This window comes from Sphingomonas sp. HF-S4, assembly GCF_032911445.1.
Classification (GTDB): Bacteria; Pseudomonadota; Alphaproteobacteria; order Sphingomonadales; family Sphingomonadaceae; genus Sphingomonas; species Sphingomonas agrestis.
This window is the reverse complement of the sequence record NZ_JAWJEJ010000002.1, coordinates 442698-668731: the sequence shown is the minus strand read 5'-3', so window position 1 is coordinate 668731 and position 226034 is coordinate 442698. Positions and strand designations below refer to the sequence as shown.

The following is a 226034-nucleotide window of genomic DNA, read 5'->3' as shown; positions in this document are numbered from 1 at the left end:
CCATGGGCTCGATCCCGGCCAAACCCATGGCATGTGGCGCGGGGAACAGGGCTGTCGCGGGCGCTGGATCGAATGGGGCTTCTTCATTGCCGCGGATCCGGATGGCCACCGCATGCCAGGCGCTGAAGAAACAACCATTTCTCAGGAACCCGCGATGGCGGAGTTGAGGGGGAATGCGCCAACAGCTCTGACAGTCGTGGCAACCGCGCCCCTTGGCCCAGCGCTGTGGCTGGCAGCCGGAGCGGACCACCTACACTGCAAACCCAACTCGGTGAGCCCTTTGCGTAAGCACGCTTCGGCAAGGGCGTCGATGCTGCTGTTCAGATAGAAATGCTCGACGGCACCGCTATCGAGCAAGCTCCAGGATCTGCCCTTCGGCAAGCAATCTTGCGCGAAGCTTGTCATAGTCCACCTCCTGCACCGGAACGCGATCCTCGATCGCGATCGATGCCGCGGCGGCGGCGGACTGGCCGAGGATCATGAACACCGGCTCCATCCGGATCGAGCCATAGGCGATGTGCGACGCCGATAGCGCCATCGGCACCAGCAGATTCGTCGCCTCGCTTTTGCGCGGCACGATCGCATCGTAGCTGATCGGATAGGCCCTGCCCGGACTGACTTCGATATTGCCTTCGTTGCGTACGAAGCCCCGCGCATCGACGATGCGCTGCACATTGTGCGAGTCCATGTTGTACGATCCCATGCCGATCGGCCGCGGCGTCGCTTTGGTTCCGCGCAAATGGGACTCGGCCATCACGAAGTCGGACACCATCCGCCGTGCCTCGCGGACGTACATCTCGCGCGGCCAATGGCCGGTCTTCACGAACTCGTCCCTGCACAGTCCCCATTTCGACATTTCGGCGCGAGTTTCGGCAGGGACGCCGGGATCGTTCGCCATGAACCACAGCAATCCCTGCTGGTAGAGCGTATGCTCGCGCGCGATCGCGGCGCGCTCGGCATCGCTTCCTTCCGGGTAGCGATAGTTCATGCCGATATTGTCGAAGGAAAAGGCACCGAAATTGTTGGTGTCGGTCTTGCCGTTGGGAATGCGATCGAACTTCTGGAAGAAGTTGCGATGGCCCGCGTCCATGTAGCGCTTCAGCAAGATATACTGGCTGGCGTCGTAGCCCGCGGGCTTGGCGAACGGCACACGGTTGGCGGGGACGTCGGTCAGGCACATGCGATAGGTATAGGCCTGGATCTTGGTGTCGGCGGTGCCGTCAGGCGCGAGGGGTTCGCCGCTGACCCGGGGCACCAGCCCGCTGCGGGGATCGCCGGGAACCCGGTACGGGTCGACGTCGCGGACGAACTGGTGGTTGGTGGTGTTCTCGATCTGCACGCCATTGAGCGTCTCGCCATAGGTCGCATTGGCCTCGCGCCCGACGGTGAAGCGCACGCCCGCGCCCGCCATCAGATCGCCCTCATAGGTCGCGTCGATGAAGGCCTTTCCTTCGAAGCGCTGCCCAGTCTTCGAACGAAAAGCGACGATGCGTCCGTTCGCGGTCTCGACGCCGCGCTTCGTCCGGTCGAGCGGCTGATCGCGGACGATCGTCACCCCCGCCTCGCGCGCCCAGTCCTCGTAGATGCGCTCGCCGACCTTGGGCTCGAATTGCCACATCGCCTCGCCATCGACGAAGTTCTCGGCGCGCGCAGGCCGTGGCGCGTGGGTCCATACCGAAGGGTCGTCGTAATGCCGCTTCACCTTGCGGTAGAAATCGAGCGAGAGCCCGCCGATGGCGCGGTGATTGCCGGTGTCCGACCAACCGAGCCCGTTGGTCGACATGCCGCCGAGATAGTCCTCCCGGCATACCAGCAACACCGATCGGCCGAGCCGCCGCGCCTCGATGGCGGCGACCACGCCCCCCGAAGTGCAGCCATAGACGACGATATCGGCGCGCTGCGGAGCGCCTTGCCGGGCGGAAGCCTGCGGTGCCGCCATCGCCAGCGGCAGGAGGCAGGTCGCCACGGCAAGCGCGCGTCGGAAGTTGCGACGGATCATGATGTCGTCCCTGATGTTGGCTCAGAAGCTGGTGGCGACGCCGAAGAAGATGCGGCGATCTTCCCGCGCGGAGAAGGTCAGCCGGTCCGGTTCGCCCAGATACTGTCGGTCGATCGCCTTGGTGAGATTGATGCCTTCGACCGTCAGGCGCACATTGGGAGTCAGGTTGATCTGCGCCGATGCGTCGAGCTGGCCCCGTCCCGAAACATAGGTGTTCCCGCCGCTGGCCGCGCCGCCGACGCTGTTCAGATATTTGCTGCGCCGGGTATAGGCGGCGCGCAGCGAGAGGATCTTGTCCTCATAATAGCCGATCAGCGTATAGCTGTCGCGCGACAGGCCCGGAAGCGGCAGGCGTTCGCCGGTGATCGAGTCGACGAGCGGCGTCCTGCTGTCGACATAGGTGTAGTTCGCTTGGATGCCGAGATTGTCGAAGGGTGCCGGCAGGAAGCGGAACGCATGCTGCCAGGCGAGCTCGAACCCCTTGATGCTGCCATCTTCGCCATTTTGCGGCTGCGAGATGTCGAACAGCCCGAAGCGCTCGGAGAAGCCGGGCACGAACTCGCGGTTGACCGTGGTCACGGTGAACGAGTCGACCTTCTTGTAGAAGGCCGCGGCGGTCAGCGAACTCGCCGGCGCGAAATACCATTCGAGCGTGGCATCGGCCTGCTTCGCCTCGAACGGCCGCAAATTGGGATTGCCGCGCGAGCCCGTCATCGAGACGGTGTTGGGGACGAAGCTGGCACTGACCTGGTTGAGCCCTGGCCGCGACACGACCTTCGCAGCAGCGAGGCGCAGGGTCAGATCGTCGTTGAAGTCGACCGACAGGTTGGCGCTCGGCAGCCAATAGCCGAAATCGGACTTGATGACGTTGGTCGCAGTCGGTGAAAGATATCCCAGCGTCGCGCGGGCGGTGTCGATATAGCGCACGCCCGCATTGCCGCTGTAGTGCAGGCCGCCCGCCATGCCTTCGAAGTTCGCCTTCACATAGGCGCCGAGCGTCTCCTGGGTCACGTCCTTTATCGACGTCGGACCAACCGTGATGCGGGTGTCGTACGGATCGGGCGTGGCAAGTCCCAATCCGTCGCGCGCGGCATTCTTGTCGAGCGTGCCGCCCAGCAGATCGCGCGGGAAATTGCCGCCGACGCCGGGAAAGAACGCGCCATAGTCCCTGCCGTAGCTCAGGCCGGGAAGCTCATCGACGGTGAGGATTCCGTCGCCATTGCGGTCGCCCGCGGCGAGCAGGCTGGCGGCGACGGGCAGGTTCTGCGGATCGGCGGCGAGCAGTTCGGCACGCTCATAGCGCATGCCCACCTCGACCGAAGACAGGATGCCCCATTCGGTCTGATATTCCCAGTCGAGCCGCGCGTCGTACCCCTTGTTGTCGGTCACGGCATCGTAGTCGAAGATCGAAAGCAGCTGGTACCGCGTCGGATCGTTCGGATTGAAATTCGCGTCGATGGACAGATCGGGCACGGCGTTGCCGGCGCGGAAATCGTAGCTTGCATTGGCGACGTTGCCCGCGCGCGGCACGACCACATAGGCGAACGACGCACCCGGCCCGCCGTCGCTGCCCTTGCCGCGGCTGTACGACATGTCGAGGCTCACGCGCGCGCGGTCGTCCTCCCATTTCACCGATCCGCCGAACAGCGTCGATTTGAGATCAGTAGGCTCGTCATAGATCAGCGGCCGCACGGTGACACCGGAAAAGGTCCCGGCGACGACGGTGCCCTTGTCGTTGACCGTCGCGTCCAGGTCGTTGTTGTTGAACAGCACCTGGTAGTTGACGCTGTTCCTCTGGCGCTTGAGGTGATTGTAGGTCGCGTCGAGGATGATCTCGAGCTCGTCGGTCGGGCGCCACTGCGCGGTGCCGTTCAGCGTCAGCCGCTGCTCGGCGCGATCGAAGACGCGCGCCATGAAGCGGTTGGGACGGAACAGCCCGGGATCGTCGACTCCATCGCCATTGCCGTCGATCGCATTCGTCTGGGTCCATCCGCCCGCGTCGAACGAATAGCCCAGCGTCTTGGTATCGGAATAGGCGACGCTGGCGAGCAGGCCGAACCGGTCGCCGAGCTTTTTCGAGACCAGCGCCGATCCGCGATACCCGATATGATCGGCCTGATCGGCATAGGCGCCCTGAATGCGCCCCGCTACGACGAGATCGTCGAGCTCGAGCGGGCGCTTGGTCCGCAGATTGACCGTGGCGCCGAGCGCGCCTTCGGGCATGTCGGCAGTCGGCGACTTCATCACCACGATCGACGAAAGAATCTCGGGGCTGATCGTCTCCAGCGCCGCATTGCCGCCATTGCCCGGGCCGACGAAGTTGCGGCCGTTGATCTCTAGCCGGTTCTGCGAAATGCCACGGATAGTGAAGTTGGAGCCGTCGCCCTCGCGGCGGCTGATCTGGACGCCAGTGACGCGGCTCATCGATTCCGCGACGTTCTGGTCGGGCAGCTTTCCGATGTCCTGGGCAGTGATCACGTCGACGATATTGCCGGCGGCGCGCTTCACGTTGATCGATTCCTGCAGCGACCTGCGGATGCCGCTGACCACGATTTCCGTCTCGGCCTCCTCGACCGACGGATCGGCCTGCGAGATATCCGACACGGATGCGCTAGCGCCGGTCGATTGGCCGTTTCCCAGGCGGACGATCGCGATTGCGCCGGCCTCGCCGGCCCTGCTGCTCAACCCGGTGCCCCGGAGCAATGCGGCCAAAGCGCGCTCGGGCGAATCCGAGCCGCGAAATCCGGCGGAGTTGATGCCGCTGACGTCCGCGGCGCGGTAGATGACCGGCCGGCTGGACTGACGCCCGAACGCGTCCAACGCGGCCTTGAGGCTGCCTGGGGGAATGTCGAAGCTTCGCTGCTGCGCGTGCGCGGGCACTGCGATTGCAAACAGACAGACGCTGGCGGCGAGCGCCGCCGCGAGGCTGGTGGACCTCATCCTCTTCCCCCTATGGTGCGGGCGCTCCATCAGCCACCCGTCATGCGGACTAAGACAATCGACCCGCCGAGTGCTGTAATGTCATTTCCGAATTTTGATCGCGCCGTCGGTTTCCTCGATCTCAAGCGCATACGCGTCGCGGAGCAGCCGCGCGAACGCGACGGGCTTCAACGCCGGGAAGGTGCCGCCGATGCGGATGCCCCCAGCTTCGCTATCGACGACGATCTTCTTCCGATTGTAGCGGTTGAACTCCAGCGCGATGTCGCCGAGCCGCTCATGGTCGAAGCTCAGCATTCCTTCGCGCCACGAGAGCGCCTGCTCGACCCGTTCGGGTGAAGTAGAGGTGACCAGCGTCGCCGCCCCGTCGCTCAGCGCACCGCCGCCGGCCGTGACGATCGCCGAGCGCGCCGCGCCGGCACGCTCGGCATTGTCGACGCGCACGCGCCCCTCGCGAACCCAGACGGTGACCTTGTCGCCGACGCGTCGCACGGAAAACTTCGTGCCCAGAACCGTGATCTCGCGGGGGCCGGCGTGCACGACGAAGGGCAGCCCGTCGCGATGCGCCACCTCGAAGAACGCTTCGCCCTTGTCGAGCCAGACCGCACGGCGATCCGCCCCGATCGCGGCCCGCATTTTGGTATCGGTGTTGAGCTCGACGCGGCTGCCATCGGAAAGGCCAAGGGACTGATGTCCACCCACTTCGGTGGCAAAGGTGGCGGTGGCGGTAGATGCTTCTCCGCCAGGGTGCGCTTCGTGGAAGCCCACGCCGACGATGGCCGCGATGGAGGCCGCGAGGGCGGTCAAGGCAGTCCAGGTTCGCGGCCGCAGCCGCCAGGCGGACGCGCGCGCGGGGGCGAGACCACTCCCAAGCGCGGCAATGCGGTCAGCCTCGCGCCAGCTATGCTCGAGACGCCAGAAGGCGGCCTTGTTCAGGTCGGACTCGTCGAGCCAGGCATCCAGCGCTTGCTGGTCCCGGTCTGACCACGCACCCTGTTCGCGGGCGATGATCCAGTCAGCAGCGCAGTCTCGTGCCGAGCGAGCGTCGGTCATCCTTCGCTCCTTTGCGCACGTCGGGCGCCGTATCTGCGCCGGACGATCTTGCCCGCGCCACCGAGCATGTGGTCGGCAAGCGCCTTCATGCCCATCGCGAGCTGATGGTTGACTGCATCCTTGCCGATGCCCAGCCTCGCCGACGTCTCGGCAACGTCGAGCCCCTCGACCTTGCGCAGCATCACGACTTCCCGGACGCGGGGTGACAGCTTTTCGATCCCGGCCTGGGCGCGCCGCAAGGCATCGCGTGCGTGCAGCTGCCGCTCCGCCTCGAACATGTCGCTGTCGGCGACCACGGTCTCGAGGTCCGCGACGAGTTCGAAGGACACGATCCGCGCCCGCTTGGCGCGGTTGATCAGATGATTACGCGCCACGGCAAACAGATATGCAGGCGTATTGTGGGGTATGGCGTTGCGGGCGCCGGTGATCGCGAGTTCATAGACGTCGTGCATCAAATCGGTCGCGTCGTCGGCCGCCGGCCAGTTCCGACGGATGAAGCGCAGCAGCGACGGCTCCAGGGGAAGCACTTCGCGGCAGAACCACTCCCGAACTGCCGCATCCCTGTCCAAAATGGTCTCACCCGGTTCCCGCCGCGCATCGCGGCTGCTTCGCCAGCCAAGACAATCCGGCGCCGAGTATCTGTAATCGCAAATTGCCCCTCCCGCCAAATCGGCACGCGAGCATGGGCGCCACCGCGCTTCATCGTGGTCCGATGCGGTGCCTCTTCACCGGTGATTGCTCTGACGCACAATTCTCCACTGGAGCAGTCTGCGGCACCGTCCGCCCGCTCCGCCTGCGCCGGGGGGATATCACTGACTCGATGCAGCTGCGCTCTTTCCCGATCCGCCGGATGGACCGTGCCCCCAACGCGCATGCCCCCCCAAGCGCGGACGGGGCCTCGCGCCTGGCCTCCCCGTCAATTGCACGGCGGCTCCTGGACCGGAAGCCGACCGTCGGCTTCCGGCATCAAAGCCGAAATAGCTGCCGTCCGCGAACGCTCGATCGAGCGACTTCGTCCGACGCTTGCGCATTTACCGTGACCCATGGCTCCGTCAGGCGACCGCTGCCTCGGTCGCGAACTGCCGCGATAGCCGCTAACGGGTCCGGATCGTCGAGGACCTTTTGATAGTCTTCAAAACTCCCCCGCTACCCCGACCTTGACCGCGGTGTTGCCCCCGCCGCCATAGGAAAAGCCCGCCGTTACCGCGAGCGGATCGTCGGAATTGAGCCGGTGGGCCATTCCGCCGCCGACGGCCTGTTCGCCGCGAAAGGTGGCGCCGTTGAGGACGTAGCTGGTGCGACCCGGCTCAGAGGGGATCGGAGCAGTACCGATCGCGATAGCGGTGGCGATCCCCCTGCGCGTCTCGCGTCGATCGACACGCATTTGATAATCGAGCTGGCTGATCGCGCCGGGTCCGAGATCGGACAGCGCCAGATTGCCCGAGGCATCCGAGGTGACATAGCGGGTGTCGCCCGATTGCGCCGCGCGGCTGGCGGCGGAGCTGATGCCGGCGAGCGTGTAGGTGGAACCGGTGGCACCCAGCGAGACCTGCCCGGCCCGGTTCGCCACCGCACCTTCGCCGATGGCGACGCTGCCCGCTGCGCCGGCATTGGCGCCGCGGCCCAGCGCGACTGCCGAACGGCCGTTGGCGACGCTATCGGCGCCTAGCGCGACTGCGCCTTCGCCGGTCGCGGTATTGTCGGCGCCGATGGCAACGGCGCCGCGGCCGGTGGCGACGTTGGGGTCGCCGATCGCCACTGCCCCGGCACCCGAGGCACGGTTGCCCGCGCCGATCGATACCGCGGCGCCGTTTTCGGCAACGGCATTGGTGCCGATCGCCACCGAACGGTCGCCGCTCGCCATCGAGCCGCTGCCCATCGCCATCGCATTGGCGCCGTTCGCCTGTGCCAGCGGGCCGGTCATGTTCATCTCGACATAGGCGGTGCGGGCTAGCGCGCGATCGGCGGTGGTCTGGGCGGCGGCGGCGTTCACCATGGCATTGTCGGCGACAGAGCGGGCGAGGCGGGCCCCGGCATCGGCCTGATCGGCCTGTGCCCTGGCGATATTGGCCGCCTCCTGGGCCGTTGCCGCATTGGCGAGCGCCGCATCGGCGATGTCCTTGGTCGCAGCGCCGCTGCTGACTGCCTGATTGGCAAGGTCACGCGCTTCGTTCGCACGCACTTGCGCAGCCGCCGCGTCGTCGCGCGCGGCGATCGCTCGGGCTTCGGCGCGATCCGCGGTGGTCTGCGCCGTCGCGGCGTTGGCAAGCGCGTTGTTGGCGGTGCCCTGTGCCGCAGCGGCGCTGTCGAAAGCCGCATCGGCGCGAGTTTGCGCGGTGGCGGCGTTGGCGAGGGCGGTGTTGCCGGTGCCCTGCGCAGCAGCGGCGCTGTCGAATGCGGCATCGGCGCGGCTCTGTGCGGTGGCGGCGTTGGCGAGAGCGGTGTTGGCGGTGCCCTGTGCCGCAGCGGCGCTGTCGAAAGCCGCATCGGCGCGAGTTTGCGCGGTGGCGGCGTTGGCGAGGGCGGTGTTGCCGGTGCCCTGCGCGGCAGCGGCGCTGTCGAATGCGGCATCGGCGCGGCTCTGTGCGGTGGCGGCGTTGGCGAGAGCGGTGTTGGCGGTACCCTGCGCGGCAGCGGCGCTGTCGAAAGCGGTATCAGCGCGGGTTTGTGCAGTGGCGGCGTTGGTGAGCGCGGTGTTGGCGGTGCCCTGTGCCGTCGTCACGCTCGCGTTGGTGGCGTAAAGCTGCGCCCCGGTGACGGCGTCGGTGCTCGTCGACGAGAGCGTGCCAGCGCCGACATTGACGATCCGCCGCGTCGCGCCGCTGGTGCCGACCGACACGGTGTAGGCGGCGTCGGCGAGCGAATTGGCGCCGAGCGCGACCGAGCCGATTGCCGTTGCCTGGGCGTTGTCGCCAACGGCAGTGCTATTGCCGACCTCGGCGCGGGCCTGCTGGCCGAGCGCGACCGCGTTGGTGGCGCCGCCAAAAGATGCACCGCCCAATGCGATGGCGCCGCCGGCGCCGGCAGCCGTACTGGCGTCGGAGCCGATCGCGATCGAATCGCCGCCCGCCGCGACGGGACCGTTGCCACCCAGATAGCCGCCGCCGATGGCGATGGCGGCAGTGCCGCTGGCGGTGGCGGTATTGCCCAGAGCAACGCTGCCGCTGGTGACGGCGCTGCTGCCCGGGCCGAAGGCGGCGGCGTTGGTTCCGGCCGCGCTGCTCGCCGCGCCGACAGCGAGGGCGTTGGAGCCGGTGGCGCTGGCGCTATAGCCGATCGATACGGTTTTCGCGTTGCTGGCGCTGGCGATCGTGCCGAGGGCAATGGCATCGATACCGGTCGCGCGAGTAAACTCGCCCGGATCGCTGATGCCGTCGCTGTCGAGATCGATCCAGCCGCCGATCGCGATGCCGCGATTCTGCGTGGCGGAAGCAGACTGGCCGAGCGCAATGCTCTGATCGCCGGTGGCGGAACTGCTATAGCCGAGCCCGACCGCGCCGGCTGCCGAACGCGCGCCAGCGCCCAGCGCAGTAGAGCCGAGGCCGTTGGCGAGCGCGCCGGTGCCGAACGCGCTGGCATAGCCGAAATAGGCTTGGGCGGAAGCGCCCATGGCGGTGGTCCAGGCGGCGTTCGCCAGCGCATAACGGCCTACCGCGGTCGCCATCTGGCCGCCCGCATACGAATTATATCCGAGTGCGACGGTTTCATCGGCGTTGGCCTTGGCGCCGGCGCCAATGGCGCTCGCGTTTGTACCGGCATCGGCATCGTTGCCGACTGCGGTGGCGTTGGTGCCCGTGGCATCGGCACCGGTGCCGCAGGCGACTGAATTGGCGCCGCTGGCATTACCCGATCCGCAATTATCCTGCGCCGCCGCCGGAGTCGCTAACGTCAGCCCCGCCGCGAGCGCCAGCACACCGGCCGAACCGTGCATACGCAACCGGGCAGCGCGGCCCCGGACCCCAGATACGTTCATCAGATTCCCCCTTTTCGCCGCGCCTTGCCGTGGCGCGTCGCTCGAATATTTTATCAAATTGAGCCGACCGATATAAAGCAGAAATCCAGGACTCTGCACAATAACGACGCCTCCAGAAGCACTCGGAAAATCGGAAAGCGCAGGCGATCGTCGCCGGGGGGAGGAGCAGAGTCTTGCACGCCGAAGGTGCGCATCCCTCGGTGGCCCGCCGGATGTGAAGCTCAACCTGAACTGACGTCGGCTTTAGGGCGTCGACCGCAACGCATTCGACGAAACGGAACGAGGGCGCAATGCTGCCGTTGGACCGCCTTTTCCCCGAGCACCTTTGGGCCGCCTCGATACGTCGAAGCGCCGGCCCTTTTCCTAAGCTACGGCCAACATGACAATCGGTGGTTTGTAAAAGTGAGGACGTTCAATACGTTATACATTGTCTTCGATGCGAAGAGCAGTAGTTTGGACAACCGGAGCGAGTCGACGACACAATTAGCCACCGCTCAAAAGGTCGCATCCTCTTTTTTTGGAGACCTGCCGTGATTTTACAATTGTTTAGCATGCTGCCGATTTTAGCACTCAGTCCAAATGCTATACCCTTGCTAACCGGCTCGCCACCAGTTGCTGTCGATGACGCCGCGTCGGTAGGCTGTAACACCATCGTTGGGATAGATGTGCTCGGGAACGACTACGATCCTGACGGTGATCCATTGGTCATCGATTCAGTGTCCTCGCCTGGTGGCGCGAACGCACAGAACGCCGGCACATACATCGAATTCGACAGCACCGTGTCCGGGACGTTTCCTGTCTATTACCAGATATCCGACGGGAATGGCGGCACTGCCTCGGCTACGCTGACCGTCACTGTCAGGCGCAGCCGCATCTGCGACAATTGGCCAGGCTGACGCCGGGCGGTTATTCCAACGACGATACGAGGCCGCTTCAGAAATGGGGCGGCCTCTCTATTTGTGATTTGTGGCCCCGGATCTATAAGCCGCGCCCGCGCTGAATCGCCTGCCACGCAGCCTGCTGCTGAGCAGTGCGAAACGCGACGTCTTTGAGTTCCTCGCTCCGGGCCTCCGCCTCGGCACGCGGGAGCGCCTCACTCGCCTGCCCTTCCTCAAGCTCAACGGTGAAATAGCCGGGGCTGTCCGCCACAGGTACAAGGTCGCCGAGAGCCATTGAGGAATCCTCCGATGATGAAATCCTGCTCCAGAGGTAACCTTGACCACTCCGAACGCAAGGGCGCGACGAGAGGCACCGCCACATAGACGCGGTCGTCGATACGCACACGGCCATGAGTGTAACTCTTGGTCTTCAGCGTCCACAAAGCCGTCAGTGGGCTTTCCACGCACTTCCCGTCGTTCAATGGGCGCTTCGGCACGCCAAAGCGGACCGACCGCTTTTGAGAAGCCGCTTCAATCGCCGGAATGACCGCTGGCGAGGCGCTTAGCTGCCGTTCGCCAGCGACCCGCTCTATCAAAGGTGCTTCGCCACGGTCCGCGATGCAGGGTTAGTTGGACAGTGCGCACAAGCACGCCGGAGGCCACCTGTAACCGCAGCCAATATTATGACCGAGATTATCACCAAGCGGCAAAATCGAAAGAAAGGGGAATGAAATCAATGGCGGCTGGTGGAGCTGAGGGGAATCGAACCCCTGACCTCTGCAGTGCGATTGCAGCGCTCTCCCATCTGAGCTACAGCCCCGCCGCCGGTCCCGGTCGCGCCGGGAGGCGCTCCACTTAGCGAGCCGCGAACTGCGATGCAACCGGCTAGCCGCGCCTGCGCGCAGGCATCGCGCGTCTGGCGCTCAACCACCTGCGGATTCGACGAAATGCGGAACCTAAGCCGCGTCTCGCTCGCTGAATCGGCGTCGGGCATGCAGCGATCCCGCCAGCGTGCCCTGTCCGCAAATCGATCAGGAGAGATGCAAAATGGACGACCGCAATCGCCGCTATGGTCAGCGCGACTATTATGGCGGCCGCAGCCCCCGCAACTATTCGCAAGACTATGGTTCGGGCCGCGACTACGCCGCCGGCCGCTATGATCGTGGCCACCATGCCGACCGTGGCTGGCGCGACGACGCCCGTACCGGCTGGACCGACGAGCAGCCGGACTATGACCGCGCCCGCGTGACCGATTACTACCGCCCCGCCGCCGACCATGGCTATCGCGGGCCAGAGCGCCATCGCGGCTATGATCGCGGGCGCGACCAATATGACGCCGATCGCGGCTTCCTCGATCGCGCCGGCGATGAGATCCGCTCGTGGTTCGGCGACGAAGAGGCCGAGCGCCGCCGCGAGCGCGACCAGCGCTACGATGCCCAGGTCGGCCGCGACGAACGCGTCTATGGCGGCGTCGGCGACGGCCAGTACCAGTCGTGGCGTCGCCAGCGGATCGCCGAGCTCGACCGCGACTATGACGAATATCAGCGCGAGAATTCGCAGCGCTTCCACAACGAGTTCAGCAGCTGGCGCACCGACCGCCAGGGCCAGCGCGATTCGCTGCGCCGGGTGAGCGAGCATATGGAAGTGGTGGGATCGGACGGCAGCCACGTCGGCGTCGTCGACAAGATCCGCGGCGATCGCATCGTGCTCACCAAGAGCGACAGCGATGCCCGCGGGCATCATCATTCGATCCCGTCGCGCTGGATCCATTCGGTCGACGACAAGGTGACGCTGCGCAAGACTGCCGACGAAGCCAAGGCGCATTGGCGCGACGAGGAGCAATCGGGGGCGCTGTTCGGCAACCGCGACAGCGACCGCGACGACTGGTCGGGCGAGCGCAACCTCAACCGGAGCTTCTCGGGCACCTATTGAGCCTGCCCGGCGAACGAATGAATGCGGCCCGGGAAAGACTCCGGGCCGCATGTACGTCTAGTCGGCGAGGAAGCTGGTCAGCGCCGCTGCGAACGCCACGGGCTGGTCGAGCATGACGAAATGACCGGCGTCGCCGACGCCGACGAACCGAATGTTCGGCGTGCCCGAATATTGGGCTTTGAAGAAGGCACCAGCCTGCGCTTCGCGCGGATAGGTGTCGTTCCAGGCATAGACGATGGTGGTGGGCGCCTGGATCTTCGCCAGCTCGCCGCGCATGTCGGTGATCAGGTCCTCGTACATTGCCTGGGCGGTGACGCGCGGATCCGCCGCCATTGCCCATTCGGTCGCCTTGGCCCGGCCTTCCGGCTTGCGGACGAGCGTGGCGACATTGGCCTCGGCCGCCGTCTTGCTCGGCGGCTTGCCATAGCTCGCGGCGATCACGTCGCGCATCTGCGCGGCACGCGGCTCGATGGCCGCGACGGTCAGGCCGCTCCCCGGCGCGCCCATCAGCACCCCGAACCAGGGCAGCGCATCGACCACCATCAGCCGCCCGACGCTCGCGGGATGCCGCGCCGCGAGCATCATCCCGACGAGGCCGCCCATCGAATGCCCGACCACCGCCGGCGCCTCCAGCTTGCGCGTGGCGACGAGTCGGATCAGGTCGGCGACGATGCCGTCGAGGACGCCGGGCTTGAGGTTCGCGCGCGGATTTTCCCCGCCGAAGCCGTTGACCTGGACCAGATAGACGCTGTGCGTCTTCGCAAGCTCGGGGACGAACCCCGCCCAGGCGTCGCGCGGGCTCGACAGGCCCGGGATCAGGATCACCGGGCTCCCCGAGCCGACAACCTGCACCGAGATGTGATCCATCTGGATCGGCGCGGCGGGCGCGGTCTGGCAACGCGCGGGCACGGGGGCGAGTACCATCGGGGCGGCCACGACGGCGGCGACGCCAAGCAGGATACGGGTGATCATCATTCGGTCTCCTTCGACGGATTGGTGAAGATGTCTTCGATCGCCATGCCGAACAGGTCGGCAATCTTGAACGCGAGCGGCAGCGAGGGATCGTAGCGGCCGGTCTCGATCGCATTGACGCTCTGGCGCGAGACCTCGAGCGCGGCGGCCAGATCCTGCTGGCTCCAGGCGCGCTCGGCGCGCAGCACGCGGAGGCGGTTCTTCATGACCGGTGCTCGTTGTACAGCGTGCCGAAGCCAAGTCCCGCGCACCAGACGATGAACGCCCAATAAGCGGGCAGGTGCGGCACCTGCTCGAACTGCTCGAGAAAGCCCCAGATACTGCATGCTGCCAGCATCAGCCCGGTCGCGATCAACATCTGCCGGACATGGAGCATGCGCTGATACTCGTCCTTCTCGTCGAGGATCAGCCGGCCCATCGCGACGATCATCCCGAGCATGGGCAAGGCGGGCAGCACCGCGACGATCACCGCCACGGGCCCGTTCAGGGTGTAATGCCGGTTGAGCCAGATCGCCGCAATGAGCAGCGCCGCATAAACCAGCGCGAGGACAACGATGCGGCGTGCATAGGCGCGGCTGCCGCAGGGCGCGGCGCCGAGCATGCGCCTCGCGCGGATGCCCTGAACGATCATCCAGACCAGCGCCGCGGCCGGCACGGCGAGGATGAGCAGCGTTATCGGCAGCGCTGGCCGATAGGCCTGCACGATGAAGATGCTGCCGAGCAGGCTCAGCACATACGTAACGACCGGAAGGCCCATGCGGGGCGCGCGGCTCGCTTCGATATCGGACACGATGATTGGCTCCCTTTGCAATTAGTAAAGGGAGCTTTACGCCGAGACGGCGCACCATGTCAAGTTAGCTAGACAAAATGCAAAGCTAGGTTTGCAGATCGTCCAGCATGCTTTTCGCGACCAGGCTTAGCGTATCGTCGCGCGCGCCCATCACCACGATGCGGTCGCCGGGGCGGGCCTGCGCGGCGAGATGCGCGGCGGCGGTGGCGCGGTCGGCGATGTGGAGCGCGCGCCGGCCGGCCGCGGCGATGTCCGCGATGATGTCGGCACTGGTCACTTCGCGCGTGACCGTGCCGCCGTGATAGACCGGGTCGGGGAGCACCAGCACGTCGTCCGCGCCAAGCTTCGATGCGAACATCGCGACCAGCTCGCCGCGCATCACCTTGAGCGGGCCATAGCCATGGGGCTGGAACAGCAGGAGCAGCCGGCCGGGAAAGGCGTGGAGCGTGTCGAGCGTGGCGGCGATCTTGTCCGGGTTGTGCCCGAAATCGTCGATCACGGCGACGCCGTTCGCCTCGCCGACCAGCTCGAAGCGTCGCTTGAGCCCGGTAAAGCCCTGGATCGCCCCCACCGCGTCGCGCAGCGGTATGCCCGCCGCGCGCGCTGCGCCGATCGCCGCCAGCGCATTCGAGACATTGTGGCGCCCGGGAACCTGCAGCTTCACGTCGACCGGCGGAGCGCCGCGTTCGACAAGTTGGAAATCGATGCCGAAGGGTTGCGGCGCGAGATCGTTCGCGACCAGATCGGCCTCCCCCTCGATCGCGAAGGTGACCAGCCGGTCGGCGGGGAGCGTCATCGCCAGCGCCGCGCCTTCGCCATTGTCGAGATTGACCACGGCCTTGCCCGCCTTGGCGATGAACGCGCCAAACAAGTCGATGAGCTCCGCCATCGGCATGTGATCGAGGCTGACATTGTTGAGCACCGCGACGTGCGGGCGATACAGCGCGATCGATCCGTCGCTCTCGTCGACTTCGCTGACATAGGCCTCGCCCTGCCCGACCAGCGCGCTGGCGAAGGGGGCGTCGGGCGACGCGAAGTTCTTCATCACCGCGCCGTTCATCACCGTCGGGTCGCGGCCGGTGGCGTGGAGGATCCAGCCGATCATCCCCGTCACCGTCGACTTGCCGCTGGTGCCGGCGACGCCGATCGAGCGCGGTGCGGCGTTGAACAGCGCGGCATTGAGCTCGGCGCGCGTCATCCGCGGGCTGCCGAGTTCGGCGGCGCGGACCATGTCGGGCACGCTCGCCTCAATCGCCGCCGAGGCGACGACGATCTGGTCAGGCGAGACGATCCCGCTGCCGTCCTGGGGAAACAGGCCGACGCCGCGGCGCTCGAGGTCGTCGAACTTGGCGGGGAGCCGGCCGGCATCGAGGCTGCGATCCGAACCGGCGACCGTGGCGCCCTGCCCTGCCAGGATCATCGCCAGCGGCATCATGCCAGAGCCGCCGATGCCGACGAAGAAATAGGGTTTGTCGTGCTGCATGCGCGGGCTATCGGCGGTTTCGTCGGGGGGAGCAAGGAGCGACGCGCTCGCCCCTTTCCGTCACCCTGAACTTGTTTCAGGGTCCATCGTGCCGCCGGCAGCGACGCCGCTTGCAGCGCAGTGGATGCTGAAACAAATTCGGCATGACGACTGGTTAAGAGGTGGGATTGCATGCGCATCGGAGTGGTAGCACCGGCACGGCCCGTCAGCAGGGAATCCTCGCTGCGGATGGCGGCGTTCATGGCGCTGACCTATCCGGGTCACGACATCGTGTTCCACGAGCAATGCTATTACGAGGCGGGGCATTTCGCCGGCACGGACGAACAGCGCGCCGCGGCCTTCCTCGAATTCGCCAACGATCCCGCCTTCGACGCGATCTGGTTCGCGCGCGGGGGCTATGGCTCGAACCGTATTCTCGACAGAGTGATGCCCCAGCTCAACGCCGCGGCGGGGCGCAAGGCGTATCTGGGCTTTTCCGACATGGGGTTTATGCTGGGCGCGCTCTATGCCCGGCGGATCGGCCGGCCGATCCACGCCTCGATGGCGAGCAGCATCGGCAAGAACGACACCGGCGAGGCCGCGGGCTGGGCACTCGGCTGGCTGATCGACAAGGATCGTCGCGCGCTCGAGCCGAGCCTGGCCGACGGGCGCCCCGCCGCCGCGTTCAACCTCGCGATCCTGGCGGCGATGATCGGCACGCCGTGGCTGCCCGACCTTACCGACCATGTGCTGATGATCGAGGAAGTCGACGAGCCGCTGTATCGGATCGACCGCATGCTGTTCCAGATGGCGCACGCCACCCAGCTCAAGGGCATCGCCGGGGTTCGGTTGGGCGCCGTCACGTCGATCACCGACAACGGCAACGATTTCGGCGAGACGCTCGAGCAGATCATCGTCCGCTGGTGCCGCGAGATGAAGGTGCCGTATCTCGGCCGCGCCGAGATCGGGCATGTCGATCTGAACCGAGTCGTGCCGTTCGGCGTGGCCTGAGGCCCGCCTAACTTCGCACTTTGCGCATTTTTTCATTCCGAAAATTGCGCAGGATAGTTCGTTTATTGCTTTGGTCGGTGCTTGAGGGTCTGACGACGTCAAAGAGCGGGGAAGCCGCGCCAGCCAAGCAGGCGAAATCCTACATTGCAAGCCCACACCGTTCGTTTCGAACAGGAGAGGGCGATGCAAGCTAAGCCAACACTCCGTTCTTCACCGGCACGCCGAAGTCCGGCGTGCCATCCTTGCGATACTTCACTACCTGCACCCGCGCATGGCGGTTGGGATCGAACAGCGGGTTGCCCTTGATCTCGCGATAGTCGCGGCCGTGATAGACGAGCAGGTCGCGGCCCTTTTCGTCCACGACGAAGCTGTTGTGCCCCGGGCCGAACACCTGGTTGGCTTCCGAGGTGGCGAACACCGGGACGGGCGACTTGGTCCAGGATGCCGGGTCCATGATGTCGGCATTCGCGTCGGCGGTGAGCATGCCCATGCAATAACGCGCGTCGGTGGCGCTCGCCGAATAGGTGAGGAACAGCTTGCCGCCCCGCGCGAGCAGCGCCGGCCCTTCGGCGACCTTGTAGCCCTGCACTTCCCAGTCGAGCGTCGGGACGGTCAGCCGCGCGGGCGGCGCGGCGAGCGTGGTCGGGGTCTTCAAGGGCGCGAGATAGAGATTGCTGTTGGTCTCGATCCCCGGCTCCTTCTGCGCCCAGCAGATATAGCGGACGCCCTTGTGCGCGAAGATCGTGCTGTCGAGGGTGAAGCTGTCCCACGGCGTCTCGAGCTGGCCGAGCAGCGACCAGTCGGCGGTCAGTGGATTGGCGCCCTTGGCCTGGAGGACATAGGTGCGGATGTGGAACTTGTCGTCGCCATTCCCGGCGGCGAAATAGACATGCCAGGCGCCGTCGAAATGGTGGATCTCGGGCGCCCAGATATAGCCGGCCATCCGGCCGCTCGCCGGGCGCCGCCACAGCACCGTCTCGGGCGCGTCCTTGAGGCCGGCGATCGTCCTCGCGCGGCGCAGGACGATACGGTCATATTCGGGGACCGATCCCGTGAGATAGAACCAGCCGTCATGGCGCAGGATCTGCGGGTCCGCGCGCTGGAGCACGAGGGGGTTTTCGACCTTCGTCCCCTTGGCATAAGCGACGGCAGGGACCGTCGCGGCGATCGTCAGCGCCGCGCCGCCGGTGAGCAGGTGGCGGCGATTCAGGTTGTGATTCCTCATGCAAGCGATGAAGCGGATCGCGCGCGGGGGCGCAAGTCCAATCCTCGGACTATTGGCGGGTTTTGCGCTTGCGCGACGCCTTGCCTATATCGCGCGGGCGCGGGCATAAGCCGCGCTTCGAACCCTCTTCCAGAAAGCACCACCCGTGTCCGAGATGTTCCGCATTACGCTGCCCGACGGTTCCGTCCGCGAGGTAGCCCCGGGGACTACCCCGGCGGACATCGCCGCGGCGATCGGTCCCGGCCTCGCCAAGGCGGCGATCGCCGCGCGCGTCGACGGCGAGCTGCGCGACATCGGCCGGCCGTTCGAGGGCGATTCGCAGCTCGCTTTGGTCACTGCCAAGAACGAGGCCGACGCGCTCGAACTGGCGCGGCACGACTTTGCGCATATCCTGGCCGAAGCAGTGCAGAAGCTGTTCCCCGGCACGCAGATCACCTTCGGCCCGTCGACCGACGACGGCTTCTATTACGACTTCGCGCCCAAGGACCGGCCCTTCACCGAGGAGGACCTGCCCGCGATCGAGGCCGAGATGCGTAAGATCATCGCGGCGGACGAGCCGCTGATCCGCGAAGTCTGGAGCCGCGCCGACCTGATCGCGCGCTGGCAGAAGGAAGGCGAGAGCTTCAAGGCCGAATGGGCCGCCGAACTGCCCGAGGGCGAGGAACTGACCGTGTACCGCGCCGGCAAGGGCGAAGACGCGTGGCTCGACATGTGCCGCGGGCCGCATCTCGCCTCGACCGGCAAGGTCGATCCCAATGCGTTCAAGCTGACGCGCGTCTCGGGTGCCTATTGGCGCGGCGACCAGAAGAACGCGATGCTCAGCCGTATCTACGGCACCGGCTGGCTCAACAAGAAGCAGCTCGACGAGCATATGATGCGGCTCGAAGAGGCGGCCAAGCGCGACCACCGCAAGCTGGGCCAGGAGATGGACCTGTTCCACCTCCAGCAGGAAGCGCACGGATCGGTGTTCTGGCACCCGCATGGCTTCACGATCTGGCGCGGGCTCGAAGCCTATATGCGCCGTGCGATCGACGCCGCCGGCTATCAGGAAGTGAAGACCCCGCAGGTGATGGACGCCCGCCAATGGGAGCAGTCCGGCCATTGGGGCAAGTATCGCGAGAACATGTTCGTCATCCCCGACGAAGTGCCCAACGTCGAGGACGAGGGCCCGATCGTCTCCAACGATGCGCAGTGGATGGCGCTCAAGCCGATGAACTGCCCGGCGCACATCCTGATCTTCAAGCAGGGGATCAAATCGTATCGCGACCTGCCGCTGCGCCTCTACGAGAACGGCTGCTGCCACCGCAACGAGCCGCACGGCGCGCTGCACGGGCTGATGCGCGTGCGCCAATTCACCCAGGACGATGCACACATCTTCTGCCGCGAGGACCAGATCGTCGACGAGGTCCAGGCGTTCTGCCGGCTGGCCGACCGCATCTACAAGGACTTCGGCTTCAAATATTCGATCAAGCTGGCGCTGCGCCCCGACAATCGCTTCGGCACCGAGGCGATGTGGGACCAGGCCGAGGCCGAGCTGCGCGACGCGGTGGTCCGCGCCGGGATGGCGACCGAGGAATATGGCTGGGAAGAGCTGCCCGGCGAAGGCGCCTTCTATGCGCCCAAGCTGGAGTGGCATTTGACCGACGCGATCGGGCGGACCTGGCAGGTCGGCACGATCCAGTCGGACCGGGTGCTGCCCGAGCGGCTCGACGCGAGCTATGTCGGCGAGGATGGCGAGCGGCACCGGCCGGTGATGCTCCACCGCGCGATCTTCGGATCGTACGAGCGCTTCATCGGCATCCTGATCGAGCATTTCGCCGGCAAGCTGCCGGTGTGGCTCGCGCCGACCCAGGCCGTGGTCGCGACGATCGTGTCGGATGCCGACGACTATGCCGTGCAGGTGGCCGACAAGCTGCGCGCGGCGGGGATCCGCGTCGAGACCGACCTGCGCAACGAGAAGATCAACTACAAGGTGCGCGAGCATTCGGTGGCGAAGGTCCCGAACCTGCTCGTGGTCGGCAAGCGCGAGGCCGAGGAAGGCACCGTGGCGCTGCGCGTACTCGGCAGCCAGGGGCAGCAGATGCTCGGGCTCGACGAGGTGGTGGCGAAGCGGCGCGAGGAGGCGACGGCGCCGTATCTGCGGTGAGGCAATTCCCCTCCCTGAACGGGGGGGGTTAGGGGTGGGTTTAGCGCCGACGTGGCTCGATGCCACGTCGGCGCTTTGGTTCTTGGCACAGAGTCTTTTTTGGGCGCGCAGACGCGCGCACCCACCCCCCTGCCCCTCCCTGCACGCAGGGAGGGGAGATACAGTCTCAGAACGCCGCGCTCAGCGAGAACACGACCTGGCTGCCCGAGATGCTCGACCCGTCCTTGGTCGACGAGAAGTTGGGCAGCAGGTACGCCGCATCGGCGTCGCTGATGTCGGTGTCGGTATAGGCGACGCCGAGCGTCAGCGGCGTGCCGGCGATCGCGAGGTCGGCGCCGAGCATCCAGTCCCAATATTTGCCGGTCGGCGCGATGCTGGTGCCGTTCGGGCCAAGACCCGCATTGCCGTCCGAATAGCCGAGATGGCCCTTGAGCGTCACCGGCGTGTTGGGGATCGCCGAGCTGATGTCGCCCCAAAGATACAGATTGTCTTCCTTGTCGCCGGGATCGTTATAGACCCCCGCCGCCGCATCGGCGCCGCTGAGATACCATTGGCCCAGCGCTTCCTGCGCCGGCGCATAGGCGACGCCGGCCAGTAGGCTGACCGGACCCAGGGTGCCGCTCAGCTTGACGTATGGCTCGGCAAAGTCGGTGATGTCGGCGCCGCCGGGATACATGTACCAGGTCACGCCCACGTCGAGCGTGCCGCCGCCTACGGGCAGCTTGAACCCGCCATAGATGTCGAGCTCGGTGTTCGAGCCGCCGAACGTGCCCCAGCCGGCGAGGTTCGACGCCCAGGTGCCGACATAGAAGCCGCTTTCATGGGCAATTGTGACGCCGCCCTGGACGGCGAGTTCCTCGTCGGTCTGCGAAACGCCGCGGAAGCGATAGTCTGAAACGAGCGCAACGCTGCCGGAAACGGTGATCGGCTTGGGCGGCTCCTCGTCCTGCGCGAAGGCAGGCGTGGCCGAGCAGAGCAGGAACGCGAGTGCAATACGTGCTTTCATGGGACTCCCCCTTGGTTGGGTGGTGGTCCCCTGCGGGCCGGACAGGCTGCCTCTGGACGGGCGGGGCTCTGGTTCCGACGCGTTGAAGGCTATCGAAAGAATTTGGCGCGTGTGTAACGAAGTGTTGCTGCGATGCAGCAAGGGAGGAAGTGATGCAAATCCGCAACGGTCGGGCGACCGACGTACCCCGCGCGCTCGAAATATGGCGCGATGCGGTGGATGCCACGCATGGCTTCCTGACGCCCGAAGACCGGGCGGAGATCGACGCGATGGTCGCCAGGGATTTCCTGCCCCAGGCCGAACTATGGCTGGCGGTGGACGAGGCCGACCGGGCGCTAGGGTTCCTCGTGATGGACGGCGCGATGATCGACGCGCTGTTCGTCGATCCGGCGGTGCACGGCCGCGGCGTGGGAACCGCGCTGCTGCGCCACGCGCTGACGCTCGCGCCGGACGCGGTGGTCGATGCCAGCGAGCAGGCGAGCAACGCCCTGCCCTTCTACGAGGCGCGCGGCTTCGTGCGGACCGGACGATCGGAAACCGACCCGCAGGGACGGCCCTATCCGCTGGTGCACCTCAAATATGTCGGCGCACGCCGCTAGCGGCGCTGCCAGACCCGCACATAGTCGACTTCCATCCGCGCCGGAAATGCCGCGGGATCCACGCCCTTCTGCCCGCCCCAGCCGCCGACCGCGACGTTGAGGATCAGATATTGCGGCTTGGCGAAAGGCCAGGTGGCGGGATCGCCCTTGCCGTCATTGTCGAAGCGCATGCGCGCGCGGCCGTCGATACCGATCAGCAGCCGGTCCTGGTTCCAGTCGAGCTGATAGGTGTGGAACGCCTTGCACGCGTCGGCCATCACCACATTGGCGCCCTTCTGGGTGCCGATCGCGTGGTTATATGCCTTGGTGTGGATCGTGCCGTGGATGCGGCCGGGATCCCAGCCGACATGCTCCATGATGTCGATCTCGCCGAGCGCGGGCCAGCCGGCGCCGTCGTCGGTGCCGAGCATCCAGATCGCCGGCCAGATCCCGCGCCCGCAGGGAAGCTTGGCGCGGACCTCGATGAACCCGCCGGTCCATTCGGCCAGCCCCTTGGTGACCAGCTTGCCCGAGGCATAGTCCTGCCCGCCGAAATCGGCGCGCGCCTCGAGCCGCTCGCGGCGCGCCTCGAGGATCAGCCGGCCGCCCTCGACGCGGACATTCTCCGGCCGTTCGGCGTAATATTGCAGCTCGTTATTATACCAGCCCTCCTTGTTGCGGCTGGTGTCATAGGCCCATTTCTTCGGATCGGGTGCGCCCGGCTGGTCGAACTCGTCGCCCCACACCCGGACATAGCCGCGCGGAACGCCGAGCGGCGCATCGACCTTCGAAGTATCGGCAGACGCCGCGGTCTGCGCCGCAGCGGGAAAGGAGAGAAAAGCAGCGAGGGCCGCAAGCGGCAGCCCTCGCGCACGCATCACTTGGGCGAGATGACCATCAGCATCTGGCGGCCTTCCATGCGCGGATAGCTCTCGATCTTGGCGATCTCCGCCGTATCGTCCTGCACGCGCTTGAGCAGGATCATGCCGAGCTGGCCGTGCGAAAGCTCGCGGCCGCGGAAGCGCAGGGTGATCTTCACCTTGTCGCCTTCGCCCAGGAACTTGTGGATCGCCTTCATCTTCGTATCATAATCATGATCGTCGATGTTCGGACGCATCTTGATCTCCTTGATCTCCTGCGTCTTCTGGGTCTTGCGTGCCTGGTTGGCCTTTTTCTGGGCCTCGTACTTGAACTTGCCGACGTCGAGGAACTTGGCGACGGGCGGATCGGCGTTGGGCGACACTTCGACGAGGTCGAGGCCGACCTCGCGCGCCTGCTCCATCGCTTCGCGCGTGAACATCACGCCGAGATTCTCGCCCTCATGGTCGATCACCCGCACCTTCTGCGACTGAATGAATTCATTGAAGCGCGGGCCGTTCATCGGCGGCGGTGCCAGGGGGCGCCGGGACATGGGAGGACGTATAAGGACTGCTCCTGTAGCTGTTGATCACACGAATTGGTGCGGCAGAATAGCGCGCGCGCGCCGTTCCGAACAGGGGAAGAACGCGCGACATGCCTTTTTGTGGCATGGCGATGCCGGGGCGCCACAGTGCCGATATCGGGATGCGGCCGGGCATGTGCAAGTGCGATGTCCGGATGGGCGTCCCCGAGAAGAAGCGCCTAGCGCGCGAACTCGCCCTCGATCACGGTCACGCATTTGCCGCCGAGGATCACCTTGTCCCCGTCGAGCTCGCAGGCGACATGCCCGCCGCGGCGGCTCGCCTGGAACGCGGTGAAATGCTTCCGCCCCAGCCGCGCCGCCCAATAGGGCACCAGCACCGCGTGCGCCGATCCGGTGACCGGATCCTCGTCGATCCCCGCCGCCGGCGCGAAGACGCGGCTGATCACATCGGTATCCTTGCCCGGCGCCGTCACGATGTTGAGCGTATCGCCGAGCGCCGCAAGCGCGCGAAAATCGGGAGTGAGCGCGAGCACCGCCTCGGCGTTTTCCAGCACGGTCAGGTCATATCCGCGCGGGTGGCGCAGCGTCTCGCCGTGCGCCACGCCGAGCGCATCGAGCAGCCCCGGTATCGCCTGCGGCACGGGCGGATAGGCCGGCAGCGCCATCAGATAGCCCTCGCCATGCCGCGCGACTTCGAGCACCCCCGATTGCCGGGTGCGGAAGCGCACCAGGTCGCGGTCCTGCTCGCGCGCGAGGATGTAGTGCCCGCTCGCCAGCGTCGCATGGCCACACAAGGCGACTTCGACCCCGGGCGTGAACCAACGCAGCTCATAGTCCGCCGCTTCGTCCTCGTCGGGCACGAGGAAAGCCGTCTCCGATAAATTGTTCTCCTCGGCGATCGCCTGGAGCAGCGCGTCGTCGAGCCATGCGTCGAGCGGCATCACTGCCGCCGGATTGCCGGTGAACGGCCGGTCGGCAAAGGCGTCGATCTGGGCGAAGGGAAGTCTCATCGGGTGTCCTTGAGCAAATCGGTTTCGGCGAGCGGGTTGCCGGGTTCGTCGACCTGGCCCTCGGGATCGACATGGATCAGCACTTCGACGCCGGGGAATTCCTCGGCCAGCTCCTTCTCCAGCCGCTCGACGACGTCATGCATGGCGAGGATCGTCATGTGCGGGTCCATCCAGATATGGAATTGGACGAAATCCTTTGCGCCGCTGGTCCGGGTGCGCAAATCGTGGAGCCCGATCAGTTCGGGGTGGCGCGCGGCGACGTCGACAAAGGCGCGGCGCTTCTCCTCGGGCCATTCCTTGTCCATCAGCTGGTCGATCGCGTCGACCGAGGCGCGCCATGCGCCGTAGAGCAGCCACAGCCCGATCGCCAGGCCGAACACCGCGTCGGCGCCCGCCAGCCCGGCATAGCTTTCCAAGGCAAGCGCCGCGATCACCGCGCCGTTGAGCAGCAGGTCCGACTGGTAATGCACCCGGTCCGCGCCGATCGCGACCGATCGCGTGCGGCGGATCACCGATTGCTGGTAGCGGGTCAGTGCCAGCGTCACCACGATCGCGACCAACGATACGCCGATGCCATATTCGGCGTCGGTGCTGGTCTGGGTGGCGAGCAGCCGCTCGCCCGCGCGCCACAGGATCGCCGCCGCCGAGACCGCGATCATCACCACCTGGAACAGCGCAGCCAGCGCCTCGGCCTTGCCATGGCCGAAGCGGTGGTCGTCGTCGGCGGGGAGTGCGGCGACATGCACCCCGCCCAAGGTCACCAGCGATGCGACCAGATCGAGCAGACTGTCGGCCAAGCTGGCGAGTACCGCCACCGACCCGGTGCGCCACGCCGCCCACGCCTTGAGGCTGCCGAGCAGCAGCGCGCAGGCGACGCTCGCGAGTGCTGCCCGACGCGCCAGATTCACGGGTAGAGCAGCCCTTCGCTCCAACCTTCGCCGTCGCGGACGAACAGGCGGCGTTCGTGGAGCCGGTGTGCGCGATCCTGCCAGAACTCGATCCGCGCGGGGGTGACGCGATAGCCGCCCCAATGCGGCGGGCGCGGCACCTCGCCCCCCTCGAACCGCGCGCGGACGTCCTCGTAGCGCGCCTCGAAGGTCGCGCGCGCATCGAGCGGGCGCGACTGTTCGGAAGCCCAGGCGCCGAGCTGCGAATCGCGGGTGCGGCTGGCGAAATAGGCGTCGCTTTCGGCATCGCTGACCAGGGAGACCGTGCCCTCAATGCGGATCTGGCGGCGCAGCGACTTCCAGTGGAACGACAGCGCGGCGCAGGTGCCCAGCCCAAGCTCGCCGGCCTTGCGGCTCTGGCGGTTGGTGTAGAACACGAAGCCGTCGCGGCCGTGCCCTTTGAGCAGCACCACGCGGGCCGAGGGCTGGCCGTCCTCCGCCACCGTTGCGAGCGTCATCGCATTGGGGTCGTTGGGCTCGCTGGCCTGGGCTTCGGCGAACCATTGGTCGAACAGCGCGAAAGGGTCGGTCGTCATGCCATGCCCCATATACAATCGCGCCGCGCGGAACGACTCCCCAATTGGCGAATTGAATCGGCCTCGCAACGAGGAGACCGGACGATGGCCGCGCGCGCTTACTGGCAGGGACAGATCCGCCTCGCGCTGGTTTCGATTCCCGTCGAGATCTATTCCGCGACCAAATCGGGCGCGCAGATCAGCTTCCACCAGATCCACGAGCCCTCGGGCAAGCGGATCAAGTACGAGAAGACCGCGCCGGGCATCGGGCCGGTCGATGTCGACGAGATCGTCAAGGGCTATGAGGTCGAGAAGGGCGAGTACGTCCTGCTCGAACAGGACGAGATCGATGCGGTGAAGCTCGAATCGAAAAAGACGCTCGAGCTCACCCAATTCGTCGACGCCGACGAGATCGACGTACTCTATTACGAAAAGCCGTACTTCGTGGTCCCCGCCGACGATCTCGCCGAGGAAGCGTTCATCGTGCTGCGCGAGGCGCTCCGCCGCTCGCGGAAGGTGGGCCTGGGCCAGCTCGCGATGCGCGGCCGCGAATATGTGGTGAGCTTGAAGCCGTGCGGGCGCGGTATGGTATTGGAAACATTGCGTTATGCCGACGAAGTCAACAAGGCGCAGGGCTATTTCCGCGACATTCCCGATAGCGAACCCGATCCCGAACTTCTCGGCCTCGCCGAAACGCTGATCGACAAGAAGGTCGCCAAGTTCAATCCGCAGGGATTCCACGATCGCTATGTCGATGCGCTGAAGGAACTCATCGAGCGCAAGAAGAAGGCCAAGGGCAAGAAGATCATCGAGGACAAGGACGATGCCGCCCACAGCCGCGGTTCGAACGTCGTCGACCTGATGGCCGCGCTCAAGAAGTCGCTGGAGAAGCCCGGTGCGAAGTCAGGCGCGGCGATGAAGACCAAGCCCGCCAAGGCGCCGGCCAAGACTGCAGCGAAGGCGGCAACAGCGAAGAAGGCGCCGGCGCGCAAGCGAGCCTGAGCCGATGGCGAAGCCCGACCCCCTCGTCAGATATAATGCCAAGCGCGACTTCACTCGGACCGCCGAGCCCGCGGGAACGATCGCGCGCACCGGCGGCAACCGTTTCATGGTCCAGAAGCACGACGCCACGCGGCTGCATTGGGACTTCCGCCTCGAAGTCGATGGCGTGCTCAAGAGTTGGGCGGTAACGCGTGGCCCCAGCCTCGACCCCGGCGAGAAGCGCCTCGCGGTGCGCACCGAGGACCATCCGCTTTCCTATGCCGATTTCGAAGGCACGATCCCCAAGGGCCAATATGGCGGCGGGACGGTGATGCTGTGGGACGACGGCGTCTGGGAACCGATCGCGGGCAAGAGCGCCAAGGATCTGGAGAAGGGCCATCTTCACTTCCGCCTCGAGGGCGAGCGGATGAACGGTGAATGGCTGCTCATTCGCCTCAAGCCGCGCGGCAAGGAGCGCGGAGAAAACTGGCTGCTCCGCAAGATCGACGACGAGCATGCCGGCGCTACCGATTTCCTCGTCGAGACCGGTCTCACCAGCATCAAGACCGGTCGCACGATGCAGGAGATCGCCGAGGGCAAGAAGCCGAAGATCCTCCCCGGTACGGGGAGGATCGAAGAAATTGCCCGCCTTCGAGAAACCCCAGCTCGCTACACTGGTCGACAGCGTCCCGACCGGAAGCCAATGGCTCCACGAGGTCAAATATGACGGGTATCGCGCGTTGATCGCCACCGGCGCCAAGGGGCCGAAGATCTACACGCGCACCGGGCTCGACTGGACCGACAAGTTTCCCGGCATCGCCGAGGCAGCCAAGAGCCTTCCTGCCCCGGCGCTGGTTGATGGCGAGATCGTCGCGTTCAAGGTCGGCAAGCCCGATTTCTCGACATTGCAGGAAGCGATTTCGGCCGGCGGAGAAGGCCTGACCTTCTTCGCCTTCGACCTGCTCGCCGACCGCGGCGAGGATACCGCCAAGCTACCCCAGCTCGCCCGGAAGGAACGGCTGCGCAGGTTGCTCGAAGGCGCCGACGAACGCATCCAGTTTTCCGAGCATATCGCCGGAGCCGGCGAAAAGCTGTTCGAGGAAATGTGCCGCGAAGGCTATGAGGGCGTGATCTCGAAGCGCGCCGACGCCCCCTATCGCGGCGCGCGCACCAAGGCGTGGCTCAAGACCAAGTGCACCCGCCGCCAGGAATTCGTACTCATCGGCTGGCTCCCGAGCACCGCCAAGGGCCGCGGCTTTCGTTCGTTGTTGCTCGCGGTCAATGGCCCGGAGGGACTGGTCTATGCCGGCAAGGTCGGGACCGGGTTCAACCAGGCGACGCTGCACGATCTGCGCGAACGGTTCGACAAGATCGCCGCGAAGGAGTCGCCCGCCAAGGTACCTCGTGCCGAGGCGCGCGGCGCGCACTGGCTCAAGCCGAGCCTCGTCGCCGAGATCGCCTTTGCCGAGTTCACCGCCGAGAATATCGTGCGCCACGCCAGCTTCCTGGGCTTGCGCGAGGACAAGAAGGCCAAGCACGTCGTCGCCGAAAAACCCGCATTGCTCCCGGAAGCACCCGAGAGCAGCGTCAAGATCAGCAGCCGGGATCGCGTGATCTATCCCGAGGCGGGGCTGACCAAGGGCGAGCTCGCCGACTATTACGCCGCGATCGCCCCGGTGGCGCTGCGCTGGCTCGGCAATCGCCCGATCAGCCTTGTCCGCTGCCCGCAGGGGCGCGCGAAGCATTGTTTCTTCCAGAAGCACGATGCCGGCAGCTTCGGCGAGCAGGTCCACCATGTCGACATTCGCGAGAAGGACGGTTCGGTCGAACCGTATCTCTATGTCGACGATCTCGACGGGATGATGGCGTGCGTCCAGATGGGGACGATCGAGTTCCATGGCTGGGGTAGTCTGGTCGCCGATATCGAGAAGCCCGATCGGCTCGTCTTCGATCTCGATCCCGACGAGGGGCTCGACTTCGCGATGGTCAAGAAGGCGGCGGAGGACCTCAAGGAGCATCTCGCCGATATCGGGCTGACCAGCTGGCCGCTGCTATCGGGCGGCAAGGGCGTGCATGTAGTCGTGCCGCTGATCCCCCAGGCCGAATGGCCCGCAGTGCGCAGCTTCGCGGAACGCTTCGCCCGCGCGCTCGCCCAGGCCGAGCCCGAGCGCTTCACCGCCAACCTCAAGAAGGTCACCCGGAAGGGCAAGATCTTCATCGATTACCTGCGCAACCAGCGCGGCGCGACGGCGGTGCTCCCCTTTGTCGCCCGCGCCCGCGAAAATGCGCCGGTCGCGGCCCCGGTCACGTGGAGCGAACTGCGCGACCTCGACTCGGCCAAGCTCTTCACGATCCGCGACGCCCCCGCGTTGATCGAGCGCGCCACCAGCCGCGCACTACAGGGCTGGGGCGAAGCCGAGCAGGCACTGCCGGAAGTTTAAGCGCTCAGCGCTCCAGCTTGACCGGGCGCACCAGCACCTGCCGATCGCCGACATGCACCGGTATCGCGGTGGCGGGCCGCGCCGCGACCAATGCGCGCGCCGCCTCGCCTGCCCCGTAGCGCGTGCGGTGCCAGCCGATCGCCGGCAGCGGCGCCTTGGCCGCCCAGCTCAGGGTGATGTCGAGCGTGCGGCACGATCTGCCGGTGCAGCCGAAATAAGCGAGCGCACCCTTCACCTGCGGCCGCGCGCCGTTGACGGTGAGGCCGCGGAGCCCCTCGCCCTTGGCGACATAGAATTCCTGGCGGTCGGCGCTGGGTGCGACAGCGCGCAGCACGATCGTCCGCAGATCGCCGGCAATGGTATCGGAAATCACGTCGATTCGCCCGTCATCGCCCAGCCGCGGCGCGAGGGCGTGCCAGTCGCGCTCGCCATCGGGCGTCGGAGCGAAGCGCGCGGCGGACTGCATCGCCGGGGGCAGCGGGCCATTGTCGTAGATGCGGAAGCTGGCGCCCTGCATATCGTCCTGATGCACCACGTTGAGGTGGCGCGGCGCGTCGTTGGTGTAGGCGGGCACGAGCAGCGCCGCAGCCAGCGCCGCCGCGAGCACCGCGCCGCACGCCAGCGGCGCCCGCAGCCCGCTCGCGCCCGGCATCGCGAACAGCAGCAGGAAGATCAGCAGCGCAGCGATCGGCGCAGCCTGCTCGACGAACAGCCCGTCCTCGAACCCGCCGGCGATCGGCAGCATCACCAGCGCGAAGGCCAGCGCCGCCGCGCCGAACAGCCACGGCACCACGCGCGGCACGACCAGCGATGCGATCGCCGCAGCAAGCACGAACAGCGCCGGCCCCGACGCGATCACCGCGAGACCGGGCAGGAAGGCGAACGCCGCGAGGACCAGCGCGGTGAGCCAGATCCACGCCGATGCCGCCAGCCGTGTGGCGCTCGGCACGCGCAGCCAGTCGAGCACCAGCCCGGCCCCGCCCAGCGCCGCCGCGCCGTACATCAGCCGAAGCGCGATCGGCCAGCCGGTGCCGAACGCCGCCTCGGGCCGGATCGCCGCGACGAGCATCCCGAGCAGCACCGCCAGCCCAGTGCCGAGCAGGAGCGCCAGCGGCGGCGCCAGCGCCGCCTTGACCGCGCCACCGCCGCCGGTGCGCGCATAGACGAGGATCGCCGATCCGAGCCCGACCACGAGCAGCGCCAGTGCGACGCCGCTCGGCAGCACGAAGAAGAACCACGGCCCGATATTGACGAAGATGCTCTGGCCCTCCGCCGCCTTGCTACCGCCCGCGAGGCTGGCGAACCCGGTGACTGCGGCAAGCGCCTCGGCGCCCATCTGGCGGACCGAGCGCCGATCGAGGTTCGCGAGATTGTCGAGCGGGGTGTGATAGCGCGTCCCTGCCCCGATGATCGCGAAGTTGGCCGCATCGACCTTCAAGGGCAGCAGCATCGTCAGGTCGGTGTCGTTGGGCAGGATGCTGTAGAGGTCCGATGCCAGCGAATTCGCCGCGGGGACGACCCCGCCGACACGCAGCGCGGCGATGTCGTTGCCGTTGGGACGGCTGGTCTGGAACATGTTGGCCGCGCCGGTGGTGCCGCGCGCCTCCAGATTGACCACCGCGCCGATCCGCCTGGCCAGCGGATCGCGCGCCGCGAACATCGCCGCGCCGACCAGTCCCGCCTCCTCGGCATCGGTGAGCAGCACCAGCACCGGACGCCCGAGCGGCCTGGCCTTGAGCAGGTGCGCGACTTCGAGCGCGACCGCGACGCCGATCCCGTCGTCGGCGGCGCCCGGACCGGCGGGGACCGAATCGTGGTGAGCGGTCAGCATCACGGCATCGTCGCCAGGCGGGGTGATCCAGAAGACGATATTGCGCGGCCGCGCGCAGATCGCCGCGCCGGCGCGGATGTCGTTGCAGTGGAAGCCCTGGCGAATCTCCGGCGTGAACCCGGCCGCGCGAATCTGCGCGAGCAGCCGCGCCTCGAGAGCGTCGTTGGCGTCGCTGTCGGTCGGGTGCGGGCGCTGGTCGCCTAGGATCGCCGCGAGCCGGCCGACCGCGCGTTCGGTATTGAATTCGGTATCGAGGTGTCGCGGCGGGCTCACCCCGATCGGGCGGATCGCCCAGAGCGCCAGCAGCATCAGGCTCAGCACCACGCCCCACCAGCCTGCACGCTTCGATACGGTCATCGCGTTTCCTCCGCGACGCCGTTCCCGCGGCGTCCCCCGCCTCGCATCATGCGACATCCGCCGCCGCAGGGAAGCCGGAAAGCGCGCCCGATCCGGTAACGATGCGCAAATTGCGGGTAGGTCGCCGCATCCGCCCCCTCTGCAAGCATCGCTTGTTGCCTTGCAGCAACCTTTCCCCCATCACCCCCTCGCACGAAGGGAAGCGCATCTTGGCCAGCCGCGCCGCGACATCGTTGTTCGACGCCGCGACGATCGCCGATCGTTGGATCGCCGATTATTGCGCGCACGTCCCCGCGGGCGACGTGCTGTGCGCAGGCACGCGCGATCCCGCCTGGTCGGCGCTGTTCGAGGAACTCGCCGCGGTCTCGGGCGAAGGGCTGGAGCCCGTCCGCGAGCGGGCGCAGCGCCATGCCGAGGATATCGGCACCGGCTTCCGCATCGTCGACGAAGGCGAGGAGCGTCCCTGGCCGCTTTCCCCGGTTCCGCTGCTGATCGAGCACACCGAATGGGACGGCATCGCAGCGGGGGTGGCGCAGCGTGCCGAGCTGCTGGAGACGATCCTCCAGGATCTGTACGGCGAGAGCAGGCTGGTCGCCGACGGACACGTCCCCGCCGCGCTGGTCACCGGCAGCCCCTATTTCCTCCGCCCGCTCGCACGGCTGACGCCGCCGGGCGACCATCATCTCCAGTTCGTCGCGGTCGATCTGTGCCGGGGCCCGAGCGGCGAGTGGCGCGTGCTTGCCGATCACCTCCGCGCGCCGGCGGGCGCCGGCTATGCGCTGGAGAACCGGCTGGCGATCGCGCGGACGCTGGGCGAGCTCCAGTCGCGGCTCAACATCGAGCGTCACGCGCCGTTCTTCGCCGCCTTCCGCGAGGGCGTCGCCGCCGCCTGCCGCCGCGCCGAGCCGCGGATCGCGTTGCTCACCCCCGGCCGCCTCAATCCCAGCTATGCCGAGCAGGCGCATCTAGCGCGCTACCTTGGCTTCCTGCTCGTCGAGGGTGCCGATCTCGCGGTGCTCGACGACCAGCTTTATGTCCGCACGATCGCGGGGATGAAGCGGGTCGATGCGCTGTGGCACCGGCTCGATCCGCGGCTGCTCGATCCGCTCGCGCTCGATTCGCATTCGACGATCGGCATCCCCGGCGTGATCGACGCAGTCGCCGCGGGCAATGTCGTCATCGCCAACGCGCCCGGCGCCGGGCTGCTCGAAGCGCCGGCCTTCGCCGCCTTCCTGCCGCGGCTGGCGCAGGTGCTGACCGGCGAGGCGCTCAAGCTCCCCAATATCGCGACGTGGTGGTGCGGGCAGGATGCCGAGCGCGACCATGTCGCCGCGCATCTCGATTCGCTGCTGATCGCGCCGGCGTTCGGCATCGCGCCGCTGGGACTTCCGGGCGGCAAGCCGGTGCTCGGCACCGCGCTCGACGCCGAGGCGCGCGCCGCGCTGCTCGACGACCTGGCACGCCGTCCGCAGGATTATGTCGGGCAGGAGATCGTTCGCCTGTCGACGATGCCGGTGGTCGCCGACGACGTGCTTGCGCCGCGTCCCTTCACGCTGCGGGTGTTCGCGGCGCGCGGCCGCGACGGACGCTGGACCGTGCTTCCCGGCGGGTTCGCACGGATCGGCGAGCATCCCGACGCGCGCGCGGCAGTGATGGGCGACGGCATCTGGTCGGCCGATGTCTGCATCCACGGCTCCGAGCCGGTCGCGCCGGTCTCGCTACTCCCCGCCGACGACACCACCCAGCTGCGCCGCAATCCGGGCACGCTCCCCAGCCGCGTTGCCGACAATCTATTCTGGCTCGGCCGTTATCTCGAACGCGGCGAGGCGCTGCTCGGACTGATCCGCGTGCTGCTCGGCCATTCGATCGGCGCAGATACCGGCGCGGCGCTGCCACTCGATACGGTGGGGCGGCTGACCCGGCTGATCGTCGCGTCGGGCGCGGCGCCCGAAGCGAAGGGAGTCAAGCGCGCCGACCTGACCCAACTCGCGCGCACCGCGCTCGAAGGCGAAGACGGCTGGTACAGCGTCCGCGCGATCAATCGCCAGGCGCGACTGATCGGCGAAGTCTCACGCGAGCGGCTCTCGGCCGACATGATCCGGCTGCTCGACGCGCCCTTCCCGCAACGCGGGGTGCTGCTCGACAAGGCCGGGTCGCTCCAGCGGCGCTATTCGGCGCTCAACGGGCTCGCGAGCGAGCATATGACACGCACCGAGGCGTGGCGCTTCCACGACATTGGCCGGCGAATCGAGCGTGCGCTGGGGGCGATCCGCTGCATCCGCGCGTTCGGCGGGCGCGACGCGACGGCCGACGACCTTTCGACCTTGCTCGACCTGATGGACAGCCAGATCAGCTATCGCCAGCGCTACCTTACGGGCATGGCCCGCGTGCCGGTGCTCGACCTGGTGACGCTCGATCCCAACAATCCGCGCGCGCTCGCTTTCCAGGTCGCGGCGATCTCGGCGCATCTCAACAAGCTGCCGGTGCTTTCCGATGATGGGCTCGCCGAGCCGCAGCAGGAGCGCGCGCGCGAGATCGCAGCGATCCTCGTCACTGCCAATGCGACGCGGATCGACGATGCGCTGCTCGGCGACCTCGAAGCGCGCCTCGCGTCGCTGTCGGCAGCGGTTGCACGGCGCTATTTCCTCCACGGCGCCGAGCCGCTGCGCGCCGCCGGCCTCGTACTGGCCTGAGCGCGATGCTCTACCAGATCCGCCATGTCACGCGCTTCGACTATGCCGAGCCGGTCGGGTTCGCGCGCAACAACCTTCGCCTCAAGCCGATCCACTGGTCGGGGCAGCAACTGATCGAGCATGCCCTGGTGCTCGAGCCCGAGGGCCGCGTCTCCCCTGCCCGCGCCGAGGCCGGGCTCGCCAATGTCGTCCGCCTCGTCGTCGAGGCGCCCGCGCGCAGCCTGACGATCGAAAGCCGCGCGCGCGTGCGGGTCGAACGCCAGGTGCCGATCCCCGCGCCCGACGATCCTACCCTTGCCGAAGTCGCCGAGCGCGCGCGCGCCAGCCGCGATGCCTCGCCGGCGAGCCCGGCCGCCTATCTCTTTCCCTCGCCGCTGATCCCGCTCGATCGCGATATCGCTGCATGGTGCGCGCAGGAACTGGCGCCGGACCGCGGCGTGCTCGACGCAGCGATCGCGCTGGCACTGCGCATCCAGCGCGAATTCGCCTTCGATCCGGCTGCCACCTTGGTCGATACGCCGCCGCGCGAAGCCTTTCTAAAGCGCGGTGGGGTCTGCCAGGATTTCGCCCAGATCATGATCTCCGGCTTGCGCGCCGCCGGGCTGCCCGCGGCCTATGCCTCGGGCTATATCCGCACGTTGCCGCCGCCGGGGCAGCCGCGGCTGGTCGGTGCGGACGCCACGCATGCCTGGGTGCTGGTCTGGGGCGGGCCCGATCTCGGCTGGGTCGGGGTCGACCCCACCAACGGCATCTGGATGGCGGGCGATCACATCGTCGTCGCGATCGGCCGCGACTATGCCGATGTCGCGCCGATCGACGGAATCGTGCTCGGCTGGGGGGCGCAGAAGATGCACGTCTCGGTCGACGTCGAGCCGCTGGAAACCGTGCCGGTCTGAGCCGGGCTTGCGAAAAACGCCTGCCGCGCCGATGTTCGCGGGCGAAAAGCGCCTGTAAGGGCGTTCAACAGTGACGATTTTCGAACGGGGAAGTGCGTGGCCGATCCTTATGCAACTCTTGGCGTGGCACGGGGCGCGACGGAGGCCGATATCAAGAAGGCCTATCGCAAGCTCGCCAAGGAGCTGCACCCCGACCGCAACAAGGACAATCCCAAGGCGTCCGAGAAGTTCAGCCAGGTCACGTCGGCGTACGACCTGCTGAGCGACAAGGACAAGCGCGCGCGCTTCGATCGCGGCGAGATCGACGGCGACGGCAATCCCGCCGCGCCCTTCGGTTTCGGCGGGCAGCAAGGCGGGTTCCGCCCCGGCAGCGGCGGCGGCTTCGACTTCGGCGGCGAATCGAGCGACATCGGCGACATCTTCGAGGGGTTGTTTGGCGGCGGCGCGCGGCGCGGCGGCAGTGGGTTCAGCGGCGGCTTCGGTGGATTCGGGCGCAAGGCAGCGGCGAAGGGCGCGAACGTCGCCTATCGCCTCGCCGTCGCCTTCGAGGATGCAGCCTCGCTCGCACCCCAACGGATCACGCTGCGCGACGGCAAGACGATCGACTTGAAGCTCCCCGCAGGCGTCGAGACCGGCACCCAGATGCGGCTTGCCGGCAAGGGCGAGGAAGGCCCGGGCGGGTTCGGCGACGCGATCGTCACGATCGACGTCCAGCCGCACCGCTTCTTCGTCCGCGAGGGCGACGATATCCGGCTCGACTTGCCGGTGAGCCTGTCCGAGGCGGTACTCGGCGCCGACGTCCGCGTGCCGACGCCCGACGGCGCGGTGATGCTCAAGGTTCCCAAGGGATCGACTTCGGGCAAGGTGCTCCGCCTCAAGGGCCGCGGCTTCCACAAGAAGCCGAGCGGGCGCGGCGACCTGCTCGTTACGCTGATGGTCGACCTGCCCGTCGATGACGATGCACTGGTCGAGTTCGTGCAGGGCTGGCAGGACAAGGGGAACCCGCGGGGCCGCATGGGCGTCTGAGTCTCTGTGAACACAGGGGAAACAGACGCCGACGAGGCGAAGCCGGGACTGGGCGCCCGCATCCAGGGCCTGCTCGGCAAGATCGGCGCGGGCCCGCGCTTTTTCTACGTCGTCAAGCGCGTGGTGGTGGATACCTTCAACGAGGGGTTCACCTATGCCGGCAACCTCGCCTATCTCTCGCTGGTCACGCTTTTCCCCTTCGTGATCGTAGCCGCGGCGATCGCGCAACTTGTCGGACGCAGTAGCGAAGGCATCCGCACGCTCGAGGCGTTCCTCCAGACCGTGCCCCCCGATGTTGCCGACGTGCTCCGCAAGCCTGCGTCGGACGTGCTCCAGGCGCGCACCGGCAACCTGCTGTGGTTCGGCGCGATCGTGGGGCTGTGGACCACCGCGGGTTTCATCGAGACGCTGCGCGGCATCCTGCGCCAGGCCTATGGCGTGAGTTCGAGCACGCCCTTCTGGCGTTATCGGCTGGGGTCGATCGGGATGATCGTCGCGTCGGTGATCCTGGCGATGGCGGCGTTCAGCTTCCAGGTGATCCTGACCGGCGTCGAGCAGTTCCTCTACAAGTTGCTGCCCTGGGCATCGAACGCGCAGACGATCGTCGCCTTCACCAAGTTCGCGCCGGCGCTCGCGCTGTTCGGGGCGCTCTACATCCTGTTCTATTCGCTCACCCCCAGCCGGTTCCGCAAGGGGAAATGCCCCAAATGGCCGGGCGCAGCCTTCACGACGATCTGGTGGCTTTCGGTCACGTCGCTGCTGCCGCTGATGCTGAGCAACCTGGGTGGCTACGACCTTACCTATGGCAGCCTTGCCGGCGTGATGATCGCGCTTATCTTCTTCTACCTGGTCGGCCTGGGCATGGTTGCGGGGGCCGAGCTTAACGCCGCGCTAGCCGAAACGCCTCCGAACGGAGTAGAGGGGGCGCCGCAAAAGGAGGAAGTGGCGTCGTGACGGGATTGATGCAGGGCAAGCGCGGGTTGATCATGGGCCTGGCGAACGATCGTTCGCTGGCATGGGGGATCGCCCAGAAGCTGCGCGAACAGGGCGCGGAACTCGCGTTCAGCTATCAGGGGGAAGCGCTCGAGAAGCGCGTGCGGCCGCTGGCCGAGCAACTCGGCAGCGATTTCCTGATCGATTGCGACGTCTCGGACATGGCCGAGCTCGACAAGACCTTCGCGACGCTGGCCGAGCGCTGGCCGGCGATCGACTTCGTCGTTCATGCGATCGGCTTTTCGGACAAGAACGAGCTGCGCGGCGGCTATGTCGATACCAGCCTCGACAATTTCCTGATGACGATGAACATCAGCGTCTATTCGTTCGTCGCAGTGGCGCAGCGCGCATCGAAGATGATGCCGAACGGCGGATCGCTGCTGACGCTCAGCTACTACGGCGCCGAGAAGGTGATCCCGCACTACAATGTGATGGGCGTCGCCAAGGCCGCGCTCGAGACCAGCGTCCAGTATCTCGCGGTCGATCTGGGCCGCGACAATATCCGCGTCAATGCGATCTCGGCGGGACCGATCAAGACGCTCGCCGCTTCGGGCATCGGCGACTTCCGCCTGATCCTCAAGTGGAACGAGCTCAATTCGCCGCTCAAGCGCAACGTGACGATCGAGGATGTCGGCGGCGCCGGCCTCTATCTGCTCAGCGACCTGGCGAGCGGCGTCACCGGCGAGACCCACCATGTCGATGCGGGCTACAACGTCATCGGGATGAAGGCCGAGGATGCGCCGGATATCGCATTGGCGTGACCATCGCGATCCGCCCCGCGACCGGCGGGGACGTGGCGGCGATCGATGCGTTGCTGCGAAAGGCCTTTCCCGATGCCGGCGAGGCGATGCTGGTCCAGCGGCTGTGCATCGACGGCGACATGGTGCTCACGCTCGTCGCCGATGACGAGGAGACCGGCAGCCTTGCCGGGGTGATCGTCTATAGCCGGATGGCCGTGGAGATCGCGGGCAAGCCGATCGCCGCGGTGGCACTGGCGCCGCTCGCGGTCGATGCCGGCCAGCGCGGGCAGGGCGTCGCCGAGGCGCTGGTGCGCGCCAGCCTGGCACAGCTTGAGGGCGCCGGGGCGATGCTGGTCTTCGTGCTCGGCGATCCGGCCTATTACGAGCGCTTCGGCTTTTCGGCCGATTGGGCGCGCGGATTTGCCTCGCCTTATGCGGGCGACTATCTGCTGGCGCTGCCGCTCCAGGGTGGCGCCATGCCGTGCGGCGCGCGCGGTGCCGCGACGCACGCAAGCGCGTTCGCACAACTGGGCGGGGACCTTTGAGCTTCAACACCTTCGGACGCGTGTTCCGCTTCACCACCTGGGGCGAGAGCCATGGGCCTGCGCTGGGCGTGGTGGTCGATGGCTGCCCGCCGGGGCTCACTTTGTCCGAAGCCGATATCCAGCCGTTTCTCGACAAGCGCCGTCCGGGCCAGTCGCGCTTCACCACCCAGCGCCAGGAGCCCGACCAGGTCCGCATCCTCTCGGGCGTGTTCGAAGGACGCACCACCGGCACGCCGATCAGCCTGATGATCGAGAATGTCGACCAGCGCTCGAAGGATTACAGCGAGGTCGCCGCGGCCTATCGCCCCGGCCATGCCGACTATGCCTATGACGCCAAATATGGCTTTCGCGATTATCGCGGCGGCGGGCGCAGCTCGGCGCGCGAGACCGCGGCGCGCGTGGCGGCAGGCGCGGTCGCACGGCTGGTCATCCCCGAAGTGACGATCACCGGCTGGGTCGAGGCGATCGGGCATGCGCCGATCCTCTATTCGCGCTTCGACGCCGCCGAGATCGATCGCAACGCCTTCTTCTCCCCCGACGCCGAGGCAGCCCGGCGCTGGGAGGCTTTGGTCGACGAGGCGCGCAAGGCCGGCTCGTCGCTCGGCGCGACCGTTACCTGCGAGGCAACCGGGGTGCCCGCCGGCTGGGGGGCGCCGCTTTATGCCAAGCTCGACAGCGAGCTCGCTGCGGCGGTCATGTCGATCAACGCCGTAAAGGGCGTCGAGATCGGCGACGGCTTCGCGGCCGCGCTTGCCACCGGCGAGGCCAATGCCGATCCGATGCGGCCGGGCAGCGAGGGCCCGGAGTTCCTCGCCAACCATGCCGGCGGGATCGCGGGGGGGATCTCGACCGGCCAGCCGGTGCGCGTGCGCGCCGCGTTCAAGCCGACCAGCTCGATCCTCACGCCCGTGGAGACGGTCGATCGAGAGGGCAATGCCGCCGAGATCCGCACCAAGGGGCGGCACGATCCATGCGTCGGCATCCGCGGCGTGCCGGTGGTCGAGGCGATGATGGCGCTGGTTTTGGCCGATCAGAAACTATTGCAGCGGGCCCAGCGCGGCTGATCCCGCATTGGGCTCGACTCGGGGCTCATTGGTTTCGTTGCAGCGGCGAAGCGACCCGGCCGCACGCAACCATGCGTGCAACCGGGCCGTTCATTTCCTGCCATTTAGGTCAAATGCAGGAGTGTAAACATGCGTAAGCTCACCTTGTTCCTCGCCGGTGCGATGCTGATTCCGGCTGCCGCGATCGCGCAGGACGTGCCGCAGCAGGATCCGTCGGCAACCAGCCAGGACCAGAAGAAGAAGGATAAGGAAGCCGACACCGCGACGGATACGACCGCCCCGGCCGACGGCACCACGGGCAGCGGCACGACCACCGAGCCCTCGACCGATCCGAGCACCACGACCCAAGATCCGAGCACCACGACGAGTCCGGACAGCAGCACGACGACGGCGCCCGACCCCGCGGCCCCGACGCCCCAGCGCTAAGCAGATGAAGCCCCGGCGACAGCGTCGCCGGGGCTTTCGTTCAGTCCGCGAAGGGATCGCGGACCAGGATGGTATCTTCGCGTTCGGGGCTGGTCGAAACCAGCGTCACCGGACACTGGATCAGTTCTTCGACCCGACGAATATATTTAATCGCCGCGGCGGGCAGTTCGGCCCAGCTGCGCGCCCCCGCGGTCGATTCGGACCAGCCGGGCATCGTCTCGTACACCGGCTCGATCGCCGCCTGGTCCTGCGCATTCGATGGATAATAATCGAGCGCCTCGCCCCGCAGCGTGTACCCCGTGCAGATCGCGATCTCGTCGAAGCCGTCGAGCACGTCGATCTTGGTCAGCGCAATCCCCGTGATCCCAGACACCGCCGCCGACTGGCGTAGCAATACCGCGTCGAGCCAGCCGCAGCGGCGCTTGCGCCCGGTCACCGTACCGAATTCATGCCCGCGGGTGCCCAATCGCTCGCCGATCTCGTTATCCTGCTCGCTCGGGAACGGCCCCGAGCCGACGCGGGTGGTGTAGGCCTTGGCGATCCCCAGCACGAAGCCGACCGCACCCGGGCCCATGCCGGTTCCGCTCGCCGCGGTGCCTGCCACGGTGTTCGACGAGGTGACGAACGGATACGTGCCGTGGTCGATGTCGAGCAGCACGCCCTGCGCGCCTTCGAACAGGATGCGCCGCCCGCGGCCGCGCGCTTCGTTGAGCATCCGCCAAACCGGCTGGGCGAAAGGCAGGACGAACCCGGCGATATCGCGAAGTTCGGCGATCAAGGCATCGCGGTCGATCGCGGGCTCGTTGAAACCAGCGCGCAGCGCGTCGTGATGCGCAAGGAGGCGATCGAGCTGCGGCCCGAGTTCGTCGAGATGCGCGAGGTCGCAGACGCGGATCGCGCGGCGGCCGACCTTGTCCTCATAGGCGGGGCCGATACCGCGACGCGTGGTGCCGATCTTGCCAGCGCCGCTCGCATCCTCGCGCAGCGCGTCGAGATCGCGGTGGAAAGGGAGGATCAGCGGGCAGGTGTCGGCGATCTTGAGCGTATCGGGGGTCACGTCGACGCCCTGGCCGCGCAATTTCTCGACTTCGGACTTGAGGTGCCACGGATCGAGCACCACGCCGTTGCCGATCACGCTAGGCGTGCCGCGGACAATGCCCGAGGGGAGCAGGGAGAGCTTGTAGACCTTGTCGCCGACGACGAGGGTGTGGCCGGCATTGTGCCCACCCTGGAAGCGCACGACGACATCGGCGCGCTCGGCGAGCCAGTCGACGATCTTGCCTTTGCCCTCATCGCCCCATTGGGCGCCGATCACTGCGACATTTGCCATGGATACACGTCTCCGCCTGCCGGGGCACACCCGAAGCCGCCCTTCGACAGGACTCGGCGGCTGGGCGGGACGGGGGTCGGGGTCTTTACCCCGAAGCCGCGGCGCCAATGGCCTCCGAGACCGGCTGCGTCAAGGGGATAACAACTCCCCTCCCTGAAAGGGAGGGGCTGGGGGGTGAGTGCGCGCGTCTGCGCGCTAAGGAGACTCTCGAACGGTTCGTCAAAACAGCCCAGTCGAGGCATCGAGCCTCGCCTGGGGCTAAACCCACCCCTAGCCACTCCCTTTCAGGGAGGGGAACGTTGAAATGCCGCGCCTATTCGTCGAGCGCGGCGCGCACGCGGTGAGCGAGCCGGTCGATACCGAAGGGCTTGGTGAGGATCGTCTCGTCGAACCCGGCAATGTCGGGCGTGTAGCCGCTGGTCAGCAGCACCTTGAGCCCGGGGAGCCTGTCGCGCGCGCGCCGGGCAAGTTCGCGGCCGCTCATTTCGGGCATCACGACGTCGGTGAACAGCAGCGAAACGCGCTGGCCGCGCTCGATCATCCGCAGCGCCTCGATCCCGTCGGGCGCCGAGACGACTTCGTAGCCGAGTTCGCGCAGCGCCTCGATCGAATAGCTGCGCACGCGTTCCTCGTCCTCGACGACCATCACCAGTTCGCCGGGCCGCGCACGCTCGGCTTCGGCGACTTCGCCGGCCTGCGCCACGGGATCGATCGCGCCGTGATAAACCGGAAGGTAGAGGCTGACGCGCGTCCCCTCCCCCGGCGCGGTCTCGATCCGCACCGCGCCGCCCGATTGGCGCGCGAAGCCGAACACCTGGCTGAGTCCCAGCCCCGTGCCCTTGCCGACGCCCTTGGTAGTGAAGAAGGGGTCGAAGGCGCGCGCGGCGATTTCGGGCGGCATGCCCACGCCGGTATCCGCGACGGTGATCGCGACATAGTCGCCGGGCTCGATGCCGAGCGCCTGCGCGTCGCTCGGGCCGGCGGCGAGATTGGCGGTCTCGATCGTCAGCCGACCGCCCCCAGGCATCGCGTCGCGCGCGTTGACGCTGAGATTGAGGATCGCGTTCTCGAGCTGGTTGGGATCGGCCAGCGCCGGGCGCAAGCTACCCGCCAGCAAGGTTTCGACGCCGATCGCCTCGCCGAGCGTACGCATCAGCAGCTCGATCATCCCTTCGACCATCGCATTGGCATCGACCGGGCTCGGCGCGAGCGGCTGCTGGCGCGAGAAGGCAAGCAGCCGCTGGGTCAGCGCCGCGGCACGGGTCGCGCCGTCGCGTGCGGCGACGAGGTAACGGTCGACATCGGTGCGCCCCTGCGCGATCCGCCGTTCGAGCAAGTCGAGTGCGCCGATCACCACCGCCAGCATGTTGTTGAAGTCGTGCGCGATGCCGCCGGTGAGCTGGCCCACCGCTTCCATCTTCTGCGCCTGGCGAAGCTGCTGCTCGGCCAGCATCAACTGCTCGGTGCGCTCGTGGATCGCCGCCTCGAGCTCTTCGCGCGAGCGGGCGAGCACTTCGCGCGCGTCGACGATCTCCTGGATGTCGGTGCAGGTGCCGAACCAGCGGATGATCCGGCCGCTCTCGTCGCGGACCGGCTGCGCGCGCCCGAGCACCCAGCGATAGCGGCCCGAATGATGCCGCAGCCTGTATTCGATGTGATAGGGCTCACCGGTTTCGAGGCAATGTCGCCAGAGCTTCCACGCCTGGCCCTGGTCGTCGGGGTGGAACATGTCCGCCCAGCCCTCGCCGTCGGTCGATCCGTAGGGCGTGCCGGTGAATTCGTACCAGCGATCGTTGTAATAATCGTGATAGCCATCGGGCAGCGTCGACCAGACCATCGGATCGATCGAATTGGCGATCGCGCGGAATTTCTCCTCGCTCCCCCGAAGCGCTACCAGCGCGCCGGCGCGCTCGACCGCGTCCCACGACATTTCGGCGATCGCCTCGGTGAACGCGACTTCCTCGGGCGACCAGCGGCGCGGCGCGGCCTGATTGACGAACATCGTCGCAATCCATTCGCCGCCGCGCAGCAGCGGCACGCCGATCGCCGCTTCGGCGCGCTGCGCGATGTCGCTTTCGCCGGGCGAAAGCTGGCGTCGGGTGTCGTGCAGGACCAGCGTCTCGCCGGCGCGATAGGCCTGCTGCACCGCGGCGCCGATCCCGTCCACGGCGATCGTGCCTGCCAGCGGGGGCAGCGTGCCGCGAGTCGCCGACGCGCCGAAGACGATCGTCTCGCCTTCGGTCACGCGATAGAAGCCGACGCGATCCGCGCCGAGCTGGTCGACCATCGCCTCCGAAGTGGCCGCCATGATCGCGTCGGGCGTGTCGAGCCGGCGCTGGGTCTCGGCGAGCGCATACACGAAGGATTGCAGCGCATTCGCCGCGCCGAGATCGGCGGCGGCGGCGCGCGCGGCCTCCTCGGCCGCCTTGCGTTCAGTAATGTCGAAGCTGACGCCCGGAAAGCGCAGCGGCTGGCCGAGATCGTCGAAGATCGGCTTGCCTTGCGCAGCCACCCAATGAATCGTGCCGTCGGGCTGGACCAGGCGATATTCCTCCGAGAAGCCCGCCCCCGTGGCGAGCGAGGCGGCAATCGCCGCCTCCAGCTTTGCCCGATCGTCGGGATGGACATGAACGAAGAAAGCCTCGATCGGCGCGCCGACGCCTTCGCGCGCCTCGTCGACGCCGTAGAGGCGCAGGAAACGCCGGTCGGCGGTTACGCGATCGTTCGGCACGTCCCAGAACCACGTACCGACGCCCACCGACGAATCGAGCGCGAGCTGGAGCCGCTCCTCGTTTGTACGCAGCGCTGCCTCGGCGGTCGCGCGTTCGGTGACGTCGTTGGCGAAGACCAGGATATCGGTGGTATCGCCGGTCGCGTCCTTGATCGGCTGATAGACGAAATCGAGCATCCGCGCCTCGGCGACGGCGTCGTCGCCCCGCAGGAGATGGATGGGCACGGCGTCGGCGCGGTACGCCACGCCGGTGCGGAACACTTGATCAAGCAGTTCGACGAACCCCTGCTCGACGACTTCGGGCAGCCCCTCGGCAACCGCCAGGCCCAGCACTTCGCGGCCGCCGATCAGGTCGCGATAGGCGGGATTGACGATCTCGAAGACGTGATCCGGGCCATGCAGCAGCGCGACGGCGCCCGGCGCCTGCTCGAACAATTCGCGCAGCCGCTCGACTTCGGCGAGGCGGGCCCGCTCGCCGAGCACGGCGCGCGTGGTCTCGTTGCCCTGGTTGAGGATGCCGACCACGTCGCCATGCTCGTCGCGGATCGGCGTGAAACTGTAATTCCACCACGTCTCCTGGCGACGCCCGTCGCGGACCATCGGCAGCATCTGATCATAGGTCGAGAAGCCCTCGCCGGTCGCGAGCACGCGCGCCATCTCGTCGCCAACCAGATGCCAGATGTCGGCCCAGACCTCGGCACCCGGCCGTCCCAATGCCCAAGGGTGGCGATCGGCGGGAATCGGTGCCCAGGCATCGTTGTAGAGCAGGCGGAGCTCGGGACCCCAATAGATCGCCGTCGGAAAGCTCGATCCCAGCGCGATGTTGATCGCGAAGCGCAGCGACTGCGGCCAATCTTCGATCGCGCCGAGCGGGGTATCAGCCCAGGGATGCGCGCGAATCCGCTGCGCCATCTCGCCGCCGTGATCCAGGAATCGAAGCGACGGAAACATCGGATAAAGCGATGAAGATACAGCCGCTTGGTGTCAACCGCTCGACTTGGCCGCCCGCGAGCCTATGCTGCAGCAAACAGGAGAGACAATCGCATGAAACTCGCCAGCCTCAAGCACGGTCGTGACGGCAAGCTCGTCGTAGTGTCGAACGATCTGGCATGGTGCGCCGATGCGACGGCGATCGCGCCGACTTTGCAGGCCGCGCTCGACGATTGGGAGCGCGTCGAAACCGACCTGCGCAACCTCGCCACCGATCTCGAGCACGAGACGATCCCGATGCTGCGCTTCCATGAGCGCCAGGCGGCGGCGCCGCTGCCGCGCGCCTATCAATGGGCCGACGGCTCGGCCTATGTGAACCATGTCGCGCTGGTCCGGCAGGCACGCGGCGCCGAGATGCCCGAGAGCTTCTGGCAGGATCCGCTGATGTACCAGGGCGGCAGCGACGGCTTTCTCGGGCCGCGTGACCCGATCCCGCTCGCCGACGAAGCCTGGGGCTGCGACCTCGAGGCCGAAGTGGTGGTGGTCACCGGCGACGTGCCGCTCGGGGCGTCGCGGGACGAGGCTTTAGCCGCGATCCGGCTGGTCGGGCTGACCAACGACGTGTCCTTGCGCAACCTCATCCCCGGCGAACTCGCCAAGGGCTTCGGCTTCTTCCAGTCCAAGCCGGCAAGCGCCTTCTCGCCGGTGTTCGTCACCCCCGATGCGCTGGGCGACTGGTGGCAGGACGGCAAGCTCCACCGGAAGCTGATGGTCGACCTCAACGGCAAGCCGTTCGGCCGCGCCGAGGCTGGCGAGGACATGACCTTCGATTTCGGCACCCTGGTCGCGCATGCCGCCAAGACGCGCGCGCTGGGCGCGGGGACGATCATCGGATCGGGCACCGTCTCGAACCGCGACACCGATGGCGGCCCGGGCAAACCGGTGGCCGACGGAGGGGTCGGCTATTCGTGCCTTGCCGAAATCCGCACGATCGAAACGATCCGCGGCGGCAAGCCCGAGACGCCCTTCCTCAAGAAGGGCGACACCGTGCGCATCTGGGCCGAGGACGACAAGCACCACCCGATCTTCGGGACAATCGAGCAGACCGTCGGGGGCTAACGCTTCGTCAGCGCGTCATTGACTTCGATCCAATAGCCGTCGGGGTCCTGGAAGAAGATCTGGCGGACGCCATCGGTACGCATGTTCTGGACCGCGCCGACCGTGCCGGCGACGTCGCTCCAGGTCTGGCCGCGCGCCTTGAGCTTGGCGAGGAGCGGATCGAGGCTGGCGACGGCGATGGCGATATGCACGCGCCGGGGTTGCGCGAGTGCTGCGTCCCGGCCCGGCTGGATGTGCAATTCGATGCCGTTGGCGAACCGCATCCAGCGCGGACCGCCGGCGGGGAACGGCGCCGGGATTTCCGGGAGGCCGAACAAGTCGCGATAGAAGTCGATGCTCTTCTGCTGATCGGCGACCCAGATTCCGACATGATCGAGCCTGGCGACAGGCGCTGGCACATCCTGGGCCAGCGCCGGCGCTACCGAGAAGACGAGCAGGGGGACGGTGAGCAGCGCGCGCAGGTACATTCGAAGTCTCCTCTGCGCTGAGCCTATCACCCAGGCGCGCGGACGGAAGTGCGACTTTTGGACTAGAAGAGCGAACCCTGGCGCGGTTCGAGCGTCCAGCTCTCAATCAGGTCATGCCCCTTACCGTGGATGCTATTGATCAGCAGGAGCCGCTCGGCGCGCCAGGCGATGGGCGACACCGGGATGTTGCGCGGCTGCCATTCGTCATAGGTAAGCGAGGCGTGGGGATTAAAATCGTAATCGGGCCGCTGGACGCCGAAAGCATCCAGCCGCCCGACCAATATGCGCTGGAAGTCGCGCAGTGCCTGCATCTTGTTGCCGACGAGCGCATTGCCCTTGATCCGGTTGAGCGCCACCTCAAACGGTTCGGCCTGCAGCGAGGCGAGTGCGCAGCGGATAAGTTCCAGGTTCTCAGGAGAAATCAGCCGGATGTCGCCGAATGGCACGAGCGTGACGTGAAAGCGCTGATATTTGCGCGCCAAATTATAGTCCAGCCTCAACCTGTCCATCGCGGCGGCCGCCGCCGGGTCCGGCTTGATCATGAGATAGAGCATCTGGTCGTCGCGGCGCCGCAGTTGGCCGTGAATCGATCCTCCAGTCGTAGGGGGCATCATCACTTCTTCTCCTAGTGGAAATCGCGCGACTTGACCGGGATCAGGTCGGGCGCCTTGGGGGTGCGGCGCGGCGGCCAGCTTTCGAGCGCGCGCTGGCGCGGCAGCTTCAATCGCTCGCGCGGATCGATCGTCCCGCCATGCGTCGCGCCGTCGCCGGGTGCCGTGAAGCGCGGCAGCTCGAGCTCGCCGACTTCGCGCAGCCACGGCGTCAGGTCGTCGATCGCATCGGCGACGACATGGATGACGATGCCTTCCTTCTGCACCTTGCCGCGGATCGCCAGCATCGTCGCCGACATCACCGTGCGCCGGTTCGCCTCGAAGCGATCGGCCCAGAACACCGCATTGGCGATCCCGGTCTCGTCCTCGAGCGTGACGAACACCACGCCCTTGGCGCTCCCCGGCCGCTGGCGGACGAGGATCAGCCCGGCGACTTCGACGCGCGCACCGTCCTTCATGTCGACGAGGTCGCCGCACCGCGTGATCCGCCGTTCCGCAAGTCGATCGCGCAGGAACGCCACCGGATGGTTGCGCAGGCTGAGCTGAGTCGCGCGATAATCCTCGACGACTTCGCGGCCTTCGCTGAGCGGTGCCAGCGCCACGGGCGCCTCGACGCTTTCGGGCACGGTCACGCCTTCGCGCGCATCGGCGGCGCTGAACAGGTCGAGCGGCTTGTGCCCCAGCCCCTTGATCGCCCAGAGCGCCTGGCGCCGGTTGAACCCCAGCGCCTGAAACGCATCGGCGCGCGCCAGCCGCTCGAGCGCCGCCGGCTTGACCTTGGAGCGCCGCCAGACGTCCTCGATCGAGACGAAGGGTGCGCACGCACGGGCTCGGAGAATCTCGATGACGTCCGCCTGCGACAATCCCTGGACAATCCGCATGCCCAACCGGACCGGCTTCATGCTGACCCAGTCTTCGTCGATCCCGCAGAACCCCGCAGGCCGCGGTCGCGCATGATTCTCGGCGACCATCCGCGTATCCCACTCGCTGTCGTTGATGCACACTGCCCGCGCCTCGACACCATGCGCGCGAGCATCGCGTATCAGCTGCGCAGGCGCGTAGAACCCCATGGGCTGGGCATTGAGCAGCGCCGTGCAGAATACGTCGGGATGGTGGCATTTCATCCAGGACGAGGCGTAGGCGATCTTGGCGAAGCTCGCGGCGTGGCTCTCGGGAAAGCCGTAATTGCTGAACCCTTCGATCTGGGCGACCAGCCGCTCGGCGAAATCGTCGCTGATGCCGTTGGCGCGCATGCCCGCCAACAGCTTGGGCCCGAACTCGCCAATGCCGCCGCTCGACTTGAACGTCGCCATCGCGCGGCGCAGCCGGTCCGCCTCGCTTGGCGTGAACCCGGCGCCCCTGATCGCCACCAGCATCGCCTGTTCCTGGAACAGCGGCACGCCGAGCGTCTTGGTGAGCACCTCTTCGAGCGCCGGCGAAGGGTAGTCGACCAGCTTGGGGTTCTCGCGCCGCTTGAGATAGGGGTGGACCATGTTGCCCTGGATCGGGCCGGGGCGGACGATCGCGACCTGGATCGCGATGTCGTAGAAATTGACCGGCTTCATCCGCGGCAGCATCGACATCTGCGCGCGGCTCTCGATCTGGAACACGCCCAGCGTGTCGGCCTGGCGGATCATCTCGAAGGTCACCGGATCGTCTTCCTGCATCAGCGGCGACGCCAGGGTCAGGTACGTCGCCTTATGCTCGGCGAGCAGATCGAACGCGCGGCGCATGCAGCCGAGCATGCCGAGACCGAGGATATCGACCTTCATGAAGCCGAGCTCCTCGATATCGAGCTTTTCCCATTCGACCACGCGGCGATCGACCATCGCGGCGGGCTCGACCGGGATCAGGTCGTGGAGCTGGTCGCGGGTCAGCACGAAGCCGCCGGGGTGCTGCGACAGATGCCGCGGCGTGCCGATCAACTCGCGCGCGAGCTGGAGCGTCAGCGCCAGGCGCGGATCGGTGCGATCGAGGTTGAGCGCATCGGCATGCTTGTCGTCGACTTCGTTCGACCAGCCCCAGACCTGCGAGGAGAGCGCTGCGGTCATGTCCTCGGGCAGGCCCAGCACCTTGCCGACCTCGCGCAGCGCGCCGCGCGAGCGGAAGCGGCTGACCACCGCAGTCAATGCGGCATGGTCCTGGCCATAATTTTCGTAGATCCACTGGATCACTTCTTCCCGGCGCTCATGCTCGAAATCGACGTCGATGTCGGGCGGCTCCTTGCGCTCGGTCGAGATGAAGCGCTCGAACAGCAACTGGTGCTTGATCGGATCGATCGACGTGATGCCGAGCGCGAAGCAGATCACCGAATTAGCCGCGCTTCCCCGCCCCTGGCAGAGGATATGCTGGCTGAGCGCGAACTGGACGATCGAATTGACCGTGAGGAAATAGGGCGCGTAGCCCATCTGTTCGACCAGTCCGAGTTCGTGGACGAGCAGGTCCTGATGCGCCTGGGAGGGCTTGCCGCCGAACCGGTGCTTGAGCCCGTTCCACGCCAGCGAAGTAAGCGCTTCCTGCGCAGTGCGCCCGTGGATAACGGTCTCCTCGGGATATTGGTGTTCGAGCGACCGCAGGCTGAAAGTGCAGCGCTCGGCGATCGCCAAGCTCGCATGCAATGCCTCGGGATAGTCGCGGAAGCGCCGGGCCATGTCCTCGGGCGATTTGAGATGCCGGTCGGCGTTGCGCTCGCGGCGGAAGCCGAGTTCGTCGATCGTGCATTTCTCGCGGATCGCCGTGACGACGTCCTGCAGCATGCGGCGGTCCGGCGTGTCGTAGAGCACGTCGCCGGTGGCAAGCGGCGTAAGCCCGTAGCGACGCCCAGCCTGGTCGAGCTGGTGGATTCGGATCGCATCGCCGGGACGACGATGCTGGGTGAGGCAGACATGCCCGCGCTCGCCGAACACATCCGCCATCCAGCGCAGCGACAGCGGGTCGCCGGTATCGGCGAGCCCCGGCACCAGCGCGCCGACCAGCCCATGCGCGGCCGCGGCGACATCCTCCCAATGGAGGAAGCATTTGCCCTTTTCGCCATGCTGGGGATCGGCGCGCGACTTGCCGAGCGTGAGCAGCCGGGTGAGCCGCGACCAGCCCGCGCTGTCCTCGGGCCAGACCAGCAGCGACGTGCCGTCGACCAGGTCGAGCCGGCACCCGGCGATCATCCGTATGCCCGCCCCGAGCGCCGTAAACTGCTCGGAGGCGACCAGTGCGCGGACCACGCCGCCCACCGAATTGCGGTCGACGATCCCGAGCGCGGGCAGCCGGAGCAAAGCCGCCTGGCGGAACAGTTCCTCGGGTGACGATGCACCGCGCAGGAACGAGAAGTGGGTGGTCACCTGGAGCTCGGCATATGTCATCCGAACACCCCGTGTAGATACCAGCTGAGGTCGCCCGTCGCGGGCTGCTCGCCGTCGCCGCGACGGAACAGCCAGTAACGCCGCCCCTCTTCGTCTTCGACGCGGAAATAGTCGCGGACATGCGCAGCCTCGGCGGCGCGCTTCCACCATTCGCCATGCACCCGCTCGGGCCCGTCGGCGCGCACCACCCGGTGCGGCCGGCCGCGCCAGGTGAAGCGGCGTGGGGCATGGTCGGGCAGCTCGGCCAGGACATGGTCGAGCCGCTCGGGCCGGCGCAGCAGCCGTGCCGGCTTGGGCCATTCGGGATGCCAGGGATGCAGCGCCGGGCTGCGATCGAGCTGGCCGACCGCATCGATCCTGGGCCGCGCGCCGCCGCGTGCAGGCGGATCGAGCACCGCCATCCGCGTTGCCGCACGCTCGGGCACATCGCTCTCGACCGGGCGCATCCGCCACATCCGCCGCTGGCCGATCCGCGTCGCCAGCGTGTCGACCAAGGTGGCGATGTCGGGCGCCGCCTCCTCGTCCAATCGCTCGACCAGCGGCTCGGGACCGAGCGGGCCGGCGCGGCGGACGTGGAGGGCAATGGCGTCGATGCCGTATCCGGGCTCGACATCCTCGATCCGGCGCTTGAGCAGGCGGAGCAGGTGCACGGGATCGCGATTGGGCCGGGCGAGCCCGATGCGGATGCGCTGGGAAACGCCGTCGACGCGCGCGGCGATGCATTCCAATGCCTGGACGCCCAGCCCCTCGGCCTCGAGCGCGGCGGCAAGGCGGGGGACCAGCGTGCCCAGCCAATGCTCGATCGCCTCTGCCGTGGCGATCGGCTCGGCGAAGCGCTGGACGACCGCGATCGGCTCAGGCGGGACCACGGGATAGAACGGCTCGGGCAGCCGGCCGAGCGCCTGCTCCAGCCGCGTGGCGAGCCCGGCACCGAAACGGCGGACCAGCGGCGCGCGCGGCATCACGGCGAGCTGGCCGATTGTCCGCACGCCGAGCCGGTGGAGAAGCTCCACCGCGGCGACATCGATGCGCAATGCCTCGATCGGGAGCGGAGCGAGCTTTTCAACCTGGCCCTCGGGAGGGCACAGCGTCGGGGCATAATGCGCGAGTGCCCAGGCGGCACCCGGTGTGTCGGCGATCGCGATGCGCGCGGTGTAGCCGAGCCGTGCGAGTATGCGCCGCAACCGCGCCGCCATCGCCGCCTCGCCGCCGTGGAGGTGCGCGACGCCGGTCAAGTCGAGGAACAAGGTGTCGTCGCCTTCAATCGCCACGCTCGGCGACCAGCGCCGCGCCAGCGCAAGCGCGAGGTTGGCGAGATGTGCCTGGTCCCCCGCCGGATCGGCGGGGCGGATGTCGAGCCCGGGCACTTGCGCGCGCGCCTGGGTCACCGCCATGCCGGAGCGCAGCCCGAGCGACTGAGACAGCGGGCAGGCAGCGGCGATCTCGACACGGCTGCCGTTGCGGATGCTGGTGACGAGGGGGGGCAGTTCCTCCCCGGAACGGGGAGGGGGACCATGTGAAGCATGGTGGAGGGGGCTCTCCTCATCAGGCACCCCTCGTGGTACGCCCCCTCCACCACGCCCTACGGGCGCGGTCCCCCTCCCCGTTCCGGGGAGGTATTTGGCGGTCACCCCATCATCTGCCGGCATCGTCCGGAACGGGTTCGCCGCCGCTTCGTCCTTGCGGCCGACCTCGTGCCGCGCCCGCGCGCGCGTCACCGGGGGCAATGCGACCTTGCCGAGTTCGTCCTCGCGGGCCCAGCGCGCGCCGGGGCGCCAGCCGCCGCCGCGCGGGACCGAGCACGCATGTTCCTGTTCCTTCGCCACCGCTTCACGCAGTGGATCAAGCGAAGCCGCCGCGCGCGGCTCAGGCGGCGTGGCGGTTCGCGCTTCCGCCCGCCACAGCCTTTCGATCGGCCACAGCGGAAGGAAGAGCGCAGCGACCCGTTGCATCGCTTGCCTCCACTTCGATCTCGAAACCCTCGCCGCCCTTTTGCCGCGCCAGCGCCAGCCGCCAGCGCGCGCGCCCGACTCCGGCCACCGGCAACGGGCTCGACGGCGCCGACGTCACCCGCCAGCGCGTCACTGCCGCCGACGGCATGCCGATCGGATCGGCGCCCTCGCGCGCCGCACGCTTCATCAGCAGCGCGATCGTCCGTCCGCCCTCGGCCGCAAGCTGCAGTCGCCGCGTCGCGGTCATGTCGGCGCGCCTCGCCTCGCCGATCACTGCACCGAGTCCGCGATGCCGCAGCCCTTCCTCCATGATCGCAAGCAGCTCGGCATCGTCGGCCGCCTCGGCATAGATCAGCCGCTTATGATCGAGCCCGACCTGCGCCACGCCTGGCGCGAACAGGTCGCGCCGCTGCACCACCCACAGCACCGGGCCCCAGGCGCGCGCGGCGATCCCGGCCATGAACAAGGTCGCCGAGCAATCGTCGGCCATGTCGCACGTTCCCGCCGCGACTTCATGCAGCGCATCGAGCCGCAGGCCGCCATCGGCGATCCGCGAATCGATCGCCTCGATCCCGAAGGGCAGCGCCGGGCGGCGGCGATATCCCTTGGTCTCAACCGCGCGCAATTGCGCGCGAAGCTGGGCAAGGACGGCAGGATCGGCCATAGGCGGGCAGCGGACACTCACGACTCGGGAACGACAATGTTCCTATTCTGTTCCTATGCCCGCGAGAGTCAACCCATTGCCTCAATGGGTTGCGTCCTGCCGGCCCCCGCCCCTATCGTGCTGGCATCCTGACCCATTTGGGGAACCGCTTTCATGACCCATTCGCTCCGGCTCGCGTTGATCGCGACCACCGCGCTCGCCGCCGCCACGCCTGTATCCGGATCCGCCATGCCGCAAAGCCAGACCCAGACTTCGCCCGCCCCTGCCGCCACCCCCGATCCCGCGCCGCTGCTCGCCCCATGGCCCGGACCGCACGAAGGGGTGCCGCAGTGGGACAAAGTGTCGCCGGCGATGTTCGCGCCCGCCTTCGAACGCGCGATGACCAATGCCCGCGCCGAGCAGGCCAAGATCCGCGACAACCCCGCCGCGCCGACCTTCGCTAATACGATCGAGACGGACCAGCGCTCGGGCGAGGAGATGAACCGACTGTTCGCGGTGTGGGGCGTCTATCAGAGCAATCTCGCCAGCCCGCAGGTCCAGGCGATCGCCAAGGAATGGAGCCCGAAGCTCTCGGCGTTCTTTACCGAGATGAGCCTCGATCCCAGGATGTTCGCGCGGGTGAAGGCAGTCTATGACGGCCGCGCCAAGGCCGGGCTCAACGCGCAGCAGATGCGGCTGCTCGAGCGGACCTATCGCGATTACGTCACCTCGGGCGCGCTGCTCGACGAAGCCGGCAAGGCGGAAGTCAAGCGGATCAACCAGGCGCTTGCCACCGCCTACACCGAGTTCAGCCGCAAAGTCCTCGCCGATGAGGAGACCGCAATCGTCCTAGACAGCGAAGCCGATCTCGCGGGCCTTGCCGACAGCTTCAAGGCGAGCCTCGCCGAGGAGGCCAACGACCGCGGCCAGGCGGGCAAATGGGCAATCAAGAACACGCGTTCGTCTGTCCAGCCCTTCCTGATGTATTCGACCAACCGAGCGCTGCGCGAGAAGGTCTACAAGGCGTTCGTCGACCGCGGCGATAACGGCGACGCGAACGACACCAACGCGACGATCGCGCAGATCCTCAAGCTGCGACAGGAACGCGCCAAGCTGCTCGGCTTCAAGAACCACGCTTGGTATCGAATGGACGATACGATGGCCGAGACGCCCGAGAACGCGTCGAAGCTGATGATGGCGGTGTGGCCCGCCGCGGTGGCGCGGGTGCGCGAGGAAGTCGCCGACATGCAGGCGCTTGCGACAAAAGAAGGCGCCAAGCTGACGATCGAGCCGTGGGACTATCGCTTCTATGCCGAGAAGGTCCGGAAAGCGAAGTATGACTTGGACGAGAATGAGGTGAAGCCCTACCTCCAGCTCGACCAGATCGTGCAGGGCGCGTTCTACGCCGCGGGCCGGCTCTACGATCTCTACTTCAAGGAAAATACCGGCAGCGTACCCGTCTTCCACCCGGACGTGCGCACCTTCCTGGTCACCAATCGTGCCACCGGTGCCGAGGTAGGCATCTTCTATCTCGACAATTTCGCCCGCGCTGGAAAGCGCTCGGGCGCCTGGGCAACGAGCTATCGCGGGCGCTCGGGGCTGCGCGGTTCGAAGATCGTCCTCGCCTCGAACAACAACAATTTCACCAAGGGCGCGGCAGGCGAGCCGACGCTGATCAGCGTCGATGATGCGAGCACGCTGTTTCACGAATTCGGCCATGCCCTGCACAGCCTGCTCGGCAATGTCTACTATCCTGGGCTCGCCGGCACGCCGCGCGACTTCGTCGAATATCCAAGCCAGGTGAACGAGAATTGGTTGCTCACCCCCGACGTGCTCAACCGCTACGCCAAGCACTACAAGACCGGCGCGGCGATCCCCGCGGCGCTGGTCGCGAAGATCGAAAAGGCGCAGACCTTCAACCAGGGCTTTGACACGGTCGAGTATCTCTCCTCGGCGATCGTCGACATGAAGCTGCACGATCGCGACACGCCGGTAACCGATCCCGACGCATTCGAGCGCGACACGCTCGCGAGCATCGGCATGCCCAAGGAAATCGTGATGCGGCACCGCCTACCGCAGTTCAATCACCTGTTCTCGAGCGATGCCTATTCGGCGGGCTATTACTCGTATCTCTGGTCCGAGACGATGGACGCCGATACCTGGGCGGCGTTCGAGGAAACCGGTAACGTCTGGGACAAGGCCACTGCCGACAAGTTCCGCACGATCCTGCTGATGACCGGCAACGAGACCGACCGCAAAGCCGCGTACAAGGCGTTCCGCGGGCGTGATCCTGACGTCAAGGCACTGTTCAAGCGGCGCGGGTTTCCTGTGGAATAACCAGCCGTCCCTTCCCGTCCGAAGGGGAATTGCATGAGGCGTAGTCGTCGCGAAGCAAAAGCTTAGGTCGTATCGACATCCGGCGCATCCAGATCGTGGATGCGCCGGGGAGTGGATCCCCTCAGTTGGCCGGGACCAGTTCGGTTACGTCGAGAACCGATTCGAAGCGCGGACGGGGGAACACCAGGCGCCAGCGCTTCGGCGCGATGCGCTCGACATAGCCGATCATGTCGCGATTGGCGTCGAGGCCGTAGCGGAGCGGCGAAGTCTCGTCGCCCAACACGAGCGTGCCGAGAAAGACCTGGCGCGCGGCGGTGTCGGCGAAGATCAGCCCGGTGGGGCGCTGCGAGCCGGTGACCTTGTGCAGGCTGCGGACTTCGCCTTCGTCGGCGACGGTGCAGTCGAACCAGGGATAGGCCGTGAAGTCGCGCATCGCGGTGCCCTTGGCGCCGAGCTTGAAGGTGCGGCAGCGATATTTGCCTTCGGGCAGCGTCGCGTCGGGAAGCGCGCGGTCGGGATCGAACAGCAGGGGCTCGGCCGCGATCGCCCGCGCGTCGGCCTTGCGGGCGAGCGGGAGCGCCTCGTCCCACGCCTTGCGCCAGTCGCGCAGACGGTCGCGGTCGTCGCCGGTCGCGACGTTCTGCCAGCGGACATTGGTGGGCGGGCGCGATCCGGTGGCTTCGCGATAGACGCTGCACCCCGTCAGCCCCAGGCCGAGGGCGATCGCAACGGGCAGCATCCACTTCATCGATCGGTCCCCTTTTCCCTCGCTTACGCTGCCGTCCAGCCGCCATCCATCGAATAATTGGCGCCGGTGATCGAAGCGGCTTCGTCCCTGCAGAGGAAAAGCGCGAGCGCGGCGACCTGTTCCGGCTGGACGAACTCCTTGGTCGGCTGCGCGTCGAGCAGCACGTCGTTGATCACCTGCTCGCGGGTGAGGTTTCGCGTCTTCATCGTGTCGGGAATCTGGTTCTCGACCAGCGGGGTCCAGACATAGCCCGGCGAGATGCAGTTGACGGTGATGCCGTGGGTGGCGACTTCGAGCGCGGCAGTCTTGGTGAGGCCGGCGAGGCCGTGCTTGGCAGTGACATAGGCGGCCTTGTTGGGGCTGGCGACGAGGCTGTGCGCCGAGGCGGTGCTGATGATCCGGCCCCATTTGCGCGCCTTCATGCCCGGGATCGCGGCGCGCATCAGGTGGAAGGTCGAGGACAGGTTGATCGCGAGGATCGCGTCCCATTTCTCGATCGGGAATTCGTCGATCGGGGCGACGTGCTGGATGCCGGCGTTCGAGATCAGGATGTCGACGCTGCCGAGTTCCTTCTCGGCGCGGGCGACCATCGCGGCGATCTGGTCGGGCTTGGACATGTCGGCGGGGTCGTGGAGCGCCCTGGCGCCGCTGGTCGCTTCGAGCGCGGCGCGTTCGGTCTCGATCGCGGCGGCGTCGCCGAAGCCGTTGATCATGACGCTGGCACCTTCGGCGGCGAGCGCCTTGGCATAGGCCAGGCCGATGCCCGAAGTGGAGCCGGTGACGATCGCGGACTTGCCCTTGAGGAACATGGCGGACTCCTAACGCTGGGTGAGATCGAAGGCGGCGGTCTTGCCGTCGAGGATATTGGCGGCGACGAGCTGGGCATTGGCCATCGTCTCGGCGACTGCGGCGCGGCCGGCGTGCCAATGCTCGTGCATCGAGCGCGCGGAGAATTCGAAGTCGCGCGATCCGCCCTCCCAGGCATTGGCGCGGTAGATCAGGTGGACCAGGCTGAGCGGCTTCTCGTCGGCGAGAATGCGTAGCGCGGCGACGTCCGGATCGTCGGCGAGGCTTTCGGGGAGCTTGGCGAGGACGCGGCGGATCGCCTCGCGCTCTTTCCGCAGGCGCAGGCGCTCGTCGGAGACCTGGCGCGTGCGGCTCGAGAAGCGGATTTCCTTTTCGCGGGCGATGACGTCGGTGATCGTGCGCGGCAGATCGGCAGCGGCGGGGAAGAGATCGACCTGGAAGACGAGCGTGTCGTGGGTCTGGCGATCGAGGATGTGGGTGAGCGGGGTGTTCGAGACGAGGCCGCCGTCCCAATAATGGCGGCCGTCGATCTCGACAGGAGGGAGCCCCGGCGGCAGCGCACCCGACGCCATGATGTGGCGCGCGTCGAGGCGCTCGTCGGCGGTGTCGAAATACCGGAAATTGCCGCTGGCGATGTCGACCGCGCCGACCGACAGGCGGATTGGGCCGTGGTTGAGCAGGTCCCAGTCGATATGCGCGTTCAGCGTCTCGGCGAGCGGGGTGCTGTCGTAAAAGCTGAGCGCCGCGGGGCTGCCGGGGAGCGCGAAGGCGGGCGGGATCGGGCGCGGGCGGAAGAAGCCGGGGACGCCGCCCATCAGCACGCTCGCCGCGGCCCATTCGTGGGCGAATTCTCGCGCGGTGTCGCTCAGCGGAATCGAGAAATCGGGGAGCGCGGCAGTGACGCCTTCCCAGAAGGCGCGGATCGCAGCGAGGCGAGTCTCGGGCGGGTTGCCGGCGAAGAGCGCGGCGTTGACCGCGCCGATCGAGATGCCGGCGACCCAATCGACATCGATGTTGGTTTCGCCGAGCGCCTCGATCACCCCGGCCTGGAAGCTGCCCAGCGCGCCGCCGCCCTGGAGGACCAATGCGACGCAGCCCGGCAGCGGCAGTCCGGCGACGCGGCGGCGCGGGCGGGGTTCGGCGTCGGCCATGTGGGGGCTTTGGCGGATATGTGTGACGGCTGCAATGCTCGCTCGCGAAGCGACCTAATTCTACCGTCATCCCGGCGAAGGCCGAGATCTCCGGCGGCGAGCGCTGCGCCTGTGGCACGCGATCCCCGGCCTTCGCCGGGATGAAGGAAAGGGTGCAACGCTTGGCGCGCTGACGCATTGTTGCGCTGACCGAACGATGAGGGACCTTCCATGCGGCTCGACGATCTCGATCCTACCGACAATGCCCGCGATTGGGGTTCGGGCGGCGGCGGAGGCGGCGGCCTGGGGCTGCTCGGCTTCCTGCCGCTGCTGCTAGGGCGTGGCATGGGCTGCGGGAGCGTCGTGCTGATCGGCATCGTCGCGCTCGTCTATGTGTTCATGTCGGGTGGCGGCGGACTGCTCGGCGGGGGCGGCGGCCAGACCGCGCCGGGTCAGACCCAGGGCGCGGCCAAGGCCTGCGACACGCAGGAAGAGCTGTTCGCCTGCCGGGTGATGACCAGCACCGAGCAGGTCTGGAGCCAGGTGTTCGCCGAGCAGGGCCAGCGCTACCGGCCCGCGACGATCAACTTCTTCCGGAACTCGGTCCAGTCGGCATGCGGCCAGGCCTCGGCCGCGGTCGGGCCGTTCTATTGCCCGGGCGACAATGGCGTGTTTCTCGACACCGGCTTCTTCGACGAGCTCGACAAGCGCTTCGGCGCAAAGGGCGATTTCGCCCGCGCCTATGTGATCGGGCACGAAGTGGGACACCATATCCAGAACCTCGAAGGCACCTCGTCCAAGGTCAGCCAGGCGCAGCGCCAGGCGTCGCGGGCCGAGGGCAACAAGCTGTCGGTGCTGCTCGAGCTGCAGGCGGACTGCTATGCCGGCGTCTGGGCCAAGCGCAGCGGCCGGCTCGAGGCCGGCGACATCGCGGAAGGCATGACCGCAGCGAACGCGATCGGCGACGATACGCTCCAGCGCCAGGGGCAGGGCGAAGTGGTGCCCGACAGCTTCACCCACGGCAGCTCGGCGCAGCGCAAGCAGTGGCTCCAGCGCGGCCTCGAGAGCGGCGATCCGGCGCAGTGCGACACGTTCAGCGCGGGGATCTGACACAGGTGTCGCGCAGATAGCGGCTTGACGGTTCCCCTGCGCTCGGCTCCATTTCCGGGCAAAGGGGGACGTTCATGGATCAGGAAACGACGAACGCGCGCGCGTTCGGCTTTGCCGGCGACTGGCGCGAATTCGCGCCGATCGCCTTTACCAACCTGCTGCTGTCGATCGTGACGCTCGGGGTCTATACCTTCTGGGCCAAGGCACGCGAGCGGCGCTATCTGTGGAGCCGGACGCGGTTCATCGACGATCGGCTGGAATGGACCGGCACCGGGCTGGAGCTGTTCATCGGCTATGTGATGGCGTTCTTCCTGTTTCTCGTCCCGCTCGGCGTGATCCAGTTCGTCGTCCAGGCGCTGGCGATCCGCGGCGAGGACGGCCTGGCGGGGCTGCTGATCCTGATCTTCTACCTCCTCTTCCTCTATCTCCTCGGCGTCGCGATCTATCGCGCAATGCGCTATCGCCTCAGCCGCACCTATTGGCACGGCATCCGCGGCGGCAGCGACGACCAGGGCTTCGGCTATGCCGTGTCGCATCTGTGGAAGACGATCGTCGGCACGGTCGCTTTCGGGCTGCTGGTGCCCTGGGCGATGGTCAGCCTTTGGAACGAGCGCTGGAACCGGATGAGCTTCGGGCCGCACGCCTTCCAGTCGAACGGACGCATGACCAGTGCGCTGATCGGCCGCTATCTGCTTTATTATCTGATGCCGATCGTGGTGTTCATTGGCATTGCGCTGGCGGCGGCGCTGATTGGCCCGACCATCGCCGGATCCCCCGAAAAAATTCAGATCGCGATCCTGCTGACGTTGGTGGTCGGCTATGTCGGCTTCTTCGTCGTGCTCGGCCTGATCGCGCTGACCTTCTACGCGGCCTATTTCCGCGAAGTGGTCGGCAATCTTTCGCTCGGCGGGCTCGAATTCGAGTTCGATGCGCGGACCAAGGACTGGCTGGTGCTGTTCGTCGGCAACGTGCTGCTGGTGGTGGTGACCTTGGGAATCGGGACGATCTTCCTCGGATACCGCAACTGGACGTTCTTCGTGCGGCACATTCAGGCCTATGGATCGCTCGACCTCGACGATTTCACCCAATCGACCACGCGCGAGCCGCGCCAGGGCGAGGGTCTGCTGGATGCATTCGATGTCGGCGCCTTCTGAGGCGGCGGTCCGCGTCTGGCACTATGACGGCAACAGCGGTGTCCGCCGCGAGCCGCTGCTGGTGCCGGCCGGGGAAGACCGCTTCATGCTCGTCGATCTCGGGCGCGAAGACGGCCCCTACGCCTATGCAGACCTGGTCGCGCAGGGGGCGGTCGACGGGCATCCGCGCTTCGGGCTGAAAAAGCGGCCGGGATGGAGCATGACCTTCGCCGAGGCGCTGCCCGAGGCGGTCGCGGCGCGATTGCCCGGGACGGCGCGCTATGGCGGGGTGATCGACCGCATCGGGCTGTGGCCCGCAGTAGGTGCTTTCGCCGCAGTCTCGGCGCTCATCATCGTGGGGATCGCGACGGTGCCGTCGATGGTCGCGCGGCTGATCCCCCGCTCGGTCGAGGCAAGGCTGGGATCGCTGATGGTCGGCGATTTCGGCGAGCGTGCGTGCACCGATCCGGCAGGCGTGGCGGCGCTGCAGGCGATGGCCGAGCGGATGCAGATGCGCGACGGGGTCGACCTGCGCGTGGTCGATGTGCCGATGGTCAATGCCGTCACGCTGCCGGGCGGGCATGTCGTGCTGTTCAGCGGGCTGCTCCAGCAGGCATCGTCGCCCGACGAGGTTGCCGGGGTGCTGGCGCACGAGCTGGGGCATGTCGAGAATCGCGACGTGCTCGAATCGCTGGTGCGGCAATTGGGGCTGAGCGTGGTGCTAGGCGGGCTCGATGGCAATGTCGGCGGCTATACCAATGCGCTGCTCTCGGCGAGCTATTCGCGCGGCGCCGAGGCGCGGGCCGATGGCTTCGCGATCGACGCGCTGCGCACCGCGCAGGTCTCGCCCCGGCCGACCGCGGCGTTCTTCAGCAAGCTGGCGAAGAGCGAGGTCAAGGTGAAGGGTGCCGATGCGCTGCTCACCTATATGGCGAGCCACCCGATGTCGTCCGAGCGCGAGCAGCGCTTCGCGGCAAGCGCGGGGAAGGCGGCGACCACGCCGGTGCTCGATGCGGCGCAGTGGCAGGCACTGAAGGGAATTTGCGGGGCGGGCTCGGGCAAGTGGAAGGGAAGCCGGCTGGGGTTCTGAGCTTCCCTTCGCCGATCAGCGTCCCTAATCCCTCCGCATGACCGATACCGCCGAACGGCCCAAGCTCGCCTATCGCCATACTCGCGGCACCGGGCCGACGATCGTCTTTCTGTGCGGCTATGCCTCGGACATGAACGGCACCAAGGCGCTGGCGCTCGAGCAATGGGCCCATACCAATGGCCGCGCGTTCCTCCGCTTCGATTATGCCGGGTGCGGCGAGAGCGAAGGCGAATTCGAGGACCAGACCTTGGCACTGTGGCGCGATGACGCGCTGCGGGTGATCGACGCGGTGGTCGAAGGACCGGTGGTGCTGGTCGGATCGTCGATGGGCGGGTGGATCATGTTGATGGTCGCCAAGGCGCGGCCGGGGCTGGTTGCCGGGATGGTCGGGATCGCGGCGGCGCCCGACTTCACCGACTGGGGGTTTAGCCAGGCCGACAAATTGACGATCCTCCAACACGGCCGGATCGAGCAGCCCAACGACTATGGCGATGTGCCGACGGTGACGACGCGCGGCTTCTGGGCGTCGGGAGAGGCCAACCGGATGATGATCGGGCCGGTGGCGTTCGACGGGCCGGTGCGGCTGCTCCAGGGACAGCGCGACCAGGAAGTGCCGTGGGAGCGCGCGGTGCGGCTCGCCGAGCTTTTCCGTTCAGATGCAGTGCGGACGGTGCTGGTCAAGGACGGCGATCACCGGCTGTCGCGCGACCAGGACCTCGCGCTGATCCTCCGGTCTGTCGAGGACGTTGTTTCGCTATGTTCTTCTTCCTGATTCTCCAGGCCGCGACCGCCGCGGCACCCGCGCCCGGGCAGGAGCCGCCGCGCTATGCCGCGTGCATGGACCTGGCGACCGGCGACCCCTCGCAGGGCGTGACCGAGGCGTCGAAATGGCGCGTCGAGGGCGGCGGGATGTTGGCGCGACAATGCCTTGGGGTGGCCTATGCCAACCAGAAGCGCTGGCCTTCGGCAGCGGCTGCATTCGAGGAGGCGGCGCGCGATGCCGAGACTGCGCACGACGTGCGCTCGGCCAATTACTGGGCGCAGGCAGGCAATGCCTGGCTGGCGGCGGGCGAGCAGGCCAAGGCGCGCGCCGCGCTCGATGCAGCGCTGGCGAGCGGGCATCTGACCGGGCTGGCGCTCGGCGAGGCACGGCTCGACCGCGCGCGCGTGCTGGTCGCGGCGGGCGACATGGAGGGCGCGCGGGGCGATCTCGATCGCGCGCTGGCCGATGCCAACGGCGATCCGCTGGCGTGGCTGCTCTCGGCAACCCTCGCGCGGCGGCAGGGGGACCTGGTGCGGGCGAAGACGGATATCGACGAGGCGCTCAAGCGCGCCGGGGATGACGCGCAGATCCAGCTCGAGGCGGGTAACATCGCGGCGCTGAAGGGGGACGAGGCTGGGGCGCGAGCGGCGTGGGGACAGGTGCTGACGCTGGCGCCGGGGAGCCCGGCGGCGGAGTCGGCGCGCAAGGCGCTGGCCCAGTTCGGCGGCGAGGCGCGGTAGGTCGTCACCCGGCCTGGGTGACGGGTGGTTTTGGGAAGGCGAAGAACCTATCTCGCGGGCGAACGACCACAAGGACTTCCCATGCGCTATCTCCACACCATGATCCGCGTGACCGATCCGCAAGCGACGGTGGCGTTCTTCGAGCTGCTCGGGCTCGAGGAGGTGCGGCGGATCGAGAACGCGGCGGGGCGGTTCACGCTGATCTTCCTCGCCGCGCCCGAGGATTCGAACGGTCCCGGCAAGCGCGCCGATGCCGAGGTCGAGCTTACCTATAACTGGCCTGCGGAAGACGGCAGCGCCCCCGAAGCCTATGGCGGCGGGCGCAACTTCGGGCACCTCGCCTATCGCGTCGACAATATCTACGAGAGCTGCCAGCGGCTGATGGACGGTGGGGTGACGATCAACCGCCCGCCGCGCGACGGCAACATGGCGTTCGTGCGCACCCCCGACAATATCTCGATCGAGCTGCTCCAGGCGGGCGACCCCCTGCCCCCTGCCGAGCCCTGGGCGTCGATGCCGAACACCGGCGTCTGGTGAACCCCGCCGCGCGCTTCCTCGAAGGGATCGGCGCTGCACTGCCGATCGTGCAAGCGCCGATGGCGGGAGCGGGCGGGACGGCATTGGCGGTGGCGGCGATTCGGGGTGGTGCACTGGGGTCGCTGCCGTGCGCGTTGCTGACGCCAGAACAAGTACGTGCGCAGGTGGGCGAGGTGCGCGCGGCGGTGTCCGGGCCTCTCAACCTCAATTTCTTCTGCCATAGGCTGCCGGCGCCGCCCGACGACACCGCGTGGCGGGCGTTGCTCGCGCCTTATTATGCCGAGGAGGAGGTGACTTCCGGCGATCCCCCACCCCTGCGGCTGCCGTTCGACGACGCGATGTGCGCGGTGATCGAGGGGGCGCGGCCCGAGGTGGTGAGCTTTCATTTCGGACTACCCGATGCGGCACTGCTGGCGCGAGTGAAGACCGTGGCGAAGGTGTTCGGCAACGCCACGACCGCCGAGGAGGCGGCGTGGCTGGCGGCGCGGGGCTGCGACGCGATCATCGCGCAGGGCGAGGAGGCGGGCGGGCATGCCGGCTGGTTCCTCGATCGCCATCGGCCGACGCCGATCGCCGACCTTCTGCCGGTGGTAGCGGCAACCGGGGTGCCGGCGATCGCAGCTGGCGGGATCGTCGATGCGGCGGGCATCCGCGGGGCGCTGGCCGCGGGTGCGGCGGCAGTGCAGGTCGGGACCGCCTATCTTGCGACGCCCGAGAGCGCGATATCAGCGCCGCATCGCGCGCTGCTCGGCACCCCCGATGCCAGCGATGCCGCGTTCACCAATCTGCTGTCGGGCCGCGAGGCGCGCGGAATTCGCAATCGGCTGATGCGCGAACTCGGGCCGATGCGCGACGAAGCGCCGGCTTTCCCCTATGCCTCGAACGCGCTGGCGCCGTTGCGCGCAAAGGCCGAAGCCGAGGGGAGCGGCGACTATTCGCCGCTCTGGGCCGGAACGGGCGCGGCGCGGGTACAGGCGATCGGCGCAGAAGCGCTGACACGGATGCTGGGACAGGAGAAGGATTGATGGCCGCACTCGAGATCGTCCGGATGCCGGCGCTCAGCGACAATTATATCTGGCTGGTTCACGATACGGCCTCGGGCGAGACAATCGTGGTCGATCCGGCGGAGCCCGACAGTGTCGAACGCGTGCTCGCCGATCGGGGCTGGCGCCTGACGGCGATCTGGAACACCCATTGGCACCCCGATCACACCGGCGGTAACGCCGCGCTCAAGGCGGCGTGGCGCGTACCGGTCATCGCGCCGGCGGCGGAGGCAGCCAAGATCCCGACAGCCGACCGGCTGGTGGCCGAGGGCGACGAGGTACGGATCGGCGAGCATGTCGCGCAGGTCTGGGAAGTTCCGGCACACACCGCCGGGCATATCGCCTATTGGTTCGCCGCGGACGGCGCGGTGTTCGTCGGGGATACGTTGTTTGCAATGGGCTGCGGGCGGTTGTTCGAGGGGACGCCGGCGCAGATGTTCACCGCCATGCAGCGGTTGCGGGAATTGCCCGGCGAGACCGTCGTCTATTGTGCGCATGAATATACCCAGTCGAACGGCAGATATGCGCTGGTCGCCGAGCCCGGCAACGCCGCGATCGCCGCGCGGATGATCGAAGTCGAGCGCGCGCGCGCGGAAGGCGAACCGACGGTGCCGACGACGATCGCGCTGGAGCGGGCGACCAACCCGTTCCTGCGCGCCGACACCGCCGAACAGCTCGCTGAGCGACGCGCGGCCAAGGATGCATTTCGCGGCTGAGGCGTTGAGGGGCATGAGGAGAGTGTGATGATCCGTCTGACCGTCCCCGCCTTGCTGCTGCTCGCGGGATGCGCCGCTTCCAACGCCGCCGGCGATCGATCGGATGCCCGCGAGCGAGCCAGGCTCGACAAGGCGGTGGCGGGGCTGACGCCCGGCGAACCGCTGCGCTGCATCCGGCACGACCAGGTGACGCAGATCCGCACCTTTCCCGGCACGATCCTCTATGTCGCGGGGCGCGGGCGGATGTGGCGCAACGACGTGGTCGGCAGTTGTCCAGGTCTGCGCCGCGGCGACATCGTCGTGTCGCGCACGTTCAACAGCCAATATTGCGACGGCGACCTGATCCAGACGCGCGCGCCGATGGGCGGATTTATCTCGGGAAGCTGTTCGCTGGGCGGCTTCACGCCCTATACGCGCCGGAAATAGAGGAGAGGCACATGCGACTGCTCATCATGCTGGGAGCGCTCGGGCTGGCGGGCTGCACCGCCAATGCCGAGATGCAGGCCTCACGCCAGGCTGAAGCCGCGCGCGATCTCGCCAAGGCACTAGAAGGGCGGGTCGCGGGCAAGCCGCAGAACTGCCTGCCGCTGTCGCCGAGCAGCATGAACGGGCCGCAGATCATCGACCAGACGACGATCCTGTATCGCGACGGCAAGCGGGTGTGGCGCACCACGCTGGCATCGGAGTGCCCGTCGCTCGGGCGGGACGACATCCTCGTGGTCGAGATGAATGGCTCGCAGGTGTGCCGGAACGACCTGTTCCGGCCGGTCGACCGGGGCAGTCAGATCCCGGGGGCGTTTTGCCGGTTCGGCGACTTCACGCCGTATGTGAAGCAATAGTGCAATTTCTCCCCCCGCCAACGCGGGGGAGTTTCGCGTTACAGCACGTAGCGGCTCAGATCGGTGTTGCGCGCAACGGCGGCGAGCTGCTCGTCGACATAGGCGGCATCGATCACCAGCGTCGATCCGGCGCGGTCCTCGGCGTCGAAGCTGACTTCCTCGAGCAGCTTCTCCATCACCGTCTGGAGCCGGCGGGCGCCGATATTCTCGATCTCGCCGTTGACCTCCGCGGCGATCCTCGCGACCGCGCGGATGCCGTCCTCGGTGAAATCGATCTGCACGCCCTCAGTGCCGAGCAGCGCGGCATATTGCTGGACAAGGCTCGCCTTGGTGTCCGAGAGGATCGCGACGAAATCCTCTTCGGTCAGCGCCTTCAATTCCACGCGGATCGGCAGGCGGCCCTGGAGCTCGGGGAGCAGGTCGCTCGGCTTGGCGACGTGGAACGCGCCGCTTGCGATGAACAGGATGTGATCGGTCTTCATCGGGCCGTATTTGGTGGCGACCGTCGTGCCCTCGATTAGCGGCAACAGGTCGCGCTGGACGCCTTCGCGGCTGACCGATCCGCCGCGCACGTCGCTCACCGCGATCTTGTCGATCTCGTCGAGGAAGACGATGCCGTTGGCCTCGGCGTCGGCGAGTGCCTGGCGGCTCACCTCGTCCTGGTCGAGCCGCTTGTCGGCCTCTTCGTCGACCAGCTTGTCCCAGGCGGCGCGGACGTTGAGTTTCCGGCGCTTGAGCGGCGTGCCGCCCGACAGGCCCTTCATCATCTCGCCGAGGTTGATCATCTGCATCGGCGCGCCGGGGACCTCGAACGGGGCGGCGGCGGCCTGCTCGACTTCGATCTCGATCTCGGTATTGTCGAGCACGCCGTCGTGGAAACGCTGCTTGAATGCCTCGCGGGTGGCGGTCGACGCGTCCTTGCCGGTGAGTGCGTCGAGCAGGCGGCCCATCGCGGCTTCCTCGGCCTTGTCCTTGACCGCGGCGCGGCGGCGCTCCTTCTCCAGCCGGATCGCTTCCTCGACCAGGTCGCGTGCGATCTGCTCGACGTCGCGGCCGACATAGCCGACTTCGGTGAACTTGGTCGCTTCCACCTTCACGAAGGGCGCGTCGGCGAGCTTCGCCAGCCGGCGGCTGATCTCGGTCTTGCCGCATCCGGTCGGCCCGATCATCAGGATGTTCTTGGGCGTGACCTCGTCGCGGAGATCGGCGCTGAGCTGCTGGCGGCGCCAGCGATTGCGCAGCGCGACGGCGACGGCCTTCTTGGCGTCCTTCTGGCCGATGATATGCGAATCGAGCGCGGCGACGATCGCCTTGGGCGTGAGAGTGTCGTTCATTTTGGGGAAAAGGGCTTTCATGCTTCGTTTCGTCCTAGATATGGGCGGCGCGCGTTGCTTCAAGCGGGAAGGACGAAAGCCGGCCAACCGCGCCTCCGCTTCCGATGTTTGCTTTTTCCACGGTCCGACCTGGCGAACGATGAGCGCCAGCAAAGTCAGGAATGCTCCCCCGCGCCCGCTGCGGTCCAGCCGAAGCCTGCGTTGACAGCGGGGTTACGTCCGGCATCGGCATCACACGCTCCCTCCGTCAGGCATCGCGATGCCTGACGGAGGGAGGGGGCGAATCGTTTGAACTAGACAAAGCGCAAACGCAGGCGCAGCTTTCAGGATATGCGCCACTACATCGCTTACTTTCTTATGGCGGTTCTTGCGGCGGGGGTCGCTTTCTCGGGGTATCGCTGGCGAGTCCAATCTCGTCGTGAACATCGCAGAATTTGGGGAAGGAAACGGTAGATGGGCAACTATCCCTGCATTTTGCGCACCGGCGAGCGAGTCGATGCGGATGCGCTGTACGAGGAATTCCACACGATATGCGCGCGCGACCTGACTAGCGCCCATCAAGGTCAAACGGCTTGGTCCGGGGTTCGCATCTTCGATATGGTCGGTGCTGATCGTGTCGCCGAGCTCCCGCTCCTCACAGAGCTGCTCGACCGCCTCGGTCGACATAACGTCGTCATGGTCAATTACTACAACATGGCGCCCCACTCGGAACAGCATGAACACCGGGACCAATCGGGCAACCTGTTGTTCGGAATTTCCCGAATCCATATTCCGCTGCGCACGAACGCCAGCGCTGTGCTTCGCATCGAGCGCCGCGACTATCACCTGCCCGTAGGAGAGGTTTGGGCGATCGACACTTCCGGCCGGCACGCTGCCGTGAATGGGGGTGAGCTTGATCGAGTCCACCTGGTTATTGATGTGAAGCGCGCGCCAGAGACGGCATTCTGCTTTCCCCGCATGACGGCGGCGGTCTACATCCACCTTGCCCAATTCGTGGCGATAATGGCGTGGAAGCTGGCGCGTGACACGGTCCTGCAGCCACGGACGATCGCGGACCGCGCGCATTATGTCCTCCGCATGGCGCTGGGCAAGGCGCGGGAGCACCGCGCCTAGCTCGCGGACTGGAGGATAAGCATCCTCCTTGAACCTGAATCGGCACCAATTCACATCGCCCTATGCGTAGAGCACTGCCAAGACATTCTATGTCGCGCGTATGGGCCCCGCGATATCCCCATCCGCATCGATGGGAAGCAGTGCCCGCTGAAGAGATACGGTATCCCGCCGCGAAGGGTCACCAAGCGGTCGTTGCTCGCGATCGTATTGCGGGCGCGAGCGCGCTAACATCGGTGTGGGCGATGATCAGCTTTCCTGTGCAGGTACCGCCGGCGGGCTGATCGGCCCGGCCGGATAGCCAGCGGTGATATCGATCGCGAAGACGTCCTCGGCAGTGGCGTCGGAGGCGTTGGCAGCTGCATGGATCTCGGCGCGGATGTCCTGGCTGCGCGCATGGATCGCCGAACGGCGAGCAGCGCGAGCGCTCGCCTGGCACGGTCGAGGCGAGCGTCCGACAGCTCGCCGCAGCGATCAACTTCGCCTACGGGCGCAAGGATACGCTGTTCCCCGCCGCCTTCGCCGCCAAGAAGCCCGAGGAGGTCAGCCGCACGCCGGTCCACCGAGCTGACGTCAAGACGCTGGCAGCGATGTTCCGCTACTGCGTGGCGCCCTAGGCAAAGCCCGGCCCGGCCCTAAGGATGCAGATAGCCGCCGGGCGCAGCGCGAGCGGCTGCACCGCTTCCTTCAGATCAGCGTGGCGACCTGGGCGCGGCCGGATACGGCGCACGATGTGTCGACCCACCGGGCGCGAGACCAGTGGCATTCGAACGCTCGCGCGATGAGCCTGAACCCGCGCGGCCAAGCGAAGAAAAAGCAGCGGCCCATCATGCCGATCCCGCCGCAAATGGCGGGGCTGCTGGACAAGACGGCCGGCTTCGATGTGTCCGTCTATTCTGTGCGGAAGGCGTTCGAGGCGATGCAGGCGGCACTGTTGCTGCCGGGCGACGCGAGAGCGGGCTCAAGCTCATCCGCCGATCTATGGCGCACTTGGCGCGCCAGCGGCGCGGGGAGCGCGACTGGATCGAGCGCTCGCTGAATCGATCCTTGCTGCGCCGTCTGGGGTCTCTTGTTCCTGCTCAACGAGGGGGACGCGCCCTTCACCCGCAAGGGGCTTCGGCAACAAGTTCCGGGACTGGTGCGACCAGGCGAGCCTCATAGATTGCTCGGCCCATGGCCTCAGGAAGGCGGCCGCCCGGCGCTTCGCAGAGGCAGGGTACAGCAACCAGGAGATCAAGGCGTGGACCGGTCACACGACCGATGGCGAGGTCGCGCGGTACACTACCGCGGCGTCGCAAGAACTGCTGAGCGACGCGCCTGCTGAGAAGCTGATGGCTAACCTTCGCGAGCGGTTAGCCACTCGCGATCTCAAGACGCTGAAATCGAAGGCGTAAACGAACAAGGTGGCGCACCCGACAGGATTCGAACCTGTGACCTCTGCCTTCGGAGGGCAGCGCTCTATCCAGCTGAGCTACGGGTGCCTGGAAGCCGCGCCTAGCAAAGCAAAACAGCGCGCGCCAGCCGTTTCCTTTGTCAGCGCGCCGCTTGCTTGCGCGCGGCGGGCGCTGGGGTCTTGGGCTTGTAGGCGCACAGGTCGGCCACCACGCAGCGCCAACATTCGGGCGTGCGCGCCTTGCACGTGTAGCGGCCGTGCAGGATCAGCCAGTGATGCGCGTGGAGGCGGAAGGGCTGGGGGACGCGCTTCTCGAGCTTCGATTCGACGTCGAGCGGAGTCTTGCCGCGGGCGAGGCCGGTGCGGTTGCCGACGCGGAAGATGTGCGTGTCGACTGCGAAGGTCTCTCGGCCGAAGGCAGTGTTGAGCACGACGTTCGCGGTCTTGCGCCCGACCCCGGGCAGCGCCTCGAGCGCCGCGCGATCCGCGGGGACGTCGCCTTCATGGTGCTCGATCAGCGCGCGGCTGAGGGCGAGGACGTTCTTCACCTTGGTGTTGTAGAAATTGATCGTGCGGAGATGCTCGCGCAGCGTATCCTCGCCGAGCGCGAGCATCTTTTCGGGCGTGTCGGCCAGCGCGAACAGCTTTCGCGTCGCCTTGTTGACCCCCACATCGGTCATCTGCGCCGATAGCGCCACCGCGACGAGCAGCGTGTAGGGATTGCTGTATTCGAGCTCGGTCTCGGGATGCGGGTTGTCCGCCGCGAGCCGCGCGAAGAACTCGACGATCTCCGCCTTGTTCAAAGGCCGAGTACCTGGTCCATCGTGTAGCGGCCGGGCTGCTGGCCCTTGAGCCAGAGCGCCGCCTGGACCGCGCCGCGCGCGAAGATCGCACGATCGTCGGCGCGATGCGTGAGTTCGATCCGCTCCCCCGCGGTGGCGAAGATGACGCTGTGATCGCCGATCACCGATCCGCCGCGCAGGCTCGCCATGCCGATCGTCCCGTCGGCGCGCGGGCCGGTGAGCCCGGCGCGATCGCTGACCCCCGCCTCGGTCAGCGTGGTGCCGATGCCGTGCGCCGCGGCGTTACCGAGAATCAGCGCGGTGCCCGAGGGCGCGTCGGCCTTGTTGCGGTGATGCATCTCGACGATCTCGATGTCCCAGTCGGCCCCGAGCCGCGCCGCGGCCTCGCGCACCAGCCGGGCGAGCAGGCCAACGCCGACCGAGGTATTGCCGGTCTGGAGCACGGCGATCTCGGCCGCGGCGGCATCGATCAGCGCGTGGTGGTGCGCGCCGAGGCCGGTGGTGCCGACCATGATCGGAGTCCACGCCGCGCGCGCCGCGGCGAGATGCGCCTCGAGCGCGGCGGGGGCCGAGAAATCGACCAGCACATCGGCTTTGCGGGCGAGATCGACGGGATTGTCGCCCATGTCCGCGCCGCCCGCGACCTGCGCGCCCAGGCTGGGCGCGACCGCGGCGATCGCCTGCCCCATGCGCCCCATGCTCCCGAAAATACCGATGCTTGTCATGCCCCACGCTGTGGCACAATCGGGGGGCTGCGCGACAGGGGCTATTTAGGTTTCTTGCCCAGCGGCATCCGGAAACGGACCGTCGCGGCCGGAGCGGTAGCGCCGGGGAAGTTGCGCTGCTCGCCCTCGACCGCGACTTCGCCCGGCCCGACCTGCACCGCCGCGCGTACCAGCGGCTCGACATAGCGCGGCGCGACCTTGCGCAGCCGGTACTGCTCCGGGTCGGCGGTGCCGCACACCACGATTTCGTCACCTGCCTTGTCGCAATTGGGCGTGGTGGCGATCGTTCGCGTGCCGTCCTCTTCGCCACCGGGGAATACCGGGCGGTCCTGGAGGGCGAGCAACAAGGCGAGCAGCATCGGGCAGGCACTCCAAGGGTGCCCGCATTCAACCCTCGATTTGCGGCAGCGGCATGGCAGCTTGTAGGGAGTACGGATGGCCGACTTCCACAGCATCGTCATCCTCACCGGCGCCGGCGTCTCCGCCGAGAGCGGCGTCGCGACCTTTCGCGGGCCCGGCGGGCTGTGGGAGGGGCATCGCGTCGAGGATGTCTGCACGCCCCAGGCGCTGGCGCGCGACGCCGAGCTGGTCCATCGCTTCTACGACGAGCGTCGCGCCAAGCTGGCGCAGGTCGAGCCCAACGCCGCGCATCTGGCGCTGGCGCGGCTTGAAGCGCAGTGGCCGGGCGAGCTGCTGCTGGTCACCCAGAATGTCGACGACCTGCACGAACGCGCCGGATCGCAGCGGCTGCTGCACATGCATGGCGAGTTGAAGTCGGCATTGTGCGCGGCTTGCGGGGTGCGCGAGCGCTGGGACGCGCCGCTGCCGCCTGAGAGCGAATGCCCCAATTGCGGAACGCCGGCGCTGCGCCCCGACATCGTGTTCTTCGGCGAGATGCCGTACCAGATGGAGCGGATCGAGGCGGCGCTTGCCCAGGCCGATCTGTTCGTGTCGATCGGGACGTCGGGGGCGGTCTATCCCGCCGCAGGCTTCGTCCAGACCGCACGGCATCGCGGCGCGGCGACTCTAGAGCTCAATCTCGATCCATCCGAGGGGAGCATCTGGTTCGAGGAGAGCCGGATGGGGCCGGCGGGGACGCTGGTGCCCGAATGGGTCGAGGAAGTTCTGAGTCAGTCGACCCAGTCGAGCCCGATCTCGCGATAGAGCCCGCGGTCCTCTTCCCATTTCGGGTTGACCTTGACGTGGAGGTAGAGGTGCACCGGCACCCCCATGATCCGCGACAGCTCGGCGCGGGCGCGGGCGCCGATCTCCTTGATTCGCGCGCCGCCCTTGCCGAGCACGATCGCGCGCTGGGTGTCGCGCGCGACGAGGATCTGCTGGTGGATCTCGACCGAGCCGTCGGGCCGCTCCGAATATTTCTCGGTCTCGATCGCGCTGGCATAAGGCAGCTCGGCGTGCAGCTGGAGATAGAGCTGCTCGCGCGTCACTTCGGCGGCGATCATCCGCTCGGTCGCGTCGGATACCTGGTCCTCGGGGAAATGCCATGCGCTCGCCGGCATCACCTTGGCCAGCGCGGCCTTGAGCTCGGGCACGCCGTCGCCGGTCTGCGCGCTGACGAAAAAGGTCTCGTCGAAGGGCAGCATTTCATTGAGCTTGGCGGCGTGGCCGAGCAACCGCGGCTTGTCGGCGATATCGACCTTGTTGAGGATCAGGATCTTCCGCTCGGGGCGGTTGGCGAGGCTCTCGATGACCTGCTGGACCTTGGAGCCCGTCCCGCCCTTGCCGTCGACCACCAGCGCGATCAGGTCGGCGCCATCGGTGCCCTCCCAGGCCGCGGCGACCATCGCACGATCGAGCCGGCGCTCGGGCGTGAAGATGCCGGGGGTGTCGACCAGGATGAGTTGGGCGTCGCCTTCGATCGCGATGCCCATCAATCGTGCGCGCGTGGTCTGCGCCTTGGGGCTGACGATCGCGACCTTCTGGCCGACGAGCTGGTTGACCAGGGTGGACTTGCCGGCGTTCGGCGCGCCGACGATGGCGATGACGCCGCAGCGTTGGGTGGGGGAATCGGGAGTATCAAGGGACATTCCGTGCCCTTACCCCGTTCGCCCCGAACTTGTCGAAGGGCGATCTTTCCGCGTTACCTGGAAGCCAGCTTTTCCAGCAGCGCCGCCGCAGCCGTGGTCTCCGCTTCCTGCTTGCTCGTGCCCTCGCCGGTCGCGTCCGGGAGCTTGCCGATGCTCACCTTGACCTTGAACCGCGGCGAGTGGTTCGGTCCCGAGCGGTCGACGATCTCATATTCGGGCGGGCGGCGGTTGTTCGCCGCGGCCCATTCCTGGAGCGCTGACTTGGGGTGCTTGGGCGCCTGGCCCTGCGTGCCGATCCGCTCGCACCAGGCTTTGCGGATGAACGCCCGTGCGGGCTCGAGCCCGAACTCCAGATAGAGCGCGCCGATCAGCGCCTCGATCACGTCGCCCAGCACATTGTCGCTGTCCGCCGCGCCGTCCTCGCGCGCCTGCTTGCCCAGCCGCAGATACGGCACAACGCCCACTTCGCGCGCGACATCGGCGCAGACCGGCCCGGTCACCAGTGCGTTGAGCCGGCGCGACAGCGCACCCTCAGGCTCGTCGGGGAATTTCTCGAACAGCCATTCGGCGATGACGAGGCCGAGTACGCGGTCGCCGAGAAACTCCATCCGCTCGTAATTGGCCGCCGCCTGGCTGCCATGCGTCAGCGCGCGCTGATAGGCCGCGAGGTCCGCAGGCTTGCGGCCGAAAGTCTCTGCGATCCAGCCCCCCAGCGCCGCGGCGGTCAGAAGCCTTCTCCCAGCCGGTTCCAGCGCGCGGCGGTGAACCACGTCCAGGGCAGGATCCAGTTGGCGCTGCCGTCGGTCGACCAGAAGCTGACCACTGCCTTGCCCTCCAGATTCTCCAGGGGCACGAACTCGATGCCCCCATCGGCGTGACTGAAGCGGCTGTCGGTCGAATTGTCGCGATTGTCGCCCATCAGGAAGACATGGCCCGCGGGCACCGAATAGATGCCGGTATTGTCCTTGGGATAGCTGCCTTGGTCGAGCACGTCATAGCTCTTGCCGTTGGGCAGCGTCTCGCGGAAGCGCGGGATGCTGCACACCTGGTTGCCCTGCGCATCGACATTCTGGAACTGCGGCTGGCAGCGCTGGAAGTTGGGCGTGATCGGCAACACGAACTGCGCGATGCGATTCTTCGGGATCGCCTTGCCGTTGAGGATCAACTGGCCGTCGATCATCTGCACGGTATCGCCCGGCAGGCCGATGACGCGCTTGATCCAGTCGGTATCGTTGCCCGGCGGCGCCTTGAACACCACCACGTCGCCGCGCTCGGGCGTGCCGCCGAAGACGCGCCCCGGGATCAGCGGCAGGCTCCACGGCAGCGAATGCTTCGAATAGCCGTAGTTCCACTTGGTGATGAACAGATAGTCGCCGATCAGCAGCCGCGGCAGCATCGATTCGCTGGGAATCGAGAAAGGCGAGAAGATGAAGCTGCGCACCACGAACACGATCAGCGCAAGCTTGATCAGGAAAGAGCCGAGATCCTTCCACTCCGACTTGGGCTTTTCGGCCGGTGCGGTCCCCACCGAATAGGGCTTGGGGGCATCGGCTGCGGGCTTTTCGGGCTCGGTCGAGGGCGCATTTTCCATATGGCGTGCTCTGCGTGCGCTGGACGGGGAGGTCAAGCGGCTGAATCCGGTGGCAGCCGCAGCGAGGGAACGATAGGGGCAGCCTGCGCTCAAGGAGATGAACATGGCATTGCCCGACTGGTCGACGATTCGTGCGTTGGAGGCCGCGCCGCTCAAGCAGCTCTTCGATAGGGACTCTGGCCGCGTCGCCACGCTTTCGGCCGATGTCGCGGGGATCCATTTCGATTGGTCGAAGACGCATCTGACGCCACAGGCGGTGCAGGCCTTTGCCGCGCTCGCCGCGGACATGGGACTTGCCGCCAAGCGTGACGCGCTGTTCGCCGGCCAGGCGATCAACGTCACCGAAGGCCGCGCCGCCGAGCACACCGCCGAGCGCGGCGAAGGCGCCCCGGAAAGCGTCGCCCGCGCTCGCGGCTTCCACAGCCGCATGCGCGCGCTTATCGACGCGATCGAGGCCGAGGCCCTGGGCCCCGTCCGCCATATTCTCCATATCGGCATCGGTGGCTCGGCTCTGGGCCCCGACCTGCTCGTCGATGCGCTCGGCCGCGATGCCGATCGCTACGACGTTGCGGTGGTCTCCAATGTCGATGGCGCGGCGCTCGACGAGGCGCTCGACCGCTTCGACCCGCAGGCGACGCTGATCGCCGTTGCATCGAAGACCTTCACTACCACCGAGACGATGCTCAACGCCGACAGCGCATTGGGCTGGCTCGAAGCCCATGGCGTCGAGGATCCCTACGGCCGCGTGATCGCGCTCACCGCGGCGCCCGAAAAGGCAATCGAATGGGGCGTCGACGAGACGCGCGTGCTGCCCTTCACCGAGTCGGTCGGCGGGCGCTATTCGCTGTGGTCGTCGATCGGCTTCCCCGCGGCGCTGGCGCTGGGCTGGGATGCGTTCGAGGAGATGCTCGAAGGCGCCGCCGAAATGGACCGCCATTTCCGCCTGACTCCGCTCGACAAGAACGCGCCGGCGCTCGCCGCCTTCGCAGACCTCTATTACGCCCAGGCGCGCGGCTGCGAGACGCGCGCCACCTTCGCCTATGACGAGCGGCTGCGGCTGCTGCCGAGCTACCTCCAGCAACTGGAGATGGAATCGAACGGCAAGCGCGTCACCGCCGAGGGCCAGCCGGTCGATTGGCCGACGGCACCAATTACCTGGGGCGGCGTCGGCACCGATGCGCAGCACGCAGTGTTCCAGCTGCTCCACCAGGGCACCCGGCTCGTGCCCGTAGAGTTCGTTGGGGTGATCGAGGCCGGCGACGGCCAGGCCGATGCGCACCACAATCAACTGCTGCTCAACATGTTCGCGCAAGGCGCCGCGCTGATGGCAGGCAAGCCGCACGACGATCTCGCCCGCGCCTATCCCGGCGACCGGCCGAGTTCGACGCTGCTACTCGACACGCTCGATCCGCGCACGCTCGGCGCGCTGCTCGCGTTCTACGAGCAGCGGACCTTCGTCAACGCAGTTTTGCTCGGGATCAACCCGTTCGACCAGTTCGGCGTCGAGCTCGGCAAGGAGATGGCCAAGGCTGCGGCGCAGGGCGGCGGGGATTTCGATCCTTCGACGACCGACTTGATCGCGCGGGCTTTCGGCTAAGGCTGCGCAACCCTATCTTCCGTTTGGGTTGAGCCTGTCGAAGCCCGCTTTCCACTCGCGCCACGCCCGTGGCACTCTGCCCTTCGACAGGTTCGGGGCGAACGGAAGTCAGCATGTCCGAATACGATTACGATCTCTTCGTTATTGGTGCGGGGTCGGGCGGCGTCCGGGCCTCACGCGTGTCGGCGGCCTATGGCGCCAAGGTGGCGGTGGCCGAGGAGTATCGCGTCGGCGGCACCTGCGTGATCCGCGGCTGCGTCCCCAAGAAGCTGCTCGTCTATGGCGCGCATTTCGCCGAGGACCTCAAGGATGCCAAGCGCTTCGGCTGGCAGGTCCCCGAATGCGATTTCGACTGGGCGACCCTGCGCGACAACGTCCTTGGCGACGTCGATCGCCTAAACGGCCTCTACACCCAGGGTCTCGGCAACGCCGGCGCCGAGATCATCCTCGAACGCGCGACGGTCACCGGCCCGCACGAAGTGACGCTCGCCTCGGGCAAGAAAATCACGTCGAAATACATCCTGATCGCTACCGGCGCGCACCCGCACGTTCCCGAATTCCCGGGTAGCGAGCACGGCATCACCTCGAACGAAGTCTTCCATCTCGACGCGCTTCCCAAGCGCATCCTGATCGCGGGCGGCGGCTATATCGCCAACGAATTCGCCGGGATCTTCAACGAATTCGGCAGCCATGTGACGGTGGTCAACCGCACCGACGTGATCCTTCGCGGCTATGACCATTCGGTCCGCGACCGGCTGCTCCAGATCTCGCTGACCAAGGGCATCGACTTCCGCTTCCACGCCGAGTTCGAGAAGATCGAAAAGCTCGAAAACGGGTGCCTGAAAGTGTTCCTCACCGGGCAGGAACCGATGGAGTTCGACGTCGTCCTGTTCGCCACCGGCCGCGTCCCCAATTCGAAGGATCTGGGGCTCGAGGAGGTCGGGATCGAGCTCGACGCCAAGGGTGCGGTCAAGGTCGACGAGCGCAACCAGTCGAGCGTCGAGAGCATCTACGCCGTCGGCGACGTCACCAATCGCATCCAGCTCACCCCGATCGCGATCCGCGAGGGCCAAGCCTTCGCCGACACAATCTTCGGCAACAATCCGCGGACGGTCGATTACAGCTGCGTGCCGAGCGCCGTGTTCAGCCATCCGCCGATCGCCAGCGTCGGGATGACCGAGGGCGAGGCGCGCAACAAGCTCGGCTCGGTCAAGGTCTATGCCTCGGACTTCCGCGCGATGAAGAACGTGCTCGCCAACCGCAACGAGCGCGCGCTGTATAAAATGGTGTGCGACGGGATGACCGGTCGGGTGGTCGGCATCCACATGATCGGGCCGGATGCGCCGGAAATCCTCCAGGCCGCCGCGGTGGCAGTGAAGGCTGGGCTCACCAAGGAAGCCTTCGACGACACCGTCGCGCTGCACCCGAGCATGGCCGAGGAGCTGGTGCTGCTGAAGTAGGTAATCTGTACCCCGGCGAATGCCGGAGCCCAGTCTCGACGGGGCCAGCGAGCAACCTCGCCCTCCCGAAGGACTTAGCAACTGGGCCCCGGCCTTCGCCGGGGTAGAGGGCAGGACTCAGCTGTTGGCGGATTCCTGCAGCATCACATCCGCCTCGTCGAGCGGCACCTTGTCGGCCCGGCGCGATAGCCAGGCCGTGGTCGCCAGGTCCCAGGTGACGTTGCCGACGGTGCGCATGATGTCGGGCAGCGTCTCGACCGCGACGAGCAGCCCGAGCGGCGCCACCGGCGCCCCGATCGTCGCGGCGACGGGCGCGATCGCGCTGACATAGCTTACCGTGCCCGGCAGGCTGACCGACCCGAGCGACGTGAGCGTGGCGACCACCACGCCCACCGCGAGCGTCGCGGGGCTCAGCGGCACCTGGAACCACGAGGCGACGTAGATGGCGACGGCGAAGTTCATCGCCGGGCCGGTGGCGCGAAAGATCGCTACCGCCAGTGGCAGCGTCACGCCCGAGACCGCGACCGGTACGCCCAGCCCACTTGCGCCTTCGATCATCACCGGCAACGTCGCCAGCGACGATTGGGTGCTCAGCGCCACGGCCTGGCTTGGCGTCGCCGCACGGACATAGCGCGCGAAACGCACCCGCCCGCCAAATACCGCGACCGGATAGGCGAACAAGGTCACCACGAGGCCGACCCCGGCAACCACGAGGATATAGTGGATCAGCGCGCCGAACGCGCCCGTTCCCGCCTTAGCGCCGACCACCAGGGCCAGCGCGAACACGCCGATCGGTCCGATCCACAGCACCCAGTCGATCACCACCAGCATCACGTCGCGCAGTGCGATGAAGAAGCGCGTCATCATCGTTCGCGCCTCCGCGCCGACGCGCGTGACCGCGAAGGCGAATACCAGTGAGAAGATGATCAGCGACAGGAAGGCGTTCTCCGCCGCGGCCTTGACGATATTGGCAGGAATGATCGCGGCGATGAACTCGCCGATCGGCGGCACCGGGCCGATCTTCTCGGCCCCGGCCAGCGCCGCGCGCAGGCTCGCCGCCGATTCCTGCGGCAAGGGCGCGATCTGGAGAAACAGCGGGGTCAGGATCGCGGCGGCAGTCGCGGAGAGGAACAGCACAACGACATAGAGCGCGATCGCGCGCCCCGCAAGCCGTCCCGCCTGCGCGGCCTCGGCAGTCGCGGTCACGCCGGTGATCAGCAGCGCGACGACCAGCGGCACGATCGTCATCTGCAGCCCGTTGAGCCAGGCCTGCCCGATCGGCTGGGCGATTTCGGCCACTGCCAGCCCGGTCTGCGGCGCGTAGGCGGCGAACAAGGCCCCAACGGTCAGCCCGACGATGAGCGACAGAAGAATACGGGTAGGTTGCGACATGCTCGCCCTTTGCAGTTTTCGCCGCTATCCCTGCGGACACGAACCGCCACAAGGGCGCGAACAGGCAGGGCATGGCAAGAAAATATTTCGGCACCGATGGAATTCGCGGCACCACCAACGTCGCGACGATGACTGCAGCAATGGCGATGAAGGTCGGCATGGCGGCCGGCGCGCATTTCGTGCGCGGCGATCACAAGCACCGCGTGGTGATCGGCAAGGATACGCGGCTCTCGGGCTATATGCTCGAAAACGCGATGGTCGCGGGGTTCACCAGCGTCGGCATGGACGTGGTGCTGGTCGGACCGATGCCCACCCCCGCAGTGGCGATGCTCACCCAGTCGATGCGCGCCGATATGGGCGTGATGATCTCGGCGAGCCACAATCCCTATGCCGATAACGGCATCAAGTTGTTCGGCCCCGACGGGTTCAAGCTCTCCGACGAGGACGAGCTGGCGATCGAGAAGCTGATCGACGGCGACGTGCCGCTTGCCGCCTCGGCGAATATCGGCCGCGCCCGTCGGGTGGAGGATGCCCGCGGGCGCTATACCCACGCCGCCAAGTCGACCTTCCCGAGCGACCTCACGCTCGACGGATTGAAGGTGGTGATCGATTGCGCCAATGGCGCGGCGTACCAGGTCGCCCCCTCGGCGCTGTGGGAGCTCGGCGCCGAAGTGATCGCCATCGGCGTCACCCCGAATGGCAAGAACATCAACGACGGCGTCGGATCGACTGCGCCGGATACCTTGTGCGAGACCGTGGTGGGATCGGGCGCGCATATCGGTATCGCGCTCGATGGCGATGCCGACCGGCTGATCGTGGTGGACGAGACCGGCAAGGTCATCGACGGCGATCAGCTGATGGCGCTGATCGCCGCCGGCTGGGCGCGCCAGGGTCGGCTCGCCGGGGGCGGGCTGGTCACGACGGTGATGTCGAACCTCGGCCTCGAACGCCACTTGGCCGCGCAGGGGCTCGGCATGGTCCGCACGTCGGTCGGCGATCGGTACGTCCTCGAGAAGATGCGGTCGTCGGGCTACAATGTCGGCGGCGAGCAGAGCGGGCACATCATCCTCTCCGACTACGCCACCACCGGCGACGGGCTGGTCGCGGCGCTGCAGGTGCTCGCCGAGATCGTCCGCGCCGACGCGCCGGCCAGCGAAGTCCTCCATCGCTTCGATCCGCTGCCGCAGATCCTCAAGAATGTGCGCTTCAAGGGCGGCAAGCCGCTCGACGATGCACGCGTCCAGGACGCCATCGCCGGCGCCGAGGCCGAGCTTTCGGGCAACGGCCGCCTCGTGATCCGACCTTCGGGCACCGAGCCGGTGATCCGCGTGATGGCCGAAGGCGACGACCGCGGCCAGGTCGAGGCGGTGGTCGATCGCATCTGCGACGCGGTGCGCGCGGCGGCGGCCTAGACCACCGCCGCTACGCCGGTCAGGCGAGGGTCAGCCCGACATCCACATTGTTGCGCGTGGCGTTCGAATAGGGGCAGATCTGGTGCGCGGCCTCGACGAGCTTCTCGGCATCGGCGCGCTCGATCCCCGGCAGATTGACTTCCAGGTCCGCGGTGATGCCGAAGCCGCCTGCCGCGCGCGGGCCGATACCCACCGTCGCGGTGACCGTGGTCTCCGCCGGCACGTTGAGCTTCAACTGCTGGCCGGCAACCTTGAGCGCGCCGATGAAGCACGCCGAATAGCCCGCTGCGAACAGCTGCTCGGGGTTGGTGCCGTCGCCGCCGGCGCCGCCTAGTTCCTTCGGCGTCGAGAGCTTGGCGACGAAACGGCCGTCCTCGCTGCGGGCTTCGCCGTCGCGACCGCCATTCGAGGTGGCGCGGGTGCGGTATTTGACATCGACGGACATGACATGGCTCCTAGTTTCTGCGATAATGATTATCGCGATAATTAACCTCTAACTGGTGTCGGAGCGCTTGTCCAGACAAATATTTATCGCGATATACATTCGCGATATCGCTTCTGGAGACGCCTGATGCCTGCTGCCCCGCTCGACGATCAGCTTTGCTTCTCGCTCTATGCGACCAGCATGGCGATCAACCGCGCCTACAAGCCGATTCTCGACCAGCTCGGCATCACCTATCCCCAATATCTCGTCCTCCATGCACTGTGGGAGGAGGACGGGCGCACGATCGGCGCGATCGCCGAGCGGCTTGCGCTCGAATCGAGCACGGTGACGCCGCTGGTCAAGCGGCTCGAAACCGCCGGTTTCGTCGCGCGCGGGCGCAATCCGCAGGATGAGCGGCAGGTGCACGTTCACTTGACTGCGCGCGGGAAAGCGATGCGCGAGCAGTGCGCGTGCCTCGCCGAAACGCTGGCGGCGCGATCGGGGATGACCGGCGCGCAGCTCGGCGCGCTCAATTTGCAGGTCAAGGCGCTGTGGAACGCGTTGCGGACGCCTGCCGAACGGGACTAGGAAGCCGCATGCTCGAAATGCGCCCCGATTGCGAACGCTGCGGCACCGATCTTCCGCCCAACGCGCCCGGCGCGTTCATCTGCTCGTTCGAATGCACCTGGTGCGCCGCGTGCGCCGAGGCGGCCGACGACCATTGCCCCAATTGCGGCGGCGAGCTGATGGATCGGCCCACGCGAGCGGGCGATCTGCTCGAACGCCATCCGGCGAGCACCCAGCGCAAGTTCAAGGGATGAACCCGTGACACCGCGTATCCTGATCATTGCCGGTTCGGACTCGGGCGGCGGCGCGGGCATCCAGGCCGATATCAAGACCGTCACGATGCTCGGCGGCCATGCGATGACGGCGATCACTGCGATCACCGCGCAGAACACGCTCGGGGTCACCGGCGTTCATCCGGTGCCGACCGACATGGTCCTCGCCCAGATCGAAGCGGTAGTCCGCGACATCGGCGTCGATGCGGTCAAGATCGGCATGATCGGATCGGCGCGCACCGCCGTCGCGGTCGCCGAGACGCTCGCCGAACTGCCAGGCGTGCCGGTGGTGTTCGACCCGGTCATGGTCGCGACCAGCGGCAGCCGGCTCGCTGACGAGGCGACGATCGCCGCGTTCGAGCGGCTGATGGACTGCGCCACCGTGGTTACTCCCAACCTCCCCGAGCTCGAGACGCTGGGGCGCGATCCGCAGGAATTGACAGCGGCGCACGGCTGCGCGGTGCTGGTCAAGGGCGGGCACGCCGCCGGCCCCCAGGTCACCGACCGGCTCTATTCGGCCAATCCCGACGACCCCCCCGAGATAGAATGGAGCGATCCGCGAATCGACACGCAGGCGACGCACGGCACCGGCTGCACCTTGTCCTCGGCGATCGCCTGCGGGCTCGCCCAGGAATGGGATCTGCCCGAAGCCATCGCCCGCGCGCGCCGCTTCGTCCGCATCGCGATGCGCGCAGCCCCCGAACTCGGCCGCGGCCACGGCCCGATGGCGCAGCAGGCAGTGCGGCTCGATCTCAACATGAGCTTCTTCGAGCCGATGCTCAACCAGGTGACCGTGCCGGCCAAGGATCTCGCGGCATCCGAGCGCTTCTATCGCCTGCTCGGCCTGCGCCAGGTCGTCCGCGCCAGCCCGCGCTATGCCCGGTTCGAGACCGAGGGCGGCGCCACCTTCTCGATCGCCACCGACGAGGGCTACACTGCCCCGGTCGCCTACTTCGAATGCGGCGACCTCGACGTGACGGTCGCCTATCTCCAGCAACAGGGCGTCAAGTTCGAGGCCGAGCCCAAGGACGAGCCCTGGGGCTGGCGCGAAGCGCGCCTCCGCGATCCCGCGGGCAACGCGATCCGTCTCTACCAGGCTGGCGAGATGCGTCGCTTTCCGCCATGGCGCCTCGACGATGCTTAAGTCCGGGCCGCACCTCAAGTTCGAGCGGAAATACCAGCGCCTCCACAAGGGGCTAGTCGCCGGCGTCGACGAGGCGGGCCGGGGCCCGCTCGCCGGCCCGGTCGTCGCCGCCGCGGTTGTGCTCGATCCCAAGGGCATTCCCGAGGGCATCGACGATTCGAAGGCGCTCACCGCCGCCAAGCGCGAGCGGCTGTGCGAGGAGCTGCTGAAATGCGCCAAGGTCGGCCTCGGCATCGCCAGCGTCGAGGAAATCGACAGCCTCAACATCCTCTGGGCGACGATGCTAGCGATGACGCGCGCAGTCGAGGCGCTCGGCTTCGTCCCCGCCTTCGTGCTGGTCGACGGCAATCGCTGCCCCGATTGGGCGCATCAGAGCCACGCCGTGATCGGCGGCGACGCCTTGTGCCTGTCGATCGCCGCCGCCTCGATCGTCGCCAAGCATCGCCGCGACTGCATGATGGCCGAGCTCGACGCGCTCCACCCGGGCTATGGCTGGGCGAGCAACAAGGGCTATGCCGCCCGGGTCCACCAGGAAGCGCTGCGCACGCTCGGCCCCACGCCGCATCACCGCCGCAGCTTCGCCCCCGTCGCACAGGCGCATTTCGATTTCGGGCCGCGTATCGCCGCCGAATAATCGAGGCCGTACACCTGCGCGAAAGGTAGGCGGTGGCAAGCGCGGTGTTTCGCCATTAGATGGGGATCCATGCTTCGTTTCCTGCGGTCGCCGCTCCTCGCCTCCATTGCTCTCTCCACGCTCGTCCCGGTCGCCCCGGTCTACGCGCAGACGGCGCCGCGCCCGGTCCAGACGGCGGAGGATCCCTGGCTCTACAAGGGCAGCGACCTTGTCCATGACGAAGCCTGGAAGTTCGGGCGGCTCTCCAACGGCCTGCGCTATGCGGTGCGCAAGAACGGCGTGCCCCCCGGCCAGGTCTCGGTCCGCGTGCGGATCGATGCGGGTTCGTTGATGGAGCAGGAAAGCGAGCGCGGCTTCGCGCACTTGCTCGAGCATCTCTCGTTCCGCGGCTCGACCTTCGTTCCGGATGGCGAATCGAAGCGGATCTGGCAGCGGCTCGGCGTGACCTTCGGCTCGGATTCGAACGCCAGCACCACCTTTACCCAGACCGTCTACAAGCTCGATCTGCCCACCGCGACGCCGGCCGGGATCGACGAAAGCTTCAAGATCCTCGCCGGCATGATGGCCGCCCCCGCGATCACCCAGGCATCGCTCGACGCCGAGCGCCCGGTCGTGCTCGCCGAGGCGCGCGAACAGCCCGGCGCGCAGGAGCGGATGCAGGATGCTATGCTCGGGCTGATGTTCGCCGGCCAGCCGCTCGCCAACCGCAAGCCGATCGGCACCACCGCGGCGCTCACCGGCGCCACGCCCGAGAGCGTGCTCGCCTTCCACAATCGCTGGTATCGCCCCGATCGCGCCGTGGTGATCGCGATCGGCGACGTCGATCCCGCCACGCTCGAAGCGATGGTCCAGAAGCATTTCGGCACATGGCAGGGCAAGGGCGCCGCGCCCAAGAGCCCCGATTTCGGCAAGCCCGTCGCCGAAGGCAATCCCGTCGCCGCCAGCATCGTCGAGCCCGCGGTGCCGCCGCTCGCGATGATGACGATCGTCCGCCCCTGGACGGTGTTCAGCGACACGGTGATCTTCAACCAGAAGCGGATGATCGACCTCGTCGCGATCCGCATCATCAACCGCCGCCTCGAAACCCGCGCGCGCTCGGGCGGCAGCTTCGTAGGGGCCGGCGCCGATCTCAGCGACGTCGGTCGCTCGGCCAACATCACCACGGTCAACGTCATGCCCGTCGGTGCCGATTGGGAGACCGCGCTGCGCGACGTGCGCGGGGTCATCGCCGACGCGCAGAACGCCGCGCCGACCCAGGCCGAGATCGATCGCGAGCTCGCCGAGATCCGCTCGTCGATGCAGCAGCGCATCTCCACCGCGCCGGTCGAATCGGGGATGAAGCTCGCCGACGATCTGGTCGAGGCCGTCGATATCAACGAAACCGTGACCACGCCCCAGGCTTCGCTCGACATCTTCGAGACGGCGGTGAAGGCAAGGATGTTCACTCCCGCGACGGTCCAGGCGGCCGCCAAGCGGGTGTTCGAAGGCACTGCGGTGCGCGCGCTCGTCAATACCCACACGCCCGATCCCCAGCTGGTGACCAAGGTCACCGCCGCGCTCGCCTCGGACGCGGTCGGCACCGTCGGCAAGCGCAAGGCGCTCGGCAATGTCAGCTTCGCCCAGTTCCCCAAGCTCGGCGCGCCGGGCAAGGTGGTCAGCCGCACGCCGGTGCTCCCCGAGCTGGAGATCGAGAAGGTCGTCTTCGCCAACGGCGTCAACCTGCTGATGCGCAAGGATTCGAGCGAAGTCGGCAAGGTCTATGTCAATGTCCGCTTTGGCGGCGGGCTGAACGCGTTGCCAGCGCAGCCTAGCCCAGGCTGGGCCGGCGAGATGGCGCTGCTCGCCAGCGGCATCGGCAAGTTCGGCCAGGAAGAGCTCGACGCGCTGATCGGCAATCGCCAGATGGGCTTCGATTTCGACATCGCGGCCGATGCCTTCCGCCTGGGCGGCCAGACCAACAAGGCCGACCTGCCCGATCAGCTTCGCCTGTTCGCCGCCAAGCTCACCGCGCCAGCCTGGGATCCGAACCCGATCACCCGCGCCAAGACCGCGGTGCTCTCGGGCTATGCGGGGCTCGATTCGTCGCCTGATGCGGTGCTCGGCCGCGATCTCGAAAAGCTGCTCCATTCGGGCGATCCGCGCTGGGGCATCCCCGAGCGCGAGACGATCGAGGCGACGACGCCGGCGAGCTTCCGCAAGCTCTGGGAGCCACTGCTCGCCAGCGGCCCGATCGAAGTCGAAGTGTTCGGCGACATGGATTCGGACGCGACGGTCCAGGCGGTCGCCGCCACCTTCGGCGCGATGAAACCGCGCGCGGCGAGCACCGCGCCGGTGCCGCCGATCACCTTCCCCGCGCATGTCGACAAGCCGGTGGTGCGCACCCATAGCGGCAAGCCCGATCAGGCCGCGGCGGTAATCGCATGGCCCACGGGCGCGGGCAGCGCCGGCATCACCGAGAGCCGCAAGCTCGAAGTGCTCGCCGCGATCTTCCGCGATCGGATGATCGATCAACTGCGCAGCCGTGCCGGCGTCAGCTATTCGCCCAACGTCGCCAGCCAGTGGCCGCTAGGCCTCAGCGCCGGCGGCAAGCTGATCGCGCTCGGCATGGTCGCGCCCGACAAGACCGACTTCTTCTTCACCCTCGCCCGCGAGATCGCTGCGGACTTGGTGGCCAAGCCGGTCGACGCCGACGAGCTCAACCGCGCGCTGGCACCGATCAAGCAGACGCTGCTGCGCCAATCGAGCGGCAACATGTTCTGGATGCGGCTGGTCGAGGGCGGCAGCTACGATCCGGCGCGGATCAGCTCGGTCGATACGCTCGCGCGTGATGTCGCGCTGACCACACCGGTCGAGGTCCAGGCACTCGCGCAGAAATATCTCCGCCCGGACCGCGACTGGTCGATGGTGGTGCTGCCCCGGCCCGATGCCAAGGCGGGGGGCTGAGCGACCACCCTCCCTCGAATCCGCGGGGGAGGTGGCAGACCCAGCGGGGCGGAGGCACGTCACCCCTCTCGACAATCCCACCGCCCCCGCTACCCTGCCCCCATGCAAACGCTCCTCACGGCAGCCCTCGCCATGACCCTCGCCGCCCCCGCCAGCGCCGCCGACCCGGTCCGCGATGCCACCCAAGCAGCGCTCCCGCAGCTCCTCGAATTCTACCGCGACTTCCACGCCAATCCCGAGCTCAGCCTCCATGAGGTCAAGACCGCCGCCAAGCTGGCCGCCGAGGCGCGAAAGGCCGGGTTCACCGTTACCGAGAAGGTCGGCGGCACCGGAGTCGTCGCCGTGCTGGAGAACGGTCCCGGCCCCGTCCTGCTGATCCGCGCCGACATGGACGGCCTGCCGGTCGCCGAGGACACCGGCCTTCCCTTCGCCTCCAAGGTTCGCGCCACCACCGACGAGGGCCAGGAGACCGGGGTGATGCACGCTTGCGGCCACGACACCCACATGGCCTCATGGATCGGCACGCTGCGCAACCTGGCGGCGATGAAGGCCCGGTGGAAGGGCACGCTGGTGATGATTGCCCAGCCTGCCGAGGAACGCGGCATGGGCGCCCGCATGATGCTCGAGGACGGGCTGTTCACGCGCTTCCCCAAGCCCCAATTCGCATTGGCCTTCCACGACGCCGCGACGCTCCCCGCGGGCACTATCGGCGTCCGCTCGGGCTATGCGCTCGCCAATGTCGATTCGGTCGATATCAAGGTGCCCGGGGTCGGCGGGCACGGCGCCTATCCGCACACCACGCGCGACCCGATCGTCCTCGCCGCGCGGATCGTCACCACGCTCCAGACGCTGGTCAGCCGCGAGATCGACCCGCAGGATTCGGCCGTGGTCACCGTCGGCAGCTTCCAGGGCGGCGCGACGCACAACATCATCCCCAAGGAAGCGACGATGCTGCTCACTGTGCGCAGCTACACGCCCGAAGTCCGGAAAAAGCTGCTCGACGGCATCGCGCGTATCGCCAAGGGCGAGGCAGTCGCCGCAGGAATGCCCGAGGATCGCATGCCCGTCGTCACCGTCCGCAACGAAGGCACCCCCTCGACTTTCAACACCGAGCCGCTCACCGGCCGCCTGAATACCTTGTGGACCGCCCGCTTCGGGAAGGACCGCGTCGTCGAGACCCCCGCGGTGATGGGCGGCGAGGATTTCGGCCGCTTCTACCTCGCCGACAAGACGATCCAGAGCATGATCTTTTGGGTCGGCGGTGTGCCGAGGGCGAAGTGGGACGCCGCGCAGGCAGGCAAGGAAACCCTTCCCTCGCTCCACAGCCCGTTCTGGGCGCCCGAGGCCGAATCGGTGATCGGCACCGCCACAGAAGCGATGACCGCCGCCGCGCTCGACATATTGAAGCGCTAAATCGACGAAGCGCGGGCACAAACACGCTTAATTTACGTTAGAGCAACACGTGGTTTCGCCGGAGTTTGGGCATTGGCGCAGGAGAATATCGTCGCGGTCGGCTTGCTGACGAACCGCGACCTCGAACGGCTGGGAAGCGGCTTCAGCCGCTGCTTCCCGGTATCGGACGACGGGAAATTCGAGGATCTGCTACGCGCAATCGACGAAGCCGACGCCGCCTCGGGGCTGCGCGCTGGCCGCATCGAGCCGGACCATACCCGCTGAAACGACTCCCGAAATGGGCATATTTGCGCTTGTAACCCCAGGCGATTGTGGCACTTTTCAGGGGCGATGGAGACGCGAACGCCTGAGTCGGCCTATTTCCAGCATCGCGCCCACCGCGAGCGTGAAGCTGCACGCCGCCAGCAACACCCCGCCGCCCGCCACGCCCATCTCGTCATGGCCGAACGCTATGAGCGCCTGATGGCCGAGGGTGGCCGCTAGCTCGAACCGCCATTCAGTTCGGAACGACGACCATCCGAATGCAGCGTGCTCCTGTTGCAAGGAGCGCGTGGAAGCAGCCAGGAGTGCTAACGTCCAATCCTCACGCCGCCGGCCGCAGCATCGAACCCTGCAGGCTGGTCGAACCGTTGGTCGGTCGCACGCGCCTCGCGGATGGCGAGCCGATAGGCCCACTGCTCCCCCGGCCCTGCGAGCAGATACCATGTCCCGCCTCTGCGGATCGACTCGATCGTCGAACGCCGCGCAGCACTCTCGGCTGCCCCCGCACCAGGCGATGGCCGCGATTCCCGTTTCGTAAACCCGGTATGCTCTGCTAGCCTCGCTGGACGAGGTCGCGCACGCGGCCCGGCACGGGGAGAAAATCGATGGCGAGCACGCACGCGCCGGTGGCCGATCGCAAGGCCGGTCCCTATGCTTGGTATGTCCTCACCGTCCTGTTCCTCGTCTATGCGCTGAATTTCATCGATCGCCAGATCCTGACGATCCTCGCCCCGCACATCCGCGCCGATCTGGGGCTCAGTCATGCCGATATCGGCTTTCTCTACGGCACCGCGTTCGGCGTGTTCTACGCGCTTTTCGGGATTCCCTTGGGCCGCCTCGCCGACAGCTGGCACCGCGTGCGGCTGATGACGATCGGGCTCGCGCTCTGGTCGACGATGACCGCGCTCTCCGGCCTCTCGCGCAACGGCCTGCACCTCGCCGCGGCGCGTATCGGCGTCGGGGTGGGCGAGGCGAGCGCCGGCCCTTCGGCCTATTCGCTGATCTCGGACTGGTTTCCCCGCCGCCAGCGCGCCACCGCGCTCGCCATCTATTCGGGGGGCATCTATTTCGGCGGCGGCTTCTCGCTGTTCCTCGGCGGCGCAATCGTCGACTGGTGGAACGCCGCTTATCCTGGCGGCGGCCCGTTCGGGCTGGTCGGCTGGCAGGCGGCGTTCATGGCGGTCGGCCTGCCGGGCCTCGTCCTCGCTTTGTGGGTGCTCACCTTGCGCGAGCCGATGCGCGGGCTCTCCGAGGGTCTCAAGGCGCCGCCGCACCCTGCACCGTTCAAGAGTTTCCTCGAAGACCTGCTGACCATCCTCCCGCCGCTCACGCTGATCGGTGCCGCGCGCAACGGCGCGACCGCGCTGCTCCGCAACCTCGCCGTCCTCGCATTGGTCGCCGGTGCGATCGCCGCGTTGCTCCGCCTCGGCGAGCCGGTCCCGCAATGGCTCGCGGTCGGCATCGGCGTCTACGCCGTGTACAGCTGGTCGGCGGCGCTGCGCCACCGCGACGCGCCCACCTTCAAACTGATCCTCGGCACGCCCGCCTTCCTCGCGGTCGTCCTCGCCTACGGCCTCAATGCCTTCCTGTCCTATGCCGTCGCCGGGCTCGCCCCCAGCTATGCCGCGCACGTCTTCGGCGTCACCAGCCGCGAGGCGGGGCTGTGGATCGGCGGCCCCGCGATCCTCGGCGGCTTCCTTGGCGTGACGCTCGGCGGGATCGCCGCCGATCGCCTGCGCCGCCGCTGGGCCTCGGGCCGCATCCTGGTCGTGCTGTTCGGCAGCCTCGCGCCGGTCCCGCCGCTGGTGATCGCCTTCACCACCGCCGACAAGTCGCTCTTCTACGCGATGCTCCCGATTACCCAGGTCTTCGCGAGCTGCGCATTAGGCGCCGCCGCGGCCGCGACGCAGGACCTCGTCCTCCCCCGCATGCGCGGCACCGCCACCGCCGCCTTCTTCATCGGCACCACGCTGATCGGCCTCGCGCTCGGCCCGTATCTGGCGGGCCGCGTCGCCGATCTCACCGGCAGCCTGTCGACCGGCATCCTCTCGCTCCTCGCCACCCTCCCCCTGGCAGTGGGCGCCGCGATCGCCGCGCTCCGCCTGGTCCCGGCGGCCGAGGCTTCGCGCGAAGTCCGCGCCCAAGCGGCCGGGGAGCCGCTCTAGGTCTCACGCTGGCGGACGCTGCACCGTGCGCACGGTGAGGCAGCGATCCGGCCAGAGGATCGATTGCCCCGCCCGAAGCCCGATCAGCGCCGCGCCGACCGGGGTAAGGATCGAGAGCTGGCCTTTGGCGATGTCGGCCTCGCTGGGATAGACCAGCGTCACGGTGCGCGTGCTGCCGCTGCTGTCGTCGAAGAACTCGACCATCGATCCCATGGTGATGACGTCGGCAGGCATCCTCGCGGCGCTGTGCAGCCGGGCGCGTTCCGCCTCGCGGAGCAGCAGCGCGCTCACCGCCGGCATGCGGCGCTCTACGCTGAGCGCAAGGTCTGTCAGCGTCTCGGCTTCGGCGTCGATCATGTGGATAGGGGGCCGGCTGGCGGCCTGGGGCATCAGGTTCATCGGGCTTCTCGGGGCAAGTGCGGACTTTTCGCCGACGGGCCGGCCGGCCCGCTTTCGATCCCCGGGCTTCCGGGACGTGCCAGGAGAAGCCCGGGGCTAGCTGCCCGCCAGGAGTTGTCCCGCGTGAACGCGGAATCGCTGAGGTCCGCGATCCGTCATGTTCGGACGATGTGCCCTTGCGCCGTGCTTGTCAAACCGGCCCTCCGCTCCAACACCAAAGGTGCCAGCGCGCCCTTTTGCTGGCATGGTCCCGCCATGACGATCCCCACCGGCACCGAGCTCGCCCGCCCCTTCGTTCCCGCGCGCGACTTCGCTCGCAGCAAGCGCTTCTACCAGGCGCTCGGCTTCGCCACCCTGCTCGACGCTACCGAGGTTGCGATCTTCGAAATCGGCGCGACCAGCTTCCTCCTCCAGAACTATTACCAAAAGGACTGGGCCGAGAATTTCATGATGCAGCTGGTAGTCGATGACCTCGACGCCTGGTGGCGGCACATCGAGCGCCTCGACTTGCCTGCCGGATTCGGCATCCCCGCCCCGCGCGCCCCGGCGCTCCAGCCTTGGGGCCTGCGCATCGCCTATCTGGTCGATCCCTCGGGCGTGCTCTGGCACATCGCCCAGCGCATCGAGGACGACGCAGCGGATTGAGTGTCGCGTGCGCTAGCTCCGCGCGCGCAGCCGCAGCCGCGCCATCATCATCCGCACATTCTCCAGCGGCCGCTCGAGCGCCTCGGCGATGTCGGCGGGCGAGCCACCCATTTCTAGGCGGCTCCGCAATTCGGTGATGTGGCTCTGGGTCCAGCGCTGATGTTCGATCATGCGCCGCTATGCACGATACGACGCCCTCTGGCGCGCGCAATCGGAGGGCGATCGGAAAGGCGGCTTACGCCCCAGTAGCGACTCTCAGCGCCCACCGCGCTCCGTGACCACCCACCGCGCATGGTCCTTCCGGTCCGGCCGCGCGCCAGGGCTGGTCGCCGAGACCTGGCCGCTCGCCGGGTCGACGGTCAGATAGCGCTGCGTCGCCAGCGATAGCAGCATCGGCTCGCCGTACACCGTCTCCATCCACTGGAAGGTCTCGGCCTCGCCCGCCGCGCCCGGCTTGATCCATGCATCGCCGGTAGCGCCGATCGAGACGTGGCTGTCGCCCACGGCAAGCGCCACGCGCCCCTGCCCGCGATCGACGATGCGGAACCACACCGCATTATCCTCGGTCGCAATCACCGACGTCTCCTGCTCGGCCAGCATCAGCGCGCTTCCCTGCAAGGTGAGCGTCGCCTGCTTCCCCAGCGGGATCGGATGCATCAGCCCCTTGGGCTTCGGTTCGGCCACTGCGAAGCTGTCGAAATCGGCATAGCCCCCCGGCCGCCCCAGCCGATTATACGCGAACAGGCCGTAGCGGATGCCCTGGAAGGTCTTGAGCTGGAACACCATCCGTACCGGATCACCAAGCGGCTTATAGGTCTTGCCATCCAAGCTATAGGCGAACCGTGCCTCCTCGGTCAGATAGTCGCACTCGGCGCGCAGCCAGATGCGCTTGCCCGCAAACGGCATCCGCTCGACCTTGTCGCCCTGCTGGTCGCGGAACTCGACGAACTGCCGCCCGCCCTCGCGCACCACCCCCAGCGTCCGCCACGGCAGCCCGAACAGCGCGAGCCCGGCGGTGTCGCCGTCCTGCATCCCGGCGGTCTCGAGCACCGCCACCGGCGTGGATCGCGGCCCGATCGCGCGCTGGGTCAGCGTGTTGCGCGCGCTCCACAGGTCCGCCGCCGCCAGGGTATGCAGCCGCAGAAATCCCCGTCGTTCGCGCAGCGACCAGCGCGCATCGTCGGGCACATGGTTCCACTGCCATACACGACCGAGCGCCGGCCCGCCGAAAGCATCGTCGCGCGCATAGGGGGCGAAGGGCTTTTGCACGACGCCCGTCGCCGGCTTGACCCAGGTCCGCGGCGTCCGCCCCAGATTGCCCGGCAGCCCGAAATACGGCCAGCCGTCCTTCCACGTCACCGGCGACAGCCCGGTCAGCCGCCCCAGCGAGTTGAAGTCGGTCATCGAGAAGCCCCAATATTCGCCCTGCGGCGTCTGGACGATCCCGCCCTGGTGGAGGACGTTGCGCCCCAGCGCCTTGCTCGGCGGCGTGATGTCGAACGGCGGCTTGGGCGCCCCACGATGGCGATAGCCCGGCTCGCTACCCCAGCCCTCGTCGAGGCTCACCGCGTGGTTGACCTCATATGGCCCATAGGGCGTATCGGCGCGCGCGACGGGCATCCGCATCCGCCCGGAATACCATGCACTGGTGATGTAATAGCGCCCGTCGACCTTGTAGAGATGCGCCCCCTCGCCCATCCCCTGCTCGGCCTTGATGATCACCCGCTCGGTGCCCGGCACCAAGTCGTCGAGCGCGTCGTTGAGCCGCGCCATCCGCACTTCACGATAGCCCCACACGACATAGACCTTGCCGTCGTCGTCGAACAGCACGCCCAGGTCGTGGAGCGAGCGCTTCATCGGCGTGCGCGTCCACGGCCCCGCCGGGTTGGTCGCACGAAACAGCTGGGTGGTGTGCCCGTTGACGTTGGAGAAGATGTAGAAAGTGCCTTCATGATAGCGGAAGCTCGGCGCCCAGATCCCCTGGCCATACGCTTCCTTGCCGCCCTCGAGCCGAAGGTCCGGCCCAAGGTCCAAACGGTCGAAGGCGTAGCCGAGCAACTTCCAGTTAACCAGGTCGCGCGAATGGAGGATCGGCAGCCCTGGCTGGCTGTGCATCGTCGTGCCGGTGAGGTAGTAATCCTCGCCCACCCGGATGAGGTCAGGGTCCGAGAATTCGTCATAGAATAGCGGATTGGTGAAGGTGCCGTCGCCATTGTCGGCGGTCCAGGTCGTGCGCTGCGCTGCCGCGGGCACCGCCGCGATGCCGAGCAGCACCGCCATCCACAGCCGCCAAGCCCGACCCATAACCCCTCCATGCGTTTTCCGAGCGCTATCTGGAGGCCGCCCCGCGCGTCAATTGATTTGTCCGACTAATCGCTTGTCGGCTTGCGATAGCGCATCGCCACGTCGCACCGCGCATAGCGCGCACCGTATCGCGTCATGATCTCGGCATCGTGCACGAAACCGAGCTTTTCGTAGAGGTGGATGGCGGCGGCGCATTTGGCGTTGGTGAGCAGATAGAGTGGATCGGCGGGCATCGTTGCCGCACGCGCGAGTATCGCCGACAGCAGGAATTCGCCGGCCTTCAATCCACGCGCGGATTGCCGCACCGCCATCTTGGTCAGTTCGACGCCCGCGCCCGCCGTCTTCTGGAGCGCGCACGTGCCCACCACGCCGAGCCCGCGCGCCTCGACGAACAGGATCGCGCCGCCGGGGTCGAGGATCGTCTTCCGCGGGTTCTCCAGCACCTCGCGGTCGGTGTCCTCGAGCGCGAACATCGCGTCGATCCACTCGGCGTTGATGTCGTGGAAATCCTTGGCCAGCGTGTCGTCATAGTCACGGATCGCGAGCACCCGGGTGTCCGCGCGCGCCGCCAGCAGGTCGAGCGGCGTGGCCGCCAGCGCGGTCTCCAGCCTGTCGATCTGGTCGACGAACGCCGCCAGCCGGTCGCCGCACAGCGCATGTACGGCGGCTTCGACATGCGGCCAGACGTGCAGCTTGGCCTGCGCCAGCGTCCGGTTCCCGGCGGGCGTGAGCGATATCGTCCGCTGACGCTGGTCCGCACCCTGCCGGGACTCGACCATCCCCAGGTCGACGAGCTGGCCGATCCCCCGCGTCACGCCCGGCTGGCTGATCCCCACCGCGTGGACCAGCTCGCCGATCGTTCTCTCCCGCCCTTCCAGCGCGGCGAGCAGCGCCATGTGCGAGGGCTGGACGGGCAGCCCCGCCGCGCCGGTGACTCGCGCCGCCCCCGCCTGCATCCGCTCGCCCAACCGCTTGAGCCGACTTGCCAGGAAAACCGGTCCCAGATCCCGCAGAATATCCGACATCACACCTCGTTACGGGTTATATAACGCGGTATATATCTGGATGGAGCACGATGCGAAACTAAAATTATTGCCGGAGGCGACAGGCCGGGTGGCGAACCGCCCGGCCCGCGTCACATCGCCTGGAACACCCCGCACGCGATGCGCCCGCCCGAATTGCCCGAGGGGTCGGTCTTGTAGTCGTCGGCATTGGCGTGGATCACGATCGACGCACCGTCCTGATCGAGCAGTCCGGCATAGGTCCCGCCGGGCAGCGTGAAAATCGTGCGGTCGCGCCCGTCGGCATCGATGTCGAGATTGGGCATGTCGCCGGCATGCGGACCCGCCGGATTCTCCTTGCCGTGCTGGTGGCTGGTCGGGTTCCAATGCCCGCCCGCGCTGGCATAATCGGGGCCCTCGCACTTGCCGACGGTGTGGATGTGCGTGCCGTGCGGCCCCTCGGGCAGCTTGCCCGCCTCGACGATCACGCGGATCGCGCCGTCGACTTCCTCGGCGATCGCGGTGCCGATCTTCTCGCCCGCGGGGTTCATGATGTCCGCCTGGGCGCGATACTTGCCCGCCATGTAGCGCGCATTCTGCTCGGGCGTCGCGCACCCGCTCACTGCCACTGCGGCCGCCACCGCCACCATCGCCACGACCTTCATGCCTTGCACTCCTGGACTGATACCCGTCCCTAATGGACCGGCGCCGCGCCGGTTCCAAGAGGGTTAACCCACGCCGAGGCAATCCCCGTCGCGCTTGCCGCTCACGCTGCCGATGCCGAGCACGATCTTGCCGCGCCGCGAGAAGGTCAGCGCCTGCCACCGCCCGCTATTCCCCACCGCGGTCCGGCTGCGCAGGAACGTCAGGTGCAGCATCTCATATTGTTCGGGATCGATCCTCCCCTTGTCGATCATGCACCGCCACTGCGCGACGTTCCACGCCCAGTCGCGCGCCACCCCGTCCTGGTCCACGCTCCGCCCGAGCGCCTCATACCAGTCGAACACCGCACGCAGGCGATCCCAGCGCTCGCTTTCTGGCATCGCTGCCAATTTCCCCCGCAGCCGCGCCAGGTCCGCGTCGGCCAGGAAGAACCCCTGCTGGACCTTGGTATCGATCGCCCAGCGCACCTTGCGCATCGTGATCGGCTGCCCCGCGAACACCCGCAGCAGATCCCCCCGCACCTCCATCAGCAACGCGACATAGGCGTCGGTCTGCACCTGGAGCATCGCGTCGCTCTCGAAGATCGCCGTCAGCTCAGCGAGCATCGTGGCATTCAGCTTCCCGTCCGCCCCATGCGCCGCCCGGATCCCCCTTCGGCACTTGTCGCGCACGGGCACCGCCAGGCAATCGCGCGAGAACAGCAACTTGCCGTACACCGGCGCCAGCGCCTTCCGGGCCCGCCCGAACCTGCCGACGCCCTTCTTCCACGCGCGCAGCACCGGCTGGAGGCTCCCGGTCCCGTAATTCCACTGGCTCATCCCGACCGACACCAGCTGCCCGTCGAAATCGCCCACCGGCATCGCCCAGCATCCCATCGTCTCGGGGATCGACGTCTCGGCCATCCGCTCGAATACCGCGCGGCGATCGAGCCCGATCTCCGCCAGCCGCGCCGCCGCCTGCGGGTCGATGCGTAGGAACGCCGCCTCGCTTACCCGGCGGCATTCGGGCACCGGCGTTGGCGCAGCGGGCGGCAAGTCCTGCGCCCGCGCCACCCCTGCGCTCCCCAGCACTGCCAGCACGCCCAGCCATCGCCGCATCCCAGCCCTCCCCGATCCGCGCCGACCCTAGGGTCGAGGGCCAGCGCCTGCAATGCCCGCGCGCACCTGCGCACTCGTTCACATGCCGAACTTTCCGTGCCAGAACGGCTTTTCCTCATGATAAATAAAAAACCAGATAGGCACTATCGAAACACCAACTAGGTGTGCGCAGCCCTGGTCGATTGCGCCTGCGGTCCCGTCCCGAAAATCGCACTGATCCAGATCATTCTCCGCAACCCGACGGCCCGCCGCGCATTTCACGCACATGCCCCAGTTCTTCTTCCAGTTGCGCACCCAAGGCACTGCGCCTCGCTTCGACGACAGTCCCCGCGACCTCCCCAGCCTCGCCGCCGCGCTCGCCGAAGGCCAGGGCCGCGCCCGCGCGCTCCTCCACAACCATCTCCGTCGCGCGCCCGGCCCGGTCCACGGCACGCTCGAGATCGAAGACGACCGGCATCGCCCCGTCGCACGCATCCTGCTCGCGGATATCGCTCGGCAGATCAGCTGAAACGCCTATTGGACGACGGCCACCAAGGCGAAGACCGTCCCGGCGCCGGACAAGAAAGATGCAGACCCAGCTTGCCGCCGGCAAAAGGCATGCGAGCCGGCAATATCACGGCACAATAATTTGCACCTATGGTAAAGTCCGTTTCGTGGCAGCATCAATATCGTTGCATGCAACGTCACGACATGCGCTCGGAGTGCGGAATTCCTGTTCCACCATGCGCGCAGGAATTCATGTTTAGGGCACGATGCAACTGCGCCTTGAAGTATTTAATAAATAATGTTCTGATCCTCGATGAGGCGAATCACCCATATCGATGAGGTGACAGTCTTCCGCCTCGCGTCCCTGTACAGTGCAATCAAGCAAAGAGGGAGAGCATCTCATGGCGGGCATCGACGATTCGGACAAGCAGGAAGTCGACGAAGCGATCGTCTTCACGCGCAACTTCAAGAAGCCCGGCAGTGGCCTGGAGTCGGCGTCGGGCGGCGTTCGCGCGACGTCGTCCTGCGACAGCAATTGCGACTGCTATATCGAAACCGAGTGGACGACCGCAGCGGGCATCGCCGGCTATCGCTATGGCAGCTGAGGTCGCCGCACGCGATCCGGGTACGAAGGACGAGTTCGTCGCGCAGGTCGCGCGCGGGCTCGTCCCCTTCGTGACCTTCGAAACCGCCCGACACCATTACATCTACGACGCGCCGACCAATGCGATCGTGCGTACCGATGCAATGGTCAATGCCCGCGCGCTCGCTTTCTATCGCGGCGAGCCGCTGCCCGAGGATGCTTCCGGCGAGCAGCGCGCCGCCGACGCGTTTCTCGACAAGCTGCGCCGCTACGCCGGGATACTCGTCCCCCAGGCACCCGCACGGGTGATCTCGCGCGTCGACAAGGAGCACGTCCGCAACTGCCGCGACGAAGTCGTGAGCGTGGTGCTGAACGTCACCGAGGCGTGCAACATCCGGTGCTCCTATTGCGTCTATGGCGGCGCATACGAGGACAAGCGCGTCCACAATAACGGTCGGATGACGTGGGAGGTGGCCAAGAAGGCAATCGACTACATGGCGTCCCATTCGGAAGGGTCGCCGCACAAGTTCCGCACGCTCGCCTGGTATGGCGGCGAGCCGCTGACCAACTTCAAGCTGATGCGCCAGACCGCGGCGTATTTCGCGGAGCTGTTTCCCAACTATCGGCGCAAGTACAACGTCACCAGCAATGCGGTCCTGTGGACCCCCGAAATCATGGACTTCTTCGCCGAATATGATGTCGACCTGCTGGTCAGCATGGACGGGCCGAAGGAAGTGCACGATCGCTCGCGCGTCACGGCGAAGGGGCTGGGCACGTTCGAGCGCGTCGTCGGCAATCTGCGCGCGCTCGAGGCGCGCCATCCCGCTTATTTCCGCGAGCGCGTCTCGATCAACGCGGTGCTCACCCCCCCGATCGACTTCAAGGTGCTCGACGCGTTCTTCACCCAGTTCCCGGTCCAGATCACGACCTCGACCGTCGACCCGCCCAGCTTCGAAGGGCCGCTTGCCGAGCGCGCGGTGGCCACCGGCTGGTCGGAGATGCGGGCGAAGTTCAAGCAGGGATGCCTGGAGCGGGCCTTCGACGACCGGAGCTTCAAGGACAAGGGCTACAACTTCGTCTATTACCAGTTCATCCGCGACATGCAGAAGATCCATCGTCGCGTGAGCAGCACCGGCTTCGAGGACGAGTTGGCCGGGCACGGCTGCTGCACGCCGGGGCAGGACCGCATTTTCGTCAACGCGCGCGGCGGCTTCGAGACGTGCGAGAAGACCGAGGGCACCGACCTCATGTCGCTTGGCGATGTCGATCGCGGCGTCGATCCCGAGCGGACGATCGGCATCTTCGAGCGGTTCAACGACATGAACTATGCGCCGTGCCGATCGTGCTACAATGTTCGGCTCTGCAGCCTCTGCTTCGCGCACACCAAATCGGGCGACGAATTCGATTCGATCAAGCGCTACTGGAATTGCGAGAATTTGCGCGCGGGGCGCCGCGAGATGCTGTCGATGTATTGCGAGATCCTCGAGGAGGATCCGACCGCGCTCGACTTCATCCTGACCAAGTTGCGCGACTGATCGACCGGGGCGATCGCACCGGGCGCCGCGACCATCCCCCGTCGTTCGGGGCATGCAGCGGCGCGCCAGCCCGGGCCGCGACACGCGCGACGGAGGGCCATCAATCGGTCGCACGGATACTGCTTGCCGGCACGCGCGAACGGCTTGGCGGGCGATCGCCGCTCAGAAGTTCGCGCGGATGCCGATCCCGAAGGTCTGGTCGCTGAGAAAGAACGAGCGCGGGCGCTCGGCAACGGTGAAGACCTCGGTGCCGCGCTGGTTGGTGATATTCGAAACGTCGACGAACAGCGCCAGATTCTTGCGCAGCTGATAGGTCGCGCTTGCGTCCCAGATGCCGAACGAATTGCGCGTTTGGGGCAGGTTGAGCGCGCCGCCGGGATTGAGGTTGATCGGATAGCTTTCGCGCCAGTTGTAGGCGACCCTGGCGCGGAACCCGCCAAGCTCATAGGTCACCGTGCCGTTGTACAGGTTCGGCGACAGGCCCGAGAGCGGTTCGTTGCGCCGGAGCGTCGAATTATACCGGTTCGAATTGATGTGCGTGAAGCTGAACCGCGCGCCGAGCCCGCGCAACAGCCCCGGCAGGAAGTCATATTGCTGCTGATAGCCCAGCTCCCAGCCGTCCACCTTGGCGGCGTCGGCATTGATCAGCTGCTCGATCAGGAAGGTCTGCCCGCCGATCACCTCGGGCAACGACACCCGCTGGTAATAGCCGTCGATGTCCTTCTTGAAATAGCCGAGATAGACGAAGCCGGGACGGCCGAAATACCATTCGACCGCGGCGTCGAACTGCTTGGCCTGATAGGGCTGGAGTTCGGGATTGCCGCCCGAACCCTCGAACGTGTCGAAATTCAGCGAGCGGGTCGGCGACAGGTCGAGGAAGCTCGGCTTGGAAACAACTTCCGAATAGGCAGCACGCACCACCAGATCGGGGGTGACGCGCAGCGCCAGGTTGATGCTCGGCAATATGGCGCTGTACTTGCGGTCCAGGTCGATCGGCTCGAACGTGCCCGTCGTCGGCGCGCTGCGGAAGCCATTGGCGTTCTGCCGCGTGTTGACCAGGCGGACGCCGGCATTTCCGGTCAGCCGCATCGTCCCGATTTCCTGCCGGATCTTGGCCATCACATATGCCGCCTGCGTCCGCTCGCGGAACGAGTAAGCGAGCAGCGGCTCGATGGCGGGGAAGTCCGCCGGCAACCCATAGGCCCGGAGCAGCCCGGCAAATTCGCGCACCACCGCCGGGTTGGGCCGCAGCCAAGTGGTGTCGATCAAGTCGAATCGGTTGGCGAACAGGTCGTCGGGCGTCGCGGTCAGCGTGTCCGCCAGCGGCGTCGTCGGCGTCCGCCCGATCAGGCTGACGCCTTCGTCGAAGCCGATCCGGTCGGCCGTTCGCGTCGTGAAGCGCACGCCCCATTGCAGCGCCTGGAGCACCGGCAGGTCGAGATTGGCGGTGATGTCGAGCCGCGCCGCGCGCTCCTCGCCTTCGTTGGGATAGTTGGAAGTCGAGATCCGATCCGGGCGGTATGCCCCCGGCGTCAGCAGGTCGATGCCCTGATAATCGTAGGACGGCGTTTCGGGGCGCAGGTCCATCGCGAAAAGCGGCGCAATTCCGCCCGTGGTCAGGTCGCGGCGCATTTCGTTCTTAGTGCTGCGCAGCAGGCTGATGTCGCCCGCTGCCTGCAGCTTGCCCGCATACACCTTGAACCCCGCCGCGGCTTGCCAGACGCTATTCTTCTCGTCCTGGATATAGGTCGTCGACTGGAACGGGACGTTGCGGAAAACCCCCGATTCGAACGTCAGATTGTCCGGCCGGACCGTATAGGAATTGAGCGCGGCACGCGCGCCGTAGAGCGTCTGGTTCAGGCGCGCCGCGATGAACGAATGGTCCTGCGTGCCCTTGTAGCTGTTGTAGATCCCGTCGACGTAGAATTCGTAGCTTCCCGCTTCCTTGTACTGGATGCGCCCGCCCAGCGCCCAGCGCTCGAACTCGCCCAGCGAATAGCGCGTGGTCAGCGTCGTGGGCACATAGATGCTGTCGGCCGGGTTGTTGGTGGCGGCGCCGTCGCCGTTGCGGTCCACCAGGTTGCGCCGGTCGGCAAAGGCATCCACTGCCAGGCGGTCCGTCCGGAAATTTCGGCGATCGTAGATGCCGGAGACCAGCACGCCCAGCTTGCCCCCGCCGACATCCCAATTGTTGCCGACCAGCGCCGAGAAGCTCGGATTGAAGCTGTCGCTCAGCCGCCGATAGATGCCGCGCGCCGTGGCCGAGGCCGTGAACTTCTTGAGGTCTGCCGGGCTGCGAAGCTTGACGTCGACGGTGCCGCCCAGCCCCGCTTCGATCTGGTCCGCTTGCGGGCTCTTGTAGACATCCACCCGGCCGACCAGTCCGGCCGGGATCTCGCCCAGGTTGAGCGAGCGTCCCACGCCGCTGAAGATCGATCGGCCGGCAAGCGAAGTCGTGATCTGGTTGAGCCCGCGGACGCTCACCCCCGATCCCTCGCCGGTGAATTCGTTGCGGTCCAGCGCGATGCCCGGCACTCGCTGCAGCGCTTCGGCGACGTTGAAGTCAGGGAGCGCGCCGATGTCCTCGGCGACCACCGAGTCGACGATCTGATCGGATTCGCGCTTGGTGTCCTGGGCGGAGCGGTCGCTGGCGCGCGTGCCGACAACGACGATGTCGGGCGATGCACCGGCCTGATCCGCGGGCGCTGCGACCGCTTCCTGCTCCGGCGGCACTTGCTGCGCCTGTGCCGGCGCCACCGCAAGAATCGCAACCGTGCTCAACCACCAATGTGCCGACATCCCACCTCTCCATCGCCAAACCGTTTGTCAGGTCTGTTCGATCTTATTGGTAAGATTTATTCTATTATTGGTCAAGCCACATGCAACTGCGCGGTATGACAAGCTGAATGGTTGGTTCGGCAGACCATGGCGGCGGCACCCCGGTCGAGCGCCACGCACATCTTGCCTCGATGCGGTGAGGCGCGCGGTCGGACAAACCGCACTGCGAGCGCTTGGCTTGCGTCCCCTTCCCCTCCCCCCCAACCCGCGCTAAGGCCCGCGACGAATCTTCGCATTCGCAGCACCCTCCGGCGCGCCCGCGCGGTCCTATAAGGATAGCGTCCCCCGAGCGCCCGGGCCGGACATTGGAAAGGACCCCGCGCCCCATGACTGCCATCGGCAACGATACGCTCGGCACTCGCGATACCCTCACCGTCGGTGAGAAGACGTACAGCTTCTATTCGCTGCCCAAGGCGGCAAAGAAGCTCGGCGACGTCAGCCGCCTGCCGTTCAGCATGAAGGTGCTGCTCGAGAACATGCTGCGCTTCGAGGACGGCAAGACCGTCACCAAGGACGATGCCCAGGCGCTCGTCGACTGGCAGAAGGATGCGCGCTCGAACCGCGAGATCCAGTATCGTCCCGCCCGCGTGCTGATGCAGGACTTCACCGGCGTTCCCTGCGTGGTCGATCTCGCCGCGATGCGCGACGCGATCACCAAGCTCGGCGGCGACGCGCAGAAGATCAATCCGCAGGTTCCCGTCCACCTCGTCATCGATCACTCGGTGATGGTCGACGAGTTCGGCACGCCCAAGGCGTTCGAGGATAATGTCGAGCTCGAGTACGAGCGCAATTCGGAGCGCTACGAGTTCCTGAAGTGGGGCAGCAAGGCGCTCGACAACTTCCAGGTCGTCCCCCCCGGCACCGGCATCTGCCACCAGGTCAATCTCGAATATATCTCGCAGTCGATCTGGTCGTCGCAGGCGACCGACGGCTCGACCGTGGCTTATCCCGACACGCTGGTCGGCACCGACAGCCACACCACGATGGTCAACGGCCTGGGCGTGCTCGGCTGGGGCGTCGGCGGGATCGAGGCTGAGGCCGCGATGCTCGGCCAACCCGTCTCGATGCTGATCCCCGAAGTCGTCGGCTTCAAGCTCACCGGCAAGCTCGGCGAAGGCATCACCGCCACCGATCTGGTGCTCACCGTCACCCAGATGCTGCGCGCCAAGGGCGTGGTCGGCCGCTTCGTCGAGTTCTACGGCCCCGGCCTCCATGCGATGACGCTCGCCGATCGCGCGACGATCGCCAACATGGCGCCCGAGTACGGCGCGACCTGCGGCTTCTTCCCGATCGACGACAAGACGCTCGATTACATGCGCCTGACCGGCCGTCCCGACGACACCGTCGCCTTGGTCGAGGCCTATGCCAAGGCACAGGGCATGTGGCATTCGGTCGACAGCCCCGAGCCGATCTTCACCGACAGCCTCGAGCTTGACATGAGCACCGTGCGCCCGTCGCTCGCCGGCCCCAAGCGCCCGCAGGACCGCGTCAGCCTCGATACCGTCGACGAAGTGTTCAACGGCGATCTGACCAAGGTCTACAAGAAGGACCATGCCGAGCGCGCGCCCGTAGAGGGTGCCGATCACGACATCGGCGACGGCGACGTGGTGATCGCCGCGATCACGTCGTGCACCAACACCTCGAACCCCTCGGTGCTGATCGCCGCCGGCCTGGTGGCCCGCAAGGCGCGCGCGCTCGGGCTGACGCGGAAACCCTGGGTCAAGACCTCGCTCGCCCCCGGCTCGCAGGTCGTCACCGACTATCTCAACAAGGCGGGGCTGAGCGAGGATCTCGACGCGATCGGGTTCAACCTGGTCGGCTATGGCTGCACCACCTGCATCGGCAATTCGGGGCCGCTCGCCGAGCCGATCTCGGCCGCGATCAACGCCAACGACATCGTCGCGGCGTCGGTGCTGTCGGGCAACCGCAACTTCGAGGGCCGCGTGTCGCCCGACGTGCGCGCCAACTTCCTCGCCTCGCCGCCGCTCGTCGTCGCCTATGCGCTCAAGGGCACGGTGACGCAGGACATGTACGAGACCCCGATCGGCGAGGGCACCAACGGCCCGGTCTTCCTCAAGGACATCTGGCCCTCGAACGAGGAAGTCCAGGGGCTGATCAATTCGAGCATCAATGACGAGATGTTCCGCAGCCGCTACGGCAATGTCTATCTCGGCGACCGCCACTGGCAAGGCATCGGCGTCACCGGCTCGGACACCTATAGCTGGCCGACAGCCTCGACTTACATCCACAACCCGCCATATTTCGAAGGCATGACGATGACTCCCGCCCCGGTGCAGGACATCATCGACGCCAAGCCGCTGGCGATCCTCGGCGATTCGATCACCACCGATCACATCTCGCCGGCCGGCTCGATCAAGGCGGACAGCCCTGCGGGCTCGTTCCTCCAGGAGCGCCAGGTCGCCAAGAAGGACTTCAACAGCTACGGCGCGCGCCGCGGCAACGACGAAGTCATGGTCCGCGGCACCTTCGCCAACATCCGCATCAAGAACGAGATGGTCCCCGGCATCGAAGGCGGCATGACCAAGTATCACGACCAGGTGATGCCGATCTACGACGCCGCGATGCGCCACAAGTCCGACGGCACCCCGCTGGTCGTCGTCGCCGGCAAGGAATACGGCACCGGCTCGTCGCGCGACTGGGCGGCCAAGGGCACCAACCTGCTCGGCGTCCGCGCGGTGATCACCGAGAGCTTCGAGCGTATCCACCGCTCGAACCTGGTCGGCATGGGCGTGCTCCCGCTCCAGTTCGCCGAGGGCGTCACTCGCGATACGCTGCGCCTCGACGGCTCGGAGACCTTCACGGTCACCGGCGTCGCCGGCCTGCGCCCGCGCCAGGATGTCGAAGTCACGCTCACCCGCAAGGACGGCAAGACCGAGACGTTCCAGACCCGCTGCCGCATCGATACGGTCAACGAGCTGGAATATTTCCTCCACGGCGGCATCCTCCAATACGTGCTGCGCAACCTCGCCGCATAAGCAGCGCGAGAGACAGAAAAGGCCGCGGTGGACATCCCACCGCGGCCTTTTTGCTGCGCGCCTGATTTCAGCGCTCCCCTCCGCTTGCGGGAGGGGTCGGGAGACGGGAAGTTACGCCGCCAGCAGTCGCTCGGCCTGCGCGCGTGCCTCGGGCGTGATCTCGGCGCCCGAGAGCATCCGCGCGATCTCCTCGCGGCGCTGGCCGGCGTCGAGCGGCGTGACGCCGGTGCGCGTGACGAGGCCGTCGTGGCGCTTGGCGATGAGCAAATGCTGGCTTCCGCGCGCTGCGACCTGCGGGCTGTGGGTCACGACCAATAGCTGCGCGGTCGAGGCGAGCCGGGCGAGCCGGTCGCCGATCGCGCTCGCCACTGCGCCGCCGACGCCGCGATCGATCTCGTCGAAGATCAGCGTCCCCGCCCCGCCCTCTTCGGCGAGCGCGACCTTCAAGGCCAGGATGAAGCGCGACAATTCGCCGCCGCTGGCGATCTTGATAAGCGGCGCGAACGGCGCGCCCGGATTGGTCGATACTTCGAACTCGACGCGGTCCATCCCGGCGACCGACCAGGCCGCCTCGTCCAGTGGCTCGACTACGGTGCGGAAGCGCGCAGCGTCGAGCTTCAGCGGCTTGAGCTCGGTCTCGACTGCGGCATCGAGCCGCGCCGCGGCCTGGGTGCGCGCGTTGGACAGCGTGCGCGCCGCGTCGCGGTAGCTGCGATGCGATTCCTCGACCGCGAGTTCGAGCCGGGCGATCCCCGCCCCGCCGCTCGCCACCCGATCGAGCCGGGCCGAGAGTTCGTCGAGCAGGTCGGGCAATTCGTCGGGTTGGACGCGATGCTTCCGCGCGAGCGCGCGCAACTCGAACAATCGCGCCTCGTCGGACTCGAGCGCGGCGGGATCGAAGGCGAGCGCCTCCGCGGCGGCATCGATCCGTTGCTGCGCCTCGGCGCCTTCGGTGATCGCGCGGTCGATCGCGGCGAGCGCCTCGCCGAGCGATTCGTGGCTGTCGGCAATACGCTCGAGGATGCGCGCGGCCTGGCGAAGCTGGCTCAGACCGCCCTCGGAGCCTTCGAGCAATTGCGCGACCGACTGGAGCTCGCCGGCGACCTTCTCGCCGCGCTGCATCGTCGCACGGCGCTCGGCGAGACGTTCTTCTTCGCCAGGCTCGGGGGCGAGCGCGCGCAGCTCGGTGACGGCATGGTCGAGCCATTCGCGGTCGCGCTCGGCGACATCCTGCTCGGCACGCGCCACTGCCAGCGCATCCTCGGCCTCGCGCCAGGCGCGGTGCGCGATCGCGACCGGACCGGCATCGAGCCGCCCGAACGTATCAAGCAGCACGCGGTGGCCCCGCGGATTGAGCAGCCCGCGATCGTCGTGCTGGCCGTGGATCTCGACGAGATGCGGGGCAAGCTCGCGGAGCAGGCCTGCCGAGGCCGGCTGGTCGTTGACGAAGGCGCGGCTGCCGCCGTCCGACTTGACGATGCGGCGGACGAGCAGCGGCTCGCCGGGTTCGCAATCGAGCCCGTTCTGCGCCATGAGGCTGGCGATCGCGCCGTCCTGCGCCGGCGTATCGAAGCTTGCGGTGACCACGGCCTGCTGCGCCCCCTGGCGCACCAGCCCGCTCTCGCCGCGCGCGCCGAGCGCGAGCCCCAGGGCATCGAGCAGGATCGACTTGCCCGCCCCGGTCTCGCCAGTCAGCACGCCCAGCCCTTGGCCGAAATCAAGGTCGAGCGCCTCGATCAGCACCACGTCACGGATAGATAGTGCCGTCAGCATGCGCGCTCCCTATCGCAGGAACGAACGAAGAACGAAAGTGTTTGCGAGCATCAGCTCGCGGCGGGCGTCTGTGCCTTGGCGAGCTTGTCCTGATTGTCCTGCATCAGGTCGTAGGCGCGCTTGTACCAGTGCGTGCCCGGATAGTTGGTGCCGAGCACCGCAGCCGATTTCTGCGCCTCGGTGGGCATGCCGAGCGACAGATAGGTCTCGGTCAGCCGCAGCAGTGCCTCGGGCACGTGCGTGGTCATCTGATAGTTCTCGACGACGTTGCGGAAGCGCATCGTCGCAGCGAGCCACTGGCCGCGGCCTTCGTAGAAGCGGCCGATCTCCATTTCCTTGCCGGCAAGGTGATCGCGGACGAGATCGATCTTGAGCCGCGCATCGGCGGCGTAGCGCGTATTGGGATAGCGGCGGGTCAGCTCGCCGAGCGAATCGAGCGCCTGCTGGGTGATCTTCTGGTCGCGGGTCACGTCGGCGACCTGCTCGTAATAGCTCAGCGCGATCAGGTAGTAGGCGTAAGGCGCGTCGCGATTGCCCGGGTGGACGGCGAGGAAGCGCTGTGCCGATGCGATCGCCTGCGAATAATCCTGGTTCAGATAATAGCTGAACGCGCCCATCAGCTGCGCGCGGCGTGCCCACACCGAATAAGGATGCTGGCGCTCGACTTCGTCGAAGAGCGCGGCGGCGAGCTTGTACTGCCGCTGGTCGAGCCGCTGCTTGCCGGCACCGTAGAGCGTACCCACGTCGCGCGCGACATAAGGCAGGTCGGTCTTCGTACCGCTCCTGGCGCACCCGGCGACCGAAAGGGCAAGCACCGGGACGAGGGCGAGCGCAGCAGCGCGGGCAAAGGGAATACGCATATCGTGCGGTCTTAGCCGAGCGTGGTGGCGTCAAACAATCCTTTTCGCGGCGGCTTTGTGGCCGGCTTCGCAACACGGCAGATCGCACCCGTCGCAGAGGATCGCTTGACGCCATTGATGCGTTGCACAAAGGATTGTGCATTCCCATGCCGGAGGATCGAGTGACCGCGACGCTTCTCGCCACCCATCGTGTCGAAAAACCCTGGGGGCGCCACAATCTCTGGCCCGGCTTCGCCGATCCGGCGCCCGATCAGGATCCCGTGGGCGAAGTGTGGTTCCAGACTCCGGGCAACGCCGCGCCCGACCTGCTGATCAAGTACCTCTTCACCAGCGAGAAGCTGTCGATCCAGGTCCATCCCGATGACGCGCAGGCGCAGGCGCGCGGACTGCCGCGCGGCAAGGACGAATGCTGGCTGATCCTCGACGCCGAACCCGATTCGACGATCGCGATCGGCCCCAAGGCGCCGGTCGATCCAGAGACGCTGCGCGCGGCGGCGCTGGACGGCTCGATCGTCGACCTGCTCGACTGGAAGCCGGTCAAGGCCGGCGACTTCTTCTACGCGCCTTCCGGCACGGTGCACGCGATCGGCGCGGGAATCACGGTGCTGGAAACGCAGCAGAACAGCGAGACCACCTACCGGCTGTACGATTATGGCCGCCCGCGCGAGCTGCATCTCGAGGACGGCATCGCCGTGTCCGACACCGACCCCTATGTCCCGCATCCGATGCCGGGCAAGGTCGCCGAGGATCGCACGATCCTGGTCGAAGGCCCCAAGTTCGTGCTCGAGCGCTGGCAGGCCGGCACGCGCAATCTGACGCTTCCCCAGGGAGTAACCGGCTGGCTGGTGCCGCTGGCGGGCGAAGGCGTGGTCGACGGCGTCGCCTTCCATGCCGGCGAGTGCGTCACGCTCGAAGGCGCGTGCGAACTCCATGCCGACGCGGGCAGCGACCTTCTGTTCGCCTATCCCGGCGACACCCGCATCTGATCCTGTCGATCGCGTGAACGCGGGGTAGTTTCGCATTCACGCAACCCCTGTGCAGGCGGCTCGTTGGTGGCGCATCTATAACGACAGGAAGTCGAACCCCATGCGTATCCTCTTTGCCGCCGCGATTGCCGCGGTCGCGCTCCCCGCGCTGCCGGCAATGGCGCAGACCCCCCGCCAGGAATATCGTGAGAACGTCCGCGACGCCCAGCGCGACTGCAACCGCGAGTTGCGCCGCGCCGAAAGTCGCCGCGAATATGATCGCGAGATGCGCGAATGCCGCCGCGACCTCCAGCAGGCGCAGCGCGAGTATCGCAGCGACCGCCGCGAAAACCGCAACCGCGACTGGCGCCAGTTCCGCAACTATGACCACAATCGCTTCGAGCGCGGCCAGAACGCCTATTATGCCGAGAATTATTACCGCGACGGCCGCTATTATCAGGAGCGCCGCCTCGGCCGGAACGACCGCATCTATCGCGGTAACGACGGGCGCTATTACTGCCGCCGCAACGACGGCACGACCGGCCTGATCGTCGGTGGCGTCGCCGGTGGCCTGCTCGGCAACACGCTGTCGAACGGCCGCAACGCGACGCTGGGCACGCTGCTCGGTGCAGCCGCCGGTGCGGCGCTCGGCTCGTCGGTCGACCGCGGCAACGTGCGCTGCCGCTAAGCTAGTGCTGCCACGCAGACGAGAGAGGGCCCGGCGCGAAAGCGTCGGGCCTTTTCGTTTAGATCAGCCCGCCCGTCAGGAAGAGCCGAAATCCGCTGATCGCCAGGATCACGAAATTGAGGTTGCGCCCCGTATTGCTGCTCGACAGCATCCCGATCACCGCGCCGACCAGCGCGATCGGAAAGGCGATCCAGTTGAGTAGCGGAACCAGCGGGAACGGGATGATGCCGACCATCGCGAACAGCAGTGCGAACAGGCCGATCAGGATCGAGACGATATTGAGCATGCCGGCAACATGGGGCACCGGGGGTGTGTTGGCAAGATAGAACGCATGGCACGCCCAACGCTTCCTTAACCGTGCCGCGCGCAGGGTGCGGCCAAAGGAGCGCCCCGCGCATGGTCCGCACACTCGGTTTCATCCTGTTCGTCTTCCTGCCGCTCGCGCTTGCGGGCTGCGGCGCTGCGGATCAGGGCAACAACGTGATGAGCGACGCCGAACTCGGCAACGCCGCCGATCCGGCGATCACCAGCGCGCTGCAGGACCAGATCATGGTCGACCCCCAGCTCGGCCGCCAGGCCAATGGCGACGCGATCCGCCCGCCGAACGGCCCGCAATCGGGCGGCCTGCCCAGCGACGCGGTTGCCGCCAACGGCAGCAAGGCCGACACCGCCGGGCTGCTCAAGGCCCCCGCCCCGGTTGCCGGCAAGCCGTGCCCCGAATGCACCGCCGCGCGCGAATCGGTCACGCTCGGCGGCATCGCCGCGCGCCAGTCCAACGCCCGGATCAAGGGGTGTGCCGGCGCACTCAAATATTCCGCCGCCTGGGCAAACCGCCTCCCCGCCGACCTGCCGCTCCACCCCCAGGCGCGCGTCATCGAGGCCGCCGGCGCCGAAGGCGCGTGCGCGCTGCGCGTCGCGAGCTTCTCGACTCCCCAGCCGCTCCAGGCGATGCTCGACTATTATTACACCAAGGCCGTCCGCGCCGGGTACAGCGCCGAGCACCAGCTCGACGGCGCGCAGCACGTCCTCGGCGGCACCCGCGCCCGCGACGACGGCGCCTATGTCCTATTCCTCACCGCGCGCCGCGACGGCGGCACCGATATCGACCTGGTCGCCAACAACGGCCGCTAACAGCGCGGTTCCCCTGAGCGGCATTCCGCGCTACCGGCTGCCGATGCCCAATCTCCTTCTCGTCATGCTCGGCGGCGCCTTCGGCTCCGGCGCGCGACACCTCGTCGGACGCGCGACGCTCGCCGCGTTCGGCCCGGACTATCCCTGGGGCACGCTCGCCGTGAACCTGATCGGCGGGCTGCTGATGGGTGCGCTCGCCGGCGGGCTCGTCAAGTTCGGCCAGAGCGGCGAACAGTGGCGGCTGCTCCTCGGCGTCGGCGTGCTCGGCGGCTTCACCACCTTCTCGGCCTTCTCGCTCGACGCGATGCTGATGCTCGAGCGCGGCGACTGGCTCCAGGCGCTCGGCTACATCCTCGCTTCGGTGCTCGGCGCGCTGGTCGCGCTGGCGATCGGCCTCCAGCTCGCGAGGGCCGCGGCATGACCGGCACCGACGTCCGCCAGTTCATCGTCGCCGCCGACGACGACGGCATCCGCCTCGATCGCTGGTTCAAGCGGCATCTGCCCGACACCAGCTTCAACCTGGTCTCGCGCTGGGCACGCACCGGCCAGCTCCGCGTCGACGGCGCCCGCGCCGACCCCGGCGACCGCATCGCCACCGGCCAGACGATCCGCGTCCCCCCGGCCGAGCCCGCCAAGCCGAGCGCCGCCAAGCCCAAGTCGAACCGCCCGCCGCTCAGCGACGACCAGACCGCCTTCGCCCGCGAAATGGTGATCCACCAGGATTCACAGGCCATCGTGCTCAACAAGCCCCCCGGCCTCGCCACCCAGGGCGGCACCAAGACCTTCGAGCATGTCGACGGCCTGCTCGATGCGCTCCAGTTCGACGCCGAGAGCCGGCCCAAGCTCGTCCACCGCCTCGACAAGGACACGTCGGGCGCGCTCCTCCTCGCGCGCACCAGCCGCGCCGCCGCCTTCTTCTCGAAGCACTTCTCGGGCCGCAGCGCCAAGAAGCTCTATTGGGCGCTCGTCATGGGCGTCCCCGAAGTCGAGGACGGGCTGATCGAGCTACCGATCGCCAAGCAGCCCGGCACCGGCGGCGAGAAGATGCACGTCGACATGAAGGAAGGCGCCCCCAGCCGCACGCGCTATCGCGTGATCGAGCAGGCGGGCAACCGCACCGCCTGGGTCGAGCTCCAGCCGCTCACCGGCCGCACCCACCAGCTGCGCGTCCACATGGCGGCGATCGGCCACCCGATCGTCGGCGACGGCAAATACGGCCTCCAGGAAGCGTTCCTGAGCGGCGGTATCTCCCGGAAAATGCACCTCCACGCCCGCCGCATCCGCATCGATCATCCCGACGAAGGCAAGATCGACGTCACCGCCGAACTGCCCAAGCACTTCGCCGAATCGATGCACACGCTCGGCTTCGACCTCGCGCTCGGCAACACCGACGCGCTCGACGACCGCCCGCCGATGAGCCGCGAGCAGAAAAAGGCCCAGGCCCGCGCCCACGCCAAGGGTGTCCGGAAGGAACGCCGCGGCGAACGCCGCGGCCGCGGCGAGGCGAAGCCGGCCAAGCCCGCAAAGCCCGCGAAACCGAAGAAGTGAGGGCGCCCTTCTCGATCCCCCCCGGCACGGGGAGGGGGACCAGCCGCAGGCTGGTGGAGGGGGCGTGCCACACGGGCCTCGTTGCGGAGCACGCCCCCTCCGTCGCGCTGCGTGCGCCACCTCCCCCTGCCGGGGAGGATCGATGAACCGCCTAGCCCTGTTCGACTGCGACGGTACCCTGGTCGACAGCCAGGCCAATATCTGCCGCGCGATGGAGGATTGCTTCGCCACCGCCCGGCTCGATCCGCCCCCGCGCGAGGCGATCCGCCGGATCGTCGGCCTCAGCCTCGTCCCCGCCATCGCCCAGCTCCTGCCAGAGGCCGAAGCACGCCAGCACGCGCTGCTCGCCGAGGACTATAAGCGCGCCTTCCACGCGATGCGCTCGAACGGCGCACTCGATCCCGAGCCCCTGTTCGACGGCGTCGCCGACGCGATCGAGACGCTCGACGCCAATGGCTGGCTGCTCGGCATCGCCACCGGCAAGTCCGATCGCGGCCTTGCGCTCATCCTCGAACATCACGGCCTCGCCCACCGCTTCGTCACGCTCCAGACTGCAGACCGCCACCCCTCCAAGCCGCACCCCTCGATGATCGAGGCGGCGATGGCCGAGGCCGGCGCCAGCCCCGAGAGCACCGCGATGATCGGCGACACCAGCTTCGACATGGCGATGGCGCGCGCGGCCGGCGCGCATGCCGTGGGTGTTGCATGGGGCTACCACACCATGCATGAATTGCGCGAGGCGGGCGCCGGGCATGTCGTGGAGCATGCCGCCGCGCTGCCCGCGCATCTGGAGGCCCTATGACCGAAGCCGACCGCCTCGCGCAGAAGCGCTATTACATGATCGTCGGCGTCAACCTCGTCGCCACCGCCGGCGCGGTGCTCGGGCTGCTCATCGCCGGCCGCTCGAACAATTGGGAGGGCAGCATCCTCGGCGGCGCGATCCTTTTGTCGGCGCTGTACCTCATGGCGGTCGTGCCGCGCGCGATGGCGCGGCGCTGGCGGACCCCGGAGCAGCCGTGAGACGATTCTGGAAGGACGTGACCGTCGAGCCGGGCAACGGCATCGCCCTCGACGGCAAGCCCGTGCGCACCCCCGGCCGCGCCCCGCTCGACGTGCCGACGCGCGCGCTGGCCGAAGCGATCGCCGAGGAATGGCGCGCCGCCGGCGACACGATCGACCCGCGCGCGATGCCGCTCACCGGCCTCGCCAACGCCGCGATCGACCGCGTCGCCCCCGATCCCGCGCGCTTCGCCGCCGGGCTCGCCGCCTATGGCGAGAGCGACCTGCTCTATTACCGCGCCGCCGAGCCCGCCGCTTTGGTCGATCGCCAGGCCGCGATCTGGGATCCGCTGCTCGATTGGGCGCGCGGGCGCTACGACGTGCATTTCGAATTGGCGACCGGCGTGATGCACGTCCCCCAGCCCGAAGCGACGATCGCCCGGCTGCGCGACGCCGTGACCGCGCTCGACCCATTCCGCCTCGCCGCGCTCTCGCCCATCGTCACGATCGGCGGCTCGCTGGTCGCCGCCCTCGCGCTGGCCGAGGACGCCGCCACCCCCGAAGCCATCTGGCAGGCCGCCCATGTCGACGAGGACTGGCAGGCCGAGCAATGGGGCGAGGACGTGCTCGCGACGCAAGCGCGCGAGGCGCGGCGGGGGGATTTCGATGCGGGGGTGAGATTTCTGCGGCTGGTTTAAGTAAGACCAGGGAGCCGGCCCTTGACAATCATGCGCCAGTGATTCACGGTTTGTTCACAGCTTTGTATACATATGGCGAGGAGCATATGAGCCGCAAGTCGCCCAACCGGACACTGAGCCAGCCGCGATGTCGGAACTGCAATCGCCTTTGGCGACCAAGCCAAGGCGTGATCGCCGATAAGGCTTATTGCAAAAGCTGCAGTGACGAGCGGCGCGCGATTGCGATCCAGCGGTTTGGGCTTCGGCCGCTTATTGACTCGGATTTTTCAGAATCCTATTTGCTGCCTCGACGAGTCCGTCCGCATTAGATATTGAAAAATTCTTCAAGTTCTCGAGCAGCCTGGCTCGCGGATAAGGCAGCAGTCGATCCGCCTAGCGTCTTGCTCTGGCCCGCTCCGAGTGGTTCGCTCCATGCACGCCACTCATGATTACGCGGTGAGTGTCTTTTCCACTCGACGACTATCTTCCTAGTGCCCTTCAATTGTACCCAGCGTACAAGTTTCGCCATTACGCTTGGAGTCCAAACAGGTGTAGTAGGCAAATTAGCTAGCCCGCGAAGCACCGCAGCCACGCTCTGATACCGCGCCGACGAATCGTCGTTCAGCATTTTTCGGATTACACGGCGCCAAGGCTTTGGAATATGTGGCAGCCACTTTAGGGATTTCGCAAAGCCACCTTGCTTAGTCACGTATCGGGGGCTTGGGGACGCATCGTACCAAGTCTTCCCATGCAATAGGCGATATAGCGTCATTCCGAGCGCCCAAATATCCGATTTAACACTAGTGCCCTTACCGTGCCAAACTTCATAAGCGATGTGGTCGGAGTATCCCTGATCGGAGGCGTACCCCAAAACTATATTATCGGTTACGAGCCCGAAATCACTTAACTGCGCCACCCCAATACGGTCGCGCAAAATATTGGCTGGCTTGATGTCCCGATGAATCATGCCGCGTGTATGCATGGCAGCCAAGCCTATCGACACTTCCGTACCAACTTTGCGAACATCCACGAGGGTCATCGGCCCAATTTCGAACGGCTTCTGAAGCGCGCCTCCGGGGCAGTAAGCCATGCAGATGTTCACACTCAGCCCATCGGGCGCCTCGACGACGTGATATACTTGGACCACATTTCGATGAGCCGCCTTGGCGAGATTCTTCGCCTCCGACAGGTCCTGCTTGAATTGCGCCCATGAAGCAGCAGTATATTCGGCGGGATCGAAGCGAATTATCTTGACCGCCACATCGCCGTGGGTGGGATCTGTGCCCTTGAATACTTCACCGAAATGGCCCTCGCCAAGTTTGGCGCCAATTGTCAACTTGGAGATGAAACCGGCCACTATGCGTTCCTAGCGGCAATTAGGAGCATTGCGGTTTCACGGCTCATCTTCCGGAGAGGTTGCCCCTTGGTTTGCGCTGCCCAAAATGCATCGTCCGCGCAGTACTCATCGACCTTCCGCTCGCCATAAGTTTTGCTAATCGCAGCCTTTGAGAGCGCTTTAACTTTGCAATGCGAACCGGCAGCGGCCATCACGACCCCGCGAACCTCTGCGCTGGTGAGAAGACCGAGTTTGGCCGATCCCTGACCCGTAACGGCACTCGCCTTAACAACAACAGCGTCAATTCCGTTCTCTTTTACGTAGTCCGCACATTGCTGGTGAAGGAAACTATACGCGGTAGCTCGGTCTCCCTTCTGCACTTTCCAAGTATCGTCTGAGAGTATGACAACGGGGCCCTTGTCAGGTATTTCTGCATCGACCACGCTCACCGAGTCCTTGGAGGCATTCAGGCCTAACCAACGCTTCGTCATAGCCTCTCCATCTTTATTGGATCGTCCTCCTACACGCTTGGGCATTACAGCGAAAGCAGAGCTTCCGAAGGCTTGATGTCCTGCCCCAAATTGGAGCAGTAACCTAGGGGTCTAGCGAAGGCTTCAGACCTGCTGCGTCGCCTTCGAAGAAGCATCATTCAAATCGTCTAGAGATGACCCTCATGCGCACCCTACTCGCGACACTCGCACTCACCCTCCCCGTCGCCGCATCGGCCCAGACCTCCGGGCGCTACGAGCAACTCACCCTAGCGGTGACCGGCAACACCGTCTCGGGGGTGTTCTCCGAAGGCCGCGTCGGCAATGGCAGCGAGGCGGCGCCGCAGTTCACTTGCATCTTCCTGCTGCGCGGCACGCTGAGCAACGGCCGCGGACAAGTGCGCACCTGGTATCCCGGCGAGCAACCGATCAAGGGCAGCCTGGCGTTCCGCGGCACCGAGGCTTCGCTGATGCTCCAGGAAAATCACGGCGGCTGCCTCAACACCAGCGGCGACATGGTCGGCCAGCCGTTCAAGGCCGATCTCGGCAAGGCTGCCAAGGGCTGGACCGGCGTCGCCTTGGTCACCGCCCGGCGCGCGGTGCTGCGCCCCAGCCCGGGCGCGGCCGCCAAGGCCCCCTATGTTGTCGATGGCGACGCGGTCGCCATCCTCGAGCGCCGCGCCGGCTGGCTGCGCGTCGCCTTTGCCGGTGAAAAGACCGTCACCGGCTGGCTCCGCGCCGGCGAAGTCGCGATCGCCGAATAGGCCGGGCGCCCTTGCAATGTAGGATTTCATTTGCTGGGATCGCCGCGCCGTCCCTCGACGGCTGCTCTTTGACCCCGTCGACCCGACCAGCACCAAGGCGCGCCCCGCCAAAGCCGAGCCTGTTCTCGCACAGCCCGCTCGCCGCCGGAACCTGCCCGATCGCGTGACCCGGGTGTCAATTCGGCGCGCCCGATGCGCGCATGGCCGCTCGATTGCCCATGCTTGCGGGCGCGCCGCTTGACTCCGAGTCAACCGCGCCGGAACGCGACCCTTTGAAAATCAATAGGTTAGCGAGTCAAGCGACGCTCCAAAACCCGCTTTCGAGTCAACTTCGTCAACTTCACCCGCCTGGCCACGACGCTGCCGCCGTCTGGGATCGGCGATTGACTTGTAGGAAAATGTTGCTCAAATGTTCTCGCCCTCGAGCAGCGGGGCTCCACATGGACATTGCAGCAGAACAGCGACGGCGCAGCTTTGGCGTCTGGTTGCGCACCGGCAGGCGACCGACGCTTGGCGACCAACCCGAGGTCAAGTTCAACCCCTGGCATGACCCGAATGACGGTCGATTTACCTTCAGCGGGTCTGGTGAGTACTATGATCCTGGCAGCCCACGGCAAGGAGATAGCCCTGGCCGAAAGGTTCCGAAATTCAGTTACGTCGAAGACCCTCGCCTGCCATCCATTTCGACCAAGGAGGAGGCGGACGCATGGAGGACTGCGGAGTTAGCCAAATACGGGCATAAGCGCGAACGCCGAAGAGCCATCGAAGAGCAGTATCAGCGTTATCTGCAAGACTTGAAGCCACCTCCTGCCGACTTACTCCGCAAGGCTAGCGAAGCAGCCGGCGGGGCAGTCGTAGGAGTTTACGATGTCGGAAAAGACGTGGTCACCGGGCTCTATTCGCTGGCCACAACAAACCCGGTCACCAGCGCGCAAAATATCGGGATCGGGCTGGCGCGGAAGATCGACGATGCGATCGAGGCCGAAGATACGCCAGCCTATGTTCACCTTAAGAAAACACGACACGCTATCGCCAATGCTTCGCCGTACGAGATCGGCTATGCGTTGGGACGGGGCACCGCCAGCGTTGGGGTGGCAATCGCGCCCGGGGCGATCGGGTCCAAAATCTCGTCGATTGTCCGTAACGGCAAAGTAGCGACCACAGTTTCGGCAAAAGCACCGACTAAGATAAGATTGATTGACCGGAAGTGGTCTATTTATATGAGCCGAAAGGCTAAAGACCAAGCATTGCGTCAATCGGCAGCGCTGAAGCGCAATGGCATGACCGCCATTTGGCAGGTCCCGACCAAACTCCAAAAAAGGCGAGCATTAAAATTGCTTAAACAATTGAAGATATCAAATATTCATGTCGAGGTATTTGAGCCATGATGGACCAAATAGCACGGGCAATTGCCAATGTTGTTATCTTTCTGGAGTACTCTTCCCCGGATATTTTAGACGAGGATTTTTCCATCGAGGCACTCGAGCAACTTGCCGGAGATTTGCAAGCGCTTGATGAAACGTCGCGAACAGCGTTGGCCGCCAGCTTTCGTCTAATCGCACCAACGTACAAAGGAGATATCGAGACCTTCGTAGCCGCGTTGCCCGAGTCTCTTGGTATATCGCGCTCCGAAGAGGACGAGGATTTCGAGCTTTGACGCGAGCGGTTTGCTTTGGGCGGCCGCCCTATTTGTTCAGCCCGCGGATGAAGCCGATCAGCCCGGTCTGGCGCGAGCGGCGCAGGCGTTCGGCCTTGATGATCGTGTGGACCGATCCGAAGCACTGCTCGACTTCGTCGTTGACCAGCACATAGTCATAGCCGTCCCAGTGGCTGACCTCGGCGGTGGCGCGGGCCATGCGGGCGTCGATCACTTCGACCGAGTCGGTGGCGCGCTTGAGCAGCCGCTCGTGCAGGATCTTGAGCGATGGCGGCAGGATGAACGCGCGGACCACGTCGCCGCCGGCGAGTTGGAACAGCTGCTGCGCGCCCTGCCAGTCGATGTCGAACAGCACGTCGCGGCCGGCAGCGAGGATCTTGTTCACCCCCTCGCGCGGAGTGCCGTAGCGATGGTCGAACACGTGCGCCCATTCGAGGAACTCGTTGTTCGCGACCATCTCGCGGAATTTCTCGAGGTCGACGAAATGATAGTCGACGCCGTCCACTTCGCCCGGGCGCATCGGCCGGGTGGTGTACGACACCGACATTTCGAGGAACGAGTCCGCCGCGAGCAGCTTCCGCGCGATCGTCGACTTGCCTGCCCCCGAGGGCGAGGACAGGACGAAGAGGACGCCGCGGCGGCGGAATTTGTGCGGATCGTTCTCGGTGCGATGGGGCATGGGCGCTACTGGCGTGCGGACTCGCCCCCCGTCAAGTCACGCCTTGCGCTGCTTCCGGCGATCCGAACGCATCTTCCACAGGCCATAGCCGCCGGCGAGGACCATCCCCGGCACGCCCATCCGGGTGATCGCCCGCTGCGCGACATAGCCGATCGCGGCGCCCTTGACGCCGCCCCTGCCGTCGCGCCGGTCGATCCGGTTGCCGATAAAGGCGCCGATCAGGTTGCGGATCATAATGCGGTCTCGGAATTGGCGAAGCGATGCACGCCATAGGCAATCGCGCCGAGCACCAGCGCGGCGGGGACGACGCTCTTGGCGATCTTCCACACCGCGACTCCGGCGACCGCGCCGAGCGTGCCGCCCTCGCCGTCGCTGGCGTCGATCTTGTGGCCGATAAAGGCGGCGATTGCGTTGCCGATCATGGAATTTTCCTCGCTTGCGTGAGCCAGCGGGTAAGCGGTTGAATTGGGTAGTTGTTCCCCGGCGGACTCGGATGATCCCCGTCGCTGTGCCACTATCTTCCAGGCGGCGGTTAAGTCAGCATTCAGCGCAGCGCGCCGCTTCTGCGGCAAGACAGGATAATCAGGGGAGAATTCGCATGGTCTCGCTCTTCGCTTTGACGATGGCGGCGTTCACGCTTTCGCAGGCTGCCCCCGGCACGCCGCACCAGCCGAAGCCCACCGCAACGCCGACGAGCACGCCGGCTGGAAAGTCGATCAACGAGGCCGCGCCCCAAGGGCCCGCACCGTCCAGGCCGAAGCCGCGCCCCACCGCGAAGCCCGGCGTCAAATTCGGGGAGTGACCCGCATCCGGGCGTGTGCCCGGACGGGGTCGCTGCAGCCCGGGGTTACCGCCCGATCATCGTCTCGGGCTTCACATATTGATCGAACGTCGCTTCGTCGACCAGCCCGAGCTCGAGCCCGGCCTGCTTGAGCGTCAGCCCCTTCTCATGGGCGTACTTGGCGATCTTGGCCGAATTGTCATAGCCGATCACCGGCGCCAGCGCGGTCACCAGCATCAGCGAGCGGCCGACCAGATCGGCGATCTGCTTCTCGTTCGCCTCGGTGCCGTCGACGCAGCGCTCGGCGAAGCTGGTCATCCCCACCGCGAGCAAGTGGATCGAACGCAGCACGTTCGCGCCGATCAGCGGCATGAACACGTTGAGTTCGAAATGCCCCTGCATCCCGCCGACGGTGACTGCCTGGTTGTTGCCGATCACCTGCGCCGCGACCATCGTCAGCGATTCGCACTGGGTCGGGTTGACCTTGCCCGGCATGATCGAACTGCCCGGCTCGTTGGCCGGCAGCGACAGCTCGCCCAGCCCCGAGCGTGGCCCCGAGCCCAAGAAGCGGATGTCGTTGGCGATCTTGTTGAGCGCCACCGCCAGCGTGTTGAGCGCGCCCGAGAAGAACACCAGCCCATCCTTGGCGGCCAGTTGCTCGAACTTGTTCGGCGCGCTCTCGAATGCGGTCCCGGCAATGTCGCTGATCGCCGCGGTCATGTCCTCGGCCCAGCCTTCCGGCGCATTGAGCCCGGTGCCGACCGCAGTGCCGCCGATCGCCAGCTTGCGGATATTGCCGTTCAGCGCGCCCTCGATCCGTGCCTTGCAGCTGACCAGCTGCGCGGCATAGCCCGAGAATTCCTGGCCCAGCGTCAGCGGCGTCGCATCCTGGGTATGGGTGCGGCCGATCTTGACGATATGGTCCCAGGCCTCGGCCTTGGCGGTGAGCGATGCGGTGAGCTGCTCGAGCGCGGGCAGCAGCACGTCGCGGGTGGCGACCGCAGTCGCAACATGCAGCGCGGTCGGGAAGCTGTCGTTCGACGACTGGCTCATATTGACGTGATCGTTGGGGTGCACCGGCGACTTGCCGCCCTTGTTGCCGGTCAGCACTTCGTTGGCGCGCCCGGCGATCACTTCGTTGACGTTCATGTTGGTCTGGGTGCCGCTGCCGGTCTGCCAGATCACCAACGGGAACTGGTCGTCGAGCTTACCCGCGACGATCTCCTGCGCCGCCGCTTCGATCGCGTCGACCACCTTGGCGTCGAGCCCGTGCTTGCGATTGACCCGCGCCGCGGCCTGCTTGACGATCGCCTGGGCGTGGACGATGCCCAGCGGCATCCGCTCCATGGCGCCGAACGGGAAGTTCTCGATCGAGCGCTGGGTCTGCGCACCCCAATAGCTGTCTGCGGGAACTTCGATCGCGCCGATCGAGTCGGTTTCGGTCCGGGTGGTCACGCTATCCTCCATCTGGTTGCGGCGAGCCCTAGCGAGTGTGCGGCGCGGTTTCCAGCGCGGGCGTAAGGAAGTGTTTCCGCCCGGTTGCGCGTTTTGCAACTCGTCCCCATTCGACTCTTGTCACCGGCCAGCATGGGCTGGGGCAACCGCAAGGAGACGACAGATGAGCATAATATTGGCTCTGGGGCTGGCGGCTGCGCTGGACCCCGCTTTCCCCGCAATTGAGCACCGCACCCGCATCGAACATCCCAAGGGCGCGATAGAGGCGACCTACAAGATGCGCGTCGCAGTACGCCACAAGCAGATCGGCAGCTCGGCCAAGCCCGGCACGCCCTCTACCCTGGCCTGTACCTGGCGCGCCGACGTGCATGTCGAGCGCAGCGCGGTCCATGGATCGGGGGCGAGCCTCAGCCGCCAGATCACCCGCGATGGCGTGGTCGAGGGGCGCCGCGCGGGCTGGTGCAATGACGGGCAGAGCGCTATCGCGGCCGAAGTCGCCCGCCGCACGCACGAGATCCACGATCAGGTGGTGGCGCTGGCCCGCGAGGACGAAGCCGTGCTCCAGGCCGAACTCGAGCGACTGGACGGCAACCGACAAGGATGAAGATGCGTACGATCCTGTTCACGACGATTCTGTTCACCGGCCTCGCTGCCACGCCGGCGCATGCCCAAAAGCTGAGCGGCGGGATCGAAGCCGCGACCGACGAGAGCCGCCGGGGCCTGAGCTGGAGCGAGGGGCGGATCGCCACCTCCGCCGACCTGCTCGTCCCCGTCGGCCCGCTCGAAGCCTCAGCGCGGGTGGCGACGGTGCGCGATTCGGTGCGCCACGACGGCGCCGAAGTGGTCGGCGATCTGGAGCTGGGCGCGGTGACCGATCTCGGCCCGTTCCGCGTGCGCGGGCACGTCACCGGCCATATCTTCGCCGGCGCGCGTAGCAAGATGGACTATGTCGAGCTGGGCGGCAGCGGCAGCTACAGCCTAGGCCCGGTCCAAGTGAATGCCGGCGCGGTCTATGCGCCCGACCAGTCGGCGATCGGCGGGAGCAACCTCTATCTCTATGCCGGCGCCAATGCCGGCGTGCCGATGACGCCGCTCAGCGCCTCGGCGTCGATCGGACGCAGCTCGGGCAACACCGACGATCCCCTCCGCGCCGCGCGGCTGCGGCCTACCGGCACCTACAGCGACTGGCGGATCGGGCTGGAATATAACAGCTTCCCGATCACCTTCGGGATCGATTATGTCGGCACCGATATCGAGAACCGCCCCGGCCTCTCGCGCTTCGCCGACGCGCGCCACAGCGGCGACCGAGTGATCGGTCGGGCGCGGATTTCGTTCTAGGCGCTCACGGATTGCGTCGGGCAGTCCGCCTCAGGCCTGCCTCCGGCGGAGTAATCGTCCCCCGGACGGATTACTTCTTCCGCTTGAAGTCCACCGAGACGACGTTCGAGCCGTCGTCGGCCGGGGTAATCGTCGGGCCGTCATTCTCGGCCTCGTCGTGCGGCTCGGGCGGCTCGGCTTCACTCGCCTGGAAGCGCAGCTCGAAATTCACCGCAGGATCGTGGAAGCCGGTGATCGCCGAGAACGGGATGTTGAGCATTGCCGGCACCTGGTTGAAACTCAGGCCAACCGAGAATTTGCTGTCGTCGACCTTGAGATCCCAGAAGCGGTGCTGGAGGACGATCGTCATCTCGTCGGGGAAGCGCTCGATCAGCCGCTGCGGGATGTCGACGCCCGGCGCATGCGTCTTGAAGGTGATGTAGAAATGGTGCGCACCCGGCAAAGCCTGGGTCGCGGCCACCGAACCCAGCACGCGGCCGACCACGGCGCGCAGCGCCTCCTGGACGATCTCGTCATAGGGAATCAGGCTGTCGGGCACGGTACCAGTCATGAGTCTTTGGGTAGCGCCTGACGCCCACGGGTCAAGCACATGCTGCTTGCCCCCAAGCAACGCTAATTTGCCAGGACGCCCGCGGGCGCTATGGGGGCGGCATGCGCACCGCCACGATCAGCCGCAAGACGAGCGAGACTTCGGTCGACGTCACGCTCAACCTCGACGGCACCGGCGCCTATGCGGTTTCGACCGGCATCGGCTTCTTCGATCACATGCTCGAGCAATTGAGCCGCCATTCGCTGATCGACATGGACATCAAGACCGTCGGCGACCTGCATATCGACCAGCACCACACCGTCGAGGACACCGGGCTCGCGATCGGCGAGGCGATTGCAAAAGCCCTTGGCGATAAGAAGGGCATCCGCCGCTACGCCGATGCGCTCTCGCCGATGGACGAGACGCTCGCGCGCGTCGCGATCGACATCTCCGGCCGCCCGTTCCTCGTCTGGAAGACCGAGTTCAGCCAGAAGCGCCTTGGCGAGATGGACACCGAGATGTTCGAACACTGGTTCCACAGCTTCGCGCAGACCGCGGGCGTGACGCTGCATGTCGAGACGCTCTACGGCAGCAACAACCACCATATCGCCGAAGCCATGTTCAAGGGCCTCGCCCGCGCGCTGCGCGAGGCGATCGAGATCGACCCGCGCAAGGCCGACGCAATCCCCAGCACCAAGGGCGTACTGTGATGATCATCGTGCTGCTCCGCTACACCGGCGACGTGACGCCGCACCGCGACGCGCATGTCGCCTGGCTGCGCGAAGCGCTGGCCGAGGGCCGGCTGGTCACCGCAGGCCGCCAGCCCGACACCGGCGGGGTGCTGATCGCGCGCGGCGACCGCAGCGAAGTCGAGGCCTGGGCGGCGCAGGATCCGTACCGGCTGGCCGGGGTGGCGGAGAACACCTTCGTCGAGTTTACCCCCAGCATGGCCGCGCCGGGGCTCGAGTCGCTGCTGCCGTGAGCGTTGCGCTGATCGATTACGGCGCGGGCAACCTCCATTCGGTCCACAACGCGCTTAAGGCCGCAGGTGCGCAGGGACTGGCGATCACCGCCGATCCCGATGCCGTCGCCAAGGCTGATCGCATCGTGCTGCCGGGCGTCGGCGCGTTCGGCGCCTGCGCGGCGGGGCTGCGCGGCATCGACGGGATGATCGAGGCGCTCGAAGCGCGCGTGCTGCGCGAAGCCGCGCCGTTTCTCGGCGTCTGCGTCGGCATGCAATTGATGGCCACCACCGGCGAGGAACTCGGCAGCCATGCCGGACTCGGCTGGATCCCCGGCACGGTCCGTCATCTGCCGCCCGCCCCCGGCGTCCGCGTGCCGCATATGGGCTGGAACGACGTCATTCCCGCCGCCGAGCACCCGCTGATCGAAGTCGGCGAGGCCTATTTCCTCCACAGCTTCGCCTTCGAAGGCGATTCCGTGCTGGCGACTACGCAGCATGGCGGCCAGGTTACCGCGGCGATCGGCCGCGACAATCTGGCCGGCGTCCAGTTCCACCCCGAAAAGAGCCAGCGCTACGGCATCGCGCTGCTGGAGAGATTTCTCGCATGGCGTCCCTGATCGTCTTCCCGGCCATCGATCTCAAAGGCGGCCAGGTCGTCCGCCTCGCCGAAGGCGATATGGACCGCGCCACCATCTATGGCGACGATCCCGCCGCCCAGGCCGAGATCTTCGAGAATGCGGGCTCGGAATGGCTCCACGTCGTCGATCTCGACGGCGCGTTTGCGGGGGAGTCGGTCAACGGCGCCGCGGTCGCCGGCATCCTTGAGCGATTCGGCGGCAAGATCCAGCTGGGCGGCGGCATCCGCACTCGCGAATCGATCGAGCGCTGGCTCGATCTCGGCGTTACGCGGGTCGTGATCGGAACCGCCGCGCTGGAGAATCCCGAGCTGGTGCGCGAAGCCGCGCACGACAATCCGGGACGCATCGTCGTCGCGGTCGATGCGCGTGACGGCTTGGTCGCAACGCGCGGCTGGGCCGATGTCTCGACCGTCCGCGTCGAGGATCTCGCCCGCCGCTTCGAGGATGTCGGAGTCGCAGCGCTGCTCTTCACCGATGTCGGTCGCGACGGGCTGCTCAAGGGGTGCAACGTCGAGGCGACCGTGGCGCTTGCCCGCGCGGTATCGATCCCGGTGATCGCCAGCGGCGGCGTCACCGACATCGGCGACATCCATGCGCTCAAGGGGCATGTCACCGACGGGATCGAAGGCGTAATCACGGGGCGCGCACTGTACGACGGCCGGCTCGACCTGCGCGAGGCGATTGAGGTGGCCAATCGGATCAATACCAGCCGCCGCTAGACGAGGTTGTTTATAGCCTCCGATACGCGCCCCGGATTGACATTAAATCTTTGAGCAACGTCACGCTGGTGCCAATTCGGATGTTTATCGACAAATTTTCTTATTTTTTCGGCGAGCCCAGGTGTAAGAGCCGCACTCTTGTTTCTAGCCCGCCTGAAAGGAGACTGCCGATAAGTTTCATCGGCGAGATCATGCAACTCATCGATGCCATGCTCATCAGCAAGCTCACGAAGACGATCACGTATCTGCGGAATCGTTCTTTTGTTTCGCATCATTCCCTCCCCATAGGTGATGCTGCTTTAATGGGTAACACAAGATGCCTCAAGATCTCCGCAAGCAACGGCGAATTTCGTCACCAGGACGCAGAGTGTGTTTGATTCTTGAGTTCAGGCCTACTTTTCAGGAACGCACAGCATGACCGTCCGCGCTCGCGTGATCCCCTGCCTCGACGTGGCCAATGGCCGCGTCGTCAAGGGCGTCAACTTCGTCGAATTGCGCGACGCCGGCGATCCGGTCGAGCAGGCGCGCGCCTATGACGCCGCAGGCGCCGACGAGCTCTGCTTCCTCGACATCACCGCCAGCCACGAGGCGCGCGGGACGATCCTCGACGTCGTCCGCCGCACTGCCGAAGTGTGCTTCATGCCGCTCACCGTGGGCGGCGGGGTACGCAGCGTCGAGGATGCCCGCGCACTGCTCCTCGCTGGTGCCGACAAGGTCGCTGTGAACAGCGCCGCAGTGTCGCGCCCCGAAGTCGTCGCCGAGATCGCCGAGCGAATGGGCAGCCAATGCGTCGTCGCCTCGGTCGATGCCCGAAAGGTCGCCGAAGGTCGCTGGGAAGTCTTCACGCATGGCGGCCGCCGCGAGACCGGCATCGACGCGGTCGAACACGCACTCAAGCTCGCCGAGCTCGGCGCGGGCGAACTGCTGCTCACCTCGATGGACCGCGACGGCACGCGCGACGGCTATGACCTCGACTTCATCCGCACGGTCGCCGACCAGGTAACGGTGCCGGTGGTGGCGTCGGGCGGCGTCGGCGGACTGCAGCATCTCGTCGAGGGCATTCGCGAGGGCCATGCCAGCGCGGTGCTGGCGGCTTCGATCTTCCATTTCGGCGAAGCGACTATCGCCGACGCCCATGCTGCGCTTGCGGCCGCCGGAATTCCGGTCCGACGCTGACTCGTGCTCCGGCGAAGGCCGGAGCACGGCGCGTTTAACCCTTCCCCAACATCGCCGCGCTAGAAGCGACACATGTTCCGCCTCGCGCTCGCCCTGATGATCGCCACCCCCGCCTTCGCCGCGGCGCATAGCGGCGTCGCCGGAACGCGCTCGATGCCCGAGCTTTCCGACCTCGCATTGTTCGCCTGCGCCGCGTTCGGCATCTGGTTCGTCCGTAACCGCCTGCGCGCCCGCTTCCGCCGCAACGCCGAGGATTGACAGCGCCGCGCCGCTCCCGCAGCCGGAGCGCATGGCCGACACATTCAACGCACTCGAAGCCGTAATCCGCGAACGCCGCAGCGGCGACCCGTCCGCCTCCTATGTCGCCAAGCTCACCGCGCGCGGCCGCGCCAAGATCGCGCAGAAGCTCGGCGAGGAGGCCGTCGAGACGGTGATCGCCGCGATCGAGGACGACAAGCCCGGGATCGTCAGCGAAGCCGCCGACCTGGTCTTCCACCTCGCCGTGCTGCTCGCCGACGCGGGGCTCAGCCTCGACGACGTCCGCGCCGAACTCGCCCGCCGCGAAGGCGTGTCGGGCATCGATGAGAAAGCCAGCCGCCATGCCGATTGACGCCACCCAGCCTTATGACGACCAGAATATCTTCGCCAAGATCTTGCGCGGCGAGATCCCGTCGAAGCGGGTGTACGAGGACGATCACGCCCTCGCCTTCCACGACATCAACCCCCAGGCGCCGCAGCATATCCTGGTAATTCCCAAGGGATCCTACGTTTCCTGGGACGATTTCGCTGCCAAGGCTCCCGATGCGGAGATCGCCGGCTTTGTACGCGCCGTCGGCCACGTCGCGCGCGAGGCCGGCATGGTCGAACCTGGGTATCGGCTGCTCGCCAATGTCGGTCAGGACGGGCACCAGGAAGTGCCGCACCTCCACGTCCACATCTTCGCCGGGCGCCCGCTCGGCCAGATGCTGGCGCGCTAGACCTCGCGCTTTGCCGGTGCGCGCCGCGTCGCCAGCGCGACCATCACGCCCGACACGCAGATCACCAGCATCCCGACAAGGGCGATGCCGTCCGGAATATAGCCGAACACCAGCCAGCCGAGCAGCCCCGCCCACAGGAGCTGGGCGTAGTTGATCGTCGCAAGCAGCGAGGCGGGCGCATAGCGAAAGGCGGCGGTGTAGAGATAATGGCCCAGCCCGCCATAGACGCCGAGGCTCAGGAACAGCAGTGCCTCGATCCAGGACGGCACACGCCCGGCCCAGAACCAGGGCCCGATCAATCCAAAGAGGATGCTGCCTACGAGCGCTGAGTAGAACAGCATCGCGATCGTCGATTCGCTGCGCGCCAGCACCCGCGACAGCAGCTGGTAGGTCACATTGAGGCCCACACAGGCAAAGGCGAGCAACGCGCCCGTCATCGCCAGCCCGCCGCCGGGCCGCGCGATGAGCAGCACGCCGGCAAAACCCATCAGCGCCGCAACCCAACCGACCGCGCCGATCCGCTCACCCAGCAACGGCCCCGCGGCGACCACCACCAGCAACGGCGCAAGGAAGTTGATCGCCGTTGCTTCCGCGACCGAGATAGTTTGCAGCGCCAGTCCCATCAGCAGCGACGTCGCGGCCAGCGCCAGCGCGCGCACAATCACCAGTCCGGTCCGCTGGGTTTGCATGATCGCCCTGCCATAGGACGGCGCGACCAGCGCAAGCATCAGCAGCAGGTTCACCAGGTAGCGGCACGCGACGATCAACGGAACGTCATAGCGCGTCGCCAGATATTTGGTGGTGGTATCCATGCACGCAAACAGCATCAGGCTCGTCGCGGCGAGCAGCGCCCCGCGCAAGGGTTGGGCTGTTTGCATGGGATCTCCGCTGGCCGTGCCTCGGCCCCTCGACCACTACGCATCACATTGCAATGCGGCGATTCGAACACGACAGGGATTGCGCCTCCCCGATTAGCGGCTAGGCTCGCGCCTTTCCAAACATGGGGCGGCGCGAACCGGCGCCGCGAAGGGGACCACTCAATGATATTCGGGCGCGTTAAGCCACTCGATGCCATTTTGGCGACAGCGGAGAAGAAATCGCTCCACCGGTCGCTCGGCGCATTCCAGCTCACCATGCTCGGCATCGGCGCCGTCATCGGCACCGGCATCTTCGTTCTCACCGCCGAGGCCGCGCAGAAAGCCGGCCCGGGCATGATGGTCTCTTTCATCATCGCCGGCGTGGTCTGCGCCTTTGCCGCGCTCTGCTATGCCGAAATGGCCGCGATGGTCCCGGTCTCGGGCTCGGCCTACACCTATAGCTACGCCGTGATGGGCGAGCTGATCGCCTGGATGGTCGGCTGGGCGCTGATCCTCGAATATGCTGTCGCCGCGGGCGCGGTGTCGGTCGGCTGGTCGGGCTATGTCGTCGGGCTGATAGAACACAGCTTCGGCGTCACCATACCCGATACGCTGGTGCTCGGGCCATTCGACGGCGGGCTGATCAACCTGCCGGCAATGGCGATCGCGGGCCTGGTAACCTGGCTGCTGGTGATCGGCACCAAGGAGAGCGCGACGATCAATGCGATCCTCGTCGCGATCAAGGTCGCCGCGCTTACCCTGTTCATCGTGCTGGCCGTACCGGTGATGAACAGTGCACAGTTCTCGCCCTTCGCGCCGACTGGCTTCGTCGGCATCTCGATGGCGGCGGCGTCGATCTTCTTCGCCTATGTCGGCTTCGACGCCGTCTCGACCGCGGCCGAGGAAACCAAGAACCCGCAGCGCAACATGCCGATCGGCCTGATCGGCTCGCTCGGCATCTGCACGATCTTCTATATCCTCGTCGCCGCCGGCGTGATCGGCGCGCCTGGTCTCTCCACCCAGCCGGTGGTCGATGCCGCCGGCGCGGTGCTCGAGCCCGGCAGCCGCGATCTCGCCGCACAGTGCGCCGCGCGCGCTGCCGAGGGCATGAAGGACGTGGTCTGCTCGAAGGAAGCGCTGGCGTTCACGCTGCGCGAGATCGGCTGGCCGCAGATCGGCAACCTGCTCGGCCTCGCCGCCGGGCTCGCGCTGCCTTCGGTCATCCTGATGATGATGTTCGGCCAGACCCGCATCTTCTTCGTGATGAGCCGCGACGGCCTGCTTCCCCAGGCATTCTCGAAGATCCATCCCAAGTTCAACACGCCACACGTGATCACGATCATCACCGGCGTGGCGGTAGCGCTGTTCGCAGCGTTCTTCCCGGTCGGCCAGCTCGCCAACATCTCGAATTCGGGCACGCTGTTCGCGTTCGCCGCGGTCTCGATCGCGGTGATGGTGATCCGCAAGAAGGATCCGACCCGCAAGCGGCCGTTCCGCACCCCGGCGGTGTTCGTCACCGCGCCGATCGCGATCCTGGGCTGCGCCTATCTGTTCATCAGCCTCGATCACAAGAGCATCATCCTGTTCCTGATCTGGGCGGCGATCGGCCTGCTCGTCTATTTCGGCTACAGCCGCAGCCGCAGCCATGTCGGCCGGGGCATCATCGATGTCTCCGAGCACGAAGCCTATGAGGATCTCGATCCGCCGGTTCCCGGCACGCGCTGAGGATCGAAGCGATCGTTTCGAAACGGGCCGGGGGAGCGATCCTCCGGCCCTTTTTGTTGGCCGGGGAATGATACAGGATATCATTCATCTGCGGGTCATCGCAGGCGCGCAAGATTGATCGCAGCGGCCCGCAAGCGGCCGGCACTTGGGGAGACTCACATGGCACGTAGCGCACTGATGCTCGGCTGTTCGGCCGTCCTGCTCACCTCCGCCGCCCCGCCGCAGCTTCCTCGGGTGGTTCCTGCTGCGCAGGATCGCCACTCGCCGGTGCGCTGCATCCAGATGCAGGCCGACGCCGAGACACGCCGCAAGTCGGGCGGCGCGCCGCCGCCGGTGTATCTGGCGCCGCCACCCCCGCCACCCCCGCCCGCGCCGATCGCACCGCCACCACCGATGCCCGCGCCGCCCGTCGCTTACGCGCCGGCGCCTCCGCCGCAGGAGATGGCCGTCACCGCGAAGCGCGTGGTCACTGCATCGGATATCGGTCGCTTTCCCAGCCGCCCCGCCCCCTATGGCGCGCCCAGCAACACCGAGCGCTACGAAGGCAAGGAAGTCGCCTCGATCCAGCAAGTCGCGGCAGCGCCCGTCTCCACCTTCTCGGTCGATGTCGACACTGGCGCCTATGCCAATGTCCGCCGCTTCCTGACCAAGGGGCAGGATGTCCCCGCCGCAGCAGTGCGCACCGAGGAAATGATCAACTATTTCCGCTACGATTATCCGCGCCCGGGATCGCGCGACGCGCCGTTCAGCATCACCACCGACGTGGCGAAGACGCCGTGGAATCCGGATACGCGGCTGCTCCGCATCGGGCTGCGCGGCTATGACGTGAATGCCAGGGGCCGTCCTCCCGCGAACCTGGTATTCCTCGTCGACGTGTCGGGATCGATGTCGAGCCAGGACAAGCTGCCTTTGGTCAAGAAGGCGCTGACGCTGCTCGCCGACCGCCTCGCGCCCGGCGACCGCGTGTCGATCGTCGCCTATGCCGGCGCCGCGGGCACCGTGCTCGAGCCGACCAACAACAAGAACTATGTGAAGGCTGCGCTCGACTGCCTCGAATCAGGCGGCTCGACTGCGGGCGGACGGGGCATCGAACTCGCGTACTCGATCGCCCGTGCAACCTATGTCCAAGGCGGAATCAACCGCATCTTCCTCGCCACTGACGGCGATTTCAACGTCGGGGTCAGCGACAACAAGGCGCTCGAGGCGCTGGTCCGGAAAAACCGCGACGACGGGATCACGCTGACCACGCTCGGCTTCGGCACGGGCAATTACAACGAGGCGCTGATGGAGCGCATCGCCGATCTCGGCAACGGCAACTACGCCTATATCGACAGCGCGATGGAAGCGCAGAAGGTGCTCGACGACGAATTGAGTGCGACGCTGTTCACCATCGCCAAGGACGTCAAGGTCCAGGTCGAGTTCAATCCCGCCCAGGTCAGCCAGTACCGCCTGATTGGCTATGAGAACCGTGCGCTCGCCGAGGAGGACTTCGCCAACGACGCGATCGACGCCGGCGATATCGGCGCGGGGCACCAGGTCACGGCGCTCTACGAAATCGTGCCAGCCGGCGCGGCCGGCTGGCTCCCCGAGCGCCGCTACGAGGCCAACCGCCCCGCTGCACCCGCCTCGACCGGCAACGAGCTCGCGCATGGCCGCCTGCGCTACAAGCTGCCCGGCCAGGATGCCTCGAAGCTGATCGAGCGACCTGTCCCCGCCGGCCTGCTGCGCAGCGCGCAGGCGCCGCGCGGCGACATGGCGTTCGTCACTTCGGTCGCGGCGTTCGGCCAGCGGCTGCGCGGCGACAAATATCTCGGCAGCTACAACTATGCCGACATCGCCGCGCTCGCGGGCAGCTCGGACAATTACTGGCGCAGCGAGTTCACGCGGCTGGTGCGGCTGGCCGACAACGGCCGCGGCAGCCGTCCTTCAGGCGACTGAGCATGCTGGACGCTGCGGAATCCTTCGCTATGCAGTTGCGATTGCGTGTGACTGCATGGCGTCGGGAGCGGAAAATATGAACGATACGGCTTGGCAGACCGGGGGTCCGATCGTCGATGGCGGGCCGGTGTGGCTCACGGCGTCGTTCGTGCTGATCGGGCTCGGCGTCCTGTTCGCGCTGTTCGTCCTCGCCTGGGGCACGCGGCTGGCCAAGAAGCGCGCGCAGGCGCGTGCCGAGCTTGAGGAACGCGGCGAGATCGCCGAACACGTAACGCCAGCGGCCGAACTCCGCGAGGTCGCGCCGCCCTCGGTTGCCTCGCCCCCCCCACCGGTAGCCCCCTCGCCACCACCAATCGCCGACGTGCCGGTAATGGCGCCTCCGGCGACGCCCGAGCCTGCCGAACCCGCGCCGCTGGCCGATGAGCCGATTGCCGCCGCCGCGCCGCTCGACGCCTCGCCCGCCACGCTCGCGGCTTCCGAGCCCGCACCCGCCGACACCGGCGAGGACCAGCTCACCCGGATGAAGGGCGTCGGCCCCAAGCTCGCCGAGCGGCTCAATGCGCTGGGGATCACCAGCTTCGCCCAGATCGCCGCGCTGTCACCCGAAGAAGCGAGCGTGCTCGACGCCCAGCTCGGCACCTTCCAGGGGCGCATGCAGCGCGACCGCTGGATCGAACAGGCCGGCTTCCTCGCCCGCGGCGACCAGGCGGGGTACGAGGCGGTGTTCGGCAAGCTCTGAGTTCCACTAGCCCCTCGTGAAGTAGAGGCGCTTTAGATCTACCCCTCGCGCACCAGCAGCTTGTCGATCTTCCGCCCGTCCATGTCGACGATCTCGAAGCGCCAGCCCTGCACGGCGAACACTTCGCCCTCCTCGGGCAGGTGCTTGAGCACTGCCAGTGCAAGCCCCGCGACGGTCGCGTAGTCGCGATCCTCGGGCAGATCGATGCCGAGCCGGTCGGCGAGCGCGTCGGCGGGCATCTGCCCGGAGACGAGCAACGATCCGTCCTCGCGAACGATCAGGCTCGGCGTGTCGCCCGGATCGGCGTCCGACGCGAAGTCGCCGGCAATCGCCGCGAGCAGGTTGGCCGGGGTGACGATGCCTTCGAAATGGCCGTATTCGTCATGGACGAGGCCCATCGGCACGTCGGCACGGCGCAGCGCGCCGAGCGCGTCCATCGCATCGACCTGGTCGGGGAGCACCGGCGCGGCGCGCATCAGCCGACGCAGGTCGAGCGTCTCGCCGCGGAACAGCGCCGCCGCGATGTCGCGCGCCTGGACCACCCCGATCACCGAATCGACCGAGCCTTCCGCCACCGGCAGCCGGGTATGCTGCGTCGCGAGCAACGCGTCACGGATGCCGTCGGCGTCGAGATCGACGTCGAGCCAGTCGACATCGGTGCGCGGCGTCATCACTTCGCGCACCGGGCGATCGGCCAGGCGCACCACGCCCGAGATGATCGAGCGCTCATGCTCCTCGATCACCCCCGACTTCGATGCCTCGGCGACGAGCAAATGGAGCTCCTCGGCAGTGACCCGGTTCTCCGATTCGCGATTGAGCCCGACGATCTGGAAAACGAGCGCGCTCGACTTGTCGAGCAGCCACACCACCGGCGCCGTGATCCGGCTGAGCCACAGCATCGGAATCGCCATCACCGCGGCGATCGGCTCGGGCGAGCGCAGCGCGAACTGCTTGGGCACCAGCTCGCCAACGATCAGCGAGGCATAGGTGGTCAGCGCGATCACCAGCGTGAGGCCCACCGTCGCGGCGGTCTCGGGCGAGAGGCCAAGCCAGATCTCGAACCGCTGCGCCGTCGGCGTGCCGAGGCTCGCGCCCGAATAGGCACCCGCGACGATGCCGATCAGCGTGATGCCGATCTGCACGGTAGAGAGAAACTTGCCGGGATCCGAGGCGAGCAGCATCGCGGTCCTGGCGCCGCGGTTCGTCCGCGCGAGCGCCTCCAGCCGGGCGGGCCGGGCGGAGACGATTGCCAGCTCCGACATAGCAAAGAGGCCATTTACGGCGATCAGCACGAGGATGATCGCCACGTCGATCCAGGGAAAGGGTGCGGGCATGGGCGACGTCCTCCATATCCGCACTCGGCCACGCTTAACAACCGCTGTTAAGTCGAAGTTCAGTGCGCAACCGGAACAAGGCGGCGACAAAACCGGTTTCCCAACATCAGGGTCCGCAATTTCAGGAGGAATTATGACCATCGCCCGCAAGGCGCTCATCGCCGCCGCGCTTGCCGCGACCACCCTCACCGCAGCCTGCGTCACCGATCCGGTGACCGGCGAGAAGCGCGTCTCGCGCGCCGCGATCGGCGCCGGCGCCGGCGTGGTCGGCGGCTACCTGCTCGGCGACCTCGTCGGCGGTCGCAACGATCGCACCGAGAAGATCATCGGCGCAGGCATCGGCGGCCTCGCCGGCGCAGGCATCGGCACCTATATGGACCGTCAGGAGCAGGAACTCCGCCGCCGCACCGCGGGGACCGACGTCCGCGTCATCCGCCAGGGCGACGATCTGGTGCTCAACATGCCTTCGGGGATCACCTTCGCGACCAACGAATCGAGCATTCAGCCGCAATTCCGCAACACCCTCGATCAGGTTGCCGACGTGCTGCGCCAATACAACCAGACCTATGTCGACGTGTACGGCCACACCGATTCGACCGGCAGCGACAGCTACAATCTCACCTTGTCGCAACGCCGCGCGGGTTCGGTCGCCGACTATCTCTCGTCACATGGCGTCCAGAGCGCCCGCATCGGCACGCGCGGTTTCGGCAAGACCCAGCCGATCGCGAGCAACGACACCGAGGAGGGCAAGGCCGCCAACCGCCGCGTCGAGATCAAGCTCGTGCCGATTACCCAGCAGGATCTGGGCTGAGCCCGCCTCCTGTCGAAGGGTCGCTCTTCTTTCCTCCGCTGGGAGAAGAACGGTGCTTCGACAGGCTCAGCACGAACGGCGTTTGGGACTAGGCGCGCCGCTCCCTGAAGAAATCGCGCAACAGCGCGCCTGCCTCGTCTTCGCCAATCCCCGAATAGAGTTCGGGCCGGTGGTGGCAGGTCGGCTGCGCGAAGAACCTTGGGCCATGCTCGACCGCGCCACCCTTGGGATCGCTCGCCCCGTAATAGAGCCGGGCGATCCGGGCGTGCGCAATTGCCCCCGCGCACATCGCGCATGGCTCAAGCGTAACCCACAGGTCGCAATCCTCCAGGCGCTCGCGGCCCAGGATGCGCGCCGCCTCACGGATCGCCAGCATCTCGGCATGCGCGGTCGGGTCGTGGAGCGTGCGCGGCGCATTGGCGCTGGTGGCGATCGCCTTGCCGTCGTGGATCACCACCGCGCCGACTGGCACTTCGCCCGCCAGTGCCGCGGCACGCGCGGCATCGAGCGCCCGGCGCATCGGTTCGGGGAGCGGGAACATGGCGATGATCTACCGCGCCTGCCCTATTCCGTCATCCCGGCGAACGCCGGGATGAAGAGATAAAGTCAGGCCACCGCAACCACTCGCCGCTCGTCGCGCAGCACGGTCCACAGCGCGAACGCCACGCCCGGCAGGAACCCGAGCACGGTTAGGCCGCAACTGATCAGGAACTCCCGCCCCGGTCCGCGCGCCAGATACGCCCCAAGCGGGGGCAGCAGCACCGCCGCGGCGATTCGCCCGGCCTGCATTACTTCGCGGCGGGCGTGGGCGACGCGGCCGGCGCCTGCTTCACGTCGATCGTCGGCAGCACCACGGTGGCCTTCTTCATCTCGACGGTCGGCACCTCGACGGTCTTGGCGGTGTTGCCGATCCCGACGCTGCCTGTCTCCGCGCTGACCTTAGGCAGTTCGCCGCCCTGCACGCTCACCGTGGGCAGGCTGCCGCCAGTCTGTTGGTTGATCGTCAACATGCCGGTTGCCATCGCCGCCACTACGCCCAGGGCCAGCAGCCCGATCAGCACGAGTATTGCACGCATCGCCTTTGTCTCCCGAACTCGAATCGTTTGCGTAATAACGCCGCAACCGCCATGCGGGTTGCGTCGGCCCACCGCTTTGATTGGGGAATCGGTTGACGCCCCCGGCCATACCCGCTATCGGCGCGGCCTTTCCGGCGTATGCCAAGAACCAGGATTTAAAGCGATGTCGCGCATTTGCGAGCTGACCGGCAAGGGCCGGCAGGTGGGACACAACGTCTCCCACGCCAATAACAAGACCAAGCGTACGTTTCTGCCCAACCTGCAGAACGTCACGCTGATCTCGGATTCGCTGGGCCGCAGCATCCGCCTGCGCGTTTCGACGCACGGCCTGCGCTCGGTCGAGCACAATGGCGGCCTCGACAATTGGCTGCTCAAGGCAAGCGACGACGATCTGTCGCTGCGTGCGCGCCGCCTCAAGCGCGAAGTGCGCAAGGCGTCGACGGCCGAGAAGACCGCGGCCTAACAGCCCGTTCGGTTTGAAGCGTCAGCCCGTTCCCTTCGCGGGAGGCGGGCTTTTCGCTTGCCTGAATTCCAGCCGGAACTTGAGCAGCAGCGAGTCTTCCCAGAACTCGCCATTGTCGTCCGCTGCGATCCACACGATCGTGTCGGCGCCTTCGCGCGTCACTGCCAGCGCCTCGAAATTGTCGTGCTGCACCGGGCGCTCGAAGCTCGCCAGCTCGCGGCCCCGCACCACACTGCCGGCGAGCACGCGCAGATCGACCAACTCCAGCTTCGCGGTGAACAGGCCGCTTAGCGACAGCCGGCGATTGAGCACCAGCAGTCGCCCATCGGGCAACTCGGCGGCGTCGGTGGGGTCGTAGTTCGCCGGCGGCACATAAGCGAGCCGCTCGGGCGGCCTCCCCTTCTCGGTCGGATCGCCAGCGAAACGCAGCACGATCCGCGCGTTGGGCCTGCCCTTCGGCCGCGCGGTCTCTCCGAAAACCAGGAAGGCGCCATCGCGCAGCCGCACCATTGCCTCGGGCCCGCCCGCGATCGGCCAGTCGGCCATCGCCGCAGGATGCGCGATCCGCTGCGGCTGCGCGAGATCGGCATCATAGCGCCAGATCGCGTTGCGGTTCTCGAACCCCACCCAGGTCCGTCCGCTCGCCGGATCCCAGGTCAGCGATTCGGAATCGCGGTGGCGCTTGATGAGTCCGGTTCCTGGCCCCGACAGGTCGGAGAAGCGTATGTTGAACGGGCGGAAATCGGCCCCCATGCGGAACCGCACGACGTTGCCGCCGTCGCTGAGCAGCGTGAATTCGTCCCCGACCACGCGCATCGACGAGAAACCGCCGAATGCGGGATCGCGGCTCGTCAGCTTCACCCCGCCGAGATAGGTCAGCGCGCCCAGCCGCGTCCGCGCCGGATCGGTCCGATCGAGCGGCACCCGCGTCGCGAAAATCTCGGTTGGATCGCCCAGAACGGCGCGCGGCTCGATCCCCGAAGCGGTCGGTGACAACATCAGCAGCACGGAAAGCGGAAGAGCGAAACGCATTCGCCCGGTCATAGCCACTCCGCGCCTTGGGGCCAGCGGGGAAAGATGAACCTCAGATAACGGCACGTTCAGGAAAGTGCCAAGCCGGCGCAGCTATACCGGCATTTGTAATAGCGTTTCGATCTCCTCGCGTTGCGTATCGAGGGTCGAGGGCCGGCTCCCTTCCGGGAGCCGGCCCGTTTTCGTTTTGACAGCCAAAATTCCTCCCTCGCTAAACGGGGGAGGAATTTGCCGTCAGTACATATGCTGCCCGCCGTTGATCGACAGCGTCGATCCGGTGACGAACCCAGCCTCTTCAGAACACAGGAACGCCACGCCGCGCGCGATCTCGCTTGCCTGGCCCAGACGCCCGACGGGAATCTTGGCAACAATCTTCTCGAGCACGTCGGCGGGCACCGCGGCGACCATGTCGGTGTCGATATAGCCCGGCGCGATCGCATTTACGGTCACGCCTGCACGCGCGCCTTCCTGCGCCAGCGCCTTGGTGAAGCCGTGGATGCCGCTCTTCGCCGCGGCATAGTTGACCTGGCCGTATTGGCCCGCCTGGCCGTTGATCGAGCCGATATTGACGATCCGCCCCCATTTCCGGCTGCGCATGCCGGGGAAAGTGGCGTGCGCCATGTTGAAGCACCCGCCCAGGTTGATGCGGATCACGTCCTCCCACATGTCGCGGCTCATCTTGAGGATCGTGCCATCGCGCGTCACGCCGGCATTGTTGACCACGACGTCGACCGGACCGAGCTCGGCCTCGACCTGCGCCACGCCCGCCGCGCACGCATCGAAATCGCCGACGTCCCACTTGTACGCCTTGATCCCGGTCCGCTCGGTAAAGGCCTGCGCCTTCTCGTCGTTGCCGGCATAGTTGGCGGCGACTGTCATGCCGGCCTCTTTAAGCGCCAGGCTGATCGCCTCGCCGATACCGCGCGTTCCACCCGTCACGATCGCTACGCGTGCCATGTCGCCATCCTCTCCTTGGTTGTTCTGACAACGCTAGGCAGCGTCTGCCCAGCCTGCAAGCTCTCGCCACAATATCTTACGAAGCATCTCGATCCCTACGGCGCTCGCATTGAGGCAGGGCAGGACCGCGAAATGCGTGCCGCCCGCGGCAACGAAGGTCTCGCGTCCGCGGATCGCCAGCTCTTCCAAGGTTTCGACGCAATCGGCCGAGAAGCCCGGTGCGACGATCGCAATGCGCTTCACGCCTTTGCCCGGCAGGCTTTCCAGCACTTTGTCGGTTGCCGGCTCAAGCCACTTCGCCCGGCCGAAGCGCGACTGGAATGTGATCGTCAGCTCGCGCCCGAGAGCTGCGCCCAGCAGCCGCGCGGTCTTCCGGCAGTGGCAATGATAGGGATCGCCGAACTCGAGCGTCCGCTGCGGCATGCCATGGAAGCTCGCCAGCACTGCCTGCGGCTCGAAATCGAGCCCGGCAAGCGATGCCTCGACCGATTGCTTGAGCGCGTCGATATGCTCGGGCGCATCGTAATATGGCGGCAGCGTCCGCAGTGCGGGCTGCCAGCGCATCAAGGCGAGTTCGGCAAAGGCGGCATCGTTGGCCGTCGCCGTCGTCGCCGCGCAATATTGCGGATAGAGCGGCGCGACCAGGATGCGCTCGCACCCGGCTTCCTTCAGCGCGCGCAGCCGCTCGCCCAGCGCCGGTCGGCCATAGCGCATCGCATAATCGACGATCACGTCGGGCCCGAACGCCCCCTGCAACGCCGCGGCCTGCGCCTTGGTGATCGCGGCGAGCGGCGAGCCGTCCTCGGTCCACACTTGGCTGTAGGCATGCGCCGACTTGGCCGGCCGCGTGCGCAGGATGATGCCGTGCAGGATCGGCTTCCATACGAGCCGCGGGATCTCGATCACCCGCGGATCGGACAGGAATTCGGCGAGATAGCGCCGCACCGCCCCGGCGTCGGCGGCGTCGGGCGTACCGAGATTGGTCAGCAGCACCCCGACTTTAGCGGTCGGGACTGCCGGGTGGTCTAGAGGCTGGGTCATTCGATTTCCGAAAGGAGGGGCAGCCGGCGGAAGCGCACCCCAGTGGCGGCCTGGAGCGCGTTGGCGATCGCGGGCGCCACCGGCGGCACGGCAAGCTCGCTCACCCCGCCGGGCTCGGCGCCGCTATGGATGATCTCGACGGTGATGTCGGGGCAGTCGGCGAGCGTCGGCAGTCGCAAGTCGGTGATGTCGCGCACATCGGCGACATTCTCGCTGAACCCGGTCGAGCAGCCGACCGCACCCGCCATCCCGAACAGCAGCCCACCCTCGACCTGCTGCATCACCAGGTCGGGATTGACCACCCGCCCGCAATCGACCGCCGCGACCAGCCGCTCGACCTTGACGCGCCGGTCGCTGGTCAGCTGCGCCTCGGCGAGCACCGCGATATGCGATCCGCGGAAGCTGTGGCAGGCGATGCCCTGCCCACTCCCCGGCTGGCCGCCCTGCCAGCCGCCGAGCTGCGCCGCGGTCTGCAGGCAGCGTGCAAGCCGCAGCTGGCTCCCAAGCATCGCCATACGGAACGACAGTGCGTCCTGCTCGGCGACATGCGCGAGCTCGTCGAGGAAGCTCTCGGTGAAGAACGCCGTGTAGCTATGCGCGCCCGAGCGCCAATAGCCGGTCGGCACCCCGATCTCGGCGGGGTGGTGATCGACGGCGAAATTGGGAATCGCGTAGAAGGGCGCCGCCCCGGCCACCGCGCTCGGATCGCCACCGCCGATCGCTAGCCCGGCACTCGGCAGCGCGTCGCCGTGGAGCAGCCGCGCGGCCAGTTCGCGCCCGGTGGATGGCGCGGCGATCTTGGCGAGCCAGCCGGTCAGCCGGCCCTTCGCGTCCAGCCGCGCGTGCATCCGTCCCGCCGCCGCCGGGCGGAAACGGTCGCGCCGGAAATCCTCGCCGCGCGGCCAGGTGACTTGCACCGGCCGCCCGATCCGCATTGCGATCACCGCCGCCTGCGCCGCGGCATCGGTCTCGAGCTTCGCGCCGAACGATCCCCCCGCCATCGTCGGATGGACGATCACGTCACTTTCGCCGAGCCCCGCCGCCCGCGCCGCCGCCGCCCGCGCCAGCCCCGGCGCCTGGGTGGGTAGCCACAAGGTCACCCGCCCGTCACGATGTACCGCGGTCGCGGTCATCGGCTCGAGGGGGGCGTGGAGCGCCAGCCCGACGCGATATTCCGCCCCGACGAGCTGCGCGCCGCGGAACTGCGCCGCGAGGTCACCTGCCTCGGCGACGCGCGTGCCCTTGCCCTCGAATGCGCTGCTCAGCGCCTGCTCGATCGTGTCGCTGTTGACCACCGGCTCGGGCGTCTCGAACCGCGGTCGCATCGCATCGATCGCGCGGTCCGCCGCCCACCAATTGTTCGCTACCGCCGCGACCCAATCGTCGCTTGTCATTACTGCGAGCATCCCCGGCACCTTATCCGCAGCGGCACGATCGACCCTGGCGAGCCTGGTCTCGCCCACCGGCCCCTGGCGGATCGCGGCATATACCATGTCGGGCAGGCGGATATCGGCGGCATAGGCCGCGCTGCCGTCCACCTTGGAGGGCGCGTCGAGCCGCGGCAGCGGCTGGCCGTGTAGCCGGGTGCCTTCGTCGGTGCGCAGCGGCACGTCGTCGGGCAGGCTCTGCGCCGCAGCTTCCTCGGCCAGCGCGCCGAAGCCGAGCTTCTGGCTGCCCTGGAACACGAGACCGTTGAACGTTCCGCATGCCTGCCAGTCGACGCCCCAGCGCGCCGCCGCCGCCTTGCACAGCAGCGTGCGCGCCGCCGCGCCGGCATGGCGCAGCGTGTCCTCGAAATTGCGGATCGAGCTCGATGCGCCGGTGAGCACCAGCCCGGTCCGCCGCACATAGCGTTCGCGTAGCGTATCGGGCAGCGGACCAAGCGCGCTCCCAAGCAGCTCGAGCGCGCCGAGCTGGTTTGCGTAAAGCGGATTGAACGGTGCGGGCTCGACGCCCACCATCTTCCAGTCGGCGCCCAGCTCGTCGGCGACGATCTGAGCGAACGCGGTATAGATGCCCTGCCCTTCCTCGCATTGCGGCACCGCGACCGAGACATGGCCGTCCTTGCCGATCTTGATCCATGCGCCGAACAGGCTCTCGCCGGGCGCCGCGGTGAGATTGGGGAGATAGGTGCGCGGCAGCACCGCCCAGGCGACGACCAGCCCCGCGCCGACGCCGCCGCCGATCAGCAGCGTGCGCCGATCGATCCTGGTGCGCGAATTGGGTTTCACCGCCATCGCAACGCTCTATCGCGCAGCATCGCCCCGCGCCAGCCACTTGCGGACTTGGGTTTGCGCCGAGGCTGCTCTATCGCAAGCCGACGAACGATTGCCGGGGAACGACGACACGTGCTGCTCCATCTCCTCGCCGCCGCGGGCGACCATATCCAGTTCAAGGATCTCGGGCTGAGCCCGGTGGCGCTCAATCTCGGTTTCTTTCAGATCAAATGGTATTCGCTGGCCTATATCGCCGGGATCCTGGTGGGCTGGTGGTATCTGCTCAAGCTGCTCGCCCAGCCCGGTGCGCCGATGGCGCGGCGCCATGCCGACGACCTCGTCTTCTACGCCACGCTCGGCATCATCCTGGGCGGCCGGCTCGGCTATGTCCTGTTCTACGCGCCCGAGATGATCTGGGAATCGCCGCTCCAGATCGTCCGGCTGTGGGATGGCGGCATGTCGTTCCACGGCGGCGTGATCGGCACGACGATCGCAATCATCGTCCTCGCACGGCGCAACGGGCTAAACTGGCTGCGTATCCACGATTATGTCGCCTGCGTCGTGCCCTTCGGGCTGTTCTTCGGCCGCCTCGCCAATTTCGTGAACGGCGAGCTGTGGGGCAAGCCCGCCGACCTCCCCTGGTCGATCGTGTTCCGCAACACGGTGCAAACCGGCCTTCCGGAGCCTGCGCGCCATCCGAGCCAGCTTTACGAGGCCGGGCTCGAAGGCGTGCTGCTGTTCGCGATCCTCTGGTTCCTCTTCTGGCGCACCGATTCGCGCTATGCCCCCGGCAAGCTCGTCGGGGTGTTCGTGCTCGGCTATGGCCTGTGCCGCTTCCTCGTCGAATTCTTCCGCGAGCCCGACGCCCAGCTCGTCTGGCTGGTCGACGCAACCGGCCTCCACATGGGCCAGTGGCTGTGCATCCCGATGATCGTCGGCGGCGCCTATCTGATCGCCACCGCCAAGGGCCGCCGCCAGCGGGTGGAGTCGATCGCGGGATCGCAGAGCGTCGCGTAATCCGAAGCCCCTCTCCTCTTGGGGAGGGTTTGACCACACTTACCGCGTCAGGCTGCACAATTCGGCCGGGCTGATCCCATACAGGTCGCAGATATGGTCGCGCAGCCGCTGCTTGGCGGCTTCCATCTCGGCATAGGCAGCCTCTTCGGCCGGCTCGGCGTCGTGGTTGATCTCGTGCAGCGACGGGACCAGTTCGCCCCAGGCGAGGCGGTGCCGCGCCGCCGCCGCGCGCACCGCGGCCACCAAATCCTGCGCATCTTCCATCGCGTGCACAACGCGCAAGCGCGCGCCGGGCTCCGAAAGATGACGCGCGCAGCCCGACGCGTTAGAGACGCCGCGTGACCGATCCCGATCATCCCCTCGCCGCTCCATCCAGCCCGCGTGCCGACAACGCCGCCGAACCCGCGCTCGCCGAGCGCCTCGCCCGCGCGATCACGCTCGCCGGGCCGATCCCGCTCTCGCAGTTCATGGGCGCAGCCAACACGCATTACTACGCCACGCGCGATCCGCTGGGCGCGCGCGGCGACTTCACCACTGCGCCCGAGATCAGCCAGATGTTCGGCGAACTGATCGGGCTGTGGCTCGCCGACCTGTGGGACCGTGCCGGCCGCCCGGCCGCGCGCTATGTCGAGTTCGGCCCCGGCCGCGGCACCCTCGCCGCCGATGCGCTGCGCGCGATGGCGAAGGCCGGGTTCGAGCCCCCGGTCGATTTCGTCGAGAACAGCCCGGTGCTGCGCGGCCTCCAGGCCGAGCGCGTGCCGACGGCCGAATGGCATCTCGACCTCATTGGCCTGCCCGACGACGCGCCGTTGCTGGTCGTCGCCAACGAATTCTTCGACGCGCTGCCGATCCGCCAGCTCATCGCCACGCAGGAGGGCTGGCGCGAGCGGCTGGTCGCCTGCCAGGACACGCTGTTCCTGCCGATCGCCGGCGACCGCAGCTTCGATATGATCATCCCACGCCCGCTGCTCGACGCTGCACCCGGCTCGGTCCTCGAGACCTCGCCGGCCAGCGTCGCGATACTGCGCAACCTCGCCGCGCGGCTGGTCGAGCAGGGCGGCGCCGCGCTGGTGATCGACTATGGCTATGAAGGCCCGGCGATCGGCGACACGCTCCAGGCGGTGCGCGGCCACCAATATGTCAACCCGTTCGAGATGCCGGGGGAGGCAGATCTCACCGCGCATGTCGATTTCGCCACGCTCAAGGAGGCGGCCGAGGCCGAGGGGCTGATCGTCCATGGCCCGGTGACGCAGGGCGCGTTCCTCCAGGCGCTCGGCATCGATGCGCGGACCGAGGCGCTCGCCGCCGCCGCGCCTGAGCGCGCCGAAGCGCTCGCCGCCGACCGCGATCGCCTGGCCGATCCCGAGCAGATGGGCGATCTGTTCAAGGTCGTCGCGTTGACTGCGCCGGGCTGGCCGGTGCCGGCGGGGTTCGCATGATCGACTATCGCCACGCCACCCCGGCCGATCTCCCGGCGATCGACGCGCTGTTCCGTGAGAGCTTCGTCGCGACCTTCGGCCACCTATACAGCGCCGAGAATCTCGCTGCCTTCCTCGGCAAGTTCACCCCCGAGGCCTGGACGCACGAATATGCGAAGCCCGGCAATCTCTTCCGTCTCGCGGAGGACGGCGACGGCCTGGTCGGCTATTGCGCGATCGGCCAGGTCACGCTTCCGATCGAACCTGGTCCGCCCGCGATCGAACTGCACCAGCTCTACCTCGCCGAGCGCGGCAAGGGCAGCGGCGCCGCCCAGTCGCTGATGACCTGGGCGCTGGAAACGGCGCGCACACAGGACTTCGCCCGCATCGTGCTCAGCGTCTTTGTCGACAACCACCGTGCCAAGCGCTTCTACGAGCGCTACGGCTTCGTCGATCGCGGCCCCTACACGTTCATGGTCGGCGATCATGCAGACGAGGACCGACTGATGAGCCTGACGCTGTGAGCGAGGTCGAAATCGTCCGAGCCCGCGCGCTCGACGGCGTCGACCATGGCTTTCTCGGGCGCCGCGGCGGCGTCTCGACGGGGGTGGTTGCCGGGCTCAATGTCGGCACCGGCTCGACCGACGACCCGTCAGCGATCGCCGAGAACCGCCGCCGCGCCGGCGATGCGGTGCTGCCCGGCGCGCGTCTTGTGACGCTCTACCAGGTCCATTCGGCCGATGCCGTCGCGGTGATTGAGCCGTTCGAGGAGCGTCTGCGCCCGCGCGCCGACGCGGTGGTCACCGACCGCCCCGGCCTCGCGCTCGGCATCCTCACCGCCGATTGCGCGCCGGTGCTGCTTGCCGACAGGGAGGCCGGCGTCGTCGGCGCCGCGCACGCCGGGTGGAAGGGCGCGATCGGCGGCGTCACCGATTCGACGATCGCGCTGATGGAGACGCTGGGCGCCAGGCGCGAGCGCATCGCCGCCGCGGTCGGCCCGTGCATCGCGCGCGCCAGCTACGAAGTCGATGACGGCTTCTTCCGCCGCTTCGCCGACGCCGATCCTGCCAACGAACGCTTCTTCGCCGATGGCCGGGCCGGCCATTTTCAGTTCGACCTCGAAGCCTATGTCGCGCATCGCCTCGCTTCGGCCGGTATCCGCACCGTCGAGGCGCTGGGGCTCGACACCTATTCCGACGAGAGCCGTTTCTACAGCTTCCGCCGCGCCACGCATCGCGGGGAGCCGGATTATGGCCGGCAGATCGCGATAATTGGTATCAGTTGATACGGCTCTTCGGCTAGGGAGCGGTCAACCAACAGAATTTGGAGAGCCCGATGACCGACGAAACCGAAGCCGAGCTGACCGGCGCCTCCCCGCGCCGCCGCCCCAAGCCGAGCGTCGACAAGGTCGGCAGCCGGAAGCTCAGGCCATCGACGATGATGATGGGGCACGGCTATGATCCGGTGCTCTCCGAAGGCTCGCTCAAGCCGCCGATCTTCCTGACCTCGACCTTCGTCTTCCCCAATGCCGCGGCCGGCAAGCGCCATTTCGAGGGTGTCACCGGCAAGCGCCCGGGCGGCGCCGAGGGGCTGGTCTATTCGCGTTTCAACGGCCCCAACCAGGAAATCCTCGAGGATCGCCTCGCCATCTGGGAAGAGGCCGAGGATGCGCTGGCCTTCTCGTCGGGCATGTCGGCGATCGCCACCCTGTTCCTGTCGATGGTCAAGCCGGGCGACACGATCGTCCATTCGGGCCCGCTCTATGCCGCGACCGAGACGCTGATAGGGCGCATCCTCGGCCGCTTCGGCGTTAAGTGGCTCGATTTCCCCGCGGGCGCCACCCGCGAGGAGATCGACGCGGTGATGCGTGAGGCGCAGAGCAGCGGCGACGTCGCGCTGATCTATCTCGAAAGCCCCGCCAACCCGACCAACGCGCTGGTCGATGTCGAGGCCGTCGCCGCCAGCCGCGACGCGATCTTCACCGGTGCCAAGCCGCCGATCGCGATCGACAACACCTTCCTCGGCCCGCTCTGGGCGCAGCCGCTCAAGCAGGGCGCCGACATCGTCGTCTATTCGCTGACCAAATATGCCGGCGGCCATTCGGATCTCGTCGCGGGCGGGGTGCTTGGATCGAAGGAGCACATCAACACGATCCGGCTGATGCGCAACACCATCGGCACCATCTGCGATCCCAACACCGCCTGGATGCTACTGCGCTCGCTCGAGACGCTCGAGCTTCGGATGAGCCGCGCGGGCGAGAATGCCGCCAAGGTCTGCGAATTCCTGGCCGGCCACCCCAAGGTCGAGAAGGTCGGCTATCTCGGCTTCCTCGAGCGCGGCGAAGACGCGCGCCAGGCCGACATCTACAGGCGCCACTGCACCGGCGCGGGCTCGACCTTCTCGCTTTATCTCAAGGGCGGCGAGACGGAGGCGTTCGCCTTCCTCGACGCGCTCAAGATCGCAAAGCTCGCGGTGTCCCTCGGCGGCACCGAGACGCTTGCCAGCCATCCCGCAGGCATGACGCATCTGTCGGTGCCGCAGGCCCGCAAGGACGCACTCGGCATCTCGGACAATCTCGTCCGCATCTCGATCGGCGTCGAGGACGCGGATGATCTGATCGCCGATTTCGAGGAAGCGCTGAAGACGGTGTGACTTCCCGCCAGATGAGGGTGACGTTCGCCATTCATGGACTGTCAAAGCCCCCTCCCCTCAAGGGGAGGGGCTAGGCGCACCCGCGCGTTCAGCCGCCCTCGCTAGTTCCGCAGCGTCACGTCGCGCGTGCGATCGGTCGCCGGCGGCGTTACCGGCCCGCGCGCGAAATAGGCTTCGAGCGCGTCGAGGTCGCTGATCGCGGTCAGCATCTCGTCATGCCCGATCAGCGTGCTGAACCCGTCGCCGCCATTGCCCAGGAAGTTGCTCATCACCACGCGATACACCCGCTCGTCGACAAGCGGCGCGCCGTTCAGCCTGGGATCGATCACGCGCTGCCCCACCGGCTTGCCGAGATCGTAGCCGAAGCCAAACCCGCGCGAGACCAGCAGCAGATTGCGCCCCCCCGCCTTGTTCTCGTCGAACTGCTGCTCGAGCACCGCCCGCAGCTGCCTGCCGGTCATCCGCTTGATCACCATCACGTTGCCGAAGGGCTGGGCCGCATAGATGTCGCCGAAGGTGATCGTGCCGTCTGCGCGAGGGGTGAGCGCGGCGCGAACGCTGCCGGCGTTCATCAGTGCGATCTCCGCCCCGCCATTTGCCGGCGCGGCGGTCGCGGCAAGCTGCGCGTCGGCGACCAGATTGCCGAGCACCTGCTCCTGCAAGCCGTCCGCGCGCGGCGCCGGGGCAGTCATCCGCCCGATCGGCCGCTCCTCGTAGCGTTTCGCGGCCGCGGCATAGCGCGCGACCAGCGCCGCCACGCGGGGCTCGGGCACATAGCGCGCATAGCGCTCGCTGATCGGCACCGGCCCCTTGGCGCTGGTGAACGCCTCGCCCTGGATCATCACATTGTTCGCGCGCTTGGCGACGACGCGCCCCGCCACCGGATCGATGTCGAGCCGGATGTCGGTGAGCAACGTGCCGCCATAGCCCGCGCTGGTCAGCAGCAGCGGGCGGTTCGCGTCGATGCTGCCATAGTCGCAGACATAGGCATTGTGCGTGTGCCCCGACACGACAAGATCCACGCGCGGATCGAGCCGCTCGAGGATCGGGAAGATGTCGCCGGTCATCCCGTCACAGCTGTTCGCGTCGAACGCCGCCTTCGAATAGCCGCCCTGGTGGATCAGCACGACGATCGCATCGGCGCCCTCTGCCTTGAGCCTCGGCACCAGCGCGTTGACCGTGTCGGCCTCGTCCTCGAATTTCAGCCCCTCGATCCCGCTCGCCATCACCAGGGTCGACGTTCCCTTGAGCGTCATCCCGATGAAGGCGACCTTCACCTGGCTCGCGCCGCTGCCGAAGCTGCGCATGCCGTAGCTGGGGAAAAGCGTCTCGCCGCCCGCCTTGACCACATTGGCGGCGAGATAGCCGAAGCGCGCGCCGGGGAAGGGCTCGACCGCGCAGGGCTTGTGCTTGGTGTTCTGCTCGCAGCCGCCGTCCTGGAGCCGGTGAAGCTCCTTCTGGCCCCGGTCGAACTCGTGGTTGCCGACTGCGTTGAAGTCGACGCCGACCAGGTTCATCGCGTGGATCGTCGGCTCGTCGAGGAACATCGAAGAGACCAAGGGACTCGCGCTGATCATGTCGCCTGCCGAGACGGTGATGCTGTTGGCCTGCCCCTCGCGCAGCTTGGCGACCGCCGAGGCGAAATAGGCCGCGCCGCCCGCGGGGACGCGCGTCGGCGTATCGCCCGGGATATCGACCGCGAGCTTGCCGGCTTCGAGATTGCCGTGAAAATCGTTGAACGCGATGATCTGGACCGACACCGGCGCGGATGCGGGCACCGCTCCCGGTCCGGCGACCTGCCCCGCGCATCCCGCGAGCATCGCCGCCGCCACCAATCCGATCAAACCGCGCATCTTCATCTCCGAACTGCCACGCCCGTGGCCGGGAGATGTTACCGCGCGATGTCCGTTTGCGTCAGCCCCAAAGCCGCGCGCGATACGCCTCGAAGCAACGCTCGCCGCACTTCAATCGGATCAGCGCACCCTCGGCCATTGCGGTCGCGCGGCGCGGGTCTTCCTCGACTGCCGGACGGATCGCCTCGCGGTTCCAGTCCTCGCTATGCTTGATGTCGAGCACCGCGTGCAGCGTGAAGTAGCGCGCTTCCTTGGGACTGAGCCCAACGCGCTTGAGTCCCTCGGCAACCATCGCCGAACGCCCCGGCGCGGTGAGCTCGACCACGCCGAGCGCACCCACCGAATGCCAGGCATAGCGCCGGCTGGTCGCCATCGCGGTCATCGCATTGGCAAGGCACAGGCTTTCCCACACGGTGTTCTCGATCACCGGATCGACCTGCAGCGTCTCGACCAGCGCATCGAGCATCGGCCCGTGCATCCCCTTGGCCGTGCCGTGGCCCATCTCGTCCCAGTAATTCCGGGCGAGCTCCAGCTTGGGACGCACCGGCAGCTTGACCTGGGTCATTGCCACCAGATCGTCGAACCCGGCTTCGCCCGCGGCCTCCTGCTCGAAGAACCATCGAAGCTGATCCCGGTCCGCCTCCTCGGCGAGCCAGGGGAACAGCGGATCGCCCTGGCCGGGGCCCCGCGCCTTCAGCCCTTCGAACCAGTCGATGAAGCCCGCGACATCGGTCGGTGCCGCGGCCGCCTCGTCGATCACCTCGGCGCGCAGCTCCTCGAGGAATGCACCCTCGAGCCGCTGCATCTTCACATCGCGCTCGAAGGTCCGGCTCCATTCTGCCTCGGGGAAGCCGGGTTCGAGCCGCTCGCGGTTCCAATGCGCCAGCCCGCGCTGGAAGCTGTCGGTAAGGAATTGCGACCCCGCATCGTGTGCGAAGTCGCGAAGACGTGTAGCCATTTGGATTGCTCTCCTGCCGGGCCGTTAAACCGGCAAGGCGATGGGAGAGTTCCGCGATTGTGGCCGTGCCGTGGGCTAACTGATTTGGATCAGTACGATTTCCTCAACCGTCGCCGACACGCTCGATATCGGCGCCGACGCCCTGGAGCTTCTCCTCGAGCCGCTCATAGCCGCGATCGAGATGATAGACCCGGCTGACCTGCGTCTCTCCCTCTGCGACGAGGCCGGCGATGATCAGGCTCATCGACGCGCGCAGGTCGGTCGCCATCACCGGCGCGCCGACCAGCTTGGCCGGGCCGTGCACCACCGCGGTGCGCCCACGAACATCGATATGCGCGCCCATCCGCGCCAGTTCGGGAACGTGCATGTAGCGGTTCTCGAAGATCGTCTCGGTGAACACGCTGGCGCCCTCGGCGACCAGCTGCATCGCCATGAACTGCGCCTGCATGTCGGTGGCGAAACCCGGGAACGGGGCGGTCGACAAGGTCAGCGGCTTGAGCTTGCCCTCGGCGGCGATGCGGATGCCCGTCTTCGTTTCCTCGACGGTCACGCCGGCCTGGGTGAGCGCGTCGAGCGTCGCGCGCATGTCGTTCGCCGCCGCGCCGACCAGCTCGACATCGCCGCCGGTGATCGCCGCGGCGCAGGCATAGCTGCCCGCCTCGATCCGGTCGGGCATCACGGCATAGGTCGCGCCGTGCAGGCGATCCCTGCCTTCGATCTCCAGCCGCTCGGTGCCGATGCCGCTGATCTGCGCCCCCATCGCGACGAGCAGGTTGCAGAGATCGACGATCTCGGGCTCGCGCGCGGCATTGTCGAGCACGGTCGTGCCCTTGCAGGTCACCGCCGCCATCAGCGCATTCTCGGTCGCGCCGACCGACACCACCGGGAAGCTGAAGCGGCCTCCGGTGAGCCGCCCGCCGGGTGCCGAGGCCTTAACATAGCCCGCGGCGACTTCGATCTCGGCGCCCATCGCCTGCAGCGCCTTGAGGTGCAGGTCGATCGGCCGGTTGCCGATCGCGCAGCCGCCGGGCAGCGACACCGTCGCCTCGCCGGCGCGGCCGAGCAGCGGCCCGAGCACCAGGATCGACGCGCGCATCTTCCGCACGATGTCATAGGGCGCGACGGTCGAGGTCAGCTTGCCCGCGCGCGTCGTCAGCACCCGGCCGAAATCATTGGGCCGCGTCCCCTCGATCGCAGTCGAGGCGCCGAGTTCGTTGAGCAGATGTCCGAAGCTGTCGACATCGGCGAGGCGCGGCAGGTTGCGCAGCGTCAGCGGCTCGTCGGTCAGCAGCGCGCACGGCATCAGTGTGAGCGCCGCGTTTTTTGCGCCCGAAATGGCGATTTTGCCGGAGAGGCGGTTTCCGCCGCGGATAAGGATACGGTCCATGTCCGAGCTTCTAGCCGCTCCGGGCGCACGCGCAAGCGCGCCGGACCGTGGGCGGGATTGATCGACTTTAATGCATTGATTCCGCGGCACTGCTTTGCACGTGGCTCGGGGGGAATACGATTGCGTGTCGGGTAGTTGTTTCGCGGACATATTGAACGAGCTGGTCGCGCTCACCCCCGGTGAGAGTGCCGCGCTCGACAACCTGGAGGAACGCCAGCGGCATGTGCGCCGCGGGGCGGTGCTTCAGCGCGAGAACGAGGCGTGCAACGAACTGTTCATCCTCCGCAAGGGGCTGATGATGAGCTATGTGCTGCTCGACGACGGCAGCCGCCAGATCCTCCGCTTCCTCTTTCCCGGCGACATCCTCGGCATCTCCAGCGCGATCTATCAGGAGGCGCCCGAGACGCTTGCCGCGCTTTCCGACTGCGTCGTCTCGCCGTTCGACCGCGCCGCGCTCGCCGATATCATGACCGGGCATCCGCGGCTCTCGGCGCTGATCCTGGTCTATTCGCAGATCGAGCGCGTCGCCCTGACCGATCGGCTTGCCGCGCTCGGCCGCACCAGCGCCAGGGCGCGCGTCGCCGCGCTGCTGCTCGAACTGCGCAGCCGGCTGCGCGCGACCGACAAAAGCATCGACAACGCCTTCCTGCTCGGACTGACTCAGGAGGAGATCGGCGACGCCACCGGGCTCACGGCGGTCCATGTCAACCGCATGCTGCGCCAGCTCGAGGAAACCGGCCTGATCGGGCGGGAAGGCGGCAGGGTCACCTTGAAGGACGAGCCGGCGCTCACGCGCGCGGCGAATTTCGTCAATCGCTATGTCGGGCTGGATCTCAGCTGGCTGCCCAAGCCGCGGAGCTAGCAGGCCAAAGAACTCATGTGCTCCGGCGAAGGCCGGAGCCCTGGCGGCCCGCGATGCGCCCGGTTACCCAGCGCTCCGGCCTTCGCCGGAGCACATGGATGCTTTAACGTCGGGAAAGCCCCGCTTACGCCTTCTCCAGCGTGCACTGGAGCGGATGCTGGTTCTGCCGGGCGAAGTCGATCACCTGGCTCACCTTGGTCTCGGCGACCTCGTAGCTGAACACCCCGCACACCCCCACGCCGCGCTGGTGGACGTGAAGCATCACCTGGGTCGCCTCCTCCATGCTCATTCGGAAGAAGCGCTGGAGGCACAAAACGACGAACTCCATCGGCGTGTAGTCGTCGTTGAGCATGAGGACGCGGTACGGCGTCGGCTTCTTGGTGCGCGTGCGGGTGCGCGTCGCCAGCCCGACCGCGGGATCGCGCGTGCCGGTGTCGTCGTCGCCGTCCTCGGCCATCCGGATATTTTTGCTGATTTCGGCCATGACGCTCGAAAATATGGGTTCGGCAGGGGCGAAGCAAGGCCACAGCCGTCCCGTTAAGCTTCAAAAAGCGCACGCACCGCCGGAAAGCGAAAGGGCGGCCGCCTTTCGGCAGCCGCCCCGTTCTACGCGGTCACTCGAACGCTGCGTGCGTTCAGGCGGCGGTCTTCACCTTTTCGACGGCGACCGCGAAGCGGTTCGAGATCGGCTGCGCGGCGTCGCCGGCGAGCTTGATCACGGCTTCGGTGTTCTTCGATGCTTCGGCGACATAGGCGTCGAACGCGCCGCGAACGAAGTCGCTCTGCAGCTTGAAGAACTCGGTCGGCGACTTGACGGTCGCGAGGGTCTTCATCGCCGAGGTGGCGTTCTCGAAAGACTTGCGGCCATATTCGGCAGCGTCCTGGCCCAGGCTCTCGAAGCCCTTGGCAGCGATGCGGCCCGACTCGACGACGGCCTCGAGGTTGCCCTTGGCGAACTCGCCGGCTTCTTCGACCAGCTTGGTCGACTTCTCGACGGCAGCCTTGGTGCGATCGTTGAAATCGCTGAACAGGGCCTGTGCCTTGGCGGTGTTGGCAGTGGCGGTGTTTTCGAAATTGGTAGCCATGGTGATGGTTTCCTTGACGATGGGTTCCGAAACCGCCGCGACGGCGACCTCGGCTTCGTTGACGGTTTCCGCGACGGCGGCTTGTGCCTGCTCTGCCGCGGCTTCGACGGTTTCGACTACTTCCTGCGACGCTGCTTCCACGACCGGGGCCGGTCCGGCCTCGTTCACCGGAGCTGCTGCTTCGATGATTGCGGTCGGCGCGGGCTTCTCAGCCTTGGGAGCAACAGCCACAGTCTTGGGCGCGGCCGGCTTCTTGGCGCGCGCCGCGGGCGGTACGGCGACGGGCTTTGCCGGCGCTTTTGGTCCCTTGGTGGCCATGCGAATCGTCCCCTGACTATTGCTGCAATGCAGCATGTAAGGAGCTGTTGCATGCATTGCAATAGCATTTTTGTGCACTGCACAATGATGTCTTTTACGTTACGGAATGTTGCTTGTCAGCGGGTGCGAACGTAGCTTCCCGGCGCATCCTCGATCGCCTTGAGCTTGCCCCTGCCAGGCACGCGTGCGCCTTTTGCATCCACTTTGGCGCTATCGACGTCCTCGATCCATTCCACCCAGTCCGGCCACCAGCTTCCCTTGGTCTCGTTGGCGCCCGCCATGAACTCGGCAAGCGTCTCGACCTTCGAATCGTTGACCCAATATTGGTATTTCCCCGCCGCGGGCGGATTGACCACGCCGGCGATGTGACCCGATCCGGCGAGAACGAACTTGATCGGTCCCTTGAAGTGGTGGGTGATCTTCCACACGCTCGCCGCCGGCGCGATATGGTCCTCGCGCCCGGCCTGGACATAGGTCGGCGTCATCACCCTCCCCAGGTCGATCGGCGTGCCGTCGATGGTCAGCGCGCCCGGCACCGCCAGCTTGTTGTCGCGGTACAGGTCGGTCAGGTAGCTCAGATGCCAGGTCGCCGGCAGGTTGGTGACGTCCGAATTCCAGTGGAGCAGGTCGAACGGGGCATAATCCTGCCCCATCAGGTAATTGTTGGTGACGTAGTTCCAGATCAGATCGCGCCCGCGCAGCAGGTTGAACGTCGCGGCCATGTAGCGCCCGTCGAGGAATCCCTCCCCGCCCAGCGACTTGATCAGCGCGAGCTGGTCGTCGTCGACGAACATCGTCAGGTCGCCGGCCTCGCTGAAATCGACCTGCGCGGTGAAGAAGGTCGCGCTCGTGACCTTCGCGCTCTCCCCGCGTGCCGCCAGCACGGCGAGCGTCGCCGCCAGCGTCGTCCCCGCCACGCAATAGCCGATCGCATGCACGCCCTCGACGCCGAGCAGGTCGCGCACCGTGTCGATCGCATCGATCTGGCCGCGCTCGACATAATCGTCCCAGACGACGTCCTTCATGCTCGCATCGGCCGACTTCCACGACACCACGAACACGGTCAGCCCCTGCGCCACTGCCCAGGCGATGAAGCTCTTCTCGGGCGTGAGGTCGAGGATGTAGAAGCGGTTGATCCATGGCGGGAAGATGATCAGCGGCGTGGCGTGGACCTGCTTGGTCGTGGGCGCGTACTGGATCAGCTCATAGAGTGGCGTGCGCTTGACCACCTTGCCCGGGGTCATCGCCAGGTTCTTGCCCAGCTCGAACGCGCCCTCTGCGGTCTGGGTCATCTGCCCCTTGGCGATGTCACCCAGCATGTGCTGCAGGCCCTTGAGCAGGCTCTCGCCCTTGGTCTCGACGATCTTCTCGAGCACCTGCGGATTGGTCGCGGGGAAGTTGGTCGGGCTCACCGCGTCGATGAAGCCCTTGGTCGCGAAGCGGATCTGGTCCCTCTGGCGGGGATCCATGCCTTCCAGCGCATCGACGCCCTTCAGCATGTGATCGGCGATCATGAAATAGCTCTGGCGCAGGAAGTCGAACACCGGCTCTTCGCGCCATTGCGGCGCCTTGAAGCGCTTGTCGCGCGCCTGCTCCGGGGTCTCTTCGAACGGCGTCGCGTTGGCGGGATCGAGGAAGCGCTGCCACAGCTGCATCGTATCGGCCCAGAAATTGGCGCTCGCGCGCAGCGCGCCTGTCGGGTCCATCCCCGGCGCCGCGGGCATCTGGCCCATCAGGTCGAAGCCGTGCTCGAGCATCATCTGCTGCGCCTTGCCCAGCACCCAGGTCCAGTGCTGCAGGTCTTCCAGGCTGGGCAGCGGAGTCGTGGTGTCGGCCATGCAGTTCCTCTCCGGCAGCGCGTATCGACGCTTTAGCGCCGACAAGCCAACTCGTCATTCCCGAGTTGGCAGGAATGGCGTAGGAACGCCCCACGGCGCAATGCAGCGCCCAAACCCGAAGAGAGAAGTGGGAATGTCCGAAGAGTTCTACCGCATGAAGCGGCTGCCGCCCTACGTCATCGCCGAAGTCAACGGCATGCGGGCAGCGGCGCGTGCGGCAGGCGAGGACATCATCGATCTCGGCATGGGCAATCCCGATCTGCCTCCGCCGGCTCACGTCATCGAGAAGCTGTGCGAAGTCGCGTCCAAGCCCGACGCGCACGGCTATTCGCAGTCCAAGGGCATTCCCGGCCTCCGCCGCGCCCAGGCGAACTATTATGGCCGCCGCTTCGGCGTCGATCTCGATCCCGAGACCGAAGTCGTCGTGACGATGGGATCGAAGGAAGGGCTCGCCAGCCTCGCCACCGCGATCACCGCGCCGGGCGACGTCGTGCTCGCGCCCAACCCGTCCTACCCGATCCACACCTTCGGCTTCATCATCGCCGGGGCGACGATCCGCGCGGTGCCGACCACTCCCGACGATCACTATTTCGAGAGCCTCGAGCGCGCGATGAACTTCACCGTTCCGCGCCCGAGCATCCTGGTGGTGAACTACCCGTCGAACCCCACCGCCGAGGCCGTCGACCTCGCCTTCTACGAGCGCCTCGTCGCCTGGGCGAAGGAGAACAAGGTCTGGATCATCTCCGACCTTGCCTATTCCGAGCTCTATTATGACGGCAATCCGACGCCTTCGATCCTCCAGGTCAAGGGCGCCAAGGACGTCGCGATCGAGTTCACCTCGCTCAGCAAGACCTATTCGATGGCCGGCTGGCGGATCGGCTTCGCGGTCGGCAACAAGCATCTGATCGCGGCGATGACGCGCGTGAAGTCGTACCTCGACTACGGCGCCTTCACCCCCGTCCAGGCGGCCGCCTGCGCCGCATTGAACGGCCCGCAGGATATCGTCGAGAAGAACCGCCAGCTCTATCACAAGCGCCGCGACGTCATGGTCGAGAGCTTCGGCCGCGCCGGCTGGGACATCCCCTCGCCGCCCGCCTCGATGTTCGCCTGGGCGCCGCTGCCGCCGGCGCTCGCGCATCTGGGCTCCCTCGAATTCTCGAAGCAGCTGCTCAGTCATGCCAAGGTCGCAGTCGCACCCGGCGTCGGCTATGGCGAGAATGGCGAAGGCTATGTCCGCATCGCGATGGTCGAGAACGAGCAGCGCCTGCGACAGGCCGCGCGCAACGTGCGGAAATATCTCCAGTCGATGGGCGTCAACACGCCCAGCGCCAACGCGGGGTAATTCGTTCAGCGGGGCGGGTTCGCCCGCCCCGTCAGGCCAGTTCGCTGTCCAGCAGCTCGCGCACGTCGAGCCCGAGCAGCGCGATATGCTCACGCACCCGCGGCCAATGCCCCTTCAGGAAGCGCTCGCGCTCGGCGACGCGCAGCCGCTCGACCGCACCGGGTAGCACGAACATGCCGACGCCGCGGCGCACCTCGACATAATCGTCGTCCTGGAAGCTCTGATACGCCTTGGCGACGGTCAGCGGATTGGCGCCATGCTCGGCGGCGAGCGCCCGGACCGAAGGGAGCTGGTCCCCCGCGCGATATTCGCCGCGCAATATCGCCGCAGCGATGGTGGCGCGAAGCTTGAGGTACACGGGTGAATCGTCGTGCTCGAGCGCTGTCATGCTGCGATAATACACCGATTAGCGATCAGGTCCATACCCGGGATTCCACTGATGTACGATTTCGGACAGTTCGCCGCGCGGCCGCTCCTCGAGTTCGCGCCCGGGCGTGCCGATGAACACAAACCCGGCAATTCGCTGCGAAACATCGCCAAAAAGGTCGCGCACTGCGTTCGAATAAGCCGCCCAGCCGGTCAGCCATCCGCCGACGAACCCCATCGCATGCGCGGCATGGAGCAGGTTCATGCACGCCGCCCCGGCCGACAATTCCTGCTCCCACAGGGGAATCTTATGCGGAATCACCGGCGCCGAAAGCACCACCACCAAGGCCGGCGCCTGCGTGACGAACTGCGCCGCCGCCTCGTCGTCCCGCGCACTACAGTCGGGCTTCTCGGCACGCTGGATCTCGACCAGCTTCTTCGCCAGCGCCGGCCGCGCGTCGTCGGGAACGATCACGAACCGCCACGGCGCGAGCTTGCCATGATCCGGCGTCCGCGCCGCGATCGCGACCATCTCGTGCAGCTGCTCCGGGCTCGGCCCGGGCGCGACCATGTCGCGCGGCTTGCCCGATCGGCGAGTCTGGAGAAGGCTTAGCGGCGTAGTGCGATCGTTGAACATCCCCGCCATCTAGGGTGGCCGGCCGCGCCCGCCAATATGCGTGCGGCGCAACAAAAATACGCGCGCCTTTACAGCGGCTTCATTCCGTCTAGTTTGGCCGCCCATGCGCCGGGCCCGCTCCCGGAACCCCATTTGAAAGCAATTCACGCATGGTAGAAAGCCCCACCGCCGACAGCCCGGCAGAACCCGATATCACCCGCGTCAATCCGGCCGCGGAGAAGACCTGGTTCGGTCATCCCCGCCAGCTCGCGCGGATGTTCACCACCGAGATGTGGGAGCGGTTCGGCTTCTACGGCATGCGGGCGCTGCTGACGCTCTACCTAACCCAGCATTTCATGTTCGGCGATCGCCAGGCGACGGGCATCTATGGCGGGTTCACCGCGCTGGTGTACCTCACCCCGCTGGTCGGCGGCTATCTGGCCGACCAGTTCCTCGGCTCGAAGCGCGCGGTCAAGTTCGGCGCTATCGTGATGTCGCTCGGCTATCTCATCCTGTGCTTCGGCGGCCCCACCGCGCAGCCCCACGCCAAGATCGATGGCCAGCGCTACGAAGTCTCGATCGAGCAGGCCGGCGACAAGCAGGTCCGCTACGTCGTCGACGGTACCCGGAAGCTCGAGATCAAGGGCAATGAGGACGGCACAGTCGACCTGCTCGAGAACGGCCAGCTCGCGCGCAAAGTCGCCAAGGGCAACTTCGAATCCGACGCCGATCGCAGCCCGCTCTACGTGATGATCATGCTGATCGGCCTGTCGATGGTCTCGACCGGCAACGGCTTCTTCAAGCCTAACATCTCGACGATGGTCGGCGAGCTCTACGAAGTCGGCGACCGCCGGCGCGACGCCGGCTTCACGATCTTCTACATGGGCATCAACATCGGATCCTTGTTTTCGCAGATCCTATGCCCGCTGCTCGCGGTGCTGTTCGGCTGGTGGGCGGGCTTCGGCCTCGCTGCGATCGGCATGATGGTGTCGTGGTCGCTGATCCAGTTCAACGGCAACACGCTCGCCGGCTATGGCGAGCCGCCCGCACGGCCCGAAGTCGAGCGGCAGCAATGGTTCATCTATGCCGGCGCGCTGCTGATCGTCCCGGTCTTCTATTTCCTCTACGTCAACCTGATGAACTCGGTCGAGCCCGAGCCCGGCTCGGGGATCCTCGGCTACATCGCGTCGCTGCCGATCATGGGCAAGTTCCTGTTCGGCACCTTCGCGCTCTCGGTCCCCGGCATCCTGATCTGGTCGTTCCTCTCGGGCAGCCGCCAGGAATTCCAGATGATGCTCGCGGCGATGACGCTGATCGTGTTCAACGTCGTCTTCTGGACGCTGTTCGAGCAGGCGGGCTCGTCGCTGACGCTGTTCGCCGATCGCAATACCGACCTGTCGGTGTTCGGGCTGTTCAGTATCACCGCGCCGCAGACCCAGTTCTTCAACGCCGCCTTCATCGTGCTGCTCGCACCGTTCATGTCGATCCTGTGGACGTCGCTGGCCAAGCGCGGGCTCGAGCCGTCGATCCCGGTCAAGTTCGGCATCGCGCTGATCGGCGTCGCGGGCGGCTTCCTGCTGCTGGTCTGGGGCGCGCAGTTCGCTGATGCCGGGTTCCAGGTCGGCATCTGGTGGCTCGCCGGGCTCTATTTCGTCCATAGCTTCGCCGAGCTCTGCATCTCGCCGGTCGGTCTCAGCATGATCACCAAGCTGTCGATCGCGCGTGTCGTCGGGCTGATGATGGGCGTGTGGTTCTTGTCGATCTCGGTCGCGCAATATGTCGCGGGGATGATCGCGCAGGTCGCCAGCGTCGAGACCGTCGGTGGCCAGGTCACCAACCTGAAGGTCAGCCTCGACGTCTATGTCCACGTCTTCACGCTGATCTCGTACTGGGCGATCGGCCTGGGCGTGCTCCTGCTGTTGCTCAGCTGGCCGCTCAAGAAGTGGATGCACGGCGTCCAGTAAGTCGCCGGATACGAAAAGGGGGAGCGTTTCCGCTCCCCCTCTTTGCTTCAGGCAACGTTGCGACGCCGCGCCACGAATAGCGCAATTAACGAGAACATCGGGCAATCCTTTGGAAGGTTCTTGCTGCAATGCAGCATAGGACGCATCTGGGTCGCCGTGGGATTTCCCGCAAATGCAATGTTTCCGGCGGACGGTTGCAATAATTGCAACCTTGCAATCAGCCCACTCGGTTCGCCACCAGATCGTCGACCACCGCGGGATCGGCAAGCGTGCTCGTGTCCCCCAGCGACGACACGTCGCCCTCGGCGATTTTCCGGAGAATCCGCCGCATGATCTTGCCCGAGCGTGTCTTGGGCAACCCCGGCGCGAACTGGAGCGCGTCGGGCGTCGCGATCGGCCCGATCTCGGCCCGTACCCAGTCGCGCAATTCCTTGCGCAGCGCCTCGTCGGCCACGACATGCGCGTTCAGGGTGACATAGGCGTAGATGCCCTGCCCCTTGATGTCGTGCGGCATGCCGACCACCGCCGCCTCGGCGACCTTGGGGTGGAGAACCAGCGCGCTCTCGACTTCGGCAGTCCCCATCCGGTGCCCCGAGACGTTGATCACGTCGTCGACCCGCCCGGTGATCCAGTAATAGCCGTCCTCGTCGCGCCGACACCCGTCGCCGGTGAAATACTTGCCCTTGTAGATGGTGAAATAGGTCTGGAAGAAACGATCGTGATCGCCCCAGACGGTGCGCATCTGCCCAGGCCAGCTCTTGGCGATCACCAGATTGCCCTCGGTTGCGCCGTGCAACACGTTGCCCTCGGTATCGACGATCTGGGGATCGACGCCTGGCAGCGGCAGCGTCGCCGATCCCGGCTTGAGCGCGGTCGCGCCGGGCAGCGGTGTGATCATCTGCCCGCCGGTTTCGGTCTGCCACCAGGTATCGACGATCGGGCAGCGCCCCTCGCCGACCACTTCGTGATACCAGCGCCACGCCTCGGGATTGATCGGTTCGCCCACCGTGCCGAGCAGCCGCAGCGATTTCCGGGATGTCTTGGCGACATACGCATCGCCTTCCTTCATCAGCGCACGCAACGCAGTCGGTGCGGTGTAGAGTATCTCGACCTGGTGGCGGTCGACCACCTGCCAGATCCGCGAGGCGTCTGGCCAATTGGGCACACCCTCGAACATCAGCGTCGTCGCGCCATTCGCCAGCGGTCCGTAGACGATATAGCTGTGCCCGGTGACCCAGCCGATATCGGCTGCGCACCAATAGACCTGACCTGGCCGGTAATCGAACACGAGTTCGTGCGTGTAGCTCGCCCAGAGCAGATACCCCGCCGAGCTGTGGAGCACGCCCTTGGGCTTGCCGGTCGATCCCGAGGTATAGAGGATGAACAGCGGATCCTCGGCGCCCATCGGTTCGGCCGGGCATTCGGCGGAAACCTTCGCCGCGGCCTCGTGATACCAGACGTCGCGGCCCGGCTTCATATCGACCGCGCCGCCGGTCGCCTGCACCACGATCACCTTCTGCAGGCACCGCGTGTGCCCAGCCGCCGCATCGACATTGGCCTTCAGCGGTACGCGCTTGCCGCCGCGCCGGCCTTCGTTGGCAGTGATCACCACGGTCGAATCGCAATCGGTGATCCGTCCCGCCAGTGCCTCGGGCGAGAAGCCGCCGAACACCACCGAATGGATCGCGCCGATCCGTGCGCAGGCGAGCAGCGCGAACGCCGCCTCCGGAATCATCGGCATGTAGAGCGTGACCCGGTCACCCTTCTGCACGCCCTCGCCTTTGAGCACATTGGCGAAGCGGCAGACTTCCTCGTGCAACTGTCGATAGGTGTAGCGCCGCGGTTCCTCGCTCGGCTCGTCGGGTTCCCAGAGGATCGCAATATCGCCGCCGCGGCTGGCCAGATGCCGGTCGATGCAATTGGCCGCGACATTGAGCTTGCCGTCGGCGAACCAGCGGATGTGGAAATCGTCTTCTTCGAACGACCAATCGCCCGCGACTTCGGGCCGCTTCATCCACTGCAGCCGTTTGGCCTGCTCGAGCCAGAAGCTTCCCGGATCGGCGATGCTGCGCCCGTACAGCTTTTCATATCCCGCCGCGTCGACACGCGCGGTGCGCGCCCACGCCTCGGATACAGGGTACAGGCTGTCGCTCATTATCGCTCCGCTCCCGTTCTTATGCGCTCCCCTTGTCCCCAACCGCGCGCCGCGCGCAAGTCGCAGAATCCGTTACGTCGCCGCTCCAAGCGGCAGTTTTTCTAGGGCTGCGACAATCTGCGACATAATTTCGGTGGAACCGATCCCGGCTACCGACCATCTAGGCAGCCATGGCCAGACGCCCGATAGCCCTGACGCTCGTCCTCGCACTGCCGCTCGCCGCCTGCGCCGCGGGGCCGGACTATCGGCCGCGCACCGCGCCCGAGCTCGGCGTGCCCGACGCCTATTCGGTCCCTGCCGACCAGCGCGCCCGCGAAGACCTCACCCGCTGGTGGGAGAAGTTCGACGATCCCCAGCTCGCCTCCTTGGTCCAGCGCGCCCAGGCCGCGAACCTCGACATCGCCCAGGCGATCACGCGGCTGCGCCAGGCGCGCGAATCGCTGATCCAGCAGCGTGCCTCGCTGCTGCCCAGCCTCGGCGTGTCGGGCGGTGCCTCGCGCACCGATTCACTGCGCGGGGGCACCACCACCACGACCCTCCCCGACGGCACCGTCACGTCCTTTTCACAGGGCGGACGGACCAGCTTCTCGATCGGTGGCGACGCCAGCTACCAGGTCGATCTGTTCGGTGGAGTCCGCCGCGGCGTCGAGGCGTCGCGTGCGGCCTATGAATCGTCGGGCTTCGATTATGCCGCGGTCCTGATCTCGATCGAGGCGGAGACCGCGCGCAACTACGTGCTCGCCCGCGCCGCGCAGGCGCAGCTTGCGAATGCGCGCAACTCGCTCGCGCTCCAGCAGGACAATGTCGAGATTGCGCAGTGGCGCGTCCAGGCCGGGCTGGTTTCGACGATCGATCAGGAACAGGCGCGTGCCCAGCGTGCGCAGACCGCGGCGACAATCCCGACGCTTGAAGCCAATTACAACGGATTCGTCTCGCGGCTCGGCGTGCTGACCGGCCAGGCGCCCGGCGCGCTCAAGACCGAGCTCGAAGCGGCCAAGCCGATCCCGCGCGGCCCGGCGCAAGTCGCCGCCGGCATCCCGGCCGAGGCGCTGCGCCAGCGCCCCGACATCCGCGTCGCCGAGCGCAACCTCGCTGCGGCCACCGCACGCATCGGCGTCGCCGAAGCCGCGCTTTATCCTTCGCTGTCGATCGGCGGCAGCATCAACGGCGGCAGCAGCGCGCTCGACTCGATTTTCGACGTCATCACCGGCCGGCTGTTCGCCAATATCGCCCAGACGATCTTCGACGCCGGCCGTAGCCGCAGCCAGGTCCGCTCGGCGCAGGCCGCGGCCGACGGCGCGTTCCTTTCGTACAAGCAAACCGTGCTTGCCGGGCTCGAGGATATCGAGAATGCGATCTTCGCGCTCCAGGCAGCCCAGCGCCGCGAGGCCGAGTTCCGCACCGCGCTCGAAGCGTCGGACAACCAGGCGTTGCTCGCGCGGCTGCAATATCGCTCGGGCCTCACCGATTTCACCACGCTCAACCAGGCCGAGAGCGCATTGCTTTCGGCCCGCAACGGGCTGGTCGGCGCGCAGTCCGATCAGTCGACCGCGCTGATCCAGCTCTACCAGGCGCTCGGCGGCGGCTGGGACAGCAGCGTCACTCCCACGGCCCCCGATCGGGCCCAATCGACCACAGGCGGCACCGCGGATGGCAACTGATCCCAATTCGAACCTCAACGAATTCCTCGGCACGCCCGCGCGGCCGTGGTGGCGGCGTTGGCTCAAATGGATCGTCATCGGCGTGGTCGTGGTGTTGCTCGGGCTGCTCGTCTCGCGCTGCTTCGGCGGTTCGACGGCGACCGAATATGCCACGGACGAGGCCGAGCGCGGCAATCTGACGGTCAGCGTCTCGGCGACCGGCAAGCTGGCGCCGACCAACCAGGTACAGGTCGGCTCCGAACTTTCGGGCCTTGTCGAGACCGTCACCGTCGACGTCAACGATCGCGTCGTAAAGGGCCAGCCGCTCGCGGTGCTCGACGTGTCGCAGCTCGACGACGACATCACCCAGGGCAAGGCCCAGCTCAACGCGCAGCAGGCGCAGGTCGCCCAGGCCCAGGCCACCGTTGCCGAGTCGCAGGCCCAGCTCAATCGGCTTGAGGAAGTCAGCCGGCTCTCGGGTGGACGCGTCCCCGCCAAGGTCGAGATGGAACAGGCGCGTGCCGCCGTCCAGCGCGCCAACGCCGCGCTCAAGGCCGCGCAAGCCAATGTCGTCGCCGCCCGCGCCGCGCTCTCGTCGAACGAGACCCGTCGCTACAAGGCCGTCATCCGCTCGCCGGTCAACGGCGTCGTCCTCGCCCGCCAGATCGACGCCGGCCAGACCGTCGCCGCCTCGTTCAACACGCCGACCCTGTTCGTCATCGCCGAGGATCTGTCGGCGATGGAGCTGCAGGTCGCGATCGACGAGGCCGATGTCGGCTCGGTCAAGGAAGGCCAGCTCGCCAGCTTCACCGTCGACGCGTTCCCCGGCAAGACCTTTCCGGCGACGATCACCCGCGTCGATCTCGGCTCGAACCTGTCGGCGCAGGCGAGTTCGTCGTCGAGCGGGACGACGAGCACGACCACCCAGTCGCAGGTCGTCTCTTATGCTGCGACCCTGAGCGTCGCCAATGCCGACCAGCAACTTCGCCCCGGGATGACCGCGACCGCCGAGATCATCACCAAGGCCAAGCCCAACGTGCTGCTCGTCCCCAATGCGGCGCTGCGCTTCAAGCCGAGCGACCCGGCCCAGGCTGCGAGCGGCGGCCAGGGCGGCATCACCGGCGCGCTCGCCCCGCCGCGCGGACGCCGCGGCAACCAGGCGCAGAAGTCCGCCACCATCGCGCGCGGGGCGGGCCAGACGGTCTATGTCCTCGATGCGGAAAACCAGCCCCAGGCCGTGAAGGTCACGATCGGCGACACCAACGGCACCGTCACCGAGATCACCGGCGGCGATCTCAAGCCCGGCATGAAGGTGGTCACCGGCCAGCTTGCCGCCGGCAGCACCGGACAGCAGCGCCAGGGGGGCGGCCAAAGGCGTCAGGGCGGTGGCCAGGGCGGCGGAGCCGGAGGCCAGCGTGGCGGCCAGTGACGCGCCGATCATCCGCCTGCGCGGTGTCACCAAGGTCTATGGCGAGGGCCCGACGGCGTTCCAGGCGCTGAAGGGCGTGGACCTCGACATCCAGGCGGGCGATTTTGTCGCGGTGATGGGCCCTTCGGGCTCGGGCAAGTCGACGACGATGAACATCCTCGGCTGCCTCGACGTGCCTTCGGGCGGCGAGTTCCAGTTCAAGGGCGTCCATGTCGAGCGCCTCGGCCGTGACGAGCGCGCACTGCTCCGGCGGAAATATCTCGGCTTCGTTTTCCAGGGCTTCAACCTGCTCGCGCGCACCTCGGCGCTCGAAAATGTCGAGCTGCCCCTGCTCTATCGCGGCGATCCCAAGAAGGCGCGGCGCGAGGCGGCGATGGCCGCGCTCGACAAGGTCGGGCTCAAGGAGTGGTGGGACCATACTCCCGCCGAACTTTCCGGCGGCCAGCAGCAGCGCGTGGCGATCGCCCGCGCGATCGTCACCAACCCCGACGTGCTTCTCGCCGACGAGCCCACCGGCAATCTCGATTCGGAGCGCTCGGTCGAGATCATGAAGTTCCTGACCGAGCTCAACCGGACCAGCGGCATCACCGTCCTGATGGTCACGCACGAGCCCGACATGGCCGCCTTCGCGCGGACGATCATCCACTTCAAGGACGGGCTGGTCGAGCGGATCGAGAACCATGCGCAGGGTGAGGTGGTGGCCTGATGTTCGGCACCACCTTCATCCTCGCGATCCGATCGATCTTCCGCCACAAATTGCGTTCGTTCCTGACGACGCTCGGCATCATCATCGGTGTCGCCGCGGTGGTCGCGATGGTCACGCTCGGCAACGCCACGACCAAGGCCGCGCAGCAGCAGGTCGCCAGCCTCGGCACCAACATCCTCCAGGTCCGCCCCGGCCAGGGCTTCGGCCGCGGCGGCGGCGGCCCGCGCCCGCCCGATTTCGAAGAGGGCGATGTCGAGGCGATCGCGCGCCAGGTCGCCGGGGTGACTGCAGTCGCGCCGCAGGCGCAGTCGACCGCGACGGTGATCTACCAGGGCGCGAACTGGTCGACCACGATCAACGGCACCACCGACGATTTCTTCAAGGTCCAGCCCTGGCCCCTGGCCTCCGGCCGTACCTTCACGCGGCTCGAGGAACAGGCCGGCAAGGGCGTGTGCATCATCGGCAACACGATCCGCACCAACCTGTTCCGCGGCGGCGAGGCAGTGGGCGAGCGGATCCGCGTCAACGGCATCTCGTGCGACGTGATCGGCACGCTCAGCACGCGCGGCCAGGGCGGCTTCGGCGATCAGGACGATACGATCATCATGCCGATCAAGCAGGTCCAGCGCCGCTTCACCGGCAATCGCGACATCCGGCTGATGCTGGTCGGCACCGACCCGGCCTATGACGGCGCCCAGGTCCAGGAATCCTTGAAGCAGGTGCTGCGCGAGCGCCGCCGGATCACCGGCGGCAAGGATGACGATTTCAACATCTTCGACACCGCCCAGATCAGCGCGACGCTGACCGGGATCACCACGCTGCTCACCCAGATCGTCACCGCGGTGGCGGGCATCAGTCTGGTCGTCGGCGGCATCGGGATCATGAACATCATGCTGGTGTCGGTCACCGAGCGCACCCGCGAGATCGGCATCCGCCTCGCGATCGGCGCGGTGGCGAGCGAAGTGCTGATGCAGTTCCTGATGGAGGCGGTGGTGCTGTCGTGCCTGGGCGGGCTGGTCGGGCTGCTCGTCGCGCAGGGCGTGGTGCTCGGGCTGGCGCCGCTGATGAAGGTCGAGTTCATGTTCGAGCCGCAGATCAACTTCGTCGCCTTCGCGATCTCGGCGCTGATCGGCGTGGTGTTCGGCTATTTCCCGGCCAGGCGTGCCGCGAGCCTCAACCCGATCGACGCATTGCGGCACGAATAAATCCTTCCCGGGACGGGGAGGATTACTTCCCGTCGCTCTCCAGCCCGTAGAGCTTGCGCAGCTTCTCCAGGTCCGCCCGCGTATCGACATCGACCAACTCCGCCGGGCTCGTCACGACATGGTGCCCGCGCTTGATCAACTGCCGCGCGCCCTCATCGCCCTCGAGGTCGAGCAGATCGTCGAACATGTTCCTGCCGAACAGCGCCGGCGGGCGCGGCTGCACCCCGTCGCTCGACGCGACGATCGTCCCCGCTCCGTCGGCGGCATCGAACATCCGATAGACATGCGCCGCCGTCACCCGCGGCATGTCGGCCAGCGCGACCAGCACCGCCTCTGCGCCCGCTTCCTTCGCGACCGTCACCCCGTGGCACAGCGACCGCGCCTGCCCGAGCGACGGATCGGGATTGGGCTCGACCTGATAGCCCAGCGCACCGAAATCGAGCCCGGTGTTCGAGACCACGGCGATGCGCGTCAGAAACGGCACATTCTCCAGCGCCGTGACGACGTGATAGGCGAGCGGCTTGTCGAGGAACGGCTCGCTCAATTTATCGCCCTCGAACCGGTGCGAATGCCCCGCGGCGAGCAGCACCAGTGCGGTCCGTTCAGGTGTCAGCATGAAAACTCCTCACCATCGCCGCGGCGATCGACAACGCGATCTCGGCCGGGCCGATCGCGCCGATACGCATCCCGGCCGGACCCTCGATACGGCCCAGATCGGTTTCGGCAATCCCCGCCGCGCGCAACCGATCGAGCCGCGCGGCATGGCTCTTGCGCGATCCCAGCGCCGCGACATAGCCGGTGGGGTGCGCCAGCGCGGCGATCAGCGCGGCATCGTCGATCTTGGCATCGTGGCTCAGCGTGACCACCGCGGTCGCCGGATCGGGCTTGAGCGCCGTCACCGCCTCGTCGGGCCAGCGATCGTCGAGCGTCACTCCGGGAAAGCGCTCCTCGGTAAGAAATCGCCCGCGCGGATCGATCACATAGGTGACGATCCCCAGCTCGCGCGCCAGCCCGGCGAGCCGCTGCGCAATCTGCACCGCGCCGACGATCAGCAGCCGCCGCGGCGGATCGTAGCGATTGACGAAATCGCCCTCGCTTCCGGCAATGCTCTGGCCAGTGCCGAGGTCGGTCGCGACATCGAGTGGCGTACCTGCAGCCTGCGCCGCCTCGATCGCGTCGAACAATTCGGGCGGAAATCCCCCGGTCGACACCGGCTGCACCAGCACCGCGATCTGCCCGCCGCACGGCAACCCGACTTCCCAAGCGGCGGCATCGGCGACGCCATAGGTCTTCACCACCGCCGGCGCCCCGGCGATCACCTCGGCGGCGGTGGCAAGGATATCGGTCTCGACGCACCCGCCCGAAACCGATCCCTCGAACCGCCCATCGGCGTGCACCAGCATATGGCTGCCGCGCGGCCGCGGCGCCGAGCCCCAGGTCGACACGACCGTAGCCAGCGCCATCCGCGCGCCGTGCCAATCGCGGGCAGCGGCCAATACCACGTCGTTTTCCGCCAAGCTCCGCCTCGCTACCGTCACAACCACTCGATAACGCCTGGCCCGTGGAAAGTTTCGTGAAAAGATCGTTGGCGCTCGCGGCAATGCTGCTGGCACAGGGCTGCGCACACGTCCAGGAGGCCGGCATGGCAGCAAGACCGATCGTCATCGCGCATCGCGGCGCCAGCGGCGAACGCCCCGAGCATACCTTGCTCGCCTACAGCCTCGCGATCGAGCAAGGCGCCGACTTCATCGAGCCCGATCTGGTCCCGACCAAGGACGGCGAACTCGTCGCGCGGCACGAGAACGAGATCTCGGGCACCACCGACGTCGCCGCGCATCCCGAATTCGCCGCGCGGAAAACGACCAAGACGATCGACGGCGCCAAGGTCACCGGCTGGTTCACCGAGGATTTCACGCTCGCCGAACTCAAGACGCTGCGCGCCAAGGAGCGCCTTCCGCAGCTTCGCCCCGGCAACACCAAATATGACGGTCAGGCCGAGATCCCGACGCTCGAAGAGATCATCGCGCTCGCCAAGGCCGCCAAGCGCCGCGTCGGCATCTATCCCGAAACCAAGCATCCGAGCTATTTCGCCTCGATCGGCCTGCCGCTCGAAGCGACGCTCGTCGCCAAGCTGCGCGAGGCCGGCTGGGACCACGCCGACGCGCCGGTGTTCATCCAGTCGTTCGAAGTCGCCAACCTCAAGAAGCTCAAGGGCATGACGCGCGTGCCGCTCATCCAGCTGATGGCCGCCAGCGGCGCCCCCGCCGATGGCACCGAACCGAGCGATGCCGCGATGGCAACGCCCGAGGGGCTTAAGCGCATCGCCGATTATGCCGCCGGGATCGGCCCCGAACGCGCGATGCTCCCCGACACATCCCTCGTCGCCGACGCCCATGCCGCGGGCTTGAAAGTCCATCCCTGGACCTTCCGCGCCGAGAATTACTTCCTGCTGCCCGCCTATCGCGCCACCGGCGGCCCGGCCGGGCACGGGCGACTTACCGAGGAAATCGCGTATTTTATCGGACTTGGCGTAGACGGCGTGTTCAGCGACTACCCATATGCTGCCGTATCCGCGCGCGCCGCTTCGGTGCCGGCGCCCCAGCCAAGGTAAAGCTCATGCGCAAGTTGCTTCTCCCGATTGTCGCCACGCTGCCCCTGCTTGCCGGCGGCTGCATCGCCAAGACCGCGTGGGACGTCGCCACGCTCCCGGTCAAGGCCGGCAGCCAGGTCGTCGACTGGTCGACCACCAGCCAGGAAGAGGCCGACCGCAACTACGGCAAGAAGATGCGTGAGAAGGAAGCACGCGAGGGCAAGGAGCGCCGCAAGCGCGAGAAGGAATGCCGCAAGAACCCCGACAAATGCGGCCCCTATGACGGCTATCGCGCCGGCGATCCGGACTGACCCAGCACCTGCGCCACCGCGCGCAGCACCTCGGGCTTCATCTGCACCCATAAATGGCTGCTGCTGACTTCGATCGCCCGGCCCTCCGCGCCCTCGGGCTCGCGGCAGATCAACCCGTTGACCAGCCCGTCGCTGCGGCTCCAGATCGACGTCGCGGGCACCGGCAGCGGCTTTGCCGCTTCTTCCAGCCGCGCGCTCACTGCCGGGTCGCCGATCTTCTCGCCAGTCAGCACCTCGAACGGCCGCCAGACATTGGTGCAGGTCGGCGGCCCGGCAAAGGGCGAGCTGATGGTGATGACCTCGCGCACCAGTTCGGGATGCCGGTGCGCCGCGATCCGTGCCATGATCCCGCCGAGCGACACCCCGATCAGCGTCACCTTCTGCCCGGTCTCGGCGTGCAGCGCCGCAATCCGCGCCATCAGCCGCTCGCCATCCTGCCCGATCGCGCGCACGCCCAGATTGCGCCCGAGTTGCCAGCCCTCGGCGCGATAGCCGAGCCGCTGGAGATAGCGCCGCATCACGAAGTTGGACCGGTCCGAATTGACCAGCCCGGGCAGCAGGATCACCGGCCGCCCGTCGCCCTTGGGCACATCGTCGAGCGTCTTCCACTGCGCGATCAGCCGTCCCAGCCCCCAGGCGGCGCGCGGCCATTCGGAAAGCAGCGCCAGCCGCGGCGGCGGGACGCTCGCCGAACTCGGGGTCGCCAGCTTCAAAGCCATCGCATCACTCCAAAAGCGAAGGGCGTCCATGCCCCCATCCGCACACCGGCAGCGCGCAGACCACCCGCGCTCCACTCGTTGCACGTCCCCAACGCACTGTAACCGCCGCGCGCCGCATAAAAGGCGTCGTGCGCGCCATAACCGCGCACCGGCGCGCCCGCGAAGGTGGCGCGGACATAGGCGACCAGCCGCGCATATTCTTGCGGACGCAGCCGCAGCGCCCGCAGCTTGGGCCCCGCTTCCGGCACTGGGCTCGCCGTGACATGGAGCACCGTCTTCCCCGCCCCGGCCAGCGCGCCCAGCACGCGGATCGGGTTAACGTCGCGCCAGCGCGGGGTGTTGAGATAGAAGTCGCGATCGCCCCAGCCGAACATCCGCATCGGCTGCGCCGCCTGGCGCGGATCGGCGAAATGTTCGGCCCGGACCAGATCGGCAAAGTCGCGCGCTGGCAGCACCAGATCGGTATGGATGCCATTGTCGGCGACATAGATCGTCACCCCCTGCGCCGGCGGCGTCCATCCGCGGTTGACCAGGATCGCGCTTCCCACCAGCGCTGCGACGCCATAGCATAGCAGCACGGCGCCCAACCCCAGCAGCGCCCGCACCAAGCCATTTCGTATCATTTGCAACAATGCTATGCCGGTTCCGATGAGCAACGACAGCCACGTACTAGAACGCCCGCCCGAGGGCGCCGCGGCCGACTGGACGATACCCCAGAACTGGCGGGCGTACACCGCGCAGGAACACGCGACCTGGGACACGCTGTTCGAGCGCCAGGCCAGGCTGCTTCCCGGCCGCGCGTCGCAGGCGTTCCTCAGGGGGCTCGACGCGCTAAGGCTCTCCGAATCGGGCATTCCCAATTTCGAGGAACTGTCCGAGCGGCTGATGAAGCTCACCGGCTGGCAGGTCGTCGCGGTGCCCGGGCTCGTCCCCGACGACGTGTTCTTCGATCACATGGCCAATCGCCGCTTCGTCGCGGGCAACTTCATCCGCCGCCCCGACCAGCTCGACTATCTCCAGGAGCCCGACGTCTTTCACGACGTGTTCGGCCATGTGCCGATGCTCGCCGATCCGGTCTTCGCCGACTATCTCGAAGCCTATGGCCGCGGCGGCGTCCGCGCGATGGAGCTGGGTGCATTGAAGCAGCTCGGCCGGCTCTATTGGTACACGGTCGAATTCGGGCTGGTGCGCGAGGCCGAGGGGCTGCGCATCTACGGCGCGGGCATCGTCTCGAGCTCGGCCGAGAGCCGTTTCGCGCTCGACGATCCGAGCCCCAACCGCATCGGCTTCGACTTGAAGCGGGTGATGCGCACCGACTATCGGATCGACGATTTCCAGCAGAATTATTTCGTCATCCCGAGCTTCGACGAACTGCTCCGCGCGACGATCGAGACCGACTTCGCGCCCCTCTACGAAGAGACCCTGCCGCTGGCCGACATCCCGATCGCCGAGATCCTGCCGGACGACGACGTGATCACGCGCGGCACGCAGGAATATGCGCGGTCGAAAAGCTGAAGGCCGCCATCCCGGCGAACGCCGGGATGGCGGGGTATCAAATATCCAGCGCCCACCCGTCGCGTCCCTTGGGATCGGGCGGGGTGCTCGGCACATAGCGAACGGCGCCGGCGGTCAGCCGCAGGATCGTCCAGTCGCCGCGGCGATCGACTTCCTGGAGCGCACATCCACACGCCTCGAACGCCGCGACCACCTGCGCGCGCTGCGTCTCGAGCAGCCCGGCAAGCACGATCGTGGCATCGGCGTCCGCGATCGCCGCCAGCTCGGGTGCCATCGACACCAGCGGTCCGGCGAGGATGTTGGCGATGACGAGGTCATAGGGCGCCTGCGCCGTGATCGCATCGCTCAGCGCGCCGTCGGCGACGATCAGGTCCAGCCCCGCAATGCCATTATCGGCAGCGTTGACCCGCGTCACGTCGATCGCCGCCGGATCGATATCGGTCGCGACGATCTTTGCCTCGGGCCAGAGATGCGCCGCGGCAAACGCCAGCAGTCCCGTCCCCGTCCCCACGTCGATAGCCTTGGCAAAGTCGAGCGCCGCCATCGCGTCGAGCATCCGGAGACATCCCGAGGTGGTCGCATGATGCCCCGTCCCGAACGCGCGCCCGGCATCGATCAGGAACGCGCGGCCCCCCTCGGGCGCATCGACCGGATGCGCGCTGGTATGCACGACGAAGCGCCCCTCGCGGATCGGCTCGAGCCCTTCCTGGCTCATCTTTACCCAGTCCTCGGTGGTCAGCGCCTCGATGACCGGCGCGATCCCTTCCGCGCTCGGCACCAGCGCGCGCAACGCGTCGAGCATCGCCGCGTCGGGTTCCGCCTCCATATAGGCGTCGAGCCGCCAGCGCTCGACATCGTCCTCCACTTCCTCGGTGGTCATCAGCACCGCGTCGAGCGCGAACTCGCCCGCGTCGATCGCCTCGGCCTCCGCGCGCGTGCACGGCAGCGTCACTTTCCAGCTATCGACTTCAACGGACATAGCTGGCCCCGTTGATGTCGAGCACCGCGCCGGTCATCGACGGCGGCGCCTCCAGCGCGCAGAAACGCGCGAGCTTGGCGACTTCCTCGGGATCGGCGACGCGGCCGAGCGGGATATCGGCGAGCAACTTGTCGCCGCCCCGGCTCGCCAGATAGTCCTCGGCCATGCCGGTCATCGTGAAACCCGGGCAGATCGCGAAGGCGAGGATGCCCTGCGCCGCATAGCCGCGCGCGATCGACTTGGTCATGCCGACCATCCCCGCCTTCGACGCGGCATAATGCCAGTGCGCCGGCGAGTCGCCGCGATAGGCGGCGCGGCTGGCGACGTTGACGATCCGCCCCGGCCGCCCCTCGGCCTGCCAGTGGCGCACCGCCAGCCGGCAGAGTTCGGCCGAGGCGGTGAGGTTGACGCGCATCGTCCGCTCCCAGCCCGCGACCCAGTCGTCATGGTCGAGATCGAGCGGGGTCGCTTCGAAGATGCCGGCATTGTTGATCAGCACGTCGAGCCGCCCGTCGAGCGCATCGAGCGCTTGCTGCCACAGGGCCTGCGGTGCGGCGGGATCGGTGAAGTCGGCGGAGAACGCGCCCCGCGTGCTCTGGCCGATCAGGGTGATGCCGTCGCCGCTGAGCGACTGCGCGATCGCCGCGCCGATCCCGCGGCTGGCGCCGGTGAGGAGGATGTTGGTCATGGCGCGGCAGTAGCGACAACGCCTCGGTCCGTCATCCCGGCTTTCGCCGGGATGACGGTCAGGCCGCCACCGAGCTCGAGAAGGTCTCCGCGGCAGCGCGCAGCTGGTTGAGCCGGTCGTCGACTTCGGCGACGTCGTGCTGGAGCGTGTCGATCTCGCTGGTAACGGTCTTGGTATCCTCGCGGATCGCGCCGATCGTCGCCGACATCGAATCGGCGGCGAGCGCGGTCTCGTCGACCGCCGCGGTGATCGCGGTCACGGTCTGCGCCTGGACTTCCATCGCTGTGCGGATGCGGTTGGCGCTTTCCTGGACCTCGTTGACCGTCGAGCGGATCGACGCGTTGGTTTCGACCGTCGATCGGGTCGCCGACTGGATCGAGGCGATCTTGGCGGCGATGTCGTCGGTCGCGCGCGCGGTCTGGCTGGCGAGGCTCTTCACCTCCTGCGCGACCACGGCGAAGCCGCGGCCGGCGTCGCCCGCCCGCGCGGCCTCGATCGTGGCGTTCAAGGCAAGCAGATTGGTCTGCCCTGCGATATCGCGGATCAGGCCAAGGATCGATTCGATCGACTTGGCATGCTCCGAAAGCATCTCGGACATGCCGACCGCGGTGCCCGCCTGGCTCGACGCCCGCGTGGCGATATCCGCCGCCGCCTCGACTTCGGTGCGGGCGTCCTCGATCGCGCGGATCAGCCCCGCCGCGGTCTGCGCCGCCTCGCGCATCGCCACCGCCGACTGTTCGGCCGCCGCGGCGACTTCGCTGGCCTTGCCGAGCATGCCCCGCGCCGAACTCGACGCACCCTGCGCCTGGACGCGGATGCGGTTGCCGAGCGCGGTGGCGCCTTCGATCGATTCGCTGATGCTCGCGCGGAAGCGCGCCGAGCTGTCGCGGCGTTCCTCGCTGACATGCGCGGCGTCGGTCGCGCCGAGATGCCCAGCCATCACATCGGCTTCGGCCATCGCCAGCCGCGCGACGATGTCGCAATAGCGGCCGAGCTGCTCGGCGTCGGTCACCTTCGAGCGCAGCACGCCCATCGTCGCGCTGTGCGCATAGGCGAAGGAAGCGAGCACCGCGGGGAGCGGTATACCCGCCTTGTAGGTCTGGCTGGCATAGCCGCACGCCATTTCCACCCAGGCTTCGGTGAATGCGGCGGTGAACTTGAGGCGGGCATAGCGGGCACCAAGCTGGACCTGCTCTTCGAAGGCGCTGGGCTTCTCGAGGATGCCGCGCATCGGCGCGCTGGCGGGCATGTCGAGGAAATGCGTCCACCAGGCGCGTGCGATCTCTTCGTAATGCCCGTCGAGCAGCTGGCTGATTTCGGCACAAACCGGCGCCATCGCGCCGTCCCAGTCATAGACTTGCCGATGCTCGTCCAGCGAGCGGGTGCCCCCGCTCCACCGTCCAGGTTCGCGCCGTCCCGTCATCTGCGTCTCTCCTAGGCCGCGACTTTCGATACGAAGTCGCTGGCGCTGCCCTTGAGGGTGCCAAGCTGGCCGTCGAGAGCGGCGAAGCCCTGGCCGACCCGGTCGATTTCGGAAGCCACCGTCTCGGTATCCTCGCGGATCGCGCCGATCGTCGCTGACATCGAATCGGCGGCGAGCGCGGTCTCGTCGACCGCCGCGGTGATTGCCGTCACGGTCTGCGCCTGGACTTCCATCGCGGTGCGGATGCGATTGGCGCTTTCCTGCACTTCGCTCACCGTCTCGCGGATCGAGGCGTTGGTCTCGACCGTGCCGCGCGTGGCCGACTGGATTGCCGCGATCTTGGCGGCGATGTCGTCGGTGGCGCGTGCGGTCTGGTTGGCCAGGCTCTTCACTTCCTGCGCGACCACGGCGAAGCCGCGGCCGGCGTCACCGGCGCGCGCAGCCTCGATCGTCGCATTGAGCGCGAGCAGATTGGTCTGCCCGGCAATGTCGCGGATCAGCCCGAGAATCGATTCGATCGACTTGGCGTGCTCCGAGAGCATCTCAGACATGCCGACCGCCGCGCCCGCCTGGCTCGACGCGCGCGTCGCGATATCGGCCGCCGCCTCGACTTCGGTGCGGGCATCCTCGATCGCGCGGATCAGCCCCGCCGCGGTCTGCGCCGCCTCGCGCATCGCCACCGCCGACTGCTCGGCTGCCGCAGCGACTTCGCTTGCCTTGCCGAGCATCCCGCGCGCCGAGGCCGAAGTATGCACGGCCTGGACGCGGAGCTGGTCGCCCTCGCGCGAGGCGTTCTCGACGGTCATTCCGATCGAATCGCGGAATTCGGCGGCGAGCCGGTCGCGCGCGCGTTGCGAGCTGTGCTCGCGATACATGTTGTAGATCTCGACGGTGATGTCGCCTTCGAGCGCCGACAGCCGCATCAGCGTGTCGATCAGCCCGGCGAGCCCGGCATCGTCGCTGCCGATTCGACGCATCAGCACCTGCAGCGCCGCACGATCGCTCGCGCTGATCATCGACAGCAGGGCCATCGGAGGCACGTCGGCCGCATAGGCCGCGGCGACCGAGCGCTCGATCGATTCGATCCAGGCACTGCCTTCGAGGTCGAGGAAGCGGTTCTTGAGGAAGACCACGCCGAGATCGATCATCTTCGCGGTATCGTCGGTCGCCCAGCTGCGCTCGTCGGCAAAGCAGCGCAGCCATTGCTGCCAATAGGCTTCGGAGACCGACCGGATTTCCGGCTCCAGCGCGGCCCAGGCGTCGCGGCTCGAACGCACCAGCGATCCCTCGACGTCGAACACGCGCAGCCGCGCGCGCATGTCGATCCGGGCGCTCATCGTGCCGGCAACCGGCAAATCCTTGGTCGAAGCCACAGTCAACTGGTCCCCTGACGCGGCCGCGATGGAATGCGCCGCCCCTCGCACCCGCTATGCCGCTGGATTGGTTAAGAGGGGGTTAGAGCCCGCGCCGCGGACGTATCCCGACTTGCATCCGTTGCATCGGGGACTAAGGAAGCGGCGACGACCCGAAAGGAATATTCTTGGCCAACGTCCGCAACCCAGCGCGACCGCTCTCGCCGCATCTGTCGATCTGGAAATGGGGCCCCTCGATGGCGGTCTCGATCCTTCACCGTGTCACCGGCTCCGGCATGGCGACCGTGGGGACGATCCTGTTCGTCTGGTGGCTCGCGGCGCTGGCCTCGGGCCCGGCGGCCTATGCCGCGTTCCTCGACCTGTTCACGCTCGAATCGGGCAAGCTCAACATCGCCGGCTACGTCGTCGGGATCGGGCTGACGCTGTCGTTCTTCCAGCACATGGCCTCGGGCGTGCGCCACCTGTTCCTCGACACGGGCGCCAATTTCGAGCTCAAGGCGAACAAGGCCACCGCGCTGTCGACCTTCCTCGTCTCGATCGCGCTGACCGCGGCCTTCTGGGCCTGGATCCTGGAGAAGACCAATGGGTGACGGCACTCCTCTCGGCCGCGTCCGCGGTCTCGGTTCGGCGCACCAGGGCGCAGAGGGCTGGTGGCACCACAAGATCAGCGCGGGATCGAACCTCGTACTGGTCCTCTGGTTCCTGCTCTCGATCGCGCTGCTGCCCGCCTATGACTATGCGACGATCAGCGGCTGGCTTGCCCAGCCCTGGGCGGCAGTGCCGCTGATCCTGCTCGTCGTGAGCACCTTCTATCACTTCCACCACGGCCTCACCGTGGTGATCGAGGATTACCAGCACGACCACAGCCGCTTCGTGCTGCTGCTCCTGCTCAAGTATTTCACGATCGCGACCGCCACGCTGGCGATCTTCTCGATCCTCAAGGTCGCCTTCACTGCCGGAGCCGTCGCCTGATGTCCGCTGCGTACAAGATCATCGACCACACCTACGACACCGTCGTCGTCGGCGCGGGCGGTTCGGGCCTGCGCGCGACGATGGGTTCGGCCGAGGCCGGGCTCAAGACCGCGTGCATCACCAAGGTGTTCCCCACCCGTAGCCACACCGTGGCCGCGCAGGGCGGCATCGCCGCTAGCCTCGGCAACAACTCGCCCGATCACTGGTCGTGGCACATGTTCGATACCGTCAAGGGTTCGGACTGGCTCGGTGACCAGGACGCGATCGAATATATGGTCCGCGAGGCCCCGCAGGCCGTGTACGAGCTCGAACATGCCGGCGTGCCGTTCAGCCGCAACGACAACGGCACGATCTACCAGCGCCCGTTCGGCGGCCACATGCAGAATATGGGCGAAGGCCCCCCCGTGCAGCGCACCTGCGCCGCCGCCGACCGCACCGGCCATGCGATGCTCCACGCGCTCTACCAGCAGAGCCTGAAGTACGACGCCGATTTCTACGTCGAATATTTCGCGCTCGATCTGATCATGGAAGACGGCAAGTGCCGCGGCGTGATCGCGCTGTGCATGGAAGACGGCAGCATCCACCGCTTCCGCAGCCACGCCGTGGTGCTCGCCACAGGCGGCGGCGGGCGCGTCTACCAGTCGGCGACCTCGGCCCACACCTGCACCGGCGACGGCAACGGCATGGCGTTGCGCGCAGGCATCGCGCTGCAGGACATGGAGTTCGTCCAGTTCCACCCGACCGGCATTTACGGCGCCGGCGTGCTGATCACCGAGGGCGCCCGCGGCGAAGGCGGCTACCTCACCAATTCCGAGGGCGAGCGCTTCATGGAGCGCTATGCCCCCTCGGCCAAGGATCTCGCCAGCCGCGACGTCGTCGCGCGCTCGATGGCGATGGAGATCCGCGAGGGCCGCGGCGTCGGCAAGGAGAAGGATCACATCTTCCTTCACCTCAACCATATCGATCCGAAGATCCTCGCCGAGCGCCTGCCCGGCATCACCGAGACCGGCAAGATCTTCGCGGGCGTCGACCTCACGCGCCAGCCGCTGCCCGTGGTCCCGACCGTCCACTATAATATGGGCGGCATCCCGACCAATTATCATGGCGAAGTCGTCCACAATAAGGACGGCAATCCCGACACCGTCATCCCCGGCCTGTTCGCAGTCGGCGAGGCGGCATGCGTCTCGGTCCACGGCGCCAACCGCCTCGGCTCGAACTCGCTGATCGATCTCGTGGTGTTCGGCCGCGCCACCGGCCTGCGCCTCAAGGAAATCGTCAAGCCCGGCACCGCGCACGCGGCGCTGCCGGCGAATTCGGAGGAGTATTCGCTCACCCGTCTCGATCATTTCCGCAACGCCAAGGGCGCGCGCCCGACCGCGGAGATTCGCCGCGACATGCAGAAGACGATGCAGCGCCACTGCGCCGTGTTCCGCGACAGCGCGCTGCTGGCGGAAGGCGTCACGCACATGGACGAAGTCTATAAGGGCTTCGGCGATGTCGGCATTACCGATCGCTCGCTCGTGTGGAACACCGATCTGGTCGAGACGCTCGAACTCGACAATTTGATCGGCCAGGCCGTGGTGACGATCCAGTGCGCCGCCAACCGCAAGGAAAGCCGTGGCGCGCACATGCACGAGGACTTCCCCGACCGGAACGACGCCGAGTGGATGAAGCACACCGTCGCGACGTTCGAAGGCTGGGGCGGCAAGGGCGGCGCGGTATCGATCGATTATCGGCCGGTGCACGACTACACGCTCACCGACGAGATCGAGTATATCAAGCCCAAGAAGCGGGTGTACTAGCGGAAACACCCTGCCCGAGATCGCGCCTTCCCGGCAAGGGTGGCGCTACCGGGCAGGTTCTTCCGCGGGTGTCTTGCGGAACAGCGCCCGGTCCTCGGGGCTGAAGCCGAACTTGATCATCACGAACAGAAAGGTGACCAGGATCGCCGGCATGCCGAGGCTCAGTTCGGCCCATTCATAGCGGTGCGGCAGCGACGTAAACGCCGCGCCGACCAGCCCCGCTGCACCGATCGCGACGAAGAAGGCCGGGCGGATGCTCACCACCGGCGCGCCGAGCAGCCGCCGCAGCATCACCGCCTTGACCACCGATCCGATCGTCACCGCCGTCGCTAGCGCCGCCGCCGGCCCCGCCGCCTGCACCGGCTCGGACCAGCCCTGCGCCCGCGCCACGAAGACGAAGCCGAAGCTCAGCGCGATCTGGAGGAGCAGCACCGCGAGCGAGATCATCAGATTGCGGTGCCGCGCGACATAGATCAGCCCGGTCTCGCAGACTGCCCCGGTCGAGGCGAGCACCTCGGCGACGAGCAGCACGCACATCACCCCGGCGCCGATCACGAATTCGGGCCCGATCAGTCCCATCACACCCTCGGCGGGGATGCCGAAAACGACCAAGCACGCCGCCTGCGCGCTGACGATCCAGAAGCCGACCTGGCGCACCTGCTTGGCGACGGCCTTGCGGTCGTTCTCGGCAAGGCTGTGCGTCACCACGGGGGCGAGGATCGGATCGAAGCTCGATTTCAGCCGCTGCGGAATCGAGGCGACCTGCTGCGCCATGTAATAGATGCCGACCACCCCCGGGCTGAACAGCAGCGCCAGGATGAAGCGATCGACATTGCGCGTCCCCCATTCGATGGCGTCCGCACCGGCCAGCGGCGCGTTGCGGCGGGCGAGCGCGACGATGTCGGCGAAGCGCGGATGCCAGCCGCGCGGCATGCCATATTCGCGCACGAACGGCACCACCGACGCAGCCAGCGCGGCGAGCATCGACAGCACATAGGCGTACATCAGCCCATCGCGCGTCGAGACATAGGAGAAGCCCCATGCCGCGATGCTGATCGTCCACGGCTCGACGACCGCGCGCGCGGTCACCGACGCCCCGATATTGTGGCGATAGGCGAGTGCGGCCAGCGTCACGTCGGAGATCGCCACCGCGAACACCACCAGGGGCAGCAGCCGCTCGAGCCCCATCACCGGGCTGTTGGGATACATGACCTGCGGAAACGCGATCAGCACCGCGCTGGCGATCGCCGAGGCGCCGCACGCCACCAGTACCGCGTCCCACACGACATGCGCGTGCGGCCGGTCGGTGGCGGCCAGCGCCTGCGCCAGCCCGCGCTTGAGCCCCAGCGTCGCGAGCAGCGCGGCGACTTCGATCACCAGGACCGCGATCGCATAGCGCCCGACGATATCCGGCCCATAAGCCCGCCCGGCGATGAACAGGAACGGCAGCCGCGCGGCGAGCCGCAGCAGGAAGCCCAGGATGTTGGTCCGCCCGCCCTTGGCGAGGGCGTTGATGTCGTCGGCCGCCGGTGCGGCGGGCTCGCTCAATGCGCCGCGCCCCAGCTCGGGCCTACCCCGATCTCGACACCGAGCGGGACGGTGAGCTTGATCGCGGGCTCGGCCGCCGTCGCCATCACGCGTTCGATTACCCCGCGCGCCTTCTCCACATCGGCTTCGGGCAGTTCGAACACCAATTCGTCATGCACCTGCATCAGCATCCGCACCTTGGGCAGCCCTGCGTCGAGCAGCGCCGGTCCCATCCGCGCCATCGCGCGCTTGATGATGTCGGCGCTGGTGCCCTGGATCGGCGCGTTGATCGCCGCACGCTCGGCGCCCTGGCGCTCGTGCTGGACGCTCGACTTGATCCGCGGGAAGTGCGTCTTCCGGCCGAACAAGGTGGTCGTATAGCCCCGCGCGCGCACTTCCTCGGTCGTCGAGACGATATAGTTGTTGATGCCCGGGAAGCGCTCGAAATAGCGGTTGATCATGTCCTGCGCTTCGTCGGGCGTCACGTCGAGCCGGCCGGCTAGGCCCCAGCGCGAGATGCCGTAGAGGATGGCGAAGTTGATCGTCTTCGCCCGCCCGCGCGTGTCGCGATTGACTTCGCCGAACAGCTCCATCGCAGTCATGGAGTGGATGTCGTCGCCATTCTCGAACGCGGTGCGCAGCGCCGGCACGTCGGCGATGTGCGCGGCGAGGCGCAGCTCGATCTGCGAATAGTCGGCGGCGAGGATCACGTTGCCCGGCTCGGCGACGAACGCGTCGCGGATCTGGCGGCCGACTTCGGTGCGGATCGGGATGTTCTGGAGGTTGGGGTCGGTCGACGACAGCCTCCCGGTCTGCGCGCCGGTCAGTGAGTAACTCGTGTGGACGCGGCCCGTCTCGGGATTGATCTGCGCCTGGAGCGCGTCGGTATAGGTAGACTTCAGCTTCGAAAGCTGGCGCCAGTCGAGCACCTTGACCACCATCTCGCGGCCGGGAGAATCCTTGTCCGCCGCGATCCGCTCGAGTTCGTTGACGTCGGTCGAATAGACTCCCGACTTGCCCTTGCGCCCGCCCTTGATCCCCATCTTGTCGAACAGCACGTCGCCCAGTTGCTTGGGGCTGCCGATGGTGAACTTGAACCCGGCAATCGCGTGGATTTCCTCCTCGAGCGTCGCCATCTGCCTGGAGAATTCGTCCGAGAGCCGCGCGAGCGTCGCGGCGTCGACCTTGACGCCTTCGCGCTCCATGCCAGCGATCACCGATACCAGCGCCCGGTCGACCATCTCGTAGACGCGCGTGACGCTCTCATAGGCCAGCCGCGGCTTGAGGCGCTGCCACAGCCGCAGCGTGACGTCGGCGTCCTCGGCGGCGTAGCGAGTCGCCGCCTTGAGATCGACTTCGCGGAAGCTCAATTGCTTCTTGCCGGTGCCGACCACGTCCTTGAACGCGATGCAGCTGTGCGTGAGGTGCGTCGCCGCGAGCTCGTCCATGCCGTGGCCGTGCAGCCCCGCATCGAGATCGAAGCTCATCACGATCGTGTCGTCATACGGCGCGACGTCGATCCCGCGCTGGCGCAGCACGATCAAATCGTATTTGAGGTTGTGCCCGATCTTGAGGACCGCCGGGTCTTCGAGCAGGACTTTCAGCTTGGCCAGCACCAGCGGCTTGTCGAGCTGGACCGGCTTCTCGGCGAACATGTCGCTGCCGCCATGGGTGAGCGGGATATAGCACGCCCTGTTGGGGGCCAGCGCCATCGAGACACCGCACAGCCCGGCGCGCATCGCGTCGAGCTCGCTCGTCTCGGTATCGATCGCCACCCAGCCCTGGTGCGTCGCTTGCGTGATCCAGCGGTCGAGATCGGCCTCGGTGACCACCGTCTCATAGGCGTCGTGATCGCAGGGCGGATCCTCGGGCAGGCCGGGCGTCTCGTGCTTCTCGACCGGCGCATCGGCGACCGCCGAGAGCCGGTTGAGCAAGGTGCGGAAGCCGTGATGCTCGAGGAACGCCCGCAGCGGCGCGTCGGGAATGCCCTTCAACTCGAGCTCGTCGAGCGGATCGGGCAACGGCACGTCGCAGGCGAGCTCGACCAGTTTTCGCGACAGCCGCGCCATCTCGGCATGCTCGATCAGATTGTCGCGCATCTTCGACGGCTTCATGTCGGGCGCCGCTGCCAGCACGCCTTCGACATCGCCATATTCGAGGATCAGCTTCGCCGCGGTCTTGGGCCCGATCCCCTTCACGCCCGGCACATTGTCGACGCTGTCGCCCATCAGCGCGAGCACTTCGCCGAGCTTCTCGGGGCCGACGCCGAACTTCTCCTCGGTGTCCTTGGGCCCGAGCCGGCGGTTGTTCATCGTATCGAGCATGTCGACCGACGGATCGGTCATCAGCTGCATCAGGTCCTTGTCCGAGCTGACGATCGTCACCGACCAGCCCTGCGCCAGCGCCGCCTTGGTGTAGCTCGCGATCAGGTCGTCGGCTTCCCAGCCCGCCTCCTCGATGCACGGCAGGCTGAATGCGCGCGTCGCGTCGCGGATCATCGGGAACTGGGGGACCAGGTCCTCGGGCGCGGGCGGACGGTGCGCCTTGTACTGGTCGTACATCTCGTTGCGGAAGGTGTGCTCGCTCTTGTCGAGGATCACCGCCATGTGAGTCGGGCCGTCGGCCTTGTTGAGCTCGTCGACGAGCTTCCACAGCATCGTCGTATAGCCATAGACCGCGCCGACCGGCTCGCCATGCTTGTTGGTTAGCGGCGGCAGCCGGTGATAGGCGCGAAAGATATAGCCGGAGCCGTCGACGAGATAGAGATGGGGCATCGGCGCGGGGATAGCCGAGCCGGAAGGCCGGGCAAAGCCTTCGTTAACGCATGCGCCCTGCAACTCGCCGCCGCCCTACGCTGCTTGCGTTCGAACTTGGCTTTGCCCTGGCGCTGGCCTAAGGGCGCGCTCGTGGGGCGGCCAGCCGCTCCGCAAGATCGCGCCGGTGCCCCGACAAGGGGCTTAATCGGGAATGCGGTGCGGACCTCCAGGTCCAACTCCGCGGCTGTCCCTGCAACTGTAAGCGGCGAGCGCGATGCACTGGCTCCCTTCGAGGGAGCGGCCACTGGGCGACAAGCCCGGGAAGGCGTGCATCAAGCCCCGACCCGCGAGCCAGGAGACCTGCCGGCGCACTGGTCGCTCTTGCCTTGGTCCAGGGGATGGTCACGGCACGGTACTCCGTCTGAGCGACGACCAAGCGGCCGGGGCCGCTTCGGTGCGCGCGTCAGGCGTCCAAGCGCCCGCCCGACGCGTCACCGGCCGTACGCGGCAGGACCCGGCAGTCGTTGCGGCGCCGGGGGAATACCATGTTGAAGACCTTCGTTTCGATTCTCGCGATCGCCGCGGCCACGCCCGCGCTCGCCCAAACAGACGCCGGGCCGCAGGACGAGATCCTCGTCACGGCATCGCGCTCGGGCGAAGGCGTGCCGCTCAGCGCGCTCGCCGCCTCGGCCACCGTGCTCGACCCTGCCGCGCTCGAGCTGCGCCAGACGCGCATCGTTTCGGACATTCTGCGTGACGTCCCCGGGCTGTCGGTCAGCCGCATCGGCGGCATCGGCGGGCAGACCCAGGTTCGCGTCCGCGGCAGCGAGAGCAACCACGTCCTCGTCCTGATCGACGGCATCGAGGCTGCCGACCCCTATTATGGCGAATATGATTTCGGCACGCTGATCGCCGATCCCGCCGCGCGAGTCGAAGTGCTGCGCGGGCAGCAATCGTCGCTCTACGGATCCGACGCGATCGGCGGCGTGATCAACTACATCACCCTCTCGGGCGCCGAGGCACCGGGAATCAGCGCCCGCGCCGAGGGCGGATCGTTCGGCACCTATAGCGGCGCGGCGCGCGCTGCCGGCACCTCGGGCAGCTTCGACTATGCGCTGTCGGGCTCCTATTACCACACCGACGGCACCCCCACCGCGCGTGGCGGCAGCCGTAACATCGGATCGGACAGCGTGGGTGCCAGCGCCAAGCTCAATTGGGCGCCCTCCGCCAATTTCAAGCTGACCGGCGTCGCGCGCTACAGCCACACCGATGCCGACACCAACAACAGCGAGAGCGATCCGACGAGCCCGTTGTTCGGCTACACCGTCGACAGCCCCGGCGTGCGCTTCACCAACGAGGCATTCTATGGCCTGCTTCGCGCCGAACTGAGCGCGCTCGACGGCCGCTGGACCAACGCCGTCTCCGGCCAGATCGCCGACACCACCCGGAAGGGCTTCACTGCCACCGGATCGGACTATGGCGACAAGGGCCAGCGCTACAAGGGATCGTTCGTGTCGAGCCTGCGGCTGGGCACCGACACGATCGTCCACCGGCTGACCGGCGCCCTCGATTGGGAGCGCGAGCAGTTCCGCAACACTGCCCCCTCCACCGGCTCGCCGTTCGACGCGTTCACCGGCACGCGCAGCACCGACAATCTCGGGCTGGTCGGCCAGTATGAGCTGACGGTCGCGGGGCTCTCGCTCGGCGGCTCGGTGCGCTACGACGACAACAACCGCTTCGACGACACCACCACCTGGCGCGTCCAGGGCAGCTATCGCCTGCCCACCGGCACGCGGGTGCGCGCCGCCTACGGCACCGGCGTCAAGAATCCGGGCTATTACGAGCTGTTCGGCTATTCGGACGGGACCTATATCGGCAACCCGAACCTCAAGCCGGAAAAGTCGGAGGGCTGGGAAGCCGGGCTCGAGCAGAGCTTCGCCGATGGCCGCGCGACGATCGGCGCGACCTACTTCGATTCCAGGCTGACCGACGAGATCTACACCAGCTATCCCGCGCCCGATTTCGTCGCGACCCCGGCCAACCGCACCACCAGGTCGAAGCAGCACGGCGTCGAAGCCTTTGCCAGCGTCCGGCCGATCCCGCAGATCCGGCTCGACGCGGCCTATACCTGGCTCGACGCGCAGGAGAACGGCGTCGAGGAAGTGCGCCGCCCCAAGCATGTCGCCAGCTTCAACGCGAGCGTGTTCAGCACCGACGAGCGCTTCTCGACCACGCTCACCGTCCGCTACAACGGCCGCACCAACGACGTCGCCTATATCGATCCCAGCTTCGTGCCCGTGACCGTGTCGATGCAGGAATTCGTGCTGGTCAATCTCGCCGCGGACTACCGCATCACCGAGCGCGTCTCGCTGTTCGGCCGCGTCGAGAACCTCTTGAACGAGGAGTATGAGGAAGTGTTCAGCTTCGCGACGCCGGGCCGCGGGGCCTATGGCGGCGTGCGCGTGCGCTTCTGATGCGCAGCGAGGCCGAACACACCGCCCGGATGAAGAAGGTCCAGGCGGCGCAGGCGAAGAAGCTCGCCACCAAGACGATCGAGAAGGGGCTGGTGATCGTCCACACCGGCCCCGGCAAGGGCAAGACTTCGGCCGCGCTCGGCATGGTCGTGCGCGCGATCGGCCACGGGATGAAGGTCGGCGTCGTCCAGTTCGTCAAGGGCGCGATGGCGACCGGCGAGAAGGCGGTGTTCGATCGCTTTCCCGAGTTCGTCGAGTTCAAGCCGATGGGCGAAGGCTTCACCTGGGATACCCAGGACCGCGCCCGCGACATCGCGGTCGCGCGCGAGGCCTGGGACGAGGTCAAGCGGATGATCGCCGATCCGAGCTACCGGATGGTGGTGGCCGACGAGCTCAACATCGTCCTGCGCTACGACTATCTGCCGCTCGACGAAGTGCTGGAGGCGCTCGCCGCCAAGCCCGAGCTGACCCACGTCATCGTCACCGGCCGCAACGCCCCCCAGGCGCTGATCGACGCCGCCGACCTCGTCACCGAAATGGCGCAGGTAAAGCACCCCTTCCGCGAGCAGAACGTCAAGGCACAGGCGGGGATCGAGTTTTGAGCCGGGGCGCCCAACCAAATCCTCCCCCGGAGGGGGAGGGGGACCACGCGAAGCGTGGTGGAGGGGTATTCTCCGCGAGCGCCGTCGCCCGTGGAGAGCTACCCCTCCGTCAGCCCTACGGTCTGCCACCTCCCCTTCCAGGGGAGGATTTGGGGGCGAAACTACCGCCCCGTGGCGATCTGGGCCGCCATCCCCTGCGCCGCCTGTACATAGGCCGGGCTCCCGCACACCGTCCAAGCCTGCGGGATGCTGATCCGCGGAATCCCCGCCAGCGCGGGGTGGTGGAGCATTTCGGTGCCCTGGTCGCGGACCGTATCGGTCGCGCTCTCGACGATCAGGTAATCGGGCTGCGCGGCGACCATTTCCTCGAGGCTCATCTGCGAGAGCGGCGGCTTGCCGAGCTTGCCCGCCAAATTGACCAGCCCGACGCGCTGCATCAGCGCGTCGATCAGCGTGCCGGTCCCGGTCATGAACCCGCGCCGCTGGTAATAGGCCGCGACCCTGCCGCCGCCGGGCTTGCCGACCTTCGCGAGATCGGCCTGCATCCTCGCGATCAGCGCCTCGCCGCGCTCGGGATGGCCGACCGCGACGGCGGTCTGGCGGATCGAGGTATAGATTGCCTCGATCGTGTCGGCGGTCTCCAGGTCGAGGATCGCGAAATCCTTGTCCCCCAGCGCACGCAGCGCCGCGCTGCGCCGCGCGGGCATGCCGATCACCAGGTCGGGATCCATGTCGAGAAGCTGCTCGGCCGAATTGCGCAGGATCGGCAGCCCGCGTGCCTTGGCCGCCTCGCCCGACATTTCGGGATCGGCGGCGTTGCGCGTCAGCCCGGCGATCTGGTCGCGATCGGCAAGCGCAAGCACGAGCTGGTCGGCGCACAAATTGATCGACACGATCCGCTTGGGCTTGGCGGGTGCCGCCGCCGGAACGGCGTTGTTCGCCCACAAGGCCGCGCCGCCCAATGCGGCGAGCGGCAGCGCCAACAGCCAGTATCGATTTCGAACCATGCCGGCTTCCATACTGGACTCGCACTGCCCGGCAAGCGCATCCGAGGGCTGGCATGACCGCATCGCGCTCCCTGCTGCTCACCGCGCTGCTTGCCCTCACGCTCGCGGCGGCGGTCGCCTCGCTGCTGTTCGGCACGGTCAGCCTGTCGCTGCCGCGGATGATCGCTGCCGTCACTGGCCATGGCGACCGCATCGCCACGACGATCCTGCTCGACCTGCGGCTGCCGCGGACGATCCTCGGCCTCGCGGTCGGCGCGATGCTCGGGCTCGCCGGTGCCGCGCTGCAGGGCTATCTGCGCAACCCGCTTGCCGAACCCGCCGTCCTCGGCACGTCGAATGCGGCCTCGCTCGGCGCGGTCGCGGCACTCTATTTCGGACTCGCCGAGCTCCATGTCGTAGTGCTGCCCGCACTGGCGGTGGCCTGCGCGTTGCTGTCGCTGGTGCTGCTCTTCGCGCTCGCCGGGCGATCCGAAAGCCCGCTGACCCTGATCCTCGCGGGGATCGCAGTCGGTACGCTGGCGGGCGCCGGGATCAGCCTGTCGCTCAACCTGTCCTCCAATCCCTTCGCGGCAATGGAGATCATGACCTGGCTGCTCGGCAGCCTCGAGAACCGCTCCTTCTCGCACCTCTGGATTGCGCTGCCGTGCATCGCGACGGGCATGGTCCTGCTGCTCTGGGACGGCCGCGCGCTCGACGCGCTGACGCTGGGCGAGGACGGCGCGCAGGCGCTCGGGGTCGATCTGCGGCGCACGCGGTTGCGCCTGCTGCTCGGCACGGCGATCGGCGTCGGGGGTGCCGTGGCGGTGTCGGGTGCGATCGGGTTCGTCGGGCTGATCGTCCCGCATCTGATCCGCCCGCTCACCGATCGCAGCCCCTCGTCGATCCTGCTGCCTTCGGCGATCGGCGGCGCAGCGCTGCTCACCCTCGCCGATCTCGCGGTGCGGCTGATCGCGACGAGCAACGAGCTCAAGCTCGGTGTCGTCACTGCGTTTCTGGGCGTCCCCGTCTTCCTCCTCCATCTGATGCGGGAGCGCCGCCTGTGGTGAGCCTGCGCCTAGAAACGGTCGGCGTGAAGCTCGGCCGCCGCATCGTCGTCCGCGACGCGAGCGCGGCCTTCGCGCCGGGCACGCTCACCGGCGTGGTCGGCCCCAACGGCGCGGGCAAGTCGACGCTCGCCCGCGCAATGCTGGCGCTGGTCCCGCACAGCGGCCGCATCCTCCTCGACGAAGCCGACATCGCCTCGCTCTCGCGCGCGGCGCTGGCTCGGCGGGTCGCGTATCTGCCGCAGGGCCAGACCTTGCACTGGCCGCTCGATGTCGAACGGCTGGTCGGGCTCGGCCGGCTGCCGCATCTCGGGCCGATGTCGCGGATCGGCGCCGAGGATGCCGCCGCGATCGAGCGCGCGATGGAACGCGCCGACGTGCTCGGCCTGCGCGATCGCATCGCCACCGAGCTTTCGGGGGGCGAGCGTGCCCGCGTGCTGCTCGCCCGCGCGCTCGCGGTGCAGGCGCCCGCGCTGATCGCCGACGAGCCGCTCGCCAGCCTCGATCCCGGCCACCAGCTCGACGTGATGGAACTGCTCCGCGACGAGGCCCGGGCCGGCGCGCTGGTCATCGCCGTCCTCCACGATTTGACGATGGCCGCACGCTATTGCGATCGGCTGGTGCTGGTCGATACAGGCACGATCGTCGCCGACGGCACCCCCGCGGAGGTGCTGACGCCCGCCAACCTCCGCACGGTCTACGGTATCGACGCTCGCGTCGAACTCGGCGGCGATTGGCCGGCGATCACCACCCTGGGGAGGAGCCGCGCGTGAGCTATCGCGACCAAGGCCATGACACCGTCCCACTCTTCGACCCCGAACTGGTAACCGCCGCGCAGGCCGACATCGCCGAGCATATCGATCGCGTTTCGCGGGCGCTGTACCTTCCCTTCGAGGCGAGCTGCCCCGACGCGCCGCTCGCCGAGCGGCTCGACCGCATCTACGCAAGCGACCGCAGCCAGGCCAACCTGCTGCGCACCGCGATCGTCGCCGACGCGCATCGCGGCCCCCGCCTCCAGGCACTGGCGACCGACCCGCGCCTCCGCGCCGAGGCCGAGCGCGTCAGCGAACGCAAGCTGGAGACGTCGGTCGTCCGCATCCGCGCCAGCATCGCCAGTTTCCCCGAGCATCGCCACCCCTGGCACTCCGACGTTTCCCGCGACGACGGCATCGCCTGCGGCAAGGTCTGGACCACCGCCTGGATCCCGCTCACCGACGCCGGGCCCGGCCGTGGCGGGCTCGAGATCGTCCCCGGCCGCCGGGCCGCCCCGCTCGCCACCCAGACCGACCAGGGCCTCCGCATCACCGAGGAATCGCTCGCCGGCATGCCCCGCCTCCAGCCCGAATGCCCCGCGGGCAGCGCGCTGCTGCTCGATCGCTTCACGCCGCATCGCACCTTGCCGACCACCAGCGCACGCTTCGCGCTTGTCGTATGGTTCAAGGCCGCCTAGAGGCGGCGCCGCGACAGGTTCCCCGGCGACGGGGATGAAAACGGGAACGGATAAAATCCGGCTGCCCCTGCAACTGTAAGCGGTGAGTCATCGGCCACATGCCATTGGGGTTTCGATCCCGAGAAGGCGGCCGAACCGGCGTCGACCCGCTAGCCAGGAGACCTGCCCGTCGCGGTCGTCCTTCGTGCGGACAGGGTGTTCCGGGCGGACGGGGGTGAACCCGAGAGACGACAGGTTTGGCCGCGCGCGTGCGCGGGCGATGCCGTCTGTCCTCGCGACATCGGCACCGCCTGCGCGCGGGCACGGCCGTGTCGACAAGGGTCCTACCGTGAAGTCCGTATTTACGTTTGCCGTCTCGCTTTCCGCTCTCACCGCCGCCGCGCCCGCGCTCGCCCAACAGGCCCCCGCCCCCGACGCCGCGACCACCGAAACCCATGGCGACATCGTCGTAACTGCCACGCGCACGCCCGTGTCGATCGACCAGGTGCCCGCCTCGATCACCGTGCTCGACAAGGCGAGCATCGACCGCAGCCAGGACATCGGCGCCACCGAGCTGCTGCTCCGCACCCCCGGCATCAGCATCTCGCGCAACGGCGGCTACGGCACCTCGACGTCGCTGCGCATCCGCGGCGCCGAATCCGACCACACCGTCGTCGTCATCGACGGGGTCAAGCTCAACGACCCTGCCGCGACCGGCGGCGGCTTCAATTTCGCCAACCTCCTCGCCGGCGACATCGCCCGCATCGAAGTGCTGCGCGGGCCCCAGTCGATCCTGTGGGGCAGCCAGGCGATCGGCGGCGTGGTCAACATCGTCACCGCCGAAGCCAGCTCGGACTATGAAGGCAGCTTCGACGTGGAAGCCGGCTCGCGCCAGACGGTGAGCGCCCGCGCCGCAGTCGGGGGACGCACCGGTCCGCTCAGCTGGCGCCTCGGCGCCCAGGCCTTTTCCACCGACGGCATTTCGGCGATCGCCCCGGCGTTCGGCGGCAAGGAGCCCGACGGCTACACCAACCAGAACCTCGCCGGCCGTGCCAGGCTCGATCTCACCGCCAATCTCAGCGCCGAGGTCCGCGGCTATTACTCCAACGGCCGCGTCGACATCGATTCGACCAGCGGCGACAATGCCGACTATTCGCGCAACGAGGAATTCGTCGGCTATGCCGGCGTCAATCTCGACCTGCTCGACGGCCGCCTGCGCAACCGGTTCGGCTATGCCTATACCGACACCGATCGCGACAGCTTCGGCCCGGCGCGCGCGCGCCCGCTGAGCTTCGAATCCGAAGGCCGCAACAAGCGCCTCGAATATCAGGGCAGCTTCGCCTTCACCCGCGGCATCTCGGCGACCTTCGGCGTCGAGAATGAGCGCTCGAAGTTCCGCAGCCGCTCGCCCGCCGCGTCGCTCGCCACCCCGCTTCCCGCCTTCGCCACCGGCAATGCCGAGATCACCAGCGCCTATGCCCAATTGAGCGTCGAGCCCATCGAGGGCCTGACGCTCAACGGCGGCATCCGCCACGACGATCACAACCGCTTCGGCGGGCAGACCCTGTTCGCCGCGGGCGGCGTCTGGCGGCTCCCCACCGGCACGATCCTGCGCGCCAATTATGGCGAGGGCTTCAAGGCGCCGTCGCTCTACCAGCAGTTCAGCGAATACGGGAACGTCGCGCTCGCCCCCGAGCGCGCGACCGGCTGGGAAGCCGGCGCCGAGCAGCAATTGTTCGGGCGGAAACTCGTGATCGGCGCGACCTGGTTCGAACGCACCACCACCGACCAGATCATCTACAACGGGTGCACGACGACGTCGACCGTGCCGCTCTGCTTCGTGCCGGGCAGCACCACCGTCCGCCGCTTCGGCTATTATTCGAACGTCTCGCGCGCCGAAGCGCGCGGGATCGAGGTCAGCGGCGCGCTCAACCTCGCCGGCTTCACGCTCGACGGCAATTACAGCTGGATCGAGGCCGAAGACCGCTCGGCCGGCACCGCGACCTTCGGCAACTGGCTCCCCCGCCGCCCGCGCGAGACCGCCAACGGATCGATCGGCTATGCCTTCCCGTTCGGACTCAGCACCGGCGCCGCGGTCCGCTGGGCCGGGCACAGCTTCGACAATGCCGCCAACACTACCCGGCTCGACAACTACACGCTGGTCGACCTGCGCGCCGAGCTCAAGGCGAACGAGGCGTTCAGCGTCTTCGCCCGCGCCGAGAACGTGTTCGACGAGGAATATATGACCGCCTATCGCTACGGCACGCTCGGCCGCAGCTTCTATGCCGGCATTCGAGGGAGGTTCTGATGGATCGACGCCACGCATCCACCTTGTGGATCATGCTGCTGACGCTGGCGAGCGTCGCGACGAGCTTCGCGCTCGCCTGCACCGCGCCGGTATCGGCGCTGGCGGCGCTCGCGGCGGTGCATATGCGCCGCCGCGACGGCGTCGCGCTGGCGCTCGTCGCCTGGGGCGCCAACCAGGCGATCGGTTTCGCCTTCCTCCAGTATCCGCACGATCCCAAGACGCTCGCCTGGGGGCTCGGGCTCGGCACCGCCGCGGCAGGCGCGGCGTTCGGCGCCTATGCCGCGCTGGCCCGGCTGCGGGTAGAGTCGGTCGCGGCCAAGCTCGGCGTCGCCTATGTCGCGGCGTTCGTGGCAGGCAAGCTGGTCACCCTCGCCTGGGCGACTTTGCTCGGCGGCGTCGCGATCACGCTCCACCCGGGCTATTCGTTCGACCAGTTCGTCCGCAACGGCGCGATCCTGATCGCTCTGTACTTGTTCTACCGGGTGCTGACCGCCGCCGGCGTCCCCGCCCCGCGCCAGGCGACCGCCTGATGCTGACGCGCGTCGCGGACGGCCCCGCCGTGGTCGCGTGCAAGACGTGCCGATATTCGGCAGACGCACGCGACGACGCGCAGGGCGTCCGCGGCGGCGTGCGGCTGGTGGCGGCGCTCCGCGAAGTGCAGGCCGGCGACACCCGCTATGCCGGCATCGCCGTGCAGGAAATGCCCTGTCTGTTCGCGTGCCAGGATCATTGCACCGTCCATCTGCGTGCACCCGACAAGGTGGGCTATGTCCTCGGCCGCTTCGCCCCCGACGAACAATCCGCCCGCGCGATCCTCGACTATGCCGTCCATTATGCCGCGAGCGATTTCGGTCGCGTGCCCTTCAAAGAATGGCCCGAAGGTGTGAAAGGCCATTTCATCACCCGCACGCCGCCACCGGGATATGTCGCCGAATGATTTTTGCCTCGCCTGAAGCCTTCCGCGCAGCGCTCGCCGATCTGCCGGCGCCCGATGCGAGCGCGACCAGCGCCGCACGTGCACGCCAGGCACAGCTCACCAAGCCGGCGGGCTCGCTAGGCCGGCTCGAGGAAGTCGCCGTGTTCCTTGCCGGCTGGCAGCATCGCGAGCGCCCGCGGATCGATCGCGCCCGCGCCGCGATCTTCGCGGGCAATCACGGCGTGACGGTGCACGGCGTCAGTGCCTTTCCCAGCAGCGTCACTGCGCAGATGGTCGCCAATTTCGAGGCCGGCGGCGCAGCGATCAACGCGCTGTCGGATGTGGCGGGGCTCGAGCTCGAAGTCGTCGCACTCGATCTCGACACCCCCACCGCCGATTTTACTAGCGCGCCGGCGATGACCGAAGCCGAATGCCTTGCCGCGCTCAACGCCGGCGCCGCAACGGTGGCCAGCGATCTCGACCTGCTGACGGTCGGCGAGATGGGAATCGGCAATTCCACCGCCGCCGCAGCGCTTTGCGCGCGCAGCCTGGGCCGCAACGTCGCCGACTGGATCGGCCCGGGCACCGGCGTCGATGCCGAAGGGATCGTCCGGAAAGCCGAGGTCGTCCGGCGCGCGCTCGGCTTCCACGCCGACGCCCCCCGCGACGCCTTCGAGACGCTGCGCCGCGTCGGCGGACGCGAGATCGCCGCGATTGCCGGCGCCGTGCTGCGCGCCCGGCAGCTCGGCGTGCCGGTGGTGCTCGACGGCTTCATCAGCACCTCGGCGATCGCCCCGCTCGCGGCCGACAACCCGGCCATCGCCGCGCATTGCATCGCCGGCCATTGCTCGGCCGAGCCCGGACACGTCCTGCTGCTCGCGCGGCTCGGGCTCGATCCGCTGCTGTCGCTCGGCATGCGGCTCGGCGAAGGCAGCGGCGCCGCGGTCGCGGTCGGCGTGATTCGCTCGGCGCTGGCGGCGCACGACCGGATGGCGACCTTTGCCGAGGCCCAGGTCTCGGCAAAGTTGTGAATCCCTTCACGCTGCACCTGCTGCGCCACGGCGCGCCGCTGTTGCCCGGCCGATTGATGGGCCGCACCGACGGCGAGCCCACCTCGGAAGGCATCGCCGCCTGTGTGGATCAGGCGCGCGACCTCGGCATCGAACGACTGGTCGCCACCGACCTCCGGCGCAGCCGCTGCGCCGCGGAGGCGTTGGCACAGGCCACCGGCACGTCCCTGACGGTCGATACGCGCTGGCGCGAACTCGATTTCGGCGATTGGGACGGCCTTGCGCCGAGTGAGATCGATCCCGAGGCGCTGATGCGATTCTGGGAAGATCCCGACGCCAATCCGCCCCCCGGCGGCGAACGCTGGTCGTTGCTGGTCGCACGCGTGGGCGACGCGCTCGATGCGCTGCCGCCGGTGGACACGCTGGTAGTGACGCATGGCGGCGCGATCCGCGCGGCGCTGCACCTTCTCTGCGGCTTCGACCAGCGCCAGCTCTGGGCGTTCGATCTGCCTTATGCTGCGCTGCTGTCGCTGCGCGTCTGGCCGGGCGACACGCCGAGCGCGCAGATCACCGGGCTGCGCGCATGAAGGGGCTGGTGATCGCGCTCCTGTTCCTCACCCGCCTGCCCATGCCGCGCGTCCAGGTCAGCGATGCCGAGTTCGCCGCATCGATGCGGTGGTTTCCCGCGGTCGGCCTGATCCTCGGCGCGCTGATCGCGGGCGGCACCTGGGCCGGCGCCCAGCTCGATCCATGGGTCGGCGCGCTCGCCGGGGTGGCATTATGGGTGGGCCTGACCGGCGCGCTCCACCTCGACGGGCTCGGCGACGTGGCCGATGCGTGCGGCGCCGCGCACAAGCACCGCGAGCGCGTACTCGAAGTCCTCGCCGATCCGCACCTCGGCAGCTTCGGCGCCGTCGCGATCGGGCTCCAGCTCCTCGCCAAGCTCATCCTGCTCCACGCCCTGGTCGAGGCCGGCGGCTTCGTCGCCTTGCTCCTCCTTCCCTTTGCGGCGCGCATCGGGCCGCTGGTCTGGACGTGCTGGCTTCCCGATCTCCACGCCGGGCTCGCTTCGCGTTTCCGCAACATGGTGCGGCCTGCCGATCTGGCGATCTGGGCGATCGCCCTCGTCGCCGGCGCCTGGTTCGCGCCCGCACTGCTCGCCACCCCGTTGCTCCTGCTCGGATGGGGCTTCTGGCTGCGCGCAAAGCTCGGCGGGATTTCGGGCGACGGCCACGGCGCAGGGATCGAAGTGACCGAGACAGGCCTGCTGCTCGCCACCCTGATCGTCGCCAGGCTCGCATGACCGCCTGGACCTGGCACGGCGGCGGCGTGGAAGCGGCGCGGCGCCAGTTCGGCAGCGGCGACTGGCTCGATCTGTCGACCGGGATCAATCCCGATTCCTGGCCCGGCGTCGCCGATCTCGCGATCGACTGGCAGCGCCTCCCCGAGCCGCACGCGCTTGCCGAACTCGAAGCCGCCGCCGCCGCGCACTTCGGCGTCGATCCCGGCCATGTCTGCGCCGTCCCCGGCACCGAACTCGCGCTACGGCTGGTTGGCCGGTCGATCGGCGGCTCGGCGCGATACCTCGCCCCGGGTTATCGCACGCATGGCGAGATGATCGCCGGCAGCATGCCGATCGCACGCGATGCCCTGGACGACTATGTCGGCACGCTGGTTCTGGCCAACCCGGGCAACCCCGATGGCCGTGTGCTGTCGCCCGCCCAGCGCCGCGCGTTGCTCGACCGCCACGCCCATGCCTGGCTGCTGCTCGACGAAGCCTTTGCCGATGCCGATCCGGCGCTCAGCCTCGCCGGCGAAGTAGGCGACACCCGCCGGCTGGTGATCTTCCGCTCGTTCGGCAAGTTCTTCGGGCTCGCCGGCGTGCGGCTTGGCTTCGTGCTCGGCCCCGACTCCATCCTCGCGCCGCTCCGCACCGCGCTGGGTGCCTGGCCCGCCTCCGCCGCGGCGATTGCGATCGGCACCGCTGCCTATCGCGACCGCGACTGGATCGCCGCCACCCGCGTCCGCCTCGAAGCGCAGGCAGCCGCGCTCGATGCCGTATGGGTCCGCGCCGGATTCCAGCCGAGCGGCGCCTGCCCGCTCTTCCGGCTGATCGAGACTCCCCATGCGCTGTGCCTGTTCGAGCGCCTCGCCCGCCACGCGATCCTCACCCGCCCCTTCGCCGAGCGGCCCGATTGGCTGCGCATCGGCCTGCCGCCCAATGGCGAGGCACTGGCCCGGCTGGAAGCGGCGCTGAGCCGTGGCTGAGCACGTGGCGCTCGTCGCCCTGATGCTCGACGCCACGATCGGCTGGCCGGGCGCGCTCTATCGCCGCATCGGCCATCCGGTCGGCGGCTTCGCGCGTCTGATCCACACCTGCGAGACCAGCTGGAACCGTGCCCGATACGGCTTCGAGACCCGGCGCCTGCTCGGCATCGCGACCGTGCTGCTGCTCGTCGTCGCCGTGGGCGGCGGCGCGTGGCTCGTCCAGCATCTGCTGCTGGCATCGCTCGGCACCTATGGCTGGCTCGCCGTGGCGGCGCTCGCCTGGCCCGCGCTCGCCCAGCGCAGCCTGTTCGACCATGTCCGCCCCGTCGCCACCGCACTATCCGCCGGCGACCTCCTCGCCGCGCGCAACGCCGTCGCGAAGATCGTCGGCCGCGACACCGCCGCGCTCGACGAGGCCGGCGTCGCCCGCGCCGCGATCGAGAGCCTCGCCGAGAGCTTCTGCGACGGCGTCGTCGCTCCCTTATTCTGGTTGCTGCTGGCCGGCCTGCCGGGCGTGTGGATCTACAAGGCGGTCAACACCGCCGACAGCATGATCGGCCATCGCGAGGAACGCTGGCGTGCCTTCGGCTGGGCTGCCGCGCGCAGCGACGACGTGCTCAACTGGGTCCCCGCGCGCCTTTCGGGCATCCTGCTTTGTATCGCCGGTGCCGGCGGCTGGCGCATCCTGTGGCGTGACGCCCGCGCGCACGCCTCGCCCAATGCGGGCTGGCCCGAAGCGGCGATGGCCGGCGCGCTGGGGCTGCGCCTCGCCGGCCCGATCGCCTATGACGGCGCGATGCACGCCAAGCCCTGGATCGGCGATGGCCGCGCCGACGCGAACGCCGCCGATATCCGCCGCGCGCTGCGCGTCTATCTGCACGCCTGCCTGCTGCTCTGGCTGATCGCGGGAGGTGTGGCGTGGGCGCTTTGATGCTCCAGGGCACCGGGTCGGACGTCGGCAAGTCGGTGCTCGTCGCCGGTTTGTGCCGCGCCTTCGCCAATCGGGGCCTGCACGTCCGCCCGTTCAAGCCGCAGAACATGTCGAACAACGCCGCGGTGACGATCGACGGCGGCGAGATCGGCCGAGCCCAGGCGCTCCAGGCGCTCGCCTGCCGGGTCGCGCCGCATACCGACATGAACCCGGTGCTGCTCAAGCCCCAGGCCGACCACACCTCGCAGTTGATCGTCCACGGCCGGGTGCGCGGCACGCTGGGCGCCGGTAATTTCCGTGCGGCGCGCGGCGCATTGCTCGCCGACGTGCTCGAAAGCTACCATAATCTGCAAAAACAAGCCGATTTGGTGCTCGTCGAAGGCGCCGGTTCGCCCGCGGAGATCAATCTGCGCGCCGGCGACATCGCCAATATGGGCTTCGCCCGCGCCGCGAACGTCCCTGTCGTCCTGGTCGGTGACATCGACCGCGGCGGGGTGATCGCCGCGATCGTCGGCACCCGCGCAGTGATCGACCCCGCCGACGCCTCGATGATCAAAGGCTTTATAATCAACAAGTTCCGCGGCGATCCAGCGCTGTTCGAAGACGGCTATCGCGCAATCGAAGAACGCTCGGGCTGGCGCGGCCTCGGCGTCGTCCCCTGGCTCCCCGCCACCGCCCGCCTCCCAAGCGAAGACGCGGTGATTCTCGATCGCCCCCCCGAACCGCATACCGAACGCAAGCGCATCGCCTGCCCGATTCTCCCACGCATCTCGAACTTCGACGATCTCGATCCCTTGAAGCTCGAGCCCGGCGTCGAACTGGTGATGGTGCCCCCCGGCCAGCCACTTCCCGACGCGGCGCTGATCGTGCTGCCGGGCTCCAAGGCGACGATCGCCGACCTCGCCTTCCTCCGCGCGCAGGGCTGGGACATCGACCTGCGCGCACATCACCGCCGCGGCGGCGCAGTGCTCGGGTTGTGCGGCGGCTACCAGATGCTCGGTCGCAGTGTCGCCGACCCGCTCGGCATCGAGGGACCGGCAACGCAGGTGGAAGGGCTCGGCCTGCTCGATGTCGCGACCGAATTGTCCGCGGCCAAGACGCTACGCCCCATGACCGGCACTGCGCTCGGCGCACGGGTCGAGGGCTATGAAATGCACATGGGCCGCACCACCGGCCCCGACACGGGCCATCCCTTCGCGCTGCTCGACGACGGCACGCGCGACGGCGCGATCAGCCGCGACGGCAGCGTGCTGGGCACGTATCTCCACGGGCTGCTCGCCCGCGCCGAGACGCGCCGGGCGCTGCTCGCCCGAATCGGCGTGGACGGATCGGGGGTCGACTATACCGCCGATGTCGATGCCGCGCTCGACGCCATTGCCGCCGAACTCGAACGCCATCTCGACATCGACGTGCTGCTTCGCCTCGCCCAGGAGCCCGCATGACACCGCACAGCCTGTTCGTCCTCGGTGGCGCGCGCTCGGGCAAAAGCCGCTACGCCCAGCAGCGCGCCGAGGCGCTCGCGGGCCCGCACGTCTTCATCGCCACGGCCGAAGCCTGGGACGACGAGATGCGCGACCGGATCGCGCGGCACCGCGCCGATCGCGACGCACGCTGGACCACGATCGACGCCCCGCACCAACTCCCCGCCGCGATCCGCGCACAAGGCCCCGATACGGTGCTGCTGGTCGACTGCCTGACGCTCTGGATCTCGAACCTGCTCCTTGCCGAGCGCGACATCGACACCGCAACGTCCGACCTCGTCGCAGCAATCGAAGCGTTCGAAGGCATGCTGATCCTCGTCGCCAACGAAACCGGCATGGGGATCGTCCCCGACAACGCGCTCGCCCGCCGCTTCCGCGACGCCGCCGGGCGCGTCAACCAGGCCGTCGCGGCCGCCGCGCACGAAGTCGTGCTCGTCGTCGCCGGGCTGCCGATGACGGCGAAGGGCCGCGCGGTCCTTCCATAGCATTTTGGCTGCGCTGCGAAATTCGCCTTATCGGCGTTCCACGTCGGGCATCAGGCGATAACCGACGCCGAGTTCGTTCATGATGATCGCCGGTCGCGCCGGATCCGGCTCGATCTTGTGCCGCAGGTTGCGCACGACGATCCGGAGATAGTCCACCCTGCGGTCATGGTCGAACGGCCATGCCGCCTCGAGAATGCGCTGGTGCGTGACCACGCGCCCCGGAGTCAGCGCGAGGGTGCGAAGCACCTCATATTCCTTGCGGGTCAGATGGACCTCCTCGCCGTTGCGCACGATAGTGCGATTGGCGAGGTCGATGCTGAGCCCATGGGTTTGCACGATCGGCGAGGCGCCCTGGGCAGCGACGTGATCGCGCAACGACGCACGCAACCGCGCGAGGATTTCCTCGCTGTCGAACGGCTTCGTCACATAGTCGCTCGCGCCCAGATCGAGCGCCGCTACCTTCTGGTCGGTCGCGTCGCGCGCCGAGACGACCAGGATCGGCGCCTGGCTATGCTGCCGGAGCAACGGCACGATCTCCAGCCCGTCACGGTCGGGAAGCCCCAGATCAAGCAGGATCGCGTCGGGCGCACTCGCCTTGACCTGCTCGATTGCCTCTGCCGCCGTCGTCGCTTCGATCGGCTGATAGCCGCCCCGAACCAGCGTTCCCTGCAGCAATCTCCGGATGTGCAAGTCGTCGTCCACCACCAAGATGCGCTGGCCACTCATAGTTCGATTCCTTGATCCGATCCGCGCACCAGCAAGTGTTCGGGAAAGTGAATGCTGAAGCGCGCGCCGGCGCGATCGTCGCGATTGGCCGCCTCCACCGTCATCCCCATCGCCTCGGCAAACGCCTTGACGATCGCGAGCCCCAGGCCGGTGCCGCTGACCGACCGGTCCGACCCCTCGAGCCGGCGAAAGGTCTCGAACACTTCCAACTCGCGACCCTCCGGCAGGCCCGGCCCCTGATCGATCACCGAAAGCAGCATCGCCTCCGGCCGACGCTCGGCGCGAATGATGATCGGGGTTCCGGGATCGCCATAGCGCCCGGCATTGTCGAGCAGGTTGAGCAGGCAATGGTGAAACAGCTGCGGGTCGACCTTGACCAGCGGCAGGTCCGGCAGCACCTCGAGTTCGATGGCATGGCCATCGAGCGATCCGCGCGTGTCGTGCACGGCCGCCCCTACAGCGTCGGTCAGATCGATCGCCTCAAGCGCGAGCCGCAGCGCGCCGGCCTCGACCCGCGCCATGTCGAGCAGGTTGGCGACGAAACGATTGAGCCGTGTCGCCTCGCTTTGGATCGTGTCGAGCAGCGGATCGTCGCGCCGCCGGCGCAGTTCCCCCGCGGCGGCGAGCACCGAGGTCAGCGGGGTGCGAAGGTCGTGGCTCACCGAGGACAGCAATGCGGCACGCAGCCTATCGCGCTCTCGCACGGCATCGACATCGCGCATCTCCGCTTCCAGCCGCAATCGCTCGAGCGCCAGCGATGTCTGGTCGAGCAGACTTCCCAGCAGGGCCAATTGATCGGATCGAACCGGATCACGCCCGTCGTCGCGCGCCACGCCCAGGACGGCGAGCACCCGATCTCCCGCGCGTAGCGGCTGGAACTGCCAGTCCGAGGCTGCCAGCGTCCCGGTGCCGCGGCCTGCGGGCTGGGCCGTGTCCCACACCCACTGGGCGGCGGCGAGTTCCATGGTCTCCAAGCGCGTACCGGGCTCGCTTGCGGCCTGGACCGAGAGCCCGGTCGCCGTTTGCTGGAGCAATGCCACCCGTACGCCGAGCAGGTCGGCGATCTCGCCACACGCTGCCCGCGCCACGCCGATCGGGTCGTTCAGCCGGGTGAGCTGGCGTAGATAGCCGGCCAGCGCAGCATTGCTGCGGGCGCTTACGGCAGCGATATCGGCCTGGGCCCGAACTCGCGCGGTAAGTTGGCTGGTGGCTACCGCCACTCCGAGCAGCACGAAGATCGAGATGATGTTCTCCGGGTTGCTCACGGTGAGCGTCCCGGTCGGCGGCAGAAAGAAGTAGTTGTAGCCCAGGCTCGACAGGATGCCGGCATAGACGCCGGTGCGCAGACCGAACAGGCTGGCAGCGGTCATCACCGGCAGCAGGTACAGCAGCGCGACGTTGCCGAGGTCGAGGACATGGAACAGCGCCGATCCCAGCGCCGTCACTGCAGCGACCATCAGCGTCGTCCAAAAATAGCCGCTGGGGGCGCCCCAATCGCCGGTCCGGCGATGCCGGTGTGTCGCCACGGCGTTCGTCGTGAGCGGCAGGACGTGCACCGCCACTCCCGGGGTCTCGCGAACGAGCCGATCGACCACCGACCCATGACGCAGTTCGAACCAGCGGGATCGCGTCGACTTGCCAACGACGAGCTGGGTCGCACGGGCGTCCGCCGCATAGCTCTTCAACCCCTCCACCACCGAAGCCGCCGGGACCGAGGCGACGGCAGCGCCGAGGCGCGAGGCGAGGTTGAGCGTGGCCGCGATCCGGCGAAGCGCCGGCTCGTCGAGCGCGCGGGTGCGCGGCGTCTCGACATGGATCGCGGTCCAGCTGGCATGCGCGGCGTCCGCGATCCGCTTGGCGGCGCGCACCAGTTCCTCGGCGCCGGGCAGCTCGCTTACCGCGACGAGGATACGCTCGCTGCCGGCCCAGGTGCCGCCCAGCGCATTGGCGCGGAGATGGTCGAGCATCTGCGCATCGACGGCCTGCGCCGCGCGCCGCAGCGCCAGTTCGCGCAGCGCGGAGAGGTTGGACTTGGAGAAGAAGTGCGAAAGCGCTCGCGTCGCTTCCTGTGGCAGGTAGACCTTGCCTTCCTTCAGTCGCTCGATCAGCTCGTCGGGCGGGATATCGACGACTTCGATCTCCGCACGCTCGAGGATGCTGTCGGGCACCGTCTCCCGGACGCGCACCCGCGTAAAGCTGGCCACGACGTCGTTGAGGCTTTCGACATGCTGGATGTTGATCGTCGAATAGACATCGATGCCGGCGTCGAGGAGTTCCTCGACATCCTGGTAGCGCTTGGGATGCCGGCTGCCCGGGGCATTGGTATGGGCGAGTTCATCGACCAGCGCGAGCGCGGGGCGGCGATCGAGCAGTGCGTCGAGATCCATCTCGGCGAGCGTGCGGCCTTCGTAGTCGATCGCGCGACGCGGCAGGATTTCGAGGTCGCGGGTCAGGGCCTCGGTTTCGGCGCGACCGTGGGTCTCCACGACGCCGACGACGACGTCCGTTCCCGAACGTCGTCTCGCTGCGCCCTCGGAGAGCATCTCATAGGTCTTACCGACCCCAGGGGCTGCGCCGAGGAAGATCTTCAGTCGCCCCCTGCCTTCCTCCGCGGCGGCGCGGAGAAAGGCCTCGGGCGCGGGTCTTTCGCGTCCGCTCAACGGCCCGTGCCGAGCCTATCGAGCCGCTGGTTGAGGGCAAGCACGTTGACGCGCGGCTCCCCCAGAATGCCAAGGATGGGGCGCTCGACATTGGCATCGACCAGCCTGGCGACCTGGTCCGCCGGCACGCCACGGACGCGCGCGACACGGGCGACCTGCGCGCGCGCGGCTTCCGGCGAGAGATGCGGATCGAGTCCCGAGCCGCTGGCGGTGACGAGGTCGGCCGGCATCTGGCCGGTCACGCCCTCGCCCCGGCGCTTGTCGATATCGGGCTTCACGCGATCGACAAGCGCCTGCGACGTGGGCCCGAGGTTCGAGCCCGACGAGGCGAGCCCGTCATAGCCCTTGCCCGCCGCGGAAGGCCGCGTCTGGAAGTTGCGGTCCGACGTGAACGCCTGGCCGATCACCGTCGATCCGATCACCCGGCCTGCGGAGTCGCGGACCAGGCTGCCATTGGCCTGGGAGGGGAAGAGCGCCTGTCCGATGCCGGTCATCGCGAACGGATATACCAGGCCGAGCAGGAGTGCGAACAGGATCGTGAGCACGATCGCGGGCCGCAGGGAGGATTTTAAGTCGTCGGTCATGAGACTTTCCTTTCTCAAGCCCCTCCTCTTCAGGGGAGGGGTTGGGGTGGGGCCTGTCCGCGAGCGCTGGTCTCTGTGAGACACCGCCCCACCCCCAACCCCTCCCCCAAGGGGGAGGGGCTTTTGTTTGTGGTTACGCCAACCCCAGCCCATTCACGGCGAGGTCGATCAGCTTGATCCCGATGAACGGCGCGATGAGCCCGCCCAGGCCGTAGACGGCGAGGTTGCGTGCGAGCAGCGGCCCCGCGCCCATCGGCTTGTACGCGACGCCCTTGAGCGCGAGCGGCACGAGCAGCGGGATGATCAGCGCGTTGAAGATGATCGCCGAGAGGATTGCGCTCTCCGGCGTCCCCAGCCCCATCACGTTGAGCACGCCGAGCCCCGGATAAAGCACCACGAACATCGCCGGAATGATCGCGAAATATTTCGCGACATCGTTCGCCACCGAGAAGGTGGTCAGCGCGCCGCGCGTCATCAGCAGCTGTTTGCCGAGGCCGACGACCTCGATCAGCTTGGTCGGGTCGCTGTCGAGATCGACCATGTTGCCGGCTTCGCGCGCCGCCTGCGTCCCCGTGTTCATCGCCACGCCGACATCGGCCTGCGCAAGCGCGGGGGCATCGTTGGTGCCGTCGCCGCACATCGCGACCAGCTTGCCGCCCTGCTGTTCCTTGCGGATCAGCGCCAGCTTGTCCTCGGGGGTCGCCTGGGCGAGGAAGTCATCGACGCCCGCCTCGGCGGCGATGGCCGCGGCGGTGAGCGGGTTGTCGCCGGTGATCATCACAGTGCGGATTCCCATTTCGCGCAGCTCGCCGAAGCGCTCGCGGATGCCGGCCTTGACCACATCCTTGAGGAAGATTGCACCGAGCAGCCGGCCATCCTGCGCCACGGCCAGCGGGGTGCCGCCCGCGCGCGCAATCTCGTCGGTGATGCGGCGCAGCTCGGTCGCCGCCGCGGTCTCGCCCAGCCCAGGATTTGCCCTGAGGATCGAGTCTACCGCCCCCTTCTGGATCGTGCTGCCGCCGGTGATCACCCCGGAGATCCGCGTCTGCGCAGTGAACGGGATCACTTCGGCGCCCACCGGCAGCGAGGCGAGCGCGAGGCGATATTTCTCGCGCCCCAACACCACGATCGAGCGCCCTTCCGGCGTCTCGTCCGCGAGGCTGGCGAGCACCGCCGCCTCGGCGAGCTGCGCCTCCGACGTGCCGCCGACCGCGCGGAACTCGCTTGCCTGCCGGTCGCCGATCGTGATCGTCCCGGTCTTGTCGAGCAGCAGCACGTCGACGTCGCCGGCGGCCTCGACCGCGCGGCCCGACTTGGCAAGCACGTTGAAGCGCACCAGCCGGTCCATGCCCGCGATGCCGATCGCCGAGAGCAATGCGGCAATGGTCGTGGGGATCAGCGTGATCAGCAGCGCGGCGAGGATCGCCACGGGCACGCTGCCGCCGGCATAGCTGGCGAAGCCGGGAATCGTGCCGACCGCGATCAGGAAGATGATCGTCAGCCCGACGAGCAGCAGGGTCAGCGCGATTTCGTTCGGCGTCTTCTGGCGCTCGGCGCCTTCGACCAGCGCGATCATGCGATCGAGGAAGCCCTGGCCCGGATCGGCAGTGACGCGGACCGTGATCGCGTCGGAGATCACCCGCGTACCTGCGGTCACCGCCGAACGATCGCCGCCCGCCTCGCGGATCACCGGCGCGCTTTCGCCGGTGATCGCCGCTTCGTTGACCGAGGCGACGCCCTCGACCACTTCGCCATCGGCCGGGATCAGGTCGCCGGTTTCGACGAGGACGAGGTCGCCGGCGCGAAGCTGGCTGGCGGGGACGTTCTCGGTCTTGCCGTTCTTGCGCCTCTTGGCGGTGAGCTCGGCCTTGGTGGCGCGCAGGCTCGCCGCCTGCGCCTTGCCGCGCCCCTCGGCCAGCGCCTCGGCGAAGGTGCCGAACAGCGCGGTCAGCCACAGCCAGACGACCAGCTGGAGCTTAAACCCGGTCGAAAGACCATCCTGCCCGACGATCAGCAGGACCGTCAGCAGCACGGCGACCACCGCGGTGGTGAACATCACCGGGTTGCGGATCAGTTCGCGTGGATTGAGTTTCTTGAACGCGTCGCCGATCGCCGGAACGATCAGTTCTGCCGTGAACAACGACTTTGTCGATGCGCGAGCCATGTCTGGCGCCCCCCGCTTAGAAGAGTTGCCCGCGGATCATCGCGAGATGATCGGCGATGGGACCGAGCGCGAGGCTCGGCAGGAAGGTGAGGCCGCCCAGGATCAGGATGATGCCGACGAGCAGGCCGACCCACAGGCCGCCGGTGGTCGGGAACGAGCCTGCGCTTTCGGGGGTGTGCTTCTTCGCCGCGAGGCTGCCGGCGATCGCCAGCATCGGCACGATGATGAAGAAGCGGCCCAGCCACATCGCGACACCCAGCAGGCCGTTATACCACGGCGTGTTGGCGGTGAGGCCGGCAAAGGCCGAGCCGTTGTTCGCAACCGCGCTGGTATAGGCGTAGAGGATCTCGCTGAAGCCGTGCGGCCCCTTGTTGAGCGGCCCCGCCAGCCCGGCCTCGGTCACCGAGGAAAGCGCAGTGAAGCCCAGGATCACCAGCGGCAGGATCGCGATCGCCAGCACCGCCAGCTTGACCTCCTTCGCCTCGATCTTCTTGCCGACATATTCGGGCGTGCGGCCGACCATCAGCCCGGCGACGAACACCGCGAGGATGGCGAACAGCAGGAAGCCGTAGATCCCTGCGCCGACGCCGCCGATCACGACCTCGCCGAGCTGCATGTTGAACAGCGGGATCATCCCGCCCAGCGCAGTGAAGCTGTCGTGCATCGCATTGACCGCGCCGCACGAAGCCGCGGTGGTGACCACCGAGAAGAGCGCCGAGCCGGCGATGCCGAAGCGGACTTCCTTGCCCTCCATATTGCCCCCGGCGACGCTGAGATCGTGGAGGATCGGGTTGCCGGCGGCTTCCTGCCAATAAGTGACGCTGGTCCCAGCGAGGAACAGGATCATCATCGCCGCGAGGATCGCCCAGCCCTGGCGCGTGTTGCCCACGGCCTTGCCGAAGCACCAGGTGAGGCCGACGCCGATCAGGAAGATCGACAGCATCTGCACCAAGTTGGTGAGCGCCGTCGGGTTCTCGAACGGATGCGCGCTGTTGGCGTTGAAGAAGCCGCCGCCATTGGTGCCGAGCATCTTGATCGCTTCCTGCGACGCGACGGGGCCGAGCAGGATCGACTGTTGCGCGCCCTCGAGCGTGTTGACGGTGACCGCGCCCGCCATCGTCTGCGGCACGCCGCTGGCGATATAGAATAGCGTGATCGCCATGCAGAGCGGCAGCAGCAAATAGAGCGTCACGCGGGTGCAATCGGCCCAGAAATTGCCGATCGTCGCCGCGCTTCGCCGGGCGAAGCCGCGGAACAGCGCGAAAGCGAGCGCGATGCCGGTCGCAGCGCTGAGGAAGTTGTGGATCGTCAGCCCGAGCATCTGGCTCAGGTTCGACATCGTCGATTCGCCGCCATAGCTCTGCCAGTTGGTGTTGGCAGTGAAGCTGATCGCGGTGTTGAACGACAAATGCTCGCCGACGCCGGCCAGCCCCTGCGGGTTGCCGGGCAGCATACCCTGCAGCCGCAGCACGCCGTAGGTGAACAGCATCAGCACGGCGTTGAAGAGCAGCATATGCACCGCGTAGCGACGGCAGCTCTGCTCGGCGCTCGGGTCGATGCCCGCCAGCTTGTAGAAGCCGCGCTCGACGGGACCGAGCACGACATGCAGCGGCGTGCGCCGACCCTCGTAGAGCGCGAATAGCCAGCTGCCCACCGGCTTGGTGAGCGCCAACAGGATGGCAACGAAGCCAAGGATCAGGATCCAGCCCTGAATGGTCATGATAACCCCCTTCAGAAGCGTTCGGGGCGGATCAGAACCGCCACGAGATAGAATAGAAGGCCGAGCGCCGTGATGGCCGCCAGCCAGAGGTCGATGATCATTCTCGCCTCCCTATGCCTTGTCGCACAGGCGGACATAGGCGAGCGTAAGCGCCACCAATCCTCCCATGATCGCGATCCAGAGCAGGTCCTGCATGGTTCTGGTCCTTCGTCAGAAAGCCGCGGTCAGCGAGACCAGACCGGTGCCCTTGGCGATGCTGCCGGTGCCGTCCTGGCCATTGCTGAAGCTGGGTTGGAGATAGGCTGCGTCGCGATCCGAGATGTCGGTGCCGACATACGAGACGTTCAGCGTTAGGTTGCGCCACGTAGCGTCGATGCCGAGCGACCAATCCCAATAGCTGCCGGTCGGAGCGACGCTGGTGGCGTTAGGACCGAGGCCGGGATTGCCATCCGAATGGCCGAGATGGGCCTTGAGGGTGAACGGCGTGCCCTTGATGCCGGCAGCGGCGTCGCCCCACAGATAGAGATTATCATCCTTGGCGCCGGGATTGTTATAGACTCCCGCAGCGGCATCGGCACCGGTGTTGTACCACTTGCCCAGCGCTTCCTGCTTCGGCGCGTAGGCGACGCCGGCGAGCAGGCTCACCGGGCCGGCAGTGCCCGACAGCTTGACATAGGGCTCGGCGAAGTCGGTCTTGTCCGCGCCGCCGGGATAGAAATACCAGGTCAGGCCGATGTCGATCGCGCCGTTGTCGCCAAGCGGGTGCTTGTAGCCGACGATCAGATCGAGCTCCATATTGGCCCCGCCGAACGTTCCCCAGCCGGCGAGGTTCGAGCCCCACACGCCGCCATAGAGGCCGCTCTCATGCGTGACGGTGACGCCGCCCTGCACGACCATCTCGTTGTTGCTCTGCGAGACGCCACGGAAGCGGTAATCCGAGGCGATCGTCGCCGAACCACTGACGGTGACGGCAGGCGTGGGCTCGGTTTCGGCAGCATCCTGCGCAAATGCCGGCGCGGCGATTGCGAAAACGAACATTGCGGCCGCGAGGGCCGGGACGGACTTCATCTTGATCTTCCCCCAGTGACGGGCCGGGCAGAAGCGCGCGGCCGGATCGTGAGGGCTGCCTATTAGGCAGGGGCCGCATTAAGTTTCGAGATCGGAAACCGGAGATTCGCATAGTATTTGCGTAGTGCGCGAAACGATCCCGGCAGGGGTCCGCGGAGGCCCCATCGCCGGTGGCTCAAGCCCGTCACTCCGGTTCCCTTCCCCGGAGCTGCGCTGCAAGGGCGGAATTTCAGGCTCTTAACGGGTAGCGTTCGACCACCTCGTAGGCGGCGCCTTCGCTGCCGAGCGTGCTTTCGAACAGCAGGAAATGATCGAGCGTGAAGTTCGGGCTGGCGAGGCCGGCATGCGCTTCGAGGAAGCGATCGGTGGTGCCGGCGCTGGCGTTCATCCGGGCCAGCGTGATGTGGGGCAGATAGGCGCGGCGCTCGGGCTCCAGGCCGCAACGGACCAGCGCCTGGTCGATCTTCTTGTGGAGTGCGGCGAGCGCGTCGCGCGGGCGGAGACCGGCCCAGAGCGCGTTGGGGCGGCCACGGCTGTCGAACTGGCCGACGCCGGCGAGCGCGACGGGGATCGGCGGGTAGTGGATGTTCGAGAGCGCGATCGCAGCGTCCTCGGCCTGGGGGCGCGCGACTTCACCGATGAAGCGCAGCGTGATGTGGAGCTGGGCGTCGTCCTGCCAGCGCGCATTGGCGACGCCGCCCATCAGCGCAAGTAGCTGCGCGCGGATCGCAGGCGGGGGGCGAAGGCCGACGAAAAGGCGGTGCATGGCGCAGCACTTAGCCCGGTTGCGAGAGCGCGCACACCGGTTTCGCTTGAAAAGGGCCGGTTCAGGCCCGATATTCGGCGCATCCGGCGCGTTGCCGGGCAAAGGAGTTCATAATGGCGAATTGGTCTGATCCACGGACTGGCGCGGCATACGCGGCGACCGACGCGCGCGCCGAGGCATATGACGCGGGTCTGCGTGCCTATATGCTGTCGGTCTACAACTACATGCTCTCGGGCGTGTTGCTCACTGCGATCATCGCGCTGGTGGTCGGCAATACCAGCCTGGTCGAGCTGATGGTCCAACAGACCGCGCGCGGCTATTCCCCGACGATGCTCGGCTGGATCGTGACGCTGTCGCCGCTGGCGATCGTGTTCGCGATGAGCTTCGGGCAGGAGAAGATGTCGGAGAGCACGCTCAAGACGCTGTTCTTCGTCTATGCCGCACTGATGGGCGCGTCGCTCTCGACGATCTTCCTCGCTTATACCGCGACGTCGATCGCGGGCGTGTTCTTCGCGACCGCGGCGGGCTTCGCCGGCCTCAGCCTCTACGGCTACACCACCAAGAAGGACCTTTCGGGCCTCGGCACCTTCCTGATCATGGGCCTGATCGGGCTGATCGTGGCGTCGATCGTCAACCTGTTCCTCCAGTCGGGAACGATGGGGCTGGTGATCAGCGCGATCGGCGTGCTGATCTTCGCAGGGCTGACCGCGTACGACACGCAGAAGATCAAGAGCATCTACCAGCATGTCGCCGGCACCCAGATGCAGGGCAAGGTCGCGATCATGGGGGCGCTCAACCTCTATCTCGACTTCATCAACATGTTCCTGTTCCTGCTCCGCCTGTTCGGCAGCGCGCGCGACTAAGTCCGCGACGGAACGAGACAAGACACGGCCCGGCGGAATCCCCGCCGGGCCGTTTTTGTTTGCGACGGATTTCCATGCACGGAACGCGACTCGCGGGACGGTCGTTTCAGTCAGGCAACGCTCAGGAGAGTGAGTCATGAATGCGAATGCGATCGACCCGGCAATGGACAGGATGTCGGTGGCACCGGGAGCCGAGGATGCCGACACCAACGCAACGACCGCGAAGGCCGAGCGCGTAACTGCGAATTCGGCGGATGCCGGCACGGACCGCTCGATCGTCGAGCGGCTGGAACGCAACCCCGAGAGCAAGGAGGCACGGCTCGACAGGGCACTAGACGAGTCGATGGACGCGTCGGACCCGCCCGCATCGACCCAGCCGGTGCACAATCATTCAATTCCCGAAAGCTCGGGATACAACGAAAAGGCCGAGGCGAAGATCGCCGCAGGCCCGGCCGGAACCAAGGGCATCATCGGCAAGGTGCTCCACAAGCTGGGGCTCGACTAATCCCGATGAGCGCGTCCCCGGCGTTGGGCTGACGCACCCATATCGTCATCTATGCGGCACTTGCCGCCAGTCTCGGAATCGCCGTCGCCAAATTTTTGGTGGCGGCGATTTCGGTTTCGTCGACGCGCACTGAGAGGCCCCTAGCCTGATCGACGGCGGCAACCAGGGCCCGCTGCCTTATAGCCGGCACCCCGCCGCCCGGTGCGCGCTGGGCGCGGACCTGTCGGGTCTATGGCGCATCATCGAGCCCGCGCCGCTGCGCGACCCGCTGATCGACTATCTCGCACGGTGTTTGGACCGGCAGGCGTTGATGTGAGCGTTGATGAAGTGCCGAGATGGGCTTTGGGCTGGATGTGCCCGAGGCACCTTTGGACCGATTGCCAGGTCGAACGCACGAACCGGAGGTTCCAGGAGGCGGCGGTTAAGCCCCTCGCTCAGGCGGCGCTCTATGGCGCTTTCGTCGCAGTTTCGGCCGAGGGTGTGATAGAACGCCCGACCGCGCCGAGGATCCCCAGCAAATTCCGGGCTCAAACGCCTAGTCGATGGCAGCACGATCCATGCACGTATCGACCAAATAAGCGGCGACCGGCCACTGCATCCCGCGGCCAAAGATAGGCACCGTATCACCGGTGATTTCGCGGGGTGGTAGAATAGCTTTCGTAGCGCCCATCATGCCAATCGACACTCTCCACTCGCTGAGTGTGTAACACAGTTGACACAAACAAAAAGTTCGGTCACGAATCGTTATGTAAAGTCATGTTGATTCTGTTTTATATAAGCAGATCACCGAAGTGGGGCATTGTCACTGACATCACTAGTGATCTACGTGAATTTTGCCTGACAGTATAATTGGATTCATGACGCATCGTGCTAGTATTGCGCGCTCTTATTTGCGCGTAAATTCGATTTAACTGAGGTTAATGTCGAGAATATTACGCAAAACCAAATATAAATTGGTGGATTATTTCTATAATTATCTTACGATGGAGAGCGCCTTGAACTTAGATCGTATCGCCCATTCGAAGATAACCAAAAAATTCCGGACAGATAATAAGCAGTTATTATTCTCACGGGGAAAAGACGGTACGGTCTGGGATGATCTCGGGCGTCCATATTTGGATTTTGTCATGGGATATGGGCCGGTTATCATCGGTCATGCAAATATAGAATATAATGAAAGAATATGCAGCCTGCTCGCCAACGGCATGATGATGCCGGGATATTCCGAATTTCATGAGAAGTATCTCGGTCACTTGCTTCGGGATCGGCCCGGAGATCGTGGCGCCTTCTTCAAAACCGCCTCTGAAGCGGTGACGGCCGCTTTCCGACTGGCAGCCATGGAGAATGGGCGGCTGGGCATCATCCGCGCCGGGTATGTGGGCTGGCACGATTCCCAGGTAGCCAATTCGCTCAAATGGCATGAGCCCCAGAATTCTCCGTTGCGCGAGCAACTGCGCTATACGCAGGCAATGCGGGGTGTCGGACCCGACGAGCCCATCCTGAATTGGGTAGATCTGCAGCTCGAATCCCTGGAAACCCTATTGGAGGAAAACGCCGGCCGTTTGGGGTGCTTCGTCTTCGACGCGTACCTTGCGGACCGGACTTCGCCGACGATTCTGGCGGAGGCCCTGGCAATGTGTCGGAAAGCCGGCCTGCTTACCGTTTTCGATGAGACGAAGACCGGTGGCCGCATCTCGCCTTTGGGGTATGCGCACGACAACGCCCTGGGTGCCGATATGATCGTCCTGGGCAAGGCATTGGCGAACGGAGCCCCCATCAGCGTGCTCGTGGGCAATCGAGAGCTTATGGCGCACGCGGAGCAGGCGCGCCTGAGCGGCACTTTTTCCAAGGAGATGGTGACGGTCTACGCGGCGACGGTAACCGCCGACATCCTCGAGCGGCCGATTGGCGCCAGCGCGGATGGATGGCAGGAACTGGGCACGATCGGCACGGCCATCGCTGCCACGATCACCGAAGCCGCCACTCGCGTCGGGGTTGCCGACTTCGTTCGAGCCGAACCCGTGCTCGGGGGGAGCATGTTCGAACTCGTCTACGGCGACCATGTTCTGGGCAATAAGAAATGGCGGTCCGAACTGCTGCAGGCCTTCTCTGCCGAGGGCATCCTGTTGCTGGAAGGACATCCGTCCTTCGTGTGCCTCGCGCATCGCGAAATCGATCACGAGGACCTGACGCAAAGGGCGGTCCGCGCCCTTCGCTCCTGGGCTCTAGAGTGCGAGGTGCACCATGACTGACACGATACGGCTCGCGCTGATCGGCTGCGGCCGCCAGATGGGGCAGAATCTGGTGCCGTTCCTGCAACGCCTCCAGGGGCACCAAATCGTCGCCTGCGTGGATGACGACCTGACGCTTGCGCACGCAATGCAAGCCCGGACAGGCGCGGCACGCGCAGTGGCGAGAGTCGAAGAGCTCGACCTGGGCGCCGTCGACGCCGCGATATTGGCGGTTCCGCCGCAGCCGTCGTCCGCGTTGACGAGATACCTCGTCGAGCGCGGGATCAGTTGCTTCGTGGAAAAGCCCGCCGGCGAATCCACGGTCGTGCTGGCAGGCCTGAACGAGCTCGTCCGGCATTCGACCGCCCAGGTCCAGGTCGGATTCAACTTCCGGTATGCCGAGACGCTCCAGCAGCTTCACAGCCTTACGCACCGCATTCGGGCCACGCCCTCCACGGTGTCGATCAACTTCTTTAGCCGGCATCCTGAGACGCCGCAGTGGGGAGTCGAAAACACGGTGGAAGCGTGGCTCCGCCAGAATGGCGTGCACGCACTCGACCTCGCGCGCTGGTTCCAGCCTGCGCCGATCAGCAAGATCGACGTGCATGCAATCCACCGGGATATGAATCACTTCTTCGCGACGATCCTCCTCCGACATACCGACGGATCGCTTTCGGTGCTGCGCGTTGGCAATCATACCATGAAGTTTGTGGTCGAGGTGTCGGTGGAAGGTGCGGACGGCAGCACGTTCACCGCCCCCTCGCTCGAGCAGGTGCTTTTGGAAATGGACGCCGGTACGCCGTCCCGAGCGCTTTTGCACTCGACGCGCAACCTCGATCACGGCTGGGCCCGAAGCGGGTTCGGCCCGGAGTTGGAAGCGTTTCTGGCCGCGTGCCGTTCGCGGGAATTCGGTTCATCCGATCGACCTTCGATAGCGGATGCGCTGGAGGCGTCCAAGATCTGCGATCAGGTGATGGAGCAACTGAACTTCGATCCCGTGCAGCAGATCTTCGTGATTGACCGCGCGGTTGCTGTCGGCTGAGCCATGTCGGGAGCATCCGCACCGGGCATGGCTGAGCGCGGCCCTGGTTCCGCATTGAGAACCAGCCGCTGGGTAGCCGCGCAGCTGCTTCCCGAGCGCCGGCTGCTCTTGGTCTTCCTGATCGCGGCTATTGGCTCGAACCTGGCGGCAACCTTCGTGCCGCTCTATACCGGCAAGGCCTTCGCCGTGGTCACTGCGCCTGGCATCGCACGATCAGACTTGCTGATGATCATGTTGTCGGTGCTCGGGCTGGTCGTCGGGCGGTTCCTGGCCGAAGCCATATCCATCGGGGCCGTCGAGACCGTGGCGCAGCGGCTCAAGCGGGACAGCCGCGACGAGTTGTTCCGAAGCCTGCTCCGAAAGGGGCAGCCCTTCCACGACCGCCAGAATATCGGCGACATCCTGTCGCGCACGGTCAACGACGGGAAGCTGCTCGATTACATGGTCGGCCTCGGCTTGCCGATGGCGGTCAACGGCTTGTTGGCCATCGGGCTGTCGATCACTTTCATTGCGCTAACCGATGAACGGCTGCTGCTGGCGCCGATGGCAATCGCTGTCATCTTCACGTTTTCCCTATGGCATCACGTGCGGCGCTTGCAGCCCCTCTCGCATCGGACGAGGGTCGCCTTTGCGGAATTCAACCAGACCCTCGCCGATACGCTCGGCGGCATCGCTACGGTAAAGGCTCTGGCGGTCGAGGACCACGAGCGCAAAAAGGCGGCCGCAGCGGCGGAGCTATACCGGCAAGCCTTTACGCGCCGCGGACGCAGCCAGGCGATCTACCTTCCCGGGCTCAGCTTCGCAGTGGGCATGGCGATCGGGGTTTCGCAATCGCTGGTGCTATATGAAACCGGCCAACTCGCTTTGCACGAGGTCATCACCTATCTCGGCTGGCTGGCCCTGTTCGCGCACGCGATAACTGCGTCCGAACAGGCGGTTCCGCTTTTGCAGGACGGTTTCGTCGCCGCGGCTCGCGTGCGCGAGATCACCGATGCCATAGGGGACGACGACGTCGACGCTGCCGGTGTCGAAGCGGCGATATCGGGCTCGCTGAAGTTCGACGGCGTCTCGCTCAGGATCGCCGGGCGAACGGTTCTGCAGGACATCTCGTTCCACTTGCCAGCGGGCGCCACGATGGCGGTGACCGGGCCGACCGGCAGCGGCAAATCGGCGCTCATCAAGCTTATAAACCGGACCTACGAAGCATCCGACGGCGACATCTTCATCGACGGACAAGCCATTGGCGGCTGGAGATTGCGTTCCCTCCGCCGCCAGATCGCAACCGTCCATCAGGATACTTTCCTTTTCTCGAAGAGCATTCATGAGAACATCGCCTTTGGCGTCCGAGACGGCGCCAGCCGGCGGGCTGTCGAGACCGCCGCGGAACAGGCCTCCGCCCGCGATTTCATCCTCGCCTTGGAAGGCGGCTATGAAACCGTGCTCAATGAGGGCGGCTCTACCTTGTCCGGCGGCCAGCGACAGCGCCTCGGAATCGCCCGTGCGCTCATCACATCGCCCTCGATCCTGATCATGGACGACGCGACCAGCGCGCTCGATGCCACCACGGCGGCAGCGGTCTCGGGGCAAGTGCGAAGCCATATGACCGGGCGGACAACCGTGCTTGTGACCCATGAGCCCCATCAGATCCGTGACGCCGATCTCATTCTGGTGCTCGACGCTGGCCGTGTGGTCGACATGGGCTCGCACGAAAGCCTGAGGATCCGGTGCCCCTTGTATCAGGAGCTGTACGCTGACTGACACCTTATTCAGTGGCTTGCGTGCCGATGACTACGACCGCGTGTACAGCACGCCGCAATTGCTCGTGCGGATCGGACGTTACTTGCAGTCGGGGATCCAGCCCCTGCTGATGGCAGCCCTGTTGGCGGTAGGTTCATCGCTGGTGGCCTCTGCCCTGCCCGTGGTGATCGCAGTGACCATCGACGGGCGGCTCCGCGGCAGCATTTCAAACGCGCAGCTTTGCATGATCGTAACGGCATTGGCGGTGAGCGGCTGGGCGTTGAACTGGGGTCGCCAATGGCTGACAGCCGGCCTGGTGGGCCAGACGGTCCGCCGCCTCCAGATCGATGCCACCGACGCGGCGCTCGCCAAGGATGCCGCCTTTTTCGATCGGCACTCTCCGGGCCAGGTGCTTAGCAGGGTGACCGGGGACACCGAGGGTTTCGCCTCGGTTCTTACCTTGACCCTCAACTTCGTCAGCCAGTTGTTCCTCGTCATCCTCCTTGGCGGTCTCGTTTTCTACATCCAGATAGCCCTCGGCTTTCTGCTTGTCGCGATCGTGCCGCTGCTCGTGTCGACTACCTTGCTGTTCCGTCGCGTGGCAAGGACCGCAGCCACCAGCACCCGCAGAGTGATGGCGCGGATCACCGCCAATGTGCACGAGTCCATGGCGGGCATCGGCGTTACGAAGGGCTTCGGGCAAGAGGACTCGACCTACCGCGAGTTCGACCAGCTCAACCGGCTATCGTACCAGGTCTATCTGCGACAGGGCCTGATCTACTCGATGATCCTGCCTGTGCTTACCTTGCTCGCAGGACTGGGAACGGTGGCGACCTTGTACGTTGGCGGCCGATTGTCGCAGCTGGGGTCGTTGTCCACTGGCGAGTGGTATTTCGCCATAAGCGCTCTGGGCGCATTGTGGGTGCCCCTTACGCAGGCCGCCTCCTTCTGGAGCCTTTTCCAGCAAGGCCTGGCCGCCAGCGAGCGGGTCTTCGCCTTGATCGACGACAGGGACTCTTCGATCCGATCGGGCAGTGAACCGGTCGCCGCCCTGGACGGTAGCATCGAACTCCGGTCCGTGACCTTCAGCTACAGCGCCACAAGCAAAGTCTTCGAAAACCTGGACCTGTACATCCCCGCCAAGCAGGTCGTCGCCATCGTCGGAGAAACGGGTGCGGGCAAGTCCACGCTGGCGAAGCTGATTTCACGAAGCCATGAATATGACGGGGGGGAGCTGCTGGTCGACGGGCGGGACGTGCGTTCGATGATGCTGGCCGACTATCGGCGCCAGGTCGGCATGGTCCCGCAATTTCCCTATCTTTTCAATGGAACCGTGGCGGAGAACATTGCCTACGCCCGCCCCGGCGCGCCCCGTTCGGATGTCATGGATGTCATTCGGGCAATCGGCGCCGATCTTTGGGAGCGGATCGTGCCCTTCGACCTGGACGACCGCATCGACAACAGCCGGCGCGGCGTCTCCGTGGGTCAACGTCAGATGATCGCTGTGGCGAGAGTATTCCTGCAGCAACCGTCGATACTCGTGCTCGACGAGCCGACCGCCAGTCTGGATCCGGCGACCGAGCGCGCCATCCAGCAAGCGCTTGGCCGGCTTATGGCGGGACGGACCGTTCTCATCATCGCGCATCGCCTTGCGACGGTCAGGCGCGCAGACCGAGTCTTGGTGCTGAACGAGGGCGCGATCGTGGGGGACGGCACGTACCAGGACCTGCTGAAGCAATCGACGCACTTTGCCGAACTGCATCGTAACTATTATTCACATGAAGCAAAAATGCAGCCTGCGATGCAGGCCGAGATGACGAGACCCATGCAAATATAGAAGCAATATGATCGCCCTGCATGCACGCTTAACTTTATTCATTTCTTTCTACGCACATTCGCTATTATGCTTGCAATTAACAGGAGCGTTTTATGATCGTCGAGGAAATGATCGCTGACAAGACTATCCCATCCACGACCATCCTCGAACAGGTTCGCAATCTTGCTCAGCCTTTGGCGTCCGGCCACTATGTCGAGGATTGGGATACCCGGTCCTTCGAAATCGGTCGCCTGAGCGATGCCTATTCGCTCCTGGCCAAGGAGAACGGTCATTGGGCGAATACCACGGAGGTCGCGGCAGTGCGACCCTTGAGCGTGACCGCCAGCCGCTATCTCGACAATGAGTCGACGACCGGCCAAGCCCGCCTCTCGATGAATTTCGATTTTACGTTGCTGGACGGCGAAGACTATCGTGTTGTCAGCAAGGCCGCAGCCAGGCTGGACAGCGCCGAAAAGATCGTCATCAGTTCAGCAGCGTACGCGCTTTGTTATCTGGACAATCCTCCGGAGCTTACGCTCGAGTTGATGAATCTCCTCTACGAGGAAGCGCTTCACCTCGAAGCAATCGGTCGCCTTCTTGGGATCGATCACTCTGAACGAGAATGGATTCCCGAAGATCGACTCGGAAACTGGGAACTCGTGCGCGGGTGCACGTCGCCGCTTGAATATATGGTAATCGAGCACTGCCTGTATGAGGGCCGCGGCACCATCGCGAGCGCGGAAGGCGCGTACCAGCTCGAGCGGGCCGGCGTCTCGTCTCCCGTAGTCGCCGTGATGGATGCGATCGCGCGACAGGAGGCCAATCACAATATCAGCGGCTTTCGGTGGCTCCGCCTGTTGGACCGGGGCCGCGCGGAGGATGACGCCGCCCTCGCATCGACCGTGAGACGATTCGTCGAGGTTGAGCCCGTGCCCGACGCGGACGGGAGCGATGCCTCGCTCAGGAAGCATTTCCCGTTTTTCCTGATCCAAGTGTACCGAGATACCGGCGACTTCCGCCTCCTCAAGGAACATATCGTAGCAGCATCGCGAAATGCGCGGCGCGCAGGCGGACCGGGCATCGCGCCGGAGGAACTGTATCGGCAATCTGAGAAAGCCTTGGCCTGGTGCTCTGTGACCGCATAGCGATCGCGGGGCAGCCGGATCATTTCGTCGCGGTATCGGGACGGAATGATTTGAGGCCAGCCGGAGGCGCATCGACCATTCGATAGATGCGTCGCTGGTTATTTACTTTGCCCAAGCCGATGCCGGCAGTCGTGACCAGCGACACGTTCCGCATCGCTTCTTCGAAACGCACCCACCAACTGTCAGTTGAGAACGGCTCGATTTTTTGCACCTGACAACGCTACCTGTGAGCAGTAAGCCACGATTGACTTTGTCATAAATTCGTCACAGACCATGTCTGATGGCGGCGAAAATGGTGATGACGTCTCCATTTTTTGTAATCGGTAACGTCGGGTGAGGATGAAGCGGATGATCGTCGCCATGCTCGCAGCGATTTTTTCGCAAGGTGCAAGTCATTCAGACTCAACCTATATTATACCGGACTCCGGATGGTATTTGGTTGAGCATGCACAGACGCCAAAAGATCTTGTCCGCGCAGGGCCTTTCGTTTCCAGTTTCGCTTGCCTGACGCATCGCAGGGATAAATTCCCTCCGGGACCGCAAGGTCATCCGGAACTCGACATTCTGAGTTGCGTGGAACTTCCGCAGCCTCCTAGCGCGGTTTTCGACCAACCTGCATCGTAGTCGCACCTAGCAAGGTAATTGGCGCATTCCTGCGGCGAATAGAGCGAGGATGCAGCCGATGGCGTTCCGATACCGGGATGGTGCGCGCGCCGCTTTCAGGAGGCAAACCGCCTATATCGGCTTGCGAAGAGCGCATCATCGCGCCGCGCCGAGGGAACGCACGAACATTCAGTCCTTCGCTTACCGGGAGCAGCGATGCGAACTAGTCCCCCCGAACCCCGCGCGTGATACAATCTCCCGGATCGTCGAATCCAACGACGACCGCACACTAGGGAAGACCGCTCGGGTTATCATGGATCCGGGGCGTCGATCGCTTTGTGATGGCGTAGATCGGCGCGCATGGCCCCTTTACCGGCATGTTAGCCGGGAAGCCCGATTTCAGAAAACTCAATGAAATCAAAATACTGGCGGAGACGGAGGGATTCGAACCCTCGATACGGTTTCCCGTATGACGCTTTAGCAAAGCGTTGGTTTCAGCCACTCACCCACGTCTCCGCAAGAGGCTCGAAGCGGAGGCCTATAGCGACGGTCTTTTGCGCGATCAACGGCAGAACCGCCTTGGCGCAAAATCGATTCGCATTACCGACCGTTCATTGCAGCGTCAGGCACATCGCCCTAGCGTGAACGCCGGATTTTCTTGGGGGTTTGACGGATGCGCTTGGCGACCTTGATGCTGTGGGCGGCGACGGCCGCGCTCGGGCTCGGCGCGGTTCCCGCCGCGGCGCAGATCACCACGATCGATCCCAACACCGCGATCGATTCGGACCTCGACACGCCCCCGCCGCCGCGCAACGATCCCCAGCCGATCGATCAGGGCGCCTATCAGCAGGTTCCGCGGGAGGCGCCCATCGATCCGCAACCGGTCTATCCCCAGCCCATCACGCCGCCGCCCGCCAACAATGCCGCCGCCAATGCCCGCGCCTCGGCCGCCAACGACACCTATGCCCGCGACGACCTGCTCGCCGCCGCAGAGGGCGTATTCGGGAAGGGCGCCTCGGGCCTTGCCGGAATCGTCGAGGACATCCTCAAGGACCAGGGCGAGCCCAATGCCTATATCGCCGGGCGCGAAGCCGGCGGCGCGATCGGCGTCGGGCTACGCTACGGCTCGGGCGAGCTGTTCCACAAGATCGAGGGCCAGCGCAAGGTCTACTGGACCGGCCCGTCGATCGGCTTCGACGTCGGCGGCGACGCCAACAAGGTCTTCGTGCTCGTCTACAATCTCTATGACAGCCAGGAGCTCTACAAGCGCTTCCCGGCGGGCGAGGGCCGCGTCTATTTCGTCGGCGGCTTCTCGGCGAGCTATATGCGCCGCGGCGATGTCGTGCTGATCCCGGTGCGCCTCGGCGTCGGCTGGCGGCTCGGCGTCAACGCAGGATACATGAAGTTCAGCGAGAAGCAGCGCTGGCTGCCCTTCTGACCGGCGCCGCCGGCCCGGGAACCGAGGTCCGGCACGCGCGTTTTGGGGCCTGAGCCGGGTCATAGGTGGGCCCGCGAGGGAACCCATGACGACCGACGCTTCCTTGGCGCCCGGCACCAATCGTTTCGACCTGCTCGTCCAGAGCGTCGGCGATCACGCCATCTACATGCTCGATCCCACGGGCATCGTGGTCAGCTGGAATGCCGGGGCCGAGCGCTTCAAGGGCTATGCCCCCGACGAGATCATCGGCCAGCATTTCTCGCGCTTCTACACGATCGAGGATCGCGCCGCGGAGGTCCCCGCCTTCGCGCTGCGCACCGCCGAGCAGGACGGCCGGTTCGAGGCCGAGGGCTGGCGCGTCCGCAAGGACGGCACGCAATTCTGGGCCAATGTCGTCATCGAGCCGATCCGCGCGCCCTCGGGCGGGTTGATCGGTTTCGCCAAGGTAACCCGCGACCTGACCGAGCGCCGCGCCAACGACGAGGCCCTGCGCCGCAGCGAGGAACGCTTTCGCCTGCTCGTCGAGAGCGTGACCGATTACGCCATCTACATGCTCGACGTGGACGGGCATGTCGCCAGCTGGAATGCCGGGGCCGAGCGCTTCAAGGGCTATGTCGCCGACGAGATCATCGGCCGGCACTTCTCCAGCTTCTACACCGAAGAGGATCGCGAAGCCGGCATCCCGCGCAAGGCGCTCGCCGCCGCGCGTGACGAGGGCCGGTTCGAGGCCGAGGGCTGGCGCGTCCGCAAGGACGGCACGCGCTTCTGGGCGAACGTCGTTCTCGATCCGATCCACGATCCCTCGGGGACGCTGATCGGCTTCGCCAAGATCACCCGCGACCTGACCGAGCGCCGCCAGTCGCAGCTCGCGCTCGAACAGGCGCGCGAGGCGTTTTTCCAGGCGCAGAAGATGGAGGCGATCGGTAAGCTCACCGGCGGCGTCGCGCATGATTTCAACAATCTGCTCGCCGCGATCGTCGGGAGCCTCGATCTCGCGCGCCGGAAAATGGCCGGTGGCGGCGATATCTCGCGTTTCATCGACAATGCGATGAAAGCGGCCGAGCGCGGCGCTACGCTGACCCAGCGCATGCTCGCCTTCGCCCGCAAGCAGGAATTGAAGCTCGAGACCGTCGACCCCACGGCACTGGTCCGTGGCATGGCCGAGCTGCTCCAGCACACGATCGGCGGCGGCGTGCGGATCGACACCCAGTTTCCGCTGCTGGTGAAGCATGTCCGCGCCGATCCCGCGCAGCTCGAGCTCGCGCTGCTCAACCTAGCGGTCAACGCGCGCGATGCGATGCCAGCGGGTGGCCGGATCGTGATCGCGGCGCGCGAGGAGCACGTCCTGCCGGGCGAGGGCCTCCGCGCCGGCGACTATGTCTGCCTGTCGGTGAGCGACACCGGGCGCGGCATGGATGCGGATACGCTCGCGCGCGCCACCGAGCCGTTCTACACGACCAAGGGCGTCGGCAAGGGCACCGGGCTGGGGCTTTCGATGGTCCAGGGCTTTGCCGAGCAATGCGGCGGCCGTCTGCTGCTCGACAGCCGCAGCGGCGAAGGCACCACCGCCGACATCTGGCTCCCCGCCTCCGACGGCCAGGCCGAGCCGCGCGCCGCAGTCGATGCCGGCGCGGCCAACGCGCAAGGCCAGCTCGTCGTGCTGGCGGTCGACGACGATGCGCTGGTGCTGACCAACACTGCGGCGATGCTCGAAGATGCCGGGCATCGCGTGTTCCAGGCCCAGTCGGGCAAGGCCGCGCTCCAGCTGCTCAGCGAGAACCGCGTCGACCTGCTCGTCACAGACTTCGCGATGCCCGAAATGAACGGCGCCCAGCTCGCCTTGGCCGCGCAGGCCGGCTGGCCGACGCTGCCGGTGCTGCTCGTCTCGGGCTATGCCGAACTGCCCGAGGGCACTGCCGAGGATCTGCCGAGGCTGGCCAAGCCGTTTCGCCAGAACCAGCTGCTATCCGCGGTCGAAGTCGCTGTCGCCGCGCGGCATTCGCAAGGCACCGTGGTCAAGTTCGCCCCGCGCAAGCGGCGCTAGGCTCGTCTGGCGCCGCCGGAGAGCGATCAGCTCAATCCTCCGCGGCGATCGTCACCCGCAGCCCGTCCAGCGCCGGGGTGAACTGCAGCTGGCACGATAGTCGCGAGCGTTCGTCGCGGTCCATCGAGCTGTCGAGCAGGTCGTTCTCGTCCTCGCTCATCGGCGGCAGTTTGGCCGCAAATTCCGGGTCGACATGGACGTGGCACGTCGCGCAACTGCAGCAGCCGCCGCAGATGGCGAGCAGCTCGTCGAACCCGTTGTCGCGGATCACTTCCATCACGCTCAGGCCCGTCTCGCCCTCGACTTCGCGTTCTTCCCCTTCCCTGGTGACGACGATAAGCTTGGGCATGCAATTCTCCTTGGCCTGCCACCCATGCCGCCGATGCCCCCTCGATTCAAGGATGCCGCTATATGGGCCTGAGTGAAAGCCAGCTGAAGGCCTCGATCGACGCGCTTGCCAAGGTCGAGCCCGCCTTTGCCGCGGCGGTCAAGCGCGCCGGCTATCCCGAACCGCGGCTGCGCGACCGCGGCTACGAGACCTTGCTGCGCACGATCGTCGGCCAGCAGGTCAGCGTCGCCGCGGCGCAATCGATCTGGAACAAGCTCGCCGCCGGCCTGGGCGACCTCACCAACCCCGACACCGTCGCCAACGCCACCGACGAGGAACTGCGCGCTGCCGGCCTCTCGCGCCAGAAAGCGGGGTACGCCCGCAGCCTTGCCGACGAAGTCACCAGCGGCCGGCTCGACCTCGCGCATCTGCCCGAGGACGACGAGGAAGCCATCGCCGCACTCACGCGGATCAAGGGCATCGGCCGCTGGTCCGCCGAGATCTACCTGCTCTTCGCCGAGGGTCGCCCCGACATCTGGCCGGCAGGCGACCTGGCGGTGCAGATCGAGATCGGCCGCATCCTCGGCCATGCCGAGCGACCATCGGAAAAGCAGGTGCGGGCGTGGTCGCTGCCGTGGAGCCCGCATCGGGGGGCAGCGGCGATCCTGGCATGGCATCACTACAAGACCGACATGGACGTGATCTGAGGCATTCGACCGCTTTCGCCCCATTGCGGACGTTCCTCTAAGAATTAAACCTTGGCCAAGTTGCCCGATCTCGCTTTGGACGTTGCAAGGTTGAGCCTTCCAATAGCAACAGCAGCATTGAGACCGTCTTCAAATATCTAAATTTTGGCGAGGACAGCACTTCCGTATCGGTTAGGATGCGGTCTTCTTCTCCCCACGTACCCGAAAATAAATCGACAGCACGTTTCTCGGGTCGCTTCATTTCAAAACAGATTTTACTGATCTTGGGTGTGGTAAATTCGACATCGGAGAAGCTGTGGGCGAACTCGTTGCGAACTTGGGCCACGGCTCTAAAATCTGCCTCCGTTTCGGCGCCGAATAGAGCAAGCGCACGGCCCATATCTACCTTCGGTTGGAAATTGCGAAGCGGACCGGAATGGAAAAGCTGATTGTGCTCAGCCGCTGTCATTCGAGCCATGCGCTTCGTCAAAGCACGCTCAAGCGCACCTTCGAGCAAAGTGGCCGCTGTGATGGCGGCTGTGAGGTCCGGCACCTTCTTGAGAGAGTTAATGCGTTTGAATGCAGGTGTTGGCGGCAAAGCCTTGGTACGACGCCGTGCGCGCTTTTTAGTTTGGTTCGGCATAATCCAACGGTAGCGGCGGGTTGGAAAGTTGGAAGCCCCGCTGATGTCTGCAATCCACCCAATCCCAGTCATCACCCTTGCAATGTAGGATTTCGTCTGCTTGCCTAGGGCGCTAAGCTTTCATGATTGCTCTCTGAAACGTCGGGCACCCATGCGCGCAAACTGCGTTTCGCCTAACCTTTACTAACCATCGAGCGCGAGGCGCAGTCCCGTCTCAGGCGCCTACCGCGCCGAGGCTAACCGCCAGCGCCCCTAGCGGTCCCGCTATCGCGCCTAACCCCGGCGGACCCAGCCTGTCGTCGAACTCCCCCACATAGCCGGCCAGCGAGCCATAGCCGCCCAGGCTTTCCGCCAACCGTGCCCGCAATCGCGGGAACAGGTGCTCGCGCGCCGCGATCACCCCGCCGCCGATCGCGATCCGCTCGGGCGGCAGCGACGGTGACCAGGTTGTCAGGCTATCCGGCATATCCAGCGAGGGTCAGCGGCATGCCGACCGCTGCCCGCTCGCTCCGCCGCTCGGTTGCAGTTGGCCATGCGACGGTGATCTGCTGTTCCACCGCCGGCGCTGCCGGCGAGAACGGCCCCATACCTGCTGGCGACTGCGCAAAGGGCAGGAATTGCCCGAGGGTCCCCGCCACCTCGCCGAACCCAATCCCAGAAGGCCTGCCCAATAAGGAGGACGGGTTCGGCCACGGGCCCGGGAACAGTGGCGGAGAGGTCGCGGCGCCCGCCGCAAGCACGCCGAGTTCGGCGTCGATCTGGATCACGGGATCGCCATCGGAACCCAGCGGCATGGCGATCGCAAGATCGATATTCTGCGTCGCCGAACCCTGGAAGGCCGGTGTGAAGCGGATTGTGTCGCCGGTGAGCGCAACGCCGTGCGTGGCGCCGGACAAGCTGAAACCCGCCGCGCCTCCGGTCAGGCATCCATCGCCGACAATCCGCACGGTGATCGCCGCCACCTGCGGTGAAATTCCGGAGATTTTGATGCTGATTCCGCTCATGGGCGCCACATCCCGGTCTCGATGAAAATACGGGTCGCGAACGCGTCCGCCAAGCCGGGAACCTCGCCGAAGCAGAACGCGCAGGCAAGGGGTTGATTCCATCAGATTGCGGTTCGGGAAGCGCAGCGCCGACTCTGAGGGCCTAGTTCAGGCGCGTGGCTGTTGGCGCCTACCTCTCTCATGCTCGTCGAGCTTCCGGTCCACCGCGCCTGTTCAGCCCCCTACCACCTCCAGCCCCACCGCCAGCGCCCCGAGCGGCCCCGCCATCGCGCCGAGCCCTGGCGGGCCCAGCCGCGCGTCGAGTTCCTCGGCATAACCGGCCAGCGAGCCATAGCCGCCCAGGCTTTCCGCGAGCCGCGCCCGCAATCGCGGCAACAGGTGCTCGCGCGCGGCGATCACCCCGCCGCCGATCGCGATCCGCTCGGGCGCGGCGAGCGTGACGAGGTTGTGGAGCAGCCCGCCCAGATCGTGGACGAATAGATCCCATTCGGGGCGGTCCTCCGCGAGTTCCCTGCCCGGCCGACCGAAGCGCTCGGCCAGCGCGGGGCCCGAGATCAGCCCTTCGACGCAATCGCCGTGGAAGCGGCACCAGCCGGCATAGCTGTCGCCCGGCGCACGCGGCACGCGCATGTGCCCGGCCTCGCCATGCGCGACGCCCTGCACCGGTCGCCCGCCCGCGACCAGCCCGACGCCAACGCCGGTGCCGATCGTGATGTAGGCATGGGTCGAGAGCCCCAGCGCCGCACCCCAGCGCCCCTCGGCAAGCGCCGCACCGTTGACGTCGGTCTGGAAGCCGATCGGCCGGCCATAGCGTCGATCGAGCCCGCGGACGAGATCGGTGCCGCTCCAGCCCGGCTTGGTCGTCACAGTGATCGCGCCATAATCGGGTGCACCGGTGTCAAGCTGGAGCGGGCCAAAGCTCGCCACGCCGATCGCGTCGAAGCGCCAGCCGTCGAGCACCGCCTCGATCGCCGCCAGCGTCGTCTCCGGATCGGTGGTCGGGATCGTCTGCTGCGCGCGCACGTCGCCGGGCCCGGTGCCGAGCGTCGCGATGCATTTGGTGCCGCCGAGCTCGACGCCGGCAATCAGCGGTACAATCGAAACCATGCAGGTGCGGTAGCTCAGTCAAACACGCGGCAAAAGCAAAAAGGCCGCCCGGCGCTACCGCCGCCTAGAACCTGCCGCGCAGCCCGATCATCACTTGCCGGCCTGGATTGTAGAGCGTGAAGGCGGCGTTCTCGAACTGGAAGTAACTGCGCTGCTTGGTCTTGGTGAGGTTGATCACGTCGAGGGTCAGCTGCGGCGCCCATTTGA

The 226034-nt window shown here is 66.9% G+C and carries 218 protein-coding genes, 3 tRNA genes, 1 pseudogene and 2 riboswitches (2 of these 224 cut by a window edge); of the genes and pseudogenes, 119 read left to right on the top strand and 103 right to left on the bottom strand.

The window, feature by feature from the left end; all coding sequences use genetic code 11:
* Positions 1-328, top strand: the final stretch of a protein-coding gene (locus tag RZN05_RS19230; RefSeq protein WP_317228294.1) for a DNA-binding domain-containing protein. Its footprint begins 692 nt before the window's first position; the window shows 328 of its 1020 coding nt (coding positions 693-1020); its start codon lies beyond the left edge, outside the window; the stop codon is at positions 326-328.
* A gap of 18 nt (positions 329-346) precedes the next feature.
* Here the strand turns inward: RZN05_RS19230 and RZN05_RS19225 are convergent, their stop codons facing one another.
* The 5 genes from RZN05_RS19225 to RZN05_RS19205 all read right to left on the bottom strand — a co-directional run bounded on the left by RZN05_RS19225 (position 347) and on the right by RZN05_RS19205 (position 9962).
* Complete coding sequence (locus RZN05_RS19225) at positions 347-1999, bottom strand: FAD-dependent oxidoreductase (RefSeq protein ID WP_317228293.1); 1653 nt, start codon at positions 1997-1999, stop codon at positions 347-349.
* Positions 2000-2020: 21 nt separating this feature from the next.
* Entirely contained in the window at positions 2021-4939 is a 2919-nt protein-coding gene (locus RZN05_RS19220; RefSeq protein WP_317228292.1) for a TonB-dependent receptor, read from the bottom strand.
* An 81-nt stretch (positions 4940-5020) separates the two neighbouring features.
* Complete coding sequence (locus tag RZN05_RS19215; RefSeq protein ID WP_317228291.1) at positions 5021-5989, bottom strand: FecR family protein; 969 nt, start codon at positions 5987-5989, stop codon at positions 5021-5023.
* Positions 5986-6558 carry an RNA polymerase sigma factor gene (locus RZN05_RS19210; RefSeq protein ID WP_317228290.1) on the bottom strand — a complete coding sequence of 191 codons (573 nt, stop codon included), beginning with the start codon at positions 6556-6558 and terminating at the stop codon, positions 5986-5988. Before RZN05_RS19210 ends, RZN05_RS19215 begins: the two co-directional genes overlap by 4 nt.
* A 563-nt stretch (positions 6559-7121) precedes the next feature.
* Positions 7122-9962, bottom strand: a complete 2841-nt coding sequence (locus RZN05_RS19205; RefSeq protein ID WP_317228289.1) for a YadA-like family protein — start codon at positions 9960-9962, stop codon at positions 7122-7124.
* Positions 9963-10492: 530 nt separating this feature from the next.
* Between RZN05_RS19205 and RZN05_RS19200 the strand changes: the two genes are divergently transcribed.
* Positions 10493-10858 (top strand): Ig-like domain-containing protein, encoded by a 366-nt coding sequence (locus RZN05_RS19200; RefSeq protein ID WP_317228288.1) that lies wholly within the window; start codon positions 10493-10495, stop codon positions 10856-10858.
* 82 nt (positions 10859-10940) lie between these two features.
* Here RZN05_RS19200 and RZN05_RS19195 read toward each other — a convergent pair whose 3' ends face one another.
* Positions 10941-11135: a hypothetical protein gene (locus RZN05_RS19195; protein ID WP_317228287.1), complete on the bottom strand. Its 195-nt coding sequence runs from the start codon at positions 11133-11135 to the stop codon at positions 10941-10943.
* 449 nt (positions 11136-11584) lie between these two features.
* Positions 11585-11660, bottom strand: a tRNA-Ala gene (locus RZN05_RS19190).
* 227 nt (positions 11661-11887) lie between these two features.
* Between RZN05_RS19190 and RZN05_RS19185 the strand changes: the two genes are divergently transcribed.
* The gene (locus tag RZN05_RS19185) at positions 11888-12772 is read left to right on the top strand and encodes a DUF2171 domain-containing protein (protein WP_317228286.1); all 885 of its coding nucleotides are present in this window, start codon (positions 11888-11890) and stop codon (positions 12770-12772) included.
* Between the two features lie 57 nt (positions 12773-12829).
* On the opposite strand, the gene RZN05_RS19180 is transcribed toward RZN05_RS19185, so the two are convergent.
* From RZN05_RS19180 to RZN05_RS19165, 4 genes are all read right to left on the bottom strand, one after another.
* A complete protein-coding gene (locus RZN05_RS19180) occupies positions 12830-13747 on the bottom strand; it encodes an alpha/beta fold hydrolase (protein WP_317228285.1) in 918 nt (305 codons plus the stop codon).
* Positions 13744-13950 (bottom strand): helix-turn-helix transcriptional regulator, encoded by a 207-nt coding sequence (locus RZN05_RS19175; RefSeq protein WP_317228284.1) that lies wholly within the window; start codon positions 13948-13950, stop codon positions 13744-13746. The genes RZN05_RS19180 and RZN05_RS19175 overlap by 4 nt, the downstream gene beginning before the upstream one ends.
* Entirely contained in the window at positions 13947-14534 is a 588-nt protein-coding gene (locus RZN05_RS19170) for a hypothetical protein (protein WP_317228283.1), read from the bottom strand. Before RZN05_RS19170 ends, RZN05_RS19175 begins: the two co-directional genes overlap by 4 nt.
* Before the next feature lie 85 nt (positions 14535-14619).
* Positions 14620-16017 (bottom strand): glutamate ligase domain-containing protein, encoded by a 1398-nt coding sequence (locus RZN05_RS19165; RefSeq protein WP_317228282.1) that lies wholly within the window; start codon positions 16015-16017, stop codon positions 14620-14622.
* Positions 16018-16188: 171 nt separating this feature from the next.
* Between RZN05_RS19165 and RZN05_RS19160 the strand changes: the two genes are divergently transcribed.
* The gene (locus RZN05_RS19160) at positions 16189-17007 is read left to right on the top strand and encodes an LD-carboxypeptidase (RefSeq protein ID WP_317228281.1); all 819 of its coding nucleotides are present in this window, start codon (positions 16189-16191) and stop codon (positions 17005-17007) included.
* Positions 17008-17197: 190 nt separating this feature from the next.
* Here RZN05_RS19160 and RZN05_RS19155 read toward each other — a convergent pair whose 3' ends face one another.
* Positions 17198-18232: a glycoside hydrolase family 43 protein gene (locus RZN05_RS19155; protein ID WP_317228280.1), complete on the bottom strand. Its 1035-nt coding sequence runs from the start codon at positions 18230-18232 to the stop codon at positions 17198-17200.
* A gap of 154 nt (positions 18233-18386) precedes the next feature.
* Here RZN05_RS19155 and thrS point away from each other — a divergent pair, with 154 nt between their 5' ends.
* Positions 18387-20378 carry a threonine--tRNA ligase gene (thrS, locus tag RZN05_RS19150; RefSeq protein ID WP_317228572.1) on the top strand — a complete coding sequence of 664 codons (1992 nt, stop codon included), beginning with the start codon at positions 18387-18389 and terminating at the stop codon, positions 20376-20378.
* A gap of 166 nt (positions 20379-20544) precedes the next feature.
* Here thrS and RZN05_RS19145 read toward each other — a convergent pair whose 3' ends face one another.
* The gene (locus tag RZN05_RS19145; protein ID WP_317228279.1) at positions 20545-21384 is read right to left on the bottom strand and encodes a TorF family putative porin; all 840 of its coding nucleotides are present in this window, start codon (positions 21382-21384) and stop codon (positions 20545-20547) included.
* A 152-nt stretch (positions 21385-21536) separates the two neighbouring features.
* Between RZN05_RS19145 and RZN05_RS19140 the strand changes: the two genes are divergently transcribed.
* Positions 21537-21983, top strand: a complete 447-nt coding sequence (locus RZN05_RS19140; RefSeq protein WP_317228278.1) for an acetyltransferase — start codon at positions 21537-21539, stop codon at positions 21981-21983.
* On the opposite strand, the gene RZN05_RS19135 is transcribed toward RZN05_RS19140, so the two are convergent.
* From RZN05_RS19135 to pdxH, 5 genes are all read right to left on the bottom strand, one after another.
* On the bottom strand, positions 21980-22840 hold the full coding sequence (locus RZN05_RS19135; RefSeq protein ID WP_317228277.1) for a glycoside hydrolase family 16 protein: 861 nt from the start codon (positions 22838-22840) through the stop codon (positions 21980-21982). The genes RZN05_RS19140 and RZN05_RS19135 overlap by 4 nt on opposite strands.
* A complete protein-coding gene (gene infC, locus RZN05_RS19130) occupies positions 22840-23373 on the bottom strand; it encodes a translation initiation factor IF-3 (RefSeq protein ID WP_317228276.1) in 534 nt (177 codons plus the stop codon). Before infC ends, RZN05_RS19135 begins: the two co-directional genes overlap by 1 nt.
* A 209-nt stretch (positions 23374-23582) precedes the next feature.
* Positions 23583-24374, bottom strand: a complete 792-nt coding sequence (locus tag RZN05_RS19125; protein WP_317228275.1) for a PhzF family phenazine biosynthesis protein — start codon at positions 24372-24374, stop codon at positions 23583-23585.
* Positions 24371-25282 carry a cation diffusion facilitator family transporter gene (locus RZN05_RS19120; protein ID WP_317228274.1) on the bottom strand — a complete coding sequence of 304 codons (912 nt, stop codon included), beginning with the start codon at positions 25280-25282 and terminating at the stop codon, positions 24371-24373. The genes RZN05_RS19125 and RZN05_RS19120 overlap by 4 nt, the downstream gene beginning before the upstream one ends.
* Positions 25279-25857: a pyridoxamine 5'-phosphate oxidase gene (gene pdxH / locus RZN05_RS19115; RefSeq protein WP_317228273.1), complete on the bottom strand. Its 579-nt coding sequence runs from the start codon at positions 25855-25857 to the stop codon at positions 25279-25281. Before pdxH ends, RZN05_RS19120 begins: the two co-directional genes overlap by 4 nt.
* An 84-nt stretch (positions 25858-25941) precedes the next feature.
* On the opposite strand from pdxH, the gene ku reads away from it, so the two are divergent.
* Positions 25942-26838, top strand: coding sequence for a non-homologous end joining protein Ku (ku, locus tag RZN05_RS19110; RefSeq protein ID WP_317228272.1), 897 nt, complete (start codon positions 25942-25944; stop codon positions 26836-26838).
* 4 nt (positions 26839-26842) lie between these two features.
* Positions 26843-29258 (top strand): annotated as a pseudogene (ligD, locus tag RZN05_RS19105) (DNA ligase D).
* 4 nt (positions 29259-29262) lie between these two features.
* Here the strand turns inward: ligD and RZN05_RS19100 are convergent.
* Positions 29263-31446, bottom strand: a complete 2184-nt coding sequence (locus tag RZN05_RS19100) for a M28 family peptidase (protein ID WP_317228271.1) — start codon at positions 31444-31446, stop codon at positions 29263-29265.
* 209 nt (positions 31447-31655) lie between these two features.
* Here RZN05_RS19100 and RZN05_RS19095 point away from each other — a divergent pair, with 209 nt between their 5' ends.
* The 8 genes from RZN05_RS19095 to RZN05_RS19060 all read left to right on the top strand — a co-directional run bounded on the left by RZN05_RS19095 (position 31656) and on the right by RZN05_RS19060 (position 39829).
* Positions 31656-34139 (top strand): circularly permuted type 2 ATP-grasp protein, encoded by a 2484-nt coding sequence (locus RZN05_RS19095; protein ID WP_317228270.1) that lies wholly within the window; start codon positions 31656-31658, stop codon positions 34137-34139.
* 5 nt (positions 34140-34144) lie between these two features.
* Positions 34145-35035, top strand: coding sequence for a transglutaminase family protein (locus tag RZN05_RS19090; RefSeq protein ID WP_317228269.1), 891 nt, complete (start codon positions 34145-34147; stop codon positions 35033-35035).
* Positions 35036-35131: 96 nt separating this feature from the next.
* Positions 35132-36061: a J domain-containing protein gene (locus RZN05_RS19085; RefSeq protein ID WP_317228268.1), complete on the top strand. Its 930-nt coding sequence runs from the start codon at positions 35132-35134 to the stop codon at positions 36059-36061.
* 6 nt (positions 36062-36067) lie between these two features.
* On the top strand, positions 36068-37015 hold the full coding sequence (locus RZN05_RS19080; protein WP_317228267.1) for a YihY/virulence factor BrkB family protein: 948 nt from the start codon (positions 36068-36070) through the stop codon (positions 37013-37015).
* Positions 37012-37815 (top strand): enoyl-ACP reductase FabI, encoded by an 804-nt coding sequence (fabI, locus tag RZN05_RS19075; RefSeq protein WP_317228266.1) that lies wholly within the window; start codon positions 37012-37014, stop codon positions 37813-37815. The genes RZN05_RS19080 and fabI overlap by 4 nt, the downstream gene beginning before the upstream one ends.
* On the top strand, positions 37812-38339 hold the full coding sequence (locus RZN05_RS19070; protein ID WP_317228265.1) for a GNAT family N-acetyltransferase: 528 nt from the start codon (positions 37812-37814) through the stop codon (positions 38337-38339). The genes fabI and RZN05_RS19070 overlap by 4 nt, the downstream gene beginning before the upstream one ends.
* Positions 38336-39403, top strand: a complete 1068-nt coding sequence (gene aroC, locus RZN05_RS19065) for a chorismate synthase (RefSeq protein WP_317228264.1) — start codon at positions 38336-38338, stop codon at positions 39401-39403. The genes RZN05_RS19070 and aroC overlap by 4 nt, the downstream gene beginning before the upstream one ends.
* 129 nt (positions 39404-39532) lie before the next feature.
* Entirely contained in the window at positions 39533-39829 is a 297-nt protein-coding gene (locus RZN05_RS19060) for a hypothetical protein (RefSeq protein WP_317228263.1), read from the top strand.
* A gap of 40 nt (positions 39830-39869) precedes the next feature.
* Here RZN05_RS19060 and RZN05_RS19055 read toward each other — a convergent pair whose 3' ends face one another.
* Positions 39870-41159, bottom strand: coding sequence for an adenylosuccinate synthase (locus tag RZN05_RS19055; RefSeq protein WP_317228262.1), 1290 nt, complete (start codon positions 41157-41159; stop codon positions 39870-39872).
* A gap of 313 nt (positions 41160-41472) precedes the next feature.
* The gene (locus RZN05_RS19050) at positions 41473-44802 is read right to left on the bottom strand and encodes a PAS domain-containing protein (RefSeq protein WP_317228261.1); all 3330 of its coding nucleotides are present in this window, start codon (positions 44800-44802) and stop codon (positions 41473-41475) included.
* A 132-nt stretch (positions 44803-44934) separates the two neighbouring features.
* Between RZN05_RS19050 and RZN05_RS19045 the strand changes: the two genes are divergently transcribed.
* Positions 44935-45939 (top strand): fumarylacetoacetate hydrolase family protein, encoded by a 1005-nt coding sequence (locus RZN05_RS19045; RefSeq protein ID WP_317228260.1) that lies wholly within the window; start codon positions 44935-44937, stop codon positions 45937-45939.
* Here RZN05_RS19045 and RZN05_RS19040 read toward each other — a convergent pair.
* From RZN05_RS19040 to RZN05_RS19020, 5 genes are all read right to left on the bottom strand, one after another.
* Positions 45936-46406: a VOC family protein gene (locus RZN05_RS19040; protein ID WP_317228259.1), complete on the bottom strand. Its 471-nt coding sequence runs from the start codon at positions 46404-46406 to the stop codon at positions 45936-45938. The two genes, RZN05_RS19045 and RZN05_RS19040, sit on opposite strands and share 4 nt — an antisense overlap.
* A 62-nt stretch (positions 46407-46468) precedes the next feature.
* Positions 46469-47020, bottom strand: a complete 552-nt coding sequence (locus RZN05_RS19035) for a 2'-5' RNA ligase family protein (protein WP_317228258.1) — start codon at positions 47018-47020, stop codon at positions 46469-46471.
* A gap of 11 nt (positions 47021-47031) precedes the next feature.
* Positions 47032-50373, bottom strand: coding sequence for an error-prone DNA polymerase (locus tag RZN05_RS19030; protein WP_317228257.1), 3342 nt, complete (start codon positions 50371-50373; stop codon positions 47032-47034).
* Positions 50370-52199 carry a DUF6504 family protein gene (locus RZN05_RS19025; protein WP_317228256.1) on the bottom strand — a complete coding sequence of 610 codons (1830 nt, stop codon included), beginning with the start codon at positions 52197-52199 and terminating at the stop codon, positions 50370-50372. The genes RZN05_RS19030 and RZN05_RS19025 overlap by 4 nt, the downstream gene beginning before the upstream one ends.
* A 40-nt stretch (positions 52200-52239) precedes the next feature.
* Positions 52240-52989, bottom strand: coding sequence for an ImuA family protein (locus tag RZN05_RS19020; protein WP_317228255.1), 750 nt, complete (start codon positions 52987-52989; stop codon positions 52240-52242).
* A gap of 153 nt (positions 52990-53142) precedes the next feature.
* Between RZN05_RS19020 and RZN05_RS19015 the strand changes: the two genes are divergently transcribed.
* Positions 53143-55305 carry a M3 family metallopeptidase gene (locus tag RZN05_RS19015; RefSeq protein ID WP_317228254.1) on the top strand — a complete coding sequence of 721 codons (2163 nt, stop codon included), beginning with the start codon at positions 53143-53145 and terminating at the stop codon, positions 55303-55305.
* A gap of 121 nt (positions 55306-55426) precedes the next feature.
* Here RZN05_RS19015 and RZN05_RS19010 read toward each other — a convergent pair whose 3' ends face one another.
* The 3 genes from RZN05_RS19010 to RZN05_RS19000 are packed head-to-tail and all read right to left on the bottom strand — an operon-like array spanning position 55427 to position 58011.
* A complete protein-coding gene (locus RZN05_RS19010; protein ID WP_317228253.1) occupies positions 55427-56053 on the bottom strand; it encodes a DUF4893 domain-containing protein in 627 nt (208 codons plus the stop codon).
* Positions 56054-56076: 23 nt separating this feature from the next.
* The gene (locus RZN05_RS19005) at positions 56077-56862 is read right to left on the bottom strand and encodes a 3-hydroxybutyrate dehydrogenase (RefSeq protein WP_317228252.1); all 786 of its coding nucleotides are present in this window, start codon (positions 56860-56862) and stop codon (positions 56077-56079) included.
* Between the two features lie 9 nt (positions 56863-56871).
* Positions 56872-58011 carry a patatin-like phospholipase family protein gene (locus RZN05_RS19000; protein ID WP_317228251.1) on the bottom strand — a complete coding sequence of 380 codons (1140 nt, stop codon included), beginning with the start codon at positions 58009-58011 and terminating at the stop codon, positions 56872-56874.
* Between the two features lie 210 nt (positions 58012-58221).
* Between RZN05_RS19000 and ypfJ the strand changes: the two genes are divergently transcribed.
* The 10 genes from ypfJ to RZN05_RS18950 all read left to right on the top strand — a co-directional run bounded on the left by ypfJ (position 58222) and on the right by RZN05_RS18950 (position 65961).
* On the top strand, positions 58222-59100 hold the full coding sequence (ypfJ, locus tag RZN05_RS18995; RefSeq protein ID WP_317228250.1) for a KPN_02809 family neutral zinc metallopeptidase: 879 nt from the start codon (positions 58222-58224) through the stop codon (positions 59098-59100).
* Positions 59101-59174: 74 nt separating this feature from the next.
* Positions 59175-60254: a YjgN family protein gene (locus RZN05_RS18990; RefSeq protein WP_317228249.1), complete on the top strand. Its 1080-nt coding sequence runs from the start codon at positions 59175-59177 to the stop codon at positions 60252-60254.
* Complete coding sequence (locus RZN05_RS18985; protein ID WP_317228248.1) at positions 60238-61323, top strand: M48 family metallopeptidase; 1086 nt, start codon at positions 60238-60240, stop codon at positions 61321-61323. The genes RZN05_RS18990 and RZN05_RS18985 overlap by 17 nt, the downstream gene beginning before the upstream one ends.
* 37 nt (positions 61324-61360) lie before the next feature.
* Complete coding sequence (locus tag RZN05_RS18980) at positions 61361-62095, top strand: alpha/beta hydrolase (protein WP_317228247.1); 735 nt, start codon at positions 61361-61363, stop codon at positions 62093-62095.
* Positions 62080-62826, top strand: a complete 747-nt coding sequence (locus RZN05_RS18975; protein ID WP_317228246.1) for a tetratricopeptide repeat protein — start codon at positions 62080-62082, stop codon at positions 62824-62826. Before RZN05_RS18980 ends, RZN05_RS18975 begins: the two co-directional genes overlap by 16 nt.
* A gap of 81 nt (positions 62827-62907) precedes the next feature.
* A complete protein-coding gene (locus tag RZN05_RS18970) occupies positions 62908-63363 on the top strand; it encodes a VOC family protein (RefSeq protein ID WP_317228245.1) in 456 nt (151 codons plus the stop codon).
* Positions 63360-64388: an NAD(P)H-dependent flavin oxidoreductase gene (locus RZN05_RS18965; protein ID WP_317228244.1), complete on the top strand. Its 1029-nt coding sequence runs from the start codon at positions 63360-63362 to the stop codon at positions 64386-64388. Before RZN05_RS18970 ends, RZN05_RS18965 begins: the two co-directional genes overlap by 4 nt.
* Positions 64388-65122 carry a hydroxyacylglutathione hydrolase gene (gene gloB / locus RZN05_RS18960; protein ID WP_317228243.1) on the top strand — a complete coding sequence of 245 codons (735 nt, stop codon included), beginning with the start codon at positions 64388-64390 and terminating at the stop codon, positions 65120-65122. Before RZN05_RS18965 ends, gloB begins: the two co-directional genes overlap by 1 nt.
* 27 nt (positions 65123-65149) lie before the next feature.
* Complete coding sequence (locus tag RZN05_RS18955; RefSeq protein ID WP_317228242.1) at positions 65150-65548, top strand: hypothetical protein; 399 nt, start codon at positions 65150-65152, stop codon at positions 65546-65548.
* An 11-nt stretch (positions 65549-65559) separates the two neighbouring features.
* Entirely contained in the window at positions 65560-65961 is a 402-nt protein-coding gene (locus tag RZN05_RS18950) for a DUF6491 family protein (RefSeq protein ID WP_317228241.1), read from the top strand.
* Between the two features lie 38 nt (positions 65962-65999).
* Here the strand turns inward: RZN05_RS18950 and hslU are convergent, their stop codons facing one another.
* On the bottom strand, positions 66000-67295 hold the full coding sequence (hslU, locus tag RZN05_RS18945) for an ATP-dependent protease ATPase subunit HslU (protein WP_317228240.1): 1296 nt from the start codon (positions 67293-67295) through the stop codon (positions 66000-66002).
* A gap of 453 nt (positions 67296-67748) precedes the next feature.
* On the opposite strand from hslU, the gene RZN05_RS18940 reads away from it, so the two are divergent.
* The 3 genes from RZN05_RS18940 (at position 67749) to RZN05_RS18930 (ending at position 69799) form a co-directional block, all read left to right on the top strand.
* Positions 67749-68408, top strand: a complete 660-nt coding sequence (locus RZN05_RS18940) for an aspartyl/asparaginyl beta-hydroxylase domain-containing protein (RefSeq protein WP_317228239.1) — start codon at positions 67749-67751, stop codon at positions 68406-68408.
* A 778-nt stretch (positions 68409-69186) separates the two neighbouring features.
* Entirely contained in the window at positions 69187-69444 is a 258-nt protein-coding gene (locus RZN05_RS18935; RefSeq protein ID WP_317228585.1) for a hypothetical protein, read from the top strand.
* Positions 69383-69799 (top strand): tyrosine-type recombinase/integrase, encoded by a 417-nt coding sequence (locus RZN05_RS18930; RefSeq protein ID WP_317228571.1) that lies wholly within the window; start codon positions 69383-69385, stop codon positions 69797-69799. Before RZN05_RS18935 ends, RZN05_RS18930 begins: the two co-directional genes overlap by 62 nt.
* A gap of 10 nt (positions 69800-69809) precedes the next feature.
* Here the strand turns inward: RZN05_RS18930 and RZN05_RS18925 are convergent.
* From RZN05_RS18925 to RZN05_RS18910, 4 genes are all read right to left on the bottom strand, one after another.
* A tRNA-Arg gene (locus RZN05_RS18925) sits at positions 69810-69886 on the bottom strand.
* Between the two features lie 52 nt (positions 69887-69938).
* Complete coding sequence (gene nth, locus RZN05_RS18920; RefSeq protein WP_317228238.1) at positions 69939-70601, bottom strand: endonuclease III; 663 nt, start codon at positions 70599-70601, stop codon at positions 69939-69941.
* Positions 70598-71326, bottom strand: coding sequence for a 4-hydroxy-tetrahydrodipicolinate reductase (gene dapB, locus RZN05_RS18915; protein ID WP_317228237.1), 729 nt, complete (start codon positions 71324-71326; stop codon positions 70598-70600). Before dapB ends, nth begins: the two co-directional genes overlap by 4 nt.
* Positions 71327-71367: 41 nt before the next feature.
* Positions 71368-71685, bottom strand: coding sequence for a hypothetical protein (locus RZN05_RS18910; RefSeq protein ID WP_317228236.1), 318 nt, complete (start codon positions 71683-71685; stop codon positions 71368-71370).
* A gap of 76 nt (positions 71686-71761) precedes the next feature.
* Here RZN05_RS18910 and RZN05_RS18905 point away from each other — a divergent pair, with 76 nt between their 5' ends.
* On the top strand, positions 71762-72490 hold the full coding sequence (locus RZN05_RS18905) for an NAD-dependent deacylase (RefSeq protein WP_317228235.1): 729 nt from the start codon (positions 71762-71764) through the stop codon (positions 72488-72490).
* Here RZN05_RS18905 and era read toward each other — a convergent pair.
* From era to lepB, 3 genes are read right to left on the bottom strand one after another with little or no spacing between them, the layout of a single operon-like run.
* Positions 72457-73374, bottom strand: coding sequence for a GTPase Era (gene era / locus RZN05_RS18900; protein WP_317228234.1), 918 nt, complete (start codon positions 73372-73374; stop codon positions 72457-72459). The genes RZN05_RS18905 and era overlap by 34 nt on opposite strands.
* 53 nt (positions 73375-73427) lie before the next feature.
* Positions 73428-74144: a ribonuclease III gene (gene rnc / locus RZN05_RS18895; RefSeq protein WP_317228233.1), complete on the bottom strand. Its 717-nt coding sequence runs from the start codon at positions 74142-74144 to the stop codon at positions 73428-73430.
* Positions 74099-74965: a signal peptidase I gene (lepB, locus tag RZN05_RS18890; protein WP_317228232.1), complete on the bottom strand. Its 867-nt coding sequence runs from the start codon at positions 74963-74965 to the stop codon at positions 74099-74101. The genes rnc and lepB overlap by 46 nt, the downstream gene beginning before the upstream one ends.
* A 103-nt stretch (positions 74966-75068) precedes the next feature.
* On the opposite strand from lepB, the gene pgi reads away from it, so the two are divergent.
* Both pgi and gorA read left to right on the top strand, forming a co-directional pair.
* Positions 75069-76562, top strand: coding sequence for a glucose-6-phosphate isomerase (gene pgi / locus RZN05_RS18885; protein WP_317228231.1), 1494 nt, complete (start codon positions 75069-75071; stop codon positions 76560-76562).
* A gap of 113 nt (positions 76563-76675) precedes the next feature.
* The gene (gorA, locus tag RZN05_RS18880) at positions 76676-78022 is read left to right on the top strand and encodes a glutathione-disulfide reductase (RefSeq protein WP_317228230.1); all 1347 of its coding nucleotides are present in this window, start codon (positions 76676-76678) and stop codon (positions 78020-78022) included.
* A gap of 117 nt (positions 78023-78139) precedes the next feature.
* Here the strand turns inward: gorA and RZN05_RS18875 are convergent, their stop codons facing one another.
* The gene (locus tag RZN05_RS18875) at positions 78140-79414 is read right to left on the bottom strand and encodes a dicarboxylate/amino acid:cation symporter (RefSeq protein ID WP_317228229.1); all 1275 of its coding nucleotides are present in this window, start codon (positions 79412-79414) and stop codon (positions 78140-78142) included.
* Positions 79415-79485: 71 nt separating this feature from the next.
* Here RZN05_RS18875 and glmM point away from each other — a divergent pair, with 71 nt between their 5' ends.
* Positions 79486-80826: a phosphoglucosamine mutase gene (glmM, locus tag RZN05_RS18870; protein ID WP_317228228.1), complete on the top strand. Its 1341-nt coding sequence runs from the start codon at positions 79486-79488 to the stop codon at positions 80824-80826.
* Between the two features lie 19 nt (positions 80827-80845).
* Here glmM and RZN05_RS18865 read toward each other — a convergent pair whose 3' ends face one another.
* Positions 80846-81271, bottom strand: coding sequence for an organic hydroperoxide resistance protein (locus RZN05_RS18865; RefSeq protein WP_317228227.1), 426 nt, complete (start codon positions 81269-81271; stop codon positions 80846-80848).
* A 126-nt stretch (positions 81272-81397) separates the two neighbouring features.
* On the opposite strand from RZN05_RS18865, the gene RZN05_RS18860 reads away from it, so the two are divergent.
* The 9 genes from RZN05_RS18860 (at position 81398) to RZN05_RS18820 (ending at position 90649) form a co-directional block, all read left to right on the top strand.
* On the top strand, positions 81398-81838 hold the full coding sequence (locus tag RZN05_RS18860) for a MarR family winged helix-turn-helix transcriptional regulator (protein ID WP_317228226.1): 441 nt from the start codon (positions 81398-81400) through the stop codon (positions 81836-81838).
* Between the two features lie 8 nt (positions 81839-81846).
* Positions 81847-82071 (top strand): DUF1272 domain-containing protein, encoded by a 225-nt coding sequence (locus tag RZN05_RS18855; RefSeq protein ID WP_317228225.1) that lies wholly within the window; start codon positions 81847-81849, stop codon positions 82069-82071.
* A gap of 4 nt (positions 82072-82075) precedes the next feature.
* Positions 82076-83233, top strand: a complete 1158-nt coding sequence (gene thiD, locus RZN05_RS18850) for a bifunctional hydroxymethylpyrimidine kinase/phosphomethylpyrimidine kinase (RefSeq protein WP_317228224.1) — start codon at positions 82076-82078, stop codon at positions 83231-83233.
* Positions 83226-83867: a ribonuclease HII gene (locus tag RZN05_RS18845; protein WP_317228223.1), complete on the top strand. Its 642-nt coding sequence runs from the start codon at positions 83226-83228 to the stop codon at positions 83865-83867. Before thiD ends, RZN05_RS18845 begins: the two co-directional genes overlap by 8 nt.
* A 69-nt stretch (positions 83868-83936) precedes the next feature.
* Positions 83937-86810 (top strand): M16 family metallopeptidase, encoded by a 2874-nt coding sequence (locus RZN05_RS18840; protein WP_317228222.1) that lies wholly within the window; start codon positions 83937-83939, stop codon positions 86808-86810.
* A gap of 102 nt (positions 86811-86912) precedes the next feature.
* Positions 86913-88223, top strand: a complete 1311-nt coding sequence (locus RZN05_RS18835; protein ID WP_317228221.1) for an amidohydrolase — start codon at positions 86913-86915, stop codon at positions 88221-88223.
* A 72-nt stretch (positions 88224-88295) separates the two neighbouring features.
* A complete protein-coding gene (locus RZN05_RS18830) occupies positions 88296-88487 on the top strand; it encodes a hypothetical protein (RefSeq protein ID WP_317228220.1) in 192 nt (63 codons plus the stop codon).
* 66 nt (positions 88488-88553) lie between these two features.
* On the top strand, positions 88554-88706 hold the full coding sequence (locus tag RZN05_RS18825) for a hypothetical protein (RefSeq protein WP_317228219.1): 153 nt from the start codon (positions 88554-88556) through the stop codon (positions 88704-88706).
* A 383-nt stretch (positions 88707-89089) separates the two neighbouring features.
* Positions 89090-90649 carry a spinster family MFS transporter gene (locus tag RZN05_RS18820; RefSeq protein ID WP_317228218.1) on the top strand — a complete coding sequence of 520 codons (1560 nt, stop codon included), beginning with the start codon at positions 89090-89092 and terminating at the stop codon, positions 90647-90649.
* A gap of 3 nt (positions 90650-90652) precedes the next feature.
* Here the strand turns inward: RZN05_RS18820 and rnk are convergent, their stop codons facing one another.
* Positions 90653-91048 carry a nucleoside diphosphate kinase regulator gene (gene rnk / locus RZN05_RS18815; protein WP_317228217.1) on the bottom strand — a complete coding sequence of 132 codons (396 nt, stop codon included), beginning with the start codon at positions 91046-91048 and terminating at the stop codon, positions 90653-90655.
* Positions 91049-91303: 255 nt separating this feature from the next.
* Between rnk and RZN05_RS18810 the strand changes: the two genes are divergently transcribed.
* Positions 91304-91693 carry a VOC family protein gene (locus RZN05_RS18810; protein ID WP_317228216.1) on the top strand — a complete coding sequence of 130 codons (390 nt, stop codon included), beginning with the start codon at positions 91304-91306 and terminating at the stop codon, positions 91691-91693.
* A 12-nt stretch (positions 91694-91705) separates the two neighbouring features.
* On the opposite strand, the gene RZN05_RS18805 is transcribed toward RZN05_RS18810, so the two are convergent.
* The 5 genes from RZN05_RS18805 to RZN05_RS18785 form a co-directional block, all read right to left on the bottom strand.
* Positions 91706-91864 carry a hypothetical protein gene (locus tag RZN05_RS18805; protein WP_317228215.1) on the bottom strand — a complete coding sequence of 53 codons (159 nt, stop codon included), beginning with the start codon at positions 91862-91864 and terminating at the stop codon, positions 91706-91708.
* An 84-nt stretch (positions 91865-91948) separates the two neighbouring features.
* Entirely contained in the window at positions 91949-93997 is a 2049-nt protein-coding gene (locus tag RZN05_RS18800; RefSeq protein WP_317228214.1) for a glycoside hydrolase 43 family protein, read from the bottom strand.
* Between the two features lie 65 nt (positions 93998-94062).
* Positions 94063-95022 (bottom strand): bifunctional helix-turn-helix transcriptional regulator/GNAT family N-acetyltransferase, encoded by a 960-nt coding sequence (locus RZN05_RS18795; RefSeq protein WP_317228213.1) that lies wholly within the window; start codon positions 95020-95022, stop codon positions 94063-94065.
* Positions 95023-95132: 110 nt separating this feature from the next.
* Entirely contained in the window at positions 95133-95663 is a 531-nt protein-coding gene (locus RZN05_RS18790) for a superoxide dismutase family protein (RefSeq protein WP_317228212.1), read from the bottom strand.
* A gap of 63 nt (positions 95664-95726) precedes the next feature.
* Positions 95727-96758 carry a hypothetical protein gene (locus RZN05_RS18785; protein WP_317228211.1) on the bottom strand — a complete coding sequence of 344 codons (1032 nt, stop codon included), beginning with the start codon at positions 96756-96758 and terminating at the stop codon, positions 95727-95729.
* 265 nt (positions 96759-97023) lie between these two features.
* Between RZN05_RS18785 and RZN05_RS18780 the strand changes: the two genes are divergently transcribed.
* The 3 genes from RZN05_RS18780 (at position 97024) to RZN05_RS18770 (ending at position 99362) form a co-directional block, all read left to right on the top strand.
* A complete protein-coding gene (locus RZN05_RS18780) occupies positions 97024-97266 on the top strand; it encodes a DUF6894 family protein (protein WP_317228210.1) in 243 nt (80 codons plus the stop codon).
* A 379-nt stretch (positions 97267-97645) separates the two neighbouring features.
* Positions 97646-97849, top strand: a complete 204-nt coding sequence (locus RZN05_RS18775) for a hypothetical protein (protein ID WP_317228209.1) — start codon at positions 97646-97648, stop codon at positions 97847-97849.
* Positions 97839-99362 (top strand): radical SAM protein, encoded by a 1524-nt coding sequence (locus tag RZN05_RS18770; RefSeq protein ID WP_317228208.1) that lies wholly within the window; start codon positions 97839-97841, stop codon positions 99360-99362. The genes RZN05_RS18775 and RZN05_RS18770 overlap by 11 nt, the downstream gene beginning before the upstream one ends.
* Before the next feature lie 162 nt (positions 99363-99524).
* Here RZN05_RS18770 and RZN05_RS18765 read toward each other — a convergent pair whose 3' ends face one another.
* Positions 99525-102161, bottom strand: a complete 2637-nt coding sequence (locus RZN05_RS18765) for a TonB-dependent receptor (RefSeq protein WP_317228207.1) — start codon at positions 102159-102161, stop codon at positions 99525-99527.
* A 365-nt stretch (positions 102162-102526) separates the two neighbouring features.
* Between RZN05_RS18765 and acnA the strand changes: the two genes are divergently transcribed.
* Positions 102527-105196 (top strand): aconitate hydratase AcnA, encoded by a 2670-nt coding sequence (gene acnA, locus RZN05_RS18760; protein WP_317228206.1) that lies wholly within the window; start codon positions 102527-102529, stop codon positions 105194-105196.
* A gap of 111 nt (positions 105197-105307) precedes the next feature.
* On the opposite strand, the gene recN is transcribed toward acnA, so the two are convergent.
* Positions 105308-106969, bottom strand: coding sequence for a DNA repair protein RecN (gene recN, locus RZN05_RS18755; protein ID WP_317228205.1), 1662 nt, complete (start codon positions 106967-106969; stop codon positions 105308-105310).
* 50 nt (positions 106970-107019) lie between these two features.
* Positions 107020-107829, bottom strand: coding sequence for an outer membrane protein assembly factor BamD (locus tag RZN05_RS18750; RefSeq protein WP_317228204.1), 810 nt, complete (start codon positions 107827-107829; stop codon positions 107020-107022).
* 161 nt (positions 107830-107990) lie between these two features.
* On the opposite strand from RZN05_RS18750, the gene RZN05_RS18745 reads away from it, so the two are divergent.
* The gene (locus tag RZN05_RS18745; protein ID WP_317228203.1) at positions 107991-108815 is read left to right on the top strand and encodes a class I mannose-6-phosphate isomerase; all 825 of its coding nucleotides are present in this window, start codon (positions 107991-107993) and stop codon (positions 108813-108815) included.
* A 100-nt stretch (positions 108816-108915) separates the two neighbouring features.
* On the top strand, positions 108916-109482 hold the full coding sequence (locus RZN05_RS18740; RefSeq protein WP_317228202.1) for a glycine zipper 2TM domain-containing protein: 567 nt from the start codon (positions 108916-108918) through the stop codon (positions 109480-109482).
* A 58-nt stretch (positions 109483-109540) separates the two neighbouring features.
* Here RZN05_RS18740 and RZN05_RS18735 read toward each other — a convergent pair whose 3' ends face one another.
* A complete protein-coding gene (locus tag RZN05_RS18735) occupies positions 109541-109768 on the bottom strand; it encodes a hypothetical protein (RefSeq protein WP_317228201.1) in 228 nt (75 codons plus the stop codon).
* A 110-nt stretch (positions 109769-109878) separates the two neighbouring features.
* Between RZN05_RS18735 and RZN05_RS18730 the strand changes: the two genes are divergently transcribed.
* The 6 genes from RZN05_RS18730 (at position 109879) to RZN05_RS18705 (ending at position 113858) form a co-directional block, all read left to right on the top strand.
* Entirely contained in the window at positions 109879-110613 is a 735-nt protein-coding gene (locus RZN05_RS18730; protein WP_317228200.1) for a hypothetical protein, read from the top strand.
* 43 nt (positions 110614-110656) lie between these two features.
* Entirely contained in the window at positions 110657-111034 is a 378-nt protein-coding gene (crcB, locus tag RZN05_RS18725; protein ID WP_317228199.1) for a fluoride efflux transporter CrcB, read from the top strand.
* Entirely contained in the window at positions 111031-112161 is a 1131-nt protein-coding gene (locus RZN05_RS18720; protein ID WP_317228198.1) for an RluA family pseudouridine synthase, read from the top strand. The genes crcB and RZN05_RS18720 overlap by 4 nt, the downstream gene beginning before the upstream one ends.
* Before the next feature lie 142 nt (positions 112162-112303).
* Positions 112304-112963 carry an HAD-IA family hydrolase gene (locus tag RZN05_RS18715; RefSeq protein WP_317228197.1) on the top strand — a complete coding sequence of 220 codons (660 nt, stop codon included), beginning with the start codon at positions 112304-112306 and terminating at the stop codon, positions 112961-112963.
* Positions 112960-113181, top strand: a complete 222-nt coding sequence (locus tag RZN05_RS18710) for a hypothetical protein (RefSeq protein WP_317228196.1) — start codon at positions 112960-112962, stop codon at positions 113179-113181. Before RZN05_RS18715 ends, RZN05_RS18710 begins: the two co-directional genes overlap by 4 nt.
* On the top strand, positions 113178-113858 hold the full coding sequence (locus tag RZN05_RS18705; protein WP_317228195.1) for an ATP12 family chaperone protein: 681 nt from the start codon (positions 113178-113180) through the stop codon (positions 113856-113858). The genes RZN05_RS18710 and RZN05_RS18705 overlap by 4 nt, the downstream gene beginning before the upstream one ends.
* A 304-nt stretch (positions 113859-114162) precedes the next feature.
* Here the strand turns inward: RZN05_RS18705 and RZN05_RS18700 are convergent, their stop codons facing one another.
* Positions 114163-115194 (bottom strand): serine/threonine-protein kinase, encoded by a 1032-nt coding sequence (locus RZN05_RS18700; protein WP_317228194.1) that lies wholly within the window; start codon positions 115192-115194, stop codon positions 114163-114165.
* The gene (locus RZN05_RS18695) at positions 115194-115664 is read right to left on the bottom strand and encodes a hypothetical protein (RefSeq protein ID WP_317228193.1); all 471 of its coding nucleotides are present in this window, start codon (positions 115662-115664) and stop codon (positions 115194-115196) included. The genes RZN05_RS18700 and RZN05_RS18695 overlap by 1 nt, the downstream gene beginning before the upstream one ends.
* Before the next feature lie 173 nt (positions 115665-115837).
* On the opposite strand from RZN05_RS18695, the gene RZN05_RS18690 reads away from it, so the two are divergent.
* The 3 genes from RZN05_RS18690 (at position 115838) to RZN05_RS18680 (ending at position 118082) form a co-directional block, all read left to right on the top strand.
* A complete protein-coding gene (locus RZN05_RS18690) occupies positions 115838-116425 on the top strand; it encodes a hypothetical protein (RefSeq protein ID WP_317228192.1) in 588 nt (195 codons plus the stop codon).
* Positions 116426-116865: 440 nt separating this feature from the next.
* Positions 116866-117813: a hypothetical protein gene (locus RZN05_RS18685; protein ID WP_317228191.1), complete on the top strand. Its 948-nt coding sequence runs from the start codon at positions 116866-116868 to the stop codon at positions 117811-117813.
* Positions 117810-118082 (top strand): hypothetical protein, encoded by a 273-nt coding sequence (locus RZN05_RS18680; protein ID WP_317228190.1) that lies wholly within the window; start codon positions 117810-117812, stop codon positions 118080-118082. Before RZN05_RS18685 ends, RZN05_RS18680 begins: the two co-directional genes overlap by 4 nt.
* Before the next feature lie 28 nt (positions 118083-118110).
* Here RZN05_RS18680 and gmk read toward each other — a convergent pair whose 3' ends face one another.
* The 5 genes from gmk to fumC all read right to left on the bottom strand — a co-directional run bounded on the left by gmk (position 118111) and on the right by fumC (position 121009).
* Positions 118111-118761 (bottom strand): guanylate kinase, encoded by a 651-nt coding sequence (gene gmk / locus RZN05_RS18675; protein WP_317228189.1) that lies wholly within the window; start codon positions 118759-118761, stop codon positions 118111-118113.
* A 36-nt stretch (positions 118762-118797) separates the two neighbouring features.
* Positions 118798-118995: a hypothetical protein gene (locus tag RZN05_RS18670; protein ID WP_317228188.1), complete on the bottom strand. Its 198-nt coding sequence runs from the start codon at positions 118993-118995 to the stop codon at positions 118798-118800.
* On the bottom strand, positions 118992-119183 hold the full coding sequence (locus tag RZN05_RS18665) for a hypothetical protein (RefSeq protein WP_317228187.1): 192 nt from the start codon (positions 119181-119183) through the stop codon (positions 118992-118994). The genes RZN05_RS18670 and RZN05_RS18665 overlap by 4 nt, the downstream gene beginning before the upstream one ends.
* A gap of 160 nt (positions 119184-119343) precedes the next feature.
* Entirely contained in the window at positions 119344-119550 is a 207-nt protein-coding gene (locus RZN05_RS18660; RefSeq protein WP_317228186.1) for a hypothetical protein, read from the bottom strand.
* A 58-nt stretch (positions 119551-119608) separates the two neighbouring features.
* Positions 119609-121009 (bottom strand): class II fumarate hydratase, encoded by a 1401-nt coding sequence (fumC, locus tag RZN05_RS18655; protein ID WP_317228185.1) that lies wholly within the window; start codon positions 121007-121009, stop codon positions 119609-119611.
* 151 nt (positions 121010-121160) lie between these two features.
* Between fumC and RZN05_RS18650 the strand changes: the two genes are divergently transcribed.
* Both RZN05_RS18650 and RZN05_RS18645 read left to right on the top strand, forming a co-directional pair.
* The gene (locus RZN05_RS18650) at positions 121161-121601 is read left to right on the top strand and encodes a hypothetical protein (RefSeq protein WP_317228184.1); all 441 of its coding nucleotides are present in this window, start codon (positions 121161-121163) and stop codon (positions 121599-121601) included.
* Positions 121602-121603: 2 nt separating this feature from the next.
* Entirely contained in the window at positions 121604-122335 is a 732-nt protein-coding gene (locus RZN05_RS18645) for a TorF family putative porin (RefSeq protein ID WP_317228183.1), read from the top strand.
* Positions 122336-122405: 70 nt separating this feature from the next.
* On the opposite strand, the gene RZN05_RS18640 is transcribed toward RZN05_RS18645, so the two are convergent.
* Entirely contained in the window at positions 122406-122885 is a 480-nt protein-coding gene (locus tag RZN05_RS18640; RefSeq protein WP_317228182.1) for an SspB family protein, read from the bottom strand.
* Between the two features lie 101 nt (positions 122886-122986).
* On the opposite strand from RZN05_RS18640, the gene hisB reads away from it, so the two are divergent.
* The 9 genes from hisB to RZN05_RS18595 all read left to right on the top strand — a co-directional run bounded on the left by hisB (position 122987) and on the right by RZN05_RS18595 (position 127338).
* Positions 122987-123574 carry an imidazoleglycerol-phosphate dehydratase HisB gene (hisB, locus tag RZN05_RS18635; protein ID WP_317228181.1) on the top strand — a complete coding sequence of 196 codons (588 nt, stop codon included), beginning with the start codon at positions 122987-122989 and terminating at the stop codon, positions 123572-123574.
* Positions 123574-123846, top strand: a complete 273-nt coding sequence (locus RZN05_RS18630) for a YciI family protein (protein ID WP_317228180.1) — start codon at positions 123574-123576, stop codon at positions 123844-123846. Before hisB ends, RZN05_RS18630 begins: the two co-directional genes overlap by 1 nt.
* Positions 123843-124445: an imidazole glycerol phosphate synthase subunit HisH gene (gene hisH / locus RZN05_RS18625; RefSeq protein ID WP_317228179.1), complete on the top strand. Its 603-nt coding sequence runs from the start codon at positions 123843-123845 to the stop codon at positions 124443-124445. Before RZN05_RS18630 ends, hisH begins: the two co-directional genes overlap by 4 nt.
* Positions 124433-125185, top strand: coding sequence for a 1-(5-phosphoribosyl)-5-[(5-phosphoribosylamino)methylideneamino]imidazole-4-carboxamide isomerase (hisA, locus tag RZN05_RS18620; RefSeq protein WP_317228178.1), 753 nt, complete (start codon positions 124433-124435; stop codon positions 125183-125185). Before hisH ends, hisA begins: the two co-directional genes overlap by 13 nt.
* A 50-nt stretch (positions 125186-125235) precedes the next feature.
* Positions 125236-125562 carry a hypothetical protein gene (locus tag RZN05_RS18615; RefSeq protein WP_317228177.1) on the top strand — a complete coding sequence of 109 codons (327 nt, stop codon included), beginning with the start codon at positions 125236-125238 and terminating at the stop codon, positions 125560-125562.
* A gap of 37 nt (positions 125563-125599) precedes the next feature.
* Positions 125600-126361, top strand: a complete 762-nt coding sequence (hisF, locus tag RZN05_RS18610; RefSeq protein WP_317228176.1) for an imidazole glycerol phosphate synthase subunit HisF — start codon at positions 125600-125602, stop codon at positions 126359-126361.
* A gap of 72 nt (positions 126362-126433) precedes the next feature.
* A complete protein-coding gene (locus RZN05_RS18605; protein ID WP_317228175.1) occupies positions 126434-126619 on the top strand; it encodes a hypothetical protein in 186 nt (61 codons plus the stop codon).
* Positions 126620-126650: 31 nt separating this feature from the next.
* Positions 126651-126971, top strand: a complete 321-nt coding sequence (locus RZN05_RS18600) for a phosphoribosyl-ATP diphosphatase (RefSeq protein WP_317228174.1) — start codon at positions 126651-126653, stop codon at positions 126969-126971.
* Positions 126961-127338: a histidine triad nucleotide-binding protein gene (locus RZN05_RS18595; RefSeq protein ID WP_317228173.1), complete on the top strand. Its 378-nt coding sequence runs from the start codon at positions 126961-126963 to the stop codon at positions 127336-127338. The genes RZN05_RS18600 and RZN05_RS18595 overlap by 11 nt, the downstream gene beginning before the upstream one ends.
* On the opposite strand, the gene RZN05_RS18590 is transcribed toward RZN05_RS18595, so the two are convergent.
* Positions 127335-128216 (bottom strand): DMT family transporter, encoded by an 882-nt coding sequence (locus tag RZN05_RS18590; RefSeq protein ID WP_317228172.1) that lies wholly within the window; start codon positions 128214-128216, stop codon positions 127335-127337. The genes RZN05_RS18595 and RZN05_RS18590 overlap by 4 nt on opposite strands.
* A gap of 162 nt (positions 128217-128378) precedes the next feature.
* On the opposite strand from RZN05_RS18590, the gene RZN05_RS18585 reads away from it, so the two are divergent.
* From RZN05_RS18585 to RZN05_RS18575, 3 genes are all read left to right on the top strand, one after another.
* Entirely contained in the window at positions 128379-129920 is a 1542-nt protein-coding gene (locus tag RZN05_RS18585; RefSeq protein WP_317228171.1) for an amino acid permease, read from the top strand.
* Between the two features lie 159 nt (positions 129921-130079).
* On the top strand, positions 130080-131858 hold the full coding sequence (locus RZN05_RS18580) for a vWA domain-containing protein (RefSeq protein ID WP_317228170.1): 1779 nt from the start codon (positions 130080-130082) through the stop codon (positions 131856-131858).
* A 76-nt stretch (positions 131859-131934) separates the two neighbouring features.
* A complete protein-coding gene (locus RZN05_RS18575) occupies positions 131935-132597 on the top strand; it encodes a helix-hairpin-helix domain-containing protein (RefSeq protein WP_317228169.1) in 663 nt (220 codons plus the stop codon).
* A 38-nt stretch (positions 132598-132635) separates the two neighbouring features.
* Here RZN05_RS18575 and RZN05_RS18570 read toward each other — a convergent pair whose 3' ends face one another.
* Positions 132636-133931, bottom strand: a complete 1296-nt coding sequence (locus tag RZN05_RS18570; RefSeq protein ID WP_317228168.1) for a hemolysin family protein — start codon at positions 133929-133931, stop codon at positions 132636-132638.
* Between the two features lie 133 nt (positions 133932-134064).
* Here RZN05_RS18570 and RZN05_RS18565 point away from each other — a divergent pair, with 133 nt between their 5' ends.
* Entirely contained in the window at positions 134065-134742 is a 678-nt protein-coding gene (locus RZN05_RS18565) for an OmpA family protein (protein ID WP_317228167.1), read from the top strand.
* An 88-nt stretch (positions 134743-134830) separates the two neighbouring features.
* On the opposite strand, the gene RZN05_RS18560 is transcribed toward RZN05_RS18565, so the two are convergent.
* The 3 genes from RZN05_RS18560 to RZN05_RS18550 all read right to left on the bottom strand — a co-directional run bounded on the left by RZN05_RS18560 (position 134831) and on the right by RZN05_RS18550 (position 135818).
* The gene (locus tag RZN05_RS18560) at positions 134831-135262 is read right to left on the bottom strand and encodes a nucleoside deaminase (protein WP_317228570.1); all 432 of its coding nucleotides are present in this window, start codon (positions 135260-135262) and stop codon (positions 134831-134833) included.
* 86 nt (positions 135263-135348) lie between these two features.
* Entirely contained in the window at positions 135349-135531 is a 183-nt protein-coding gene (locus RZN05_RS18555; RefSeq protein ID WP_317228166.1) for a YqaE/Pmp3 family membrane protein, read from the bottom strand.
* On the bottom strand, positions 135531-135818 hold the full coding sequence (locus tag RZN05_RS18550; protein ID WP_317228165.1) for a hypothetical protein: 288 nt from the start codon (positions 135816-135818) through the stop codon (positions 135531-135533). Before RZN05_RS18550 ends, RZN05_RS18555 begins: the two co-directional genes overlap by 1 nt.
* Before the next feature lie 163 nt (positions 135819-135981).
* On the opposite strand from RZN05_RS18550, the gene rpmB reads away from it, so the two are divergent.
* On the top strand, positions 135982-136281 hold the full coding sequence (rpmB, locus tag RZN05_RS18545; RefSeq protein ID WP_317228164.1) for a 50S ribosomal protein L28: 300 nt from the start codon (positions 135982-135984) through the stop codon (positions 136279-136281).
* A 21-nt stretch (positions 136282-136302) separates the two neighbouring features.
* Here the strand turns inward: rpmB and RZN05_RS18540 are convergent, their stop codons facing one another.
* The 4 genes from RZN05_RS18540 to RZN05_RS18525 form a co-directional block, all read right to left on the bottom strand.
* Positions 136303-137313, bottom strand: a complete 1011-nt coding sequence (locus tag RZN05_RS18540; RefSeq protein ID WP_317228163.1) for an esterase-like activity of phytase family protein — start codon at positions 137311-137313, stop codon at positions 136303-136305.
* A 234-nt stretch (positions 137314-137547) separates the two neighbouring features.
* The gene (gene phbB, locus RZN05_RS18535; RefSeq protein ID WP_317228162.1) at positions 137548-138270 is read right to left on the bottom strand and encodes an acetoacetyl-CoA reductase; all 723 of its coding nucleotides are present in this window, start codon (positions 138268-138270) and stop codon (positions 137548-137550) included.
* A gap of 33 nt (positions 138271-138303) precedes the next feature.
* Positions 138304-139311 carry a ferrochelatase gene (gene hemH, locus RZN05_RS18530; protein WP_317228161.1) on the bottom strand — a complete coding sequence of 336 codons (1008 nt, stop codon included), beginning with the start codon at positions 139309-139311 and terminating at the stop codon, positions 138304-138306.
* Positions 139308-141548, bottom strand: coding sequence for a xanthine dehydrogenase family protein molybdopterin-binding subunit (locus tag RZN05_RS18525; RefSeq protein WP_317228160.1), 2241 nt, complete (start codon positions 141546-141548; stop codon positions 139308-139310). Before RZN05_RS18525 ends, hemH begins: the two co-directional genes overlap by 4 nt.
* 111 nt (positions 141549-141659) lie before the next feature.
* Between RZN05_RS18525 and lgt the strand changes: the two genes are divergently transcribed.
* The gene (lgt, locus tag RZN05_RS18520; RefSeq protein ID WP_317228159.1) at positions 141660-142544 is read left to right on the top strand and encodes a prolipoprotein diacylglyceryl transferase; all 885 of its coding nucleotides are present in this window, start codon (positions 141660-141662) and stop codon (positions 142542-142544) included.
* A gap of 39 nt (positions 142545-142583) precedes the next feature.
* Here lgt and RZN05_RS18515 read toward each other — a convergent pair whose 3' ends face one another.
* Positions 142584-142808, bottom strand: a complete 225-nt coding sequence (locus tag RZN05_RS18515) for a hypothetical protein (protein WP_317228158.1) — start codon at positions 142806-142808, stop codon at positions 142584-142586.
* A 74-nt stretch (positions 142809-142882) separates the two neighbouring features.
* Here RZN05_RS18515 and RZN05_RS18510 point away from each other — a divergent pair, with 74 nt between their 5' ends.
* From RZN05_RS18510 to RZN05_RS18495, 4 genes are read left to right on the top strand one after another with little or no spacing between them, the layout of a single operon-like run.
* Positions 142883-143983 (top strand): class I SAM-dependent methyltransferase, encoded by a 1101-nt coding sequence (locus RZN05_RS18510; protein ID WP_394804838.1) that lies wholly within the window; start codon positions 142883-142885, stop codon positions 143981-143983.
* Positions 143980-144486, top strand: coding sequence for a GNAT family N-acetyltransferase (locus tag RZN05_RS18505; protein WP_317228157.1), 507 nt, complete (start codon positions 143980-143982; stop codon positions 144484-144486). Before RZN05_RS18510 ends, RZN05_RS18505 begins: the two co-directional genes overlap by 4 nt.
* Positions 144483-145247 carry a peptidoglycan editing factor PgeF gene (gene pgeF / locus RZN05_RS18500; protein ID WP_317228156.1) on the top strand — a complete coding sequence of 255 codons (765 nt, stop codon included), beginning with the start codon at positions 144483-144485 and terminating at the stop codon, positions 145245-145247. The genes RZN05_RS18505 and pgeF overlap by 4 nt, the downstream gene beginning before the upstream one ends.
* A gap of 50 nt (positions 145248-145297) precedes the next feature.
* On the top strand, positions 145298-146614 hold the full coding sequence (locus RZN05_RS18495) for a cystathionine gamma-synthase family protein (protein ID WP_317228155.1): 1317 nt from the start codon (positions 145298-145300) through the stop codon (positions 146612-146614).
* Positions 146615-146715: 101 nt separating this feature from the next.
* Here the strand turns inward: RZN05_RS18495 and RZN05_RS18490 are convergent, their stop codons facing one another.
* The 3 genes from RZN05_RS18490 to murA form a co-directional block, all read right to left on the bottom strand.
* Positions 146716-148467 (bottom strand): bifunctional metallophosphatase/5'-nucleotidase, encoded by a 1752-nt coding sequence (locus RZN05_RS18490; RefSeq protein WP_317228154.1) that lies wholly within the window; start codon positions 148465-148467, stop codon positions 146716-146718.
* A 61-nt stretch (positions 148468-148528) separates the two neighbouring features.
* On the bottom strand, positions 148529-149425 hold the full coding sequence (locus tag RZN05_RS18485) for an iron-containing redox enzyme family protein (protein ID WP_317228153.1): 897 nt from the start codon (positions 149423-149425) through the stop codon (positions 148529-148531).
* 103 nt (positions 149426-149528) lie between these two features.
* Positions 149529-150812 (bottom strand): UDP-N-acetylglucosamine 1-carboxyvinyltransferase, encoded by a 1284-nt coding sequence (gene murA / locus RZN05_RS18480; RefSeq protein ID WP_317228152.1) that lies wholly within the window; start codon positions 150810-150812, stop codon positions 149529-149531.
* Between the two features lie 151 nt (positions 150813-150963).
* Between murA and RZN05_RS18475 the strand changes: the two genes are divergently transcribed.
* The gene (locus RZN05_RS18475) at positions 150964-151674 is read left to right on the top strand and encodes a Crp/Fnr family transcriptional regulator (RefSeq protein ID WP_317228151.1); all 711 of its coding nucleotides are present in this window, start codon (positions 150964-150966) and stop codon (positions 151672-151674) included.
* A gap of 124 nt (positions 151675-151798) precedes the next feature.
* Here RZN05_RS18475 and clpS read toward each other — a convergent pair whose 3' ends face one another.
* The 3 genes from clpS to RZN05_RS18460 all read right to left on the bottom strand — a co-directional run bounded on the left by clpS (position 151799) and on the right by RZN05_RS18460 (position 154915).
* Positions 151799-152131, bottom strand: coding sequence for an ATP-dependent Clp protease adapter ClpS (gene clpS, locus RZN05_RS18470; RefSeq protein WP_317228568.1), 333 nt, complete (start codon positions 152129-152131; stop codon positions 151799-151801).
* Between the two features lie 178 nt (positions 152132-152309).
* Positions 152310-153077: a phasin family protein gene (gene phaP / locus RZN05_RS18465; RefSeq protein WP_317228150.1), complete on the bottom strand. Its 768-nt coding sequence runs from the start codon at positions 153075-153077 to the stop codon at positions 152310-152312.
* A 116-nt stretch (positions 153078-153193) separates the two neighbouring features.
* Positions 153194-154915 (bottom strand): PHA/PHB synthase family protein, encoded by a 1722-nt coding sequence (locus tag RZN05_RS18460; RefSeq protein ID WP_317228149.1) that lies wholly within the window; start codon positions 154913-154915, stop codon positions 153194-153196.
* Between the two features lie 133 nt (positions 154916-155048).
* On the opposite strand from RZN05_RS18460, the gene RZN05_RS18455 reads away from it, so the two are divergent.
* A complete protein-coding gene (locus RZN05_RS18455) occupies positions 155049-156257 on the top strand; it encodes an LL-diaminopimelate aminotransferase (RefSeq protein ID WP_317228148.1) in 1209 nt (402 codons plus the stop codon).
* Between the two features lie 31 nt (positions 156258-156288).
* Here the strand turns inward: RZN05_RS18455 and RZN05_RS18450 are convergent, their stop codons facing one another.
* Together RZN05_RS18450 and RZN05_RS18445 are read right to left on the bottom strand one after the other, a co-directional pair.
* Positions 156289-156645 (bottom strand): GntR family transcriptional regulator, encoded by a 357-nt coding sequence (locus RZN05_RS18450; RefSeq protein WP_317228147.1) that lies wholly within the window; start codon positions 156643-156645, stop codon positions 156289-156291.
* Between the two features lie 18 nt (positions 156646-156663).
* Positions 156664-157260 (bottom strand): nitroreductase family protein, encoded by a 597-nt coding sequence (locus RZN05_RS18445; RefSeq protein ID WP_317228146.1) that lies wholly within the window; start codon positions 157258-157260, stop codon positions 156664-156666.
* A 149-nt stretch (positions 157261-157409) separates the two neighbouring features.
* Here RZN05_RS18445 and RZN05_RS18440 point away from each other — a divergent pair, with 149 nt between their 5' ends.
* Entirely contained in the window at positions 157410-159203 is a 1794-nt protein-coding gene (locus RZN05_RS18440; RefSeq protein WP_317228145.1) for a peptide MFS transporter, read from the top strand.
* A gap of 217 nt (positions 159204-159420) precedes the next feature.
* On the opposite strand, the gene acs is transcribed toward RZN05_RS18440, so the two are convergent.
* Positions 159421-161358: an acetate--CoA ligase gene (gene acs / locus RZN05_RS18435; protein WP_317228144.1), complete on the bottom strand. Its 1938-nt coding sequence runs from the start codon at positions 161356-161358 to the stop codon at positions 159421-159423.
* A gap of 170 nt (positions 161359-161528) precedes the next feature.
* On the opposite strand from acs, the gene RZN05_RS18430 reads away from it, so the two are divergent.
* The 4 genes from RZN05_RS18430 to RZN05_RS18415 are packed head-to-tail and all read left to right on the top strand — an operon-like array spanning position 161529 to position 166338.
* Positions 161529-163019: an efflux transporter outer membrane subunit gene (locus tag RZN05_RS18430; protein ID WP_317228143.1), complete on the top strand. Its 1491-nt coding sequence runs from the start codon at positions 161529-161531 to the stop codon at positions 163017-163019.
* Positions 163009-164427 (top strand): efflux RND transporter periplasmic adaptor subunit, encoded by a 1419-nt coding sequence (locus tag RZN05_RS18425; RefSeq protein WP_317228142.1) that lies wholly within the window; start codon positions 163009-163011, stop codon positions 164425-164427. The genes RZN05_RS18430 and RZN05_RS18425 overlap by 11 nt, the downstream gene beginning before the upstream one ends.
* Complete coding sequence (locus RZN05_RS18420; RefSeq protein ID WP_317228141.1) at positions 164414-165133, top strand: ABC transporter ATP-binding protein; 720 nt, start codon at positions 164414-164416, stop codon at positions 165131-165133. The genes RZN05_RS18425 and RZN05_RS18420 overlap by 14 nt, the downstream gene beginning before the upstream one ends.
* The gene (locus RZN05_RS18415; protein ID WP_317228140.1) at positions 165133-166338 is read left to right on the top strand and encodes an ABC transporter permease; all 1206 of its coding nucleotides are present in this window, start codon (positions 165133-165135) and stop codon (positions 166336-166338) included. Before RZN05_RS18420 ends, RZN05_RS18415 begins: the two co-directional genes overlap by 1 nt.
* A 22-nt stretch (positions 166339-166360) precedes the next feature.
* On the opposite strand, the gene RZN05_RS18410 is transcribed toward RZN05_RS18415, so the two are convergent.
* Positions 166361-166954 carry a nucleotidyltransferase family protein gene (locus RZN05_RS18410; RefSeq protein ID WP_317228139.1) on the bottom strand — a complete coding sequence of 198 codons (594 nt, stop codon included), beginning with the start codon at positions 166952-166954 and terminating at the stop codon, positions 166361-166363.
* Positions 166941-167855: an XdhC family protein gene (locus RZN05_RS18405; protein ID WP_317228138.1), complete on the bottom strand. Its 915-nt coding sequence runs from the start codon at positions 167853-167855 to the stop codon at positions 166941-166943. Before RZN05_RS18405 ends, RZN05_RS18410 begins: the two co-directional genes overlap by 14 nt.
* Positions 167856-167980: 125 nt before the next feature.
* Between RZN05_RS18405 and RZN05_RS18400 the strand changes: the two genes are divergently transcribed.
* Positions 167981-168949, top strand: coding sequence for a glycerophosphodiester phosphodiesterase (locus RZN05_RS18400; protein ID WP_317228137.1), 969 nt, complete (start codon positions 167981-167983; stop codon positions 168947-168949).
* Between the two features lie 5 nt (positions 168950-168954).
* Positions 168955-169239: a hypothetical protein gene (locus RZN05_RS18395; RefSeq protein ID WP_317228136.1), complete on the top strand. Its 285-nt coding sequence runs from the start codon at positions 168955-168957 to the stop codon at positions 169237-169239.
* Here the strand turns inward: RZN05_RS18395 and RZN05_RS18390 are convergent.
* Positions 169215-169958 (bottom strand): esterase/lipase family protein, encoded by a 744-nt coding sequence (locus tag RZN05_RS18390; RefSeq protein WP_317228135.1) that lies wholly within the window; start codon positions 169956-169958, stop codon positions 169215-169217. The genes RZN05_RS18395 and RZN05_RS18390 overlap by 25 nt on opposite strands.
* A complete protein-coding gene (locus RZN05_RS18385; RefSeq protein WP_317228134.1) occupies positions 169949-170563 on the bottom strand; it encodes a TIGR02117 family protein in 615 nt (204 codons plus the stop codon). The genes RZN05_RS18390 and RZN05_RS18385 overlap by 10 nt, the downstream gene beginning before the upstream one ends.
* 43 nt (positions 170564-170606) lie before the next feature.
* On the opposite strand from RZN05_RS18385, the gene phhA reads away from it, so the two are divergent.
* Positions 170607-171473 (top strand): phenylalanine 4-monooxygenase, encoded by an 867-nt coding sequence (gene phhA, locus RZN05_RS18380; RefSeq protein WP_317228133.1) that lies wholly within the window; start codon positions 170607-170609, stop codon positions 171471-171473.
* Positions 171474-171510: 37 nt separating this feature from the next.
* On the opposite strand, the gene RZN05_RS18375 is transcribed toward phhA, so the two are convergent.
* Genes RZN05_RS18375 through RZN05_RS18360 form a run of 4 tightly spaced genes read right to left on the bottom strand, consistent with a single transcriptional unit; the run spans position 171511 to position 175900 of the window.
* Entirely contained in the window at positions 171511-172452 is a 942-nt protein-coding gene (locus tag RZN05_RS18375; protein WP_317228132.1) for a 50S ribosomal protein L11 methyltransferase, read from the bottom strand.
* A complete protein-coding gene (locus RZN05_RS18370) occupies positions 172442-173140 on the bottom strand; it encodes an SDR family NAD(P)-dependent oxidoreductase (protein WP_317228131.1) in 699 nt (232 codons plus the stop codon). Before RZN05_RS18370 ends, RZN05_RS18375 begins: the two co-directional genes overlap by 11 nt.
* Positions 173141-173198: 58 nt before the next feature.
* Positions 173199-174563 carry a methyl-accepting chemotaxis protein gene (locus RZN05_RS18365; RefSeq protein WP_394804837.1) on the bottom strand — a complete coding sequence of 455 codons (1365 nt, stop codon included), beginning with the start codon at positions 174561-174563 and terminating at the stop codon, positions 173199-173201.
* Positions 174564-174574: 11 nt separating this feature from the next.
* A complete protein-coding gene (locus RZN05_RS18360) occupies positions 174575-175900 on the bottom strand; it encodes a methyl-accepting chemotaxis protein (protein WP_317228566.1) in 1326 nt (441 codons plus the stop codon).
* A 203-nt stretch (positions 175901-176103) separates the two neighbouring features.
* Between RZN05_RS18360 and sdhC the strand changes: the two genes are divergently transcribed.
* The 3 genes from sdhC to sdhA are packed head-to-tail and all read left to right on the top strand — an operon-like array spanning position 176104 to position 178710.
* Positions 176104-176526 (top strand): succinate dehydrogenase, cytochrome b556 subunit, encoded by a 423-nt coding sequence (gene sdhC / locus RZN05_RS18355; RefSeq protein WP_317228130.1) that lies wholly within the window; start codon positions 176104-176106, stop codon positions 176524-176526.
* The gene (sdhD, locus tag RZN05_RS18350; RefSeq protein ID WP_317228129.1) at positions 176519-176908 is read left to right on the top strand and encodes a succinate dehydrogenase, hydrophobic membrane anchor protein; all 390 of its coding nucleotides are present in this window, start codon (positions 176519-176521) and stop codon (positions 176906-176908) included. Before sdhC ends, sdhD begins: the two co-directional genes overlap by 8 nt.
* Positions 176908-178710, top strand: coding sequence for a succinate dehydrogenase flavoprotein subunit (gene sdhA, locus RZN05_RS18345; RefSeq protein WP_317228128.1), 1803 nt, complete (start codon positions 176908-176910; stop codon positions 178708-178710). Before sdhD ends, sdhA begins: the two co-directional genes overlap by 1 nt.
* 45 nt (positions 178711-178755) lie before the next feature.
* On the opposite strand, the gene RZN05_RS18340 is transcribed toward sdhA, so the two are convergent.
* On the bottom strand, positions 178756-180258 hold the full coding sequence (locus RZN05_RS18340; RefSeq protein WP_317228127.1) for a lipopolysaccharide biosynthesis protein: 1503 nt from the start codon (positions 180256-180258) through the stop codon (positions 178756-178758).
* A complete protein-coding gene (polA, locus tag RZN05_RS18335; protein WP_317228126.1) occupies positions 180255-183011 on the bottom strand; it encodes a DNA polymerase I in 2757 nt (918 codons plus the stop codon). Before polA ends, RZN05_RS18340 begins: the two co-directional genes overlap by 4 nt.
* Positions 183012-183158: 147 nt before the next feature.
* A riboswitch (cobalamin riboswitch) is annotated at positions 183159-183375 on the top strand.
* Between the two features lie 163 nt (positions 183376-183538).
* On the opposite strand from polA, the gene RZN05_RS18330 reads away from it, so the two are divergent.
* On the top strand, positions 183539-185467 hold the full coding sequence (locus tag RZN05_RS18330) for a TonB-dependent receptor plug domain-containing protein (RefSeq protein ID WP_317228125.1): 1929 nt from the start codon (positions 183539-183541) through the stop codon (positions 185465-185467).
* Entirely contained in the window at positions 185467-186069 is a 603-nt protein-coding gene (cobO, locus tag RZN05_RS18325; RefSeq protein WP_317228124.1) for a cob(I)yrinic acid a,c-diamide adenosyltransferase, read from the top strand. Before RZN05_RS18330 ends, cobO begins: the two co-directional genes overlap by 1 nt.
* Positions 186070-186230: 161 nt before the next feature.
* On the opposite strand, the gene RZN05_RS18320 is transcribed toward cobO, so the two are convergent.
* A complete protein-coding gene (locus tag RZN05_RS18320; protein WP_317228123.1) occupies positions 186231-187076 on the bottom strand; it encodes an ABC transporter substrate-binding protein in 846 nt (281 codons plus the stop codon).
* Positions 187077-187129: 53 nt separating this feature from the next.
* On the opposite strand from RZN05_RS18320, the gene RZN05_RS18315 reads away from it, so the two are divergent.
* From RZN05_RS18315 to cobU, 13 genes are all read left to right on the top strand, one after another.
* Complete coding sequence (locus RZN05_RS18315; RefSeq protein WP_317228122.1) at positions 187130-188122, top strand: FecCD family ABC transporter permease; 993 nt, start codon at positions 187130-187132, stop codon at positions 188120-188122.
* The gene (locus tag RZN05_RS18310; protein WP_317228121.1) at positions 188116-188892 is read left to right on the top strand and encodes an ABC transporter ATP-binding protein; all 777 of its coding nucleotides are present in this window, start codon (positions 188116-188118) and stop codon (positions 188890-188892) included. The genes RZN05_RS18315 and RZN05_RS18310 overlap by 7 nt, the downstream gene beginning before the upstream one ends.
* Positions 188889-189569, top strand: a complete 681-nt coding sequence (locus RZN05_RS18305; RefSeq protein WP_317228120.1) for a phytanoyl-CoA dioxygenase family protein — start codon at positions 188889-188891, stop codon at positions 189567-189569. Before RZN05_RS18310 ends, RZN05_RS18305 begins: the two co-directional genes overlap by 4 nt.
* Positions 189568-189753: riboswitch (cobalamin riboswitch) on the top strand. (Overlaps the previous gene by 2 nt.)
* 75 nt (positions 189754-189828) lie before the next feature.
* Positions 189829-191856: a TonB-dependent receptor plug domain-containing protein gene (locus tag RZN05_RS18300; RefSeq protein WP_317228119.1), complete on the top strand. Its 2028-nt coding sequence runs from the start codon at positions 189829-189831 to the stop codon at positions 191854-191856.
* Positions 191856-192386, top strand: a complete 531-nt coding sequence (locus tag RZN05_RS18295; RefSeq protein ID WP_317228118.1) for a hypothetical protein — start codon at positions 191856-191858, stop codon at positions 192384-192386. The genes RZN05_RS18300 and RZN05_RS18295 overlap by 1 nt, the downstream gene beginning before the upstream one ends.
* Positions 192386-192793, top strand: a complete 408-nt coding sequence (locus tag RZN05_RS18290) for a DUF1636 domain-containing protein (protein WP_317228117.1) — start codon at positions 192386-192388, stop codon at positions 192791-192793. Before RZN05_RS18295 ends, RZN05_RS18290 begins: the two co-directional genes overlap by 1 nt.
* A complete protein-coding gene (gene cobT, locus RZN05_RS18285) occupies positions 192790-193803 on the top strand; it encodes a nicotinate-nucleotide--dimethylbenzimidazole phosphoribosyltransferase (RefSeq protein ID WP_317228116.1) in 1014 nt (337 codons plus the stop codon). The genes RZN05_RS18290 and cobT overlap by 4 nt, the downstream gene beginning before the upstream one ends.
* A complete protein-coding gene (locus RZN05_RS18280; protein WP_317228115.1) occupies positions 193800-194369 on the top strand; it encodes a histidine phosphatase family protein in 570 nt (189 codons plus the stop codon). The genes cobT and RZN05_RS18280 overlap by 4 nt, the downstream gene beginning before the upstream one ends.
* The gene (locus RZN05_RS18275; RefSeq protein ID WP_317228114.1) at positions 194366-195085 is read left to right on the top strand and encodes an adenosylcobinamide-GDP ribazoletransferase; all 720 of its coding nucleotides are present in this window, start codon (positions 194366-194368) and stop codon (positions 195083-195085) included. Before RZN05_RS18280 ends, RZN05_RS18275 begins: the two co-directional genes overlap by 4 nt.
* Positions 195082-196050 carry an aminotransferase class I/II-fold pyridoxal phosphate-dependent enzyme gene (locus RZN05_RS18270; RefSeq protein WP_317228113.1) on the top strand — a complete coding sequence of 323 codons (969 nt, stop codon included), beginning with the start codon at positions 195082-195084 and terminating at the stop codon, positions 196048-196050. The genes RZN05_RS18275 and RZN05_RS18270 overlap by 4 nt, the downstream gene beginning before the upstream one ends.
* Positions 196043-196981 carry an adenosylcobinamide-phosphate synthase CbiB gene (gene cbiB, locus RZN05_RS18265; protein WP_317228112.1) on the top strand — a complete coding sequence of 313 codons (939 nt, stop codon included), beginning with the start codon at positions 196043-196045 and terminating at the stop codon, positions 196979-196981. Before RZN05_RS18270 ends, cbiB begins: the two co-directional genes overlap by 8 nt.
* Positions 196969-198423, top strand: coding sequence for a cobyric acid synthase (locus RZN05_RS18260; protein ID WP_317228111.1), 1455 nt, complete (start codon positions 196969-196971; stop codon positions 198421-198423). The genes cbiB and RZN05_RS18260 overlap by 13 nt, the downstream gene beginning before the upstream one ends.
* A complete protein-coding gene (cobU, locus tag RZN05_RS18255; RefSeq protein WP_317228110.1) occupies positions 198420-198947 on the top strand; it encodes a bifunctional adenosylcobinamide kinase/adenosylcobinamide-phosphate guanylyltransferase in 528 nt (175 codons plus the stop codon). Before RZN05_RS18260 ends, cobU begins: the two co-directional genes overlap by 4 nt.
* A 27-nt stretch (positions 198948-198974) precedes the next feature.
* On the opposite strand, the gene RZN05_RS18250 is transcribed toward cobU, so the two are convergent.
* The 8 genes from RZN05_RS18250 to thpR all read right to left on the bottom strand — a co-directional run bounded on the left by RZN05_RS18250 (position 198975) and on the right by thpR (position 208635).
* Positions 198975-199673 carry a response regulator transcription factor gene (locus tag RZN05_RS18250; protein ID WP_317228109.1) on the bottom strand — a complete coding sequence of 233 codons (699 nt, stop codon included), beginning with the start codon at positions 199671-199673 and terminating at the stop codon, positions 198975-198977.
* Entirely contained in the window at positions 199670-202333 is a 2664-nt protein-coding gene (locus tag RZN05_RS18245; protein WP_317228108.1) for a sensor histidine kinase KdpD, read from the bottom strand. Before RZN05_RS18245 ends, RZN05_RS18250 begins: the two co-directional genes overlap by 4 nt.
* Complete coding sequence (gene kdpC / locus RZN05_RS18240) at positions 202330-202917, bottom strand: potassium-transporting ATPase subunit KdpC (protein ID WP_317228107.1); 588 nt, start codon at positions 202915-202917, stop codon at positions 202330-202332. Before kdpC ends, RZN05_RS18245 begins: the two co-directional genes overlap by 4 nt.
* Positions 202918-203050: 133 nt before the next feature.
* Positions 203051-205081 (bottom strand): potassium-transporting ATPase subunit KdpB, encoded by a 2031-nt coding sequence (kdpB, locus tag RZN05_RS18235; protein ID WP_317228106.1) that lies wholly within the window; start codon positions 205079-205081, stop codon positions 203051-203053.
* Positions 205082-205097: 16 nt separating this feature from the next.
* Positions 205098-206801, bottom strand: a complete 1704-nt coding sequence (gene kdpA / locus RZN05_RS18230) for a potassium-transporting ATPase subunit KdpA (RefSeq protein WP_317228105.1) — start codon at positions 206799-206801, stop codon at positions 205098-205100.
* Positions 206802-206812: 11 nt separating this feature from the next.
* A complete protein-coding gene (kdpF, locus tag RZN05_RS18225) occupies positions 206813-206902 on the bottom strand; it encodes a K(+)-transporting ATPase subunit F (RefSeq protein WP_317228104.1) in 90 nt (29 codons plus the stop codon).
* A 109-nt stretch (positions 206903-207011) separates the two neighbouring features.
* The gene (locus RZN05_RS18220; RefSeq protein ID WP_317228103.1) at positions 207012-207869 is read right to left on the bottom strand and encodes a TorF family putative porin; all 858 of its coding nucleotides are present in this window, start codon (positions 207867-207869) and stop codon (positions 207012-207014) included.
* Between the two features lie 229 nt (positions 207870-208098).
* On the bottom strand, positions 208099-208635 hold the full coding sequence (thpR, locus tag RZN05_RS18215) for an RNA 2',3'-cyclic phosphodiesterase (protein ID WP_317228102.1): 537 nt from the start codon (positions 208633-208635) through the stop codon (positions 208099-208101).
* Positions 208636-208748: 113 nt separating this feature from the next.
* On the opposite strand from thpR, the gene RZN05_RS18210 reads away from it, so the two are divergent.
* The 7 genes from RZN05_RS18210 to RZN05_RS18180 all read left to right on the top strand — a co-directional run bounded on the left by RZN05_RS18210 (position 208749) and on the right by RZN05_RS18180 (position 217974).
* The gene (locus RZN05_RS18210; RefSeq protein WP_317228101.1) at positions 208749-209498 is read left to right on the top strand and encodes a Bax inhibitor-1/YccA family protein; all 750 of its coding nucleotides are present in this window, start codon (positions 208749-208751) and stop codon (positions 209496-209498) included.
* 136 nt (positions 209499-209634) lie between these two features.
* A complete protein-coding gene (locus tag RZN05_RS18205) occupies positions 209635-210003 on the top strand; it encodes a hypothetical protein (RefSeq protein ID WP_317228100.1) in 369 nt (122 codons plus the stop codon).
* 956 nt (positions 210004-210959) lie between these two features.
* Entirely contained in the window at positions 210960-212255 is a 1296-nt protein-coding gene (locus RZN05_RS18200) for an aminotransferase class III-fold pyridoxal phosphate-dependent enzyme (RefSeq protein WP_317228099.1), read from the top strand.
* Positions 212248-213276, top strand: coding sequence for a Gfo/Idh/MocA family protein (locus RZN05_RS18195; protein WP_317228098.1), 1029 nt, complete (start codon positions 212248-212250; stop codon positions 213274-213276). The genes RZN05_RS18200 and RZN05_RS18195 overlap by 8 nt, the downstream gene beginning before the upstream one ends.
* A 27-nt stretch (positions 213277-213303) precedes the next feature.
* The gene (locus tag RZN05_RS18190) at positions 213304-215034 is read left to right on the top strand and encodes an ABC transporter ATP-binding protein (RefSeq protein WP_317228097.1); all 1731 of its coding nucleotides are present in this window, start codon (positions 213304-213306) and stop codon (positions 215032-215034) included.
* Positions 215035-215074: 40 nt separating this feature from the next.
* Entirely contained in the window at positions 215075-216850 is a 1776-nt protein-coding gene (locus RZN05_RS18185) for an ABC transporter ATP-binding protein (RefSeq protein ID WP_317228096.1), read from the top strand.
* A 92-nt stretch (positions 216851-216942) separates the two neighbouring features.
* Positions 216943-217974 (top strand): hypothetical protein, encoded by a 1032-nt coding sequence (locus RZN05_RS18180; RefSeq protein WP_317228095.1) that lies wholly within the window; start codon positions 216943-216945, stop codon positions 217972-217974.
* A 19-nt stretch (positions 217975-217993) separates the two neighbouring features.
* On the opposite strand, the gene RZN05_RS18175 is transcribed toward RZN05_RS18180, so the two are convergent.
* Both RZN05_RS18175 and RZN05_RS18170 read right to left on the bottom strand, forming a co-directional pair.
* Entirely contained in the window at positions 217994-218185 is a 192-nt protein-coding gene (locus RZN05_RS18175) for a hypothetical protein (protein WP_317228094.1), read from the bottom strand.
* A gap of 818 nt (positions 218186-219003) precedes the next feature.
* Positions 219004-219093 (bottom strand) — tRNA-Ser (locus RZN05_RS18170).
* A gap of 157 nt (positions 219094-219250) precedes the next feature.
* Between RZN05_RS18170 and RZN05_RS18165 the strand changes: the two genes are divergently transcribed.
* Together RZN05_RS18165 and RZN05_RS18160 are read left to right on the top strand one after the other, a co-directional pair.
* Positions 219251-220015, top strand: a complete 765-nt coding sequence (locus tag RZN05_RS18165) for a DUF1134 domain-containing protein (protein ID WP_394804836.1) — start codon at positions 219251-219253, stop codon at positions 220013-220015.
* An 85-nt stretch (positions 220016-220100) separates the two neighbouring features.
* Entirely contained in the window at positions 220101-222059 is a 1959-nt protein-coding gene (locus tag RZN05_RS18160; protein ID WP_317228093.1) for a hybrid sensor histidine kinase/response regulator, read from the top strand.
* Positions 222060-222090: 31 nt separating this feature from the next.
* Here the strand turns inward: RZN05_RS18160 and RZN05_RS18155 are convergent, their stop codons facing one another.
* Positions 222091-222408 (bottom strand): 2Fe-2S iron-sulfur cluster-binding protein, encoded by a 318-nt coding sequence (locus RZN05_RS18155; protein WP_317228092.1) that lies wholly within the window; start codon positions 222406-222408, stop codon positions 222091-222093.
* A 62-nt stretch (positions 222409-222470) separates the two neighbouring features.
* On the opposite strand from RZN05_RS18155, the gene RZN05_RS18150 reads away from it, so the two are divergent.
* Positions 222471-223094: a DNA-3-methyladenine glycosylase family protein gene (locus RZN05_RS18150; protein WP_317228091.1), complete on the top strand. Its 624-nt coding sequence runs from the start codon at positions 222471-222473 to the stop codon at positions 223092-223094.
* 37 nt (positions 223095-223131) lie between these two features.
* Here RZN05_RS18150 and RZN05_RS18145 read toward each other — a convergent pair whose 3' ends face one another.
* The 5 genes from RZN05_RS18145 to RZN05_RS18125 all read right to left on the bottom strand — a co-directional run.
* Positions 223132-223788 carry a hypothetical protein gene (locus RZN05_RS18145; RefSeq protein ID WP_317228090.1) on the bottom strand — a complete coding sequence of 219 codons (657 nt, stop codon included), beginning with the start codon at positions 223786-223788 and terminating at the stop codon, positions 223132-223134.
* A 142-nt stretch (positions 223789-223930) separates the two neighbouring features.
* Positions 223931-224182: a hypothetical protein gene (locus tag RZN05_RS18140; protein ID WP_317228089.1), complete on the bottom strand. Its 252-nt coding sequence runs from the start codon at positions 224180-224182 to the stop codon at positions 223931-223933.
* Positions 224172-224720, bottom strand: a complete 549-nt coding sequence (locus tag RZN05_RS18135) for a hypothetical protein (protein ID WP_317228088.1) — start codon at positions 224718-224720, stop codon at positions 224172-224174. The genes RZN05_RS18140 and RZN05_RS18135 overlap by 11 nt, the downstream gene beginning before the upstream one ends.
* 213 nt (positions 224721-224933) lie before the next feature.
* Complete coding sequence (locus tag RZN05_RS18130; RefSeq protein WP_317228087.1) at positions 224934-225827, bottom strand: ROK family protein; 894 nt, start codon at positions 225825-225827, stop codon at positions 224934-224936.
* A 64-nt stretch (positions 225828-225891) separates the two neighbouring features.
* Positions 225892-226034: the 3' portion of a TonB-dependent receptor gene (locus tag RZN05_RS18125; RefSeq protein WP_317228086.1), read on the bottom strand. 3004 nt of this gene lie beyond the right edge of the window; 143 of the gene's 3147 nt are visible here — the last part of the coding sequence; its start codon lies off the right edge, out of view — the gene reads right to left on this strand; the stop codon is at positions 225892-225894.

Bases quoted from the DNA above. Each gene is read 5' to 3' on its own strand.
- RZN05_RS19225 (WP_317228293.1), bottom strand. From the start codon at position 1,999: ATGATCCGTCGCAACTTCCGACGCGCGCTTGCCGTGGCGACCTGCCTC.
- RZN05_RS19220 (WP_317228292.1), bottom strand. From the start codon at position 4,939: ATGAGGTCCACCAGCCTCGCGGCGGCGCTCGCCGCCAGCGTCTGTCTG.
- RZN05_RS19215 (WP_317228291.1), bottom strand. From the start codon at position 5,989: ATGACCGACGCTCGCTCGGCACGAGACTGCGCTGCTGACTGGATCATC.
- RZN05_RS19205 (WP_317228289.1), bottom strand. From the start codon at position 9,962: ATGAACGTATCTGGGGTCCGGGGCCGCGCTGCCCGGTTGCGTATGCAC.
- RZN05_RS19195 (WP_317228287.1), bottom strand. From the start codon at position 11,135: ATGGCTCTCGGCGACCTTGTACCTGTGGCGGACAGCCCCGGCTATTTC.
- RZN05_RS19185 (WP_317228286.1), top strand. From the start codon at position 11,888: ATGGACGACCGCAATCGCCGCTATGGTCAGCGCGACTATTATGGCGGC.
- RZN05_RS19180 (WP_317228285.1), bottom strand. From the start codon at position 13,747: ATGATGATCACCCGTATCCTGCTTGGCGTCGCCGCCGTCGTGGCCGCC.
- RZN05_RS19175 (WP_317228284.1), bottom strand. From the start codon at position 13,950: ATGAAGAACCGCCTCCGCGTGCTGCGCGCCGAGCGCGCCTGGAGCCAG.
- RZN05_RS19165 (WP_317228282.1), bottom strand. From the start codon at position 16,017: ATGCAGCACGACAAACCCTATTTCTTCGTCGGCATCGGCGGCTCTGGC.
- RZN05_RS19160 (WP_317228281.1), top strand. From the start codon at position 16,189: ATGCGCATCGGAGTGGTAGCACCGGCACGGCCCGTCAGCAGGGAATCC.
- RZN05_RS19155 (WP_317228280.1), bottom strand. From the start codon at position 18,232: ATGAGGAATCACAACCTGAATCGCCGCCACCTGCTCACCGGCGGCGCG.
- thrS (WP_317228572.1), top strand. From the start codon at position 18,387: ATGTTCCGCATTACGCTGCCCGACGGTTCCGTCCGCGAGGTAGCCCCG.
- RZN05_RS19145 (WP_317228279.1), bottom strand. From the start codon at position 21,384: ATGAAAGCACGTATTGCACTCGCGTTCCTGCTCTGCTCGGCCACGCCT.
- RZN05_RS19140 (WP_317228278.1), top strand. From the start codon at position 21,537: ATGCAAATCCGCAACGGTCGGGCGACCGACGTACCCCGCGCGCTCGAA.
- RZN05_RS19135 (WP_317228277.1), bottom strand. From the start codon at position 22,840: ATGCGTGCGCGAGGGCTGCCGCTTGCGGCCCTCGCTGCTTTTCTCTCC.
- infC (WP_317228276.1), bottom strand. From the start codon at position 23,373: ATGTCCCGGCGCCCCCTGGCACCGCCGCCGATGAACGGCCCGCGCTTC.
- RZN05_RS19125 (WP_317228275.1), bottom strand. From the start codon at position 24,374: ATGAGACTTCCCTTCGCCCAGATCGACGCCTTTGCCGACCGGCCGTTC.
- pdxH (WP_317228273.1), bottom strand. From the start codon at position 25,857: ATGACGACCGACCCTTTCGCGCTGTTCGACCAATGGTTCGCCGAAGCC.
- ku (WP_317228272.1), top strand. From the start codon at position 25,942: ATGGCCGCGCGCGCTTACTGGCAGGGACAGATCCGCCTCGCGCTGGTT.
- RZN05_RS19100 (WP_317228271.1), bottom strand. From the start codon at position 31,446: ATGACCGTATCGAAGCGTGCAGGCTGGTGGGGCGTGGTGCTGAGCCTG.
- RZN05_RS19090 (WP_317228269.1), top strand. From the start codon at position 34,145: ATGCTCTACCAGATCCGCCATGTCACGCGCTTCGACTATGCCGAGCCG.
- RZN05_RS19060 (WP_317228263.1), top strand. From the start codon at position 39,533: ATGCGTAAGCTCACCTTGTTCCTCGCCGGTGCGATGCTGATTCCGGCT.
- RZN05_RS19055 (WP_317228262.1), bottom strand. From the start codon at position 41,159: ATGGCAAATGTCGCAGTGATCGGCGCCCAATGGGGCGATGAGGGCAAA.
- RZN05_RS19050 (WP_317228261.1), bottom strand. From the start codon at position 44,802: ATGGCGCAGCGGATTCGCGCGCATCCCTGGGCTGATACCCCGCTCGGC.
- RZN05_RS19045 (WP_317228260.1), top strand. From the start codon at position 44,935: ATGAAACTCGCCAGCCTCAAGCACGGTCGTGACGGCAAGCTCGTCGTA.
- RZN05_RS19040 (WP_317228259.1), bottom strand. From the start codon at position 46,406: ATGTACCTGCGCGCGCTGCTCACCGTCCCCCTGCTCGTCTTCTCGGTA.
- RZN05_RS19035 (WP_317228258.1), bottom strand. From the start codon at position 47,020: ATGATGCCCCCTACGACTGGAGGATCGATTCACGGCCAACTGCGGCGC.
- RZN05_RS19030 (WP_317228257.1), bottom strand. From the start codon at position 50,373: ATGACATATGCCGAGCTCCAGGTGACCACCCACTTCTCGTTCCTGCGC.
- RZN05_RS19020 (WP_317228255.1), bottom strand. From the start codon at position 52,989: ATGGCCGATCCTGCCGTCCTTGCCCAGCTTCGCGCGCAATTGCGCGCG.
- RZN05_RS19015 (WP_317228254.1), top strand. From the start codon at position 53,143: ATGACCCATTCGCTCCGGCTCGCGTTGATCGCGACCACCGCGCTCGCC.
- RZN05_RS19010 (WP_317228253.1), bottom strand. From the start codon at position 56,053: ATGAAGTGGATGCTGCCCGTTGCGATCGCCCTCGGCCTGGGGCTGACG.
- RZN05_RS19005 (WP_317228252.1), bottom strand. From the start codon at position 56,862: ATGTTCCTCAAGGGCAAGTCCGCGATCGTCACCGGCTCCACTTCGGGC.
- RZN05_RS19000 (WP_317228251.1), bottom strand. From the start codon at position 58,011: ATGGCCGACGCCGAACCCCGCCCGCGCCGCCGCGTCGCCGGACTGCCG.
- ypfJ (WP_317228250.1), top strand. From the start codon at position 58,222: ATGCGGCTCGACGATCTCGATCCTACCGACAATGCCCGCGATTGGGGT.
- RZN05_RS18990 (WP_317228249.1), top strand. From the start codon at position 59,175: ATGGATCAGGAAACGACGAACGCGCGCGCGTTCGGCTTTGCCGGCGAC.
- RZN05_RS18985 (WP_317228248.1), top strand. From the start codon at position 60,238: ATGTCGGCGCCTTCTGAGGCGGCGGTCCGCGTCTGGCACTATGACGGC.
- RZN05_RS18980 (WP_317228247.1), top strand. From the start codon at position 61,361: ATGACCGATACCGCCGAACGGCCCAAGCTCGCCTATCGCCATACTCGC.
- RZN05_RS18975 (WP_317228246.1), top strand. From the start codon at position 62,080: ATGTTCTTCTTCCTGATTCTCCAGGCCGCGACCGCCGCGGCACCCGCG.
- RZN05_RS18970 (WP_317228245.1), top strand. From the start codon at position 62,908: ATGCGCTATCTCCACACCATGATCCGCGTGACCGATCCGCAAGCGACG.
- gloB (WP_317228243.1), top strand. From the start codon at position 64,388: ATGGCCGCACTCGAGATCGTCCGGATGCCGGCGCTCAGCGACAATTAT.
- RZN05_RS18955 (WP_317228242.1), top strand. From the start codon at position 65,150: ATGATCCGTCTGACCGTCCCCGCCTTGCTGCTGCTCGCGGGATGCGCC.
- RZN05_RS18950 (WP_317228241.1), top strand. From the start codon at position 65,560: ATGCGACTGCTCATCATGCTGGGAGCGCTCGGGCTGGCGGGCTGCACC.
- hslU (WP_317228240.1), bottom strand. From the start codon at position 67,295: ATGAACGACACTCTCACGCCCAAGGCGATCGTCGCCGCGCTCGATTCG.
- RZN05_RS18940 (WP_317228239.1), top strand. From the start codon at position 67,749: ATGGGCAACTATCCCTGCATTTTGCGCACCGGCGAGCGAGTCGATGCG.
- RZN05_RS18935 (WP_317228585.1), top strand. From the start codon at position 69,187: ATGAGCCTGAACCCGCGCGGCCAAGCGAAGAAAAAGCAGCGGCCCATC.
- dapB (WP_317228237.1), bottom strand. From the start codon at position 71,326: ATGACAAGCATCGGTATTTTCGGGAGCATGGGGCGCATGGGGCAGGCG.
- RZN05_RS18910 (WP_317228236.1), bottom strand. From the start codon at position 71,685: ATGCTGCTCGCCTTGTTGCTCGCCCTCCAGGACCGCCCGGTATTCCCC.
- RZN05_RS18905 (WP_317228235.1), top strand. From the start codon at position 71,762: ATGGCCGACTTCCACAGCATCGTCATCCTCACCGGCGCCGGCGTCTCC.
- era (WP_317228234.1), bottom strand. From the start codon at position 73,374: ATGTCCCTTGATACTCCCGATTCCCCCACCCAACGCTGCGGCGTCATC.
- lepB (WP_317228232.1), bottom strand. From the start codon at position 74,965: ATGGAAAATGCGCCCTCGACCGAGCCCGAAAAGCCCGCAGCCGATGCC.
- pgi (WP_317228231.1), top strand. From the start codon at position 75,069: ATGGCATTGCCCGACTGGTCGACGATTCGTGCGTTGGAGGCCGCGCCG.
- gorA (WP_317228230.1), top strand. From the start codon at position 76,676: ATGTCCGAATACGATTACGATCTCTTCGTTATTGGTGCGGGGTCGGGC.
- RZN05_RS18875 (WP_317228229.1), bottom strand. From the start codon at position 79,414: ATGTCGCAACCTACCCGTATTCTTCTGTCGCTCATCGTCGGGCTGACC.
- glmM (WP_317228228.1), top strand. From the start codon at position 79,486: ATGGCAAGAAAATATTTCGGCACCGATGGAATTCGCGGCACCACCAAC.
- RZN05_RS18865 (WP_317228227.1), bottom strand. From the start codon at position 81,271: ATGTCCGTCGATGTCAAATACCGCACCCGCGCCACCTCGAATGGCGGT.
- RZN05_RS18860 (WP_317228226.1), top strand. From the start codon at position 81,398: ATGCCTGCTGCCCCGCTCGACGATCAGCTTTGCTTCTCGCTCTATGCG.
- RZN05_RS18855 (WP_317228225.1), top strand. From the start codon at position 81,847: ATGCTCGAAATGCGCCCCGATTGCGAACGCTGCGGCACCGATCTTCCG.
- RZN05_RS18845 (WP_317228223.1), top strand. From the start codon at position 83,226: ATGCTTAAGTCCGGGCCGCACCTCAAGTTCGAGCGGAAATACCAGCGC.
- RZN05_RS18840 (WP_317228222.1), top strand. From the start codon at position 83,937: ATGCTTCGTTTCCTGCGGTCGCCGCTCCTCGCCTCCATTGCTCTCTCC.
- RZN05_RS18835 (WP_317228221.1), top strand. From the start codon at position 86,913: ATGCAAACGCTCCTCACGGCAGCCCTCGCCATGACCCTCGCCGCCCCC.
- RZN05_RS18825 (WP_317228219.1), top strand. From the start codon at position 88,554: ATGGAGACGCGAACGCCTGAGTCGGCCTATTTCCAGCATCGCGCCCAC.
- RZN05_RS18820 (WP_317228218.1), top strand. From the start codon at position 89,090: ATGGCGAGCACGCACGCGCCGGTGGCCGATCGCAAGGCCGGTCCCTAT.
- rnk (WP_317228217.1), bottom strand. From the start codon at position 91,048: ATGAACCTGATGCCCCAGGCCGCCAGCCGGCCCCCTATCCACATGATC.
- RZN05_RS18810 (WP_317228216.1), top strand. From the start codon at position 91,304: ATGACGATCCCCACCGGCACCGAGCTCGCCCGCCCCTTCGTTCCCGCG.
- RZN05_RS18805 (WP_317228215.1), bottom strand. From the start codon at position 91,864: ATGATCGAACATCAGCGCTGGACCCAGAGCCACATCACCGAATTGCGG.
- RZN05_RS18800 (WP_317228214.1), bottom strand. From the start codon at position 93,997: ATGGGTCGGGCTTGGCGGCTGTGGATGGCGGTGCTGCTCGGCATCGCG.
- RZN05_RS18795 (WP_317228213.1), bottom strand. From the start codon at position 95,022: ATGTCGGATATTCTGCGGGATCTGGGACCGGTTTTCCTGGCAAGTCGG.
- RZN05_RS18790 (WP_317228212.1), bottom strand. From the start codon at position 95,663: ATGAAGGTCGTGGCGATGGTGGCGGTGGCGGCCGCAGTGGCAGTGAGC.
- RZN05_RS18785 (WP_317228211.1), bottom strand. From the start codon at position 96,758: ATGCGGCGATGGCTGGGCGTGCTGGCAGTGCTGGGGAGCGCAGGGGTG.
- RZN05_RS18780 (WP_317228210.1), top strand. From the start codon at position 97,024: ATGCCCCAGTTCTTCTTCCAGTTGCGCACCCAAGGCACTGCGCCTCGC.
- RZN05_RS18775 (WP_317228209.1), top strand. From the start codon at position 97,646: ATGGCGGGCATCGACGATTCGGACAAGCAGGAAGTCGACGAAGCGATC.
- RZN05_RS18770 (WP_317228208.1), top strand. From the start codon at position 97,839: ATGGCAGCTGAGGTCGCCGCACGCGATCCGGGTACGAAGGACGAGTTC.
- RZN05_RS18765 (WP_317228207.1), bottom strand. From the start codon at position 102,161: ATGTCGGCACATTGGTGGTTGAGCACGGTTGCGATTCTTGCGGTGGCG.
- acnA (WP_317228206.1), top strand. From the start codon at position 102,527: ATGACTGCCATCGGCAACGATACGCTCGGCACTCGCGATACCCTCACC.
- recN (WP_317228205.1), bottom strand. From the start codon at position 106,969: ATGCTGACGGCACTATCTATCCGTGACGTGGTGCTGATCGAGGCGCTC.
- RZN05_RS18750 (WP_317228204.1), bottom strand. From the start codon at position 107,829: ATGCGTATTCCCTTTGCCCGCGCTGCTGCGCTCGCCCTCGTCCCGGTG.
- RZN05_RS18740 (WP_317228202.1), top strand. From the start codon at position 108,916: ATGCGTATCCTCTTTGCCGCCGCGATTGCCGCGGTCGCGCTCCCCGCG.
- RZN05_RS18735 (WP_317228201.1), bottom strand. From the start codon at position 109,768: ATGCTCAATATCGTCTCGATCCTGATCGGCCTGTTCGCACTGCTGTTC.
- RZN05_RS18730 (WP_317228200.1), top strand. From the start codon at position 109,879: ATGGTCCGCACACTCGGTTTCATCCTGTTCGTCTTCCTGCCGCTCGCG.
- crcB (WP_317228199.1), top strand. From the start codon at position 110,657: ATGCCCAATCTCCTTCTCGTCATGCTCGGCGGCGCCTTCGGCTCCGGC.
- RZN05_RS18720 (WP_317228198.1), top strand. From the start codon at position 111,031: ATGACCGGCACCGACGTCCGCCAGTTCATCGTCGCCGCCGACGACGAC.
- RZN05_RS18715 (WP_317228197.1), top strand. From the start codon at position 112,304: ATGAACCGCCTAGCCCTGTTCGACTGCGACGGTACCCTGGTCGACAGC.
- RZN05_RS18710 (WP_317228196.1), top strand. From the start codon at position 112,960: ATGACCGAAGCCGACCGCCTCGCGCAGAAGCGCTATTACATGATCGTC.
- RZN05_RS18695 (WP_317228193.1), bottom strand. From the start codon at position 115,664: ATGACGAAGCGTTGGTTAGGCCTGAATGCCTCCAAGGACTCGGTGAGC.
- RZN05_RS18690 (WP_317228192.1), top strand. From the start codon at position 115,838: ATGACCCTCATGCGCACCCTACTCGCGACACTCGCACTCACCCTCCCC.
- RZN05_RS18685 (WP_317228191.1), top strand. From the start codon at position 116,866: ATGGACATTGCAGCAGAACAGCGACGGCGCAGCTTTGGCGTCTGGTTG.
- RZN05_RS18680 (WP_317228190.1), top strand. From the start codon at position 117,810: ATGATGGACCAAATAGCACGGGCAATTGCCAATGTTGTTATCTTTCTG.
- gmk (WP_317228189.1), bottom strand. From the start codon at position 118,761: ATGCCCCATCGCACCGAGAACGATCCGCACAAATTCCGCCGCCGCGGC.
- RZN05_RS18670 (WP_317228188.1), bottom strand. From the start codon at position 118,995: ATGATCCGCAACCTGATCGGCGCCTTTATCGGCAACCGGATCGACCGG.
- RZN05_RS18665 (WP_317228187.1), bottom strand. From the start codon at position 119,183: ATGATCGGCAACGCAATCGCCGCCTTTATCGGCCACAAGATCGACGCC.
- fumC (WP_317228185.1), bottom strand. From the start codon at position 121,009: ATGGAGGATAGCGTGACCACCCGGACCGAAACCGACTCGATCGGCGCG.
- RZN05_RS18650 (WP_317228184.1), top strand. From the start codon at position 121,161: ATGAGCATAATATTGGCTCTGGGGCTGGCGGCTGCGCTGGACCCCGCT.
- RZN05_RS18645 (WP_317228183.1), top strand. From the start codon at position 121,604: ATGCGTACGATCCTGTTCACGACGATTCTGTTCACCGGCCTCGCTGCC.
- RZN05_RS18640 (WP_317228182.1), bottom strand. From the start codon at position 122,885: ATGACTGGTACCGTGCCCGACAGCCTGATTCCCTATGACGAGATCGTC.
- hisB (WP_317228181.1), top strand. From the start codon at position 122,987: ATGCGCACCGCCACGATCAGCCGCAAGACGAGCGAGACTTCGGTCGAC.
- RZN05_RS18630 (WP_317228180.1), top strand. From the start codon at position 123,574: ATGATCATCGTGCTGCTCCGCTACACCGGCGACGTGACGCCGCACCGC.
- hisA (WP_317228178.1), top strand. From the start codon at position 124,433: ATGGCGTCCCTGATCGTCTTCCCGGCCATCGATCTCAAAGGCGGCCAG.
- hisF (WP_317228176.1), top strand. From the start codon at position 125,600: ATGACCGTCCGCGCTCGCGTGATCCCCTGCCTCGACGTGGCCAATGGC.
- RZN05_RS18605 (WP_317228175.1), top strand. From the start codon at position 126,434: ATGTTCCGCCTCGCGCTCGCCCTGATGATCGCCACCCCCGCCTTCGCC.
- RZN05_RS18600 (WP_317228174.1), top strand. From the start codon at position 126,651: ATGGCCGACACATTCAACGCACTCGAAGCCGTAATCCGCGAACGCCGC.
- RZN05_RS18595 (WP_317228173.1), top strand. From the start codon at position 126,961: ATGCCGATTGACGCCACCCAGCCTTATGACGACCAGAATATCTTCGCC.
- RZN05_RS18590 (WP_317228172.1), bottom strand. From the start codon at position 128,216: ATGCAAACAGCCCAACCCTTGCGCGGGGCGCTGCTCGCCGCGACGAGC.
- RZN05_RS18585 (WP_317228171.1), top strand. From the start codon at position 128,379: ATGATATTCGGGCGCGTTAAGCCACTCGATGCCATTTTGGCGACAGCG.
- RZN05_RS18580 (WP_317228170.1), top strand. From the start codon at position 130,080: ATGGCACGTAGCGCACTGATGCTCGGCTGTTCGGCCGTCCTGCTCACC.
- RZN05_RS18575 (WP_317228169.1), top strand. From the start codon at position 131,935: ATGAACGATACGGCTTGGCAGACCGGGGGTCCGATCGTCGATGGCGGG.
- RZN05_RS18570 (WP_317228168.1), bottom strand. From the start codon at position 133,931: ATGCCCGCACCCTTTCCCTGGATCGACGTGGCGATCATCCTCGTGCTG.
- RZN05_RS18565 (WP_317228167.1), top strand. From the start codon at position 134,065: ATGACCATCGCCCGCAAGGCGCTCATCGCCGCCGCGCTTGCCGCGACC.
- RZN05_RS18560 (WP_317228570.1), bottom strand. From the start codon at position 135,262: ATGCGCCGGGCGCTCGATGCCGCGCGTGCCGCGGCACTGGCGGGCGAA.
- RZN05_RS18555 (WP_317228166.1), bottom strand. From the start codon at position 135,531: ATGCAGGCCGGGCGAATCGCCGCGGCGGTGCTGCTGCCCCCGCTTGGG.
- RZN05_RS18550 (WP_317228165.1), bottom strand. From the start codon at position 135,818: ATGCGTGCAATACTCGTGCTGATCGGGCTGCTGGCCCTGGGCGTAGTG.
- rpmB (WP_317228164.1), top strand. From the start codon at position 135,982: ATGTCGCGCATTTGCGAGCTGACCGGCAAGGGCCGGCAGGTGGGACAC.
- RZN05_RS18540 (WP_317228163.1), bottom strand. From the start codon at position 137,313: ATGCGTTTCGCTCTTCCGCTTTCCGTGCTGCTGATGTTGTCACCGACC.
- phbB (WP_317228162.1), bottom strand. From the start codon at position 138,270: ATGGCACGCGTAGCGATCGTGACGGGTGGAACGCGCGGTATCGGCGAG.
- hemH (WP_317228161.1), bottom strand. From the start codon at position 139,311: ATGACCCAGCCTCTAGACCACCCGGCAGTCCCGACCGCTAAAGTCGGG.
- RZN05_RS18525 (WP_317228160.1), bottom strand. From the start codon at position 141,548: ATGGCGGTGAAACCCAATTCGCGCACCAGGATCGATCGGCGCACGCTG.
- RZN05_RS18515 (WP_317228158.1), bottom strand. From the start codon at position 142,808: ATGGAAGATGCGCAGGATTTGGTGGCCGCGGTGCGCGCGGCGGCGGCG.
- RZN05_RS18505 (WP_317228157.1), top strand. From the start codon at position 143,980: ATGATCGACTATCGCCACGCCACCCCGGCCGATCTCCCGGCGATCGAC.
- RZN05_RS18495 (WP_317228155.1), top strand. From the start codon at position 145,298: ATGACCGACGAAACCGAAGCCGAGCTGACCGGCGCCTCCCCGCGCCGC.
- RZN05_RS18490 (WP_317228154.1), bottom strand. From the start codon at position 148,467: ATGCGCGGTTTGATCGGATTGGTGGCGGCGGCGATGCTCGCGGGATGC.
- RZN05_RS18485 (WP_317228153.1), bottom strand. From the start codon at position 149,425: ATGGCTACACGTCTTCGCGACTTCGCACACGATGCGGGGTCGCAATTC.
- murA (WP_317228152.1), bottom strand. From the start codon at position 150,812: ATGGACCGTATCCTTATCCGCGGCGGAAACCGCCTCTCCGGCAAAATC.
- clpS (WP_317228568.1), bottom strand. From the start codon at position 152,131: ATGGCCGAGGACGGCGACGACGACACCGGCACGCGCGATCCCGCGGTC.
- phaP (WP_317228150.1), bottom strand. From the start codon at position 153,077: ATGGCCACCAAGGGACCAAAAGCGCCGGCAAAGCCCGTCGCCGTACCG.
- RZN05_RS18460 (WP_317228149.1), bottom strand. From the start codon at position 154,915: ATGGCCGACACCACGACTCCGCTGCCCAGCCTGGAAGACCTGCAGCAC.
- RZN05_RS18455 (WP_317228148.1), top strand. From the start codon at position 155,049: ATGTCCGAAGAGTTCTACCGCATGAAGCGGCTGCCGCCCTACGTCATC.
- RZN05_RS18450 (WP_317228147.1), bottom strand. From the start codon at position 156,645: ATGACAGCGCTCGAGCACGACGATTCACCCGTGTACCTCAAGCTTCGC.
- RZN05_RS18445 (WP_317228146.1), bottom strand. From the start codon at position 157,260: ATGTTCAACGATCGCACTACGCCGCTAAGCCTTCTCCAGACTCGCCGA.
- RZN05_RS18440 (WP_317228145.1), top strand. From the start codon at position 157,410: ATGGTAGAAAGCCCCACCGCCGACAGCCCGGCAGAACCCGATATCACC.
- acs (WP_317228144.1), bottom strand. From the start codon at position 161,358: ATGAGCGACAGCCTGTACCCTGTATCCGAGGCGTGGGCGCGCACCGCG.
- RZN05_RS18430 (WP_317228143.1), top strand. From the start codon at position 161,529: ATGGCCAGACGCCCGATAGCCCTGACGCTCGTCCTCGCACTGCCGCTC.
- RZN05_RS18425 (WP_317228142.1), top strand. From the start codon at position 163,009: ATGGCAACTGATCCCAATTCGAACCTCAACGAATTCCTCGGCACGCCC.
- RZN05_RS18415 (WP_317228140.1), top strand. From the start codon at position 165,133: ATGTTCGGCACCACCTTCATCCTCGCGATCCGATCGATCTTCCGCCAC.
- RZN05_RS18410 (WP_317228139.1), bottom strand. From the start codon at position 166,954: ATGCTGACACCTGAACGGACCGCACTGGTGCTGCTCGCCGCGGGGCAT.
- RZN05_RS18400 (WP_317228137.1), top strand. From the start codon at position 167,981: ATGGCAGCAAGACCGATCGTCATCGCGCATCGCGGCGCCAGCGGCGAA.
- RZN05_RS18395 (WP_317228136.1), top strand. From the start codon at position 168,955: ATGCGCAAGTTGCTTCTCCCGATTGTCGCCACGCTGCCCCTGCTTGCC.
- RZN05_RS18390 (WP_317228135.1), bottom strand. From the start codon at position 169,958: ATGGCTTTGAAGCTGGCGACCCCGAGTTCGGCGAGCGTCCCGCCGCCG.
- phhA (WP_317228133.1), top strand. From the start codon at position 170,607: ATGAGCAACGACAGCCACGTACTAGAACGCCCGCCCGAGGGCGCCGCG.
- RZN05_RS18375 (WP_317228132.1), bottom strand. From the start codon at position 172,452: ATGTCCGTTGAAGTCGATAGCTGGAAAGTGACGCTGCCGTGCACGCGC.
- RZN05_RS18370 (WP_317228131.1), bottom strand. From the start codon at position 173,140: ATGACCAACATCCTCCTCACCGGCGCCAGCCGCGGGATCGGCGCGGCG.
- RZN05_RS18365 (WP_394804837.1), bottom strand. From the start codon at position 174,563: ATGACGGGACGGCGCGAACCTGGACGGTGGAGCGGGGGCACCCGCTCG.
- RZN05_RS18360 (WP_317228566.1), bottom strand. From the start codon at position 175,900: ATGAGCGCCCGGATCGACATGCGCGCGCGGCTGCGCGTGTTCGACGTC.
- sdhD (WP_317228129.1), top strand. From the start codon at position 176,519: ATGGGTGACGGCACTCCTCTCGGCCGCGTCCGCGGTCTCGGTTCGGCG.
- sdhA (WP_317228128.1), top strand. From the start codon at position 176,908: ATGTCCGCTGCGTACAAGATCATCGACCACACCTACGACACCGTCGTC.
- polA (WP_317228126.1), bottom strand. From the start codon at position 183,011: ATGCCCCATCTCTATCTCGTCGACGGCTCCGGCTATATCTTTCGCGCC.
- RZN05_RS18330 (WP_317228125.1), top strand. From the start codon at position 183,539: ATGTTGAAGACCTTCGTTTCGATTCTCGCGATCGCCGCGGCCACGCCC.
- cobO (WP_317228124.1), top strand. From the start codon at position 185,467: ATGCGCAGCGAGGCCGAACACACCGCCCGGATGAAGAAGGTCCAGGCG.
- RZN05_RS18320 (WP_317228123.1), bottom strand. From the start codon at position 187,076: ATGGTTCGAAATCGATACTGGCTGTTGGCGCTGCCGCTCGCCGCATTG.
- RZN05_RS18315 (WP_317228122.1), top strand. From the start codon at position 187,130: ATGACCGCATCGCGCTCCCTGCTGCTCACCGCGCTGCTTGCCCTCACG.
- RZN05_RS18300 (WP_317228119.1), top strand. From the start codon at position 189,829: ATGCCGTCTGTCCTCGCGACATCGGCACCGCCTGCGCGCGGGCACGGC.
- RZN05_RS18295 (WP_317228118.1), top strand. From the start codon at position 191,856: ATGGATCGACGCCACGCATCCACCTTGTGGATCATGCTGCTGACGCTG.
- RZN05_RS18290 (WP_317228117.1), top strand. From the start codon at position 192,386: ATGCTGACGCGCGTCGCGGACGGCCCCGCCGTGGTCGCGTGCAAGACG.
- cobT (WP_317228116.1), top strand. From the start codon at position 192,790: ATGATTTTTGCCTCGCCTGAAGCCTTCCGCGCAGCGCTCGCCGATCTG.
- RZN05_RS18275 (WP_317228114.1), top strand. From the start codon at position 194,366: ATGAAGGGGCTGGTGATCGCGCTCCTGTTCCTCACCCGCCTGCCCATG.
- RZN05_RS18270 (WP_317228113.1), top strand. From the start codon at position 195,082: ATGACCGCCTGGACCTGGCACGGCGGCGGCGTGGAAGCGGCGCGGCGC.
- cobU (WP_317228110.1), top strand. From the start codon at position 198,420: ATGACACCGCACAGCCTGTTCGTCCTCGGTGGCGCGCGCTCGGGCAAA.
- RZN05_RS18250 (WP_317228109.1), bottom strand. From the start codon at position 199,673: ATGAGTGGCCAGCGCATCTTGGTGGTGGACGACGACTTGCACATCCGG.
- kdpC (WP_317228107.1), bottom strand. From the start codon at position 202,917: ATGACCGACGACTTAAAATCCTCCCTGCGGCCCGCGATCGTGCTCACG.
- kdpB (WP_317228106.1), bottom strand. From the start codon at position 205,081: ATGGCTCGCGCATCGACAAAGTCGTTGTTCACGGCAGAACTGATCGTT.
- kdpA (WP_317228105.1), bottom strand. From the start codon at position 206,801: ATGACCATTCAGGGCTGGATCCTGATCCTTGGCTTCGTTGCCATCCTG.
- kdpF (WP_317228104.1), bottom strand. From the start codon at position 206,902: ATGATCATCGACCTCTGGCTGGCGGCCATCACGGCGCTCGGCCTTCTA.
- RZN05_RS18220 (WP_317228103.1), bottom strand. From the start codon at position 207,869: ATGAAGTCCGTCCCGGCCCTCGCGGCCGCAATGTTCGTTTTCGCAATC.
- thpR (WP_317228102.1), bottom strand. From the start codon at position 208,635: ATGCACCGCCTTTTCGTCGGCCTTCGCCCCCCGCCTGCGATCCGCGCG.
- RZN05_RS18210 (WP_317228101.1), top strand. From the start codon at position 208,749: ATGGCGAATTGGTCTGATCCACGGACTGGCGCGGCATACGCGGCGACC.
- RZN05_RS18205 (WP_317228100.1), top strand. From the start codon at position 209,635: ATGAATGCGAATGCGATCGACCCGGCAATGGACAGGATGTCGGTGGCA.
- RZN05_RS18195 (WP_317228098.1), top strand. From the start codon at position 212,248: ATGACTGACACGATACGGCTCGCGCTGATCGGCTGCGGCCGCCAGATG.
- RZN05_RS18190 (WP_317228097.1), top strand. From the start codon at position 213,304: ATGGCTGAGCGCGGCCCTGGTTCCGCATTGAGAACCAGCCGCTGGGTA.
- RZN05_RS18180 (WP_317228095.1), top strand. From the start codon at position 216,943: ATGATCGTCGAGGAAATGATCGCTGACAAGACTATCCCATCCACGACC.
- RZN05_RS18165 (WP_394804836.1), top strand. From the start codon at position 219,251: ATGCGCTTGGCGACCTTGATGCTGTGGGCGGCGACGGCCGCGCTCGGG.
- RZN05_RS18160 (WP_317228093.1), top strand. From the start codon at position 220,101: ATGACGACCGACGCTTCCTTGGCGCCCGGCACCAATCGTTTCGACCTG.
- RZN05_RS18155 (WP_317228092.1), bottom strand. From the start codon at position 222,408: ATGCCCAAGCTTATCGTCGTCACCAGGGAAGGGGAAGAACGCGAAGTC.
- RZN05_RS18150 (WP_317228091.1), top strand. From the start codon at position 222,471: ATGGGCCTGAGTGAAAGCCAGCTGAAGGCCTCGATCGACGCGCTTGCC.
- RZN05_RS18145 (WP_317228090.1), bottom strand. From the start codon at position 223,788: ATGACTGGGATTGGGTGGATTGCAGACATCAGCGGGGCTTCCAACTTT.
- RZN05_RS18140 (WP_317228089.1), bottom strand. From the start codon at position 224,182: ATGCCGGATAGCCTGACAACCTGGTCACCGTCGCTGCCGCCCGAGCGG.
- RZN05_RS18135 (WP_317228088.1), bottom strand. From the start codon at position 224,720: ATGAGCGGAATCAGCATCAAAATCTCCGGAATTTCACCGCAGGTGGCG.
- RZN05_RS18130 (WP_317228087.1), bottom strand. From the start codon at position 225,827: ATGGTTTCGATTGTACCGCTGATTGCCGGCGTCGAGCTCGGCGGCACC.